The 230,686-nt window shown below is 55.7% G+C and carries 203 protein-coding genes, 3 rRNA genes, 1 other RNA gene and 1 riboswitch (1 of these 208 cut by a window edge); of the genes, 79 read left to right on the top strand and 128 right to left on the bottom strand.

The genetic code is table 11. The annotated features are described in order from the left end of the window. Positions 1 to 1,058 carry the 5' portion of a purine-cytosine permease family protein gene (locus tag ACU6TU_RS01035; RefSeq protein WP_447142758.1) on the bottom strand. The gene continues 253 nt to the left of window position 1, outside the view, so only the first 1,058 of its 1,311 coding nucleotides appear in the window; the start codon lies at positions 1,056 to 1,058; its stop codon lies beyond the left edge, outside the window. A gap of 284 nt (positions 1,059 to 1,342) precedes the next feature. Further along, positions 1,343 to 2,293 (bottom strand): agmatinase, encoded by a 951-nt coding sequence (gene speB, locus ACU6TU_RS01030; RefSeq protein ID WP_447142757.1) that lies wholly within the window; start codon positions 2,291 to 2,293, stop codon positions 1,343 to 1,345. A gap of 201 nt (positions 2,294 to 2,494) precedes the next feature. Here speB and ACU6TU_RS01025 point away from each other — a divergent pair, with 201 nt between their 5' ends. Further along, the gene (locus ACU6TU_RS01025; protein ID WP_447142756.1) at positions 2,495 to 3,913 is read left to right on the top strand and encodes a sigma-54 interaction domain-containing protein; all 1,419 of its coding nucleotides are present in this window, start codon (positions 2,495 to 2,497) and stop codon (positions 3,911 to 3,913) included. Positions 3,914 to 4,047: 134 nt separating this feature from the next. On the opposite strand, the gene ACU6TU_RS01020 is transcribed toward ACU6TU_RS01025, so the two are convergent. From ACU6TU_RS01020 to ACU6TU_RS00975, 10 genes are all read right to left on the bottom strand, one after another. Further along, on the bottom strand, positions 4,048 to 6,732 hold the full coding sequence (locus ACU6TU_RS01020) for a bifunctional diguanylate cyclase/phosphodiesterase (RefSeq protein WP_447142755.1): 2,685 nt from the start codon (positions 6,730 to 6,732) through the stop codon (positions 4,048 to 4,050). Positions 6,733 to 6,885: 153 nt separating this feature from the next. Further along, entirely contained in the window at positions 6,886 to 8,199 is a 1,314-nt protein-coding gene (gene glyA / locus ACU6TU_RS01015; RefSeq protein WP_447142754.1) for a serine hydroxymethyltransferase, read from the bottom strand. Between the two features lie 178 nt (positions 8,200 to 8,377). Continuing rightward, the gene (locus ACU6TU_RS01010) at positions 8,378 to 10,420 is read right to left on the bottom strand and encodes a hydantoinase/oxoprolinase N-terminal domain-containing protein (protein ID WP_447142753.1); all 2,043 of its coding nucleotides are present in this window, start codon (positions 10,418 to 10,420) and stop codon (positions 8,378 to 8,380) included. A gap of 1 nt (position 10,421) precedes the next feature. Next, the gene (locus tag ACU6TU_RS01005; RefSeq protein ID WP_447142752.1) at positions 10,422 to 12,482 is read right to left on the bottom strand and encodes an ASKHA domain-containing protein; all 2,061 of its coding nucleotides are present in this window, start codon (positions 12,480 to 12,482) and stop codon (positions 10,422 to 10,424) included. Between the two features lie 99 nt (positions 12,483 to 12,581). Then, positions 12,582 to 13,496: a dihydropteroate synthase gene (locus ACU6TU_RS01000; protein WP_447142751.1), complete on the bottom strand. Its 915-nt coding sequence runs from the start codon at positions 13,494 to 13,496 to the stop codon at positions 12,582 to 12,584. A gap of 77 nt (positions 13,497 to 13,573) precedes the next feature. After that, positions 13,574 to 14,632 (bottom strand): methylenetetrahydrofolate reductase, encoded by a 1,059-nt coding sequence (locus ACU6TU_RS00995; RefSeq protein ID WP_447142750.1) that lies wholly within the window; start codon positions 14,630 to 14,632, stop codon positions 13,574 to 13,576. Continuing rightward, a complete protein-coding gene (locus tag ACU6TU_RS00990) occupies positions 14,629 to 15,132 on the bottom strand; it encodes a methylenetetrahydrofolate reductase C-terminal domain-containing protein (RefSeq protein ID WP_447142749.1) in 504 nt (167 codons plus the stop codon). Before ACU6TU_RS00990 ends, ACU6TU_RS00995 begins: the two co-directional genes overlap by 4 nt. A 70-nt stretch (positions 15,133 to 15,202) precedes the next feature. Then, entirely contained in the window at positions 15,203 to 15,517 is a 315-nt protein-coding gene (locus tag ACU6TU_RS00985) for a virulence factor (RefSeq protein ID WP_447142748.1), read from the bottom strand. Beyond that, on the bottom strand, positions 15,518 to 16,135 hold the full coding sequence (locus ACU6TU_RS00980) for a DUF1638 domain-containing protein (RefSeq protein ID WP_447142747.1): 618 nt from the start codon (positions 16,133 to 16,135) through the stop codon (positions 15,518 to 15,520). It lies immediately after the preceding gene. A gap of 13 nt (positions 16,136 to 16,148) precedes the next feature. After that, positions 16,149 to 16,847 (bottom strand): corrinoid protein, encoded by a 699-nt coding sequence (locus ACU6TU_RS00975; protein ID WP_447142746.1) that lies wholly within the window; start codon positions 16,845 to 16,847, stop codon positions 16,149 to 16,151. Between the two features lie 328 nt (positions 16,848 to 17,175). Here ACU6TU_RS00975 and purU point away from each other — a divergent pair, with 328 nt between their 5' ends. Both purU and ACU6TU_RS00965 read left to right on the top strand, forming a co-directional pair. Beyond that, positions 17,176 to 18,063: a formyltetrahydrofolate deformylase gene (gene purU, locus ACU6TU_RS00970; protein ID WP_447142745.1), complete on the top strand. Its 888-nt coding sequence runs from the start codon at positions 17,176 to 17,178 to the stop codon at positions 18,061 to 18,063. Positions 18,064 to 18,226: 163 nt separating this feature from the next. Continuing rightward, a complete protein-coding gene (locus ACU6TU_RS00965) occupies positions 18,227 to 19,780 on the top strand; it encodes a trimethylamine methyltransferase family protein (RefSeq protein ID WP_447142744.1) in 1,554 nt (517 codons plus the stop codon). A gap of 76 nt (positions 19,781 to 19,856) precedes the next feature. On the opposite strand, the gene ACU6TU_RS00960 is transcribed toward ACU6TU_RS00965, so the two are convergent. The 12 genes from ACU6TU_RS00960 to ACU6TU_RS00905 form a co-directional block, all read right to left on the bottom strand. Next, complete coding sequence (locus ACU6TU_RS00960) at positions 19,857 to 23,021, bottom strand: DUF3427 domain-containing protein (RefSeq protein ID WP_447142743.1); 3,165 nt, start codon at positions 23,019 to 23,021, stop codon at positions 19,857 to 19,859. Between the two features lie 125 nt (positions 23,022 to 23,146). Further along, complete coding sequence (locus ACU6TU_RS00955; protein ID WP_447142742.1) at positions 23,147 to 23,407, bottom strand: hypothetical protein; 261 nt, start codon at positions 23,405 to 23,407, stop codon at positions 23,147 to 23,149. Continuing rightward, positions 23,407 to 26,253, bottom strand: a complete 2,847-nt coding sequence (gene fdhF / locus ACU6TU_RS00950; RefSeq protein WP_447142741.1) for a formate dehydrogenase subunit alpha — start codon at positions 26,251 to 26,253, stop codon at positions 23,407 to 23,409. Before fdhF ends, ACU6TU_RS00955 begins: the two co-directional genes overlap by 1 nt. Positions 26,254 to 26,263: 10 nt before the next feature. Then, a complete protein-coding gene (locus ACU6TU_RS00945) occupies positions 26,264 to 27,979 on the bottom strand; it encodes an NADH-ubiquinone oxidoreductase-F iron-sulfur binding region domain-containing protein (RefSeq protein WP_447142740.1) in 1,716 nt (571 codons plus the stop codon). A 163-nt stretch (positions 27,980 to 28,142) separates the two neighbouring features. Further along, a complete protein-coding gene (gene etfB / locus ACU6TU_RS00940) occupies positions 28,143 to 28,949 on the bottom strand; it encodes an electron transfer flavoprotein subunit beta (RefSeq protein ID WP_447142739.1) in 807 nt (268 codons plus the stop codon). Next, positions 28,939 to 30,204 carry an electron transfer flavoprotein subunit alpha gene (gene etfA / locus ACU6TU_RS00935; RefSeq protein ID WP_447142738.1) on the bottom strand — a complete coding sequence of 422 codons (1,266 nt, stop codon included), beginning with the start codon at positions 30,202 to 30,204 and terminating at the stop codon, positions 28,939 to 28,941. The genes etfB and etfA overlap by 11 nt, the downstream gene beginning before the upstream one ends. Beyond that, on the bottom strand, positions 30,201 to 32,168 hold the full coding sequence (locus ACU6TU_RS00930) for a (Fe-S)-binding protein (protein ID WP_447142737.1): 1,968 nt from the start codon (positions 32,166 to 32,168) through the stop codon (positions 30,201 to 30,203). Before ACU6TU_RS00930 ends, etfA begins: the two co-directional genes overlap by 4 nt. Before the next feature lie 79 nt (positions 32,169 to 32,247). Continuing rightward, the gene (gene dgcA / locus ACU6TU_RS00925) at positions 32,248 to 34,320 is read right to left on the bottom strand and encodes a dimethylglycine demethylation protein DgcA (RefSeq protein ID WP_447142736.1); all 2,073 of its coding nucleotides are present in this window, start codon (positions 34,318 to 34,320) and stop codon (positions 32,248 to 32,250) included. Positions 34,321 to 34,347: 27 nt separating this feature from the next. Continuing rightward, entirely contained in the window at positions 34,348 to 34,893 is a 546-nt protein-coding gene (locus ACU6TU_RS00920) for a DUF5943 domain-containing protein (RefSeq protein WP_447142735.1), read from the bottom strand. Positions 34,894 to 34,943: 50 nt separating this feature from the next. Then, positions 34,944 to 35,921, bottom strand: coding sequence for a dipeptidase (locus tag ACU6TU_RS00915; RefSeq protein ID WP_447142734.1), 978 nt, complete (start codon positions 35,919 to 35,921; stop codon positions 34,944 to 34,946). Between the two features lie 221 nt (positions 35,922 to 36,142). Then, a complete protein-coding gene (gbdR, locus tag ACU6TU_RS00910; RefSeq protein ID WP_447142733.1) occupies positions 36,143 to 37,264 on the bottom strand; it encodes a choline metabolism transcriptional regulator GbdR in 1,122 nt (373 codons plus the stop codon). Positions 37,265 to 37,524: 260 nt separating this feature from the next. Continuing rightward, positions 37,525 to 38,952, bottom strand: a complete 1,428-nt coding sequence (locus tag ACU6TU_RS00905; protein ID WP_447142732.1) for an L-serine ammonia-lyase — start codon at positions 38,950 to 38,952, stop codon at positions 37,525 to 37,527. Positions 38,953 to 39,131: 179 nt separating this feature from the next. On the opposite strand from ACU6TU_RS00905, the gene ACU6TU_RS00900 reads away from it, so the two are divergent. Next, positions 39,132 to 40,061, top strand: coding sequence for a LysR substrate-binding domain-containing protein (locus tag ACU6TU_RS00900; protein ID WP_447142731.1), 930 nt, complete (start codon positions 39,132 to 39,134; stop codon positions 40,059 to 40,061). Here ACU6TU_RS00900 and ACU6TU_RS00895 read toward each other — a convergent pair. Next, positions 40,043 to 40,345, bottom strand: coding sequence for an antibiotic biosynthesis monooxygenase family protein (locus tag ACU6TU_RS00895; protein WP_447142730.1), 303 nt, complete (start codon positions 40,343 to 40,345; stop codon positions 40,043 to 40,045). The two genes, ACU6TU_RS00900 and ACU6TU_RS00895, sit on opposite strands and share 19 nt — an antisense overlap. 220 nt (positions 40,346 to 40,565) lie before the next feature. Here ACU6TU_RS00895 and ACU6TU_RS00890 point away from each other — a divergent pair, with 220 nt between their 5' ends. The 4 genes from ACU6TU_RS00890 (at position 40,566) to ACU6TU_RS00875 (ending at position 43,871) form a co-directional block, all read left to right on the top strand. Beyond that, positions 40,566 to 41,024, top strand: coding sequence for a copper chaperone PCu(A)C (locus ACU6TU_RS00890; protein ID WP_447142729.1), 459 nt, complete (start codon positions 40,566 to 40,568; stop codon positions 41,022 to 41,024). Positions 41,025 to 41,049: 25 nt separating this feature from the next. After that, on the top strand, positions 41,050 to 42,618 hold the full coding sequence (locus ACU6TU_RS00885; RefSeq protein WP_447142728.1) for an FAD-binding domain-containing protein: 1,569 nt from the start codon (positions 41,050 to 41,052) through the stop codon (positions 42,616 to 42,618). A 123-nt stretch (positions 42,619 to 42,741) separates the two neighbouring features. Continuing rightward, on the top strand, positions 42,742 to 43,377 hold the full coding sequence (locus tag ACU6TU_RS00880) for a transglycosylase SLT domain-containing protein (protein ID WP_447144158.1): 636 nt from the start codon (positions 42,742 to 42,744) through the stop codon (positions 43,375 to 43,377). 125 nt (positions 43,378 to 43,502) lie between these two features. Continuing rightward, a complete protein-coding gene (locus ACU6TU_RS00875; protein ID WP_447142727.1) occupies positions 43,503 to 43,871 on the top strand; it encodes a hypothetical protein in 369 nt (122 codons plus the stop codon). A gap of 29 nt (positions 43,872 to 43,900) precedes the next feature. Here ACU6TU_RS00875 and ACU6TU_RS00870 read toward each other — a convergent pair whose 3' ends face one another. After that, the gene (locus ACU6TU_RS00870; RefSeq protein ID WP_447142726.1) at positions 43,901 to 45,637 is read right to left on the bottom strand and encodes a methyl-accepting chemotaxis protein; all 1,737 of its coding nucleotides are present in this window, start codon (positions 45,635 to 45,637) and stop codon (positions 43,901 to 43,903) included. A gap of 331 nt (positions 45,638 to 45,968) precedes the next feature. Here ACU6TU_RS00870 and ACU6TU_RS00865 point away from each other — a divergent pair, with 331 nt between their 5' ends. Further along, positions 45,969 to 46,562, top strand: a complete 594-nt coding sequence (locus ACU6TU_RS00865) for a cell division protein ZipA C-terminal FtsZ-binding domain-containing protein (protein WP_447142725.1) — start codon at positions 45,969 to 45,971, stop codon at positions 46,560 to 46,562. 120 nt (positions 46,563 to 46,682) lie between these two features. Here ACU6TU_RS00865 and ACU6TU_RS00860 read toward each other — a convergent pair whose 3' ends face one another. Then, positions 46,683 to 47,522, bottom strand: coding sequence for a sirohydrochlorin chelatase (locus ACU6TU_RS00860; RefSeq protein ID WP_447142724.1), 840 nt, complete (start codon positions 47,520 to 47,522; stop codon positions 46,683 to 46,685). Between the two features lie 71 nt (positions 47,523 to 47,593). Next, positions 47,594 to 48,505 carry a histone deacetylase family protein gene (locus ACU6TU_RS00855; protein ID WP_447142723.1) on the bottom strand — a complete coding sequence of 304 codons (912 nt, stop codon included), beginning with the start codon at positions 48,503 to 48,505 and terminating at the stop codon, positions 47,594 to 47,596. A gap of 60 nt (positions 48,506 to 48,565) precedes the next feature. Here ACU6TU_RS00855 and ACU6TU_RS00850 point away from each other — a divergent pair, with 60 nt between their 5' ends. Continuing rightward, a complete protein-coding gene (locus ACU6TU_RS00850; protein ID WP_447142722.1) occupies positions 48,566 to 49,135 on the top strand; it encodes a gamma-glutamylcyclotransferase in 570 nt (189 codons plus the stop codon). Between the two features lie 100 nt (positions 49,136 to 49,235). Here ACU6TU_RS00850 and ACU6TU_RS00845 read toward each other — a convergent pair whose 3' ends face one another. Together ACU6TU_RS00845 and ACU6TU_RS00840 are read right to left on the bottom strand one after the other, a co-directional pair. Next, positions 49,236 to 49,529 carry a hypothetical protein gene (locus ACU6TU_RS00845; protein WP_447142721.1) on the bottom strand — a complete coding sequence of 98 codons (294 nt, stop codon included), beginning with the start codon at positions 49,527 to 49,529 and terminating at the stop codon, positions 49,236 to 49,238. 94 nt (positions 49,530 to 49,623) lie between these two features. Beyond that, positions 49,624 to 50,187, bottom strand: coding sequence for a YgjV family protein (locus ACU6TU_RS00840; protein ID WP_447142720.1), 564 nt, complete (start codon positions 50,185 to 50,187; stop codon positions 49,624 to 49,626). 251 nt (positions 50,188 to 50,438) lie between these two features. Between ACU6TU_RS00840 and ACU6TU_RS00835 the strand changes: the two genes are divergently transcribed. From ACU6TU_RS00835 to ACU6TU_RS00785, 11 genes are all read left to right on the top strand, one after another. After that, on the top strand, positions 50,439 to 51,767 hold the full coding sequence (locus ACU6TU_RS00835) for a sensor domain-containing diguanylate cyclase (protein ID WP_447142719.1): 1,329 nt from the start codon (positions 50,439 to 50,441) through the stop codon (positions 51,765 to 51,767). Positions 51,768 to 51,892: 125 nt separating this feature from the next. Beyond that, the gene (gene cydD, locus ACU6TU_RS00830) at positions 51,893 to 53,584 is read left to right on the top strand and encodes a thiol reductant ABC exporter subunit CydD (protein ID WP_447142718.1); all 1,692 of its coding nucleotides are present in this window, start codon (positions 51,893 to 51,895) and stop codon (positions 53,582 to 53,584) included. Beyond that, entirely contained in the window at positions 53,571 to 55,280 is a 1,710-nt protein-coding gene (gene cydC, locus ACU6TU_RS00825; protein ID WP_447142717.1) for a thiol reductant ABC exporter subunit CydC, read from the top strand. Before cydD ends, cydC begins: the two co-directional genes overlap by 14 nt. A 156-nt stretch (positions 55,281 to 55,436) precedes the next feature. Further along, positions 55,437 to 56,858 (top strand): cytochrome ubiquinol oxidase subunit I, encoded by a 1,422-nt coding sequence (locus tag ACU6TU_RS00820; RefSeq protein WP_447142716.1) that lies wholly within the window; start codon positions 55,437 to 55,439, stop codon positions 56,856 to 56,858. Further along, positions 56,855 to 57,856, top strand: a complete 1,002-nt coding sequence (locus tag ACU6TU_RS00815) for a cytochrome d ubiquinol oxidase subunit II (protein WP_447142715.1) — start codon at positions 56,855 to 56,857, stop codon at positions 57,854 to 57,856. Before ACU6TU_RS00820 ends, ACU6TU_RS00815 begins: the two co-directional genes overlap by 4 nt. A 246-nt stretch (positions 57,857 to 58,102) precedes the next feature. Continuing rightward, a complete protein-coding gene (locus ACU6TU_RS00810) occupies positions 58,103 to 59,011 on the top strand; it encodes an MBL fold metallo-hydrolase (RefSeq protein WP_447142714.1) in 909 nt (302 codons plus the stop codon). A gap of 81 nt (positions 59,012 to 59,092) precedes the next feature. Beyond that, entirely contained in the window at positions 59,093 to 59,530 is a 438-nt protein-coding gene (locus tag ACU6TU_RS00805; protein WP_447142713.1) for a TIGR01244 family sulfur transferase, read from the top strand. Between the two features lie 66 nt (positions 59,531 to 59,596). Next, positions 59,597 to 60,340: a ZIP family metal transporter gene (locus ACU6TU_RS00800; RefSeq protein WP_447142712.1), complete on the top strand. Its 744-nt coding sequence runs from the start codon at positions 59,597 to 59,599 to the stop codon at positions 60,338 to 60,340. 311 nt (positions 60,341 to 60,651) lie between these two features. Continuing rightward, positions 60,652 to 61,125, top strand: a complete 474-nt coding sequence (locus ACU6TU_RS00795) for a hypothetical protein (RefSeq protein ID WP_447142711.1) — start codon at positions 60,652 to 60,654, stop codon at positions 61,123 to 61,125. Positions 61,126 to 61,302: 177 nt separating this feature from the next. Further along, a complete protein-coding gene (locus ACU6TU_RS00790; protein WP_447142710.1) occupies positions 61,303 to 62,688 on the top strand; it encodes an NAD(P)/FAD-dependent oxidoreductase in 1,386 nt (461 codons plus the stop codon). A gap of 12 nt (positions 62,689 to 62,700) precedes the next feature. Beyond that, positions 62,701 to 63,042, top strand: coding sequence for a DUF5368 family protein (locus tag ACU6TU_RS00785; RefSeq protein WP_447142709.1), 342 nt, complete (start codon positions 62,701 to 62,703; stop codon positions 63,040 to 63,042). 130 nt (positions 63,043 to 63,172) lie between these two features. Here ACU6TU_RS00785 and ACU6TU_RS00780 read toward each other — a convergent pair whose 3' ends face one another. From ACU6TU_RS00780 to ACU6TU_RS00755, 6 genes are all read right to left on the bottom strand, one after another. Beyond that, positions 63,173 to 63,895, bottom strand: coding sequence for a DUF4197 domain-containing protein (locus tag ACU6TU_RS00780; protein WP_447142708.1), 723 nt, complete (start codon positions 63,893 to 63,895; stop codon positions 63,173 to 63,175). A 125-nt stretch (positions 63,896 to 64,020) separates the two neighbouring features. After that, a complete protein-coding gene (locus ACU6TU_RS00775; RefSeq protein WP_447142707.1) occupies positions 64,021 to 64,911 on the bottom strand; it encodes an alpha/beta hydrolase in 891 nt (296 codons plus the stop codon). Between the two features lie 206 nt (positions 64,912 to 65,117). Beyond that, positions 65,118 to 65,771: a peroxiredoxin gene (locus tag ACU6TU_RS00770; RefSeq protein ID WP_447142706.1), complete on the bottom strand. Its 654-nt coding sequence runs from the start codon at positions 65,769 to 65,771 to the stop codon at positions 65,118 to 65,120. Positions 65,772 to 65,914: 143 nt separating this feature from the next. Beyond that, positions 65,915 to 66,721, bottom strand: a complete 807-nt coding sequence (locus tag ACU6TU_RS00765) for a substrate-binding domain-containing protein (RefSeq protein ID WP_447142705.1) — start codon at positions 66,719 to 66,721, stop codon at positions 65,915 to 65,917. 83 nt (positions 66,722 to 66,804) lie between these two features. After that, positions 66,805 to 67,542 (bottom strand): ATP-binding cassette domain-containing protein, encoded by a 738-nt coding sequence (locus ACU6TU_RS00760; protein ID WP_447142704.1) that lies wholly within the window; start codon positions 67,540 to 67,542, stop codon positions 66,805 to 66,807. Then, a complete protein-coding gene (locus tag ACU6TU_RS00755) occupies positions 67,539 to 68,243 on the bottom strand; it encodes an ABC transporter permease (RefSeq protein ID WP_447142703.1) in 705 nt (234 codons plus the stop codon). The genes ACU6TU_RS00760 and ACU6TU_RS00755 overlap by 4 nt, the downstream gene beginning before the upstream one ends. 124 nt (positions 68,244 to 68,367) lie before the next feature. Here ACU6TU_RS00755 and ACU6TU_RS00750 point away from each other — a divergent pair, with 124 nt between their 5' ends. The 5 genes from ACU6TU_RS00750 to ACU6TU_RS00730 all read left to right on the top strand — a co-directional run bounded on the left by ACU6TU_RS00750 (position 68,368) and on the right by ACU6TU_RS00730 (position 72,483). Continuing rightward, positions 68,368 to 69,252, top strand: a complete 885-nt coding sequence (locus ACU6TU_RS00750) for a substrate-binding domain-containing protein (protein WP_447142702.1) — start codon at positions 68,368 to 68,370, stop codon at positions 69,250 to 69,252. Continuing rightward, a complete protein-coding gene (locus ACU6TU_RS00745; protein ID WP_447142701.1) occupies positions 69,245 to 70,150 on the top strand; it encodes an EamA family transporter in 906 nt (301 codons plus the stop codon). Before ACU6TU_RS00750 ends, ACU6TU_RS00745 begins: the two co-directional genes overlap by 8 nt. A 76-nt stretch (positions 70,151 to 70,226) precedes the next feature. Continuing rightward, on the top strand, positions 70,227 to 70,727 hold the full coding sequence (locus ACU6TU_RS00740; RefSeq protein ID WP_447142700.1) for a porin family protein: 501 nt from the start codon (positions 70,227 to 70,229) through the stop codon (positions 70,725 to 70,727). A 228-nt stretch (positions 70,728 to 70,955) separates the two neighbouring features. After that, on the top strand, positions 70,956 to 71,138 hold the full coding sequence (locus tag ACU6TU_RS00735) for a CsbD family protein (protein WP_447142699.1): 183 nt from the start codon (positions 70,956 to 70,958) through the stop codon (positions 71,136 to 71,138). Positions 71,139 to 71,403: 265 nt separating this feature from the next. Beyond that, complete coding sequence (locus ACU6TU_RS00730; protein WP_447142698.1) at positions 71,404 to 72,483, top strand: NAD(P)-dependent alcohol dehydrogenase; 1,080 nt, start codon at positions 71,404 to 71,406, stop codon at positions 72,481 to 72,483. Between the two features lie 59 nt (positions 72,484 to 72,542). Here ACU6TU_RS00730 and thiC read toward each other — a convergent pair whose 3' ends face one another. Both thiC and tenA read right to left on the bottom strand, forming a co-directional pair. Then, positions 72,543 to 74,444 (bottom strand): phosphomethylpyrimidine synthase ThiC, encoded by a 1,902-nt coding sequence (thiC, locus tag ACU6TU_RS00725; RefSeq protein WP_447142697.1) that lies wholly within the window; start codon positions 74,442 to 74,444, stop codon positions 72,543 to 72,545. Between the two features lie 81 nt (positions 74,445 to 74,525). Further along, complete coding sequence (tenA, locus tag ACU6TU_RS00720) at positions 74,526 to 75,194, bottom strand: thiaminase II (RefSeq protein WP_447142696.1); 669 nt, start codon at positions 75,192 to 75,194, stop codon at positions 74,526 to 74,528. A 78-nt stretch (positions 75,195 to 75,272) separates the two neighbouring features. Further along, positions 75,273 to 75,435: riboswitch (TPP riboswitch) on the bottom strand. Positions 75,436 to 75,910: 475 nt separating this feature from the next. Between tenA and ACU6TU_RS00715 the strand changes: the two genes are divergently transcribed. The 9 genes from ACU6TU_RS00715 to fabB all read left to right on the top strand — a co-directional run bounded on the left by ACU6TU_RS00715 (position 75,911) and on the right by fabB (position 86,688). Beyond that, on the top strand, positions 75,911 to 76,720 hold the full coding sequence (locus ACU6TU_RS00715; RefSeq protein ID WP_447142695.1) for a hypothetical protein: 810 nt from the start codon (positions 75,911 to 75,913) through the stop codon (positions 76,718 to 76,720). 163 nt (positions 76,721 to 76,883) lie between these two features. Next, the gene (locus ACU6TU_RS00710; protein ID WP_447142694.1) at positions 76,884 to 77,306 is read left to right on the top strand and encodes an MAPEG family protein; all 423 of its coding nucleotides are present in this window, start codon (positions 76,884 to 76,886) and stop codon (positions 77,304 to 77,306) included. A 233-nt stretch (positions 77,307 to 77,539) separates the two neighbouring features. Beyond that, entirely contained in the window at positions 77,540 to 77,671 is a 132-nt protein-coding gene (locus ACU6TU_RS00705; protein ID WP_447142693.1) for a hypothetical protein, read from the top strand. Between the two features lie 57 nt (positions 77,672 to 77,728). Then, positions 77,729 to 78,430, top strand: a complete 702-nt coding sequence (locus tag ACU6TU_RS00700; RefSeq protein ID WP_447142692.1) for a response regulator transcription factor — start codon at positions 77,729 to 77,731, stop codon at positions 78,428 to 78,430. 76 nt (positions 78,431 to 78,506) lie between these two features. After that, entirely contained in the window at positions 78,507 to 80,003 is a 1,497-nt protein-coding gene (locus tag ACU6TU_RS00695; RefSeq protein ID WP_447142691.1) for an ATP-binding protein, read from the top strand. Positions 80,004 to 80,086: 83 nt separating this feature from the next. After that, the gene (gene msrB, locus ACU6TU_RS00690) at positions 80,087 to 81,229 is read left to right on the top strand and encodes a peptide-methionine (R)-S-oxide reductase MsrB (RefSeq protein ID WP_447142690.1); all 1,143 of its coding nucleotides are present in this window, start codon (positions 80,087 to 80,089) and stop codon (positions 81,227 to 81,229) included. A gap of 272 nt (positions 81,230 to 81,501) precedes the next feature. Next, positions 81,502 to 84,567, top strand: a complete 3,066-nt coding sequence (locus ACU6TU_RS00685; protein WP_447142689.1) for an EAL domain-containing protein — start codon at positions 81,502 to 81,504, stop codon at positions 84,565 to 84,567. A 375-nt stretch (positions 84,568 to 84,942) separates the two neighbouring features. Beyond that, positions 84,943 to 85,458 carry a 3-hydroxyacyl-[acyl-carrier-protein] dehydratase FabA gene (gene fabA, locus ACU6TU_RS00680; RefSeq protein ID WP_447142688.1) on the top strand — a complete coding sequence of 172 codons (516 nt, stop codon included), beginning with the start codon at positions 84,943 to 84,945 and terminating at the stop codon, positions 85,456 to 85,458. 12 nt (positions 85,459 to 85,470) lie between these two features. Further along, positions 85,471 to 86,688, top strand: coding sequence for a beta-ketoacyl-ACP synthase I (gene fabB, locus ACU6TU_RS00675; protein WP_447142687.1), 1,218 nt, complete (start codon positions 85,471 to 85,473; stop codon positions 86,686 to 86,688). 150 nt (positions 86,689 to 86,838) lie between these two features. On the opposite strand, the gene ACU6TU_RS00670 is transcribed toward fabB, so the two are convergent. Together ACU6TU_RS00670 and ACU6TU_RS00665 are read right to left on the bottom strand one after the other, a co-directional pair. After that, positions 86,839 to 87,573, bottom strand: a complete 735-nt coding sequence (locus ACU6TU_RS00670) for a lysophospholipid acyltransferase family protein (RefSeq protein WP_447142686.1) — start codon at positions 87,571 to 87,573, stop codon at positions 86,839 to 86,841. After that, the gene (locus ACU6TU_RS00665; protein ID WP_447142685.1) at positions 87,570 to 88,460 is read right to left on the bottom strand and encodes a sugar nucleotide-binding protein; all 891 of its coding nucleotides are present in this window, start codon (positions 88,458 to 88,460) and stop codon (positions 87,570 to 87,572) included. Before ACU6TU_RS00665 ends, ACU6TU_RS00670 begins: the two co-directional genes overlap by 4 nt. Positions 88,461 to 88,763: 303 nt before the next feature. On the opposite strand from ACU6TU_RS00665, the gene ACU6TU_RS00660 reads away from it, so the two are divergent. The 3 genes from ACU6TU_RS00660 (at position 88,764) to ACU6TU_RS00650 (ending at position 90,669) form a co-directional block, all read left to right on the top strand. Next, complete coding sequence (locus ACU6TU_RS00660) at positions 88,764 to 89,135, top strand: DUF4168 domain-containing protein (protein WP_447142684.1); 372 nt, start codon at positions 88,764 to 88,766, stop codon at positions 89,133 to 89,135. 88 nt (positions 89,136 to 89,223) lie between these two features. Continuing rightward, a complete protein-coding gene (locus ACU6TU_RS00655; protein WP_447142683.1) occupies positions 89,224 to 89,424 on the top strand; it encodes a hypothetical protein in 201 nt (66 codons plus the stop codon). A gap of 426 nt (positions 89,425 to 89,850) precedes the next feature. Further along, entirely contained in the window at positions 89,851 to 90,669 is an 819-nt protein-coding gene (locus ACU6TU_RS00650) for a hypothetical protein (protein ID WP_447142682.1), read from the top strand. An 84-nt stretch (positions 90,670 to 90,753) separates the two neighbouring features. On the opposite strand, the gene ACU6TU_RS00645 is transcribed toward ACU6TU_RS00650, so the two are convergent. From ACU6TU_RS00645 to ACU6TU_RS00610, 8 genes are all read right to left on the bottom strand, one after another. Then, entirely contained in the window at positions 90,754 to 91,809 is a 1,056-nt protein-coding gene (locus ACU6TU_RS00645) for a YeiH family protein (RefSeq protein WP_447142681.1), read from the bottom strand. Positions 91,810 to 91,973: 164 nt separating this feature from the next. Further along, a complete protein-coding gene (locus ACU6TU_RS00640; RefSeq protein ID WP_447142680.1) occupies positions 91,974 to 92,960 on the bottom strand; it encodes an alcohol dehydrogenase catalytic domain-containing protein in 987 nt (328 codons plus the stop codon). 24 nt (positions 92,961 to 92,984) lie between these two features. After that, positions 92,985 to 93,746, bottom strand: a complete 762-nt coding sequence (locus ACU6TU_RS00635; RefSeq protein WP_447142679.1) for an SDR family NAD(P)-dependent oxidoreductase — start codon at positions 93,744 to 93,746, stop codon at positions 92,985 to 92,987. Position 93,747: 1 nt separating this feature from the next. After that, positions 93,748 to 95,061 carry a histidinol dehydrogenase gene (hisD, locus tag ACU6TU_RS00630; RefSeq protein ID WP_447142678.1) on the bottom strand — a complete coding sequence of 438 codons (1,314 nt, stop codon included), beginning with the start codon at positions 95,059 to 95,061 and terminating at the stop codon, positions 93,748 to 93,750. 188 nt (positions 95,062 to 95,249) lie between these two features. Continuing rightward, on the bottom strand, positions 95,250 to 96,557 hold the full coding sequence (locus ACU6TU_RS00625) for a TRAP transporter large permease (protein WP_447142677.1): 1,308 nt from the start codon (positions 96,555 to 96,557) through the stop codon (positions 95,250 to 95,252). An 11-nt stretch (positions 96,558 to 96,568) separates the two neighbouring features. Then, positions 96,569 to 97,132 (bottom strand): TRAP transporter small permease, encoded by a 564-nt coding sequence (locus ACU6TU_RS00620; protein ID WP_447142676.1) that lies wholly within the window; start codon positions 97,130 to 97,132, stop codon positions 96,569 to 96,571. After that, entirely contained in the window at positions 97,104 to 98,288 is a 1,185-nt protein-coding gene (locus ACU6TU_RS00615; protein ID WP_447142675.1) for a TRAP transporter substrate-binding protein, read from the bottom strand. The genes ACU6TU_RS00620 and ACU6TU_RS00615 overlap by 29 nt, the downstream gene beginning before the upstream one ends. Positions 98,289 to 98,365: 77 nt before the next feature. Further along, positions 98,366 to 98,593 carry a hypothetical protein gene (locus tag ACU6TU_RS00610; RefSeq protein WP_447142674.1) on the bottom strand — a complete coding sequence of 76 codons (228 nt, stop codon included), beginning with the start codon at positions 98,591 to 98,593 and terminating at the stop codon, positions 98,366 to 98,368. A 322-nt stretch (positions 98,594 to 98,915) separates the two neighbouring features. Between ACU6TU_RS00610 and ACU6TU_RS00605 the strand changes: the two genes are divergently transcribed. Beyond that, the gene (locus ACU6TU_RS00605; RefSeq protein WP_447142673.1) at positions 98,916 to 99,944 is read left to right on the top strand and encodes a LacI family DNA-binding transcriptional regulator; all 1,029 of its coding nucleotides are present in this window, start codon (positions 98,916 to 98,918) and stop codon (positions 99,942 to 99,944) included. A 3-nt stretch (positions 99,945 to 99,947) separates the two neighbouring features. Here ACU6TU_RS00605 and ACU6TU_RS00600 read toward each other — a convergent pair whose 3' ends face one another. The 7 genes from ACU6TU_RS00600 to ACU6TU_RS00570 all read right to left on the bottom strand — a co-directional run bounded on the left by ACU6TU_RS00600 (position 99,948) and on the right by ACU6TU_RS00570 (position 106,667). Continuing rightward, positions 99,948 to 100,952: an Ldh family oxidoreductase gene (locus ACU6TU_RS00600; RefSeq protein ID WP_447142672.1), complete on the bottom strand. Its 1,005-nt coding sequence runs from the start codon at positions 100,950 to 100,952 to the stop codon at positions 99,948 to 99,950. Beyond that, complete coding sequence (locus ACU6TU_RS00595) at positions 100,949 to 101,887, bottom strand: hydroxyacid dehydrogenase (protein WP_447142671.1); 939 nt, start codon at positions 101,885 to 101,887, stop codon at positions 100,949 to 100,951. The genes ACU6TU_RS00600 and ACU6TU_RS00595 overlap by 4 nt, the downstream gene beginning before the upstream one ends. Positions 101,888 to 102,045: 158 nt before the next feature. Next, a complete protein-coding gene (locus ACU6TU_RS00590; RefSeq protein WP_447142670.1) occupies positions 102,046 to 102,528 on the bottom strand; it encodes a tripartite tricarboxylate transporter TctB family protein in 483 nt (160 codons plus the stop codon). Further along, positions 102,525 to 104,057: a tripartite tricarboxylate transporter permease gene (locus ACU6TU_RS00585; RefSeq protein ID WP_447142669.1), complete on the bottom strand. Its 1,533-nt coding sequence runs from the start codon at positions 104,055 to 104,057 to the stop codon at positions 102,525 to 102,527. The genes ACU6TU_RS00590 and ACU6TU_RS00585 overlap by 4 nt, the downstream gene beginning before the upstream one ends. A gap of 22 nt (positions 104,058 to 104,079) precedes the next feature. Then, the gene (locus ACU6TU_RS00580) at positions 104,080 to 105,042 is read right to left on the bottom strand and encodes a tripartite tricarboxylate transporter substrate binding protein (RefSeq protein WP_447142668.1); all 963 of its coding nucleotides are present in this window, start codon (positions 105,040 to 105,042) and stop codon (positions 104,080 to 104,082) included. Between the two features lie 168 nt (positions 105,043 to 105,210). Then, positions 105,211 to 106,380, bottom strand: a complete 1,170-nt coding sequence (locus tag ACU6TU_RS00575) for a UxaA family hydrolase (RefSeq protein ID WP_447142667.1) — start codon at positions 106,378 to 106,380, stop codon at positions 105,211 to 105,213. A gap of 2 nt (positions 106,381 to 106,382) precedes the next feature. Beyond that, positions 106,383 to 106,667 (bottom strand): UxaA family hydrolase, encoded by a 285-nt coding sequence (locus ACU6TU_RS00570; RefSeq protein ID WP_447142666.1) that lies wholly within the window; start codon positions 106,665 to 106,667, stop codon positions 106,383 to 106,385. A 326-nt stretch (positions 106,668 to 106,993) separates the two neighbouring features. Between ACU6TU_RS00570 and ACU6TU_RS00565 the strand changes: the two genes are divergently transcribed. Next, positions 106,994 to 107,719: a GntR family transcriptional regulator gene (locus ACU6TU_RS00565; RefSeq protein ID WP_447142665.1), complete on the top strand. Its 726-nt coding sequence runs from the start codon at positions 106,994 to 106,996 to the stop codon at positions 107,717 to 107,719. 78 nt (positions 107,720 to 107,797) lie between these two features. Here the strand turns inward: ACU6TU_RS00565 and ACU6TU_RS00560 are convergent, their stop codons facing one another. Both ACU6TU_RS00560 and ACU6TU_RS00555 read right to left on the bottom strand, forming a co-directional pair. Continuing rightward, positions 107,798 to 108,100 carry a type II toxin-antitoxin system RelE/ParE family toxin gene (locus ACU6TU_RS00560; RefSeq protein ID WP_447142664.1) on the bottom strand — a complete coding sequence of 101 codons (303 nt, stop codon included), beginning with the start codon at positions 108,098 to 108,100 and terminating at the stop codon, positions 107,798 to 107,800. Further along, positions 108,088 to 108,345, bottom strand: coding sequence for a type II toxin-antitoxin system Phd/YefM family antitoxin (locus tag ACU6TU_RS00555; protein WP_447142663.1), 258 nt, complete (start codon positions 108,343 to 108,345; stop codon positions 108,088 to 108,090). Before ACU6TU_RS00555 ends, ACU6TU_RS00560 begins: the two co-directional genes overlap by 13 nt. 630 nt (positions 108,346 to 108,975) lie before the next feature. On the opposite strand from ACU6TU_RS00555, the gene ACU6TU_RS00550 reads away from it, so the two are divergent. Further along, positions 108,976 to 111,432 (top strand): hypothetical protein, encoded by a 2,457-nt coding sequence (locus tag ACU6TU_RS00550; protein ID WP_447142662.1) that lies wholly within the window; start codon positions 108,976 to 108,978, stop codon positions 111,430 to 111,432. A gap of 69 nt (positions 111,433 to 111,501) precedes the next feature. On the opposite strand, the gene ACU6TU_RS00545 is transcribed toward ACU6TU_RS00550, so the two are convergent. The 3 genes from ACU6TU_RS00545 to ACU6TU_RS00535 form a co-directional block, all read right to left on the bottom strand. Beyond that, entirely contained in the window at positions 111,502 to 111,696 is a 195-nt protein-coding gene (locus ACU6TU_RS00545) for a hypothetical protein (protein WP_447142661.1), read from the bottom strand. Positions 111,697 to 111,787: 91 nt separating this feature from the next. Next, entirely contained in the window at positions 111,788 to 112,411 is a 624-nt protein-coding gene (gene ssb / locus ACU6TU_RS00540; RefSeq protein ID WP_447142660.1) for a single-stranded DNA-binding protein, read from the bottom strand. Positions 112,412 to 112,468: 57 nt separating this feature from the next. Continuing rightward, positions 112,469 to 113,848: an MFS transporter gene (locus tag ACU6TU_RS00535; RefSeq protein WP_447142659.1), complete on the bottom strand. Its 1,380-nt coding sequence runs from the start codon at positions 113,846 to 113,848 to the stop codon at positions 112,469 to 112,471. A 225-nt stretch (positions 113,849 to 114,073) separates the two neighbouring features. Between ACU6TU_RS00535 and uvrA the strand changes: the two genes are divergently transcribed. Then, on the top strand, positions 114,074 to 116,923 hold the full coding sequence (gene uvrA, locus ACU6TU_RS00530; protein WP_447142658.1) for an excinuclease ABC subunit UvrA: 2,850 nt from the start codon (positions 114,074 to 114,076) through the stop codon (positions 116,921 to 116,923). Here the strand turns inward: uvrA and ACU6TU_RS00525 are convergent. Further along, positions 116,896 to 117,864 (bottom strand): LysR family transcriptional regulator, encoded by a 969-nt coding sequence (locus tag ACU6TU_RS00525; protein ID WP_447142657.1) that lies wholly within the window; start codon positions 117,862 to 117,864, stop codon positions 116,896 to 116,898. The two genes, uvrA and ACU6TU_RS00525, sit on opposite strands and share 28 nt — an antisense overlap. Positions 117,865 to 117,972: 108 nt before the next feature. On the opposite strand from ACU6TU_RS00525, the gene ggt reads away from it, so the two are divergent. From ggt to folE2, 3 genes are all read left to right on the top strand, one after another. After that, positions 117,973 to 119,712 carry a gamma-glutamyltransferase gene (gene ggt, locus ACU6TU_RS00520; RefSeq protein WP_447142656.1) on the top strand — a complete coding sequence of 580 codons (1,740 nt, stop codon included), beginning with the start codon at positions 117,973 to 117,975 and terminating at the stop codon, positions 119,710 to 119,712. A 226-nt stretch (positions 119,713 to 119,938) separates the two neighbouring features. Further along, positions 119,939 to 120,880 (top strand): sodium-dependent bicarbonate transport family permease, encoded by a 942-nt coding sequence (locus ACU6TU_RS00515; protein ID WP_447142655.1) that lies wholly within the window; start codon positions 119,939 to 119,941, stop codon positions 120,878 to 120,880. A gap of 211 nt (positions 120,881 to 121,091) precedes the next feature. Then, a complete protein-coding gene (gene folE2 / locus ACU6TU_RS00510; RefSeq protein ID WP_447142654.1) occupies positions 121,092 to 121,997 on the top strand; it encodes a GTP cyclohydrolase FolE2 in 906 nt (301 codons plus the stop codon). A 161-nt stretch (positions 121,998 to 122,158) separates the two neighbouring features. Here the strand turns inward: folE2 and ACU6TU_RS00505 are convergent, their stop codons facing one another. Next, a complete protein-coding gene (locus ACU6TU_RS00505) occupies positions 122,159 to 122,953 on the bottom strand; it encodes a ribonucleoside-diphosphate reductase (RefSeq protein WP_447142653.1) in 795 nt (264 codons plus the stop codon). Positions 122,954 to 123,031: 78 nt separating this feature from the next. Next, on the bottom strand, positions 123,032 to 125,143 hold the full coding sequence (locus tag ACU6TU_RS00500) for an adenosylcobalamin-dependent ribonucleoside-diphosphate reductase (protein ID WP_447142652.1): 2,112 nt from the start codon (positions 125,141 to 125,143) through the stop codon (positions 123,032 to 123,034). A 232-nt stretch (positions 125,144 to 125,375) separates the two neighbouring features. On the opposite strand from ACU6TU_RS00500, the gene ACU6TU_RS00495 reads away from it, so the two are divergent. Further along, positions 125,376 to 126,002, top strand: a complete 627-nt coding sequence (locus ACU6TU_RS00495; protein WP_447142651.1) for a hypothetical protein — start codon at positions 125,376 to 125,378, stop codon at positions 126,000 to 126,002. On the opposite strand, the gene ACU6TU_RS00490 is transcribed toward ACU6TU_RS00495, so the two are convergent. The 26 genes from ACU6TU_RS00490 to ACU6TU_RS00365 form a co-directional block, all read right to left on the bottom strand. Next, entirely contained in the window at positions 125,957 to 128,659 is a 2,703-nt protein-coding gene (locus ACU6TU_RS00490; protein ID WP_447142650.1) for an EAL domain-containing protein, read from the bottom strand. The genes ACU6TU_RS00495 and ACU6TU_RS00490 overlap by 46 nt on opposite strands. Further along, entirely contained in the window at positions 128,659 to 130,716 is a 2,058-nt protein-coding gene (locus tag ACU6TU_RS00485) for a diguanylate cyclase (protein WP_447142649.1), read from the bottom strand. The genes ACU6TU_RS00490 and ACU6TU_RS00485 overlap by 1 nt, the downstream gene beginning before the upstream one ends. 55 nt (positions 130,717 to 130,771) lie before the next feature. Continuing rightward, positions 130,772 to 131,440: an OmpA/MotB family protein gene (locus ACU6TU_RS00480; RefSeq protein ID WP_447142648.1), complete on the bottom strand. Its 669-nt coding sequence runs from the start codon at positions 131,438 to 131,440 to the stop codon at positions 130,772 to 130,774. Between the two features lie 5 nt (positions 131,441 to 131,445). Next, complete coding sequence (locus tag ACU6TU_RS00475) at positions 131,446 to 132,240, bottom strand: motility protein A (protein WP_447142647.1); 795 nt, start codon at positions 132,238 to 132,240, stop codon at positions 131,446 to 131,448. Between the two features lie 71 nt (positions 132,241 to 132,311). After that, positions 132,312 to 133,013 carry an RNA polymerase sigma factor FliA gene (locus ACU6TU_RS00470; protein WP_447142646.1) on the bottom strand — a complete coding sequence of 234 codons (702 nt, stop codon included), beginning with the start codon at positions 133,011 to 133,013 and terminating at the stop codon, positions 132,312 to 132,314. A gap of 26 nt (positions 133,014 to 133,039) precedes the next feature. Further along, the gene (locus tag ACU6TU_RS00465) at positions 133,040 to 133,456 is read right to left on the bottom strand and encodes a flagellar protein FlhE (protein WP_447142645.1); all 417 of its coding nucleotides are present in this window, start codon (positions 133,454 to 133,456) and stop codon (positions 133,040 to 133,042) included. A gap of 192 nt (positions 133,457 to 133,648) precedes the next feature. Then, complete coding sequence (locus ACU6TU_RS00460; RefSeq protein WP_447142644.1) at positions 133,649 to 134,377, bottom strand: hypothetical protein; 729 nt, start codon at positions 134,375 to 134,377, stop codon at positions 133,649 to 133,651. Continuing rightward, positions 134,374 to 136,689 carry a flagellar biosynthesis protein FlhF gene (gene flhF / locus ACU6TU_RS00455; RefSeq protein ID WP_447142643.1) on the bottom strand — a complete coding sequence of 772 codons (2,316 nt, stop codon included), beginning with the start codon at positions 136,687 to 136,689 and terminating at the stop codon, positions 134,374 to 134,376. Before flhF ends, ACU6TU_RS00460 begins: the two co-directional genes overlap by 4 nt. 94 nt (positions 136,690 to 136,783) lie before the next feature. Further along, positions 136,784 to 138,865, bottom strand: coding sequence for a flagellar biosynthesis protein FlhA (gene flhA / locus ACU6TU_RS00450; RefSeq protein WP_447142642.1), 2,082 nt, complete (start codon positions 138,863 to 138,865; stop codon positions 136,784 to 136,786). Beyond that, positions 138,862 to 140,022 (bottom strand): flagellar biosynthesis protein FlhB, encoded by a 1,161-nt coding sequence (gene flhB, locus ACU6TU_RS00445; RefSeq protein ID WP_447142641.1) that lies wholly within the window; start codon positions 140,020 to 140,022, stop codon positions 138,862 to 138,864. Before flhB ends, flhA begins: the two co-directional genes overlap by 4 nt. Before the next feature lie 120 nt (positions 140,023 to 140,142). Next, on the bottom strand, positions 140,143 to 140,838 hold the full coding sequence (gene cheZ / locus ACU6TU_RS00440) for a protein phosphatase CheZ (protein WP_447142640.1): 696 nt from the start codon (positions 140,836 to 140,838) through the stop codon (positions 140,143 to 140,145). An 86-nt stretch (positions 140,839 to 140,924) separates the two neighbouring features. Then, positions 140,925 to 141,314, bottom strand: coding sequence for a chemotaxis response regulator CheY (cheY, locus tag ACU6TU_RS00435; RefSeq protein WP_447142639.1), 390 nt, complete (start codon positions 141,312 to 141,314; stop codon positions 140,925 to 140,927). A 140-nt stretch (positions 141,315 to 141,454) separates the two neighbouring features. Further along, entirely contained in the window at positions 141,455 to 143,140 is a 1,686-nt protein-coding gene (locus ACU6TU_RS00430; RefSeq protein ID WP_447142638.1) for a methyl-accepting chemotaxis protein, read from the bottom strand. Between the two features lie 93 nt (positions 143,141 to 143,233). Next, positions 143,234 to 144,298: a protein-glutamate methylesterase/protein-glutamine glutaminase gene (locus tag ACU6TU_RS00425; RefSeq protein WP_447142637.1), complete on the bottom strand. Its 1,065-nt coding sequence runs from the start codon at positions 144,296 to 144,298 to the stop codon at positions 143,234 to 143,236. Between the two features lie 38 nt (positions 144,299 to 144,336). Next, positions 144,337 to 145,224 (bottom strand): CheR family methyltransferase, encoded by an 888-nt coding sequence (locus tag ACU6TU_RS00420; RefSeq protein ID WP_447142636.1) that lies wholly within the window; start codon positions 145,222 to 145,224, stop codon positions 144,337 to 144,339. Between the two features lie 49 nt (positions 145,225 to 145,273). After that, entirely contained in the window at positions 145,274 to 145,774 is a 501-nt protein-coding gene (gene cheW, locus ACU6TU_RS00415) for a chemotaxis protein CheW (protein ID WP_447142635.1), read from the bottom strand. Continuing rightward, the gene (cheA, locus tag ACU6TU_RS00410) at positions 145,771 to 147,906 is read right to left on the bottom strand and encodes a chemotaxis protein CheA (RefSeq protein ID WP_447142634.1); all 2,136 of its coding nucleotides are present in this window, start codon (positions 147,904 to 147,906) and stop codon (positions 145,771 to 145,773) included. The genes cheW and cheA overlap by 4 nt, the downstream gene beginning before the upstream one ends. 48 nt (positions 147,907 to 147,954) lie before the next feature. Next, entirely contained in the window at positions 147,955 to 148,893 is a 939-nt protein-coding gene (gene motB, locus ACU6TU_RS00405; RefSeq protein ID WP_447142633.1) for a flagellar motor protein MotB, read from the bottom strand. Further along, entirely contained in the window at positions 148,890 to 149,759 is an 870-nt protein-coding gene (gene motA / locus ACU6TU_RS00400) for a flagellar motor stator protein MotA (RefSeq protein WP_447142632.1), read from the bottom strand. Before motA ends, motB begins: the two co-directional genes overlap by 4 nt. 387 nt (positions 149,760 to 150,146) lie before the next feature. Further along, positions 150,147 to 150,677, bottom strand: a complete 531-nt coding sequence (gene flhC, locus ACU6TU_RS00395; protein WP_447142631.1) for a flagellar transcriptional regulator FlhC — start codon at positions 150,675 to 150,677, stop codon at positions 150,147 to 150,149. Between the two features lie 33 nt (positions 150,678 to 150,710). Then, the gene (flhD, locus tag ACU6TU_RS00390; protein ID WP_447142630.1) at positions 150,711 to 151,070 is read right to left on the bottom strand and encodes a flagellar transcriptional regulator FlhD; all 360 of its coding nucleotides are present in this window, start codon (positions 151,068 to 151,070) and stop codon (positions 150,711 to 150,713) included. A 179-nt stretch (positions 151,071 to 151,249) separates the two neighbouring features. Then, positions 151,250 to 151,552: an EscU/YscU/HrcU family type III secretion system export apparatus switch protein gene (locus ACU6TU_RS00385; protein ID WP_447142629.1), complete on the bottom strand. Its 303-nt coding sequence runs from the start codon at positions 151,550 to 151,552 to the stop codon at positions 151,250 to 151,252. Continuing rightward, the gene (gene fliK, locus ACU6TU_RS00380; RefSeq protein WP_447142628.1) at positions 151,536 to 152,840 is read right to left on the bottom strand and encodes a flagellar hook-length control protein FliK; all 1,305 of its coding nucleotides are present in this window, start codon (positions 152,838 to 152,840) and stop codon (positions 151,536 to 151,538) included. The genes ACU6TU_RS00385 and fliK overlap by 17 nt, the downstream gene beginning before the upstream one ends. Beyond that, positions 152,837 to 153,250: a flagellar protein FliT gene (locus ACU6TU_RS00375; protein WP_447142627.1), complete on the bottom strand. Its 414-nt coding sequence runs from the start codon at positions 153,248 to 153,250 to the stop codon at positions 152,837 to 152,839. The genes fliK and ACU6TU_RS00375 overlap by 4 nt, the downstream gene beginning before the upstream one ends. Positions 153,251 to 153,257: 7 nt before the next feature. Next, positions 153,258 to 153,653 carry a flagellar export chaperone FliS gene (gene fliS / locus ACU6TU_RS00370; RefSeq protein ID WP_447142626.1) on the bottom strand — a complete coding sequence of 132 codons (396 nt, stop codon included), beginning with the start codon at positions 153,651 to 153,653 and terminating at the stop codon, positions 153,258 to 153,260. Between the two features lie 182 nt (positions 153,654 to 153,835). Then, positions 153,836 to 155,530 (bottom strand): HD domain-containing phosphohydrolase, encoded by a 1,695-nt coding sequence (locus tag ACU6TU_RS00365; RefSeq protein WP_447142625.1) that lies wholly within the window; start codon positions 155,528 to 155,530, stop codon positions 153,836 to 153,838. A gap of 364 nt (positions 155,531 to 155,894) precedes the next feature. Between ACU6TU_RS00365 and ACU6TU_RS00360 the strand changes: the two genes are divergently transcribed. Further along, positions 155,895 to 156,293: a flagellar protein FlaG gene (locus ACU6TU_RS00360; protein WP_447142624.1), complete on the top strand. Its 399-nt coding sequence runs from the start codon at positions 155,895 to 155,897 to the stop codon at positions 156,291 to 156,293. 20 nt (positions 156,294 to 156,313) lie between these two features. On the opposite strand, the gene fliE is transcribed toward ACU6TU_RS00360, so the two are convergent. After that, the gene (fliE, locus tag ACU6TU_RS00355) at positions 156,314 to 156,643 is read right to left on the bottom strand and encodes a flagellar hook-basal body complex protein FliE (RefSeq protein ID WP_447142623.1); all 330 of its coding nucleotides are present in this window, start codon (positions 156,641 to 156,643) and stop codon (positions 156,314 to 156,316) included. Positions 156,644 to 156,899: 256 nt separating this feature from the next. On the opposite strand from fliE, the gene fliF reads away from it, so the two are divergent. The 13 genes from fliF to fliR all read left to right on the top strand — a co-directional run bounded on the left by fliF (position 156,900) and on the right by fliR (position 170,051). Then, entirely contained in the window at positions 156,900 to 158,660 is a 1,761-nt protein-coding gene (gene fliF / locus ACU6TU_RS00350) for a flagellar basal-body MS-ring/collar protein FliF (protein ID WP_447142622.1), read from the top strand. Then, positions 158,653 to 159,660: a flagellar motor switch protein FliG gene (gene fliG, locus ACU6TU_RS00345; protein ID WP_447142621.1), complete on the top strand. Its 1,008-nt coding sequence runs from the start codon at positions 158,653 to 158,655 to the stop codon at positions 159,658 to 159,660. Before fliF ends, fliG begins: the two co-directional genes overlap by 8 nt. After that, positions 159,653 to 160,462, top strand: a complete 810-nt coding sequence (gene fliH / locus ACU6TU_RS00340; protein ID WP_447142620.1) for a flagellar assembly protein FliH — start codon at positions 159,653 to 159,655, stop codon at positions 160,460 to 160,462. Before fliG ends, fliH begins: the two co-directional genes overlap by 8 nt. Further along, on the top strand, positions 160,459 to 161,871 hold the full coding sequence (gene fliI / locus ACU6TU_RS00335) for a flagellar protein export ATPase FliI (RefSeq protein ID WP_447142619.1): 1,413 nt from the start codon (positions 160,459 to 160,461) through the stop codon (positions 161,869 to 161,871). Before fliH ends, fliI begins: the two co-directional genes overlap by 4 nt. Further along, positions 161,868 to 162,332: a flagellar export protein FliJ gene (fliJ, locus tag ACU6TU_RS00330; RefSeq protein ID WP_447142618.1), complete on the top strand. Its 465-nt coding sequence runs from the start codon at positions 161,868 to 161,870 to the stop codon at positions 162,330 to 162,332. The genes fliI and fliJ overlap by 4 nt, the downstream gene beginning before the upstream one ends. Before the next feature lie 18 nt (positions 162,333 to 162,350). Further along, the gene (locus tag ACU6TU_RS00325; RefSeq protein ID WP_447142617.1) at positions 162,351 to 165,425 is read left to right on the top strand and encodes a flagellar hook-length control protein FliK; all 3,075 of its coding nucleotides are present in this window, start codon (positions 162,351 to 162,353) and stop codon (positions 165,423 to 165,425) included. 149 nt (positions 165,426 to 165,574) lie between these two features. After that, positions 165,575 to 166,051, top strand: a complete 477-nt coding sequence (fliL, locus tag ACU6TU_RS00320) for a flagellar basal body-associated protein FliL (RefSeq protein ID WP_447142616.1) — start codon at positions 165,575 to 165,577, stop codon at positions 166,049 to 166,051. Positions 166,052 to 166,072: 21 nt separating this feature from the next. Next, complete coding sequence (gene fliM / locus ACU6TU_RS00315; protein ID WP_447142615.1) at positions 166,073 to 167,128, top strand: flagellar motor switch protein FliM; 1,056 nt, start codon at positions 166,073 to 166,075, stop codon at positions 167,126 to 167,128. After that, positions 167,125 to 167,706, top strand: coding sequence for a flagellar motor switch protein FliN (fliN, locus tag ACU6TU_RS00310; protein WP_447142614.1), 582 nt, complete (start codon positions 167,125 to 167,127; stop codon positions 167,704 to 167,706). Before fliM ends, fliN begins: the two co-directional genes overlap by 4 nt. Next, positions 167,703 to 168,146 carry a flagellar biosynthetic protein FliO gene (gene fliO / locus ACU6TU_RS00305; protein ID WP_447142613.1) on the top strand — a complete coding sequence of 148 codons (444 nt, stop codon included), beginning with the start codon at positions 167,703 to 167,705 and terminating at the stop codon, positions 168,144 to 168,146. Before fliN ends, fliO begins: the two co-directional genes overlap by 4 nt. Positions 168,147 to 168,241: 95 nt before the next feature. After that, positions 168,242 to 168,955, top strand: coding sequence for a flagellar type III secretion system pore protein FliP (fliP, locus tag ACU6TU_RS00300; RefSeq protein WP_447144157.1), 714 nt, complete (start codon positions 168,242 to 168,244; stop codon positions 168,953 to 168,955). Positions 168,956 to 168,985: 30 nt separating this feature from the next. Next, positions 168,986 to 169,255: a flagellar biosynthesis protein FliQ gene (gene fliQ, locus ACU6TU_RS00295; RefSeq protein WP_447142612.1), complete on the top strand. Its 270-nt coding sequence runs from the start codon at positions 168,986 to 168,988 to the stop codon at positions 169,253 to 169,255. A gap of 4 nt (positions 169,256 to 169,259) precedes the next feature. Then, complete coding sequence (gene fliR, locus ACU6TU_RS00290; protein WP_447142611.1) at positions 169,260 to 170,051, top strand: flagellar biosynthetic protein FliR; 792 nt, start codon at positions 169,260 to 169,262, stop codon at positions 170,049 to 170,051. Between the two features lie 85 nt (positions 170,052 to 170,136). On the opposite strand, the gene ACU6TU_RS00285 is transcribed toward fliR, so the two are convergent. Beyond that, positions 170,137 to 170,949: a group II intron maturase-specific domain-containing protein gene (locus ACU6TU_RS00285; protein ID WP_447142610.1), complete on the bottom strand. Its 813-nt coding sequence runs from the start codon at positions 170,947 to 170,949 to the stop codon at positions 170,137 to 170,139. A gap of 208 nt (positions 170,950 to 171,157) precedes the next feature. Here ACU6TU_RS00285 and ACU6TU_RS00280 point away from each other — a divergent pair, with 208 nt between their 5' ends. Continuing rightward, a complete protein-coding gene (locus ACU6TU_RS00280; protein ID WP_447142609.1) occupies positions 171,158 to 171,397 on the top strand; it encodes a hypothetical protein in 240 nt (79 codons plus the stop codon). A 115-nt stretch (positions 171,398 to 171,512) separates the two neighbouring features. Here ACU6TU_RS00280 and ACU6TU_RS00275 read toward each other — a convergent pair whose 3' ends face one another. From ACU6TU_RS00275 to flgB, 16 genes are all read right to left on the bottom strand, one after another. Next, positions 171,513 to 171,647 carry a hypothetical protein gene (locus tag ACU6TU_RS00275; protein WP_447142608.1) on the bottom strand — a complete coding sequence of 45 codons (135 nt, stop codon included), beginning with the start codon at positions 171,645 to 171,647 and terminating at the stop codon, positions 171,513 to 171,515. Further along, complete coding sequence (locus ACU6TU_RS00270) at positions 171,644 to 172,165, bottom strand: hypothetical protein (RefSeq protein ID WP_447142607.1); 522 nt, start codon at positions 172,163 to 172,165, stop codon at positions 171,644 to 171,646. Before ACU6TU_RS00270 ends, ACU6TU_RS00275 begins: the two co-directional genes overlap by 4 nt. 363 nt (positions 172,166 to 172,528) lie before the next feature. Then, the gene (locus ACU6TU_RS00265) at positions 172,529 to 173,062 is read right to left on the bottom strand and encodes a hypothetical protein (RefSeq protein WP_447142606.1); all 534 of its coding nucleotides are present in this window, start codon (positions 173,060 to 173,062) and stop codon (positions 172,529 to 172,531) included. A gap of 494 nt (positions 173,063 to 173,556) precedes the next feature. Beyond that, complete coding sequence (locus ACU6TU_RS00260) at positions 173,557 to 173,913, bottom strand: hypothetical protein (protein ID WP_447142605.1); 357 nt, start codon at positions 173,911 to 173,913, stop codon at positions 173,557 to 173,559. Positions 173,914 to 173,921: 8 nt separating this feature from the next. Beyond that, entirely contained in the window at positions 173,922 to 174,386 is a 465-nt protein-coding gene (locus tag ACU6TU_RS00255; RefSeq protein WP_447142604.1) for a hypothetical protein, read from the bottom strand. A gap of 545 nt (positions 174,387 to 174,931) precedes the next feature. Next, positions 174,932 to 176,227 (bottom strand): flagellar hook-associated protein FlgL, encoded by a 1,296-nt coding sequence (gene flgL / locus ACU6TU_RS00250; RefSeq protein WP_447144156.1) that lies wholly within the window; start codon positions 176,225 to 176,227, stop codon positions 174,932 to 174,934. Between the two features lie 18 nt (positions 176,228 to 176,245). After that, entirely contained in the window at positions 176,246 to 177,895 is a 1,650-nt protein-coding gene (gene flgK, locus ACU6TU_RS00245) for a flagellar hook-associated protein FlgK (protein WP_447142603.1), read from the bottom strand. 90 nt (positions 177,896 to 177,985) lie between these two features. Next, entirely contained in the window at positions 177,986 to 179,020 is a 1,035-nt protein-coding gene (flgJ, locus tag ACU6TU_RS00240; RefSeq protein WP_447142602.1) for a flagellar assembly peptidoglycan hydrolase FlgJ, read from the bottom strand. Beyond that, positions 179,020 to 180,087 (bottom strand): flagellar basal body P-ring protein FlgI, encoded by a 1,068-nt coding sequence (locus tag ACU6TU_RS00235; protein ID WP_447144155.1) that lies wholly within the window; start codon positions 180,085 to 180,087, stop codon positions 179,020 to 179,022. Before ACU6TU_RS00235 ends, flgJ begins: the two co-directional genes overlap by 1 nt. 109 nt (positions 180,088 to 180,196) lie before the next feature. Next, a complete protein-coding gene (locus ACU6TU_RS00230; protein WP_447144154.1) occupies positions 180,197 to 180,829 on the bottom strand; it encodes a flagellar basal body L-ring protein FlgH in 633 nt (210 codons plus the stop codon). 81 nt (positions 180,830 to 180,910) lie between these two features. Further along, on the bottom strand, positions 180,911 to 181,693 hold the full coding sequence (gene flgG, locus ACU6TU_RS00225; protein ID WP_447142601.1) for a flagellar basal-body rod protein FlgG: 783 nt from the start codon (positions 181,691 to 181,693) through the stop codon (positions 180,911 to 180,913). A gap of 30 nt (positions 181,694 to 181,723) precedes the next feature. Next, positions 181,724 to 182,482 (bottom strand): flagellar basal body rod protein FlgF, encoded by a 759-nt coding sequence (locus ACU6TU_RS00220; protein ID WP_447142600.1) that lies wholly within the window; start codon positions 182,480 to 182,482, stop codon positions 181,724 to 181,726. A 59-nt stretch (positions 182,483 to 182,541) separates the two neighbouring features. Further along, positions 182,542 to 183,903: a flagellar hook protein FlgE gene (locus ACU6TU_RS00215; RefSeq protein ID WP_447142599.1), complete on the bottom strand. Its 1,362-nt coding sequence runs from the start codon at positions 183,901 to 183,903 to the stop codon at positions 182,542 to 182,544. An 85-nt stretch (positions 183,904 to 183,988) separates the two neighbouring features. After that, positions 183,989 to 184,687 carry a flagellar hook assembly protein FlgD gene (locus ACU6TU_RS00210; protein ID WP_447142598.1) on the bottom strand — a complete coding sequence of 233 codons (699 nt, stop codon included), beginning with the start codon at positions 184,685 to 184,687 and terminating at the stop codon, positions 183,989 to 183,991. Between the two features lie 3 nt (positions 184,688 to 184,690). Next, entirely contained in the window at positions 184,691 to 185,101 is a 411-nt protein-coding gene (gene flgC, locus ACU6TU_RS00205; RefSeq protein ID WP_447142597.1) for a flagellar basal body rod protein FlgC, read from the bottom strand. Positions 185,102 to 185,152: 51 nt separating this feature from the next. Next, positions 185,153 to 185,584, bottom strand: coding sequence for a flagellar basal body rod protein FlgB (gene flgB / locus ACU6TU_RS00200; protein WP_447142596.1), 432 nt, complete (start codon positions 185,582 to 185,584; stop codon positions 185,153 to 185,155). Between the two features lie 243 nt (positions 185,585 to 185,827). Between flgB and flgA the strand changes: the two genes are divergently transcribed. From flgA to ACU6TU_RS00180, 4 genes are all read left to right on the top strand, one after another. Then, entirely contained in the window at positions 185,828 to 186,487 is a 660-nt protein-coding gene (gene flgA, locus ACU6TU_RS00195; protein WP_447142595.1) for a flagellar basal body P-ring formation chaperone FlgA, read from the top strand. Positions 186,488 to 186,574: 87 nt separating this feature from the next. Further along, positions 186,575 to 186,832, top strand: coding sequence for a flagellar biosynthesis anti-sigma factor FlgM (flgM, locus tag ACU6TU_RS00190; protein WP_447142594.1), 258 nt, complete (start codon positions 186,575 to 186,577; stop codon positions 186,830 to 186,832). Between the two features lie 65 nt (positions 186,833 to 186,897). Next, a complete protein-coding gene (locus tag ACU6TU_RS00185; RefSeq protein WP_447142593.1) occupies positions 186,898 to 187,347 on the top strand; it encodes a flagella synthesis protein FlgN in 450 nt (149 codons plus the stop codon). 105 nt (positions 187,348 to 187,452) lie between these two features. Continuing rightward, the gene (locus ACU6TU_RS00180; RefSeq protein WP_447144153.1) at positions 187,453 to 188,193 is read left to right on the top strand and encodes an SDR family NAD(P)-dependent oxidoreductase; all 741 of its coding nucleotides are present in this window, start codon (positions 187,453 to 187,455) and stop codon (positions 188,191 to 188,193) included. Between the two features lie 227 nt (positions 188,194 to 188,420). Here the strand turns inward: ACU6TU_RS00180 and rrf are convergent. From rrf to ACU6TU_RS00165, 3 genes are all read right to left on the bottom strand, one after another. Further along, a 5S ribosomal RNA gene (rrf, locus tag ACU6TU_RS00175) occupies positions 188,421 to 188,536 on the bottom strand. A gap of 147 nt (positions 188,537 to 188,683) precedes the next feature. Further along, positions 188,684 to 191,574, bottom strand: a 23S ribosomal RNA gene (locus tag ACU6TU_RS00170). Between the two features lie 360 nt (positions 191,575 to 191,934). Next, a 16S ribosomal RNA gene (locus ACU6TU_RS00165) occupies positions 191,935 to 193,467 on the bottom strand. The 16S, 23S and 5S rRNA genes sit together here, the layout of an rRNA operon. Positions 193,468 to 194,062: 595 nt before the next feature. Between ACU6TU_RS00165 and ACU6TU_RS00160 the strand changes: the two genes are divergently transcribed. After that, a complete protein-coding gene (locus ACU6TU_RS00160) occupies positions 194,063 to 195,088 on the top strand; it encodes an aspartate carbamoyltransferase (protein ID WP_447142592.1) in 1,026 nt (341 codons plus the stop codon). Positions 195,089 to 195,111: 23 nt separating this feature from the next. Here the strand turns inward: ACU6TU_RS00160 and ruvX are convergent, their stop codons facing one another. The 7 genes from ruvX to ACU6TU_RS00125 all read right to left on the bottom strand — a co-directional run bounded on the left by ruvX (position 195,112) and on the right by ACU6TU_RS00125 (position 199,900). After that, positions 195,112 to 195,558 (bottom strand): Holliday junction resolvase RuvX, encoded by a 447-nt coding sequence (gene ruvX / locus ACU6TU_RS00155; protein WP_447142591.1) that lies wholly within the window; start codon positions 195,556 to 195,558, stop codon positions 195,112 to 195,114. Further along, positions 195,558 to 196,115: a YqgE/AlgH family protein gene (locus ACU6TU_RS00150; protein ID WP_447142590.1), complete on the bottom strand. Its 558-nt coding sequence runs from the start codon at positions 196,113 to 196,115 to the stop codon at positions 195,558 to 195,560. The genes ruvX and ACU6TU_RS00150 overlap by 1 nt, the downstream gene beginning before the upstream one ends. A gap of 43 nt (positions 196,116 to 196,158) precedes the next feature. Beyond that, the gene (gshB, locus tag ACU6TU_RS00145) at positions 196,159 to 197,124 is read right to left on the bottom strand and encodes a glutathione synthase (RefSeq protein WP_447142589.1); all 966 of its coding nucleotides are present in this window, start codon (positions 197,122 to 197,124) and stop codon (positions 196,159 to 196,161) included. Between the two features lie 111 nt (positions 197,125 to 197,235). Further along, positions 197,236 to 197,946, bottom strand: coding sequence for a CvfB family protein (locus ACU6TU_RS00140; RefSeq protein ID WP_447142588.1), 711 nt, complete (start codon positions 197,944 to 197,946; stop codon positions 197,236 to 197,238). Positions 197,947 to 198,046: 100 nt separating this feature from the next. Beyond that, entirely contained in the window at positions 198,047 to 198,802 is a 756-nt protein-coding gene (locus ACU6TU_RS00135; RefSeq protein WP_447142587.1) for a 16S rRNA (uracil(1498)-N(3))-methyltransferase, read from the bottom strand. A gap of 5 nt (positions 198,803 to 198,807) precedes the next feature. After that, the gene (gene secB, locus ACU6TU_RS00130; protein WP_447142586.1) at positions 198,808 to 199,308 is read right to left on the bottom strand and encodes a protein-export chaperone SecB; all 501 of its coding nucleotides are present in this window, start codon (positions 199,306 to 199,308) and stop codon (positions 198,808 to 198,810) included. A gap of 169 nt (positions 199,309 to 199,477) precedes the next feature. Then, positions 199,478 to 199,900, bottom strand: a complete 423-nt coding sequence (locus tag ACU6TU_RS00125) for a rhodanese-like domain-containing protein (protein ID WP_447142585.1) — start codon at positions 199,898 to 199,900, stop codon at positions 199,478 to 199,480. Between the two features lie 195 nt (positions 199,901 to 200,095). Between ACU6TU_RS00125 and gpmI the strand changes: the two genes are divergently transcribed. From gpmI to ACU6TU_RS00110, 3 genes are all read left to right on the top strand, one after another. Beyond that, positions 200,096 to 201,661, top strand: a complete 1,566-nt coding sequence (gpmI, locus tag ACU6TU_RS00120; RefSeq protein WP_447142584.1) for a 2,3-bisphosphoglycerate-independent phosphoglycerate mutase — start codon at positions 200,096 to 200,098, stop codon at positions 201,659 to 201,661. Positions 201,662 to 201,670: 9 nt separating this feature from the next. Further along, positions 201,671 to 202,825 (top strand): murein hydrolase activator EnvC family protein, encoded by a 1,155-nt coding sequence (locus ACU6TU_RS00115; RefSeq protein WP_447142583.1) that lies wholly within the window; start codon positions 201,671 to 201,673, stop codon positions 202,823 to 202,825. An 87-nt stretch (positions 202,826 to 202,912) separates the two neighbouring features. Then, on the top strand, positions 202,913 to 204,238 hold the full coding sequence (locus ACU6TU_RS00110; protein WP_447142582.1) for a S41 family peptidase: 1,326 nt from the start codon (positions 202,913 to 202,915) through the stop codon (positions 204,236 to 204,238). An 8-nt stretch (positions 204,239 to 204,246) separates the two neighbouring features. Here the strand turns inward: ACU6TU_RS00110 and ACU6TU_RS00105 are convergent, their stop codons facing one another. The 4 genes from ACU6TU_RS00105 to ACU6TU_RS00090 form a co-directional block, all read right to left on the bottom strand. Further along, positions 204,247 to 205,497 (bottom strand): UbiH/UbiF/VisC/COQ6 family ubiquinone biosynthesis hydroxylase, encoded by a 1,251-nt coding sequence (locus tag ACU6TU_RS00105; RefSeq protein WP_447142581.1) that lies wholly within the window; start codon positions 205,495 to 205,497, stop codon positions 204,247 to 204,249. Between the two features lie 16 nt (positions 205,498 to 205,513). Further along, positions 205,514 to 206,764, bottom strand: coding sequence for a 2-octaprenyl-6-methoxyphenyl hydroxylase (gene ubiH / locus ACU6TU_RS00100; RefSeq protein ID WP_447142580.1), 1,251 nt, complete (start codon positions 206,762 to 206,764; stop codon positions 205,514 to 205,516). Positions 206,765 to 206,884: 120 nt separating this feature from the next. Beyond that, on the bottom strand, positions 206,885 to 208,231 hold the full coding sequence (gene pepP / locus ACU6TU_RS00095) for a Xaa-Pro aminopeptidase (protein ID WP_447142579.1): 1,347 nt from the start codon (positions 208,229 to 208,231) through the stop codon (positions 206,885 to 206,887). Positions 208,232 to 208,326: 95 nt separating this feature from the next. After that, positions 208,327 to 208,905, bottom strand: coding sequence for a UPF0149 family protein (locus ACU6TU_RS00090; protein WP_447142578.1), 579 nt, complete (start codon positions 208,903 to 208,905; stop codon positions 208,327 to 208,329). Positions 208,906 to 209,116: 211 nt separating this feature from the next. Between ACU6TU_RS00090 and ACU6TU_RS00085 the strand changes: the two genes are divergently transcribed. The 3 genes from ACU6TU_RS00085 (at position 209,117) to ACU6TU_RS00075 (ending at position 210,398) form a co-directional block, all read left to right on the top strand. Beyond that, entirely contained in the window at positions 209,117 to 209,437 is a 321-nt protein-coding gene (locus tag ACU6TU_RS00085) for a cell division protein ZapA (RefSeq protein ID WP_447142577.1), read from the top strand. 87 nt (positions 209,438 to 209,524) lie between these two features. Continuing rightward, a non-coding RNA gene (gene ssrS / locus ACU6TU_RS00080) (6S RNA) lies at positions 209,525 to 209,707 on the top strand. Positions 209,708 to 209,765: 58 nt separating this feature from the next. Then, complete coding sequence (locus ACU6TU_RS00075; protein ID WP_447142576.1) at positions 209,766 to 210,398, top strand: 5-formyltetrahydrofolate cyclo-ligase; 633 nt, start codon at positions 209,766 to 209,768, stop codon at positions 210,396 to 210,398. 449 nt (positions 210,399 to 210,847) lie between these two features. Here ACU6TU_RS00075 and ilvA read toward each other — a convergent pair whose 3' ends face one another. Continuing rightward, complete coding sequence (ilvA, locus tag ACU6TU_RS00070) at positions 210,848 to 212,404, bottom strand: threonine ammonia-lyase, biosynthetic (RefSeq protein WP_447142575.1); 1,557 nt, start codon at positions 212,402 to 212,404, stop codon at positions 210,848 to 210,850. A gap of 239 nt (positions 212,405 to 212,643) precedes the next feature. On the opposite strand from ilvA, the gene rpiA reads away from it, so the two are divergent. Further along, positions 212,644 to 213,318: a ribose-5-phosphate isomerase RpiA gene (rpiA, locus tag ACU6TU_RS00065; protein WP_447142574.1), complete on the top strand. Its 675-nt coding sequence runs from the start codon at positions 212,644 to 212,646 to the stop codon at positions 213,316 to 213,318. Here the strand turns inward: rpiA and waaA are convergent. Beyond that, positions 213,315 to 214,604: a lipid IV(A) 3-deoxy-D-manno-octulosonic acid transferase gene (gene waaA / locus ACU6TU_RS00060; RefSeq protein ID WP_447142573.1), complete on the bottom strand. Its 1,290-nt coding sequence runs from the start codon at positions 214,602 to 214,604 to the stop codon at positions 213,315 to 213,317. The two genes, rpiA and waaA, sit on opposite strands and share 4 nt — an antisense overlap. Positions 214,605 to 214,931: 327 nt before the next feature. Between waaA and ACU6TU_RS00055 the strand changes: the two genes are divergently transcribed. From ACU6TU_RS00055 to ACU6TU_RS00040, 4 genes are all read left to right on the top strand, one after another. Next, positions 214,932 to 215,663, top strand: a complete 732-nt coding sequence (locus ACU6TU_RS00055) for a 3-deoxy-D-manno-octulosonic acid kinase (RefSeq protein WP_447142572.1) — start codon at positions 214,932 to 214,934, stop codon at positions 215,661 to 215,663. 89 nt (positions 215,664 to 215,752) lie between these two features. Then, a complete protein-coding gene (locus ACU6TU_RS00050) occupies positions 215,753 to 216,532 on the top strand; it encodes a glycosyltransferase family 25 protein (protein WP_447142571.1) in 780 nt (259 codons plus the stop codon). 245 nt (positions 216,533 to 216,777) lie between these two features. Continuing rightward, complete coding sequence (locus tag ACU6TU_RS00045) at positions 216,778 to 218,118, top strand: UDP-glucose dehydrogenase family protein (protein ID WP_447142570.1); 1,341 nt, start codon at positions 216,778 to 216,780, stop codon at positions 218,116 to 218,118. 47 nt (positions 218,119 to 218,165) lie between these two features. After that, on the top strand, positions 218,166 to 219,827 hold the full coding sequence (locus ACU6TU_RS00040; protein WP_447142569.1) for a sulfatase-like hydrolase/transferase: 1,662 nt from the start codon (positions 218,166 to 218,168) through the stop codon (positions 219,825 to 219,827). A gap of 4 nt (positions 219,828 to 219,831) precedes the next feature. Here the strand turns inward: ACU6TU_RS00040 and waaF are convergent, their stop codons facing one another. Further along, positions 219,832 to 220,857, bottom strand: coding sequence for a lipopolysaccharide heptosyltransferase II (gene waaF, locus ACU6TU_RS00035; protein WP_447142568.1), 1,026 nt, complete (start codon positions 220,855 to 220,857; stop codon positions 219,832 to 219,834). Positions 220,858 to 220,994: 137 nt separating this feature from the next. Between waaF and glyQ the strand changes: the two genes are divergently transcribed. Together glyQ and glyS are read left to right on the top strand one after the other, a co-directional pair. Continuing rightward, positions 220,995 to 221,954, top strand: coding sequence for a glycine--tRNA ligase subunit alpha (gene glyQ / locus ACU6TU_RS00030; RefSeq protein WP_447142567.1), 960 nt, complete (start codon positions 220,995 to 220,997; stop codon positions 221,952 to 221,954). Further along, positions 221,954 to 224,020, top strand: a complete 2,067-nt coding sequence (gene glyS / locus ACU6TU_RS00025; protein WP_447142566.1) for a glycine--tRNA ligase subunit beta — start codon at positions 221,954 to 221,956, stop codon at positions 224,018 to 224,020. The genes glyQ and glyS overlap by 1 nt, the downstream gene beginning before the upstream one ends. A gap of 312 nt (positions 224,021 to 224,332) precedes the next feature. Here the strand turns inward: glyS and gyrB are convergent, their stop codons facing one another. From gyrB to dnaA, 4 genes are all read right to left on the bottom strand, one after another. After that, positions 224,333 to 226,753 carry a DNA topoisomerase (ATP-hydrolyzing) subunit B gene (gene gyrB, locus ACU6TU_RS00020; RefSeq protein WP_447142565.1) on the bottom strand — a complete coding sequence of 807 codons (2,421 nt, stop codon included), beginning with the start codon at positions 226,751 to 226,753 and terminating at the stop codon, positions 224,333 to 224,335. An 89-nt stretch (positions 226,754 to 226,842) separates the two neighbouring features. Continuing rightward, positions 226,843 to 227,964 (bottom strand): DNA replication/repair protein RecF, encoded by a 1,122-nt coding sequence (gene recF / locus ACU6TU_RS00015; RefSeq protein ID WP_447142564.1) that lies wholly within the window; start codon positions 227,962 to 227,964, stop codon positions 226,843 to 226,845. A 125-nt stretch (positions 227,965 to 228,089) separates the two neighbouring features. Continuing rightward, positions 228,090 to 229,193 (bottom strand): DNA polymerase III subunit beta, encoded by a 1,104-nt coding sequence (dnaN, locus tag ACU6TU_RS00010; RefSeq protein ID WP_447142563.1) that lies wholly within the window; start codon positions 229,191 to 229,193, stop codon positions 228,090 to 228,092. 23 nt (positions 229,194 to 229,216) lie between these two features. Then, positions 229,217 to 230,686, bottom strand: a complete 1,470-nt coding sequence (gene dnaA, locus ACU6TU_RS00005; protein ID WP_447142562.1) for a chromosomal replication initiator protein DnaA — start codon at positions 230,684 to 230,686, stop codon at positions 229,217 to 229,219.

The raw sequence follows: 230,686 nt of genomic DNA, 5'->3' as shown, positions 1-230,686 counted from the left end.
GAAAAAGCCGGGATAAACACGCTGCCAATAATCAACAAAAAGGTTTGAAACTGGTCCAGAATACCGGGGATCAGCGCGCCCACTACTGACACTATGCCAATGATTAACGCAGGCTTCCAAAAAGGTACTTTAGGGCGCACGCTCATAAACGAAAGTGTTGCGCTATATACGCACATTACGTTAGTGGTCAGCACCGAAAAGAAAATAACCAAAGCGGCAGGTAGGCCAAACCCGAAATTACTGAGCAGCGCGGTAGGGTCATAGGTTTGCTCCATCCCAACCGTAATCGAGAGCGCTGACACCGTGGCCCCTAACCCCATAGCAATCAATGTCGCAGTGACGTAGCCGCCCCAGGTACCCACAACGGCAGCTTTTAGCGAGCGGCAATGACGATTGTAATCAGCCGCTAACGGAATCCAGGAAAAAGCGGTCGCAATAACAATGTCGAAAACCACGCCACCACCTAGCACCCCCTCGGGTTCCATCTGAGTAATGCTCGGTAAATCGTAATGACGATTCAGCGCAAATAGCACCACAGCCGACAGTCCCACCATCAGTACCGCTGCTATTTTCTCTACCTTTTCGATGCCTAAATGGCCACGTAGGGCAATAAGTACTACCAGCGCTTCGCATAGCACCGTAAACAGCGCCACATTGGAATAGCCAGTGAGACTTTCAACGGCGTAATCAAGACTCATACCCGCTAATAGTGCCTGGATCCAACTCCATGCAATTAGCGCCAGTAAATTAACCCAAGCAGGAAAATTAGCCCCTTTGCGGCCAAAAGTGCCCCTCGCCAGCACCATGGTTGTCATGCCGGTTTGCTGCCCCATTACGCCGATTAACACCAAGGGGATAATACCGATCGCTGAACCCAATAAAATCAGCAGTATGGCATGCTGAAAGGTGAGATCTGGCACCAAAAACATGCCAGTGAGAATGGTGGTCACTACCACATTGGCGCCAAGCCAAAGGGCAAACGTTCCAGGCAACCCCAGGCTGCGTTCAACATGCTCTGCGGAAAGCGAGTCCTGGCCAAAATTATCCTTAAGCGACATGACTCACCTCCATTGATAACAGCAAATTACGGGAAGGAATAAAGAAAAACAGTCCGCCAATGAATGAGGGAATCAAGAACTTCAGCAAATGCAGCCGATGGACCGGTGCCGACGGGTCAGCTTTATCCAACTTGACTTGGGAGTAAGACATTTCTTTCACCTATTGGAAGAGATTATTAGAGGTGGGCTGGTGGCGTCCGAGGGGAAGCAGTGCTTCCCCTTGGTTTTTTATATTTGCGCCTTGTTAAGTCGGCGCTTTGAAAAACAGACTCAGTCATCACTGATTAGCTGCGGCGTTTTACGCCTGGCAAAACACACAACATTTCGTACAGCAAAGTGGCACCGATCAGCGCCGTATTGCCGCTCGTGTCATAGGGGGGCGATACTTCTACCAAATCACCGCCGACAATCGTTAGCCCTGCCGCACCACGCACAATTTCCAATGCCTGTGACGACGTAAGCCCCCCCATCTCAACCGTGCCCGTACCGGGGGCAAGCGATGGATCCAAGGCGTCAATGTCAAAACTGATATAAACCGGGGTATCGCCCATCTGTTCGCGCACTTCTTCCATTAGGGGAGCAAGCGAGCGATACCAGCACTCCTCGGCGGGAACGACACGAAACCCTTGATCACGGCACCAGTCAAAATCCTCGGCGGCATAGCCGGTGCCACGAATACCGATCTGCACCACTTTGCCGTGGGCTAACAGGCCTTCTTCCTGGGCGCGGCGAAACGGCGTGCCATGGGCGATCGGCTCACCGAACATGTGATCGTTCACATCGGCGTGGGCATCAATATGGATCAAGCCAACGGGGCCATGTTTTTTCGCAATAGCACGCAGGACAGGAAGCGTTAGCGTGTGCTCTCCACCCAGTGTTAATGGCACACAGTCATGCGCCAGCACCTCATCATAAAAGGCGGTAATGATGTCGACGCTTTTAGGCAGGTGAAACGTATTGATCGGCACATCACCAATATCCGCGACTTGCAGGCTGTCAAAAGGCGCGGCACGGGTGGCCATGTTATAGGGGCGCAGCATGCGTGATTCATCACGGATCTGGCGGGGGCCAAGACGTGTACCAGGACGGTTAGACGTACCAATATCCATTGGAATACCGATAAAGGCAGCATCTAACCCTGCGGCGCTTTCCTGGGTAGGTAAACGCATCATGGTGGCTGGCCCACCAAAGCGCGGCATGCTATTTCCACCGAGCGGCTGGTTAAGTTCAGACATACAGTTCTCCTTGGAATTGTTAACGCTGTATTACGTACTGATGCTGAATACATTGCATAGAACGTGCCAAGTTCCTGAATGCCCGGAAGGTAGAGTTTTCAGTTATTAACAATTCAATAATGACTCAAAAATACGTATAATTAAGTCAAATATGCATTTTAATGCAAAAACAACTCAAAAATTATCCAAGGGACATTTGCCGTGAGTGAGATCGATCAGTGCGTGCTGAAGACCATTGTTGAAACCGCTAACGACCATTTTTTTATTGTCAGCGGTGAAGGCCAGGTACTTGATATTAGCCCCGGTGCTGAAGCTGTTTATGGCGCGCCTCGGGAAGAGCTGCTGGGCAGTAGCGTCTACCAGCTTCAGCAAGCAGGCATATTGAAGCCATCGATCACCCTGGAAGTGATGCGCACCCTGAAGCCTGCGCAACTCATGCAGATAACAGGCACCGGACGTCGTGTGATTGCCGAAGCTTACCCCGTCTTTGTTAATGGAAAACTGGAGCGTGTGATTAGCCGCTCCAGGGATTTAACCGATTTACAGTTTCTTCAGGACGAATATGCACTGCTCCAGAAGCGCTTTAGTGAGCACTTAAAGCGCAGCCAGGCAGCTCCCGATGCCGAGGAGCAAGCACTGGACGATGCGCTGGATGACCTGCAGGCGAGAAGCCACGTTATGCGTGAAATCGCCCTACTGCTCAAACGCGTCGCACCTTCGGACGCCAATATATTGATGTTAGGCGAGTCAGGCGTGGGGAAAACCGCGTTTGCCAAACAGCTTCACCGCTGGAGCCAGCGCCATAATCACCCCTTTATTGAGGTGAACTGTGCGGCTATCCCTGAAAATCTATTTGAGTCTGAGATGTTTGGTTATCAGCCAGGCGCATTCAGCGGCGCGGCTCGTCAAGGAAAAGCGGGGTTATTAGAGCAGGCAGAAGGCGGCACGCTGTTTCTTGATGAAATCGGCGAGCTCCCTCTTTTAATGCAAACGAAACTGCTAAAAGTCATTCAGGACGGTAGCCTTACTCGACTCGGCGATACTCGCCCCCGCAAAGTGGATTTTCGCTTGGTCGTCGCCACGAACCAGAATTTAGCGAAACAAGTAGAAGCGGGTTTATTTCGCCTGGATCTTTACTACCGCCTCAACGTCATACCCGTCACGCTTCCCCCGTTGCGCGACCGCCGGGAAGATATTCCCGATCTAGTGGAAGCCTGTTTGGCGCGCCTTAACCAACGCTATGGGCGGCAAAAAATCCTGGATAACCAGGTATGGTCAACGTTGATGGGCTGTGACTGGCCGGGCAACATTCGCGAGCTTGAAAACTGGCTGGAAAGAGCTTGGCTATCCAGCCCAACCGATCAAATCGAGACACCTGATACGCACCGCTATGCGGAGCAGCCTTCCACGAACGTAACGAACACCTCAGCGCCCTCCTCGACAACCGTCTTAGCGCCGGATGAATCCCTCAAGCATTACCTTGCAAGGCTAGAGCGCGAAGCACTGGATGAATTAAGCAAAACACTCCCCAGCACATATGCCATCGCCAAGCGGCTGGGTATCAGCCAATCCAGTGTCGTGCGCAGGCTGCAGCGTTATGGCATTAAAGTCATCAAATGAATTTTCCGCCTGGAGCGCGTCTCAGAATGCTGGGGCCGTCCAGCTGCAGTAAGTCCACTACGCTGCGCATGATTGGAAAGCCTGCCGACAAGCAGTCTCACGGCTACCTAAGCCACCTAGCCATGCCTGTGAGGCTAGATCAGCGCTTCGATCTCCGCCACGTCCATGGGTTGGCCAAACAGATACCCCTGGTACGCCAGGCAGCCATGTTCAGCCAGCCAACGCTGTTGCGCTTCGGTTTCCACGCCTTCGGCAATCACGCTAAGTTCCAGAGTTTTGGCCAGCGCAATGGTGCTTGCTACGATGGCGGCATTTGCCTCGCTACCCAGCACTTCGCGCACAAAGCTCTGATCAATCTTGAGCTGATCCAGCGGCAAATGCGCCAGATACGACAGTGATGAATAGCCGGTACCAAAATCGTCCAGCGAGAAGCGCACGCCCTGATTGCGCAAATAGGCCATTTTACGCTGCGCATCATCGCGTGAATCAAGGAACAGGGTCTCGGTCACTTCAAGCTTGAGCTTGTCGGCAGGTGCCCCCGTCCGGCGCAGAATCGACAGAACCTTGGGCACAAAGCTGTCTTCGCGGAATTGCACGGGGCTGATGTTAACCGCCATGTTCAGGTGGGCGGTTTCCGGCCGTTTCTGCCACTTAACCAACTGTTGGCAGGCCGTTTCCAGCACCCAGTTCCCCACCTCGTTGATCAAACGCGTGCTTTCCAGCAGAGGAATGAAATCCGCAGGCGAGATCGTACCCCGCAGGGGGTGGCGCCAGCGCAGCAATGCCTCAACGCCGATGAGCATGCCATGACGGTCCACCTGTGGCTGATACTCAAGTCTCCACTGATGATTGTCCAACGCCTGACGCAGATCGGTTTCCAGCCGTGCGCGGTTAATTAGCGCAGCCTGCATGGCTGGATCAAAGAAACTCAGCGTATCTCTACCGGCCTCCTTGGCCTGAAAAAGCGCCATATCCGCCTGCTGAAGATAGCCATCAACCCCATTCACGCTGCCATCAATCAGGGTAATGCCAATGCTGCCGGTGACCAGCACCGTTTCATTGTTCATCTCAATCGGACGACGAATAGCCGTCATCAGCTTATGGGCAATACTTTCCGACAGACGGACGGTCTGATCGATACTTTCTCCCAGATTCTCAATCAGTACGGCGAATTCATCACCGCCCAGACGAGCCAGCGTATCGGTATCACGTAACACCCCCGTCAGCTCGCGTGCCATTCTCTGGAGTAACCGATCACCGGCATAATGGCCCAAGGTGTCGTTCACCTGCTTGAAATTATCCAGGTCAATGAACAAAAGCGCGCCCTGCTTATTTTGACGCTCAATATCCTTGATCATTGTTTCCATGCGATCCAGAAACAGCCGCCGGTTGGCAAGCCCCGTTAACGGGTCATAGAAAGCCAACTGATGAATTTCCTGTTCCGCCGTCTTGCGTTCGCTGATGTCGCTGAGCGTGGCAACATAATGGGTCAAGTGATCTTCGTTATCCTTTACTGCACTGATCGTCAGCCACTCGGGGAACACCTGGCCGTTTTTTCGCCGGTTCCAGATTTCACCTTCCCAGCTACCCTTTTCGGCCACCCGCTGCCACAACGCCTTGTAAAAGGCCGCACTGTGGCGCCCTGAGCTAAGCATGCGCGGGTTTTCTCCCAGCACCTCGTCTTCGCGGTAACCGGTAATCTTTGTAAAGGTGTCGTTGACCTTGAGTATCCGTCCTAGTGCATCGGTAATCACCATCCCCAGATGGGACTGAAACGCGGTCGCCGCAATGCGCAGCTCCGCTTCATGCTCCTGCGCCTGGGCACGTGCCTCTTCACGTTCCTGAACCCGCTGTTGCAGCTGCTCAGATAATTGCAGGCGGTTAACGTAATGGCGCAGTATCCAGGCTCCCAGCAGCATAATCACACTGGCAATCAAACCGAGAATCCACAGTCTTTGCCACCAGCCAGCCAGCAGCTGCTGCGTGCTATCACCCACGACCACGCTAAACGGCAGGCCGTCCAGGCGTTTCATCCAGTAGAGGCGTTCTTCACCATCCACAGGCGAATTAATACGCATCGCTTGCTGGCGCGCGTCACCGGATAGAAAGCTTTCAACCTCGGCATTACTATTTACCAGCATGCCCAGTTCAAACAGCTCACTCGGCCGACGGGCGACCAAACGCCCTTCGCTATCCATGATCGCCATGCTTTCGCCTTTTCGCATGGTCAGCCGGTTAAGTGTGTCATCGAAGACAGCGGGCGATAGCTGCACAGCCACCACACCGTCGAACTGACCATTGGAGCGATGCAGTTTGAGAGAATGCATAATTCGGTAGTCTTGCCTGGAGGCTGACCAGAACAGTGGGCTGATATATTGCTCTGCCTCAGTTTCTTCAAGCTGTTGAAAAAACGGCAACTGATGCGCATCAAAACCACGCGCATGCATGCTGTGGGTGCTCGCGATAACACTGCCATGCCGATCCATCAGCGCAATATCGCTGATTAATGGCAGGCTTTCTCTGCGCGATGTCAGCACCGCTGCCAGCGTTTCCTGCTCCGTCATCTGCGACGCCAGGGGTGGCTGCCGCAGCTGAGCAACTCCCAGGAGCATATATTCACTGAGCACAAACGTCGTCTGAACCCATTCGGCAATCAGGTCCGCCCGCGTCGCATTGCGCTCATGGGCGACCCGCAGTTCCTGATGATACTGATCGATCAATAATCCTGCGAACACCATGACCATCACTAAAAGCGCCAGACAATACAAGGCAATAGCACGCCTTTGTGAACGGCGATTTTCGTTTGATAACTGACTCATTGGCATGTGGAAAGCATGCGGCATAGCGATGGGTACCTGCTGACAGTGTTCATACACGCCAAACTTACAGGACACCAGCGGCTATGCCTAGATAAGAAAACCGCCTCCATAGAAGACGGTTTACAAAGACTTATGAAAGGAAGGGACTCACGGCTATTCTGAGATGGCCACTTCAGGGGCTGGTGCCGCCACTGATGCCTTGCTGTACACCGGATGCCGCGAACAGATATCGGCTACCTTATCGCGAACAGCCACTTCTACTTCGGCGCTACCGTCTTCCTCAGGAATCGCATCCAGAATATCGCAGATCCAGCCAGCCAGATCGGCGCATTCAGTCGCATCAAAGCCACGGGTGGTCACCGCCGGTGTGCCAATGCGTAGCCCTGAGGTAACAAACGGGCTTTGCGGGTCATTCGGCACCGAGTTCTTGTTGACCGTGATATGTGCCCGCCCCAGAGCAGCATCGGCATCCTTGCCGGTAATTCCCTGGCGAATCAGTGACACCAGAAACAGGTGGTCATCGGTTCCTCCCGACACAACCTCATACCCACGTTCGACAAATACTTCCGCCATGGCTTGCGCGTTTTCAATTACCTGGCGCTGGTAGCGAACAAAGTCCTGGCTCATGGCTTCCCGGAAAGCCACGGCTTTAGCGGCAATCACATGCATCAGGGGGCCGCCCTGCTGCCCCGGAAACACGGCTCCGTTGAGCTTTTTGTAGAGTGCTTCATCGCCACAGGCCGAGAGAATCAGTCCACCTCGTGGGCCACGCAGTGTTTTATGGGTCGTCGACGTCACCACATGCGCATGGGGCAATGGGCTGGGGTAAAGTCCTGCGGCGACCAGGCCTGCCACATGGGCCATATCGACCAGCAACCAGGCCCCGACTTCATCGGCAATGTTGCGGAAACGCAGCCAGTCGATCACGCGGGAGTAAGCAGAGAATCCGGCAATGATCATCTTCGGCTTGTGCTCGCGGGCCAGTCGCTCCATCTCGGCGTAATCAAGCTCACCGCTTTGTGGGTCAAGCCCATACTGGATGGCGTTATAGTGCTTGCCAGAGAAATTCGGCGCGGCGCCATGGGTCAGGTGGCCCCCATGCGCCAGGCTCATGCCGAGTACCGTATCTCCCGGAGAGACCAGCGCCATGAACACGGCCGCATTGGCCTGAGCCCCTGAGTGTGGCTGGACGTTGGCATAATCTGCCCGGAACAGATCACAGGCACGCTTAATCGCTAGCGCCTCGACCTGGTCGACGTATTCGCAACCGCCGTAATAACGCTTGCCCGGATAGCCTTCCGCGTATTTATTAGTCAGCTGCGAGCCCTGTGCTTCCATCACTGCGCGGCTGGCGTAGTTTTCTGAGGCAATCAGTTCAATATGAACTTCCTGACGTTCAACTTCTTCTGCCATGGCCGCGGCCAGGGAGGCGTCGTAATCTGCCAGGCTTTGATTGGACAATGTCATTTCTATCCCCTTTGCGGATGGTCACTGGATCGGTTAATGACTAAATCAGTTAATGACTAGATCGGTTAATGACTAAATCGGTTAATGATCCGCGATGGTAGCGTTGCCATTGGCAGCTAAGATGCTTGGCCACGCCGCGCCTGGGTGCATTTACGACATGCCCTTTTGCCACCTGCACTTATGAGACTTGTAACACTTGTGAAAAACATGGCGACCCAATGCCGAGTGCAGTAATGCGTGCTTCAAAGAAAACACTGCCATCAATGTCATGATCCACACGGTTTTCGTTGATCTCGAATTTTACCGTCACCTGGCCAGCCCCCGCCTGGTAGGCCAACTGTTCAGCGCGCGCAGCGGCACTTGCGCGTGCCGCCGCGAAAGCCGCTTCTTCAGTGTCGTAATCCTTTGGCCCTTCGGGCAGAAAAACCCGAAAACAGCCGCGAAACGGTTGGACAACGGTGATATGTACACGCTGAACCACCTGCCCCAACACCGTACCAATCGCATTGGCCACTTCGCCATGAGAAGGCAGCACCACGTCCACGCCTAGCGCATCCCCCACGCTTGGGTAGTAACTGGCGGCCGGGCCGCCGACGGCCACCACCGCCGCCTGTGGTGAAAAGTTCAGCGCAAACACGGAACTCGGGGCGCGACTCTGTGCGTTACCCTGCAACATCAGGCCCGCCAACGACTGCGCCAGTCGTTCAGGGTCGCGGGTGCTATCCGCATCATGTAGCCCGGCTTCAATCAGCTTGGTAGCAATGGCTTTCACTACGCGCTGAAACACATCCCGGGCGGGGCCTTCGGCATCACCGTCAGCCCAGCGCCCCACACCATACTGGCGGCGCATTCGGCGCGCCCAGATGAGTGCTGCCAGGCGCGCCGCATCAACATCCCAGTGCTGCGAAAGCCCCAGCACATGGGCGGCATCCGTCGGTGTAAAACCACTGAAAATCACCAGCCCGCGACGTTCCAGGCTGGCCAGTGCGCGCGCCAGCCAGCGTTCATGTTCCACCGCCGTGAGCATTTCGATAGGGCCGCTTTCCAGACGATCCCAGGCCGCTTTTTCATTGCGGCCGAGCTGATCAAGCCGAGTGGCGTCTGCCTGCAGGCGCATTGCAAAACGCAGATGGCCGCTGGTCGGCAGGATATGTAGCTGGCGGCGCAAGGCATCCAGCAGAGGCGGGTGCTGGCTGACCAGCAGGCTTAACGGCACCACCCGACGCGGGCCAATGGCAACACCATGGGTGGTATCAAACGCCACTTCGCTATCGCCCCCAAGACCGATGGCATACAGCTTGATGGCTTCCACCATGGGTCGCCAGTCACCCACTCTGGCTCCATCATGAGAAAGCGTTGGCTGGCCATCGCGTACTACGGCAATGTCTGTTGTCGTTCCGCCCATGTCAGCCACAATCAGGTTACGCCGCCCGCTCAACAGCATGGCCCCATTCACGCTGGCGGCCGGGCCGGATAACACCGTGGTAATCGGTTGCAGAATGGCACTGTCAGCGGAAATCAGTGAGCCATCCCCCTTGACGATCATCAGCGGCGCTTTAATTGCATGCTGCTGCAAGAGGCCGCGAACCGCCTCAATCAGTTCCGCCACATAGGCAATCATGCGGGCATTCAGCGCGCAGGTCATCGCCCGGCGCGGTGCGCCCAGTGACGCCGCCAGTTCATGCCCACAGGTCACCGGCAGCGCCGTCATCTCGCGGACGATCTCGGCAACACGCAATTCATGAGCGGGGTTACGCACACTGAAGGTCGACGATACCGCAAACGCCGACACACGCCCCTGGCAGGCGGCAATGCTCTCGCGCAGCGCCGCTTCATCCAGCTCACAAAGTGGCTGTCCGTCGGCGTCGTGGCCGCCAGCAATGTTGGCGATATCACGCCCGCCAAGCAGCGAATGCAAACCCGTGGCGTGTGACTGACGTTCGTCATAGCCGATCAGTATCACGCCAATCGGCGCCCCTTTGCCTTCAACCGCCGCGTTGGTGGTCAAGGTTGAGGAAAGCGCCACCAGGCTGACATCATTCAGCAAAGCGGGCGGAAGCGCGTTTATGGCTTCAGCAATCCCCTGTTGCAGATTCAAGCGTGTTGTCAGCCGTTTGGCGGTCGCGACCACCTGATCAGCGCTATCCATGATCACGGCATCGGTGTAAGTGCCGCCGGTATCGATGCCCAGCCGATAGGTCGTTCCTGGTTCGTCTGGCATATCAGTGAACCTGCTGTTGGCGGCGACGGCGGCGATTACCACGCGATTCGCCACTGCCCTGGGCGTTTATCGGCGCCGGTAGCATGACGTGCTGACGTAACAGCGGGAAAGGGTCTGATTTGTGTGGCAGGGCCATGGCACCAATAAAATGTTCCTGAAAACGCGGTTCGGTGGCGGTTTCGATTTTTTCCACCCGACGCACCACTTCTTCAATTTCGCGCCGCGCCTTGCGGCTGAGAAGCGCAATCCGCGCGCCAGTACCTGCGGCGTTACCCGCAGACGTGACGTGTTCCAGTTCACAGTCGGGAATCAGCCCCAGCACCATGGCGTACTTGGCATCGATATGGGCGCCAAAGGCACCGCCGATACGAATCCGGTCAACGTGTTCAGTACCAAACTGTTCCATCAGCAGGCGAATACCGGCATAAAGGGCCGCCTTGGCCAGTTGAATGGCACGGATATCGGTCTGGGTAATGGTAATGGTGCGTTGGGCATCCTGGTGAAGGATGTAGCTGAAGGTTCGGCCATCTTCAATGATACGCTCGCTTTTGGCGGCAAGATCACCCTGGATCACGCCATCCTGATTGATGATGCCTGCCAGGAACATCTCCGCGACGACCTCAATGATGCCCGAGCCACAGATGCCCGTAACGCCGGAGGGGCCAGCCGCTTCTTCAAAGCCCGCTTCATGGGACCACACCTCGCAGCCAATAACGCTATAACGGGGTTCCAGTGTTAATGGGTCGATACGCACCCGTTCGATGGCTCCCGCTGCGGCACGCTGGCCACCGCTGATCTGGGCACCTTCGAACGCCGGGCCGGTCGGGCTGGAACAGGCCAGCAGACGATGACGATTGCCCAGCACGATTTCAGCGTTGGTACCCACATCCACCAGCAGCATCAGCTCTTCACCAAGATAAGGCGTTTCAGACAGAATCATGCCCGCCGTATCTGCGCCGACATGGCCCGCAATGCAGGGCAAACCGTAAACCCGCGCATTGGGGTGAATCACCAGGTCCATCTCGGTGGCCCACAGGCCGTTGATCGCTTCATCGGTTGCCAGTGCGAAAGGCGCCCCTCCCAGCTCGACCGGATTAATGCCGAACACCAGGCTCTGCATGATGGGGTTGCCGACAAAAGTCGCTTCCAGAATAGCATCGACCTTCACTCCAGCCTCTTCGGCCAGCTCCACGGTCAGCTCGTTGAGCGCCTCACGCACCGAGCGGGTCATCGCTTCATCCCCGCCGGGATGCATCATGATGTAGGAAACCCGACTCATCAGGTCTTCACCAAAGCGGATTTGCGGATTCATCCGCCCGGCGGAAGCCACGACTTCGCCGGTCTGTAAGTTGCACAGGTGGGCCGCAATCGTGGTCGACCCTACATCCACTGCCATGCCATAGATCTGCGACTGGAACCCCGGCCAGACGCCGATAATGCGCTGGTCATCATACACGGCCACCGTGACCTGCCACTTGCCCTGGCGTAGCGCTACCTGCAGCTGCTGAACCACTCGGATATCATTGTCCAGCTCGGTCAGGTTCCACTCATAGGCGAGCGCTTCCTTGAGACGACGCAGATCAGAGGCTGGCAGGTGCATGTCCGGTTCCTGCACGTCCACCACGTAAAGGCGCACGATCGGGTCCAGGGCAATATCAAGCACCTCAGCGCGTTTACGCACAATCTGACGATGCACCTGACTGGAAGACGGCACATCAATCAACGCATCCCCTAGCAGCTGGGTGGAGCAGCTCAGACGCCGACCTTCACGCAAGGCACCCCGGCGTTTTTCCCAGGCGATTTCCGTGTCGCTTCTGCCACTCAGGTGATCTGCGCGGGAGTCCACACCATGCTTGGTAAACTGGCCTTCGCACAAATCCACCTGACAGCGCCCACACAGCCCGCGGCCGCCACACACCGAGTCAATATCAACGCCCAGTGCGCGAGCCGCTTCCAGAACGGGCGTTCCGACCGGAAAGCGTCCGCGCCGTCCGGAAGGGGTAAACACCACCAGAGCATCGGCAGCCGCCTCTGTGGTAGCAGATTCTTTCGTAACCGACATGCCAGCCTCCATACGTCAGTAGACGTTGGCAAAAAAGAGCCTCAACAGAGGCTCTTGGGGGAATAACACAGTGTATGCGGGCGTTGCGTATCAGACCGCTCAGGTAACCGCGCGGCGGCGGCGCGTCTGACGACGGCCACGTCCTTCGCTACCGTCGGCATTGGCGGCAGGCGCTTCACGGAATTTCTGAATCCAGCGGCCGCAGTCCGGGTCATGGTTCATCATGACGTCAGCCCCCATGATGGAGGTCATGATTTCCTGATGCAGCGGGTTGGTAATCGCCGAGGTCATGCCCGAGGCAATCGCCATGCTCATGAATGCCGCATTGATGCCGTTGCGGTTGGGCAGGCCAAAGCTGACATTCGAGGCACCGCAGGTGGTATTCACCTTGAGTTCTTTCTGCAGCCGATGACACAGGGCAAACACCTGGCGGCCGGAGCTACCGACGGCACCAATCGGCATGACCAGCGGGTCAACGACAACATCACAGGCCGGAATACCGTGGTCAGCAGCACGTTCAACAATCTTTTTGGCGATGCCAAAGCGCACGTCCGGGTCCTGGGAAATACCGGTTTCATCGTTGCTGATGGCGACCACGGCAGCGCCGTGCTTTTTCACCAGCGGCAGGACGGCTTCAAGACTTTCATCTTCGCCAGTCACCGAGTTAACCAGCGCCTTGCCTTTATAAACACTAAGCCCTGCTTCCAATGCCTTGATAATCGAGGAATCAATGCACAGCGGCACATCGGTAATTGACTGCACGAGTTCAATCGTCTGGGCCAGAATCGCCGGCTCATCTGCCAGCGGAATACCGGCGTTGACATCCAGCATGTGGGCGCCATTCGCCAGCTGGGCTTCAACATCCTGAACCACGCGGGAGAAATCGCCTGCGGCCATTTCAGCGGCCAGCTGTTTGCGGCCGGTAGGGTTGATTCGCTCGCCAATCACAACGAAGGGGCGTTCGAAGCCGATCACGACTTCCTTGCTGGCTGAGCTGATGACGGTGTCGGTCATGGGGGTTCCTCATTTATGCTTGTTAGTGTTGCTTCATGCAGTGATGCCGGAGGTTTGCTGGCATCTCACCGCCATCCTTAAACAGTTTCAGATGTGTTGCCGAGGGCATCCGGCGATTCCGGGTTCAGCTCAGCAGGGTTATCTCGACCGGGGTACCAGGGCACACGCCCTTCAAGTACGCCGGTTTTTTCAATAATTTCGGCCACCGCATGTTCCTGGCGGTAAGCCATGATGTGGGCACCGCTGACGCCGGGAATTTCACGAATTTCCTGCAGCAGATCCATGCACAGCTGCTTGCCTTCTTCCTTCTGGTTATCCGCCCCTTCCAGACGTTTGATAACCGAATCCGGAATGTGCACGCCAGGCACGTTGGTACGAATCCATTTAGCGCCACGCGCCGAGGCGAGCGGCCCAATCCCCGGTAGAATGAAGATTCGGTCAGGCCCTTCCAGCAGCCCAAGGTCATTAACCTTGGACATGTATTCGCGCAGCAAGGGCACATCAAAACAATACTGGGTCTGGATAAACTGGGCACCGGCGGCAGCTTTTTTGGCCGTACGATGCGGGCGCCAGTCACGCGGCGGCACAAAAGGATTCGCCGCGCCACCCAGAAACAACCGAGGCGGACTGGTTAACTTTCGCCCACTCTGAAAGCGGCTTTCATCGCGCATGGTGCGCGCCAGCTCCAATAGCGACATGGAGTCCAGATCAAACACCGGCTTGGCCTGGGGGTGATCACCCGCCTGCACACCATCGCCCGTCAGGCACAACAGGTTGCAAGCGCCCATGGCAGCAGCGCCCAGAATTTCCCCCTGAATGGCGATCCGGTTACGGTCGCGGCAGGAAATCTGCAGAATGGTGGAATAGCCCACCCGCGTCAGCAGCGAACACACGCCGACACTCGACATGTGGCAATTGGCACCTGAGCCGTCCGTGGCATTGATGGCATCGACATAGCCATCAAAAATCGCCGCGCGCTGCAACACTTCGGCAGGATCAGCGGAGTCAGGCGGGTCAATTTCACTGGTGACCGCAAATTTGCCCGCGCGTAACACGCGTTCAAAGCGGCCAGGTGAAGAGTGACCGGGAAGAATTGGCAGTGAGTATCCCGGAACGGGCTCATCTTCAAATTTCATTGGCTGCTTCCTTTATCCGCTGCACGATTCTCTGAAGCGCTAGCGGGATCATGAATTTCTACAGCCTGTCTGACTTCACGCAGCCAGGATGACGTGCCTTTTGTGCGGTAATCCACCGGCAGCTGAACGGCATGAATTTTGTCGCTTCCCTTCATCTGCTGGCTGCCTTCCCAGGCATCCACCCAGACACAGCGCATATCCGGTTCAACTTCACAGTTACCATTCGCCCGCACGCCGCCACAGGGGCCATTACGCAGATTCTTCGGGCAGTTCATCGGGCAAGACATGCCGGTTGATGACAACGCGCATTTACCGCACATCTGGCAATCAAACAGAAAGCCTTTGACGTTTTTTTCGACGAACCTGACCGGCGCCTCCACACGGCTATAACCAATGCGACTCCACACCGGGTGCAGCTTGATAATAAGAGGCTCGAAGGTACGATAAACCGCCTCAAAAAAACGGGAGTGGCGCACCACCCAGCGTCTTACCTTATACATGGCATTTCCCCTGACGGCGCCACCGTGAAACGACGCCCAAAACACGTAAATCATTTATCCTGACAGCATTTCACACAGCATCAGGGGTGTCAGCCAATCCTTTCTGGCGAATCAGCAGCTTCAGGTCTTCATCGCTATAGGCTGCTTCAATACGCTGCGCTTCTGCTTCAGCTTCTTCCTGCAGGTCATTACCACAGGGCGATGGCGGGCTACGCTTCCAGTCTTCCATGTAAGCATCGGAACCGCCTTTGCCAGCACGCATCGCTGAGCGGTCAATGGCATGTTGAAAACGTTCCGACAGCATGGCTTTCGCCGTCTTGCGGCCCTGTTTGACGATGACCTGGGCCGGAATATCCCGCCAACTGACGAGTATCATTGAGGCCATTCAACCTCCTCTGCTGCCGGATAAGGCAGCTACTGGGGATTCAACAAAACGCACCAGGTTGGTGTGCAAGCCGCCATAGCCGGTATGGCGACGCTCAAAGGCCAACCCCAGCCGCTGGGCGGCGCGCTCGGCGAGGCGCTGCAACTCCGGGTCCTCGCGCTGTGAAAGATACAGCACCCGCTGATACTGGCCGAAATATAGCTGGGCCAGTTCCGGGTGACGCTCGATACCTAACTCATGCAACACCAGGCGATCAAAATGCCGGGCCAGAAAATCGGTCAGGTAAAACGTGCCGGGGGCCTGCTCGGAAAGCTCGGCGATAACCGCCTCACCAGCAAAGACATCGTAGCAATGCGCGCCGGGCAGCCGCTGGGCGCCGAACTCTTCAAGCACCTGATCCAGCCGCCCACCGGTACCACAATCAGCGTAAGCCACAAACACCGGCTCGCCAGCATCAAACTGAAGCAGCTTTTCCCTGACCGCTTCGGGAATACGCTGCGGCTCATTGTGCAGGTGCGCTGGCAGACACTCCAGGCGAACACCCTGCCAGCCATTGGCAGCAATCAGAGCATTGATCTCACGGGCCAGTGCACCGCAGGCGAGGATGACCATCGACATTGTCGTCTGCGAATCAGGCAGCACGGCGACGGGCGATAAGATCCTTGGCCATATCCACCGCCACCCCCGCGTCACGGCAGTAAGCATCCGCACCAACGGCCTGGCCAAATTCTTCGTTCAGAGGCGCGCCGCCGACCATGACGATATAATCATCCCGCAGACCCTTCTCGACCATCGTATCGATAACCACCTTCATATAAGGCATGGTCGTGGTGAGCAGTGCCGACATACCCAGAATGTCCGGCTTATGCTCTTCCAGAGCAGCCAGATAGTCCTCTACCGGGATATTGATACCGATATCAATCACCTCGAAACCGGCACCTTCCATCATCATAGACACCAGATTCTTACCGATGTCATGAATATCCCCCTTAACCGTACCAATCACAATCTTGCCGACCGTTTCCGAGTCAGAGGCTGCCAATAGCGGCCGCAGAACTTCCATACCGCCTTTCATGGCATTGGCCGCCATTAACACTTCGGGTACGAAAAGGATGCCGTCGCGGAAATCCACGCCGACAATCGCCATTCCGCCTACCAGGGCTTCATCAAGAACCCGGCTGGCACTCCAGTCACGCGCCAGCAGAATCTCGGTGCCTTCGATCACTTCCTCTCGCAAACCGTTGTAAAGGTCGTCATGCATCTGCTCGACAAGCTCATCGTCTGGCAGCTCGTTGAGATCAAAATCTTCGTCGTCATATGTATCGGTCACGGTGCCTACCCCTTACGTTCATGGCCCTGCTGTTCAGCGCTACGAAGGCGATAGCAGGATTGCGCTTGCAGAGTAGGCCCAGCCCAGCGCTACCACTTCTGCTTGAACGACCTTTGGATGCCGAGAAGCGTCATCCAAAGAAAAAAACGACCTGCTGGCGTCTCATCTCCAACTTACTGATTTCTCAATTATTAAATTAATTTTTAAATTACCGCTGACAGTCGCTGGAAAGACGTTGAGCGTCGCCTGCGGGAATGCGCAACCGGGCAGGCAGAGTAGATTCAGCCCACTACAAACAACAACGCTACAACATAATAAGGAGCACGCCATGTCCGCTATGACCGCCATGACTCAGGGCAAAAATATCTATGTACTCAAGGCAAGCTGCCGTGGCGCGATTGGTACTGTTTCGCGTGTAAGCACCTTCCTTGCCCAGAACCACTGCTATATTTCCGAGCTGTCGCAATTTGATGAAAGCGATACGGGTAGCTTTTTTATGCGCTGCCTGTTTAACACGACGCCTGGCGTCACCCCTTCGCTGGAAGCATTGCGTGAGCAATTCGGCAATGGCGTAGCCAAGCGCGACCAGATGGAATGGGAGATTCACGACACCACAACGCCTCCCAAGGTGCTGATCATGGTCTCCAAGTTCGACCACTGCCTGGATGATCTGCTGTATCGCCAGCGCACGGGCGAAATCACTATGGAGATCCCGGCGATTGTCTCCAACCACCCCGATCTCAAACGCCTCGCCGAGTGGTACGACATACCTTTCTATCACCTGCCGGTAACACCCGAGACCAAAGAGGCTCAGGAACAGCGGTTACTGGAAATCATTGATGAAACGGGGGCGGAGCTCGTCGTGCTGGCGCGTTATATGCAGATTCTATCGCAGGAACTCTGTGAGCAGCTGTCCGGACGTGCCATCAATATTCACCACTCTTTCCTGCCGGGTTTCAAAGGGGCCAAGCCTTATCACCAGGCCTTTGATCGCGGAGTCAAACTGATTGGTGCCACCGCCCACTATGTAACGTCCGATCTGGACGAAGGCCCGATCATCGAGCAGGTCGTCGAACGCGTTGACCACACCTACAGCCCCGTTCAGCTTGCTGCTGTAGGGCGCGATGCCGAGAACATGGCACTTTCCCGTGCCATCCGCTTTCACCTGGAACATCGCGTATTCCCCAATGGCAGCAAGACCGTCATCTTTCGGTAAGCCGTCGTGAGAATAAACGTTGTCAAGAAACACCTTGATGGTCCTGGTAGCGCAACGGGCTTGCGCCTGTCACGCGCTACCAGACACCGCCATCATCTGAAAACGACACCAGCACTGATCCCTTCAACGCATCAGTGCTACTGAAAGAACACGGAGTTGACCCATGACCGCTACCACCTCTCGCCGCCGCTCTTCTCGCTCCAGCGCCTCTCGTCGCGGCACTCAGGCCGCTCAGCCCATTCAACCCTACATCACGCGTCAGATTCCTTATTTCGAGGTGTTGGGTGACGAAGGTTTGTCGGTCATCGAAAATAATGCCGAAATCATCCTTGAAGAGGTTGGCATCGATTTTCGCGACGATGAAGAAGCCCTGCAGATCTGGCGCGAAGCCGGTGCAGACGTTCAGGGCGAACGGGTACGCATCCCACGTGGCCTGTGCCGCAAGCTGATTCAGGAAAACGCGCCGAGCCAATTTACCCAGCATGCGCGCAACCCGGAACGCAACGTGGAAATTGGTGGCCCCAACACTGTCTTCGTGCCCGCCTACGGCAGCCCCTTTGTTTTTGATCTGGATAAAGGTCGCCGCTACGGAACGCTGGAAGACTTCCAGAACTTCATCAAGCTGGCCTATATGTCGCCGAGTATCCATCACTCCGGCGGCACCATCTGTGAACCCGTGGATCTGCCGGTCAACAAGCGTCACCTGGATATGATCTATAGCCACATGAAGCTTTCAGACAAGCCTTTCATGGGCTCCGTGACGCACCCTGACCGTGCCCAGGACACCGTGGAGATGGCTAAAATCCTGTTTGGTGAACGCTGGATCGACCCGGACACCGGCAAGCCGCGCACCTGCGTGGTCAGCCTGATCAACGCCAACTCGCCGATGACCTTCGACGACACCATGCTGGGCGCGGCCAAGGTATATGCGCGTGCCAATCAGGCCTGCATCATCACGCCCTTCATTCTGGCGGGTGCCATGTCGCCGGTCACCGTGGCCGGTACCGCCGCCCAGACGCTGGCCGAAGCCATGGCAGGCATGGCCTTTGTTCAGCTGGTCAGCCCCGGTGCGCCGGTCATCATGGGCAGCTTTGCCAGCTCCATGTCAATGCAGTCAGGCGCACCGACCTTCGGCACACCGGAACCGGCCCTGGTGCTTTACGTGATGGCCAACCTGGCTCGCCGCCTGGGCGTGCCCTTCCGCTCAGGTGGATCACTCACTGCCTCCAAACTACCGGATGCCCAGGCCGCCAGCGAAAGCGCCAACACCCTGCTGCCCACCACCCTGGCAGGCGTCAACTTTGCCCTGCACTCAGCCGGTTGGATGGAAGGCGGTCTAGCCATGGGATATGAAAAATTCGTCCTCGATGCCGACCAGACCGGCATGATGCACACCATGCTCAAAGGCGTCGATCTTTCCGAAAACGGCCAGGCAATGGACGCCATTCGTGAAGTTGGGCCGGGCAAGCACTTCCTTGGCTGCAACCACACCCAGAACAACTTCAAGACCGCGTTTTACCTGTCACCCATTACCGATAACAACAGCTTCGAACAGTGGGACCTGGACGGCCGCCTGGACATGGGCCAGCGCGCCAACGCCCGCTGGAAGAAACTGCTTGCCGAGTACCAGGCACCCGAGCTGGACCCGGCCACCGACGAAGCCCTGCAAGCCTACGTCGCCGAACGCAAAGCCGCCTTCCCGGATTCCAATATCTAAGCTGGCAACCAGAAACGACAAAACCGGCTCAAGTGGCCGGTTTTTTTGTAGGCAGCTAAGAGGCTTATTTAAATATTTACTGCCCGCGCAAGACACTAAAAGCTTCGTAAAGTCGTGGTGATAGAGGCTGTACCAACTGCCAGGTGATGCTCATGGGCTTTTCACCTCGATGACCGATGTAGGTCACCGGGCCGCAGGCTCTGAAGGCGTGAGCCTTGGTTTCCTGCACAAATAGCTGGAAGGTCCAAGGTTTTTCCGAGCCTTCGCCATGCTGGATATAACGCTGGCCAGCCGGTGTACTGGCGCTTGCCGAGTTCTGGCTCTGCCAATGAAAACGCTCCGCACTGATGGCGTAATCATCGTAAGCGACGCCTTCATGCCGTGCGGATGACTTATCAAGAGTGACAAACATCAGCTCGGTGCATTGATCATGCAACCTAACCACACCTTCACGTGAGCTCTTGCGCTTTTCTGACGTGTGATAACCCACTGCCGTTAATATCTCTCGCCGGCTGTAGCGGCTATGCAGTTTCAAGGGCGTATGCTCAAGCCCTTGCAACGGCGGATAATGTGTATGAGCACTTAGGTTCAGGCATTCCACTAGTTCTTTGAGTTCTTGGGCGGCTTCAGGCGCATCGGCCAAGCGTTGCAAGAAAGCTTCCACTGCACCCGTTTGATTGTCATGGCTATCGATTTGATAGGCCAGCATCTGGAGTCTCAGGCGCTCTCGTTCAGTGCTGATTTGATATTGAGCCGGGCTTTCTGCCACTCTTTCGAGCAGATTTAACTGCTCAACATCATCGATGTGCAGCAAACTGCTAAACCGCTGACTAAAATACGATGCCTCTTCAGCCACAGGGTTGGTAAACAGGCCTACTGCCTGCTTTAGGTTCACCCAACCACGATTATTCTTATTGCCAGACCCATAGATGTCGTCAAGTTCAAGCCGCTGATCATGAGTAAATCGAGCCAACGTGAGCGCATCACGGCCATGTAAAGCAACATAGCTGCGCAGTTCAGTTTTTAGCCGCCGCCAGTTCTGGTTAACCGCGTCTTGTAACTGCTTGAGAATTTGTTCACGGGCCTGCTTTTGCAGTTGAATGTGGCAACCGGACGGTAACTTGCCAAACCCTTTTTCTGCACCTTCGAGTATCTCTCGGCGAGATAGCCCCGTGATTGCTTGATACAAAGTATCAAACTGAAACCCTTTAGATTGACCGATAAAATCCAGAACAAGGCAGCTATCTTTATCTTCATGAAGACGCAAGCCACGACCTATCTGTTGCTGAAAAACAGTCGCACTTTGGGTGGGTCTAAGCAGTAAAAGCGTATCCACAAAGGGTAAATCAACTCCTTCGTTATACAGATCTACCGTCACAATCACGTTAATTTTCCGTGTTTCCAACCAGTATCGAGCATCCCGGCGTGTTTCCTGATCGGTTTCACCGGTTACCAACATGGCCTTGATACCTGCCTTGTTAAAATAGTCGGCCATGAAACGTGCGTGATTAACCGATACGCAAAAGGCAAGCGCCCGACAAGTACCGATATCATCGACCAGTTGATCCCAGTTGCTGACCACCGCTCTAGCACGTACATCATTGCCCGTTAACAGCTTATCCAGCTGCTGCTTTTCCAATGCCGGTTTTGACCACTCTATACCGCGGTAATCCTGCTCATCATCACAGGCGTAATACTCAAACGGAGCAAGCAGTTGCATATCCAGCGCATGCCATAAGCGCAGCTGTACGGCAGGCGTACCGTCCGGGCGATTATGAAAATGGCGCAAGATATCTTTGCCATCATGGCGTTCGGGCGTGGCTGTCAAGCCAAGCAGGATATGCGGCTGAATTGCCGACACAAAGCGCTCAAACTGGCTGGCCTCGATGTGATGACATTCATCTACGACCACGACGCGCCAATAGTCGTGTCCAAGGCGATTTAGCAATTCTTGGCTGTGTAGGCTTTGCACAGTGGCAAACAGATGCTCATAGTCACTGGCCTCGTGATGTCCCGAAAGTAATTCGCCAAAGTTCGGTGAGCGCAACACTTGCCGATAGGTGGCACGCGCCTGCTGAAGGATTTCAATGCGGTGCGCCACAAACAAAAGTCTGGGATGTCCTCCTTCCCGACGCGCGATAGCACGATAATCAAATGCCGCCATCACAGTTTTACCGGTGCCGGTAGCCGCCACCAATAGGTTGCGATGACGATGGTGTTCTCGCTCTATCGACAGCTGATCGAGAATATCTTCCTGGAACGCTTTAGGCTGCAGCTCAAAAAAAGTAGGGTTGGCAATGATATTGCCCTGCCCTGATTCGCGCTTGAGTGCCTGACGCAACACCGCCTGATGCTCACTGTTAGCGGGGTCGTAAGGCTGAAATTCATTATCTTCCCAGAGTGATTCAAAATGTGCCTTAGCACGGTTGAAGAGCTGACGCTGCCCCGTTTCCGTAAACTTGACTGTCCACTCCAGTCCGCCCATTAAAGCAGCCCCAGAGAGATTAGCGCTACCTACGTAAGCAGAACCAAAACCCGTGTCGCGGCTAAACAACCACGCTTTGGCATGCAAACGGGTTCGTCGGCCATCAAGTGACACCCTGACTTCACAATTTGGCAACTCCGCCAGTAAATTCAGCGCTTTCTGTTCGGTAGCACCGACATAGGTCGTCGTTAAAACACGCAGCTTGGCTTGGCTATTACCACGTGCATCCTGAGCCGTAATTCTGCGCAAAATATCGATGATCTTGCGAACACCAGACACAGTAATGAAACTAACTAATATATCGACTTGATTGCAGTTAGAAAGCTCAGCAGACAGCTCATGAAGTAGCGCCGGGGAGTCCTTTCCTGCGGTAAACAACCAAGGTTGGGAAAGACCAATACTGGGAAGCTCTGGCTGGCGATGATGCTCAGCAAGCGCAAGTAAACGGCTGGGGCGGTCCGGCAAAAAGTCTGTTTGTGAGTCTTGGGATGACTCTGACTGATGACGCCTGGCCGTGACCAATAATTCGTTAAATAACGCTACTTGGCGCTGTAGCTTACTACCATCGGCCTGCTGAGGCAGCTGGGAAAGAATTTGAGATAGCCTATCAGTGATTTCATCGGCAAGGCGCCAGTGGCTATTATCTGACTGTAGGAATTCGGTATGAGATTGAAGCTCAGAGCGCTCTAACTGATGTTTTATATCTTCAGTAATCAGCAGGTCATAAAGGCCTTTCGTCAATGAGGGGTCGGCCATAGGGAATCCATTCAATATCCGGGATGAGTCAGGACGCTACCAGGTCTTAGGCTGATACTCCATCACTCACCCGGATTTCTGCCTATTCAGATTAATTTGGCTTCGCGACCTCAGCTATTGCAGCGTTAGTCTTTGCCAGTTTTAGCGTCCTCCACCACCGGCAGCAGGTTTGTCTCAATGGCCTCAAGCACTTCTGGCAGCATGACACCCTTATAGCGCAAAAGGTCTGCGACGGCTTCCGGCAGCGCCGCCAGGCCGCCTGCCTTGTAGCGGCAGGCGGCCATTTCGGCAAGGTCGGCGGGGCTGGCATCCACCGGGGGCACCAGCCCAATGTCGACCAGACGCTGGCGAAAGTCCACTTCATCCACCAGGTCAGCGTACATCATCAGGAAATCTCCAATGCCTTGGCGGCTTCCAGACGGCAGGCGGCGTATTTGAACTCCGGGATCTTGCCATAAGGGTCCAGCGCCGGGTTGGTTAGCAGGTTGGCAGCGGCTTCGGCATAGGCGAACGGCACAAACACCATGCCGTCCGGCATGCCAGGGTCAACGCGGGCGGCCAGGGTGATGCTGCCCCGCCGGGTGGTAATCGTCAGGGCATCGCCCGGGGCGAGCCCTAACCGCTGCATCTCGCTGATTGAAAGGCTGGCCACGGCGCTGGGTTCCAGGTCATCCAGCACCTTGGCGCGGCGGGTCATCGAACCGGTGTGCCAGTGCTCCAGCTGGCGGCCGGTGGTCAGCACCGTGGGGTAGTCGTGATCCACCGGCTCATCCGGCGGGATGGGCCGCGTGGGGGCGAACTTCGCCTTGCCGCCCTCGCGGGGGAAGGCATCGCCAAACACTACATCCTGGCCGGGGGCGTCGTCGCTGGGGCACGGATAGGTGACGGATTGCTCGCTCTCCAGGCGTTCCCAGCTGATATGGTCCAGCGAGGCCATGCCCTGCTTCATTTCCGCAAACACTTCACTCGGGTGGGCGTAATTCCAGCCCAGGCCAAAGCGCTGGGCGAGCTGCTGAATGATCCACCAGTCGGCACGCGCCTGCCCCGGCAGGGGCAAGGCGGCACGCCCGAGCTGTACCTGACGGTTAGTGTTGGTCACGCTGCCGTCTTTTTCTGGCCAGGCGGACGCCGGCAGAATCACATCGGCATACTGGGCGGTTTCGGTGACGAACAGGTCCTGCACCACTAAATGCTCAAGCTTGGCCAGGGCGGCACGGGCATGGCTCAGGTCCGGGTCGGACATGGCGGGGTTTTCCCCCAGAATGTACATGCCGCGAATCTGGCCGTCGTGAATGGCTTCCATGATTTCGACCACGGTAAGCCCCGGCTGGGCGTCCAGCGGCGTATTCCAGAGTTCTTCAAAGGCCGAACGCAACTGGTCGTCGCCCACCGGCTGGTAGTCGGGCATTACCATCGGGATCATGCCCGCATCCGAGGCGCCCTGAACGTTGTTCTGGCCGCGCAGCGGGTGCAGGCCGGTGCCGGGGCGGCCGGTGTGGCCACAGGCCAGGGCCAGCGAGATCAGGCAGCGGGCGTTGTCGGTGCCGTGGGTGTGCTGGGAAATACCCATGCCCCAGAAGATCATGGCGCTGTCGGCATTGGCATACAGGCGTGCCACCTCACGGATCGTCTCGGCCTCTACACCGCACTGGGCGCTCATGGCTTCAGGGGTCATGTCGACCACATGGGCCTTGAGCGCGTCAAAGCCTTCGGTGTGCTCGGCAATGTAGCGCTCATCAAAGAGACCTTCGGTAACGATAACGTTGAGTAGCGCATTCAGCAGCGCCACATCCGCCCCGGGTGTAAAACGCACGCTGAGGTGGGCATAGGCATCCAGCGCCTGACCACGCGGGTCAAGGATAATAAATCTGGTGCCGCGTTTGGCGGCCTGTTTGAAGAAGGTCGCGGCGACCGGGTGATTCACCGCCGGGTTGCAGCCGGTCAGGATCACTACATCCGCATTGGCGGCCTGCATGAACGACGCCGTCACCGCGCCGGAGCCGAGGCATTCCATCAGCGCGGCGACTGAGCTTGCGTGACACAGACGGGTGCAGTGGTCGACGTTATTGGTGCCGAAACCGGTGCGCACCAGCTTCTGGAACAACCAGGCTTCTTCGTTGGAGCATTTGGCGCTGCCAAAGCCTGCCAGGGCACTCGGGCCATGCTGGGCTTTGAGTGTCATCAGGCCGTTGGCGGCCATGTCCAGCGCTTCGTCCCAACTGGCTTCGCGAAAGTGAGTCAGCGGCTCGGCGGGGTCAAAGGTCGGGTCGAGCCCTTTGGGCACGCCGTCCCGGCGAATCAGCGGCGTGGTCAGGCGTGACGGGTGGCTGGGGTAGTCAAAGCCGAAGCGCCCTTTCACACACAGCCGGTTGTGGTTGGACGGCCCGTTGCGGCCTTCCACGTAGACGATCTCGTCGTCTTTAAGGTGGTAGGTGAGCTGGCAGCCGACGCCGCAGTAGGGGCAGACGGAGTCCACCTGCCGGTCAGTCGCGGCGCTATCCCCCACGCCGTGTTCGTCGACCAGCGTTGAAGGCATCAAAGCGCCGGTGGGGCAGGCCTGAACGCATTCGCCGCAGGCCACACAGGTGCTGTCACCCATGGGGTCGTCAAAGTCGAAGACGATTTTCGAGGCGCTGCCACGATGGGCCAGGCCGATGACGTCATTGACCTGGACTTCGCGGCAGGCGCGCACGCACAGATTACATTCGATGCAGGCATCCAGGTTGACCGCCATGGCGGTGTGCGAGCGGTCCTGGACGATGGCGTTTTCACGCTCGGCGACATGATGCACCGTGGGCTGGGTTCGCTCGCCGCGCCTGGGTAGGCGCTCACTCACCGCACCCACATCGATAGCCAGCTGGTCGGCCATGGCCCAGAAGTGGCTGGAGGCATCCGGGCTCTGTTCGCGAGGCGGTTGGTCCACGGCGAGCATTTCCAGCACGCCCTCACGGGCCACCCGGGCACGCTCTGACGTCAGGCTATGGATCACCATGCCGGGTTTGGCTTCACGCAGGCAGCTGGCGGCTAGGGCGCGTTCGCCTTCTACCTCAACCATGCAGGCACGGCAGTTGCCATCAGCACGGTAGCCGTCAGCATCCTTGAAACACAGGTGTGGGATGGTCTCACCGGCGCGCTTGGCGACCTGCCACAACGACTCACCGGGGTAGGCGCTGACGTCGGTGCCATCCAGCGTCAGAGTGAAGGCATCCTGATTGACGATTGCTTGATTCATGTCTGGCTCCTCACCCTTTGATGATCACATTCTGTGCGGCCAGTTCGGCGCGGAAATCACGCAAAAGGCCAAGTACCGGATTGGGCGCGGCTTGCCCCAGCCCGCAGATGGACGCATCCATCATGACCTGTGACAGCCGCTCAAGGGTGGCCACCTCCCAGGCATCGCGCTCCAGCAGGGTCAGCATTTTTTCGGTGCCCACACGGCAGGGCGTACACTGCCCGCAGGATTCATCAGCGAAAAAGGCCATCAGGTTGGTCGCCACATCGCGCAGATTGTCCTGATCCGAGAGCACGACCACGGCGGCCGAGCCAATAAAACAGCCATGCGCATCCAGGGTATCGAAATCCAACGGAATATCAGCTTTGCTGGCGGGCAGAATGCCGCCTGAGGCGCCACCCGGTAAATAACCTGCCAGCTGATGGCCGTCCTGCATGCCACCGGCATATTCGTCAATCAGCTCGTTCAAGGTGATACCCGCCGGAGCCAGGTGCACGCCGGGGTTCTTCACGCGGCCTGAGACCGAAAAGCTGCGCAAACCGCTACGCCCGTTGCGGCCGTGCCCTGAAAACCAGTCAGCGCCCTGGGCATAAATGGCCGGAATCCAGTAGACGGTTTCGACGTTATTGACCAGGGTCGGGCGGTCAAACAAGCCGCGTTGCGCCACATAGGGCGGGCGATGGCGCGGTTTGCCGGGCTTGCCTTCCAGCGATTCAATCATCGCCGACTCTTCCCCGCAGATATAGGCACCGGCCCCACGGCGCAGGACGATATAGCCCAGCGCCACCAGCCCGGCGCTTTCCAGCTCAGCAATCGCCTGATGCAGCACCTGGTGAAGGCCCGGATATTCATCGCGCAGGTAGATATACAAGGCGTCGGCGTCCACCGCCCAGGCGCTGACCAAAGCGCCTTCCAGAAACTGATGGGGTGAGCGTTCCATGTAGTGGCGGTCCTTGAAGGTGCCCGGCTCGCCTTCATCGGCGTTGATGGCGCAGTAGCGCGGCCCGGCTTCCGCACGCACGAAAAACCACTTCTTGAACGTCGGGAAGCCCGCGCCACCCAGCCCGCGCAGGTTCGCACTTTGCAGCGTTTCCATCAGCGCCTCGACGCTGACTTCGCCCGCCCGGCACGCGCTGAGCAGCCCGTACCCGCCGGTTGAGCGGTAATCTTCCAGGCGCGGCCAGTTGATCGGTTCAGGATGGGTGTCATTCGCAGCAATCGCCGCCTGTACGCCCTCAACGCTGGCATGCCCCAGGTGGCGGTGCCCCACTTCCACGACCGGTGCGCTATCGCAACGACCCATGCAGGGGGCGCGCAGGACGCGTACGTCAGCGGGATCGGCGCCTGCCGCCAGTTCGCGCTGCAGGGCATCTGCGCCTGCCAGCTGGCAGGAAAGCGAATCACACACCCGCAGCGTCAGCGCGGGGGGCGGCGACTGATCGTCGTGGATGACATCAAAATGGGCATAGAAGGTGGCGGTTTCGTAAACTTCCGCCATCGGCAGGTTCATGTAAGCGGCCAGCGCCCGTAGGTGTGTCAGCGGCAGATGGCCGAGAGCATCCTGAATCACATGCAGATGCTCGATCAGCAGATCGCGCTGACGCCGCTGCGGCTGTTCGCGTTCATCGCCGAGTAGTTGACGCAGGGCATCCAGGGCGTCGGGGGCCAACGAGCGGCCACGTGTCTTACCACGGGCACGGCGGGGGGTTACGGTCTGAGTAGTCATTTTGCACTCATTGCTTTGCTTTTGATGACATGCTTTTGAAGACATGTTTTTAATAACAGGGTGTCATTCAGGTGCTCGGGCCACAATCGATTAACGCTTCTTGAGCGTAGCCTCAGCGCTGATGGTTCACAATGTCCTTGAATCCTGGAGGTCGGCCAGGCGCTTAACGCAGCACGCCCTCCTCGTTCAACAGTTTGAGAATTGCGTCAGCGCCCTGCTCGGCACTAACGCCTTCAAGTATCTGGCCACTGCCGCCTTCGGCCTTGGCGGCGGCCGCTTTGAAACGATCGCGGGCCGAGGCTGACTTGACGATTTTAAGCCGTTTGGGCCGTTTACGCGCGGGTGAAAGCGACCACTGCGTCAATTCCTCGTCCATATGGGAGGCAAACGTCAGTGATTCAAACCTGGCACGACGGGCAGGCCCGAAGGCACTCTGGCGCGGCGCAGGTGCGGCGCCATCCACGCTCATGATGGCAGGCAAACGCACTTGCAGGCGTTTACGCTGACCGCGTGGCAGCGCCTGCAGCACGGTCACTACGCCATTTTCAATGTGTTCGATTTCCGCCAGATTATTGATGATTGGCCAGCCCAACCGCTCGGCCAGGGCATAGGGTAATAATCCGGAGCCTTCGCCTCGCTCAGCGCGGCAGCCGGTCAACACCAGCTGCGGGCGCTGTTCAGTGAGATACTCGCAGAGCGCCGGTATCGCATCAGCCCCGTCTTCCTGCTCCAGCAACGTCATACAGGGCAGGCCAGCCATACCGGGATAGCTTCTCAGGGCAGCCTCGCTGTCTGGGTAACAGCTTCCGGCGTGAACCAGCTCCAGCCGGGTGTTGGCGTGCCGCGATTCAACCCCCAGCGCCAGCTCCACGCCACGGGCATCATGGTCGGCGCGACGTGGGCGTCCGGTGAGTGGATGACGCCCAAGGGAGACCAGCACAGCAACGTTGAGAAGTTGATCAGGCTGCATGGCGCTCTCCTTGCTGTTGCTGGATTCTGGCCACCAGGGCGGCGAGGATTTCCGTGCTGTCACCGATAACGGCCAGATCAGCCCGTTTGATCATGTCACAGCTGGCATCCATATTGATCGCGATGACTTTTTCACATGGCTGAATCCCCTGCAGATGCTGGATAGCCCCGGAAATACCCACGGCCACATAGACTCGCGCTGTGACCCAGGTACCACTTGCGCCCACCTGGCGATCTCGCGCCATATAGCCATCATCCACGGCCACCCGTGAAGCCCCTTCGGTGGCTCCCAGTACGTTGGCTGCCTGATGGAAGCCGTCCCAGTCCTTGACGCCGTTACCCGCCGAAAGAATGAACTCCGCTTCCGACAGCGCAATACTCGCCGGGTCAACGGCCACCTGGCCTTGATCATTGATGCGGGTGGTAAAGGCCGCCGGGGCACTTTCCAGCGCCACCGGCTGGGCCGCATGGCGGGTTGCGTCCACGGGTTCGGCGCATTCCGCCAATGCCAGCACAACGCGCGGCAGCGGACGCTGGATATCCAGGCTGTCGGCAGCCCCTCGCGCGGTACAGCGCCAACCTAGCGCAGCTGACTCATCGGCATCAATGCGCCAGACGCCGGTCGCGGGCCTTTCCTGCAGGCGCATGGCCAACCGACGGCCCAGGTCACCACCGCCCAGCGCGGAATCCGGCAACAGCCAGTGGCGAGGTTGAAGCTGATTTTCAATACTTTCCAGCGCCGTCAACCGGTTATCCGGTGCAAACTGGCCTGCGGCGTCTTCGGGCAGATGCATCACACGGTCAATGCCAGCCTCGCCTAACTGCGGCTCTTTATGCTCAGGCCCTATAACGGCCAGCACCGCGCCGCTAGCGTTATCCGCATCCGCCAACTGACGTGCCAGCCCAAGCAGGTCCTTGTCGTGGGCTGACAAACGCCCACCGCTCATGTCCGGCACCACTACTACGTAAAAAGCCGGATTCTCGATGCTAACGGTCTGGCGGGTATCACGTGCCGCTGCGGCCGTACCGGGGTCGCCAGCGGCGGCCTGTTGGGCACCGCTACGGTCGACTCGTTTGATGCCGTTAGGGCCAATAAAACCGACCACGTGAGGGTTTTTGCGAATCACGCCATTAGGGCCCTGCCATTCACTGGCCGCCCCTTGCCCCATAGCTGCCAACACGCTGGCATGCTCCGGGTGCAGGCGGTTACGGGCAATCCATTCGATTCTTGGGTTACGCCGTTTGATATCGCTCATGACATTACCTCCTCGGCCTTGACCTGCCTGGACACGGCAGGCGGTTCGACCAGCGCATTGGCCACCAGTTCGGCGATATCCCGTACCTCCGCCGTGGCATCTACCACGCCTTCCAGCATGGCGGTACACTGCGGGCACCCCACGGCAACCAGCTCAGCGCCGGTTTCGCCTACATCCTGCATGCGCATATCGGGAATCCGCTGCTTACCGGGAATGTCGGTAATCGGCGCCCCGCCACCGCCACCACAGCAGCGCGAACGGTAGCCGGAACGCTGCATTTCCTTGACCTCGATACCCATCGCTTTCAGCACATCCCTGGGCGCGTCGTATTCACCGTTATAGCGCCCCAGATAACAGGGGTCATGATAGGTAACGGCCCCGCCTTTCCATGCAGTAAAAGCCAGCCGCCCTTCGCGGTAAAGCTCGGCAATAAAGGTGGTGTGATGATTAACATGGTAATGGCCACCCAGCTCGCCATACTCGTTTTTCAGCACATGGAAGCTGTGCGGGTCGCAGGTGACGATTTTCACGAATTGGTACTGGTTGAGGGTCGCGATATTGCGTTTGGCCAGCGTCTGAAACGTCGCTTCATCCCCCAGACGGCGCGCCACATCTCCACTGTCGCGCTCTTCATTACCCAGCACGGCGAAGTCCACACCGGCCGCGCGCAGGACTTTGACGAAGGCCCGTAACGTACGCTGATTGCGCATATCGAAAACGCCATCGCCCAGCCACAGCAGTACATCTACCTGGCCCAGGTCGGCAATATTGGGCAAGTTCAGGTCCGCCGCCCAGTGCAGGCGCGATGCCGGGTCAAAGCCACCGGGGTTATCCGTGGCAATCAGGTTATCCAGCACTTCAGCGCCCTTGTTGGGCGTCTGGCCGCGCTCCAGGGTCAGGTGGCGGCGCATATCCACAATGGCGTCGACATGCTCGATCATCATCGGGCATTCTTCCACACAGGCGCGGCATGTCGTGCACGACCATAGCGTGTCAGCATCCAGCAGCGCCTTGCCTTCACGCGCCACGATGGGCCCGTGGGGGTCACCCTGATGTTCACCGACCGGTTTGTCCGGATAGGGGCTACCGGTGTAGGCCGCATCTGAGCCGCCCGCCATGCCGACGACCATGTCCTGAATGAGTTTCTTAGGATTGAGGGGCTGGCCCGCCGCAAACGCCGGGCAAACCGCTTCACAACGCCCGCATTGCACGCAGGCGTCAAACCCGAGCAGCTGGTTCCAGGTGAAATCTGTCGGCTTTTCAACCCCCAGCGGGGCGTCTTCATCGTTTAGGTTCAGCGCTTTCAGCCCGGTGGAACGACCACCGCCCGATGACGTGGAAAAACGTTCAGGGCGGCGATGAAAGGCCAGGTGCAGGGCACCGGCAAAGGCGTGTTTCATCGGCCCGCCCCAGGTCATGCCGAAAAACATTTCGCCCAGCCCCCAGGCCACCATCGCCAGCAGCACCAAAGCCGCCAGCCAGAACCCTAGCTCCGCCGGTGCTGGCACCAATCCCACCACTGGCAAGGTGACGAAAAAAACGCCCGCAGAAAACGCCATCAAACTTTTCGGCAGACGCATCCATGGGCCTTTGGAAAGACGGGCGGGCGGGTTGCGCCGACGTTTTGCCACCAACACACTGCCCGCAAACATGACCGCACTGGCGACCAGCAACAGCCAGCCCAGCACGCCCTGCGCCAGGCCCAGCCCATGCACCACCAGCGTCAGCAGTGCGGCAACGACAAAGCCCCCGGCCGTAGCAACGTGCGTGTGGGAGATATAACGGTCACGCTCGACGACGTGATGAAGATCCACCAGATAGCGGCGTGGCATCGCCAGCAATCCTTTCATCAGGCTGACCGGGGCGGCTCGCCCCTGTCGCCACAGGCCGATACGCCGCCAGGCGCCTACCAGGGCCAGCGCCAGCGCCGTAAAGATCAGAACAGGCAGGAGGTTTTCAAGCATGGCACTCACCTCGGTTGAGGAGCAACGCCGCAGAATGAGGCACCCGGTTCGCGCTGGGCATCATTCCCCGGCTGCAGAATCAAAAGTCTTTACAGATACGCAGCGCATCGTAAATGGCCGCATGGGTATTGCGTGGTGCGTTGCAGTCCCCTAACCGGAATAACAGAAAGCCCTCACCGTTCTCACTCAGGCTGGGCTGAGGGTCAGCGGCATACAGGGCTTCCAGATCTACCTGACCGTGGTTGCGCGATTGCTGTTTGAGTGCGTAGTAGAGCGCTTCATCCGGGCGAACGCCGTTCTCGACCACGACCTGATCGACCACGCGCTCTTCCTGCTGACCGGTGTACTCGTTTTCCAGCACGGCAACCAGTTGATCCCCTTCGCGGTACACCTTATGCAGCATCATGTCTGAGGTCATGATGACTTCTTTTTCATAGAGACTGCGGTAGTAAGTCGGGAAGGTCGTGCCCCCAACGGCAGCACCCGGCTTGATATCGTCGGTGACGATTTCCACCTTGGCGCCTTTGTCGGCCAAGTAATCTGCCGCCGAAACACCGGCAAACTCGCAGATGGTGTCGTAAAGCAGGACGTTGTTGCCGGGCGCCACGCTGCCGCTGAGAATGTCCCAGGAACTGACCACGAGACTTTCCTGCGGGTCGTCTGAATAGCCCCAGTCCGGGTATTGCTCAAGGAAGGGTTGACCACCGGTGGCGAGTACAACGATATCCGCCTGCATGGCGGTGAGTTCATCCGCGTCGGCGCGGGTGCCCAGGCGCACATCCACGCTCAGGCGCGCCAGCTCCAGCTGGTACCAGCGGGTAATACCGGCGATCTGGTCACGCTGCGGCGCTTGTGCGGCAATCGTGATCTGCCCGCCTAGTTGCTCGGCCGCTTCAAACAGCACGACATCGTGCCCGCGTTCAGCCGCCACGCGAGCCGCTTCCATTCCGCCGGGGCCACCGCCAACAACGACGACCTTGCGGACTGGCCCGTCGGACTTTTCGATAATATGCGGCAGGCCCATATATTCCCGAGATGTCGCCGCATTCTGGATACACAGGACATCAAGGCCCTGATACTGGCGGTCGATGCAGTAGTTAGCGCCCACACACTGCTTGATCTGGTCAATCTGGTTCATCTTGATCTTGGCAATCAGATGCGGGTCAGCAATATGAGCACGGGTCATGCCCACCAGGTCGACATAACCGCCCTCAAGAATGCGCTGGGCCTGGTTGGGGTCCTTGATGTTCTGGGCGTGAATCACCGGCACACTGACGATTTCCTTGATACCCGCCGCCAGATGCAGGAAAGGCTCCGGCGGGTAGGACATATTGGGAATCACGTTGGCCAGGGTGTTATGGGTATCACAGCCGGACCCTACCACGCCGAAGAAATCGACCTGACCGGTGGCATCGTAATAGGTGGCGATCTGCTTCATGTCGTCCTGGGTCAGACCGTCGGGATGGAACTCATCGCCGCAGATACGCATGCCTACCACGAAATCATCGCCCACTTCGGCACGCACGGCTTTCAGCACTTCCATGCCAAAGCGCATACGGTTTTCGAAGCTGCCACCCCATTGGTCAGTGCGTTTATTGACCCGTGGGCTCCAGAACTGGTCAATCAGATGCTGATGCACCGCAGACAGTTCAACACCATCAAGCCCGCCTTCTTTGGCGCGTCGGGCGGCCTGAGCAAAATCACCGATAATCCGCCAGATTTCTTCTTCTTCAATCGTCTTGCAGGTGGAGCGGTGAACCGGCTCGCGAATACCTGACGGCGATAACAGCGTCGGCCAGTCAAAACCGTCCCAGCGCGAACGACGCCCCATGTGGGTAATCTGGATCATGATCTTGCCGCCATGCTTATGGACAGCATCGGCAAGATTCTGAAAATGCGGAATAATCCGGTCCGTCGACAGGTTGACCGAACTCCACCAGCCCTGCGGGCTGTCAATCGAGACAACCGACGAACCACCGCAGATACACAAGCCGCAGCCACCTTTGGCCTTTTCCTCATAGTATCTGACGTAACGTTCAGTGGTCATGCCACCGTCAGTCGCGTGAACTTCCGCATGCGCCGTACTCACGACGCGATTACGGATGGTCAGCTTGCCGATATCGATCGGCTGAAAGATTGCGTCGAATGCCATTCTGATGTCTCTCTCTCAATGACTCTATCAGTTGCTCTGCGGTGCCTTCGGGGTGACATCAAAGTAGCCAACATCACAGCCTTCTTCGGCGGCGCTCTGCGTCTGCTCGGCAACGGTCCGCTGCGAGCTTCCGCTGGCCGCCAGAATCTGATCCATGGCACCGGCAAACCAGCCGGTAAACATGTACTCCACCTTGCGGCCGGTTTTGCCTAGCTGATAAACAAAGGCACTGTGCTCCAGGCGCACTCGGGCAGTGGCGGCATCCAGATCAATGGCTTCCGTGATGAACTTGCCCCAGCCGCGCTGGGAAAGACGCAGCATGTAGTGCTCAAACACATCAGCCCCTTCGAGGCCATGCAGTTCGGCTTCTTTTTCGCACCAGTGCCAGGCGCTCCTGTAACCGGCGTGGTAAAGAATTTCGGCATACTTTTCAGCACCCAGCGCCTCTTCCACGGCCATGTGGTTATTGATAAAAAAGTGGCGTGGCACATACAGCATCGGCAGGGCGTCGGTCGTCCAGACACCGGTTTCACTATCAACGTCAATGGGCAGTTCGGGCGCAGTCTTGGTCACGGTGGTGTTCCTTGTGGCGTTATTATTGGTTTGATAAAACGTCAGGTGGCTTACTCGCCCCATACATCCTTGAGGATACGCACCCAGTTATCGCCCATGATCTTGCGCACCTGTGACTCGCTGAAGCCGCGCTCAAGCAATGCTTCCGTCAGGTTCGGGAACTCACCGATTGTGCGAATCCCTTTGGGATTGATGATTTCACCGAAGCGGGTCAGACGGCGGGCATAGCCTTTGTCATGGGTCAGCCATTCAAAGAACGCCTGATCATGCCCCTGAGTGAAATCGGTGCCGATACCAATCGCATCTTCGCCCACGATATTCATCACGTATTCGATCGCTTCAACATAGTCTTCGACCGTGGCGTTAACGCCCGCCCGCAGGAAAGGCGTGAACATGGTGACACCGACAAAGCCGCCGTGGTCGGCGATAAATTTGAGTTCTTCATCGGATTTGTTGCGCGGATGTTCTTTGAGGCCGGATGGCAAGCAGTGGGAATAACACACCGGTTTTTTCGATTCGAGAATCACTTCCTGCGAGGTTTGGCTACCCACGTGGGAAAGGTCACACATCATGCCGACGCGATTCATTTCCGCCACAATTTCACGCCCGAAGCCAGACAGGCCACCATCGCGTTCGTAACAGCCGGTGCCCACCAGATTCTGGGTGTTGTAGCACATCTGTACGATGCCTACGCCCAGCTGCTTGAAGATATCGACATAGCCGATCTGATCTTCGAACGCGTGGGCATTCTGGAAGCCGAAGATAATCCCCGTCTTGCCTTCTTCCTTGGCACGCAGAATATCTGCCGTGGTGTGTACCGGGCGCACCAGGTCACTACACTCGTCCATCAGCTTTCGTGTACTGGCGATATTATCCACCGTGGCCTGAAAACCTTCCCACACGGATACCGTGCAGTTAGCTGCCGTCAGGCCACCACGGCGCATATCTTCCAACAGTTCACGGTTCCATTTGGCAATAATCAAACCGTCAATAATGATGCTGTCATCGTGTAATTCACGCGGGGTCATGGCTGTGCTCCGGCACGTCTAGCTATTTATGTGCACGTATTTATGTGTAAGTTTTACGTGTCGGCAGCATAGCGCCCCCTATTGGCATGGCGACGTTTGAAAACGACAGGTGGAATTCCAAAAGCGTCACAGGTGTCGCAATCACGATACGCCAGCCACATAAACCAACCGCGCCTCTTGGGCGCGGTTCATTCATTCGTAACTGTCACTGACGCAATGGGTTATAGCAACCTGACACTGGCGTAGGTTGGCTCTCCCCGCGCCTGTGCCAAGGCAAGCACGGCACTGGAAACCGGCGATGTGACGGCATCATTCTGGGCGGCATCGGCAAGCTGAGTGATTTCCAGCATGCCATCAAGTGGCGTTCGCGGTTGAATACCCAACCGCTCATCACGCGGCGGAATACCAAAAAACTCGCGGTAGCACTTGGAGAAATGCGGCGTTGAGACAAAACCACAGGCGGTCGCCACTTCGATAATCGGCATCGGCGTTTGTTTAAGCAGTTGGCGGGCACGGGTCAACCGCAACTTGAGGTAGTAACGGGAAGGAGAGCAATGCAGATATTTCTGGAACAGACGCTCCAGCTGACGGCGCGACACGCTGACATAATTGGCCAGTTCATCCAGACCGATCGGCTCTTCAAGGTTGGCTTCCATCAGGGCGACAATTTCCAGCAGCTTCGGCTGGGTAGTGCCCAATACATGCTTGAGCGGCACCCGCTGCAGGTCCTGCTCGCCACGCACCCGCTCACAGATAAACATCTCGGAAATGCCCGCCGACAGTTCACGGCCGTGATCGCGCCCAATCAGGTTAAGCATCATGTCCAGAGGAGCCGCCCCGCCTGAGGCCGTCGCGCGGTCGCGGTCGATAGTAAACAGCCGCGTGGAGAGCGCTACGCGTGGGAAGGCTTCCTGCATGGCCGCCAGGCATTCCCAGTGCGCACTGGTTTCATAACCATCCAGCAGACCGGCCTTGGCCAGCGCCCAGCTGCCGGTACAGACGGCCCCCAACCTTCGTGGCGAGCGGGCCTGGGACTGCAGCCAGGCAATATGCTCGCGTTTGACGCTGCGGCTTGGACCGACACCGCCACACACGATGATCATATCCAGCGCCAGCGGCGTCGACATACTGACATCAGGAACGGTCGTCAGGCCATCACTGGCACTGACGGCAGTGCCATCCAGGCTGATGGTGTACCAGCGATATAGCTCGCTCCCTGCCAGCTGATTCGCCATGCGCAGTGGTTCAATGGCAGACGCCAGCGAAATCAGGGTAAAGTTGTCGAGCAGTAAAAAGCCGATGGTTTGTGGCTGGCGCGCAGAGGCAGTCTGATTCGTCGTCATGGCCAAGTCTCCTTTCATCCTTGTGTCGCTCAGGCGACTTTTCGTTATTGTGGTAATGATTTTGCTACTAGCGACATCGGCAAGGGCGCTCAGGGTCGCTGACAGACAAGTATTCTCTAAAATGTAATACCTATGGCGTCTTGACGCATTTAGAATTTCCGCTATTTAAGTAACTAACTGTCACTTAACGACACCCGCGTCGTTTTCAGACATATATATGTCGTTATACGCACCAGCATGACGGTCAGAGAAACGCGCTATCAGCACTCGATGGTGTTAACGGCAAGCCCACCTTTGGACGTTTCCTTGTATTTATCCTGCATATCGCGGCCAGTGTCCCGCATGGTCCGAATCGCTTTATCCAGCGAGATGAAATGCTCACCATCGCCACGCAGCGCCATCTGTGCCGCATTGATAGCTTTGACAGAGGCAATCGCATTACGCTCGATACATGGCACCTGCACAAGACCGCCCACAGGGTCACAGGTCAGCCCGAGATTGTGCTCCAGGCCGATTTCAGCGGCATTCTCCACCTGACCCACCGAGCCTCCCATCACCTCGGCAAGCCCGGCCGCCGCCATCGCGCAGGCCGACCCCACTTCACCCTGACAGCCCACTTCCGCGCCGGAAATCGAGGCGTTTTTCTTACACAGAATCCCCACTGCGCCAGCCGCCAGCAGAAAATCCACGACGTTGCGCTCACAGGCGCCCGGCTGAAACTTCATATAATAATGCAGTACTGCGGGAATAATGCCTGCTGCCCCGTTAGTCGGTGCCGTCACCATCCGCCCGCCTGCCGCGTTTTCTTCGTTAACGGCCAGGGCAAACACATTCACCCAGTCCATCGCGGAAAACGTCGTACTAATCAGGCTGGGGTTCTCTTCAAAGACCTCCAGACGACGATGCAGCGAGGCAGCACGACGCTTCACCTTCAGACCGCCAGGCAGAATACTTTCACTACTCTGCAGCCCAGCCTCGACACAGGTCCGCATGGCCTGCCAGATTCGCCACAGGCCATCGCGTATGTCCTTCTCGCTGCGCCATGCCTTTTCGTTTTCCAGCATTAGCTCGCTGATGCTAAAGCCATGCTGCTGGCAAAGCCTCATCAGCTCGGCGGCGGAATTGAAATCATAAGGCAGCACTGTTGTGTCGCTGTCGAGCACGCCCTCCTGCGCCTGGGCTTCGTCGACCACGAAGCCACCGCCTACCGAGTAATAGGTATTGCGATACAGTTCCCCGTCGGCACCATGGGCGATCATACGCATGGCGTTGGGGTGATGTGGCAGACACTCGTCATAGAGCTGCATGTCACGCGCCCACTGAAACTCTACCGCCTGCTGGTTATCGAGCTGCAGGGTCTGGGTTTCCATCAGGGCGTCGATACGCGGATTGATCACTGCCGGGTCGATTTGATCCGGGCGCTCCCCCATCAGCCCCATAATCACCGCGCGATCCGTGCCATGCCCGATGCCGGTGGCAGAAAGCGAGCCATAAAGCTGCACTTCTATCCGCACTACCTGCGTCAGCAACTGTTCTTCTCGAAGCTGTTTTTCTGGAAACCGTTCTTCTCGAAACGGCTTTTCTCGAAGTTCTGCGAGAAAATCAAAAGCCGCGCGCATCGGCCCGACGGTGTGGGAACTTGACGGCCCTACCCCGATTTTAAACAGATCAAACACACTGATTGACATACCGCTTACCCCCGAACGACATCCATCATCGCCACAAAGACATCATGATGGCAATGCATTAACTTTACTAAAGCGTCTATTATTATTCCTGCCTTTATAGGCGGTAGTACTATTGTTATCGGGATTCAGAACGCGCGACAATCGATAATATCTCAGCCTCTCTTTAGTAATTCTAAACCATGAATCGACATCTTAATGCTCAGACCCATGCCTGGCTCAAGGTTTTCAGCGTCAGTGCCCGGCACCTTTCGTTCACCCGCGCTGCTGAAGAGCTACACGTCACCACAGGCGCCATCAGCCAACAGATCAAGCAGCTTGAAGCACGGCTAGGCTTTCGTTTATTCCGCCGCCTGACGCGACGCCTTGAGCTAACCGATGAAGGGCAACGCCTGGCAGCCGTCACGGAAGACGCCTATCAGGCGGTAGAGCAGGAAGTTCGGCGCCTGCGTTCAGGGGTGATGAGCGGCATTCTGCGGCTGCGCAGTGTGCCGTCATTTCTGAATAAATGGGTCATGCCGAGACTGCCTAAGCTGCAGGCGCGCTTTCCGGATATTGAATTGCAGATCATTGCCGAAGACAGCAATATCTCGCTGCGCGACGGTGATTTTGATCTTGCCATTGATCTTAACGACGGTTACTACCCAGGGTTCTGTATTACCCCTTTGATGGATGAGCTGATCTTTCCGGTCTGCGCACCAGCCCTTCTCACGGGGAAACCAGCGCTGATCCGTCCTGAAGACCTGACGCATTATCCGCTACTTCACGATGTGACCGCCTGGCGGGGAAGCCATGACTACGCTGAGTGGGAGCACTACCTGAAAGCGATTGCCGCACCGCATATCAACGTGCGTCGGGGGTACACCTTCAACCGCAACCAGCTGACCATGGAAGCCGCCATTGCAGGAATGGGCGTGGCGATTGCCCGCCGCACGCTGATCACCGATGAGCTGGAAAGCGGCTCACTGGTCACGCTGTTTGGCCAGCGTGTCGCCACGGGCAAACAGTACGGTATCGTTCATGCGCCGGGGGCGCTGGACGACCGCCGGGTAGCGGCCGTGCATGACTGGCTGGTTGAAGAAGCCCAGCGCGATCAGAGCACCACGTCATAACCTTCAAACTGCGGCGGGCCGAGGTAAATGCCTTCCGGCGACTTGGCATTGGCATGGGCCTTGCGGAAGGCGTCCGATTTCGTCCAGTCGCGAAACGCAGTTTCCGAGGTCCATTCGCTATGGGAAATAAACACCGTATGATCGTCGCGGGTTTCCCCCTGCAGCATATGAAACGACTTGAAGCCGGGCACGTCATCCAGATGGCTGTCGCGATTACGCCAGATGGCCAGAAAATCGGCTTCACGGCCGAGGGCAATACGAAAACGGTTCATGGCGATATACATATGGAAGCTCCTTGAAGGGCTCGTCAGATTTATAAAACGTTTTTAAGAAAGATTCTTATGAAACGCTTTACGCTACTCCCTTCCGACACACTTGAAAACCACCGGGAAGCACAAGACACATTGCCGCGGTATGAGACGAGGTGTCGCATAATGACGCCACCCGCTGGATAAGGTGTCTATAATAAAGTGTATTTTTCCACCACCTCGCCAAAGAGTTCTTATGCCGATGTTACGACTTGCCACACTCACCCTAAGCACATTCATTCTAAGCACGCTGCTTTTTGCCGTCAGTGCCAACGCTGACACCCTGAGCATTGACGACCCCTATGTGCGGGAGGTGCCGCCCGGCTCTCCCGCTACAGCAGCTTTTATGACCCTGCATAACAGCAGTGATACACCGGTTAGCCTGGTCGCGGCTGGGAACAGCATTACCGAACACACGGAAATGCATAACCATGTCGAGGCGGACGGCGTGATGCAGATGCGTCAAATCGAAACCATCGAGATACCGGCAGGCGGTGAGACAACGCTGGCACCCGGTGGCCTCCACCTGATGTTGATTGGCCTGGAAAGTCCGATCCGCAAAGGTGACAACGTATCGTTAAACCTGACGTTCGATAACGGTGAAACACTCGAATTTTCCGCTCCGGTTCGGCCAGTAATGCCGATGAAACACTAGCACCCTCTGCAATAAAAAGGCCTTTATGACGGGCGTTATTCAGGTTGTCTGGTTCAAACGTGACCTGCGTATTCATGACCACGCGCCGCTCCATCGCGCGGCGGCGGCAGGCCCGGTGCTGCCCGTATTTGCCATCGAGCCCGAGCAGTGGCAAACGCCGGACAGCGCCCTGCGCCACTGGCAGTTTACCGCTGATGGTCTTACGGATCTTGTTAGGGCATTGGCAGCCATAAAGCTCCCTCTGTGCTGCTGGCACGGCAGCATGATGCAGCTTCTCGAAGCCCTGAAAACCCGCTACCCGCATTTCGTGCTCCACTCGCATCAGGAAACCGGTAACGCCTGGAGTTATGCCCGTGATAACGCCGTTCTCGCCTGGTGCCGGGCCAATGGCGTTGACTGGCATCAAGCCCGCCAACAGGGTGTGGTGCGCGGGCTGGCTAAACGCCAGCAATGGGAGACTCAATGGGAACACCTGATGGCGGCACCCACGCTACCCGCCCCCACAAGTGCGCAAACCGCGCCCGATTGGGAAGCGTTTCACCAGGTTAACGTTGAATCCCTCACGTCCCTCACCCTGGGTATCGATCAGACGCCCTGCCCCCAGCGCCAGCCAGGCGGGCGCCAGGCAGGAAGGGAGGTCTGGCGCAGCTTTGTCCAGCAGCGTGGGCGCCGCTACCGCGGTTCACTTTCCAAGCCGCTTCTGGCCTGGGAGTTCGGTTCCCGCTTATCGCCGCATCTGGCCTGGGGCACATTGTCGCTGCGCGAAGTCGTCCAATCGCTGCGCCGCCAGCGCGAAAAATACCAGAACGACCCGCGCTGGTCGGCGTCTCTGCGCGCGTTTACCTCACGGCTTTACTGGCACTGCCATTTCATCCAGAAGCTGGAAAGCCAGCCCGATATGGAATATCGCACGCTGCACCCCGCTTTACGCGGTCTGCGCGAACGCGACCTGCAGCATCCGCGTCTGGTGGCCTGGCAACAAGGGCAAACCGGCGTACCCCTGGTGGATGCCTGTATGCGCAGCCTGATGGCGACCGGCTGGCTGAATTTTCGCATGCGCGCCATGCTGATTTCCTATGCGACTTTCGGGCTGGGCCTGCACTGGCGCGAACCGGCCCTTCATCTGGCGCGGCTGTTCACTGATTATGAGCCTGGCATTCACTTCCCTCAGGTACAGATGCAGTCCGGCGCCACCGGCACCAACGCCCTGCGCGTCTATAATCCGCTCAAACAGGCCGAGGATAACGACCCAACGGGCGATTTCGTGGCCCAATGGGTACCCGAACTCGCGGCATTGCCCTTGGAGTGGCGCAAAACACCGTGGACGCTGCCGACGTCGCTGCGCCAGCGCTTTGGCTTTCACCCCGGAAAAGACTACCCCTTCCCACACGATTTCGAACGCGAAGCTCGCCATTGGAAAACCTGCCTCTATCAACTCAGGCGCACCCCGCAGGCGCGTGAAGAAAGCCAGGCGCTACTTCAGAAACTGGCCAGCCAGCGGCGCCCCTCTCAGCGCAAGCCATCCGCCCGAAAAGCGGTCTCCGCCAACCAGCTCGGCCTTTTCGTTGACAGCAACCCCCAGGACGAGGATTAGAAAGCTGGGCAGGCATCACTTTCGGGTAGTAAGCTAAAAAACATGGAATGTATAGCCTGAGGAATAACGGCTTAAACAAGGAGCCCGACCATGGCAAAGTGTGCCAAACCCGCTCGCCGGAAAATGCCGTTTCTACTGATTAGCCTACTGAGCGTCATGGTACTGGTGGGCTGCGCTGCGCTGGCACCCAGCCCGCCGCAGGATCAGAGTAATATCTGTGAAATTTTCCGCGAACATCCCGATTGGTACGACTACGCGCGCGATTCCCAGGAAAAATGGGGCACACCGATTGCCACCCAGATGTCATTTATCCAGCAGGAATCTTCGTTTCGCAGCCATGTCCGGCCACCCCGCCAGGGTAAACGCTTCTTCATTTTTCCTGGCCCTCGGCCCTCGTCAGCGCTGGGCTATGCCCAGGCCCTCGACCCGGTATGGGGCGAATATCGTGACCAGGCAGGCAGCACTTTTGCCCGACGTACTCATATGAAGTACGCCACCGATTTCATTGGCTGGTACAACACCCGTACCCGCGCCCAGACCGGTATTTCCCTGAATAACCCGGAGCACCTGTACCTGGCCTACCATGAAGGCGCTGCCGGATATCGGCGTGGCAATCACCGCTCCAAACCTTTTGTTCTGCGAGCGGCACGTAATGTTGAACAGCGTGCCAACCGTTACAGCGCCCAGCTAGCCCGCTGCGAAAGTGAATTCCAGTGTGACCGTTTCTACCAGGTCTGGCCGTTCTGCCGGGCCGATTGAACACCAGGGCTGATGACGAATTGACAGCGACAAAACATCGCGCTAAATTAAAGCAAATGATAATCAATATTATTTAAGACCTTTTATTTTTGTTCGATAACCCGATCACGAAAAGGTTTAGCACGATGAACCCTGAAACGCGTCAACTACGTCAGACACTGGTGTTTATCCGCACCTCGTTTGAGGCCATTCAGCATTCCATGGCAGGACGTCTTGAAGACCCGCTGCCGTGCTGGTTAGACGCCAGCCTGCTTGCCCTGCTAAGCCGCGAGCTTAAGCGTTGCTATCAACAGGCTGCACTGAACGACCCCTTATTGGCCCAACAGCTTCTGGTTGCCTCGCAAGGCAGCGACCTGCTGCTGAAACAGTGCCCGGGGGTGCTTAGCAGCGCGGTTTGCTACCGTCAGCTCAGTGCCGTACTGGAGCCGCTGAATACGGCCATCCTGCAACTCAGCCAGCCCAAAAAACGCCGCTGGCCATGGCAGCGGCATTAATTTTTTATCGGTTTAGCCGTCCAGGAAAATCAGAACGTTTCCCAGTCGGCTTCCTCGTACTGCGGCTGCTTTGCAGCTGGCCTGCGTTGAGGAGATGGCGCGGCAGTGACTGGCCGACCCGTATTATGGCCCTGTAGAGCGGGGCGTTCCGCAGAACTGGCGGCAGGCGGTGTCATCAACGCCGAACGGGCATCGCCCTGGCGAATTTTGAAGAAAGCGACCGCATTCGCCAGGTCACGCGCCTGCTCTTCCATTGATGCCGACGCATTGGCTGTTTCTTCCACCAGGGCCGCATTCTGCTGGGTCACGTCATCCATCTGGTTGATGGCGGTACTCATCTGATCAATGGCTGAGGTCTGTTCGTCAGAGGCACGGCTAACTTCTTCCATCAGATCCGACACCTTGCCAATATTGGTGACGATCTGCTGCATCGAATCACCCACGGATTCCACCAGCGAGCTGCCCTGCTTGACCACGTCGTTATTTTCAACAATCAATGCCTGGATCTGCTTGGCAGCATCCGCTGAACGTTGTGCCAGGCTGCGCACTTCCTGAGCGACTACGGCAAACCCGCGCCCCTGCTCACCTGCCCGCGCTGCCTCGACTGAGGCGTTCAAGGCAAGAATATTGGTCTGGAAGGCAATGCCGTCAATCAGCGTCACAATCCCACTGATTTTTTCCGAGCTCTCGGTCAGCTCATGCATTTTGCCCACGGCTTCGGTGACCTTCTCACCACCATAGCTGGCAGAACGACTGGCGGTGTGGGCCAACTTGTTCGCTTCGCCGGTATGCTGAGTGTTGTTTTTAACCGTTGCTGCCACCTGTTCCATGCTGGCAGCGGTTTCCTGCAGGCTTGAAGCTTGCTGCTCAGTGCGCTGGGACAGGTCGATATTGCCGGTCGAAATCTGCGCAGAGGCCGTTGAAATGGCACCTGCCGACGACTGGATGTCACCAATCAGAGACTGCAGCTTGGTTTGCATATCATCCAGTTCCATCAGCATATCGCCAACTTCATCACGATTGGTAAAGTTGATGGTATGGGTCAGATCCCCTTCTGCCATGGTGTGGAAATGATGGCGCGCCATTGCCAGAGGCCGGGTAATGCGCTGAATCAGCAGCCAGCCCATCATGCCGCCAAGCAGTACAGCGATGATCAGCGCGCCAATCATCAGGTTGCGCATGAAATCTGCGCGCGCAAGCGCTGCCTCATACTGATCCTGAGCGGCCTGTTCTTCCAGCTCAATCATCTGCGTCAGTGTCGCACTCATGCGGCGATAGGCCGGTAACGCTTCAGTGAAGGCTTTTTCATCAGCCTGATCGAAGTTACCCATGCTGTACATCGGCATGACGGGCGCAACCGCTCCCAGCAGATCACGATAATTATCGTTGAACCGGTTAGCCAGCGCTTCAACCTCAGGCGGCAATGCGTGCAATTCGGTATTGGTCAGCTCGTGCCAGGTAGCATCAATTCTGGACAGGTTCTGGACGATATTGTCCATATGCATCTGCACTGGGTGGTCATGCATGGAGCTTACCGGTAGCACAGGATTATGCTGACCCGACAATGACAGCTCCATCACCATATCCTTGGCATACTCATTAAGTGCGGTAATCCGTTGCGTGTTGCGCAGGCTGTCCTGATAAAGGGTATCCACCGCCCGATTGGATGAGACCATTCCACTAAAACCCATGGCGCCAACCACCAGCATCAATACCAACATCACGCTGATCACGGTGATCAAGCGCGCCTTTATTGTAATGCGCATTCGTGCTCCTTCCGGAAGTCTCAGGGGGCCAGGCCAACAGGCCAACGAACCTGCTGACATAACAGGCTAGATTAGCGAGCAAGTATAGTTAACAATATTGCACATTTAAGCCTGAAAGCATCAGCGCACACATTGATGCATATCAAGGTGGTATGACTTTTCTCATCAATCAGCATTTTTTTAGCGAAAAGCGCATGCATTGCGGCATGGCGAGGCCGCGCTAAGGCGAAAAACCCTACTGCATTAGAGGCTTTTTTGACGCGCTGCCTGAAAGAGTCTGCTGGTAATCTGATGATTCACATGTAAGCGATTTGGCTTCAAGGAGACATGGATGGACAACTCGTTGGTCACCGTACTGGCTTTCAGCTCGTTTCTGCTCGGGTTGGTCGCCGTCGCGCTGCTCATCTATCTAGTGGCCCGCAGCCATGCCAGGAAGAAAGATAAAGGTAAGGAACAGGCGCCTTCATCAAAGCCTCCTGTTGATAATCATGCGCCAGCGCCAGAAACTCACGACGAGGCTAAAAAGCTGACCCCCAAGGTTAGCCAGCATTCACTGTTTGTTATTTTTTCCCAGCCAAGCGAAGCCACCGACCAGCGTCTGACTGAATGGCTAAATGATAAACAGGCGAGCTTCGACCCTATCAAGAAAGTGTTTCATATCGACGGCGTGCAGCCATCAAGTCCGATCACGATTGCCAATGCCTTCCCGCCGGGTGAGATGCCCGACCTGCTTCGCGGCGACGTCCATCAGCCGATTCGCGGTATCAGCCTGCTGGTTAAGCCACCGCTGCGTAAGCGCCGCAACCAGCAGATGATCGCTTATGTGGACATCGCCAAAGAAATCAACGCCCTGTTTGACGGCAATATGCTGGATGCAGACCGCGCACCCGCCTCCGAGGCGACCTATGAAAGAATTATTGGCTGATTCGTGAAGCCGTGAGTGGTTAAGCCGTGAATCGTGAGTGGTGAGTGGTGAGTGGTGAGTGGTGAGTTGTGAATTGTGAATTGTGAGTGGTAAGTCGTGAGTCGTGAGAGCAACAACGGCTCAGGATTGCAACAGAAGCCGTCCTGCCAGTGCCGCTTCAAGGCGTGACTGGAGAATCGCCACAATGCCGTCATGCTCACCCGCCAGGCGCGTTGAAACAACATTCATCGCTGGCCGCGCCTGTACGGCGGAGGCGCTAATCGTGGCAATATCACCGCCTTCTCCAGCATGGCGACCCGGCGACAGAAACAGCATGGCCAGCACCACGTCGCCCTCTGGTAGTGCGGGGTCAGCTAACAGCGTCTCCAGCAGTGGCTCGTTAAAACGGTAAGCCTCGCCTTCGCGCCGCTCCATGGACGCGGATGTGACGTAGCGCGCCTCGTCAGCCAGCAGCAGACTTAACTGCCCGGCCAAACGTTGGCGAACCGCCGTCACTTCAGGTATCGGGCTACCGTGATCGACCAACACCACGCCAGGCTTTTGATGCGCGGCAATGCGTTCACGCACGTTGTCTGCCAGCACCTCGGCCAGTCGCGTATCCACCTCACCCAGTTCATCCATTAACGGCATGGCGACCCGCACACCAAGCCCTGGAAACAGCGCCTGGGCAGCGGCCATCCGTTCAGGGAGATAATCCGTTAATGCCCGGCTAGGGCCGAAAAAAAACGGCACAATCACAATATCGCGTGCCCCGGCGGCAGCGGCTTTTTCCACGGCTGGGCCCAGCGTAACAGCCGGCTCACCGCCCAGCGCTTCAGCGGGCACCTTGTTTGAATGCAGCAACGACGCAGCCTGCACGTGTTGGCCAAAGCGCTGGCTGAGCAATGCCGCCACGCGGCGCAGATTCAGCGTTGCTTCAGGACGCAAGGAGCCATTATCGACCAGAAAAATTGCCTGCATAGTGATTCTCAATAGTGGGTCTGAATATAAATGGATCTGAATAACCGTAGTTTCACTGTTCAGGAAGGCTATCAGGTTATCGACAACACCTCAGCGGCGGCGCGATGCAGCTGCGCATGACGGGCGGCCAATGCACTGATGTCACGGTCATAACCACCACCGATAACAGCTGCCACGGGAATTCCCCGTTCGCGACAGGCCGCCAGGACATAATAATCGCGCTGATACAGGCCGGCATCACTCAAGGCCAGATAGCCCAGTCGGTCATCCCGATGAACGTCCACTCCAGCATCATAAAGCACCAGATCCGGCTGGTAAGCCGCCAGAAGCCCCGGCAAACGGGCGTCAAGCTCACTCAGATAGGCGCTGTCTTCCAGGCCGTTTTCCAGCGCCACATCCAGATCGCTGCGCGCTTTGCGAGCGGGAAAATTGCGCCCGGCGTGCATCGAAAAGGTGAACACGCCCGCTTCATGGGCAAATAGCCGTGCCGTTCCATCACCCTGATGCACGTCCAGATCAACTATCAGCACCCGCGTGGCCCAACCCTTGGCCAGGGCATGGGCCGCCGCCACCGCCAGATCATTGATCAGACAGTAACCGCTGGCCGCGTCGGCATGGGCATGGTGCGTGCCACCAGCTGAGTTACACGCCAATCCTGCCGCCAGCGCGGCTTCGACAGTCAACAAGGTGCCGCCGGTTTCCAGCCGGACGCGCTCCACCAGCGCCTCAGACCAGACGAAGCCACTACGCCGTTGAGCGGCATGCGCCAGCTGCCCGTTGACCAGCGCACTGATATAATCGTTATGATGCACCCGCCGTAAAGCCTGTAAACTGATCGGCTCCGGCTGTTGCCAGCTAACCGGCACCGCCAGCTCAGCGTTTCCCAGCTGTTCGCGAAGCACGCGAAACTTCATCATTGGGAACGGGTGGCTGGCAGGCAGCTCAATGGTATAGCCCGGGTGATGTACCACGGTTAACGGCATAAGTCAGATACCCGGTCTGAGAACGTCACAGGAGTTTGAAAACATAACAGGAGTGTCAGCATGCAGGATACCAGCGCGCTCAACCAGCAGCGCCACCAGATTGGCGATGAGGAATCCGTCTGGCTGTTTGGCTACGGCTCCTTGATATGGAAAGCGGACTTTCCTTACCTGGAGCGTCGCCGTGCCGCCATTAAGGGCTGGGAACGGCGCTTTTGGCAAGGCTCACACGATCATCGTGGCACACTAGAGTCACCCGGCCGAGTGGCCACCCTGATCGCGTCGCCCGATGCGCTCTGCCACGGCATGGCCTACCGGGTCAGCGGGGAAACCCTGAAACCGTTGGATATCCGCGAAAAAAACGGCTATCTGCGAGAAGAAATCACCCTGTATTTTACCAATGGAGAGCAGGCGTCTGGCCTGGTCTACCTGGCAACGGCGGAAAACCCTGCATTTTTGGGAGATACACCGCTGGATGCCATGGCAGCACAGATTGATCGTGCCCACGGCCCTAGCGGCCCTAACCGCGATTACCTGCTGAATCTGGCCCAGGCATTGCGTGAGATGGCCGTGGAAGATCCCCACATCATGGCGCTGGAGCAACGTTTACTGACCAATACGAGACAGAACTGAAAAACTGTTTTAAAAGAAAGGGCTGAAAATGGCCCGGCGGCTAACCGCTGGGCCATTATCCCCGAAACCATCCGCACATCCGCAAAGAAAGCCGTCGCCGCTACGTCAATAACCAGGAAAGAATCAGCAGCCCCAGCACAATCCGCACAACCGCCCCGAGTAGCGAACCCCTTAGCAGCGCACGAACACCACCCCAGAGAATCCACAACCCAATCACCAATATCAGAATGCTGAAAAACGATGGGCTGATACCCAACGAACCGGCCAGACCGTTGATAAAACCTTCGAACGCGCCAAGAGAGCCATCAGACAAAGACAGAAGCCCCGTCACCAGCGCTTGAATGACCTCACCGATGGTCTCACCGACCCCTTCGAAAAATCCATTTGTCTGCATGATTAAATCGCCTGCCTTCCCCGTCGCATAAGCGGTGAACTACATCACGGTCAGGCCCGGCCTGCAACGCTATCTGGCACCGGGCAGCCAATCTTTAATGGCGGTCGGTCGTCTCTTCCACGCTCGCATCGAAGAGTTCCGGGTATTTGCGCCGCACTCGCAGCATGCGCCAGATGGTAATCGCATTGGTCACCACCACCAGTCCTTCCGCCAGCGAGCCGCCAATGGAGCCAATGAGAAGGTTATTCAGCATCCACGCGGACGCCGCCAACCCAAGCCCTACTCGCATGGCAACGCCGCGTAACAGAAACATGCTCAACGACCCGAGCGTAGCGGCGATCAGCGGGAACACATCGACCCAATGCTGCCAGGTGAGTGCCGCCGCCAGAAAATTCGCCACCAGCACAGCGGCAAGCACTTTATGGCTGCCGACGAAGCGCCGCGCCAGGACGATACGGACAATCACCAACAGCGTCAGTACAGCCGCCGTCCAGCTGGCAAAAAATATGAACTGCAGAGCAAATGCCACATTGGCCGAGATCAACAGCATCATCAGGCGGTCATCCTGCTTGCTGGCAAAAGCCACCAGGCAGATGACTAGCGCTACCAGGCCAAAAAACTGCCCCGCCAACAGGCTAGGGGTTAAGGTTTCAAACATCAGACACACGCTTCCTTGGAATGGCCCCGTTCACATGCAGATAGAATTTAACAAATCAATAACAAACGACGACATAAACGGTTAGAGTAAACTATAATTGGCACAAAATCGTTCTGATCAAACCGGTATTGTCCAGGTTGCATCCAGCCAATGACTGATGATGCTCCCGATGTCCGTTATGTGCGGTTCGTTATGTATTGCTAGCTATGTATTGTTCGTTATGTGCTTGGACTCCTCGAAAGGGACACCTAATGGAGAATCAACACGACGCTGTCCATTGTCTTTCAGATAGCGCCCTACTTCATCGTTATCGTGCAGCTTTTCTGCAATCTCGTGAAGCTATTATATTTTTTAAGCATGGACGTATCGACGACTGCAATCCAGCCGCCTTTACGCTGTTCGCGATTCCCGCAGACAGCGACCCTACGGCACTTGATATTGCCCACCTATCACCCGCTACTCAGCCGGATGGTTCCTCCAGCCAGGAGCAGGGCAATGCGCTGATTGCGCAGACCCTGACCCATGGCCGGTGTTTCTTCGAATGGCGTCTGTGCGACCTGAACGGCCGTATTTTCAGCGCAGAAATCATGCTTTACCGACTGGATCTTCCTGAAGAAGGAACGCTGTTACAGGCGACCATCCGCGATATCAGCGAGCGGGAAGCACAGCAGAATGCTCTTCTTCAGCGCGAGCGGGATTTGCTGGAAGCACAGCGCATTGCACGGCTTGGTAACTGGGTTTCGGATTTTGTAACAGGAGAGATCCGCTGGTGTGAGCAGATCTATGAGATGTTTGGTCGGCGACAGGGTGAAACCATCACCCACGATCTGTTTATGCAAACGATCCACCCCGAGGACCGAGACAACGTTCAGGACGCGTTTCATATCGCGCTGAAAGGCGTACCTTACGACATCATGCACCGTATTATCCGACCGGACGGTAAAATACGTACCCTACATAAACGTGGCCTGGTCGAACTCAACGATGAAGGGCGCGCTCAGCGCATGATCGGCACCGTTCAAGACATTACCGAACAAAAGCAGCTGGAAGCTGAACTGGCGCGCAACGCCATCACTGATCACTTGACAGGTGCCTATAATCGCAAACGCTTCGATGAAGAGATTGAAAAAACGCTGGCACGTCGGCGCCGCAACGGCGTTGTCAGCGCACTGATCATGCTGGATATCGACCACTTTAAACCAATCAATGACACCTACGGTCACGATGTCGGCGATGACGTGCTGGTCACCCTCACACAGCTTATCCAAAGCAACCTGCGCGTTCCCGACCTGCTTGCCCGTTGGGGTGGCGAGGAGTTTGTGATCATTTTGCCTGACACTGACATGCTCGAAGCTCGCCATCTGGCGGAACGTCTGCGACGCATGATTGAAAGCTACCGTTTCGAAGTCATTGACCAGCTCACCGTCAGCCTTGGGGTCACCACACTTCAACCGACGGATGATTCAAGGAGTTGCCTGAAACGCCTGGATGATGCGCTTTATCAAGCCAAATTCTCAGGCCGCAATCAGGTAGTGGAAGCGCCACCATTCGTTAACCATGACAGGCTTGCCGATAGCTGAAACGGATTACCCTTCATTATCCTGAATAAACGAGTCGCTTTGCCGCACTCCCCTTGGTAAGCCTCCACTTTCGTCGTAACCTTTGAAACTAGTACACATCCTGTACATTCAACAAAGGAATGACTATGGCGGCGCATCGCGCACAGCAACTGCTCACCCAGCTGGCAGCCACCGAACGGCGGCGTCTGGCAGCTGCAGTTGCCTGTGGCACGCTAGCGGGCATGCTTACCTGGGGGCAGATGCTGCTGTTTGCCTGGCTGGTCAGCGCACTGGTGGTTGCCTCACGCCCATTGGAAAGCCTGACATCGCTCTTTGTGCTGTGGCTACTTATCCTGCCGCTACGCGGTTTATTGACCTATGCGCAGGAACGGTTAAGCCAGCAGGCATCGCTGGACATTCGCCAGCGGCTGCGCGCTGAGCTTTTATCCCATTTGGCTGCTTTAGGGCCCGTGCGCCTGGCCAGTTACCATTCGGCATCGCTGGCGTACCAGCTGGTTGAGCAGATTGAAGCACTGGACGGCTACTTTGCCCGCTTTCGCGTACAGATGTGGCTCGCCCTTCTGTTGCCACTGGGCATTCTGATGATCACCCTGAGCCTTGACTGGCTGGCCGCGCTTTTCCTGTTACTTTCCGCACCGTTAATTCCGCTGTTTATGGCGCTGGTCGGCATGGGGGCAGAGCGCCTTAACCGCGACCAGTTTGCTGCCGTTGCCCGCCTTTCCGGCCACTTTATTGATCGCGTACGCAGCCTGACCACGCTTCAGCTGTTTGGCCAGACCGCCAGTGCCCGTGAAAGTGTCCATCTGGCGTCTGAGGGTTATCGCGTACGCAGCATGCGCACGTTACGTCTGGCGTTTCTGTCATCGGCTCTGCTGGAATTTTTTGCCTCCGTGGCGATTGCCGTTATCGCGATCTACATTGGCTTTGGGCTTTTGGGCTATATTGACTACGGCCCGTCGGATCAGCTCACCCTGTTCAGTGGGCTCTTGATTCTGCTCCTGGCACCTGAGTTCTTTCAGCCACTGCGCAGCCTGGCGCAGCACTATCATGACCGCGCGGCGGCACTGGGTGCTGCGGATAGTCTGGTCAAAGTGCTGGATGAAGCACCGCCCGCCAATCGGCAAATGGCAGCAACACCACCAACGCCGCCACGTCATGCCTTGTTGAGCCTGGAAAACGCCAGCGTCAGCCACCCTGAACGTGGTGTCGTGCTCGGGCCGCTATCCCTCACACTGCAACACGGTGAAACCGTTGTACTGACCGGCCCGTCCGGCAGTGGCAAATCCACGTTACTGCAGCTGTTGGCCGGCTTTGTGGATGCCGGAGACGGCAAGCGATACACCTCCGACGACTTGCGCTTTGCCTGGATGGATCAGCGCCCGTTACTGATTCAGGGCACCCTGGCAGATAACCTGCGCCTCGCCGCGCCGCAGGCCAGCGATGATGCCCTGCGGGAAGCACTGGAAAAAGCCCACCTGAGTTCCCTGATCCGCCAGTTACCCCACGGCATCGAGACGCCCATCAGCGAACGTGGCGTGGGGCTTTCCGGCGGCCAGGCCCAGCGCCTGGCACTGGCACGTGTGTTTCTCTCTGCAGCGCCATTAGTGCTGCTGGATGAGCCTACGGCCAGCCTGGATGAAGCCACCGAAAAGGCGGTGATGAGCGCGCTGGAAACCCTGCATCAAGAGGGCCGCACCCTGGTGATTGCCACCCACCATCCAGCGCTGATGGCACTGGCTAGCCGTCACTGGCATATCGAGCAGGGCAAACTCAGCGAACGGGCAACCCCCACGGAGGCCAGCCATGACGCCAACTGAAGGGTTGATCACCACGCTACGCCCCTGGCTGAGTGCGCTATCCAGACGCCGGGCCAGATTATGGCTGGGCGCCCTGCTGATGCTGCTGACGCTGCTTTCTGCACTTGGTTTGCTGGCCGTTTCCGGTTGGTTTATTACCGCGACCGGCATTACTGGCTTATTGTTGGCGGCAGGCATCGCTGCCAGCCTGGATGTTTACGTCCCCGGCGGCGCCATTCGCTTTTTTGCCGTCAGCCGGACCGTTAGCCGCTATATCGAGCGCATCTATAATCACGACACCGTGCTGCGCCTGCTGGCCGACTTACGCTCTCAACTGTTTGGTGTGCTGTCTGAGCTGGACGGTCATAGCCTCGCAAAACGCCGCGCCAGTGACTGGCTTAACCGCCTGACGGCGGATATCGACACCCTCGATAGCCTCTATTTACGCCTGATGGCCCCGCCCTCCGTAGCACTGCTCGCGATTCTGCTGCTCAGTGGCGGGGTGGCGATTTTTGTACCACAGCCCGGGTTACTGCTCGGTGCTTTCCTTCTGCTTGGCTGGTTATGGCTGACACTCGGGCAGGCGCGACTCGGCATGAGAGCCAGTGAACGCCATGTGCATCAGCTGGAAGCACTGCGCAGCCGTACGATTGAGCATTTGCAGGGGCTTGCCGAACTGGAAGCCTACGACGGGCTGGCGGATCATCGTCACAAGCTAATTACGATTGAACAGCAGCTGCAGCGCGGCCAGCGCCAGTTGGGCCATTTTTCCGCCATGGGTAATGCCCTGCAGGCCTGGCTGGTCAGCGCGGCGACCCTGATGACGCTGTGGCTGACCGCGCTTGCCTGGCAATCAGGCAGCATCAGTGGTGCTGTCATGGTGATGTTACCCATGACGGTACTGGCCATGAATGAAGCACTTGGTGCACTGCCCGCCGCCTTTACCTGGTTGGGTGCCACCAAAGGCGCGGCTGCCCGGCTGAATCAACTGAATGCCCAGCGGGTGAGCTATCCGGCAACACCAAGGGTTCAGCCAAACCATGCCCGAACGCTGACGCTTGACGCGGTGAGTGTCTATTACCCCAACGCCCTGCTGCCAGCGCTAGATACCTTGTCATTGACACTCAGCCCCGGCGAACGCCTGGCTGTTGAGGGCACATCCGGCTCAGGCAAATCCACGCTGGCTGGTTTGATCAGCCGTCAACTGTCACCCAGCGAGGGCAGCATCACGCTAGGCGGCATCGACCTGGCCGCGTGGCCGGAAAGCGAACTGCGCCAACGGGTAGCGGTACTGACCCAGCATAGCGAACTGTTTGATAACAGCCTGGCCGCGAACCTGCGCATTGCCTGCCCCGAGGCAGATGACGACGCACTCTGGCAGGCACTGAAACACGTCGAGCTCGCCGACTGGGCTGACACGCTGCCCAATGGCCTGCGCACGCGTGTTGGTGAAGGGGGTCGTCAGCTGTCGGGTGGCCAGGCACGACGAGTGGCATTGGCACGGCTGTACCTGCGTGACCCCGACCTGGTCCTACTGGACGAGCCTTTTGCCGGTGTCGACGAGGCAACGGCAGCGCGGCTGTCACAGCAACTGGACACCTGGCTGGAACACCGCAGTGTTATCTATCTGGTACACACCAGTGTGAAACGTTCTGCATTGGGCGATAGCCCTTACTTACCACGCATTACCCGTCACCTGACGCTGGAGGCCAACTGAACTCACCATCGGCACTGCGACAATACGCCGTGCCAAAAACGCAGGTTAAACGCTGATAGGCGTCTTGGTTTACTTTAAAATATATTTAACGCAATAAACTTATTCCAAAAAGAAATAATTGCATCGGTTTTCCCTAGAAAACAGCTGGAGGTCATCATGGACCTAGATCCGCTATTGTTATCCAGGCTGCAGTTTGCCTTTGTGGTTTCTTTTCATGCCATTTTTCCGGTGTTTACCATCGGGCTGGCATCCTATATTGCCGTACTTCACGGCCTTTTCTACAAGACGGAAAATCCCGCCTGGGACCGGCTTGCACTGTTCTGGACCAAGGTGTTTGCGGTTGTCTTCGGCATGGGCGTGGTCTCAGGCATCGTGATGTCATTCCAGTTCGGGACCAACTGGAGCAACTTCTCGCTGGCGACCTCCAACTTCCTGGGGCCCGTGCTCAGCTACGAGGTCGTCACGGCGTTCTTCCTGGAAGCGGCCTTCCTCGGCGTGCTGCTGTTCGGGCGTCACAAGGTGCCTGAAGGCGTCCATCTGTTTGCCGCTATCATGGTAGCGGTGGGCACGTTCATTTCTTCGTTCTGGATTTTGTCTGCCAACAGCTGGATGCATACACCAGCCGGGTTCGAGCTGATTGATGGGCGTTTCCATATCGTTTCCTGGATGGAAGCCATCTTTAACCCGTCGTTCTGGTACCGCTTTACCCATATGGCAATGGCCTCCTTCCTGACCGGTGGTTTCGTGGTGGCAGGCGTCAGCGCCTGGTTCCTGCTCCGCAAGCGCGACGTGGAAGCCAACAAGAAAGCGTTGTCCATGTGCCTGTGGCTACTGCTGTTGCTGGCACCTGCCCAGGCGGTTGTCGGCGATTTCCACGGCCTTAATACCCTGGAACACCAGCCAACCAAGGTCGCTGCCATGGAAGGGAACTGGGAAACCGGCACCAATGTGCCACTACTGCTGTTTGCCATCCCTGACAAGGACAGCCAGAGCAACCTGTTTGAAATTGGCATTCCTAATATGGCCAGCATCGTGCTGACCCACAGTGCCGACGGTGAAGTCCCTGGTATCAGTGCCGTCCCGGTAGAGGAACAGCCACCGGTGGCTATCGTCTTCTGGGCGTTTCGTACCATGGTTGCCCTGGGCTTTCTGATGATAGGTGTGGCGCTCGCCGGGCTCTTCCTGCGCCGCCGTGGCCGGGTGTTCGAAAGTCCGCTCTACCATAAAGTACTGGTCGGCATGATTGCCTCGCCTTTCATTGCGGTACTTGCTGGCTGGATCGTGACGGAAGCCGGCCGGGCACCCTGGTTAGTCTACGGTGTGATGACTCACGCCGAAGGGCTGACACCGTCTCTGACCGGTGGTATGGCGCTGTTTACGCTGATCGGCTATGTCGCGGTATATAGCGTGGTCTTTATGGTCGGGATCTATTATCTGACCCGTGTCGTACGCCAGGGCATGCTGGAAAAACCGGCAGAAGTCAGCGGCGAAGTCGAACGTCCGAAGCGCCCGTTCTCCGCCGCCCATACGCCGTTCGATGACGATATGGACAACGCCACTGAAGGAGCAAACGCATGATTAACCTTGATTTAGCCCTTATCTGGGCAGGTATCATCGGTTTTGGTGTCATCATGTACGTCATTATGGATGGCTTCGACCTGGGCTTGGGGATTCTCTACCCCTTCGCCCCGGACGAAGAATCCCGCGATGTCATGATGAATTCCGTGGCACCCGTCTGGGACGGCAACGAAACCTGGCTGGTATTGGGGGGTGCCGGGCTGCTCGGCGCTTTCCCGCTGGTCTATTCTGTTTTTCTTCCCGCGCTGTACATCGGGGTCTTTCTGATGCTGGCAGGGCTGATTTTTCGCGGCATCTCGTTCGAGTTCCGCTTCAAATCATCCAAGAATCGCCACTGGTGGAACCGCGCATTCTGCTGGGGGTCTGCGGTTGCTACCTTCGCACAGGGTGCCGTGGTGGGCGCTTATATTCAGGGCTTTGCTGTTGAAGACTTTGTTTATGTCGGCGGTGCCCTGGACTGGTTGACACCCTTTACCGTCCTGACCGGACTCGGCCTGATGGCCGGATATGCACTGTTGGGCGCTACCTGGCTGATTCTCAAATCTGAAGGGCACGTCCAGCAGTGGGCCTACCGCATTACACCAACGCTATTGTTTGCCGTGCTGGTTGTCTTCGGCATCGTCAGCCTGTGGACACCGCTGGTCAGCCTTGAAGTGCGTGAACGCTGGCTCAGCCAGCTCCATTTGATCTGGATCTTCCCGATTCTGGCATTGGTGTGTTCGGCCGTGCTGTATCGCGCCGTCAAGCGCCAGAAAGAGGGGCTGCCATTTGTGATGGCGCTGGGGCTGTTCATCTTCACGTATCTGGGTCTGATTGCCAGCAAGTGGCCGGTGATTGTGCCGCCCAACTACACCATCTGGGATGCGTCGTCCGCGCCTGAATCGCAGCTGTTTCTGCTGATTGGCATGCTGTTCGTCATTCCCATCGTGCTGGCTTATACCGCCTGGTCCTACTGGGTATTCCGCGGCAAGGTCAAAGTGGGTGAAGGCTACCATTGATCTGCCGTTGTTAATTCTCCTATCTGGCGGAAACGTCAGTTTTGGGCGCCCTCGTGGCGCCCTTTTTTGGCTCCGCCCCCACCAAAAACCCCGCTTATAACCTGACACTATCCACTCGATAAACTTGCAGCGCTTGTTTATATAATAAAAAGAGCTAAGATTATAATATAAATAAAGATTAGCCATTTCCTTGAGAGCGGCCCAGCCGCCCTCGCGGTTTCACCGCAAATGCTTCAGGAGGCCGACATGCAAAGGTTTTCTCTCTCTCGCAGTCATGACACTAACACCCCTGACGTCGCTGGCTTTTTCGAGCCGCGTACGTTTAGCGTGCAATACATTGTCAGTGACCCTGCCACGCATAAGTGCGCTATCATCGACCCTGTGCTTGATTACGATGAGAAATCTGGCGCAACCGCGACGCATCATGCCGATGAGCTACTTACTTATGTCGCAGAGCAGGGGCTTGAGGTGGAATGGATTCTCGACACTCACCCCCACGCCGATCATTTTTCTGCTGCCCACTATCTGAAAGAAAAAACCGGTGCGCCGACGGCGATTGGCAATTGCGTCAAGGAAGTGCAGGCGCTATGGAAAGACATCTATCACTGGCCCGATTTCCCTGCCGATGGACGTCAGTGGGACCGCCTGTTCAGTGAAGGGGATACCTTCAAGGTGGGCAACATTGATGCGCAGGTGATGTTCTCACCCGGCCATACATTAGCCTCAATCACCTACGTTATCGGCGATGCGGCGTTTATTCATGACACGATTTTCCAGCCGGATTTCGGTACCGCCCGTGCGGATTTCCCCGGTGGCAGCGCCAAATCGTTATGGGATTCCATTCAGGCAATTCTCACACTGCCGGACGATACCCGCCTGTTCACGGGCCATGATTACATGCCGGATGGCCGTGAGCCGCAGTGGGAAAGCACGGTGAAAGAGCAGAAAAGCGTCAACCCACACCTGGCTGGCGTCAGTGAAGGGCGTTTCATTGAACTGCGCAATCAGCGCGACAGTGAACTGCCCATGCCCAAGCTGATTCTGCATGCCTTACAGGTCAATACCTGTGGTGGACGCCTGCCGGAACCGGAGGCCAATGGTAAGCGCTATCTGAAAATTCCCCTGGATGCACTGGAAGGAGCCGCCTGGGAGTAACCACCCAAGGCACCATGGCAATGGGTTATATTGAATGTCACCACGACATCCTGTCGCGGTGACTGATAATAAGGAGATCCCTTGAATATTCACGAACTCGAACCGGGCTTTGCCATCAGTGAAGCCATTACCCCGAATGACCTTGAAGACGTCGCCAGGCGTGGCTTTAAGTCCGTGATCTGTAATCGCCGCCCCGGCGAAGCTGACGATCACCCAGACGATGCCACTTTAAGCGCTAAAGCCAGGGCGTTAGGTATCGAATGGCGCTGCATTCCCGTCACACCGGGTGAATACAGCGAGGCTGATATCGCCGCCTTTGGCAATGCACTGGATAACCTGCCGACGCCCATTCTGGCCTTCTGCCGCAGCGGCAAACGCGCGATTCACCTGTGGGCACATGCCAAAAGCCAATCGCCCAGCTGCGATATCCCCAGCTTGCTGGCGGCGGCGCGTCAGGCAGGGCATGATCTTGAAGACCGCCGTGCCCTTCTCGAACAAACAGCGGCGAAGCAACGCTGAGTCAATCTGCTCGGTGCTGCTCTGGCCAGCTTCGTCAGCGCATTTTGAGTGCGCCCAGGAGACTTCATGCCGGTCGATATCTCGCTTTGGTTCGTGTTCTTCGCCGCGATGATAACGGCGCTGGCGACCGGGCTGGGGGCACTACCCTTTCTGTTCGTGAAATCTTTCAGTGCCCGATGGCTTAGCCTTTTCAACGCGTTAGCTGCAGGTTTAATGTTAGCTGCCAGCCATAGCCTGGTCAGCGAGGGAAGCCGCGACGCCCCTTGGCTGACGTTGGCAGGTATGGCAATAGGTCTGGCTCTGGTTATTATTTCAGACTGGAGCATCCAACGCCGAGGCGCCCCTGATGTCAGCGAACTCCACGGAGCCAATGCACGCAAAGCCCTGTTAATTCTTGGCATTATGACCATTCACTCCTTTGCTGAAGGAGTGGGCGTGGGCGTTTCTTACGGTGGTGGCGAGTCCCTTGGGGTATTTATCAGTGCTGCAATTGCCGTGCATAACATTCCCGAAGGCTTAGCCATCAGCCTGATATTGATTCCACGCGGCATGTCTGTCCTAAAGGCTGGCAGCTGGAGCATTTTCACCAGTTTGCCGCAACCATTGATGGCCGTTCCCGCCTTCCTGTTTGTCACCTGGTTTACGCCTTTCCTTCCCATCGGCCTGGGCATTGCCGCCAGTGCCATGATGTGGATGGTGTTCTCTGAAATTCTTCCAGATGCACTGGAAAATGCCTCCCCCAGCTCAGTGGCAACCACCGTCGTGCTGGCATTTTTCGCCATGTATGCCTTCCAGCACGCCATCCACTAAGCCAGCGTCTTCCTGCCAAGCGTCTGCCCAAGACGTTTGTCCATGCGACAAAACGCCATCTTTTTTTTACCCCATACTGGTCTATTTTAAATATGACATAGTTATTTATTTATTCTTTTATTGAATAAAAAATACCTGAGTCAAAGAAACCTCGCCTGTTACGTAGTGCCTTGCCGCTCACATTATTCAGGGCTCCCCTGGAGCGACTCGGTCGACCCGGATGTTGCCTGGCATGCAGACAAATAAGCCAGACCTGACGAGTTCCATCCCTTTTTGTTTCACCTGATTTTTATTTGCTGACTGGAGAAATTATGCGCCTTACATTGATTGCAACTGCCACACTGGCGGCAACCGCCGCTTTGTCAACTTACGCTATCGCCGATAATCATGGTGATCACGCTGAGACCACAGATCAGGCACTGATGATTATCACCAGTGATGCTATTGAAACGCAGAGCATGGCCCTGATTCTGGGAAATGCCATGCGCCAGCAAGGCACCGACCTGCATATTCTGCTCTGTGATGCCGCAGGCGACCTTGCCGTTGAAGGGTATGCCAGCGACGCGCCGATTAACACACCGCCCGGCAACCCCATGGAAAAACTAGCTCCGGAAGGCCTGTTGAAAATGATGATGGGTGAAGATGTTTCAGTTGATGTGTGCGCCATCTACCTGCCCAACACCGATTATGCAGAAGATGACCTGCTTGAAGGTGTTGGTGTTGCTGCACCAGGCCCAATGGCAGAGATGATGCGCGATCCGTCGATTCCCGTTTTCTCTTTCTGAACGACCTTCAACTCGGTCATTGCTCCTATCTTGCCCGGCCTGAATGCCGGGCAATTCCTGTGCTTCTCACCTTATTTTATTACGACTAAATACGACTAACACGACGGCAGACTTGAGCTATTATTAATTATAACAATATATCCATATGTTATTTAAAAACCCGTTTTGGAGTCCGCCATGAAAAAATCCTCTATGACACTCAGCCGCCGTCAACTGCTTAAGGCAGGCGCAGGTTTAAGTGCCAGTGGTCTACTCTATACCAGCGCACTGCATGCCAATACCATCGATACGCAAGCAAGAATCGTGGTGATAGGTGGCGGGGCTTCAGGCATGGCCATGGCCAATCGCCTCGCCACCAAGCTGCGCGGCGGCAGCATTACCCTGATTGAACCGCGCGACACGCATCACTATCAGCCTGGCTGGACACTCGTTGCCTCCGGCGTATGGAACCCAGAAAAAACCATGCGCCCCAATGCGGACTTCGTACCTCAAGGCATTCACTGGATACGCCAGTATGCCGCTGGTATTGATGCCGAGAATCGCCGCGTTGATCTCGCCAATGGTGAAAGCCTCGAATACGACTACCTGGTGGTTGCTACGGGCCTGCAGCTTAATTATGACCTGATTGACGGCATGTCAGCCGACCTGGTGGGTCAACACGGTATCGGTAGCGTTTATGCCAGTATTGAAGGCGCAAGCCGTACTCGCCAGGCCATCAAGGGCTGGATTGACAGCGGTGAAGGTAAGGGCATCTTTACCGCGGCCCCAACGCCGGTAAAATGCGCCGGTGCCCCCTTGAAGATGACGTTTACCACGCTGTCTCATCTGGAAAACAGTGGCCACCGAGAAGCCTTTGATGTGGATTATATATCCCCCGGTGCCGGGCTCTTTTCACAACCCTGGGTTGATCAGTTCGTTAAGCAGCGTTTTGATGAGCAAGGTGTTAACCGCCGCCACCACTATCGCCTATCTGCCATCGACGCTCAGGCCAAACAGGCAGAATTCACCTTTGTTGGGCCAGACAGCGAGTTCACCTCACACCACGAACTGCGCGAGGCCGAGTACCAGCGCGACGGTCTGCCAACGGTCATTGCCGACTATGACTTTATCCACGTCGTGCCGCCAATGAGCGCCCCGGATTTTATCAAGCAAAGTGACCTGGTTGCCAAAGAAGGCCCTTTCAGAGGCGAATGGCTGGATGTGGATATCCACACCCTGCAGCACAATCGCTACCCGGAAGTGTTTGGCATTGGTGATGTGATTGGCGCCCCGATCAATAAAACAGCCGCCAGTGTTAAAGCTCAGGCGCCTGTTGTGGAAGCCAACCTGTTAGCGGCCATTCAGGGTAAGCCTTTGAATGCTCGCCATAATGGCTATACCTCCTGCCCGATGATTACCGGTATCGGCAAAGCCATGCTGGTTGAGTTTGGCTACGAGGATGAGTTTGCCTTTATGCCTTCCTTCCCGTTCATCGACCCCAAGGACGAATCCTGGGCCGTCTGGGTAATGAAAGACTACATGCTGCAACCCGCTTACTACGCCGTGCTTGAAGGCCAGGCATAACAGGAGGTCGTCATGACAATCACCAGTATTCTTACCGTTTTGATGTATGCCCTGGCGCCTTTCGTCTGGCTGATCGTTGCCGGTATTGTGGTTCTTGTGGTGCTGCATTTACTCGCCTATATGCGCGGCTATCAGATCACAGAGTACCGTTGTATGCTGGCCACTATCGTAGCTGTATTGATTGGTCTTTCGGCTGTGTTCTGGGTGCCTTGGCTAACCCATTCGCAATTTGCCTATATCACCACCGTTTTTGACTGGATTGCCGTCGTTGGTAGTGTTATTGGTGCCTTTGTGGTGGCGTTCCTGTTACTCCACCCGTTGAGCTACCTGGTAAGAGACCGGTTAGCCGAGTGATGTGTTGTGTGTTGATATGACCGAACAGCAGAGAAAATCCTGTCGGCAATAACAGCACTGTTCAAGCGATTTCTATACTCAGCCGCACAGCATCAACCCTGAGGGTTGGTGCTGTGCCTGGCACAGCTGTCTACTGGGTGCCGGTTGAGTTGATCAGCTTGAATGCCTGGCCGATCAGAGCACTGCCCTGGCCAGCCGGGTCCTGGCGAATCAGGCGTTCCTGGTTGCCGATTTCTGCAAACAGTGAATCCATGCTGTTATTGATCACGTAGCTTTCCAGGTCCAGGTCGGGCCCATTGCCAATCGGTAGCTGCTCATATATCGCCAACATGGACTGGTATTGATCGTAAAATCCGGTCTGCTGCAGATTGCTTTGCACAATCGGCGAGAAACGCTCACGCAATGTTGCTTCAGTACTGGTACGAAAATACTGGGTCGCAGCAGTATCGCCACCGCGAAGGATGCCCATGGCGTCATCCACGCTCATTTCCTGCACTGCGGTTTTGAAGACTGGCGCCGCTTCCGCAACAGCCTGCTCGGCTCCGCGGTTCATGGCATTCTGCACCGGGTCGACATACTGCCCCATGCCGAATTGACGCAGCGTGTCGGCAATCTGTTGGCCTGCACCGGGCAGGGGCATATTAAAGGCACCTTGAGTGGAAAGACTCTCGGTCGCCCGATCCGTACTTAATGCCAACGCCTGCTTGATACCACTGGCCAGGCGGGATGAATCCTGTGCCCCAGAAGCCCCGGCAATTTGCGTACCGGCATTCAGTAATGGCCCCATCGCGTCCATATTCTGGCAACCGCTGGTTATCACCATAACGCCGGCTAACGCTAACCATTTCTTCATTCTGCTCTCCCTGTCTTTAATAACTGTCTTTATCAACTGTTGTCATTAGCATCACCGTTACCATGGTACGGCATTGTCTTTTGTCTTGTTCAAGGCAATCGTAAACGTTTCTGAAGACGTTTCTATTAAGCACAACGTTCGGTGACTGGTTCCCCAACGGCAGCGTTGAGAAACGCCATCAACTCATCACCGTGACGCGCCAGGCTGTCGGTTAGGTCATGCCCACCCGGCACCACGCGCAACACAGCGTTAGCGCCGCCCTTCTCTGCGAGGTGCTGAGCATCACTCAGCGGAATAACCTCATCGTCTTCGCCGTGTACCAGCAATACCGGGCAGCGGATCAACGGCAAGGTTGTCAGCGGCGCAATATCATCAAAACGGTGGCCGATGACGTTTTCCACATAGCGGATCACGTACCAGCCAAGAGGGAAAAACGGCAGGCCTTTGGCAGCCAGCCAGCGGCGCATCATGCCATCCGGATGAGCAAAGCTGCTCAGGCTGACCACGGCAACAATATCGTCTCGCCGTGAAGCACTCAGTAAGGTCGCGGCGGCACCCACCGAGTGGCCAATCAAGGCGGTCGGCAACGGTGCCTGATGGCGCTTCAGCCAATGCAGTGCCGCCTCAATGTCTTCAGCAAAGCGCGGCATGGAAGAAAATGTATCGCTGTCGCTGTTACCGTGGTTGCGTACATCAATCAGCAAGACGCTCCATCCTGCTGCCATCAGCAAAGGGGCCAGGGGCAGCAAGGTTGCCCGGTTAGCACCCCAGCCGTGGGTGATCACAACTTGCCCCCGTGGCGTCTTTACCGGCAGCCACCAGGCTTCCAGCATGCGCTTACCCTGGGTCGTAAAATGAACGGTTTCTCCTTCCAGCCCAAACGCTGACAACACATCACCCACCGCTTCACGGGGTGCCGCCAGTTCACGGTGCAGACGACGATGAAAACGCCGCTGGAGTGCCACGCCCAACGCCAGGACGGCGGCCAGAAGCCCTGCCCCATATAATCCAATCACCACTTCCCTCCCCCTCCTTGCCAGGCGCGTTAACGCTGCAGCGCATTACTCAAGCATCGATGATGAGCCCAGTATTGATGATGAAACCAAGTATTAATGATGAACCCAAGCATGCATATAAAACAGACCTCCCTACACAAGCAAACCACCCTGACGGGGCGGCCGTCAGGGTGGTTTATTTTTGCTGCGGGTCTAATCGTGACGAATTACTGGGGCAGCTTGGTTTTGCGCAGGTAAGGGAAGATGGTTTCATATTCACCAAACTTCGCTTTGGCATCGTCTTCTGAAACGCTCGGCGGAATAATGACGTCCTGACCAAGGGTCCAGTCTGCCGGGGTGGCAACGCCATGCTTGGCAGTGGTCTGCAGCGCATCCAGCGCGCGCAGTATTTCCGCAAAGTTGCGGCCCACTGTCATCGGATAGGTCATCGACAATTTGAGCTGTTTATCCGGGCCGATGATAAACACCGAACGTACGGTGGCACTGTCAGCCGGTGTGCGGCCATCCGGCAGGTAAGCTTCGGCTGGCAGCATATCGAACAGTTTAGAGATCTTCAGCTCTTCATCGGCGATGATCGGGAAATGCACATCATTGCTGCAGTAGGACTGAATGTCGTTGATCCAGCCTTTGTGCTCTTCCACGCCGTCTACCGATACGCCAATCACCTTGGTGCCACGCTTTTTCCACTCGGCATCCAGTGTCGCGACCGCACCAAATTCAGTGGTGCAGACCGGCGTGAAGTCTTTGGGGTGAGAAAACAGAATGGTCCAGCTATCACCGATCCAGTCGTGAAAGCGGATCGGGCCCTGGCTGGTATTGGCTTCAAAATCCGGAACCACTTCATTAATACGCAGTGACATCGTTAGCTCCTTATGCAGCGATAAAGGATGTGCCGATAACGCCTGCGGCTATCGCAGCAGCAGGCGTTATCGTTTAGGTCGTAGGCTTATACCATGGGTTCACCTTAACCATATTACAACCTCAGCACACCCTTGATGCGACATTATTGCGCATTGAGGAAAAAGAGCTGCTGCCCCTCCACTTCAAAGGCACCAATCGCCTGCTGGCCTTCTTCCGATAGCAACCAGCGATGCCATTGCTCAGCCAGATCATGCTTCAGGTGCGGGTGACGTTCTTGTGATAGCAACAGACTGCCGTATTGGTTGAACAGTACATCATCCCCTTCAAACAGTAGCGCCAGGTTCTGAGGGTTTTCAAACGCGACCCAGGTGGCACGGTCTGCCATCACATAGGCATCCATGGCAGTGGCAGTATTAAGCGTTGGGCCCATACCGCTACCCAGTTCGCGGTACCATTTACCTTGCGGTGCCACGCCAGCACTTTCCCATAGCCGTTGCTCAGCGCGGTGGGTGCCACTGTCATCCCCACGCGACGTAAAAGGTGCCTGTGCCTCGGCAATAAGCCTAAACGCCTCTGCTACGTTGTCGGCATCGGCAATGCCTGCCGGGTCATCAGAAGGGCCAATCACCACAAAATCGTTGTACATGACATCGGCACGCTCACTGGCGTAGCCGTCTGCCAAAAACTGCGCTTCACCGGCCGTATCGTGAACCAGCAGGCTATCGGCGTCGCCCCGCCGTGCGATCTCGAACGCCTGCCCGGTACCCACGGCGACCACGCGTACCTTAATAGCCGTTGCGTCTTCAAATATCGGCACAATGGCACCAAACAGGCCGGAGTTTTCGGTGGACGTTGTCGATGCCAGGGTAATGAAATCGTCTGCGTAAGACTGAGAGACCGAGATACCGCTGATCACGGTGGCGAGGGCAAGGGTTAACGTGGTTTTCATTGAACGTCTCCGTGTTTGAAACTCAGGATGTTTTCAATCTCAGGCGCATTTAATCGGCGGGTCATCAAGCTCATTCGACAAGTTCATTCAACAAGTTCACCGCACAGATAAGCCTGCGCGCTGGGCGAAACCGGCTGATGAAAAAATTGACGGGCTGGCGTGTGTTCACGAACCTGTCCACCCGCCATGAACAGCACATCCCCGGCCAACCGCCTGGCCTGATGAATATCGTGGGTGGTCATCACAATCCGCGTTCCCTGATGGTGAAACGCCATAATGGCAGCCTCCACCGCCTTTATGGCAGCAGGGTCCAGGGCTGAGGTCGGCTCATCAAGAAACAGTACCTGGGGGGCCAACACCCAGGCACGCGCCAGCGCCAGACGCTGTTGTTCGCCCCCGGACAGCACTCTGGCCGGTGTTTTGGCCACGCGGCTCAAGCCAAACCGCTCCAGCGCGGCTTCCGCGAGTGGCCGACGCTGGGGGCGCGGTGTCTTGTTAACGGCCAGGGCATGGATCAGATTGGCAATCGCGGAACGACGCAGCATCACCGGCTGCTGAAACACCATGGCCTGACGTGGCCGCTGAGAGGGCCAGCGGATGCTACCTTGCGTCGGTGCCAGCAGCCCATGCGCGAGGCGTAGCAGCAGACTTTTACCCGCGCCGTTAGGGCCCATCACCATCGTGGGCCCGCTCCCTTCAAGTGCAAAGGAGCACGGCCCCAGCAAGCATTTGCCTTGATGATGGAAAGTCACCCGCTCAAACGCCAGGGCGGTACCGGCACCTGCCGTGGTGTGCGGCTCCAGCGGCTGCAGGATCGTCATCCCATGCGTCTCCTCGCCAGCTCACCCATCACATAGGCGGCGGCATTGATCAACATGACCAGCGTTAACAGCACAATGCCCAGGCCCAGTGCCAGCGGCAGGTTGCCTTTACTGGTTTCCAGGACAATGGATGTGGTCATCACTCGGGTAACACCATCAATGTTGCCACCCACCATCATTACCGCACCGACTTCAGCACTGGCGCGGCCAAAACCGGCCAGCAGGACCGTCAGCAGCGCAAAGCGGGCATCCCATAGCAGGGTCGGCATCATCCGCAGTCGCGACATCCCCAGCGAAATAAACTGCTCCTGATACTCGCCCAGAAGCTCCTCAACTTTCTGACGCGATAGCGCTGCAAGAATAGGCAGCACCAGTACTACCTGGGCAATCACCATGGCGCCAGGCGTGAAAAGAAGCCCAAGTTCGCCCAGAGGCCCCGCGCGGGAAAGCAGTAAATAAACGCTCAACCCGGCGACCACCGGCGGCAGCCCCATCAAGGCATTCAGTACGACCACCAACACCCCACGCCCAGGAAAGCGCCACAATGCTACCGCCGCTCCCAGCGGAAAACCCATCACCGCTGCAATGCACACAGCCAGCAATGAAACCTGCAGCGAAAGCAGCACAATACCAACCAGGGCATCATCCAGATTGATCAGCAGGGACAGGGCAATATTGAACGCATGTGTTTCTGCAGCCATCGTGTTCTCCGTTTATAAACTGCATCGTGTTCTTTATATTGCCAATTTTCACCTAGCAGTGAAATTCATGCAGCTTTATGCTTTATTAAGCATCTTTCGCCCCTTATTTTCTGCGAGCATCTGGATGTCACTGCCTGCTTACCTGACGACTGCCGAAGTTGCCGCTTACTTACGTCTGAAAGAGCGTAAGATCTACGATCTGGTCAGTCAGGGGGTCATCCCCTGCGTCAAGGTCACTGGCAAACTGCTGTTTCCGCGACAACGCATCGACTTATGGTTGATGAATCATCTGGAGGGTGACCACGCCAGCCATACCCCGGTGCCGCTGGTGGTGGCGGGCAGCCAGGACCCCTTGCTGGAATGGGCGATCAAGGAAAGCGGTGCCGATCTGGCACTGTTATGCCAGGGCAGCGGCGACGGCGTGCAGCGTTTGCTGCGTGGGCAGGCCATGCTGGCGGGAATGCATCTGTGGCACCCCCATAGCCAAGGCTATAATGACCCGGCGGAACTGGGCATGGGTGGCGTGCGCGATCTTGTCATGATCCGCTGGGCCAAGCGCTGGCAAGGGCTACTGCTGGCAGCGGACAATCCCAGACAGATCCAACGCTTTGAAGATATCACCCAGCCACAGGTACGTGTTGCCCGGCGTCAGCCTGATGCCGGCGCCAGCCATCTGCTACACAGCCTGATTCAGCGCCACGGAATTGATGAGAAACGTATTAATTGGGTAGCCAACCCAGCGCTAAGCGAGGATGATCTGGCCTTGATGATCCAACAAGGCGATGCCGATACCGGGCTGGGTATCGAAGCCGCCGCCCGGCGCCAGGGCCTGCGCTTTATTGCCCTGCATGAAGAATGTTTTGACCTCGCCATGCACCGCCGCCATTACTTTGAACCACCCGTGCAGAAGTTACTGGCGTTTGCGCAAAGCGAGCGCTTTATCCAGCGCGCCAAAGCATTGGGCGGCTACACTATCAGTGAACTGGGACAGGTGGTCTACAATGCTTGAGCGACTCCCCCGTCACGTTGCCGTTTTATTATTGCTGACGATGGCCACCCTGTTTGCGGCCAATCATGTGGCAGCGCGCCTGGCATTTGATAACGGCACCGGCTTGCTGCTCGCCGTGTTGATGCGCTCCGGCGTTGCCTGTCTGATTCTGCTGACGCTGGTCATCACCCAGAAAAAGCGCCTGTGGCTGCCGCCGGGCACCTGGCCATGGCAGCTCGCGGCCGGGCTGTTGATCGCCATTCAAAGCGTCAGTATTTATTCTGCGGTAGCACGTTTACCGGTGGTGATTGCACTACTGCTGATCAATACCTTTCCCATCCAGTTAGCACTATTAAGCTGGGCGCTGGGCGGCTCGCGGCCTTCGCTACGTAGCTGCCTGATGATGGGCGTTATTTTAATCGGGATATTAGTGGTGCTTGATATTCCGAGCTGGATAGCCAACGCCCATACAATGGGGACGGAGTGGCTGGCGGGTATTGGCTTTGGGTTAAGTGCGGCCTTTGCGTTGTCTTGCGCACTCTGGATAACCGAACACCGCCTGGCGAGCGTTGGCAGCACCTTACGCAGCTTACTGACCATGCAAACCGTCTTTGTTGCCATCATCGTGGCGGGGTTACTGGGCGCGCTGCCGGGTGGCATGAGCTTACCGGAAACCGGCACCGGCTGGACAGGGCTCACCCTGCTGGCTGTGTTATACGGCAGTGCCTTTTCCCTTCTGTTTATTTTTGTGCCGCGCCTGGATATGGCAAGAAACGCCCCCGTCATGAATTTTGAACCGGTCGCCGCTTTATTGTTGGGTTATCTCGTTCTGGGTCAGACAATCAGCACTAGCCAGTTGATGGGCGGCGCGCTGGTGGTCAGCGGCATCATCGCACTGAGTCTGTCAAAAGGACGATAGTATTTGCGTTCGCCTTAAGTATTAGCCACAATTACTCAACGTAAGAAAACACTGTTTCTTAACTGAGGTTCAAACTATGAAGATGACCGTATTATCACTCACCACGGCCGCACTCCTCGTTGGTGCGGGTGCTTTCGCGGCATCGGCTCAAGCGCAACAGTCTCCACAAACTTATGTGGGCGGTGATGCCATGTTCTGGAGCCTTAACCCTGATCGCGGGTCCTCGCGAGACAGCGTTGGCCTGCGTCTGCGCGGCGGTGCACAGTTCAACGATTTTTTCGCGCTTGAAGGGCATTTAGGTACCGGCGGTTCTGATGGTGGCGCCGAGCTAGACCACGTAGCAGGTGCCTATGCAAAAGGTATCATACCCATGGCACCTGACGTTCGCTTGTACGGCCTGGCAGGTTTCACCGAAGTGGATATCAATAGCGACCGTGAAACCGGCTTCTCCTACGGTGCAGGCGCAGAAATGGATCTTTCCCCGAATATCTCTGTCGGTGCTGATTACATGCGCTACCTGGATAAAACCGCCTACGATTTCGGTGCCGCAAGCGTTGGCATGAAATACCGTTTTTAATATCGTCAATTAATACAGGTCAGTACGGTAAATAAGCGTACGAGAAGCCCCTATCACGAGCGTTACGTGGTAGGGGTTTTTTGTGTGTCATCAATAGCGGCATTTTCCGACAAAGTATTTGCGGTAACTTTTCTAACACAGGCTACGCTATGAAAGGAGTCGCTATTCGAAGTCAGTATTCACTTAGTGAGCGACATCATTCCCACTAGCGGATTAGAGGCTTTCGTCATGACAAGTGGCAAAAAAGATAAAGTGAAAGGAACCGCCAATAAAGCAGCAGGTAAGGCGAAAGAAGCGGCAGGCAAGGTAACTGGAAGCACAAAAACCGAAGCCAAAGGCAAAGCCCAGCAGGTAAAGGGTGAGCTGGAAAAAGGCAAAGGTGAGGTCAAGAAGAAAGCCAAGAAGAAGTAATCTTTAACGCGATTCCTATTCTGACAACCGGTTATAACAACCGACTCTAACAACCGGGGCCACGGCTCCGGTTTTTTTTTGCGTAAAGCAACGGGTGCCATGTTATTTCTTGGTCTGCACAAACCGAGTCTGTAAAAAATCAGTCTGTACAAAACCAGCCTGCACAAATCAGTCTGTACAAAAGATGACGTAGCTCAATATGACTGGCGGCCTGCTATTGCTTAATGATCATGTGTCATGACTCCCCTCACTGAGGAAGTATCCCATGCCTACCATGATGAAAGCCGCTATTTTTGTTGAGCCTGGTCGTATTGAAATTGACGACAAGCCCATTCCCGAAATCGGTCCCAACGATGCGCTGATGCGCGTGACGACCACCACCATCTGTGGCACCGACATTCATATTCTCAAGGGTGAATACCCTGTTGAGCGAGGCTTAACCATCGGCCATGAGCCGGTGGGTGTGATTGAAAAGCTGGGCGCCAACGTAAAAGGTTACCAAGAAGGCCAGCGAGTCATCGCCGGCGCCATCTGCCCGAGCTTCACCTCTTACGCCTGCCAGGATGACTGCTGTTCGCAGGATGGCGGCCACCACAGCCATGGGTACAAACCAATGGGAGGCTGGCGCTTTGGCAACACCATCGACGGCGCCCAGGCCGAGTACCTCCTGGTGCCTGATGCCCAGGCGAATCTCTCCCCCGTCCCCGACGGCCTGACTGACGAACAGGTGCTGATGTGCCCTGACATCATGTCGACCGGTTTTGCCGGTGCCGAGTCAGCGGGCATCAAGATAGGTGACACGGTAGTGGTGTTTGCTCAGGGGCCAATTGGGTTGTGCGCCACGGCGGGAGCACGGCTGCGCGGAGCGGGAATGATCATTGCTGTCGACGGCGTGGATGAGCGTTTAGCGATGGCCAGGAAAATGGGCGCTGACGTGACGTTGGATTTTCGCAAGGTCGATGTCGTCGAAGAAATTCTTAAGCTCACGGGTGGGCGCGGTGTGGACGCCGCGATTGAAGCACTCGGCCTGCAGCAAACCTTTGAATCGGCGTTGCGGGTGTTAAAGCCCGGCGGCACGCTATCTAGCCTTGGCGTTTACTCCGAAGACCTGACAATACCGCTGGGTGCTTTCTGCGCGGGCCTGGGTGACCACAAGATCATTACGTCACTTTGTCCTGGCGGCAAAGAGCGCATGCGCAGGTTGATGAGCATTATTGCCTCAGGGCGACTGGATCTTGGCCCCATGGTGACCCACCGCTACGCCCTGGAAAACATCGTTGATGCATACGATCTGTTTTCCCATCAGCGCGACGGCGTGTTGAAAGTGGCCCTTGAGGTTTCATAGTGTTCCTTTAACACTCAAGGGCCACGTCAATCAGCGAGGCTGTTCAGCGAGGTGCTACGTTACACCTCCTGATACAGCTCGCTGCCTTTCCGGCGGAACTTCTCCGCCTGCTCCTGCATACCGCGCTTGACAGCTTCGGCGTCGCTTTCAGAGGCATTTTCCGGCGTGCGATCCCGATAGGTATCGCGCACTTCCTGACTGATCTTCATTGAGCAGAATTTCGGCCCGCACATGGAACAGAAGTGCGCTACCTTGGCGGAATCCTTGGGCAGGGTTTCGTCGTGGTATTCGCGGGCGGTATCCGGGTCCAGCCCCAGGTTGAACTGGTCTTCCCAACGGAATTCAAAGCGTGCCTTGGAAAGCGCGTTATCGCGACGCTGTGCGGCCGGATGCCCCTTGGCCAGGTCCGCGGCGTGGGCGGCAATCTTGTAGGTGATGATGCCGGTTTTCACGTCATCTTTATTTGGCAGGCCCAAGTGCTCTTTCGGCGTGACATAGCAGAGCATCGCACAGCCAAACCAGCCGATCATCGCCGCGCCAATACCTGAGGTAATATGGTCGTAACCAGGGGCGATATCGGTGGTGAGCGGGCCCAGGGTATAGAAAGGCGCCTCGTGACACGCTTCGAGCTGCTTATCCATGTTCTCCTTGATCAGGTGCATGGGCACATGGCCGGGGCCTTCAATCATCACCTGCACATCGTGCTTCCAGGCAATCTTCGTCAGCTCGCCCAGCGTCTCAAGCTCAGCGAACTGTGCTTCGTCATTGGCATCGGCCACTGAGCCGGGGCGCAGGCCATCGCCGAGAGAAAACGCCACGTCGTACTGCTTGCAGATCTCGCAGATTTCTTCGAAGTGGGTATACAGGAAGCTTTCCTGGTGATGGTACAGACACCACTTGGCCATGATGGAGCCGCCACGGCTGACAATGCCGGTCACGCGGTTGGCCGTCAGTGGCACATAGCGCAGCAGCACGCCTGCGTGAATGGTGAAGTAATCGACACCCTGCTCAGCCTGCTCGATCAAGGTATCGCGGAAAATCTCCCAGGTTAGATTTTCAGCAACGCCGTTGACCTTTTCCAGCGCCTGATAGATCGGCACGGTGCCGATGGGCACCGGCGAGTTGCGGATGATCCACTCACGGGTCTCGTGGATATTCTGGCCCGTGGAAAGGTCCATGATGGTGTCCGATCCCCAGCGGATCCCCCAGGTCATTTTGTCGACCTCTTCTTCAATCGACGAGGTGACCGCTGAGTTACCCAGGTTGCCGTTAATCTTCACCAGGAAATTACGGCCAATAATCATCGGCTCGGATTCAGGGTGATTGATATTATTAGGAATAATCGCTCGCCCACGGGCCACTTCGTCGCGCACAAATTCCGGCGTGATTTCTTCCGGCAGGCTGGCACCAAAGTTCTGGCCAGCATGCTGATGGCCCAGAATGCGCTCGACTTCGGCGGTGCCTAACGTCTGGCGACGCTGGTTCTCGCGGATGGCAATAAACTCCATTTCCGGCGTGATAATGCCCTGGCGCGCATAGTGCAGCTGGGTGACGTTCTTGCCCGCTTTTGCCCGGCGTGGGGTGCGGGTTAAATCAAAGCGCAGCTGGGCAAGCGTTGGGTCGTTAGCGCGACGATTGCCGTACTCACTGGTTGGGCCATCTAGGAACTCGGTATCGTCACGCTCTTCAATCCAGGTACGGCGCAGCGCGGGTAAGCCCTGGCGTAAATCGTTGCTGGCCGCGGGGTCGGTGTAAGGGCCAGAGGTGTCATACACCAGCAGCGGCGGGTTCTCTTCATCGATGCTGCTGGTTTTGGTAGGCGACAGGGTGATTTCCCGAAACGGCACGCGGATATCCGGCCGTGAGCCCTCGACATACACTTTGCGCGAGGCGGGCAGCGGCGCAATGGCAGCGGCATCGACCTGGGCGGTTTCTGCTAGAAAGTGGCTAGTTTTACTCATGATGATTTCCTTGGGTTTATTGTTTGCTTGTTGTTATGAAACGGTTGTTATAAGGCGATTGAACGGATGGATTGGCCGGTGTCAGTGAGCAAGATCCAACCCCATCTGCCAGAAATCGATTTCCAGGCGGGTGGCATCGCCAAATATCCTGCTCAGTTCGGCAAAACGGGCGGGGGTCACCTCGGCAAGGCGAGCGTTGAGCCATTCCAGTTCCGCCTGCATGGCGGCCTGAAACTCCTCGCTTTCGTACATGGCGATCCAGGCGTCAAAGGGATTTTTCGCGCCGCGTAGGGTGAACGGCTGAGCGTTCAGCCAGTTGGCAATTTCGCCGTAACCCACCAGGCAAGGGGCCAGCGCCACGTGCAAATCCAGCAGGTCGCCACGGTTGCCGGTATCCAGCACATAGCGGGTGTAGGCAAGCGTTGCTCGCGCTTCCGGCAGCTGGGCCAACTCATCTTCTGAAATGCCCCACTCCTGGCAGAACCCCACGTGCAGGCCCAGCTCCACATCCACGATGGCTTTTAAACCCTCATGGGCCTGGCGCAGGTCAGCAAGGGTCGGGCTTTTATAGGCGGCCAAGGCGTAAGCACGGGCGAAGTGAATCAGAAACAGATAATCCTGTTTCAGATAGTGGCGAAACGAGGGTTCGGGTAGCGCGGCGGTGCCCAGCTGGCGGACAAAATCGTGCTCAATATAGGCACGCCAGTCGTCATGGCAGGCGTTGGTAAGGTCGGTAAAGCAGTAGCCCATGATGCCTCCGGTGGTAATGATCCGGAAGGCGGGCGATTGAGATCGAGGGAATGGCACGGAAGGTGGCGTGAAGCTGAGCCGAGGCCATCGCTTGATCCCTACGCCGGTACCCGAGCTGCCCTCTTCATGAGGAGCCGCCCATTAGCCGGATCAGGTTCAGCGGGACCAGCGCTTTGGCAGCATCTAAGTGATACGCCCTGCGCCATCTCAGCCGGATTCACCGGCACCCCGTCAAGCAGTTAATGCAAGCAGTCTAGGAGGCAGAGGCAGGAGATGCAAGGGGATCCGACAGCTAAGTTCGGCGCAAACATTAAATGGGCATAAAGAAAATTTTGCCGTTCAGCGCAACAGCGATTGGTATGCATGAAAGTGTGATGCGGCATTCGTGTATCGGCAGCATAAGCGCCCCGTTGCTCTATTTGAGTGTCGGCAATGCGCGTTTTTCCTTATCCCTGGCATGGGTGAGTGCTTAATTTGACGGGTGTTTTTTACAAACCCAAGAAGTGGCAATGAGTTGATAAGGCTAACTGTATGTTTATGTGCTATTTTGATAATGGCTTAAAAAAAATAAATCTCATGCATGCTTTTTTGGCAAACTTTAGAACGAAAATTAATAAATCTTTATTATCGATTTTTTATCAGTTTTTGGCAGAATTAAGTTTTCTAGAAAAACGCGCATGCGCAATAATAAACGGTTATACGCCCGAGGAGCGTTAATGAACGGAGTCTGCGCTTTATGTAATCGGTCAATGAAGCTGAAAGATAGTCACTTCATGCCTAAGGCAATTTATCGAACTATTAAAAAAGGTTTTCCAGGGCAAGGGGAAGATATTATTTGGATCTCTGGCTTTGATAAGTCAGCAGCGTATACCGATAAACAAGCCAAAAAACATCTGCTTTGCGAAAATTGTGAGTTGAAGTTCTCCAAAAATGGAGAGGATATAGTACTACCACTGATGGCTCGCCCAAACGGTTTCAAGCTAGCTACGAAAATAAGGAAGTATAAGGCACTGACTAGCGTACAGGATGAAGTTTGGTATTTTCCACCTAATGGAGAGTTAGCCTTTGGATTCATGTATTTTGCCGTCAGTATTGCTTGGAGGATGTCGGCAACAGACTGGGGGTCATGCGGATTACCCGACACAGAAAACTCAATTCGCAAGGAAAAAATGTATGCTTTTTCGAAATTTCTTATGGGAGATTCAGCTTTACCAGAAAACACTTACCTGGCCGTATATGTTGAGAATCAAGTAGTTGACACACCATCAATGAGCTTTCCTACAGTCAAAAATCATGATGGCTATCAACATATAGTATTTAGTATACCTGGGATAAAATTCAGCATTGTCGCTGGCAGCAATCTAGGCTCTGGGGTAGTAAAGACATTTTCTCACAGTTCAACAAGGGTTTACTTTGTCAGTCGTAGCTTGAAATCGCACCCTGATTATCATTTCATGGTTAACTTCCTAAAGCATGAATCAAAAGCAAAAGGGCGCCTACTTAGGGAGCGCTCCCAAAACGTATAACAAGTTGCAACAACAACGGCATTCGTTGTCACCAATTTTATTCAAAATTGCCACCAGCCGTGTCGCTGGAGTACAAAGCGTTCGCCCTCCCCAGCCTCAATCCGCGCTACACTTGGTTTTTCGACGCCCGTCGCTGATTGCGGGGGCAGAGTAAGGAGACGCCATGGATAACGCAGTGTATTGGTACGCCATCGTTGTCGTGCTGCTTTTTTTTAAGATGTTCGCTACATCGGCTTATCAGGGGTTTCATCGCATCGGCAAGATGACCTTCAAGACCCCTGAAGACGCCGCCCTGGTGGGCCGTGAGCCTGCTAAAGAAGAATTGCCACAGGTACAGAGAGCGGCCCGCGTCTGGTTAAATGATCTTGAAAATATTCCCATCTTTCTGGCGCTTGGGGTGGCCTATGTCTGGGTGGGTGCCTCGCCTGGGGCGGCGCCCTGGCTTTTCCTCACGTTTACCGGCGCTCGATACATGCACACGTTATGTTATCTGGCAGGGCTTCAGCCGTGGCGGACGGCGGCGTTTATCATCGGTGTGGCATGTATGTGGTTGATGAGCCTGTTGATTCTAGTAGCCCTTTTTTAGAGGCTTTTCTACTATCTTGCCAATTTAGCAAAAACGCTTTCCTCTGCCCGTCGTTACATCACTCTTGGTATCCCAGCTGACGTTTCACCCGTTCAAGCCGCCGTGACAGAAACGTGAGATTTGCGCGATAGATTTGTGATTGTCTCGTGATGCGTCTGTGATGATGCCGTCTCAGAATGATATTTGAGCCTGCCATAAGCGTTGACAGGCACTTTATCTTCAGGAGAACAACAATGAACAAATCCATAAATGCAGCGAGTCTGGCCATCATGTTAGTCATGGCAATGGGGGCCGGTGTGGCCCATGCTGACGAGATGACGTCATCCGACGAGAGCATGATGCACGACGACACGATGGATCAATAACCGGGTCCATCGCAGCGTCGTCGCTGCCGGACCTGACAACTTGAGAGCCCGGAGCTGATGACACGACATGTATTGATCATTGAGGATAACCCAGGCATTGGCCAGCTGGTGCGCATGCACGTGGAAGACTTGGGCATGCAGGCGACGCTCAAGGACCGAGGCGATACCGGTCTGGCCCGCTTTCAGGAGGGCGGTATCGACCTGGTGGTTCTGGATTTGATGCTGCCGGGCCTGGACGGCCTGGCTATTTGTCGTGAGATTCGCAGCGGTAGCGACTATGTGCCGGTGATGATGCTGACGGCCAAAGGAACCGAGCTTGACCGGGTACTCGGCTTGGAGATGGGAGCAGATGACTATCTCACCAAACCCTTCAGCGCTGCCGAATTAGGGGCGCGCATCAAGGCACTGTTCCGCCGGATTGATGCCATGGCGGCCAAACCGGAGCAGGCGCCCCTTCCCAAAGAAATTCAGTTTGAAGATCTGCGCATTGACCCAGCCAGGCGGAAGGTACAGGTTCATGGTCATGAGGTGGAGCTGACCGCCCGTGAATTTGATCTGTTGTGGCACTTTGCCAGCCATCCTGGCCGCGTTTTCAGCCGTACCCAATTGCTGGATACCGTGTGGGGCTATAATCATGAAGGGTATGAGCATACCGTTAACACGCACATTAACCGTTTGCGCAACAAGATTGAGCAAACCCCCGCCTCCCCCGTTTTTATCCAGACCGTTTGGGGGGTGGGTTATCGGTTTATGAGCTGAGCTATTTATCAGCGGAGCTATTTATAAGCGAACCTATTATAAGCCAACCTATTTATACTGACTTATGGTGAGAACCTTGCCAAAAACACTCTATACCCGACTGGCGCTGGGACTTTTCCTGCTGCTGGTCGCTGTCGGCATTCTCTATGCCTTTGTCAGTATCTATACACTGAAGCAATACAACGCCTCGTTAAATCAGGAACTGAACCGTGATCTGGCCAGGCATCTGGTGGCCGATCGCAATCTGGTTGACGAGGGGCGCCTTGATCAACAGGCGCTCGGCGAGCTATTCGCGCTTTACATGACCATCAATCCCAGCATTGAGATCTACCTGCTCGACCAGAAAGGCACCATCATGGCCTACTCTGCGGACCCGGCCAAGATCAAGCGCAATCAGGTGTCACTGGCGCCCATCCACACATTGCTGGCGGATATGAACGAGTACCCGGTTCTTGGGGATGACCCTCGCAGTCACGACCGTCAGAAGGTATTTTCAGTGACGCCAGTCCCCTCGGCTGACAACCCGGAAGGCTATCTCTACGTGGTACTGCGGGGCGAGGAATATGACCTCGCGGAAACCATGGCCCGCAGCGGCCATTTCATCAAGATGAGCCTTTGGGCGATCGCGATTAGCCTGGCAGTGGGCATGCTCGCAGGGCTGGCGGTTTTCCATCGGCTGACACGGCGTCTGACCCAGCTGACACAGCAGGTGGAGGCCTTCGAAAGCAATGGCATGACCCAGGCTCCCTCCCCTTCACTGCGCCGAAAACCGCCTTCAAAAGGCGATGAAATTGATTATCTGGCCGAACGGTTTGACCAGATGGCACAGCGGATTGCCACCCAGATCGAACAATTGCAGGACAAGGATGCCCAGCGTCGACGCCTGATTGCCCAGGTTTCCCATGATCTGAGAACACCGTTGGCCTCCATGCAGGGGTATATCGAGGCGTTGCGCATGAAGCGCGAAAGCCTTAGCGCGACCGAGCAGGATGCGTTTCTCGATATTGCCTTGCAGGAGGGCCACCGCCTGGGCCGCCTGGTAAACGAACTGTTTGAACTGGCCGCCCTGGAAGCGCGTGAAAGCGTCCCACGTGTCGAACCTTGCATGTTGGCGGAGCTGGTTCACGACATTGCTCAGAAACATGCTCCGGCAGCCGCCAGCAAACAGGTAACGCTGAACGTTGATGGTGGTAACGCGCCCAACCCCATGGCGGTTGCTGATCTTGCCATGACTGAGCGTGTGCTGGATAACCTGATCGGTAACGCCATCGCCTACAGCCCGGCAAACGGCCAGGTCGACCTGGAGATTACCGGTAATGATACATCACTCAAGGTGTGTGTCTGCGATGCAGGGCCGGGAATTCCGGAACCGGACCTGGCGCATGTTTTCGAGCCTTTCTACCAGGGGTCGCACACCCTGGTTCAGGGCCAGACATCTGGCCATATCGGGCTGGGGCTGGCTATCGCGAAGCGCATGATGACGCTGCAGCAAGGGTCTATTCAGGTCGCCAACCGCACGCCCCACGGAGCCGTGTTCACCATTTGCCTACCCGCTCACACATCTGCGTTATAAATTTGTGATGTCTGGCGGATATCTCTGTGATTTTATCCTTATAGAGTGAATCCTGAGACACAAATTATCAGGAGATAAGGCTTATGAAACGCATCTTCGCTTATGGTTCGCTGCTACTCATGGCAAGCACACTGGCGGTTGTGAAAGTCAACGCGACCGACGCTATGAACACTGATTCCGCTTACGCGCCCGACAACCCCGACCTGGCAGTCGCTACGTTTGCCGGAGGCTGTTTCTGGTGCGTGGAAGAAGGCTTCGAAAAGATTCCCGGCGTGGTGGAAGCTGTCTCAGGCTACAGCGGCGGCGATGAACCCAACCCCAATTACCAGCAGGTATCTTCCGGGAATACCAGCCATACAGAAGCGGTTCAGGTTTACTATGACCCGCAGGAGATCACTTACGAAGGGCTACTGGCGGGGTTCTGGCGGTTTATGGACCCCACCGATGTTGATGGTCAGTTTGTTGACCGCGGGCAGCAGTATCGCCCCGCCATCTTTTATCACAACGGCGAACAGCAACGCCTGGCCGAAACCTCTCGGCAGGCGCTCATGGAATCCGGTCGCTACGAGGAACCGGTCGTCATTGAGATTCAACCGTTCGATGTCTTTTACGACGCTGAGGATTACCATCAGGACTACTACAAGAAAAACCCGGTCCGTTATAAATTCTACACCTTCAACTCTGGCCGTTATCAGTTTATCGACCGGGTATGGGGCGACGAGCAGACGATCGATTTCAGCCAGTTCAAGCCAGACAACAGCAGCGTGGATGAGAACACCAGTGCTGATCAGGCATTTGTCCCGCCAAGCGATGCCGAATTGCGTGAAAAACTGACAGAACAGCAGTATAACGTCACTCAGGAAGACGGAACGGAGCCGGCTTTCGATAACGCCTACTGGGATAATAAAGCGCCAGGATTGTATGTGGATGTGGTATCCGGCGAGCCACTTTTCTCGTCTCGCGACCAATACAAATCCGGCACCGGCTGGCCCAGCTTTACACGCCCCATTGACCAGGGCGTCGTGACAGAACACGATGACCGTTCCTGGTTCATCGTCAGAACCGAAATTCGCAGCAGTATCGCCGACTCCCACCTTGGCCATGTGTTTGATGACGGCCCGGCACCGACAGGCCTGCGTTACTGCATGAACTCGGCCGCCATGCGGTTCATCCCGCTGGAACAGATGGAAGCCGAAGGCTACGGCCAGTATATCGAGCAGATTTAATAACCCAGGGTAATAGCCCCAGAAACAACACAGTGGAACACCCCGCATCGGGTGTTCCATTTTTTTATTTAAATCAACGGGTCTGAATACGTCCAACCATTAGCGCTAAGCTTTATCACATACTTGCGTTAACGCAAGCGTGAAAAAATTAACTTAACCCCTAGACGCCTGAGGAAAGTTACGCGAGGCTACTAATTGTAAAATTATAATTCCTGACGATCTTTCGTCAGATCACTGACGGCTCATCAATACCCATAAAAGGAGCGCCGCAAGTGCCAGGATGCTGGGGCTGTACAACGACATTCGTTCTTGAACATTGGCCCATCGGCCGTGTTGGGGCCATGTTGGGTCGGCTGTGTGTCGCTTTATTAGTGCTTGCTTCTTCCACGCATTCCACGCAGGCCAGCGCGCAAAGCATTTCGTTAAACGAGGCTGAAGAGGCTTATCTGGCAGAAAACGAACCCATTGTTTTTGTCAGCCAGAGCAATTATCCGCCCTTTGAATTTTCCGATGCCAATGGCGAAAGCAACGGCATGATGATTGAGCTTGCCCGCTGGATCGCCGCTGAGGCAGGATTCCAGGCACATTTCACCCATACCGATTTTAGTTCTGCGCAATCACGCCTTCAGTCCGGCCAAGCCGATATACTCACCAGCTTTTTCTATAGTGCTGACAGGGATGAAACCTTTGATTTCACCCAGACAGTATTTGACGTGCCAGCCGCAATGTTTGTGCCTATTGACCGCCCCGATATTACCCGGCTTGAGGATCTCGAGGGTTTGCGTGTTGCTACCCAGCTTGGTGATTACGCGGAAGACTATTTAGCCAGGGCAGGTATCGATGTCACCCTTGTTTCTACTATCAATTTCGCAGATGCCATTCTTGCCGTCCTGGGTGGTGAAGCCGATGCCATGATTGGCGATGAACAGATTGTGATGTTTCATCTCTATCGCTCAGGCTTGAATGTGGAAATGAAACGGGTTGGCGAACCGCTTTATACCGGCCTTAACGCAATGGCAGTAAAAGAAGATAATCACCTTCTAAACAGCATACTGGATAAAGGCATTACTCAAGCGCGCCAACATGGCACGCTGGATAACATCCAGGAAAAGTGGATGGGCAAGATGCTTCCATCGGCCAGTATTCAATGGCGAAACTACTGGCCACACGCCTTGGTTGTGGTGGTGATCAGCTTATGGATAGTGGCCTGGAATATGCGTCTTCGTCAGGTGGTCAGGCGTAAAACCCGTGAGTTACAGCACAACCAGAACCGCTTGACGGAAATCCTCAATGTCACTGGCACCGCCACCTGGGAGCTGGATGTCGTAACGGGAAAACTGCACGTCAATAATTGTTGGGCCACCATGTTGGGCTATGCCCCCGAGCAGTTCACCTCCAACAGCCTGCCGCAATGGAAGCAATGGGTGCATCCCGACGACCTTGCCAGCGTTAATCAGGCCATTGATGACCACCTTCGTGCCAGACGTGCTTACTATTCCTGCGAGTTTCGCCTGCGGCACCGCGACGGTCATTGGCTATGGGTGCTTGACCGTGGACAGGTCACTCGCCGCGACGCCAGCGGTAAGGCATTAACGGCATCTGGCACACGTATTGATATCAGCGCTGAAAAACATGCGGAGACCAATTTACGTCTGGCCGCCAGCGTATTTCATCATGCCCATGACGCCATCATGCTAACCGATGATCAGGGCGTCACACTGGAAGTTAACGCAGCGTTCACGCGGATTACCGGCTACCCAGCGGATGAAGTCCTCAATCAGCGTGCCCCACTGCTGAAACACCGGTTCGGTACACATAGTGATGACCACATACTTGCAATGGCCTCTGACGACGTCTGGCAGGGCGAAGTGTGGGAAACACGCAAAAATGGCGAGCGCTATCTCATTCAGTTAACCCTCTCACGGGTTAAGGATGAAGCGACCCGCACCGCCCACTATGTCATCGTTTTTACCGATATTTCACGCCAGAAAGACTACGAAACGCGCTTGCAGCACCTGGCCTATTTTGATCAATTAACCAACCTTCCCAACCGTGAAAGCTTTACCCAACACCTTACCCGGACCATGCGGGAAGCACGCGAGAACCATTGCCGACTGGTGCTGGCTTACCTGGATCTTGATGGCTTTAAATACATTAATGATCGCTATGACCACGCCTTTGGTGATCGCGTGTTGAAAGTGGTCGCCAAACGCTTGAGCAGCACCTTGCAGCATGACGATATTGTCGCCCGTCTGGGGGGCGACGAGTTCATTATGGTCTTCCCTCACCAGCAATGTGATCAGGAAATGAAGCGCGTGATTCAACGTCTGATCCAGCGCGTTAACCAACCGATTCGCTTTACCGGTTACGAGATTCAGGTGTCGGCAAGTGTTGGAGTAGCCGCGTACGATGGTAGTGAGGATATTGAACCGGACCAGTTCATCCGCCAGGCCGACCACGCCATGTATCAGGCCAAGCAGTTAGGCAAGAACCGTTACCATATGTTTGATCTGGCCCACGAACGCGCAGTGCGTGGGCATCATCAAAGTATTGCGCGTATCCAGAAGGCGCTTGTCGACGATGAGTTTGTGCTTTTCTATCAGCCGAAAATTAATATGCGAAATGGCGACGTGATTGGCGTTGAAGCGCTGATACGTTGGCAGCATCCTGAGCAAGGCTTGCTATCGCCTGACAGATTCCTGCCCGTGATACAGCAGCATCCATTTGCCATTACACTGGGAGAATGGGTCATACGCACCGCCCTGACGCAGTGCAGCACCTGGAAGCAACTCGGCGTTAACTTGCCAATCAGCGTCAACGTCGATGGCATTCATCTGCAGGCCCCGAATTTTACTGACTGGCTGCGTCATGCGCTTGACACCTTTCCCGATATTGTCCCGGGTGATCTGGAAATTGAGGCGCTGGAAAGCAGTGCGCTGGATGATATCCAGCGGGTGGCAACCATTATGCGTGACTGCCAGACGTTTGGTGTTCAATTTGCGCTGGACGATTTTGGTACCGGTTACTCCACCCTCGCCTATCTGCGTTACCTGCCAGCAAGCATCCTGAAAATCGATAGAAGCTTTGTATACAACATGCTTGATAACGAAGAAGACCTGGTAATGCTCAAGGGCGTTCTCAGCCTGGCAGACGCCTTTCAGCGCCGCGTGATTGCCGAAGGTGTGGAAACCTACGCCCATGCTCATGCATTGCTGGCTCTGGGCTGTGACTATGGTCAGGGATATGCGTTCGCCCGGCCGATGCCAGCCGACAAGCTGGTTGAATGGAAAGAACATTTCACACTGACAGATGGCACGCCTCCTCAACACTCGCCATAAGTGATACTTGTCATGAACGAGGCCCGCCATAAAAACGCCGGGATCACGGCAAGGGCGGACGCTGCTTTGTAAACCATCATGACACCACTGAGGGTTTGATGAGCGATACTCGCTTCCTGGGCGCTGATCGGGCATCATTCACGCAGTGGCTATCTATTTGCATCTTACGGCCTGAAAGTGTCACGCTGCGGGTAAGTTAGCGGTGTTGTCTGCCAGCAGATAACATCGGATATGACGCAACCGTACAGGCACTACGTGCATTCGAAAGCGTCGGGAAGTAGACTAGTCATGGCCTTGCGGCCTGTGCATCGGCACTCCGCTTCGGCTTGGGTGCCGCGCGCGGCCAACAATAATCTCGATATTCGGAACGTTTCAGTGACCAAGCAACACTCTTTTGATCGCGAAGAACTGCTGGCCTGCTCACGCGGTGAGTTATTTGGCCCCGGCAATGCACAGCTGCCCGCTCCCAACATGCTGATGCTGGACCGCATTACCAGCATCACCGAAGACGGCGGTGAAAGTAACAAAGGCGAGCTGATTGCTGAGCTGGACATTACACCAGACCTGTGGTTTTTTGATTGCCACTTTCCCGGTGATCCGGTAATGCCTGGCTGCCTGGGTCTGGATGCCATGTGGCAGCTGGTCGGCTTCTATCTGGGTTGGCTCGGTCACCCAGGCCGCGGGCGAGCGCTTGGTTGTGGTGACGTGAAGTTTACCGGCCAGATTCTGCCCGATGCCAAAAAAGTCACCTACAGTATTAACATTAAGCGCATTATTACTCGCCGCTTGATTCTGGGAATGGCCGACGGCACCGTAACAGTCGACGGGCGCGAGATTTACCAGGCGAACGACTTGCGCGTTGGCCTATTCACCTCCACTGCGAACTTTTAACAGGAGGCTTCCATGCGACGAGTGGTAGTCACCGGCCTGGGCATCGTGTCTTGTCTCGGCAATGATCAGCAACAGGTCCTGGATGCGCTCAAAAATGGGCGCAGTGGCATTCGCTTCAAAGAAGAGTATGCCGAACGCGGTCTTCGTAGCCATGTAGCTGGCAGCGTCGATATTGATCTTAACGCTTTGATTGATCGCAAACTGCTGCGCTTTATGGGAGACGCGGCCGCTTATGCCTACATTTCCATGGCACAGGCGATCGAAGATGCAGGCCTTTCTCCGGAGCAGGTTTCCAGCGAACGGACAGGCTTGATTGCCGGTTCCGGGGGCGCATCCAGTGCCAATCAGGTAGAAGCCGCTGATGTGCTGCGTGAGAAAGGCCTGCGTCGTGTTGGCCCCTATCGCGTCACGCGCACCATGGGCAGCACGGTTTCTGCGTGCCTGGCCACACCGTTCAAGATCAAGGGTGTGAATTATTCCATCTCATCCGCCTGCGCCACCTCTGCACACTGTATTGGTAGCGCCATGGAACAGATACAGATGGGCAAACAGGATGTTGTCTTCGCCGGTGGCGGTGAAGAAGAACACTGGACGCTTTCCTGCCTGTTCGATGCCATGGGTGCCATCTCGACGAACTATAACGATGCGCCGGAAAAGGCATCGCGCCCTTATGATCAGGCGCGCGATGGTTTCGTGATTGCAGGCGGCGGCGGCATGCTGGTACTTGAAGAGCTTGAACATGCCAAGGCGCGCGGTGCCAAAATCTACGCAGAGCTGGTCGGCTATGGGGCCACCTCGGATGGCTATGACATGGTCGCGCCTTCCGGTGAAGGGGCTGTTCGCTGCATGCAGCAGGCAATGGCCACGGTGAATGGTGATATCGACTACATCAACACCCACGGTACTTCGACGCCGGTGGGCGATGTGGCCGAACTGCAAGCCGTTCGCGCCCTGTTTGGCGATACCACGCCTGCCATGAGTTCCACAAAATCACTCACCGGCCATTCGCTGGGTGCCACGGGCGTGCAGGAAGCGATCTACTCGCTGTTGATGATGGAACATAACTTCGTGACGGCCTCAGCCAATATCGATTCACTGGATGAGCAGGCAGACGGCTTTGACATCGTCACCGAGCGTCGCGATGGCGTAACGCTTGAGCGCGTGCTGTCCAACAGCTTCGGGTTCGGTGGCACCAATGCCTGTCTGGTGTTCCAACGTTACGCCAGCTAATGCGGTGTAACCCGCTGAAGCAGCGTTGCGAAAGCTGATACGCAGCCAAACAAAACGGCGCCATCCTTTGAGGATTGGCGCCGTTTTTTATGCCTGAAGCACTATGTCTGAAGTACTATATCTGAAGTACTATATCTGAAGTACTTCGCCCTAGGGCGTTAAGGGTCGCGGCACATCCGAGATTTCCTGCAGCTGTGCTTCAATCCATGTTTCCACTTCGACGTTCACTTCATCAGACGTCTTTCCTTCCGTCGCAATCGGTGCCCCAATGCGCACACGCAAGACCCCCGGGCGCTTGACCCAATGTCGACCTGGCCAGCGCTCACCGGCATTATGGGCAACCGGCAATACCGGCACGCCCGCACGGCAGGCAATCACACTGCCACTTTTGTTATAGCGTGTACGCACGCCTGGTTCCACTCGGGTTCCTTCTGGAAAGATCAACACCGATAACCCGCTTTTCAGACGCACCACGCCCTGCGTCAACACCTGCTTCATGGCGCGCGCCGGTCGAGAACGGTCGAGAGCAATCGGGTCAAGCAACTTTAATGACCAGCCAAAGACCGGAAGCCTTAATAACTCCTGCTTCAACACCGTACATACCGGCGGTTTCATCACCTGCAGAAACACCGTTTCCCACTCACACTGATGATTGGCCTGAATCACGCAGGGCCCTTCCGGCAGGTTGTCACGCCCTTCAATCTCGTAACGCACTCCGCAGGCCAGACGAAACCACACCATCAGAAAGTGGTTGTACAGGTTGAGCAGGCGATACCGTCCTGATAACGGCAAAAAGGGGGCGATGGGTAAGCAGCAAGCCCCTATCAACAACATGGCGCCAAAGTACCCGATATAAAAAATCACACTGCGCAGCGCATTCATCAAACGGCGCCCTCCGTCTCATTCGTTGCGCCGTCATCTCGCGTCAGGCACCAGGCATCCAACATGCGTCCGACCTCAAGCCGCCAGGGTTTCTGATGAACGCCAAAGGTTTCCAGTACACGACGACAGTTCAGCACCCGGCGCAACTTGGCATCGTGGTGATGCTTCAATGCCTGCACGTCACCCAGCATGACCGTCTCGCCACGCCCTTCCAGATGCGTTGCCAGCTGGGTACGCACCATCGATGTAAAGGTAAAAGCACTGACCGGCTCTGTGCCCGCCAGGTGATAAGCACCCCAGGCGTTTACGCCACAGCGCAGTTGCTGCAGCATCCCCACCAGCGCCAGCGCCACGGCATCGGCACTGGTGGGGCAGAAAACAACATCCTCGGCGGCGCTAACGCTATCTCCCAGCACCAGCGTATCGATAATCTCATTTAACCAGGCGTGACTACCCTCCAGCGCAAACAGTGGCCCCAGGCGCACGATCAGATGGCGTGAATATTCGGCGCGAATACGGTCACCGGTTCTGACCAGACGACGCAGACTTTCATCCCGTGGTGCTGGTACGACGTGCTCATCGATCGGCACGTCGAAACCATCTTCATATAACTGGTCAGAGACACACCACACCAGCGTCGTCTGCTGTGTCTTGCAAGCCTCAAGGCAAGCATCAACCGCATCGGCATGTGCCATCACCTCGGCAGGTACCATTCTTAATGGGTGTGCGAGAGGCGGCACGATTACCGCATCCGGCGCAATATCCGCCAAGCGTTCAGCGCTCAGCGTCATTCCTGCTTCAATCACCAGTTCGGTATCCGAGCGGCGGCCAGCCTCGCGCGCCAACGCCAGGCTCATACAGTGTCCCGCATCCAGAATCAGCAGCTTCACGAAAGCCTCTCCCCTTGGGCGTATTCACGCCACGATATTCAATCTCGTTTTAGGCCGACCATTCTAAACGTTAACAAGCGAATCGGCACATGCTTACCGCTGACCATGCATCAGAAAACTTTACCACCCAGTCCTCGACCCTATGCCTTGCGCCTAACGTTGAATACAGCTTGCCATTCAAAGGAGCGTGCACCCGCTCAAAATTAACATTAAATAACATTCTTTATTGAACCCAGGTTACACACATCCGTCATAGGGAGGCGTAAATTGAAATGAACCTTAAATACCAAAATGGTGATATCCATGAAATTTAAAACATCTATCTTAGCCGCTGCTTTGTTGAGCCTGGGCCTTATGGCGAATGCCAACATCCATGCTCAGGAGAACACAGCAACGCAAACTGCTCCGGCCGCAGCAGATTTTTCCGAGCAGCAACTAGAGCAGTTCGTCAATGCATCAGAAGAAATCGCAACGCTCTCTCAGGAATACACCCAACAGTTGCAGTCTGCTGAGGGCGAATCTGCACAGCAAGAGATTCAGCAAGAAGCCAACGAAAAAATGATCGAGACTGTCGAAGACAGCGGTCTGGAAGTTGACACATTTAACGCCATTGGTCAGGCAGTTCAGTCAAACCCTGAGCTGATGCAACGCGTGCAGGAAATGGCTGACTCCTAAGTCACTTTTAGCCAATCACCACAAAGTGGTGCAGCATGCACCACTTTTTTCAATATCAGGGCTCGTCGACTTGAAAGGAAAGCGAATCATGGTTGCGAAAAAGGCATTAAAAACACTTGGCATGACGGCCATGGGCTTGATATTTAGTCAATTGAGTTTTGCCGACATGCATACATCCGCAGAAGAAACATTTTCTGCCAGTGAGTTTAATGTGGAAGAACCGTCCAGTACCACTAATGGTCAGTTCAAACAATCAGATGACTATTCCAATGAAATAGGTTTTACCTAAGACATGGACGCAACCACCGGGGAAAATCCGCATTTCAACATCGATAGCTCAAATTCTACAGGTGATCTTACAGCCAGTGAACAAGACAACTGGAAAAGGTTCGATGGACAGGAGGCATCTTCTGATTGGTAGTCGTTTTAACTAACTATTTGTAAACTCCTTGAAATAAATGCTTGGTAGATCTTACTCCTAAGCTTGGCCAAAAGATCTTTCAAACGGTTAACCCTTACCAACCAGGTAAGGGTTTTTTATTGCCTATGCCCCATATATCTGAAGCGAGCAGTCTGGCTAGGAAAATGATACGCTTGATTTTATTAATCCTAGGCCCGTTAACGTTTCATCCCGAACCACGTTGCTGCGCCATAAGGATCTCTGATGGGGCAGTTAGGAAATCTACAGCCCCTAACGCCCTGAAAAGGATTTTTCATGCGCCAACCACCTACTCTGTACTGGGTCATCGGGAACTCCACCGACGCAGGCAAGACCGCTATCTCCAGCGCACTGGTGCGCTATCTCGCCAAGCGTGAAGCGGTGGCGGGCTTCAAGCCATATGGCGGCATCAAGCTTCTGGATTCCTATGATTTTCTGCTCTCTGCACCGGGCGGCGATGAACAAGTGCTGTTTGGCAAGGATGCCGTGGTATTGAGCGAAGCCTCTAACATGACCACCACTGCGGACCTGGAGCTGGTGGCGCCTTCCTATCGTATTTCCTACCCGCATCGCGGTAACACACTGCTGATGCGCAAAGGCACACGGGCACTCGGCAACCGTGTCTTTTATAGCTGCATGCAGGATGCGAGGATTCTACAGCGGCGTGATATTCAAGCGGCGCTGCAGCGCTTGAATTTTCCCATGGCGCAGGCCACCGCTTTACCCCACCGCTATACGCCGGAACATCTTGATGCCATGGATAAACACGTTATTCAGGCTTCTTATCAGCAATTATGCGAGCGGGGTGCGGCGTCGATTGTGTGCGAAGGCTCGGGCTGTTTACTGCCGGTATGGAGCGATACGGTACGTTGCCATCATTTGATTCTGATCGGCCAGGGTAAGCTGCATGTCTGCCGCAACCTCAATGTTAACGTCAGCGGCTCGAACAGCATGGATTCGGTTCCCAGTGTCAGCCGCATGATCAACTACCTACAGAAACGGCCAGACGCGATCCAGACAGTCGACCATATCGTCTGCGGACCGGAAGACCGCCAGTCGACCTATGACGCCCTGTTCAAGCAGCTAGGATTTTAGAAAATACGCAAAAAAACGGCGAGTGGCTTATTTCGCCAACTCGCCTTACATAACCAGACGTCTGTTCATGCCGACCTGGACGCGTTAGATGCCCAGTCCGCCAAACACGACAACACCCAGTACAATGGCCAACAGCAACAGCGTTTCCAGAACCATTAATATCACCGGCTTCCATCCCACGACGGCAAGTTTCTGAAAAGAGGTTTTGATGCCCAGGGCTGCAATAGCCGTAACCAGACACCAGCGGGACAATGTCGACATCCCATCATTCACCACCTCAGGGATCAATCCCAGGCTGTTAATCACCACCAGCACCACAAAGCCCACCAGAAACCCCGGTAGCATAGGCACCTTGCTCGCGCCGCTCTCTTCCTTGCGTGACGCCCGGAAAAGCCACATGAACACCATGACGACAGGCACCAGCATGGCAACCCGGACCAGCTTGACCAACGTTGAGGTGTCTCCCGTTTCTTCCGAGATCATGTAACCCGCCCCCACCACTTGAGCAACGTCGTGGATAGTACCGCCCAGAAAGATCCCTGCCTGAGTATTGGTGAGCATCAGAACACCCGCAATCAAAGGGTAGATCACCATGGCCGCCGTTGAGAGCGTGGTCACCCCGACCACCGTCAGAATGGTGTTGCGCTCGCTGTTTTCATGACGTGGCATCGCCGCCGACAACGCTAACGCTGCAGAGGCACCACAGATGGCAACAGCGCCACCCGTCAGCAAGCCAAGATCACGCTGTAAACCTAGCATTCTGGCCAGCACCGCCCCTGACAGGATAACGATGGCCACTGACCCTATCACGGTGAGCACAGGCCCGATGCCTAGCTCACCGACCTGATCAAACGTCATCCGCGCCCCCAGCAGAGCCACACCAAGACGCAACACCGTACGAGCCGCAAATTCAATGCCCTTTTGGCACAGTCCTTCATCGCTCAGAAAGTGTAGTGACATACCAAACAACAGGGCGTAAAGAAGCGTCGGCCCCCCGTAATGGTCAGCAATGAACGTGGTTGCCAGTGCAATGGTGAAGCACACCAGCAGACCACGCCCAATATCGCGAGAATCAAGGACTCGACGTATAAGCCGAGACAACCTGCTATCCCCGGAAGTCGTAAATATCGATGGCTTCATGTGCCAGCTCCTAATCCTTTCATGCCAGAGGCATGTGGCTAATGCGAGGTTGGTTCTCAACCTGAATCATACAGTGCTACATCAGCCAGTTATTATGTAGCCTAGAGCCCTGCGTACGCCAGCGGCACCGTTCCCATCCGTACTTTCTCATATCGTCGGAAGCGTTAAGGTGTCAGGATTATTTTCGCCGCAGGCGTACGACCGGCAACAAGATCAGCAAAAGCCGCAGCGCCCTGTTCAAGCTGGCGGACTTCGACCCATGAAAGCGGGCCAAGTGCCTGTGAATCCAGCAGGTCGACGGTGGCGCGCAGGTCGGCGGAGGTATAAGTATAGGCTCCCAGGAAGGCGACTTCCTTGAGCGTGATGGATCGGGTATCCAGTCCCCCCTCATTGTCCTGCAACCCTAGGTGCATAATGGCCCCGCCCGGCCGTATGAAACGTACTGCCATATCTCGGGTAATCCCTGAACCGACACAATCAAAAACGGCTTCAAAGCTATCCGTCTGCGGTGTTTGTTCACGCGGATCAAACGTGCTTAGCCCGGCTGCTTCCGCCGTGCTGCGCCGCAACGGGTTGGTTTCGGCAAGCTGCAGATGACGGACCCCTTTATGGCGCAGGATCAACCCCGTTAATAAACCAATGGCACCCGCACCAATTACCAGAACCCGCGCTTCGGAAAGCGGCCTTGAAAGATAGTTTGCCAGACGGTTTACACCATGCAGGGCAGTGGCAGCCGGCTCTGTCAATGCTGCCGCTTCTGCAGACAGTGAGTCTGGTAGTTCAATCAGGCAATGGTTTGGAATCGTCAGCGTTTCAGCAAAACTTCCAGGGCGGGTCATGCCAATCATGGTGCGATTGGCACAAAGGTTCTGACGCCCGGAAATACAGTACTCACAGTGCCCACATACGATGAGCGGATTCATGGTCACTCTTTTGCCGGCCAAAGGGCCTTCCAGCACCTCTCCAGCGGCTTCATGCCCGAGAATCATTGGTGGTTGACGACGGGCATCATGGCCATGAAAGGCATGCAGGTCGGAACCGCAAATCCCCGTCGCCAGAATGCGCACCCGGGACTCGCCTTCGGCTAACGGCAATTCCTCGGTCTCGCGCATTTCTACCTGTTCCGGGCCAACATAATAAAGCGCTTGCATAGTGCAACTCCTTACAGAATCACGTTATTTTGCGGTAAATCCGCCGTCAACGTAGAGTGTCTGCCCCGTGATATAGCCTGATGCCGGGGACGCCAGAAACACCGCTGGACCAGCGATATCAGCCATGCTGCCATTGCGGCCAATGGCCGTTCGCTCCGCCAGGTTTCCGGCTGCCGCCGAATCATTAAACAGTGGTGCCGTAAGCTCCGTGGGGAAAAATCCCGGCGCGATGGCATTGGCATTAATGCCATACTGCGACCACGCCTCGGCCATGGCCCGCGTCAGTTGAACAATGCCGCCCTTACCCGCCCCATAAGGCGCACTGTTGGGGAAGGCCCGCTGCGATTGCAGCGAGGCCAAATTGATGATCCGCCCATAGCCCTTTTCACGCATCCCCGGCGCCAGCGCACGAGATAAAAAGAAAGGCGTACCCAGATGCAGCTGCAGCGTCAGTTGCCAGGAAGCCAGGTCAACCTCGTCAATGGGCTGACGTAGATTGACGCCTGCCGCATTGACCAGAATCGTAACGGTTCCGAAGGGTTCAGCAGCACGCTTGGCAATATCATCCAGCGCTTCCGGCGCGGCAAGGTCAGCCACAAGGGCGGCCGCCTGGCCACCCTGTGCTTCAATCGTCGCGACACTCTCTTCCAGCGCCTCGCGCCTTCGAGCGGCAACCACCACCTTGGCGCCTGATGCCGCCAGTGCCTCGGCCATGGCGCGCCCCAGACCGCTGCTTCCGCCGGTTACCAGTGCCACCTGGCCATCGAGACTGAAGTCCGCTTGCATCTCAGACCTCCTCATTGATCACCAGATCAAAGGTCTCGTCCGGGTAGTACTTGGCCAGACGAACATCACCGGTGCGCGCATGTCCTTCCATGCCTTCGCAGCGAGATAGCCGCGCCGTAGCCGCAGCGACACTGCGCGTTGCTTCACGACTCTGACGCTGATAGCTCACAATCTTGAGGAATTTCTGCGCTGACAGGCCGCCGGTATAACGGGCAGCGCCCTTGGTTGGCAGGATATGGTTGGTGCCTGAACACTTGTCACCAAAGGCAACGGTGGTTTCTTCACCCACAAACAGTGAACCGTAACTGTTCAGTCGCTCTACCCACCAATCAAGGTCTTCCACCTGGAGCTCCAGGTGCTCGGAGGCGTAGCGATCACTGACTTCCACAATTTCCTCACGGGTATCACAGAGGATGATCTCGCCATAATCACGCCAAGCCACCTCAGCGGCATTACGCTGGGTTTCAGGTAGCGATTCGATCAGGCCGGGCATACGCTCTGTTACCGCATCGGCTAGATCCTTGGACATTGTGAATAACCAGACCGGGGTATCCGGTCCATGTTCAGCCTGACCAACAAGATCAGCAGCGACGATATCCGGGTCAGCAGTGTGATCCGCGATGATGCCGATTTCAGTCGGACCGGCAAACATATCAATACCGCAGCGGCCGAACAGCTGGCGCTTGGCCTCGGCGACGAAGCGATTACCCGGGCCAACAAGAATATCGGCCGGCTTGCCGGTGAAAAGGCCGAAAGCCATGGAAGCAATACCTTGCACGCCACCCATCTGTAGGATGGTATCCGCCCCGGCCAGGTCCATGGCATAAAGAATGGCTGGGTGAATCCCCTGCTCATCACGCGGCACTGAACACGCCACCACATTTTTGACACCGGCAACTTTCGCCGTTGCCACGCTCATGATGGCTGACGCAATGTGCGCATAACGACCACCCGGTACGTAACAGCCAGCCGTTTCCATCGGGATCAGCTTCTGGCCAGCAAAAAGTCCCGGCGACAGCTCGGTCTCAAACTCCTGAATGCTGTCACGCTGAGCCACAGCAAAGCGGCTGACGCGCTCGTAAGCAAACTGAATGTCTTTTTTAAGTTGCTCGGGTACTTTCGCTTTCGCCGCCTCAATTTGTTCTCGGCCTACCACAACATCCCCTTGCCAACCATCAAGGCTCAGACAATATTCTTTTGCCTTACTTTCTCCTTCCGCTTCAATTTCGGCCAGCATTCTGGACACGACTTCCTGTGTCTGGTCATGCCCGGTTGATGCGTTTTTATCGGCTTTTTTATAGTAAGTAATCGCCATTTCTACATTCCTCTGTTTTGTTTTACTGACGTTTTTTTGTTGACGTTTCAGTCCCAGTGCACAAGAAGTTCGAGACATCCATGGGCACATCAGGCATTACCCCTACAAAATGTAAGCGCTTACATTTTTTTATCGCCACCAATCTGTAGGTATGTTGCAAATCAATTCATCCCGGTATGGTTATGCTCTTACTGCCACCAGAGCGACAGCCAAGGCACAAACGCGACCAGTAAAGCCACCGACAGCATGGCGAGTACAAAGGGGATGGCATAGCGTGCGATAGCGAGCACGGAGCAGCGTGTCAACCCGGCAACCACGAAGAGATTCAGCCCTAATGGCGGGGTTATGAACCCGAGTCCCAGTGTCGTCACCATCAGGATGGCAAAATGGAACTGGTCCATGCCGACCATCTGTGCCAGTGGCAGTAAAAGCGGTGCCAGAATCACGATATTAGGCGTCGCCTCCATCACACAGCCTGCCAGAACCAGAACACCGATCATCAACAAAATAATCACTACCGGAGAGTCGGTAAAACCGGTGATACTGCCGACCATGGTCTGCGGAATAGACAGGCTGGCAAGCATCTGAGCCAATGGATGCGCAATCGCAATAATCGGCACAATCACCCCACACACGCGTGCCGATGATTCCAGCATTCGGGGAATATCACTCAACCTGAGGGTGCCTTGCTGAAAACCCACCAGCACAACAACGATGACGGCGATCGACGCTGCCTCTGTCGGTGTAAAGATACCCGAATAAATCCCACCCAGAATCACGACAGGGACAGACAGTGCCCATTTCGCATCCCATACAGCGTGTAGCCAGTTTTGAAACGAGAAACGCTCGTGCCCCTTTTCAAAGCCGTACATCCGGTTCAACACCACATTGGTTATCATGATCGCCAGCATCACCAGAATGCCGGGGATAATAGCGGCCAGAAATAACGTGGAAACCGGCATGCCCAACACGAGTCCCAGGACAATATAGGCAATCGAAGGCGGTATCAGAATCCCGGTACAGGCGCCCGCTGCGACCAGCGCACAGGCGGCGGGAAGCGGATACCCTCTTTCCACCAGCCGTGGGATGGTCATGCGTCCAACGGCAGCAGCACCTGCCGCATCAGAGCCGGAGATACAGGCAAAGAAGCCACAGCCCAGCGTCGTAGAACTCCCCATGCCGCTTCGAAACCCACCCACCGTGGCCTGTGCCAGGTTAAGCAATTTCTCCGATAGGCCTGAGCGCACCAGCGCATCGCCGGTCAGGATAAACAGCGGAACGGCAATCAGGGCAAACGCATTGATGCCTTGAAACAACGACGCCCCGAACACCGATAAGGGCAATGCTTCGGTGAAGGTCATCGCCAACAGCGTACCTAGCCCAATGGAGACCCAGATCGGCACACCTAATGCAATCATGGTGACCAGTACCAGAATGGGGAGAAAAAAGCTCCACCCCAAATCTGCCGCGGCGGGTTGATATGTCATAAATTCCATAGCGATTTACCTCAGTCAAACAGCTTCTGACCATCAAACACGGGTTCACCACGCTTCATACGGCGAACATCTGCCAGCATTGACTGCACCACTCGCAATACCACAAGGGCAAAGCCAAGGGGCACGGCCGCCAGGAAAAAGGCCTGTGATACACGCAAACCGGGAGTAATCGACCCAAAGTTCAGCGAGGTGACAATTGGGGCAATCGATAGCCAAAGAGCCCATACCGCCAGCACCAGAGTGGCAATATCCGCCAGCCACCAACCGAGGCGCTTCATTTTCGGGCCACCCAGATTCACCAGCACATCGATACGGATATGCGCCCGATCTCTGACCGCTGCCGCTGCCGCCAGCCATGCCAGGTAGATAAACGCGTAGCGGGCAACCTCCTCGCCCCAGGGCGAGGAGTAGTTAATGACAAAGCGACGAAACACTTCGATGGCAATAGTCAGAATGATCAAGGCGTAGAAAGTCAGCAGTAGCCAACGCTCAGCCTTGCGATCAATACTGTCACAGCGCAGTCGGAACGCCCGCCACTTCGACACCTTAGCTGTTGCTGTCGACGAAGTAGCCATTGTTTTCCTCCGTTGCCGCGAGTAATTGCTCGAAGACATCCATAGACCCGGCCAGCTCCAGCTTGGTCTCGTCCCAATCCGCCAGCTGATGACCACAGCGATCACGCCACTGTCCAATTTCATCGTCTGTCGGGTTATAAACTTCGACGCCTGCCTGACGCATCTGGTTATAAGCATAGGCCCGCGCGGCAGGCACCTTGGCCAGGTTCTCCCGGAACGTTGTGGCAGACGCCTGCATCACACCTTCCTGAATCGGAGCAGGCAGCGAATCAAACCATTCCTTATTGCAGGTATATACCTGGGCATCCGCGACGGATCGAATGGTGGAAATGCTATTCAGCACGTCGGTGAAACCAAACACCAGCAAGGCCTGAACACTGGGATCAAGCGCATCGGCAACGCCTTGTTGCATGGCAGAAGATGTTTCCCCCCACGCAACCGGCGTTGGGTTAGCGCCCAGCAAGCGATACACTTTTTGCAGGATCTGTGAGCCCGGAACCCGGAACTTGATGCCCTGGATGTCTTCCGGCGTTTTGACGGGACCATCAAGCAACCCCTTACGAACCGCCACTGTACGTGGATCAATACAGATATAGGAAAGCACCTTGAAACCGCGCTCCTCAATCTTGTTGTGAACCACATTTTCCCAGGTCTGTGAGGTCACCAGGTTGATAAGATTCTGATTATTGCCACACCAGTAAGGAATGTTGATCAGATCCACTTCCGGTGCAAAGGCCGCCAGGTTCGCCATGGAATGCTGCGCAATCGCGATAGACCCGCCTTGCACTTTGCTGATCAGCGTGTCGCCAACACCCAGCTCACCGGCAGGCGCCAGCCTGACGTAGATTCGACCACCCGTGAAATTCTGCAGGTTCTCTTTGTAGTTCAGCTGCATGATGGGATAAGCCCGCGTTGCGCCTACCCGATACCCGGTTGCCAGAACGATGGTCATTTCGGCAGCCGCCTGAAGTTCGCTCTCCTCCTGTGCGGTTTGCGCCATGGCCTGCTCTGAAAACAGAGTTCCGCCAACAGCGCCAATCACGGCAGCGCTAAAGCCATAGCGGCCCGCGTTAAGCATGAATTGACGACGCTCTGGCAGACTAGGCTCACCAGCGACACCGGACTTGAAGAGTTCAAAACGGTTTAACAGAGACATCAGCGTGCTCCTTGTAGTTGTTATCAATCGTTGTTATCAGCGTTGTTACAAACGTTGTTGTCAGGCCTCGATAGACCTCATGCAGTATCGGAGTTGCGGGATTCAAGTTTCAGACAGGCCGAAATAAAAATCCCTGTAGTCGCCAGCAGAAACAAAGCTTCCTGAGCGGCGGAAAGATTTAACGTCCCCGGACTGAAGCGTTGAAGCAAAACATTGAGGAAAAAAACCACAAAAAGGCCGAAGGCTATCCACATGAGAGCCCCAATCCCTTTGTGACTCGAAGGTTGATGAGATGAATCCGACATAGGGTCACTCCTCTAACATTATTCTTGTAATTATCTTTGTCTGTCTGTGTTTACGTGCTGTGTTTACGTACTGCGCTTACGCACTTCACTTACGTACTTCTTTTACGTACTTTGTTTACGTGCCTTGTTTACGTAACGTACTTAGCCTTGGCAGCGGCCCATTCAATGTTGTATATAGAAGTAGGCTTGAATGTAAGCGCTTACAAAGCTGTGTATTCAAACTAGACTCATATAGATGAATTGTCCAGAAAAACTTTCCTTTGCCATGCACATGTCGATGTGCCAAGGGGTTCATCCTGTAAAGAATAGGGAAAAAGCTTTTATGAACAAAGGACTACAACACGCTCTACTGGCCGATGTTGCCATGGAAGCTGGCGTTTCAACCGCGTCTGTCTCAAGAGTTCTCAACCGGGCACCGCATGTCAGCAGCCAGTTGCGTGTTCGTGTAGAAGCTGCCGTAGACAAACTTGGCTATGTGCCACATGGCTCTGCACGGGCCCTTGCCTCGCGGCGTATCGGTGCCATTGGGGCGCTGGTCCCTACGTTGGACAATTCTATTTTCAGTACAGGTATCAACCGCCTGGAACAGCGTCTTAAACATCACGATTACCGTTTGCTGATTGCCACCTACCGCTATGATCTTGATGATGAACTCGAAGCGTTACACACGCTGATACAACAAGGGGTTGATGGTCTGGTGCTGATCGGCCATGACCATCGACCCAGTGCACTGACAACGCTAAAGCGCCGCCGGCTGCCTTTTTTAACCTGCTGGCACAGCATTGATGATCCCAACTGGCCATCCATTGGCTTTGATAATACGGCACCTGCCCAGACACTGGCCGAACATCTGCTATCGCTTGGGCATCGTCGACTCGCCGTGGTCGGCGCACCGGTAGAAGGCAATGACCGCGCCCGCTCCCGCCTGAAGGGTTTTCTCCAGGCAGCCGAGCAGGCCGGATGTGCCATACCGCCGGAACGTGTCGTCACTGTCGCTTACGGCATTGCTGAAGGGTTTCAGGCGTTTGAAACACTGATGCGCCTTGAAACACCTCCCACCGCCATACTTTGCGGTAACGACACCCTGGCGTTCGGTGTCATGCTGGCGGCCCAGCGAGCTGGCGTTCGCATACCTGATGACCTTTCGGTCACGGGCTTCGATGACCTTCCCCAAGCCCGCTTCATGACACCAGCTCTCACTACCGTGGCGGTTCCTGCCGCTGATATCGGGTATCAAGTCGCCGATGCATTAGTGGCCCGCATCGCGGGCGAAACACCCCCACACCGGCAGTTACTCGACGCTCCCCTGGTCATCCGGGAATCGACTGGCCCATTAAACCCAACGGCTTGAACGTCAGCTCGCGGCTGCATGGCTCTCAAGCGCGGCGACAAGAGAGGTCGATAATGTGACCTGGCCATCGCCCTCACGGCGCAGTTGAAAGCGACGCTCACCCGGTATGCGAACGTCAGGCTGTTCCAACATGGCCGCAAACAGACTTTCCGCATGCTCAACAAAGCCCGAGGAAAACCGCTGCGGATCAATCAGCAGAATCAGTTGCGCAATACCGGGAGGTTTGCCCTCTGCATCAAAAAAGGAACTGGCCTGAAACCCGAAATTGCTACCGCTCAGTCCTGCTGTCAATAGCTCAACCATCAGCGCTAACGCGGCCCCTTTAGCATCACCGGCGGGCACCATACTGCCTGCCAGCGCGTCATCCGGGTCCGTGGTGGCCTGCCCCTCTATATCCAGTGCCCAGCCTTCCGGGATCGGCTTACCTTGCAGCTTCGCCATCATCACCTTGCCACGCGCCACTTTGGACAGCGACAGATCAATCAGCAGCGGGTCGTCTTCGCGACGTGGGCAAGCAAAAGCAATCGGGTTGGTGCCAAACAGCGGGCGCTTTCCGCCCCAGGGGGCCATGGCAGACGGAGCGTTACTGAACGCCAGCGCCAGATAGCCCTGCCGGGCGGCCGCTTCCACCGAGGCACCGGCCACCCCAAAATGGTGAGAATGTGCGATCGACACCGCCGCCATTCCCAGTTGCGCGGCGCATTGATAGCCCGCTTTCAGCCCCTGCTCTACGGCGGGAAAGGCTAGGCCATAGGCGGCATCAACGCGCACCACGGCGCCTTGTGTCTCCACCCGAGGGACGGCTGAGGCATCTACCTTGCCACTGGCTGCCTGGTCCAGATAGAAAGGCAACCGTGACAAACCGTGTGACGGTAAACCATCATGTTCTGCGGCCAGCAAGGCCTCGACGGTCGCTGCGGCCTCGTTCTCACTAAAGCCACGCCCCCGCATGGCGGCCATGGCCAGCTCACGCACGTCGGCGACGCTTAATTTGACGTTGTCAGTCATGCGCTTACCCCCGCTTGTGCCAGCACATCACGCACATTATCGGCGGTCATCTGACTGATACGGGCATTGGATTCTTCGGTAACACCGGCGATATGGGGCGTCAGAATCAGGTTGGGCACACCGTCAAGGGCTGAACCACCTGGCAAGGGCTCCTGTTCAAAGACATCCAGCAGGGCAGCGGCCAGCCGACCTTCGCGCAACGCCGCAGCCAAGGCCACTTCATCCACGATACCGCCGCGTGCGGCATTAATCAGAACGGCGCCGGGCTTCATGCGATTCAAGGCGGCATCGTCAATCAAGTGACGCGTCTCATCCGTAAATGGCACATGCAAACTGACGGAATCTGCGACTGCCAGCAGGCTATCGAGGCTCTCATGACGTTCAACCCCCGCCCATTCCGGCGCATCCGCCGCCAGATGAGGATCAAACGCCACCACTTTCATGTCCAGAGCAAGTGCTCGTCGCGCCGTCTCACGCGCAATGGCACCAAAACCGACCAGGCCCAGTGTTGAGCCACTGGCTTCGCGTCCAATCAACGCCTGACGGGGCCATTCACCTGCCAGCATTGACGGGCTGGAGAAATAGGCATTGCGGCGCAACATCAAGATGCCAGTCAGTACGTACTCGGCAACCGAACTGCCATTTCCGCCATGCGCCGGTTTCACGGCCACCCCATGGGCGTCACAGGCCTTGAGGTCGATATTATCGAGGCCCACGCCCAGGCGTCCTACCGCCTTCAAGCGAGGAGCCGCCGCCAATAACTCGGCATCAACCTGGGTGCGATTGCGCACGATAATGGCGTCAGCGTCAGCGACGGCGGCAAGCAGGGACGAGCGGTTATCAACCAGGGTGATGTCGAAAATGACGTCAAACTGCGTTTGAAGATTCTCGACAGCGGCTTCGTCCATGAACTCAGAAATCACGATTTTGGTCATGAGTACTCCTTTGTTAATACTGGAACAGTTTTATTACTGGGACAGTTGTTATTGATGGAACAGTTGTTATTGATGGAACAGTTATTATTAACGTGACAGCTGTTATTGCCGGGGCAGCCCCGGCAATCAGGGTTGTATGTCTCTGTGCAACAAAACGGCTACATCCACCACCGCCCCAGCGGCAACGGCACATTAAGCAGCAAGGCAAAGAGACCGTAGAAAAAGGCGACCATCACGGCTCCGGTCACCAGATGTCCGATTAAACGTCGCGCTGGCCAGGATCGGTACTGAGCCACTACCATCAAGCAGGCAAAACTTGCCAGTCCTGTCAGCAGAAACCCCACCCATGGCATCAATAGCGCCCAGACGGTCATCACGACCACCAGCAGTATCCGCCTGGGCGTGGAACCCTTGTCACGCTCCGTATTGCTTAACACCCCGCGCACCACCAGCTGGCCAAGCCGCAGTAACCCCGCGACAATCACCACGATAGCGATGGTGGCGGGAAAGATAGCGCCAAGCTGGCTCATATCCTGGCTGTGCCATAGGCAGACAGCGCCGATACCGATGAACAGCAGCGGCATCAGGAACTCTGAACGTGCCGAGCACGACGCCTGGAGCCTGGGAAGCGTTTTGCTCATGATGAAGTCTCCTGATGGGAATCATCCGCACCTTTCTTATGGCGCCTCTGGGCTCGACGCGCTTTGATCACCGGGTAGAAAACACTGAGGATCGATAAGGCGATGATCGTCAGCGAAATCGGCCCACCAAAGAACATCGTTGCGTAGGAGCCGCTTGCACGCCCCATCAGGAAGCCCTGCACGAACCCCTGTTCGGCAATAGGCCCCAGAATCAGGCCCAGCACGATCGGCGAGGGTTTGAACCCGTAGCGATTGAGGAACCAGCCCACCACACCCAGGGTCAGCATGATGATGACATCACTCACGCTATTGCGAATGGCATAGGTCCCAATCACCGTCATAAAGGCGATGGTAGGTACCAGTAACGCTTTGGGAATGGTGATAATGAACTTGAAGGCATAGCGGCCGATCAGTAACCCCAGCGGCAACAGCAGGCAGGTAGCGATAAACAGCCCGCCGACAAAGGTGTAGGTGATACTCGCATTGGTGGTGAACAGCTCCGGTCCGGTACGAAACCCTTGCACCAACAGCGCCCCGAGGATGACAGCATCCGGCGGCGTACCAGGAATCCCCAATACCAGGGTGGGAATGAAGCCACCGCCTACCGTCGCGTTATTAGCGGCTTCGGTGGCCAGCACGCCCTGAGGATTTCCTTTACCGAAGGAACTCGAGTCTTTAGCGGTGCGCCGGGCTTCCGAGTACGACACCAGACTGGCAATCGACCCACCAGCCCCCGGCAAAATCGCCACCCCGGTGCCAATGGTCGCCGAACGCAATAGATTCAGCTTGCCTACCCAGGCATGCTTCAGGGCTTCGCGTAAACGGATCCCGCGTGGTTCTTCACTAACTTTAAGATGGGATTCAGGGGTAGCGACAAGATCAATCAGCACCGGGATACAGTACAGCCCGATTAGCGCCGATACTGTCTCGATGCCGCCCAGCAACACCTGAGAACCAAAGGTATAGCGAATATCGCCCCCCACCACGGCCACGCCGACAGTAGAGAGCAATAACCCAAACCCAGCGCCCATGAAACCTTTCAACGTCGACCCCTCGGACAACGCTGAGATCAGCGTCAACCCGAAAATGGCCAGCCAGAAATATTCCACAGGACCAAAGCTCAGCGCCACCTGTGCAAGCAAAGGTGCCAGGGTCAGCAAGGCCAGTACGCCGACCAGCCCACCCACCACCGAAGCTAATGTCGAGAGGGTGACCGCCAGGTCACCATCTCCACGCTTGGCCATCGGGAAGCCATCGAACGTTGTCGCTATTGCCGACGGCGTTCCCGGCGTATTGACCAGGATGGCCGAATACGACCCGCCATAAATGGCACCGGTATAAATCGCACCCAGCATGATCAACGCTGACTCCGGCGTCATACCGAAGGTCACCGGCACCAACACGGCAACTGCCATAGTGGCTGAAAGCCCTGGCAGCGCCCCGATGATGATTCCCGCCGCAACCCCCAGCAGCGCCAACCCCAGATTCATCGGCGACAAAGCGCCTAATGCATGACTGAGAATATCCATACGACTCCTTACCGGGGTCAGATCAGTCGATCAGGCCGAGTTCACGCGCGGTAGCTTCGTAAACATCCATACGCTCCGCCATGAAGGCGTCCATTTCATCTACCGGGATATCCATCAGTACAAAGCCTAGATCCTGCATTTCCTGCTGGAACTGAGGATTCTGGTTAATCTGCTGGAAAATATCAGAAAGCTTCTGCTGAATGTCGTCAGGCGTTCCCTCAGGTACCGCCATACCACGATAGGCACCCCCTATCATGTCATAGCCAAGTTCCTGGAAGGTCGGCACATCAGGGAACATCGGGTGACGCTCCTCAGAAGCCACTGCCAGCATGCGGACTTTGTCCTGATGATTGGCGGCGACCGTCGTGTAGCCCCACTCTGCCTGCACCTGACCACCGAGTAGCGCCGTTACCGCTGCACCGGTTCCCTTGAAGGGAATATAGGTCGTGGTGACATCCGCTAACTGCTGGAAGCGCGTATTCGCCACATCGTTGGCACTGTAAGTACCGCTACCAGAGAGAGTTACCGCTCCCGGCGCTGCCTTGGCGGCTTCAATCAAGTCATCAAGGGTTTCATAAGGACTATCATTGCGCACCAGAATGGCATCCGGCGAATAATGGAAATAGTGGAAATTACTGAGGTCTTCCAGCTGGAAACCGACATCTTTCCCCATCGGCTTGAGGATGATATGCGGCAGGTTGGACCCCATGATCGTGTAGCCATCCGCCGACATATCCGAGAGCTGAGACCAACCCACAGCACCACCGCCGCCCGGCATATACTGGACGATCAGCTGTTCACCGGTGATTTCCTCGAAATATTTCTGCTGCAGACGGGCGCTGATATCAGACTCACCGCCTGGGCCAAAGGGAATCACGTACTGAATGTTTTTGGATGGGAAGTCGTCAGTCTGAGCCATGGTCAAAGCGCTGACGAGGGATAGTCCCAGACCGGCTGCCAGGCCGATGGATAGAGAGATTCGCATGATTTATTCTCCAAGTATTGTCGTTGTCATTGTCGTTTTTAACTTGCGAGCAAACAGTACCGACGCTTGCGATAGTCTACGGTACTGGGTGAGAGGCGCTATCGGTTAAACATTCCTCCTAAAACAAAGCGACGCCCAGCCACATAGAGCAAGGGCGTCAAAAGATGATCAGGCACTTTCGTAAAGGCGTGTCATAACGAACTCACGATGCCCAAGCGCTTCAGCGGCAGTGTGACGGCCATTGGCAGTACGCATCATCATTTCCAGTAATGCATCACCAGCCTCGTCCATATCCATCTCGCGTCTGACAAGAGGCGTGACATCAACGTCAATATGCTCGCTCATGGTCCGCAGGGTACGCGGGTTAGCACACAGCTTGATCACCGGCAGAATCGGGTTACCGATAACGTTACCCTGGCCCGTCGGGAAAAAATGCACGACATAGCCCGCCGCTGCGCACAGTGTCACCATCTCAGCCGCTGCCGAAGAAGAATCCATGAACCATAACCCTGACCCGGTCGGCGCTTCGGCTTTATCGAGCACACCATCGACCATGCAGCGCTTACCGATTTTCTGGATATTACCCAGCGCCTTCTCTTCGATAGTCGTCAGACCACCTTCAATGTTGCCCTTGGTCGGCTGGGATTCCGATAGATCGCTGGTTTTGTAGCGGTCAATCATGTTGCTGTAACCGTCAAACATCGCCTGGAACTGCTTACGTACTTCAGGCGTCGCGCAACGCTCAGCAACCAGATGCTCGCCACCCGTCAACTCGGATGTTTCACCGAATACCAGCGTACAGCCTGCATCATAGAGCTTATCGAACGCGTTACCTGTCGTCGGGCAGGAAGCCAGACCTGAGGTAGTGTCGGACTCACCGCACTTGGTAGAGACCCACAGCTCATTGATATCGCACTCTTCGCGCTGCAATTCACTGGCGTGCTGCACGAACTCACGGGCTGTCTTGGACGCCGCGCAAATCGTGTTGTGGTCACCGTTCTGCTCGATCCAGAAGCCTTCAACGGGCTTGCCGGTAGCCTTGATGCCATCCACAACTTTGTTCGTCCAGCCCGGCTCAATACCAATCACGATGACCGCAGCAACGTTCGGGTTGCAACCAATACCGATCAGCGTACGGAAGTGCAGATCGAGATCAGGACCAAACTGCAAACGGCCATAAGCATGCGGCAGTGCCAGCGTTCCCTTGATGTTATTGGCGACGGCCTCGGCGGCAGCGTTGGAAATGTCGTCGACCGGCATAACGATAACGTGATTACGGACACCAACGCGCCCATTCTCGCGACGATAGCCTTGAAACTTGCGACCTGTAATTTCCATTTTTACCACCTCTTGGTTTTAACATTGTGGACGTGCAGGTGTTCACCCTTGTTGATCGGCTTGATGGCGCGACCAATATCGACGCTGTACTTCATGACAGCATCATTTTCTGCCAGATCACGAACCGCCAGTTTATGACCGATCGGAATGGCATCATGAACGGTGCAAGTCATCGTCTCGTTACCTTCCATGATCCAGCCTGTTACCTCTTGGCCAGCCTGAATCCCCTCGACCACAATGACCCCGACGCTATCGTCGGCATCATGCACTATAAAGTCGATGCTCATAATATCTCCTCTCAACCTGTGAGGTTATTGACGTTATCCCGGTGTCGAATGACAAAGCATCCAATGACGGAAACCGCTTACAAAACCTGTCTAAAACCCGTCTGAAAAAACGGCCTACACAAAGCGGCTCAAAATATTCAAAAACGTATTTAAAAACCAATATTCAAAAGCCGTGACGCGCTACATCCGCTGAAACCACTACTCATATATATGACATATGATAAAGGATAGCAAGTTCACAGCATATTTTTTTGATATTATTAGGGCCAGCGAAAATAAATTGACGGACATCAATGCCGTGTTAGCAGCACTTCAAGGAACCGAACATGAACGCCGAGCCAACCCCCAGTTACCGCCCGCTCTACCAACAGATCAAGGAAGCTCTGCTTTCACGCATCGTGTCAGGCATTTGGCCACCGGGCACGTTCATTCCCAGTGAGTCCGCCCTGTCACAGGAATACGGCGTCAGCGTGGGAACCTTACGCAAGGCAGTCGATGCACTCGCCAACGAGAATGTCGTGATTCGTCATCAAGGCAAAGGCACTGTCGTGGCAACACATGACAGTGATCGGTCGCTCTTCCAGTTTTTTCATTTTGCACGTCACGATGGCACCCGTTCGCTGCCGATTTCTCGTGTACTGAAGCGGGAACGCCGACCCGCCACGAAGGAAGAAGCGCAGGCGTTGGACATAGAGGAAAACGCGGTGGTCGTGCATATCCAGCGGATCAGGGTGCTGGATGATATTCCCTCTTTGCTGGAAGACCTGGTCGTTGATGCGGAAAGGTTTCCGGCCCTGGAAAGCGAGCCACAAACGCTGCCCAACACGCTTTACCAGCTTTATCAGCAGAAATTCAGCCAAAGCGTGGCAAAGGCAGAGGAACGCCTGGTTGCCGTGGCGGCAGGCCCCAAGGAACAGAAACATCTCGGGGTCGATATCGGCTCACCGCTACTGGAAGTCCACCGGGTTGCCCGAGGCCTTCAAGGCGAAGCCCTTGAATACCGTGTCTCACGCTGCGAAACCCAACAGCACTGCTACTGGAACGAGCTCTAACGAAAGCGCCCATGCAAATCAGCTAGCCCTCTGACCAATCGACGGGGGTTGAGAAATTCGGCTGATTCGCGTTCTTGGTTAACTGCCTTCAAGCATGTAAGCGCGAAGCTGCCGCTCGTCTCGCATAACGTACAGGATAAGAACACGGCGCCTATCATTACGATAAAAAATGCGGCACGGTGGCACCACTACCTCCCGATAGACGGAATTGGGTAACTCAGGAGGAACCCGCCCGGATTGCGGAAAATCTTCCAAGCGGCCGATGTTATTGAAAACCTCTTCCACCAAGCGGCTGGCCGCATCAGGATTATCCAGCGCAATGTACTCTGCGATAGCGTCTAATTCCTGCAGAGCTGGCTCTGTCCAGGTTACTTCAGCCATTTATTCATTTTTTCCCTGGCCTCACGTTGGCTGTACGTTCTCCCTTCCAGCACAGCACGCTCTCCCCTTGAGAGCCCTTCAAGCAGTTCAAGCCTGCGCTGCATGAACTCATAATCCTGAACATCAACAAGGTATGCGGAAGGCTGACCGTGCTCCGTGATCAGAATCGGCTCTTTTGTAAGATGCAAGTCCGCCAAAATTTTCGTGGCTTGGCGTTTAAGGTTTGTCACAAGCTCAACTTTCATGGGTTTTACCCTGAATCCAACACAAAGTATCACTATAGTATCACTTTCCAGGCGAGGCAAAAGGACGCCTGGTTGCCCGAAGCCTTCAAGGCGAAGCCATTGAATACTGAATCTCGCGCTGCCAAGCCCACCAGCACTGCTGCTGAAACGAGCTCTAACGAAAAAATTAGCAAACCCCCTTAGCCACCGATGGGGGTTGAGCAGTTCGGCTTATTAGTTTTATTGGAACAGCGTGCGATTATGTGAGTAGCGAAAGGACAGGCATTGAACAGGATCGTATATTTAGGAAATTCTGATTAAGAACACTGCTTAATACGCGTAGTTTTATAAGCCTCGGAATGACTTACAAATCATGTAGGCAATCGCTTACATACAGGCCAGTTTAATCTCTGCTTATAATATATAATTATTTTTTATATTTTATTAATTATTATCGGCGATGATGCCATAGATGGGCTGACTCACACCTGAAATTGCATATGCACTAACCATTTCATATCAGCGTCAGAAACATTAGATCCTGCTGCATAAAAATAATTACCGTGGATCATTTTTATGCTGCAAAGCACTGATTTAATGCAATATTAATCACCATCTTTTCCAGTCTTGTGCCATGAACAAGACAGAATTATGAAAAATATAAATCTATTACATACATCCTTCAGCAGTGGTTCAATTATTATGGGCATCAATACTGACAATCGTAGTCAAAATAATACACAACTCACCTCAGCGGAACTCAATAGTTCAAACAGCATTGTGTTTGAAGAAATCACAGCAGGTACCGAAACGTCTATCACTGAGGAGGCATCTGAACAGACGCTTCAGGAATCGGCAGATTTCAATAACGATGGTGTCATTGACGTAGACGACCTGCTGGCATTCCGCGAAATATTCGGTGCTAACGATATTTCTGAGGGCAGCACAGAAGATGATGCCGACTTTGATGGCAACGGTACGGTTGACGTCGATGACCTACTGATGTTCAGAGATCTCTTCGGTCAGACTGTGGATACGCCTGAAACAGAACCCGAGACACCTGAGCTGTTAGATGATCATGGTGATACTATTGGCAGCGCTACGGCCATTGAATTAGGTACTTCAATGGAAGGCACTATCGAAATTGTTTCCGACAGGGATTTCTTTGCAGTAGACCTGGAAGAAGGTCAGCGTTACCTGTTCCAGATGACACCAGAAGACGTAGAGACAGCTAGCCTCGACCTGTATAGCCCAAGTGGTTCCTTCCTTGAATATGATTCTGACCGAGACTTGGCACAATTCAGCTATATCGCCGAAAGCAGTGGTACTTATTATCTAGAGGCTGCTGACTTGGGTGACGATGGTACCGGAAGCTACTCAATCATGGTGGATACGGTAACGCTGGATGATGATCATGGCGATACCATTGCCAATGCTACGGCCATTGAAGTAGGTACTTCACTGGAAGGCACTATCGAAATTGTTTCCGACAGGGATTTCTTCGCGGTAGACCTGGAAGAAGGTCAGCGTTACCTGTTCCAGATGACACCAGAAGATGTAGAGACAGCTAGCCTCGACCTGTATAGCCCAAGTGGTTCCTTCCTTGAATATGATTCTGACCGAGATTTGGCACAATTCAGCTATATCGCCGAAAGCAGTGGTACTTATTATCTGGAGGCTGCTGACTTGGGTGACGATGGTACTGGAAGCTACTCAATCATGGTGGATACGGTAACGCTGGATGATGATCATGGCGATACCATTGCCAGTGCTACGGCCATTGAGGTAGGTACTTCACTGGAAGGCACTATCGAAATTGTTTCTGACAGGGATTTCTTCGCGGTAGACCTGGAAGAAGGTCAGCGTTACCTGTTCCAGATGACACCAGAAGATGTAGAGACAGCTAGCCTCGACCTGTATAGCCCAAGTGGTTCCTTCCTTGAATATGATTCTGACCGAGATTTGGCACAATTCAGCTATATCGCTGAAAGCAGTGGTACTTATTATCTGGAGGCTGCTGACTTGGGTGACGATGGTACCGGAAGCTACTCAATCATGGTGGATACGGTAACGCTGGATGATGATCATGGCGATACCATCGCCAGTGCTACGGCCATTGAAGTAGGTACTTCACTGGAAGGCACTATCGAAATTGTTTCTGACAGGGATTTCTTCGCGGTAGACCTGGAAGAAGGTCAGCGTTACCTGTTCCAGATGACACCAGAAGATGTAGAGACAGCTAGCCTCGACCTGTATAGCCCAAGTGGTTCCTTCCTTGAATATGATTCTGACCGAGATTTGGCACAATTCAGCTATATCGCTGAAAGCAGTGGTACTTATTATCTGGAGGCTGCTGACTTGGGTGACGATGGTACCGGAAGCTACTCAATCATGGTGGATACGGTAACGCTGGATGATGATCATGGCGATACCATCGCCAGTGCTACGGCCATTGAAGTAGGTACTTCACTGGAAGGCACTATCGAAATTGTTTCTGACAGGGATTTCTTCGCGGTAGACCTGGAAGAAGGTCAGCGTTACCTGTTCCAGATGACACCAGAAGATGTAGAGACAGCTAGCCTCGACCTGTATAGCCCAAGTGGTTCCTTCCTTGAATATGATTCTGACCGAGATTTGGCACAATTCAGCTATATCGCTGAAAGCAGTGGTACTTATTATCTGGAGGCTGCTGACTTGGGTGACGATGGTACCGGAAGCTACTCAATCATGGTGGATACAGTAACGCTGGATGATGATCATGGCGATACCATCGCCAGTGCTACGGCCATTGAAGTAGGTACTTCACTGGAAGGCACTATCGAAATTGTTTCTGACAGGGATTTCTTCGCGGTAGACCTGGAAGAAGGTCAGCGTTACCTGTTCCAGATGACACCAGAAGATGTAGAGACAGCTAGCCTCGACCTGTATAGCCCAAGTGGTTCCTTCCTTGAATATGATTCTGACCGAGATTTGGCACAATTCAGCTATATCGCTGAAAGCAGTGGTACCTATTATCTGGAAGCTGCTGACCTGGGTGACGATGGTACGGGGAGTTACACTGTTTCAGTCAGCGGAGTTACAGCAGGTGATGATGGATTAATTGCTTAAACTAGGCATAGGAGCCGGAACGCCTGTTGACCCAGCCACCCACTTTAGCTTGACGGTTTCTGCGCACCATCAATGTAAATCTTTGTCCTGAAGAAGGTGTTCATCTGCTGGGGATTCTGGTGCATCGTCACCGACCAAAACAGGTTTGCCATCCTGCCAAAGCACAGCATACTGCCCAAGGCGTCGTTTACGTTCTAACGTCTCGGCAACGGCGGTACGCAGGCTATCCAGCATCTGCTGAGTGTCCGGTTTCAATTGATTCATGACTGCGCCTCCTTGATCAGCACTTTTAAACCCAAAAGCCCCAAAAATGGGGCTTTTGACGTTTCATCACGGCAATTTGATTTTGTCGCGGTTAAAACGGAATTTCGTCATCAAAATCATCAAAGCTGCCGGGGTCGGGGGCGCCGAACTGGTTGTTTTGCTGATGATTCTGTTGGCCGCCCTGTTGCGGTGGCTGGGGGGCGGGCTGCTGTTGTGGCGCGCCGCCTTGCTGGGGTGGGCGCTGTGGCTGCTGCGGGGGCGGGCTATTGCCCTGGAACTGATTGTTACCCTGGAACTGGTTATTGCCCTGCGGTGGGTAGCCGCCACCCTGCTGGGGCTGGTTACCTTGGTAGGCACCGCCGCCCTGGGAATCGCCGCCGCGCGAGTCCAGCATCTGCATGTCGTTGGCGACAATTTCCGTGCTGTACTTGTCCTGACCGTTCTGGTCCTGCCATTTGCGCGTTTGCAGACGCCCTTCAATATAGACCTTGGAGCCTTTTTTCAGGTACTGCTGGGCAATTTCTGCGGTTTTGTTGAACAGCACAATGCGGTGCCATTCGGTGCGTTCCTGACGCTGGCCGGTCTGCTTGTCCATCCAGGTATCGCTGGTGGCCAGGTTGAGGTTGGCCACCGCTGTGCCGGAGGGAGTAAAACGTACTTCCGGGTCCTGACCGAGGTTGCCGATCAGGATGACTTTATTGATTCCGCGCGCCATAAGAGATGCTCCTTGATACCATTCATAATAATGTGTGGGCCGCTTGCTGTGCCGCTTTTATTGCCGTGGTGGTGACAGAAGCCGCGTGAGTGCGTCCTGATCCAGCTGCTGGCGATTGACCTTAAGGTAAACCAGGCGCTCTTCCGGCACTACCATCACATCTTCCACACCGGCCACGTCTGCCAGGCGTTCCATCAGAGTGTCGATTGCATCGCCGTGAGTCTCGCCCAGCGCCACGACTTCGCTGGAATGCGGCGGCGGCGCAGGCATGGACCACATTGCCACCCACCATAACAGTGCCAGTGCGGCGCTACCGAAAAATACCGCATTCAGCCCCCAGTGATGTGCCAGCCACCCGCCTAAGGTGCCGCCCAGAAAAGCGCCCAGAAACTGCCCTGTTGAGTACACTCCCATGGCCGTGCCTTTGGCACCCGCTGGCGCCAGTTTACTGAGCATGGAAGGCAAGGTAGCTTCAAGCAAGTTAAACCCGGTAAAAAACACCAGTAGCCAGACAAACAGCCCCTTGCCTTCGGCAATCGGTAAACCCAGCGCGGCCAGACTAAGGGCGATCGCCCCGACGGCCAGCAGGCAGATGAGCTTCATGCGCTGATATTTCTCGGCAATGATCACCAGTGGCACCATCAGCACAAAGGCTGCCCCCATGATCGCCAGATACGCCATGCCGTGGCGCTCTACCGCAATGCCGGCGTCGAGTAGACGAAAGGGCACCGCCACGAAAATCGCCATCAATACCAGATGCAGGGCAAAAATCGAGACATCCAGGCGCCATAGATCAGGCCGGGTGATGACATGGCGAAGTTGACGCCGGTCCATCCCTACATCGCGGTGCTTTAGCCGTCGCGGAGCAGTAGGCACCCAGCCCCATAGCACCAGCAGGCCAACCAGCGTCAGAAGGGCTGTGAACCAGAAAATACTGCCCAGGCCAGCCCGCGCGGCCAGCCAGGGGCCAAGCACCATCGCCAATGCAAACGAGAGACCGATGGATAAGCCGATGGTGGCCATGGCCGTGGTGCGCATCTGTTCGCGGGTCTGGTCCGCCAGAAGCGCCATAATAACCGCTGCCACCGCCCCGCTTCCCTGCAATGCCCGACCAGCAATGATGCCGCTGATCGAATCCGCCGTTGCCGCGACCATACTGCCAAGCCCGAACAGTATCAGGCCAATGGCAATCATGCGTTTGCGGCCGAACCGGTCTGACAGCCAACCAAACGGAATCTGCAGGCAGGCCTGTGTCAGCCCGTAAATGCCCAGGGCGACCCCGATCAGCAGAGGCGTGGCCCCGGCCAGTTCATCGGCGTATAGCGCCAGCACGGGCAATACCATGAAAAGCCCCAGCATACGCGATGCATATAGCCCGGCCAGGCCGCTGATCGCGCGGCGCTCAGACGCCAGCAAAAGTGCGAAAACGTGTCGCATAAGGTCCTTTGTTGACAGGGCCTGCTGTGGTCAGCGGCCCTGATTAATCGTCTTATCCAAAAAAGCAGCAGCGACAATGCGCAAGATAGCCCGCTATTCTAACCCGTTGCGGGCGGCGTTGGCATTATCCGTAGCACGATGACGGAATTTGTCTGCGCCTCCTTTTTGCTCAACAAGGTATAAGAAACGTATAATTCTCCTTTTGCCGCGCGCTACGAGGTGTTGATGGACAGCATTCTGGTCAGGGGTGCCCGCACCCACAACCTCAAAGAGATCGATGTTGAGCTTCCCCGCAATAAGCTGATCGTGATTACCGGGCTTTCCGGCTCCGGTAAGTCATCGCTGGCGTTTGATACCCTGTATGCCGAAGGTCAGCGGCGTTACGTGGAGTCATTGTCGACTTACGCCCGGCAGTTTCTGTCGATGATGGAGAAACCCGATGTGGATCACATTGAAGGGTTATCACCGGCGATTTCCATCGAGCAGAAGTCTACGTCCCATAATCCGCGTTCTACCGTGGGGACGATTACCGAAATCTACGATTACCTGCGCCTGCTGTTTGCCCGCGCCGGTACACCGCGCTGCCCGGAGCACGGCGAGGACCTGGAAGCGCAGACCATCTCGCAGATGGTCGATCAGGTCATGAACCTGGCCGAAGGCACCAAGCTTATGCTGCTGGCCCCGGTGGTGAAAGGGCGTAAGGGCGAGCACCTTCAGCTACTCGCCGAGCTACGCGCCCAGGGCTTTGTGCGCGTTCTGATTGATGGTCAGGTGCTGGAGCTTGATGATATTGCGCCGCTGGACAAGCGCAAGAAGCATGATATCAGCGTTGTGGTTGACCGTTTCAAGGTGCGCGACGATATCGCCCAGCGCCTGGCGGAGTCATTCGAAACCGCGCTCAACCTGGCCGACGGCACGGCCATGATTCATTTTATGGACGGTGACCACGACGATCTGGCCTTTTCCGCGCGCTTTGCCTGCCCGGTGTGCGGCTACTCGCTGGCTGAGCTGGAACCGCGAATGTTCTCGTTCAACAACCCGGCGGGCGCCTGCCCTACCTGTGATGGCCTGGGTGTGCAGCAGTATTTCGACCCCGAGAAGCTGATCAGCCACCCGGAGCTTTCGCTGGCGGAAGGCGTGATCAAAGGCTGGGATCGGCGCAGCGTGTACTACTTCAGCCAATTGCAGGCGCTGGCCAAACACTACCATTTTGAGCTGGAAACTCCCTGGCAGGAGCTGGCCCGCCACGAGCAGGAACTCATCCTCAACGGTAGCGGCAATGAGCCGGTGCCGTTCAGCTACGTCAGCGACCGAGGCCGCAAGGTCACCCGCGAACATCCGTTTGAAGGGGTGCTGCCCAACCTGCAGCGCCGCTACCGCGAAACCGAATCCAACATGGTCCGCGACGATCTGGTGAAATACATTGCCGTACAACCCTGTGCGACCTGTAACGGCTCGCGGCTGCGCAAGGAATCCCGCCATGTGTTCGTCGATGACCATACCATCGCGGATATCGTGCACTTTCCGATTGGCGATGCCTGGCGTTATTTTGCCGAGCTGGCCCTGCCCGGTCGCAAGGGCGAGATTGCCGATAAAATCGTCAGCGAGATTCATGCCCGGCTGGAATTTCTGGTTAACGTGGGGCTGGATTATCTCAACCTGGAGCGCAGCGCCGACACCCTTTCCGGCGGCGAAGCCCAGCGTATCCGCCTGGCCAGCCAGATCGGCGCGGGTCTGGTCGGGGTCATGTATATTCTCGATGAGCCATCCATCGGGCTTCACCAGCGCGACAATGACCGCCTGCTGAAAACCCTGGAGCGCCTGCGTGATCTGGGTAACACCGTGATTGTGGTGGAGCACGACGAAGAAGCCATTCGCGCCGCCGACCATGTGCTGGATATCGGCCCCGGCGCGGGCGTGCATGGCGGGCAGATTGTCGCCCAGGGCACGCCGCAGGATGTGATGGACAACCCGGACTCACTCACCGGCCAGTACCTTTGCGGCAGCCGTGAAATTGCCGTGCCGCCCTACCGGATTCCCGGCAACCCGGAAAAGCAGCTGGTATTAAGTGGCGCCACGGGCAACAACCTTCAGGATGTCACCCTGAATCTGCCGCTGGGCTGTTTCGTGTGCATCACCGGCGTTTCCGGCTCCGGCAAATCGACGCTGATCAACGGCACCCTGATGCCGATTGCGGCCCGCGAACTCAACCGTGCCACCACGCTGAAAGCGGCGCCGTACCGCAAGATCGACGGGCTCGACCAGCTCGATAAAGTCATTGATATCGACCAGAGTCCGATCGGCCGCACACCGCGCTCCAATCCGGCCACTTATACCGGCATTTTCACGCCCATCCGTGAGCTGTTTGCCGGCACTCAGGAAGCCCGCTCGCGGGGCTACAAGCCAGGGCGTTTTTCGTTCAACGTCAAGGGCGGGCGCTGCGAGGCGTGTCAGGGCGAAGGCATGATCAAGGTCGAAATGCACTTCCTGCCGGATATCTACGTGCCTTGCGATGTGTGCAAGGGCAAGCGCTACAACCGCGAAACTCTGGATATTCATTACAAGGGCAAAACCATCCATCAGGTGCTGGAAATGACCGTCGAGGACGCGCTGGAATTCTTCAGCCCGGTGCCTGCCATCGCCCGACGCCTGCAGACCCTGCTGGATGTGGGGCTTTCCTACATTCGCCTGGGACAGAGCGCCACCACCCTGTCCGGCGGCGAAGCCCAGCGGGTCAAGCTGGCCCGCGAGCTGGCCAAGCGCGATACCGGCAAGACGCTGTATATCCTCGATGAGCCCACTACGGGGCTACATTTCGAGGATATCCGCCAGCTGCTGACCGTGCTGCACCGCCTGCGCGATCACGGCAACAGCATTGTGGTCATCGAGCATAATCTGGATGTGATCAAGACGGCTGACTGGGTGATTGACCTTGGCCCGGAAGGCGGTTCTGGCGGCGGTAAAATCATCGCCGAAGGCACGCCTGAGCAGGTGGCCAGGATGGAAGTGTCCCACACGGGCCGCTTTCTGGCCCCGCTGCTGGCCTCTCAGCCACGCAAGGGGAAGGTCGGATAGGCCGCCAGTAACCCGTCCAGCTCGTTACATACGAAACGCGGCTCGATCCATTGGTCGAGATGATCGTGAACGTAATGCAGAAAGCGCTGTGCCGATTGCGGCAGGCGCTGGTCATTACGCACGATAAACTGCCAATGGCTCTCGATGGGCAGGCCCGGCACCGGTAAAACGGCCAGTTCCGGGTGCTCTCTGGGCAGAACATGTTCTGACAGCACGGCAATGCCCATGTTAGCCGCAACGCCGACGCGAATGGCCTCATTACTGGCCATCTGCAGCGTCTTGCGCATACTCACGCCCTGTTCCTGTAGCCAGCTATCGAGCAGCATCCGCGTGGCCGAACCGGGCTCCCTCAACAGTAAGCGCTCACTCAGCAACTGCTCCATGGTGATGGCTGAATGCTGTGCAAGCGGGTGGTCTGCTGCCGCAATCGCCACCAGGGGGTTGCGCATGAAGCGCCCCGCCACCGCATGGGCCAGCGCCGGTGGATGACTGAACACGTACAGGTCGTCTTCCTGGCGGTCAAAGCGTGCCAGCACCTGGCGGCGGTTGCCGATATGCACCGTCACATCAACTTCGGGGAACGCCTGACTGAAAGGCCCCAGCAGGCGCGGCAATACATACTGAGCGGTATTCACCAGGGCAATGCTGAAACGCCCTTTGCTGCCCTGCTGGAGGTCACTGAGCTGGTCGGAAAAATCCTCAAAACGCCCGAGTACATCGCGGCTGGCCTGATAAAGCGCCTGCCCGGTGGCGGTCATCGTCACGCGCTGGGCGTGCTGTTCCAGCAAGGGGCTACCCACCGCTTCCCTGAGCCGTTTCAACTGCTGTGATACCGTCGGTTGGGTAAGATGAAGCTGGCGGGCGGCTTCGCTGATGGAGCCACTGCGCACCACGGTCACATAAACCTGTAGCAACCGAAAAGTCAGGTGACGAATATTCATGGCAGTCGGGTCCCAGGAGAGATAAGCGGCATACGTGTGTCGATGCACTGACAAACGACTATACTCATGATGCACTTTGCCATGTCATAACAACAAGGAATACTGCCCATGATTGCCCGTTTCATACCCTCGTATCCACTCAAGGCACTCACCGCCAGTGTGTTTATCAGCGGCCTGCTGATTTCCCCCCAGGCATTTACCCAGGAGGCGATTCTGGAAGGTGAACGTTTTCACCCTCAGGAAAGCCAGCACGGCATGGTCGCCACCAGCCATTTTCTTGCCTCTGAGGTGGCCCGCGACGTACTCGCCCAGGGCGGCAACGCCGTGGATGCTGCTGTCGTGGCGGGGTTTGCCCTGGCCGTTACCCAGCCGCGCTCCGGCAATATTGGCGGTGGTGGTTTCATGCTGGTCTCGGATGAAAACAGCGGCAAGGTGATCGCCATCGACTATCGCGAGATGGCACCGGCGGCAGCCTTTGAAACCATGTTCCAGGATGAAAACGGCGATGCGGTCACCGAGCGCTCACGTTTCACCCATCTGGCAGCAGGCGTACCCGGCACCGTGGCGGGTCTGGCCATGGCACTCGAAGAGTACGGCACCATGAGCCTTGCTGACGCGCTGGCCCCTGCCATTCGTCTGGCAGAAGATGGCTTTGCCGTTCCGCTGCGCTTTGTTCAGGGGCTGCAGGATAGCAGAGAACGTTTCGAGCCCTGGGAAGCGAGCATGGCCAAGTTCTTCAAGGAAGACGGCAGTGCCTACGCCGTTGGCGATATTTTCAAGCAACCGGATCTGGCCGCCACCCTCAAGCGTATTGCCGAACAGGGCGCCAGGGAATTCTATGAAGGCGAAACGGCAGAGCTGATTGTGGCTGAGATGGAGAATCACGACGGCTTGATCACCCTGGAAGATATGGCCAACTACATGCCTGTCATCCGTGAACCCAGCCACGGCACGTATCGCGGTTATGATATTTATGCCATGAGCCCACCGTCCTCCGGCGGGGCGCATATCGTGCAGATGCTTAATATTCTGGAAGAGTATCCTATCGGTGAGATGGGCTTCGGCTCTGCAGAAAGCATGCACCTGATGGCTGAGGCCATGAAGCGCGCCTATGCGGATCGCTCGGAGTTCCTCGGCGATACTGACTTTGTGGACGTGCCATTAAGCGGCATCACCTCGAAAGAATACGCGGCTGAACTGCGCAGCCAGATTGGCGACCAGGCCACACCCAGCGCTGACATTGCACCGGGTAATCCAACCGATTACGAGTCCAACGAAACCACCCACTTCTCCATCGTCGATGGCAATGGCCTGGCGGTGTCAAACACTTACACCATTAACTTCAGCTATGGGTCTGGCATTGTGGTCGATGGCGCAGGCTTCCTGCTCAACAATGAAATGGACGATTTCTCTGCCAAGCCTGGGGTTCCTAACGCCTATGGCTTGATTGGCGGTGAAGCCAATAAAGTAGAGCCTGGCAAACGTATGCTCTCATCAATGACGCCGACAATCGTCAAACACAATGGCGAAAACTTCCTGATCACCGGAAGCCCAGGGGGCTCACGCATCATTACCACCACGCTGCAGGTGTTAATGAACGTGATTGACCACGATATGAACATTCAGTCCGCCGTTAGCGCGCCGCGCATGCACCATCAATGGCTGCCCGATGAAATTCGCGTTGAAGCCGGCTTCAGCCCGGACACCCTCAGCCTGCTTGAGCAACGCGGCCACACCATCAGCCAGCAGCCCGCCATGGGGGCCGCGCAATCCATCATGATTCGGGATGGCATCTTCTATGGAGGCGCCGACCCACGTCGCTCCACCTCGTCGGCAATTGGTCTTTAGGGTCTAACCTGACCACGCTTTTTTCCTTTCCCTTCACGACTCCGCCCTGGCTTGCCGGGGCGGAATGCGTTTTGCACACCATCGCCAAGATCATATATATAGATAATATTCTATGGCTATCTTGCAATATATGATTAGTTATCTTGCGTCGCTGCTCGCAGAATGCAGGCTCTTTTTTTGGCCATATGCATAAGACTTATGGCGGAATAACCAAGGAGCTGCGGCAATGCCGGATATTGTGGTGATGTTTTTCCTGTTGGGGCTGGTGGCGGGTGCCGTAAAATCCGACCTTGAAGTCCCCAAGGCCACGTACGATACGTTAAGCCTGTTGTTGATGCTGACCATTGGCTTAAAGGGTGGCATGGCATTGTATGGCAATATCCACTGGGGCCTGGTACCCGAACTGGCCGGGGTGGCCTTGTTATCGGCCTTGATACCACTGATGCTGATGCCGGTGTTGCGCCGCTGGGTTCGCCTGTCGCCGGCGGATAGCGCCAGTATTGCCGCTCACTACGGCTCGGTCAGTGCCGGTACCTTTGCCGTCGCGCTGGCCTATGTCGAAGCGCGCCAGCTTCCCGTGGGTAGCGAGGTGACGCTTTACCTGGTGGCTATGGAGCTGCCTGCCATCATGATTGCGATTGCCCTGTTCCGGCGTCATCAGGGGGCCGCCGTTAAGGAAAGCGCCAGCAAACTCTGGCATGAGACCCTGACCAACCGTGGCGTGATTCTGCTGACCGGCGGTGTGATCATCGGCGCAATGTATGGGCCGCTTCAAGGGGAAGAGGTGACTGCGCTATTTACCGGTGCCTTTAAAGGCGTGCTGGCGCTGTTCCTGCTGGAAATGGGCTTGACCGCCGCACAGACGCTGCGCCCGATGCCCTGGCACCACTGGCGTCTGGTTACCTTTGCCCTCGTTACTCCGCTATTGCTGTCACTGCTGGGCATTCTGGTCGGGGCACTGGTGGGGTTGCCGATCGGTTCGGTTGTGATTCTGGCGGCGCTCGCTGCCAGTGCGTCCTATATTGCGGCACCAGCGGCCATGCGAGCGGCGATTCCTCAAGCCAATATTGGCCTCGCCATGCTTGCTTCACTGGGCATCACCTTCCCGCTCAACGTGATGCTGGGCATCCCGCTTTATCACCAGCTGATCAAGCACCTGCTTGGCTGAGACGTCTTGCAAATGCCACCTACTGCTGTGTCAGCCAATATAACCGCCGGGGTTCTGTTGGCTGATACGCTGTTGACTGATACACAGCGCGTTTCAACATAACGTATTAAACCGTTAGCGCCAGCACGAGAAACAGGGCTGCGTTTTGGCAAGTCAGGGTGTTATAACCCGCTTATAATTGTTATGTTATAACGTATTTAACGAGGTGGATATGAACATAGCCCTGAATGATATTGCAGCAACACAGGCCGTGCACAATGGCCAACTACACTGGGTCGGTATGGAAGGGATCGCCCTGCCTCTCAAAGTGGCTAATCAGGTCATCGCTGGCAGTGCCTCAGCCGGTGTCAGCCTGGATGACCCCGATGCACGCGGCATCCATATGTCGCGGCTTTATCTCGCCCTGGCCGAGCTGGAAAATCAGGAACTCTCGCTGAGTTTGATCAAAAGCGTTTTGGAGACGTTTCTATCAAGTCATCAATTACTGTCGAACAATGCCTATCTCGACCTAGATGGCCGCGCTCTGCTTCGCCGCCCTGCGCTTATCAGCCCATTGTCAGGTTGGAAAGACTACCCTTTCGTCCTGCGCTGTCATCTTGATGAACAGGGATTAAGCGTAACGCTCAACGTAACGATCGGATATTCATCGACATGCCCATGTTCAGCCGCGCTGTCACGTCAGCTGATTCAACAGGCGTTCGAAGAAGACTTCACCGAAATGCCGGTGACCCGCGAAGCGGTTAGCGCATGGCTGGGGAGTGATCAGGGTATTCTGGCAACTCCGCACAGTCAGCGCAGTCAGGCGCATATCTCGGTGCGGCTTAACCCTGACAACGCCGAAATCCCCCTGCTCTCACTTGTCGATAGCGTAGAACGTACGCTCGGAACCGCCTTACAGACAGCGGTAAAGCGGGTTGACGAGCAAGCCTTTGCCCTGGCCAACGGCCAGAATCTGATGTTTTGTGAAGATGCCGCTCGACGCCTGCATCACATGCTGCGCTCTCAGACCGATTTTACCGGCTTTGCGTTGCGGGTGGTGCACGCAGAAAGCCTGCATGCCCATGATGCCGTGGCACAGTCAGCGTGGAACTGGCAGGAAGAAAAGGCGACGCCGTAAAACGGATACGACGTCTGTTAAGCGCTTGAAAAATGGGCACTTGAAAAATAGGCACTTTAAAGAAACTTACCCCTTGGCAAGCCAAGGGGTGGAGAGACACGTGAAAACGTCGCGGGGTCACACGGTCACTGACTTACTCGCACGTACTTACTCACACTGACTTACCCACACTTGGACCAGCCACAACCGGCGTAACAGGTGGGGCAGCCGTCCATCATGATGAGTTCGCCACGGCATTCCGGGCAGTGGCCGACGGTCGCGGGGCCACTGCTTTCAGGCTTTTTTGCACTTTTCTCCGGCTCGGCAGCACCGCCAATCGGCTCAACGGCGCCTGTTTCTACGCTGCTTTCCGGCTCATCTACCGGCGGCTGCCAGGCATGGCCGTGCTGCATACGGTGCTGGTAACGCGCTACCAGATTTTCCACCGCGACCTGGTTACCGTCCTGGTCGAGGAAGCCACGACGGTAGAGGATCTGCTGGATCGACCAGGCAATCGCCGACACTTCAGAATCGTGGAACATCGGCTTGCCCCAACGGTTCCAGCCGCAGCGCACCAGCCCTTTATCCCAGGCCACCTTGCGCAGATCAGCCACCGCCTGGGTCACGTAACCGCCGCGTGCCGCCAATGACAGGCTACGCATGGTCGCGGTGATCCACTGGTGCTCGCTGGAGAGCTGCCCGGAAGGGAAGAAAAATTCCACCGGGCGTTCAATCACCACGCGCTTGCCGCCGACCACGCCTTCTACCGGCATGAAAGAGACCAGCAGGTAGACTTTCTTGCGACCTTCAGCGCCTACGTAAGAGATCTTTTCGGACACAGCTTCCAGGGTGCCTTCCGGGCGCGATGGAATACGCACCGTCAGCGGATCTTCTTCCTGCAGGGTCGGCGCCTGCGGGGCAGGCTCGTTCTGCTTGATGCGATAACCGACTATCTTCGAGGTAATTTCAACCGCCATTATATTCTCCACTAAGCCAAGAGTGTGATGATGCGTTGCAATGGACAAACACCGCGACCTTGGCCGCGGCTTTCATCATCACCATTTGCCGTAAGTGCCCTCTTTCAACCCATCAAACAGGTTGGCTGCGTTGTGCTCTTCGCCATCGTAAACGACTTTTTCATCACCGGTCAGCTCAACCGTTTCTCCGTTTTCCAGCTCGAACACATAGGTGGTGCTTTTCAGGTCATCTTCACGCACCAGTACGCCCTGGAACGCTTCCGGGTTAAAGCGGAAGGTGGTGCAGCCTTTCAGGCGGCTTTCATAAGCCTGCAGGTAGAGATCCTGAAACTGCTCAAACGGAAAGTCAGTGGGCACATTGACGGTTTTTGAAATGGCGGAATCGACCCACTGCTGGGCAGCGGCCTGCACGGCAACGTGCTGCTCCGGCGAAACCGCATCAGCGGTAATAAAATAATCCGGCAGATCGCTGTCGACCGCATCGGCAGCGATAAAGTGACGGTAGGCGGCCAGTTCAAAGGAGACCACTTCCACCTGTTCCTTGGTTTTTTTGCCGGACTGGATAATGTTGCGGAAATAGCGGTGCGAAAACGACGGCTCAATCCCGTTGGAGGCATTATTGCCCATTGACAGCGAAATGGTGCCGGTGGGCGCAATCGAGCTGTGGTGGGTAAAGCGTGCGCCATGCTCCGCCAGGGCAGTGACCAGCTCCGGCTCCAACTCGGCAACCTTGGCCATGTACTGGCTGTAGCGGGCATGCAGAATGCGACCCGGCACCTTGTCACCGATTTCATAGCCGTCTTTTTTCAGCTGCGGGCGCTCACGCATCATTTTCGCGGTGATGGTGTGCTCTTCTTCCAGTACCGGTGCCATGCCTTTTTCTTTTGACAGTTCCAGCGCCTGCTTCCAGCCTTCCAGCGCCAGATGACGGCTGACTTCTTCAGTAAAGACCAGGGATTCACGCGAACCGTAAGGCACCTTGAGCATGGTCAGGGTAGACCCCAGCCCCAAAAAGCCCATGCCGTGGCGACGCTTTTTCTCGATTTCACGCTGCTGCTGGGGTAACGGCAGGCCCGCGATTTCTACCACGTTATCCAGCATCCGGGTGAAGATCGCTACCACCTTGCGATAACGCTCCCAGTCAAAGCGCGGCTTTTTGCCGAAGGGGTCGATGACGAACCGGGTCAGGTTGACCGAGCCCAGCAGGCAGGCACCTTCCGGCGGCAGCGGCTGTTCACCACAGGGGTTGGTCGCGCGGATATCTTCACAGAACCAGTTATTGTTCATGCGATTGACCTGGTCAATCAGGATGAAGCCTGGCTCGGCGTAATCGTAAGTGGAAGACATGATGGTGTCCCACAGTTCGCGGGCCTTGATCACTTCGACGATCCGGCAAGCCACACGGCCTTCATTATCAACCGTATAGCCGTCTTCGACGACCGGCCAGTCACGGTAGATCAGGTCTTCCGGCTTGACGTCGTCTTTCTCACCCGGATGCAGCGGGAAGGCGAGCGGCCAGTCAGTGTCGTTTTTGACCGCTTCCATGAACTCGTCGGTAATCAGCAGGCTGAGGTTGAACTGGCGCAGCCGACCGGCTTCACGCTTGGCCTGAATGAATTCGCGAACGTCCGGGTGACCGACATCAAAGGTGCCCATCTGGGCGCCGCGACGGCCGCCCGCCGAGGCCACGGTGAAGCACATCTTGTCGTAGATATCCATAAACGCCAGCGGGCCGTTGGTGCCCGCACCCGCGCCGAAGACAAAGGCCCCTTTATGGCGCAGCGTCGAGAAGTCGTAGCCAATACCCGCGCCGGATTTCAGGGTCATGCCGGCATCCACCACGGAGTCGAGAATATCGCGCATGGAGTCACGGATCGTGCGGGATACCGTGCAGTTGATCAGGCTGACCGCTGGCTTGTATTCCTCGGCACCGGCGTTGGAAAGAATCCGCCCTGCCGGAATGGCACCGTTTTCCAGGGCCCACTGAAAGCGCGGCAACCACTCGTTTGCCTTCTCGCCTTCCACTGCCGCCAGCGCGCGCGCAACACGTTCGTAAGTGGCGCTGACATCCTGATCGACAGGATTAGAATGACGATCCTTTAGCCGATATTTGGCGTCCCAGATTTCCTGCGAGGGTTCCTGCAGCGGGACATCATTGGATGTTTTTACGGCGTTGGCAGCAGTACTCATGTGGCAAAACTCCTTCTCGACGGGGATAGTCACGACCCAAAACGAAGGGCATTATACGACGTGAAAGAATGAAGTATAGTCTTGACAGACACCATATAGGCCAACTTTTTTGTTAAAAAATACTAGATATAGAAAAATCAGCACCTTACCCTTTTTCCCGGTGGTATGCCGTTGTAGGCTTGCGTTTTGCTTTTATTTTGCTTTCGTTTTTTATATTGGGGAAAACCATGCCATGGGTGTCAGCACGCTTTACACAGGGTTACGTCTTGCCGTCTTCAGTCTCGCCGGGCTGCCCGCACTGGCACTCGCGACGCCTTATAACGTGAGCGATGCCCGCCAGCATCAGCATTGGCAGTCGATGACCCTGTCACTTGGGGAGGAGCGCCATTTTCGCGCCGTGGAAACCCATAGCTATTCCGATGCAACGTTCAGCGTCAATGCCACGCACGATGTGTGTGATCTTCCCTGGCTGGAGATGCGCGTGACACTCGACACGCTTCAGGGTAACGATGCCACGCTGAATATGGTGCCCACCCTGGTACGCGTCGATGAACGCCCGATTCATCAGGGCGTCGCGGAATTTATCACCCAGCGCGGCGATGATGGCTTTTATGCCCATTTCTATCTCAATGCGCTGGATACCCTGCTCAAGGAGATGGGCAGCGGGGAGCAGTTGTTTGTTGCCTTTGAGCAGGGGGAACGTGAGCCCTGGCACATGACCTTCAGTCTGCAGGGTGCCGCTACTGCCCTCGCCCACCTAAAGGCAAGCTGTGCCGGCGACACGCTACCATCGCCGCCGGTGACACCTTCCCTTTACAACGAGATTGCATTAATCGGCGCCGGGCGAGAGAACCAGTAGCCCTGATACGCCAGGCACCCTTCAGAAAACAGCCAGTCGCGATGCGCCTGGGTTTCTACGCCTTCGGCGATCACGTCCAGTTCCAGGCTATGGGCCAGCGCAATGACAGTGCGCACAATCGCTGCATCCGCAGGGTCGTCCAGGACATCGCGCACAAATGACTGATCAATTTTGAGCTGATCCAGCGGCAGGCGTTTCAGATAGGCTAACGATGAATAGCCGGTACCAAAGTCATCCAGTGAAAAGCGTACCCCCATCTCACGCAGCTTTTCCATGCGGGCGCTGATAGCGCCCAGGTCTTCCATCAGCAGGCTTTCGGTCACTTCCAGTTTGAGTTGCTGGGGATTGGCACCGGTTCGCGCCAGTACCTCTTCCACCTGTGCCACAAAGTACGGTTGACGGAATTGGTTGGGGCTGACGTTGACGGCAATGATCAACCCCTTGGTCGCTTCACCACCGGCCCATTCAGCCAGCTGCTGGCAGGCCGTTTCCAACACCCACCCACCAATGGAGCCAATCAAATGGTTTTCTTCCGCCAGGGGAATGAAAACACCCGGCGACACCACACCGCGCATGGGGTGATGCCAGCGAACAAGGGCTTCCACACCCACCACGCTTCCTTCGGCATTCACCTGTGTCTGGTAGAAAAGTGCCAGTTCCTGGCGCTCAATGGCGTAACGTAAATCTCCCTCCAGCTGAGCACGGTCTACCACCGCTGCCTGCATCGACGGGTCGAAGAAGCGCAGCGCGTTGCGCCCTGCCGCCTTTGCCTGATACATGGCAAGGTCCGCTTGCTGAAGGATGGCACTGACACCAACACCATCACCTTGAAAGAGCGTAATGCCAATACTGCCGCTGATCTGTAGGGTATGTCCTTCTACGTCTATAGGCTCCAGCAGGGAACTAAGCAACTTCGAGGCAATAGCCTCCGCGCCGTCGATGGCAGCCGCTTCGCTATCACCCAGATTATGCAGCATGATCACGAACTCGTCGCCCCCCAGGCGCGCCACGGTATCGTTATCACGGACCACCGCGACCAGCCGGTCAGCAACACCACGTAACAGGCTGTCGCCCAGGTAATGCCCCAGGCTATCGTTGATCGTCTTGAAGTTGTCCAGATCAATAAACATCAAGGCGCTGTAAAGACCATCCCGCCGGGTATTCTTGAGCGCTGCTTCCAGACGGTCAATCAGCAGGCGACGGTTTGGCAGTAATGTCAGCGAGTCATAAAAGGCCAGCTGATGAATTTCCTGCTCAGCCGCTTTGCGCTGGGTAATATCACTTAGCGTGGCCACATAGTGAGTGACTTCCTGTTGATCGTTATGCACCACGCTAATGGTCAGCCACTGTGGGTAAATCTCGCCATTTTTGCGGCGATTCCACACTTCGCCCTGCCAGCGGCCATGTTCGTTCAGGTCATGCCACATGGCGCGATAAAAGGCGCCATCATGACGCCCGGAACTGAGCAGTGCCGGCGTTTTGCCGATGACATCTTCTTCACGATAGCCAGTAATATCGGTAAAGGTGCGATTAACCTGCACAATGCGATTATTCGCATCGGCAATAAACATCCCCAGGTGGGTTTCAAAGGCCATCGCCGCAATCTTGAGCTGCGCGGCTTCAAGCTCGGTGGCCTGCTGCGCTTTTGCACGCGCCGCCACTTCAATGGCCAGCTGGTTGCGGTGTTCACGTAGCGCCTGCTCGGCCACGTAGAGCTGCCGGTAATGGCGCAGGGCCAACGCCCCCAACCCCACCAGTAACAGGCTACCCACCAGTATCCCCCAAAAACGCCGCCACCAGTCATGCAGGTAAACCGTGACATCTTCCCCGGCAATAACAACCCAGGGCGCAATACTCAGCTTATAGGCGGTAAACAGGCGTTTTTCATCGTCCAGCGGTGATGTATTCAACCAGGTGTCGCGTTGCATCCGGGCATTCAGAAACGCATTGAGTTGCGGTGTATTAACCTTTTCATCAATCAGTGAAGACGCTTTACGCTGTTGATCACTGCGCTGCACCATGACGCGTGAGGTAGTATCCAGTAGCGCAATACTATCGCCATGGCGCAGTGGTAATTGATTGATCAGATTAACGAGATAGCGGGGTGCCAGCCAGGCTACACTCACCGCCTGTAACTGCCCTCGGCTATTTTCAATCCGCTGGGCGTGCAAAAGGTAAGGCTTACGGCTGGCATCCTTGGCATGAAAAACAGCCGAAACCGCACTGGATTGACCGTTATCAGCGGTCAACTCCACTAGCAGCGTCCAGTCTTCTGCCGACAGGGTCGGCGTATGAGACCCAGCGATGGTGCTACCGTTGGGTGCCAGCACGGCGACTTCGTCCCAGACGGGAAGGCTGTTGCGACGACGCTCCAGCAAATCAACAAGGTCCAGCTGCGATAGCTGCCCCATCAATGTCAGTTGATACAGTTCGCTGACGCCACGCAGCGAATGTAGTGAGGTTTCCAGCGCACTTTCCAGCCAGTGAGCGACCATTTCAGCACTGGATTCCGTGCGCGCCTGCGCCAGCTGTTGCTGGTTCAGGTAGTAATGGCGCATCTCCCAGGCCAACAGCGCCATCAGACCAAGCATCAAGGCACCCGCGCCCCAGGTGGCACGGCGCGGCGACATCCAGCGCCCAAGCAGTCTGCGCAGCATTACGTCCTCTCTCCTGGTGCCATTTCAACGCGGTTTCGACCCGCATGTTTGGCGCGGTACATCGCCTGGTCTGCACGGGCAATCAGGGTTTTGCAGCTATCCTCCGGCTGCCAGACAGCCACGCCAACGCTGACCGTCAGCGGGCTATCCAGGCCGCTTACATTCAGGCTGGCCACCAGCGTTCGCAAACGCTCGGCAAGCCCCATCAGGGAACTCAGTTCGGCGTGCCTCGCCAGCACAATAAATTCTTCACCCCCCCAGCGCCCCAGATGATCACAGCCGCGCAGTGAATCTTCCACCTGCTTTGCCAGCGCCACCAGCACCTCGTCGCCCAAGCCATGGCCGTAGGTGTCGTTAATTGCCTTGAAATGATCAACATCAAACAGCAGCACACCAAACTGTGCGCCATAACGCTGAGCCGCCACCAGTTCGGCTTCAATGGCTTGCTCAATACGGTAACGGTTCCAGACCTGAGTCAACGGATCAAAATGCGCCAGCTGTTCAAGGCGTTGATTAGCACTGGCCAGAGCTCGGCGTTCGTGTTCGAGATGCACATTGAGCTGGCTGATTTCATAGGCGGCAATGGCCAGGGTAATATCTTCTCCCAGGTCTGCAATGGCCAGGCGTTCAACCCGCTGCCAGGCTTCACTACGACCCATCACCTCTTCCTTCCAGGCTGGGGTGGGCAACGGTTTGATCAACGATAGGGGGGAAGAGCCGGTCAATTGCATGGCCCAGTAGCGGGTTTCCACCTGCTCTGGACGAAACAGCAGTAACCAACCACGCTGTTGCGGGCTGAATGGCAGCGGCATGGCCAGGGCACCACAGCAATCTTTCATCGCCAGGGAACGGGTCAGGGGATTTTTTGACACCTGCCGGGTACACCAGGGGCCGGTGTGTTGGTGGGTCTGGTTCAACAGTGCTACCCATTGGTTAACCGCAGCGGCATCCGGCGTGTTGCCTGCCCGATAGAGCTTGCCATTCACCCACAGGGCAACGCCATCGGCGCGGAAAAGTTCCATCCAGGTGGTAGCGTGCGCATCGAATATCTGCTTCGCGCTGCGCGGCTCCTTGCGTGCAAGGTTGGCCAGCATCAGGCCATCCTGAACGCGCTGAAGATACTGCGCTTCCTGGCGCGCACGCAACAGCAGCAGGCGCTGGGTAGCCATCTGCACCAGCGCCCGAACCGCATCGCGAACCGAAGGCGGCGTTGGATGGGCGGTCGCGGAATGACAGATCACCATGCCCCACAGACTCATATCGCCGAGCATGGAAAGAGTAAGAGCCCCCCGCACCCCCATACACTGTAAGTAACGCGTCCGGGAAGCACTGGGGGCACGCACCAGGCTGGTATCCAGCGAGCAGGGTTGTGTTGTATTGCTTGTCAGCGCGTCAAGGGGCGCCAAAAAGGTCATGTCGACGGCGGGCGTTTGCACGTCGTGTATATAACGAACCGGATTACGTTCATAAGCCCGCCGCAAGGTGACCGGGAAATCACTGGCCGGAAAGCGCCGACCCAGCAAGGGAGGCAATGCACCCCCATCGGCTTCCGCCAGGATAAACCCGTGCCAATCACTATCGAAGTGACAGACCACCACCCGGTCGTATCCCGTCAGCTGCTGTATTGCCGATACCAGATAATCGAGTAATGCCTGCTGATGGGTCGTCTCCGCAAGATGCATCAACCATTCGTTCACAGCCCCCAGTAAGCGCTGTTTGCCGGATGGATTCAGCGGCTCTATTTCAATCAGCACACCGTTGGCGCTGCGTGTCGCATGAAGCTGATAACGCACCTGTCGCCCCTCGACATAACGGACAAACGTCAGTGGGGCAGGTAGGCGTTGACTGTCTTGCAAGGTACGGCGCACGCGCTGACTGAGCCGCTCGCCGAGTAAAAAAGCCAGCGAAGGCGTGGTCGGGGTAAACGGCGACAGGCCAAACAGGCTGGCCAGATTATCGCTAACGGCATATACCTGACGGCATTCGCTATCCACCACCAACAGGGCACCGAATGACTGTATCTGCCATGACGGTTTAGCGGCGTGAGTATTGTTCATAGCATAGGGTTCATGGCGTATTTTTCACGGACGTTACCTTGATAAGGGATGCCCCTTAAAGTAATTGGCGCAGGATCAACTCTACTCGTCGGTTAGCCGCTCGTCCCTGCGGCGTTGCATTATTTTTCATCGGCTGAGTATCCGCGTAACCGACGGCGCGCATACGGTCAATCGCCAGCCCTTCGCTCTCCAGGTGGCGCACCACAGCAATCGCTCGGGCCGCTGACAGCTCCCAGTTAGACGGAAAGCGTGGCGTGGCAATCGGGAGATTATCCGTATGCCCTTCCACTGACACCTGGCCATCAAAGGATTCCAACACCTCCACCAGACTTTCAATCACCCCACGACCCTGGGTGGTCAGATCCGCCTCACCGCTGGAAAACAGCAGACTGTCATCAATACGCAGGGTCACCCCTTCGCGCCCTTGTTCCACATTAACGCCAGGAATGCTCAAACCAGAAAACCGTGGCTGTAACCCGTCATGGCGGGGCTGAATCCCCGTTGCCAGGCTGGCCAGCGGATGCGCCAGCACCGCGCTGGGCGACTGCATGAACGCACTTTCACTGGCTTGCCCGCTTCCCGGTGGCGTCAATGCCAGAAGCAGGACAAACAGGGTGATCAGCAGCGTTAACACGTCGAGATAGCTGGTCAACCAGCCTTCATCATCACCGCCACCCTCAAACACCGTAGGTTCCAGTGTGCGCCGGGTATCATGATCCAGCATGCCCACTACTCCTTACGTAATTTGACGTTAGAGTCGCGGATTTCATCGTGATAATTGGCAACAAAGGAATTCAACGTTTCCTCAATAAAGGACGGCAGACGACGCTTGGTAATCAGCGAAATCCCTTCCAGCACCATGTTCATGGTAATCAAACGCTCTTCCGTGCGGCGTTCCAACTTGACCGCAATCGGTTTGAAGATCAGATTGGCCAGCAAAATGCCGTAAAAGGTCGTCAACAGTGCCACGGCCATACGCGGGCCGATCACTTCCAGATCACCGGCGTCCATCACTTCCAGCATATTCACCAGCCCCACCAGAGTACCGATCATACCAAAGGCGGGCGCATAGGTTGCCATGGTGCGAAAGATCTGGGCTTCGGCATGCTCACGGGCCTTCAGGCGCGCAATACGCCAGCGCAGCATATCGAAAATTTCATCCTGCTTGGTGTTGGCAATCACTAATTGAATGCCCGAACGCAGAAACGGATTACGGGTGTACTTCAATGCCTCCTCAACCGCGCGCACATCACCTTTGAACCATAGCCGCGACATATCCACCAGTTCCTTGATGTCGTCGCGCACATAGGTATTTTCGCGCCGGAACACGACACCCACCAGGCGCACCACACGCAGGACTTCGCGTAGCGGATAACTGATAAAGGTCGCAGCCAGGGTACCGGTGACGACAATGGCCAGCCCCGGCAGATTCAGAAAGCTTTGCGGCGATTCCGCCGTGAAGAACAGAACACTGACCAGCAGTGCGATGCTGGCGAACATACCGATTAGCGTTGAGGGGTTCATCAACGACTCCTTGCCGGTCTTATGGGTCTAAAAATACGCGCCGAATGCGCCCGAAGTGATCAGACGCTTAGTCAGGCCGAATCATGGAGTTTTGCTCTCAGGCGGCTGACGGCCTGGCTGTGAAGCTGGGAAACACGCGACTCTGTCACGCCGAGCACAGCACCGATTTCCTTGAGGTTGAGCTCTTCCTGGTAGTAAAGCGCCATCAGCAGTTTTTCACGCTCCGGTAAGCCGCTGATGCCCGCCACCAGCCGTTCACGCTGCTGGCTATCCAGCAACTGCTCGAATGGACGACTCTGGTGGCTTGGGCCTTCCGGCTCGCCGTTTTCTTCCACCAGAGATTCATACGGCAGCAGCTGGCCGCTGTTGGTATCCTGCAACACCTGTTGATATTCACTGAGCGACATATCCAGCTCGCTGGCAATCTCACCCTCATCCGGTGCCCGGCCGAGTTGCTGCTCCAACCGCCTTACCACTTCATCAATCGCGCGAGCAGAGCGCCGCACGCTGCGCGGTAACCAGTCACGGGTGCGCAACTCATCCATCATCGCGCCACGAATACGCTGGCTGGCGAAGGTGGCAAAAGTCGCCCCCTGACTGGCATCAAAACGGCTAAGCGCTTCCAGAAGGCCAACGGTTCCGGCCTGAATCAAATCATCCAGCTCAATACTTGCCGGCAAGCGCACCTGTAGCGAGAGCGCCTGACGCCGCACCAGTGGCATGTACTGCGTTAACTGGTCCTGCTGTTCAAACCTGCCCTGTGCTGTGTACATCTTTTCGCCTCGCGGCTGGACGTGTGTCACTGATAATTAACGATGACCTGCATACCTTGTACGCGCACTGGCCGCTGCCCGTGTGACAGCGTAAAACGAAAGTGCACCGGCGCTGACGCGCTGAGGCCTTCAAATGCCTCGGTGCTGCCCCGCTGCGTTGGCACGGCAAGGCAGCCTGCCGAGTGGCAAAGCCAGGCACTGACCGGCTGACCAGGCGGATGCTCCCAGCGCCACTGCACGCGGCTTATTGTGCGCCCTTGCACGGGCGCACCCGGTGGCGGCGTCACGCGCTGCGTCTCGCTGTAACGCTCACTCATCGCCACCAGCATGCCCGGCACATTGGCTACCCAACTGCCAGTGGCAGCCATGACACTGGCGGGGAGCCATAACAGAACCAGCAGGCAGATAATCCGCTGTGGTTTCATCAAGTGACGCGACAACATAGCGCCGCGTCGTTTCGTATCTGATACAAAAGCCTCTCCCGTTTACCCCCCCCTTCCAGAAGGGCATCTGTGTTTCTGAAGTGGATCACTCAAATTTGTTACAAACTATTTAATAATCAGCTTAATGCAAACCGACAGCAAAGGCATCTAGTGTCTATTGACGTTTCATCACGAATGAAGCGTCAGGAGACCCTAGTGCGCCAGAATCAATAGTTCAATGTCCAGATACGTACGCGCCGCTGCCTGAAGGTTGTTCAATAAACCTGCGCGTGGAAGGTGCGGTTCATGGAATGCCAGCAGCCGCTTTGGGCCGCCCGCCTCCTGCAGTTGGTGCAGGGTACGAAACGTGCTCGCAAAGCTATCTGCGTGACTGTTGATCCATAGCGCCCAGCGGGAATGTTCCCGCGCATACTTGTGAAGGCCCGGGTCGTCGGGCATCACAACATGGATATCCCAGTCTTCCGGCTTACCGGCCCACTGCCGACCCAGCGCCGACCACTGCTCAAGACGTTCACGCACGCGATGCGCCTGGGCACTGCCAGTACCCGGCAACCCCACCACCATCAATACTTTTTTTGGTACTGGCTCTGGCTCTGGCTCTGGCTCTGGCTCTGGCTCTGGCTCTGGCTCTGGCTCTGGCTCTGGCTCTGGCTCTGGCTCTGGCTCTGGCTCTGGCTCTGGCTCTGGCTCTGGCTCTGGCTCTGGCTCTGGCTCTGGCTCTGGCTCTGGCTCTGGCTCTGGCTCTGGCTCTGGCTCTGGCTCTGGCAAATCAGTATCAGCGGACGCTGGCGATGACGACAGCGCCTGTGCTGATTCAGGTGGTGAGTCGGCCTCGCTGTCGTCGTCTGCCTGAGACTGCTGCTGACGCTGTAAATTGGCCCATTTACGTAATCCCGCTGCCTGATCCTGCCCGCTGCTCACACGACACCCTCCCGATTCACCGTGCCCAGTTGGCGAATGGCATCACGTGCCATAAGGGCATATAACAAGGCATCCAATAACGCCGTATCGCGCCGCCGACGACGGCCACCCAAGAGCCCCAGCAGATCACTGCGCAGCGCGGTGGCGGCGTCATCATCGGCACATTCCAGGTGACCGGCAACGGCTGCGCAGCCGCTGGCCATCAGCAGGCGAACTTCAGCGCTCACCTCACCGCCATCATCCTGTTTGAGCTGCTGCCAGGCACGCCGGGTTAATCCGGGCAACCCCTCGCCCTGTAACTGCATCACCAGCAATGACAACACCTCAGCGCCCAGATGACGCGGCGTCAGCCAGTAGCGACGCACCACCACCCGTGAACTTTCCGGGTCACGCACTTCGCCGTACCAGGCAAGCAGTTCATCACCCGGATGACTGGCATCCATCGTTTCCACTTCTGCGTAGACGTTCCATAACTGCATCGGCTGACCACGAAATCGTACCTCGACGCTATGGGTTAGCGTGCTTTGAGTGAAGAGCTGTTTCAGCGAGACCCGCTCGCCCTGTGCCATTACCCGCTGAACAGCGCGCCCCTGGCTGACCCAGGTAAGCTGCTGAGCATGCAGCCAGGCACGCACCGGCGTTTCCGGCAGCTGTGGCAATAGATGCACCGCCACGCCACTGGTGGCAGTCACGGCATCAAGGCGCGGCTGCCAACCGGCAGGATGACGGTGCTGCAGCCAGGGCAGCGCCAGCCAGGCACCGTCCGGGTCGAGCCCGGTATCCGGCATTGCCCAGTCACATCCTCGCTCATTGCGACGCGGTGCCCAGTTCATTCCCAGGGTGGCGCCCGCTGGCGGATAACTGTCCAGCACCTGGCCAAGGCGCTGATTCTGCACCTGGGCAGGCAAAGCGGCTAAATCCCAACAGGCTTCCAGGTGGGCAAAACCACCCACCCGTTCACGCAGACGACTTAACAGCGAGGAAAGCCGACGCCCCTGCCCCAGCACGTCCCGCGACCAGCGTGGCAGGCTGAGTGCAGGCGACGTGTCAGCCTCTTCCTGAGCCGAGCGTGGTGTGCGGGTTTTCAGTGCCTGTTCGATCAGTGGTTCCGCAGCCGCCAGGCTCATGTCTTCGGGCACCTGCTGGCCGTGAGAGCCAAACAGAACGCGCAGGCCATGGCGCATGACAATATCCAGCACGGGTGCCAGCCGTCCGGCTTCGTCCTGCTTGGTGATGATGCAGTCATCCAGTTCGGCACCGGCCGCCCGCGCTGCCTGGCGGTAACGTAATACGACTTCTTCGAGGGTTTCCGGCTGACTGGCGGCATTGAGCAGCAAGACCAGGCGCACCCTCGATTGGCCGCCCTGTAATTGGGCAATCTGCTCGATGACCCGCTGGTCGCGCTGGCTCATGCCGACCGTATCAATAATCACCCATTGCTTGCCCTTCAGACGCCCCAGCAGTGAGTCAATCGGCTGCTCGGAATCCAGCGCATACATGGGAATATCCAGCAAACGGGCATAGATACGCAGCTGTTCATGGGCGCCGATACGGAAGCTGTCAGTGGTGACCAGCGCCACGGGGCGCGTGCCGTGACGCATCACAAAACGCGCCGCCAGTTTGGCGGTGGTAGTGGTTTTTCCCACGCCGGTAGGGCCGACCAGAGCCACAATGCCGGACTGATCAAAAAACCGGTTTTCTTCCTTGAGCACCGTTAACCGGCTGACCAGCTGGTCACGTAGCCAGGCCAGTGGCTGTTGACTGCTATCGGCCAGCTGATTGAAGGCCTCAGGCATTGTGGCCAGCAGTTCATTGGCAATCTCGACGCTGAAACCGACTTCAAAGAGTAATTGATGCAGCCGGTGTGCCCAGCCCTTCGGCGGCGTAACTTCCGGCGTTTGCCCGGCGTTTGCCAGCAGGGCGCGCATATCCTGCATTTCTTTAAGCAAGCGGTCGCTCATTGCCTGAAGCGGGTCTGGCTCGGTCAGCCCAGCACTGGCAGGCTCGGCGGCGGGACGCGAAGACGCCGCAGCCAACGCCGTTTCAAACGTCGGTTGTGGTGCCGATTGTGGTGCCGATTGTGGTGCCGATTGTGGCGCCGGTTTTTGTGACCCTTCAGGCGCAGGTGGCGGGTTGACAGAGTCCTGCGGCGCGGTTTCAAAGTGGCCCACGGCGGCATCTGCCATGGCCAGAATCTCCACGCCACCCTCGGTGCGACGATTGGCGACAATCAGTGCATCATCTCCCAGCGCTTCCCGCACCTGGCGCATGACATCGCGACTGTTGGCACCCACGAAACGTCTTACGCTCATGTTTCACCCTCTGCCTGTCGGTTCAAACGTGAAGCAACTCCCATGCATCTATCGCTGGCTGTCGGCATGGCTGTCGGCATGGCTGTCGGCATGACTATCGCCCTCCTACCAGGGTGACAACACGCAAGGTACGATCGTCAGGAATTTCCGCCTGTGACATCACCGCCATATGACGCACCCGGCGACGTAAAAAGCGGGCAAGCACGGCGCGTAGCGTATGCTGCACCACCAGTACCGGAGGTTCACCGGCCCCTTCGTGGCGTGCCAAGGCCTCTTCTGCCTGAGTCATCAGGGTATCGGCAAGGCCAGGTTCCAGCGCACCGTTACCGTTCATTGCCTGCATCAGCACCTGCTCAAGCTGGGCGTCCAACCCCATGACGTTAAGCACCTCCTGACCAGCAAACCACTGCTGGGTAATCGCCCGCCCCAACGCGACCCGCACCAGCGCCGACAGTTCATTGGCGTCCTGTTGTTGCGTGGCATATTCCGCCAGCGCATCTAGAATGGTGCGAAGGTCACGAATCGAGACGTCTTCATCCAGCAGGTTCTGCAGAATACGCTGCAGCACCGTCAGCGAAATCGCCTTGGGCACCACTTCTTCAACCAGCGATTTCTGGTCGCCACTGAGCTTGTCGAGCAACTTCTGGACCTCGGCACGGCCAAGCATTTCCGGCGAATGCCGATGCAACAGGTGGTTGAGGTGTGTGGCGATCACGGTGCTGGCATCGACGACCGTATAGCCGTACACCTGGGCATGCTCACGCTGGTTGCTTTCAATCCATACAGCGGGCAAACCAAAGGCCGGGTCTTTGGTCGGCGCGCCTTGCAGCTCACCCGAGACCTGCCCTGGGTCAATGGCCAGCCATTTACCGGGGTGAGCTTCAGCCCGGCCGATTTCCGCCCCTTTCATGGTCAGCACATAGCTGTTGGGCGAGAGTTCAAGATTGTCGCGGATATGCACCACCGGCGGCAGAAACCCGACTTCCTGGGCAAACTTCTTGCGTACACTTTTGATCCGCCCTAAAAGCTCGCCTTTCTGGCGGGCATCCACCAGCGGAATCAGCCGATGGCCGACCTCAAGCCCCAAGGTATCCACCAGCTGGACATCTTCCCAGCTGGCTTCCGGGGTTTCCTGAATCGGTGCGGGCGTATCAGCAATGTCCTGCTTTACCAGCTGTTGGTTCTTCTGACGAATCAGGTACCAGGCGAGTCCGCCCAGCAGAGCCGTAAAAATCAGGAATACCAGGTTAGGCATGCCCGGCACCATGCCTAAAAGCCCCATGACCGCTGCGGCCAGAATCAGCACCTGGGGGTTCACGAACAGCTGGCTGATCATCTGCTGACCAACGTCCTGATCGGTATTCACCCGGGAGACAGTGACACCGGCCGCCGTGGAAATCACCAGCGCCGGAATCTGGGCAACCAGACCATCACCGATGGTCAGCAAGGTGTAAGTTTCGCCAGCGTCGGCAAAGCTCATGCCGTGCTGCATCATGCCGATCATCAGGCCGCCAATAATATTGACCACCATGATGACCAGCCCCGCCATGGCATCGCCACGCACGAATTTACTGGCACCGTCCATGGAACCATAGAAGTCGGCTTCCTGTGCCACCTCAGAGCGCCGTTGCTTGGCATCTTCTTCGCCGATCAGCCCGGCGTTGAGATCAGCATCAATCGCCATCTGTTTACCCGGCATGGCATCCAGCATAAAGCGGGCACCCACTTCGGCAATACGCCCGGCACCTTTGGTGATAACCATAAAGTTGATAACCACCAGAATCAGAAAGACCACCAGGCCAACGGCAAAGTTACCGCCCACCAGGAAGGTACCAAACGCCTCGATCACTTTACCCGCCGCGTCGCCGCCTTCGTGGCCATTCATCAGCACCACCCGGGTGGAAGCCACGTTCAAGGAAAGGCGCAACAAGGTGGTAAACAGCAGCACCGCCGGAAATGCCGCAAAATCCAGCGGTTTCTGGGTGAACATGCTAACCAGCAATACCATGATCGCCAGAGCAATGTTGAACGTGAACAGCAGGTCCAGCGCGAAGGGCGGCAACGGCAGAATCATCATGCCCAGAATCATGATGATCAGTATCGGTCCGGCGAGGAGCTTCATGCGCACATCGCCCATCCAGTCACGCTGATTAAATATTTGGCCTAACCCTTTCATGTCGGTGTCTCGTTACCGCGCGAATCGCGGCTATCCATGTCCGGTGGCACCGGCAGGTTATCTGGCGTGGGGGGCACGTCGCCTCCTTGATCGGCAATGTTTTTCAGGCGATACGCCCAGGCCATGACTTCGGCCACGGCGGTGTATAGTTGGGCAGGCACTTCGGCATCCAGGTCAACGTGATGATAAAGAGCCCGCGCCAATGGCGCGGCTTCCAGGCGCGGGATGCCTGCCTCGTCGGCAATCTCACGAATCCTTGCAGCCACGGCATCGGCCCCTTTGGCCACCACCCGCGGCGCTCCCATGCTGCCTTCCTGATATTCCAAAGCGATTGCATAGTGGGTCGGGTTGGTGATGATCACATCGGCATCCGGCACCTTGCTCATCATTCGACCTCGTGCCATCGACTGCTGTTGCTGGCGAATCCGCGCCTTGACCTGAGGATCGCCTTCGGATTCTTTATGCTCGCGTTTGACTTCTTCTTTGCTCATGCGCAGCTTTTTCGCATGGCTGTAAAGCTGAAACGGCACATCAATCAGGATGACCACAATCAGGGTCAGCACCATCAGCCCGGCCGCCTGTGCCGCCATGGTCAGCATATTGGCCAACGCCTGCTGAATCGACTGGTCCATCAGCGCCAGGAACTTGCCGATATTGAGGTACAGAAAGGCAGCACTCACGCCGCCGATCAGTACCGATTTCGCCAGCGCCTTGAACAACTCAATCAAGGCCTGGCTGGAAAACATGCGCTTCAAGCCTTTAAACGGATTCAGCTTGGAGAGCTTGGGCTGCATGGATTTGGCGGATATCAACCAGCCACCCAACAGGGCGGGCGCCACCATGGCAACAATTGTCAGCAGCAAAAACAGCGGCAAAATGGCATATAACGTGCGCTCACCGATATCCAGCGTGTTGACCAGCATGGGCATCGTTTCCATGGCTTCACGACGCTCAAAACCAAAGGCCTGCTCCATGACAAGTCCAAGCTGGTCATAGAGCATCTTGCCCATGCTCCATAAACCAATGACGCCGCCCAGCAGCATCAGAAAAGTGGTCAGCTCCCGCGATCGCGGTACCTGGCCTTCTTCTCGGGCTTTTTCCTCTCGTCGGGGCGTGGCCTCTTCGGTCTTTTCATCGTCGCTATCGCTTTCTGCCATAAAGTCTCTGCAATAAACGCGTTCCAATGAGGTGACAACGGCCGCTCAATAAGCACTCAACCGCCCTGCTGGGCGGTTGAAACCGGGTAACCATGAAAACCAACAACATAACTCGGACTATCAGAAACCCAGTTCATCCAGCAGGTCATCCACCTGATCCTGTCCGGACACCACATCGGGTTCATCCTGCTTGACCTGCGGGCCATTCAGTAACTCTTCGTTGCGCCGCGCGTTTTCATGCTTCCACTGGTCTTCTGCTTTGCGCTGCATCGACCTGCGCGCCTGCGCTTCGGGCACGTTATCAATCAGCACCTGCACCAGCTGATGTTCGATCTCACGGATCACATCCATCATTTTCTTGATCACCTGGCCGGTCAGATCCTGAAAATCCTGGGCCATCATGATTTCAAGCAGTTCTTTGCTGGTAGCGGAGGTCATATCCGGCACATCGCCCAGATACTGGCGCGTGTCCTTGACCAGCGCCTTGGCGTCATCCAGTTCCTGTGGTGCTTCAAACCACTCAGACCAGCGTTTGTCGAGCGCTTCGGCCCGTTCAGTCAACTGATCCTGCATGGGCTGGGCACGATCAATCGCGTTGAGCGCACGTTCAGCGGCCTGCTCGGTCATCGCGGCAACATAGTGCAAACGGTCACGCGCATCGGGGATCGCTTCTGCGGCTTTTTCAATCTCTTTGTCGAGACCCAGCTCCCGCATATTTTCGCGCAGCATGCGTGTCAGCTTGCCAACACGGTTAATCAGATCCTCGGCGGCCTCTTCGGACAGCTGGGCAGAATCATTCTGCTCATTCTGACGCATTATGTTGTCTCCTTGTTATTCAGGCGCCTTAGGGCCTGTTGACGGTTGGTCGCGGTTCGCGAAACAGGCCCTAACCACATACCGCCTTATTTGCCCATCTTGTCGAAGATTTTGTTGAGCTTCTCTTCGAGTGTCGCTGCCGTGAACGGCTTGACGACATATCCATTAGCACCTGCCTGGGCGGCGGCGATAATATTCTCTTTCTTGGCTTCAGCGGTCACCATCAGCACCGGCAATTCCTTGAGCGCATCGTCCTGACGGATTTCCTTGAGCATTTCCAGGCCGTCAAGGTTCGGCATGTTCCAGTCCGACACAATAAATTCGAACTTGCCCGCGCGCAGTTTGTTCAGCGCATCCTGGCCGTCTTCTGCTTCTTCTACATTGGTAAATCCCAGCTCTTTCAGTAGGCTGCGGACAATCCGACGCATCGTCGGAAAGTCGTCCACCACCAGAAAGCTCATGTTCTTATCCGCCATGGGTATCCTCACTCAGTGTTAACGCTACTTTTAATGGTTGGTCTTCAGACGACAATCAGGGGGCGAGTATATCGCCACCGCCTAAATTTAAAACAATGTGAAACGGTAGATTACCCACGCTTTTCAAAAGACACAGGCCATCAGAACGCTTCCCAGTCATCATGACTTGACGGCGCCGTTTGTGGGCGGCTGACATCCCTTGGCGCCGAGGCTTTTTGCACGGGCGCAGGAATTTTGGGTGGTGTCAGCGCCGCCTGGGAGGGCTGACTACCCAGCAGCTGGAAGACAGCAACCGCCTGTTCAAGACGGTTAGCCTGTTCTTCCAGCGAAGCGGCAGCGGCCGATGCCTGCTGCACCAGAGCAGCATTCTGCTGGGTGACCTGATCCATCTGTCCAATCGCCTGGCTGACCTGCTCGATGCCATCGCTCTGCTCTTGGGAAGCAGCGGAAATTTCATCCATGATGTCGGTGACGCGCCGTACCGAGTTCACCACATCTGTCATGGTGGCTCCGGCCTGCTCGACCAGTGTCGAGCCTGCATTGATCTGCGATACCGAGCTTTCAATCAGGGCTTTGATTTCCTTGGCAGCATCAGCACTGCGGCTGGCAAGGTTACGTACCTCACCCGCGACCACGGCAAAGCCGCGCCCTTGCTCACCGGCGCGCGCCGCCTCGACAGAGGCATTCAACGCGAGAATATTGGTCTGGAAGGCAATCGAGTCGATCACCCCGGTGATATCGGCGACCTTTTGTGAACTGGAGGAAATGCCATGCATGGTCTTCACGACCTGCTCAACCACATCGCCCCCACGTTCTGCCGTGGAGGAGGCATCCGCGGCCAGCGTGCTGGCCTGACGGGCATTGTCGGCATTCTGTTTTACCGTGGCCGTCATCTCTTCCATGCTGGCGGCGGTTTCTTCAATGGACGCCGCCTGCTGCTCGGTACGCGATGACAGATCCGCGTTGCCGCTGGCGATCTCACGGGTGCCATGATAGATCTCCTGGCTGCCTTCACGCACATTCGAAACCATATCGTTCAGGCTTATCTGCATTCGCCCCATGGACGTCAGCAAACGGCCAATTTCATTGCGTCCACCTTCCGGTAGCGTCTGTGTCAGGTTGGCATCGGCAATACCGTCCAGCGCCTGAGCTGCCTGGTTTAAAGGACGCAAAACGATGGCCCGCAGGCCAAAGTAGATCAGCACCACCAGCACGACGGAGAGCGCCAGAATGATCCACTGAAGCAGGGTATAAAAGCGCTTGATATCTTCCAGTTCCTGCTGCAGCTCATCGCCGCGTATCGTGGCGTATTCCACAAATTTATCCAACGCCTCTTCCTGGGCCTGGCCAGCTGTAGCAAGCTCGTTGCGCAGCTCATTAAACCGTGTCGTGCGCATGTCATTCAGCGCTTCAAGCTGCTGGCGAGAGATCTCGAGGGTACGCATGAAAGTGGCTTCGATCTGCGCACCAAGTGCCTCCCCTCTATCTGTGCGTGGTACCGAGGCGAAGCTGTTGAAACGCTCTTCTGCTCGATCCAGCAAATCTGCTGCCATCACTAAACGCTCATCGGCCTGCTGGCGGCGCCCCAACATGAAATCATTGGAGGCAGCTTCCAGCTCAATCATCGCACCACTCCACAACGCATCGGCGCGGTTGATTTCATTGAGCTGCTCGACATTGATGGCCTGCAGAGTCTGTAACGTTTTTTGCGTGGCCCGATCCGATAACATGAAAATCACGACATTCGAAGCAATCGCCAGCATCAGTAACGCCAACACAGTAATAATGGTGGCTTTCAGCGATGCATTGCGCAGTAAACGGCTCATGACAGTATCCCTTGTTAATAAAATGATTCATGAAACATGCCTATTGGCTGCCCCGTTCGTTATTGTTTTGATCGTTAATTGTTTTAATCGTTATCAGACGCGCTGAGCGCGGCCAGACGCGGCCACCAGCGACATCATTCTTCCGGGGATATCATCCAGAGCGGCGACTTCCAGCGCCCCGCCCATGGCAATCGCTTCACGCGGCATACCAAATACCACACAGGTTTCTTCGTTCTGGGCAATGGTGGCAGCACCTGCCTCGCGCATCTCTAAAAGCCCCTTGGCACCGTCTTTTCCCATCCCGGTGAGAATTACGCCAACGGCATTTTTACCCGCATGCTGAGCTGCCGAATGAAAGAGCACATCCACCGATGGGCGGTGGCGGTTAACCGGTGGACCGCTGTTCAGCCTGGCCACATAGTTGGCACCACTGCGCGCCAGCTCCAGATGCTGATCGCCGGGGGCGATATAGGCATGCCCTGGCAAGACACGCTCACCATCCGTGGCTTCTTTCACCGAGATACGGCATAAACGGTCAAGGCGTTCAGCAAAGGAACGGGTAAATCCACCAGGCATATGCTGAGTGATCAGAATGGCCGGCGCGTTGGCGGGCAACGGCTCTAGCACCGAACGAATCGCCTCTGTACCACCGGTAGACGCGCCGATAATGATCAGTTTTTCGCTGGAGGTCAGCGGTGCCGTCAGTTCCTTGCGTGCAGGCGCATTTTTCTTTTGCAGCCCCTGACGGGGGCGCGAACGCGCCGCCACACGCAGCTTTTCGGCGATCTCGTTGGCGTATTCCATCATGCCGTTGCGAATGCCAAGGCTCGGTTTGGCGACAAAATCCAGCGCCCCCAGCTCCAGCGCCCGCAGGGTGATTTCAGAGCCGGACTGCGTCAGTGAAGACACCATTAATACTGGCATCGGACGCAGGCGCATCAAACGTTCGAGAAAATCGAGACCATCCATACGCGGCATTTCGACATCCAGCGTCAACACATCGGGGTTGTGCTGCTTGATCAAATCTCGCGCGGCAATCGGGTCTGGCGCAACAGCCACCACTTCCATATCCGGCTGGGAATTGATGATCTCGGTGAGTAGATCACGAATGAGCGCCGAGTCGTCGACGCATAACACTCTGATTTTAGATGCGCTCAATGCACGCCTCCTGTCTGATGTTAGCCAAGTTCTGCTGACTAGCTGCCGGATGAACGATGCTGGGGGGCCAGGGTGTAGACCGTCTGACCTCGCAGTTTGAATTCGCTGCTGATATACGAGAAGTTTTCCGAATGCCCGGCAAATAGCAGCCCATCGGGTTTTAACAGCGGGGCAAAGCGCTTGAGAATTTTTGCCTGCGTTTCTTTATCGAAATAAATCATGATATTGCGGCAAAAGATGGCATCGAAGGGCCCTTGAACCGGCCACTGCGGTGCCAGCAGATTAAGCCCTGAAAATTCCACCAGACTCGACACTTCCGGGCGAACTCTGGCAAACCCCATGCGCTTGCCGGTCCCTTTCTGGAAAAAACGCTTGATACGCACTTCGTCGAGTTTGCTCACCTGCTCAAGGGGGTAAACGCCAGCGCGCGCTTTCGCCAACGCCTCCGTATCGATATCAGTCGCTACCACACGGGACTGGCTAGCCTTGGGGCCGAGGGTTTCCAGTAGCGTCATGCCCAGCGAATAAGGCTCTTCCCCGGTAGAAGCCGCCGCGCACCAGATGGAGACAGGACCCGTTTTATGTTTGATGTGTTCGGCGAGCAGAGGAAAGTGGTGAGACTCCCGGAAAAAAGCCGTCAGGTTGGTGGTCAGGGCGTTGGTAAAGGCTTCCCATTCACGCGCATCAGGCTTTCTCTCAAGACGTGAAAGATAATCACTGAACCGTGTCAGACCATGATGACGCAGACGCTTGGCAAGACGGCTATAGACCATCTCACGCTTATGTTCAGCCAGCACGATGCCCGCACGCTGATAGATCAGCTCGCGAATACGTTTGAAATCCGCATCTGTCAGCACCAGATCGCGTTCAATCTGGCTACCGGAAGACCACTGGCTGGCCTCGGCTACCTCACGTTGCTCGGTCAAGAACACGTCTCCATTATCGTGGCGGGTCGTATCAGGACTGTTGGGTCGTTCAGGACTGTTGTGTCGTATCCACCAGCGCCATTTCTTCACTGGTCAACAGCTTGTCGATATCCACCAACACCAGCATGCGATCTTCGAGACTGCCCAGGCCGCTAAGGAAATCCGACGATAACGTCACGCCGAATTCCGGGGCCGGCTTGATCTGATCCGGCGTGAGCGTCATCACATCCGAGACACCATCCACCACAATGCCGACAACGCGATCGGCAACGTTGACGACGATAACAACGGTCTGTCCGCCATACTCGACGCTTTGCAGATGAAATTTGATACGCAGGTCGACAATCGGCACGATCACGCCGCGCAGATTGGTCACCCCTTTGATGAAATCCGGTGCGTTGGCAATCCGCGTGACATTTTCATAACCGCGGATTTCCTGCACTTTGAGAATATCGATGGCATATTCTTCTTCGCCCAGCGAGAAGACCAGAAATTCACGGTTATCCGCTTCTGCGGCAGAGAGCACAGCATCATTGTTGGCCTGACTCATGACGGCTCAGCCTCCTTTTTAGATTTAACAGACGGGTTCGATGAAAAGTGCGGGGATTGGGTTACCTTCCCGGCTTCTTTTTTGTTGCGGCCCAAACGATGCAAGCCAGTAATATCGAGGATAAGCGCCACACTGCCGTCACCGAGAATCGTCGCGGCTGACACGCCTGGCACCTTGCGATAGTTGTCTTCGAGGTTCTTCACCACGACCTGTTGCTGGCCGATCAATTCATCCACCAGCATGGCGTAACGGCGCCCTTCCCCTTGTACGATCACGGCAATGCTTTTCGTCGGGTCGGTAATGGCATTTTCGACATCAAGCACCTCGTGAATGGCAATCACAGGCAGGTACTCGTCGCGCACTTTCAGCACCACATCATCACCGGCCATGGCGTACATATCTTCTTTGGCAGGCTGTAACGATTCGAGCACCGCCGAAAGCGGCAGAATGAAGGTTTCACGCCCCACCTTGATCGACATGCCATCCAGAATGGCCAGAGTCAGCGGCAGTACAATGCGAGTGTTGGTGCCCTCGCCTTTTTTCGACTGGATTTCGACCCGGCCGCCCATGGCCTGAATGTTGCGCTTGACCACGTCCATGCCCACACCGCGGCCGGACACATCAGTGACTTCCTTGGCGGTTGAAAAGCCAGGCGCGAAAATCAGCTGCCAGACATCTTCATCGGACATAGTGTCGGACACATTAAGGCCGTTTTCACGGGCTTTTCTGAGCAACACCTCGCGATCCATACCAGCGCCGTCGTCTTTGACTTCAATCAGGATATTGCCGCCCTGGTGACGTGCGGCCAGCGTTAGCTTGCCAGTACGCGGCTTGCCCTTGGCTTCCCGTTCGTCTGGCATTTCAATACCGTGGTCCAGGCTGTTACGCACCAGGTGAGTCAAGGGATCGGTAATCCGCTCAACCAGACTTTTATCAAGCTCGGTGGATTTGCCCTCAGTGATCAGCTCAATGTCTTTTTTCAGCTTACCGGCTGTGTCCCGCACCACGCGTGGGAAGCGGCTGAACACGAACTCCATGGGAATCATGCGGATCGACATCACGGATTCCTGCAGATCCCGCGCGTTACGTTGCAAAAGGCTCATGCCGTTCTGCAGCGAACTGTTCTGCTCTTCAAGGTCACTGACGGTCTGGTCGAGCATTGACTGGGTGATGATCAACTCGCCCACCAGGTTAATGATCTGATCCACCTTATCGACCGACACGCGGATGGAAGAAGATTCCTGGGCGGTTTTTTTGGGCTTGGCGGCAGCAGGCTGGGCAGCCTTGGTATCGGAAGCTGCCGGTTTGCTGGGCGGTTCAGGGCTGGCGACTGGCGTTTTGGCTGGCTCTGCAGGGACAGGCTCAGGAGCGCTTTCGGGCACGGAAGGCGGCTCTGCCTTCTCGGTTGGTGCGGGGGCATCCAGTACCTTGACGTCAATCTGCTCCGGCTCAATGATAAAGCACATGACGGCTTCAATATCATCCGGGCTCGTGTTGCCCATGAGAATCACTTCGTAACGCGTTTCATCGCCAGACTGTGAGTGAATTTCCCCTAGCTGCTCAAGCTCTTCTGCCAGCAGAATGCGATCTTTTTCACTCACGTTTAACAGCACGACCTGCAGCAGATCACCGCTATCAGAGGCGGTAGCGTCCTGCGTCTGCTCAGCGCCGGAGGTTGATGGCTCAGGCGTTGGCGTCGTGGTATTGGCTATCGGTGCGCTGTCGGCAGCCTCTAAGCCTTTGCCGATTTCTTCAAGGGCAATCTGTTGTAACGTCTGGCAGATACGTTCGTACGTCTCCTGGTCCGGCTCCTCCTCACTGCGGTAGGCATTCAGTTGGTCGTGCATGATGTCTTTTGCCTCCAGGAAGGTATCAACGAGGTCGGCGCGCAGTAACAGCTCGCCTTTGCGTGCATGGTCCAACAGGTTTTCAAAAATATGCGTGGTTTTCTGCAGTACCGTAAAACCAAAGGTCCCCGCACCGCCCTTGATGGAGTGAGCAGCACGAAAAATGGCATTAAGCTGTTCGCTGTCCGGATCTTCGACATCCAGCTCCAGCAGGTGCTGCTCCATATCTGCCAGCAGCTCTTCGGCCTCTTCAAAAAAGGTGTCAAAAAAATCCGTGATATCCATGCACGCTCCCCCACTTATGCGTCGTTGTTATGTCAGCGACGACGGGTATTAGCCATCGTCGGACGGTTGCGTACCACCTTCCTGCTCAGCGCTACCCTCGGCAGCACTTTCATTCGCCGGGCGTGACACCATTGCGGGCATTTCCGAGGTCACACGGGGGTTGCGAATCGACTCCGCCACTTCCGGTAACAGCACGACCAGCTCAATACGTCGGTTAATCGGGTCCAGCGCTTCGGTCTCCGGTAACGTGACGCGATCCGCATATCCGGCAACCCGCAACAGCTGGCCAGGGTCCAGACCACCAGCCACCAGCTCGCGCCGGGAGGCATTGGCACGTTCACTGGATAACTCCCAGTTACTGTAGCCACGATAATTTCCCCCATAGGGAATACTGTCGGTATGCCCGCCAATACTCAGATCATTGGGTAACTCATTCAGCAGCGGAGCGATGGTGCGCAGTAGATCGCGCATATACGGGGCAACCTGATCACTGCCCAACTCAAACATCGGCCGCTGTTCGGTATCCAGTAACTGGATACGTAACCCTTCCCGGGTCAGATCAAAACGCATCTGCTCACGCATCTGGCGAAGGTTGGGGTCCAGCGCAATGGCGCGCTCGATCCGCTCCTGAACATCGCGAAAAAAGCGCCGTTCCTGTTCGCTGGGGCGAGTGTGCTGACGAATATCAATGCGGGAGCGCTCGCCATCGCTATGCATCGGGTCTGGACCGCCGCCGGGAATCGGACTGGTGCTCCCGGAACGATCTCCCCTGTTGATGGCGGCGGTCAGTGGCATGCTGAAATAATCCGCAACCCCTTCGCGCTGCTCTTCACTGGCGGTGCTAAGAATCCACATCACCAGAAACAGCGCCATCAATGCGGTCATGAAATCAGCCAGGGCAATTTTCCATGACCCACCATGATGGGCATGTACGACTTTTTTGCGCCGGATGATAATCGGGCGCCGTTCCCCTGCCCCCTGACTCATGCACCGCCTGCCTTTTTCGCATCACGTACGTAGTCTTCCAGCTCATTGAAACTGGGGCGCTCTGCGGTGTGCAGTGCTTTGCGTCCAAATTCAACGGCAATCTGAGGGGCATAGCCATGCAGACTTGCCAGCAGTGTCACGCGTATGCACTGCAACATTTTTTCGGCTTCTTTGGCCTGACGCTCCAGAGAACTGGCCAAGGGGTTGATAAAGCCATAGCCCAGCAGGATTCCCAGAAAAGTGCCGACCAGCGCATGGGCAATCATTTCGCCCATTTCATCCGGACTGGCATTGGCATAGGTCAACGCTTTAACGACCCCCATCACCGCCGCCACGATGCCAAAAGCCGGCATCGCATCACCGACTTTGGCAATCGCATCAATGGGAATGTGGGCTTCCTGCTCGAATCCTTCTATTTCATGCAGCATTAATTCATCAATTTCCATCGGCTCCATACCACCGCTGACCATCAAGCGCAGATAGTCAGTCAGGAAATTCATGATATGCGGGTCCGCCAGCACTATCGGATGCTCCTGAAATAACGGGCTTTCCTGCGGGTTATCAATATCCCGCTCAATGCCCAGCATTCCTTCACGACGCACCTTGGAGAGCAGCTTGTACTGCAGTGCCATCAGCTCCATATACATGGCTTTATTGTATTTTTTGGTGCGCCGCAGACGCGGAAATATCTTGAAGGTTGCCCGCAATGCCTTGCCGTTATTAGCGGCCAGAAACGCCCCGACCCCAGCGCCACCAATAATCAGTAGCTCCAGTGGTTGGTAAAGCGGTCCCAGGCTGCCTCCGGCAAGCACGTAGCCCCCGAACACCGAAAACAAGACCACCAAATAGCCAAGCGCAATTAACACAAGCAGTATCCTTGTCGGTTTTGTGTATCAATAACGTTCGTCAGCCTTCGCGCCAACGCTTTCTACACAGAAACGCCTCACCGACGATTACCGGGGGCGGCACTCCTGATGTGGAGTGAGTACGCGTCTTCAAGACGGTTTTCAACCCGACTTAATCCGACACACTATTTCCAAAATACCAAGTCCAAAATGCTAGTTCTAAAACGCTAGACCTAGCACTTTATAGTTAATACTATTTAACAGAAAATAAACCTACCCGTCGACCTGGGGAGCGCTCTGTCGCGTTGAAAACACACAATAGTCAACATAACCGTGATGGTTATCAGGATATTGCTCATCGGCTTGCTGCCCCGTGAGGCGTTTAAACCGGCATGATTCGAGCCAGTTTCAGTTAATATTGGCTGCTTTTCGGGTTTTTCCTGCACGGGAAGGTGGCTGACAGATGCCACAGACATAATCATGTGAGGGGCTATGGGCGTGCGCAACGAAGTGCCCGCCACAGCGAATGCAGCGACTAAGCTGGAGTAAATCGCTTTCGAAAAAGCGGATCAGCGTCCAGGCGCGCGTCAGCCCTAATACAGGCTCCATCTCTTCTAGCTCAATCTGTTCATCATATAAACGATAGGCTTTGACAAAGGCGTCAATACGCTCGCAACTGCCTTCTTCAAGCAAACTGCGGTAAGTGTTGTAAAACAAAGACGAATGAATATTGGGCAACCAGGTAATAAACCAGTCAGCTGAAAATGGCAGCATGCCCTTGGGTGGCGACATGCCACGCACTTCTTTATAGAGCTTTATCAGTCGCGTACGACTCAGCTCTGTCTCTGTTTCCAACACCTGCAGGCGTGCCCCAAGCTCAATTAATTCAATGGCAAGCTGCACTTGGTGCATTTCATCAACCAGGCTTTTTTGGCTCAATCCGACCTCTCATCAGAATGTTTGACGGGTAAGCTACTCATTGCTTTTGTCATCTTTTGTACGCGATACAGGCCGGTCGGGAAGACGTTCCAGGGGCTCTCCGGCCAACAGCAGGGACGTATGCAAACCGGATAATCCCTGGTCACGTGGATTGTGGGTGACCTGACGAAGTTGCTCGGCATTTTCTGGTGTGAAACGACACAGTAACTGGTTGGTTCTGGCCAGCTTGGTCAGCTGGCGGGCATTAAGTGACAGCAGTAAATCAGCCAGCTCACCATCGACCTTCAGACGAAACATGCCAGTCTCACGGTCTTCCGCCAGCAAGCGTTGGGCCAGCAGCAAATAGGCCAGATTGATTTCCTGAACTTCGTCGAAAAAGCTGGTATGACTCATGCTAATTTGTTTAACCCATACGGCAGTGTTATCGCTTTATTATAACAACATAATTTACATTTTACGTTTGTTTACTGTTCCGCATCGTTACATATATTGCATGCATTCGCTAGGCTGAATCTAAACGGTTTAGCTTCACAACTCGGCCAGCAAACACAGCGAGGCTGGCAACCGCATTGTTATCCTTCATTTACGTCCGGCCCGCGGGGCTGAACGCTGTCATCTGAAAGCTCAAACACCCAGACCAGGATTTCAGCTACGACTTGATAAAGGCTGCCCGGAATTTCTTCATCGAGATTGAGCTGCATCAGCAAGGCAACAAGCTCAGGGGCGTCATGCACGTAAATCCCCTGGCGCTGAGCCTCCGCCATGATGCGCTCAGCCAGCTCGCCATAGCCTTTGGCGACGACTCGCGGCGCCTCATCATCGCCTTGATAGGCCAGCGCCACTGCCTGACGACGCCGTTCATGAGGAGGTTTCATAAGACGCCCCCCTATCGATATCGCGCACTTTTAGCTGCACCTTACGCAGATCCAGTGCCGATAAGCGTTGCTCCAGTACAGCCAAGCCTTCATTCAGCTGCTGCTGGACGTCGTCACTGTCTGTCGTGAAGTCGACACTCAAGGTGCCGCGATATAGCCATAACGCCACATTGAATTCCCCCAGATTGGGGACATCAAGGCGCATTTCCGAGCGCCAGCCGTCTTCGGGCTCTCCCTGCTCGTTACCTTCATCGCTACCGCCCTCACGTGAGGGCAAGTTGACTACCAGCGCCATGAAAATGCCAGCCCAGACATCCCCCTCCCAACGCAGCGTTGGCGTGACCAGCATTTCCAGCTGCTGACGAACCAGACTCTGCAGACTTTCATGTACCACCTCACGCTGGCGGGCCGAACTCAACTCAAGCAGCTCTCGCCCTGCGGCCAGTTCGCTGCGCAATGCATCGGCCGCTTGAGTGGGCGGCTGGGCCAGCGGAGCATTGGCAGGCGGTTGACTGGCCGGTGAACCACCAGAGGGCAAGGCAGATGAATTCGCCGATAGCGCACTACTGTTCACGGGCAGCAGTAAGCTGCCAGACTGAATAAACGCGCCATTCGCACTTGAACCCTGTGCCTGCAATGCCAACCCCAAGGGTGAGTTGGGTGATAGCATAAAAGGTAGCGCGGTCGGCAACAGCAGCGGCGGACCATTAGGCAACACCGGATTGTTGATGCCTGGTAGCGGCTGCCCTGCGAATGTCGCCATCGGCAGAGGGCGAACACCGGGCTGCATTTGCGGCTCACGGAGCAACTGCTGGCGAGGCGTATCACCTTGAAACCAGCGCTTCAGGTGCGCTTCATAAAACAGGCCGCTATCACGAACACTGCCTTCAAGGCGCGCCGCCAGCGTCGGCGCCGACGCGCTTTCCGTGGACTGCATCAAAGGTGCCTGTGTACGCAACGTAGAAAGCGGCGCTGGGAATCGCATCAAGACATCGGCAATACTGCGAGCGGCAGGGCTGAAGTGAGTCTGGGTAGAGCCCTGCTGCCCCGCTGGAAGTTCACTGCGCCCCCCCTGGCGAGGCAGATCAAGCGAAGGCGGTAAGCGGTCAAGTGCCGATAATCGAGGGTCTGAGCGGGCATCCAGACGTGAATCGCTGTGCAATGCTTTTGGGCCAGCGCCCGGATCAACCGGACGCACAGGCTCATTAAGCACTCGCGGGGCTGGATCACCACGCTTGCCCAGCACCTGGTGCATGAGCGTATCAATCAGCAGATTGATGCCGCTCACGTCGGCCTCTTCGTCGGCGCCTCACCCAGTGAGTAAAACGCGTCGGACTCCCCTTGCTGCGGAGCATAGGCACGGTGCAGGCGACGTTGCTGCTGGGTGAGGCCGATCAGCTTGCCTAGCTCATCACGCCGGGCAACCAGTTGGCGGCGAATCTCCACATCATGCTCAAGGATAGCTTCAAGAAGCTCTGCCTTGCGCTGCTGCCCCTTGGCATCCAAGGTGACTTCGACATCGAGTTCACGCAGCTTTTCAACCAGCATCACATAGTGGGTACGCTGATCAATCAACGCCGCCCAGTCTTCCTTGTTTGCAAGCTCATGCATCTTTGCGGCGCTATCAAGCAGTGCCGCATAAGCGCCCAGCAACGCTTGCTGGGTCTGATGCTGCTGAGCCATCCGGGATGCTGACATTCAGACCTCATGCGCTTCGCTGTTGACCAATTTCACGCCATGCTGAGGCGACATCTTCCAGCAGCCTTTCGGCCTGGTTGAGGCTTTCTTCGTCGTTGCGCAAGTTAGCGATCAGCAACAGGCGAGCAATGTAGTCGTAAAGTGACCCCAGGCGCTCGGCAATTTCACCGCCTTTTTCCTGGTCGAGCGCTGCTGACAGGCCATTGTTGATAATATCCAGCGCCTTGGAAATCGACTTGCCCTTCTCGGCGATGTTGCCATCCTGCATATAAATGCGAGCCGCCCGGATGGATGCCTGAGCTCCATCGAAAAGCATCACAATCAGCTTGTGTGGGTCTGCCGCCATCACACCACTTTCTACGCCCACCCGTGCATAGGCACTGGCGCCATGTGTGTAAGTCATCAATACAACTCCTGTTATCTGAATCACTGCCCGACAGGCGACCTCGCCATGTCGGCTTAACGCTGACGGGCAGCGTTGTGCCTCAGTAGATTTTATATCGGCAGGCGTTGCGATGACTTTAACAATGGCGCGCTTTTTTACGGCTTAATCTTGGCATTGATTATCCGCTGGACAAGCGTTCCTCAGGTTGAAACGGCCACTTCACTCACCGGTCGCCCAAGACGCTCGATAACATTCCCCCGGATCAGGGTGCCAAGATTATCGCTGGTAGGAGGCTCGGGATGCTCAGTGACCTGCACTTCTGTGGGGTTACCCCTGGCATCCAGACGCAGCACCCAGGCCAGCTGATCGCTGGAAAAGCGCACCAGCGAACCAATCGGCAGCGCTTTGAAATGCTCGATATAACGCTTCATCCAGCGCGGGTCGAACTGGTGGGGGTGACGCAGCAGATGGCGATAGATCTGCTGGGCCGTGCGTGCCGGACGATCCGCACGGTCACGATGCATCGCCTCAACCACGTCTACAATAGCGCTCGCCTTGGCCAGTTCGTGCAGCTGCTCTCCGTTCACGCCTTTCGGGTAGCCGCTGCCATCCATCCGCTCATTGATCCCACCAATCACGGCGTGAGCAATACTTGCTGAAAGCCAATGGCAGCTCTTTATCCGCAACAGAAGCAGTTCAACATGTTCACTCATTGTGTCGCGGTGTGATGCATCGAACTTTTTGGCCTGAAACAACACCTGTGGCACCAGCGCCTTGCCCAGATCATGCACCATCGCGCTGGCAGCAATAGCCTTGCGGACATCCTGGGGGATGTTATCGCCAACCAGATCCAGCAGATGGATGGCGACGGAAAGCCCATGACGGACCAGCAGTGGCTCGCGCGCCATGCAACGGGTGGCAAACAGCAAAGCTTCACGGTCTTCTTCATGCAGCGCCAGCAAGCGGTCGGCATAGCGCGATAGCTGCCGGGCATCAATATCACTACCGTTTTGCAACAGCAGCATCTGGGAGTCCAGGTAACCCGACACTTTGGCCAGACGACGCGCCATTGGGGTGGCGTAGTGACGCAACTCACGCCGACCAACATGATCATCAGCGGCATAGCGCTTCTTGGGCACTTCAAACAACGGGGACGGCTGCCGGTTTCCCTGGTTTTCTCTTTCATAGCGTGCCGCTTCACGCTCGATTTCACATACGAAGTACCAGACCTGGCGCTCCTGCTCACTGCTACAGCGAGAAAAGCGGAAACCTGCGCGTAACAGCTGCTGGTCGGGCTCGGTTTTCTGATAGCGTGCTTCGCCATAAACCTCAAAATACGTGCCATCAGGAAACTTAAGCGCCATTTTCACCGGTGAACGATCCGCCGCAGCGAGAATACCACTGGCCGACATCGGCAGCTCTACCTGGCATCCCTCCTGGCTCAGGTCGCGCAGCTCGCCATTGACGACCTGATTGTCAGCCCCCAATAAGGTGACCTGCACCTGCATCCCCATACGCAGCTCAGCGCGGAAAGCGTCTCGGCGTTGCAGAACATCCAGGTAACTCGGGTAATGACTACAGCACAGATATCGACCACCAGAGCGACGGACCTCGGTAAGTTCGAGCGAGGGTGTACGCACTAACTTGCCCTGGGACTGCCCATGCAGCGAAAATGACACGCCATCCTGCAGCTGTGGCAACAGATAATCGACCGACGAAAGGTCCATCACCAACGTTTTATCAGCGTGCTGTTCCATCAATATAATGGGGTCCTGACGTGCGCCGGGCACATCCAGGCAAAGCGAAACACCTCCGTTTTCGATCAAACCATTCAGCAACAATTCGATCATCACGGGCCCGGTGACGCGCTCGTAGTCATTCTGATGCGCTTCCATCAACGCCTCTCTTCCCTATTCCTAACGAAATAATGTGTGGCGCAGGCCAGCGCGTTCACCACGGGACGCCAACGGCATGCGCTAATGCGACGCAAAAGCATACCAGAAGCGCTACAAGCCCCGCACATCATTAAGTTTACTTTTTTTAACTTTTTATCACCCGCTCAATCCTTCCGTCAGAAAAGATAAAAACACCTAAAGTTTTTATATGAACTGCCGATCAAGTAAGCATCTCTTTAAAAAACAACGCGGCGACGGCTTTCATTCTGATGTGCGACAGGAATGCTGACGAGCCATGACATGACAGACGTAGTGCATGCTCAGCACGCCTGTCAGCTCAGACAAAAAGAAGGGGGAGAAACCGATGAATTCACCACTCAATGATGCGCTTGCCTCGGTGCAATTTTCAGTACTATCGACACGACCATCGACTCAACAAACCGCTGCGCTGTCTCGCACCTCGGACGCCCGCTTGCAGGCGTCAGCCAATCCTGCGGCATCGATGCAGTCGACTCGGGAAGCTGAGGATAAAAATGGCATCAGCACTGCCGATCTGGCGGAGCCGATTGAGCGCATCAATACGGTCATGAGCCAGCGTGGCCTGGAGTTTGAGATCCGTCAGGAAAGTGAGCGTGTAGTAACGCGGGTTATTGACCGGGAGTCTGGTGACGTTATCCGGCAGATTCCTGCCGAGGAAGTACTCCGCCTCGCTGAGCGTCTTGATGAACTTCAGCAAGGTGGGCTGATCAGCCTAAAAGTCTGAAAGACCGTTCTGAAACGGCGCTATACCTGCATATTCATCACGTCTTTATACGCCGTTACCAAGCGGTTTCTTACCTGCGTGCCCATCTGAAAGGCAACGCTGGATTTTTGCATATCAGCCATGACCTGATTGAGCGACAGATCAGAATCACCTTCCTGAAATGCCATTGCCTGACTGTTCGCACTTTTCTGCAGCTGATTAATCCGCTGAATGGAAGCCTGAAGTTCGCTGCCAAAACTTCCCCGCCCCACATTGGCCGCCATCTGGGTGTCGTTAATGGGAGATTGGCTTGCCTGACTGGCCAAGCTTTGCATTTGCTGTAGCGCAGATTGAATTGCCGGTGAACTCATACGCATGCCTTCAGCGTTAAAAAATGAAATAATGTAAGATACACTAACATCAGGACAACTTACCTCATACGAACAAATACGTATAAAAAGCCAACCTTTTCGTTCCTTTAGGGGTGACAAGCCACCGGATAATGGCGCTCATCATAATTCCGCTCACATTGAAGGCGGATCATCGCGATCGACGGACTTAGCCTATGTTTTTTTTGGTGGTGCGCCCTGGCCGTCATCAGTTTTGCCTATGCTCTCGGAGGAGTAAATGAGCGAGACTGATTCTACGGCAGGCCGTCAGAACAGCACGACACGAACTTCTCAACCTGGCGACACGGAAGCACAAAATGCTTCCGAGTCTGTTTTTGGCCGTGTGAAACAACAGTTCCGTGGCAACCCGCTGGTGGTACTGCTGATTGCAGGTGCTGCCAGTATTGCCATCATTGCTGCGTTGCTGATGTGGGCCAGCAGCCCTGAATACCGGGTGCTTTATAACAACCTGAGTGAAGCTGACGGCGGTCGGATCATTAGCGAACTCGACACGCGTGGCGTGCCTTATCGTTTCAGCAATAACGGGCAAGCGCTTATGGTGCCCAGCGAAAACGTCTATACATTGCGTCTGCAACTGGCAGAGCAAGGGCTTCCACGTGGCGGTGATGTCGGTCTTGAATTGATGCAGAACCAGGCATTCGGGGTCAGCCAGTTTACCGAACAGGTCAACTACCAGCGTGGCCTGGAGGGTGAGCTTGCCCGCTCCATTCGCTCTCTGGGGCCGGTCGAGGATGTTCGTGTTCATCTCTCCATGGCCAAACCCTCCGTGTTTATTCGCGACCAGGAACCCGCCAAGGCCTCCATCGTACTCACACTGCTACCTGGCCGAGTTCTGGGCGAAGGTCAGGTCAGCGCGATTGTGCATATGGTGTCCAGTAGCGTGCCACAGCTGGCAGCAGAGGATGTGTCGGTAGTTAACCAGGACGGTCGGTTACTGTCGGCAGATACTGGCAGCAGCAATGATCTCGATGGCTCTCAGCTTGAATATATTGCTGAAGTGGAACGCTCCTACCAACGGCGCATTGAAAATATTCTGACGCCGATTCTGGGGGACAATAACATCCGCGCCCAGGTGGCAGCGCAGATAGACTTCTCACGTCGTGAAGAAACCACTGAAACCTACGGCCCCAACCAGGCGCCCAACGAAGCCGCCATTCGCAGCCGTCAGGCAAGCTTATCTTTTGATGGCGAAAATCCGCTGGCCACCGGGATTCCCGGCGCGCTCACCAATACCCCACCGGGCGTCGCGCCCTCGCCGATCAATGCGCCGGATGAAGACGCCGACGACGCTGACAATGCCGAAAACGACCCTGATGCTTTGCGCCGTCTGAATCAGGATGACGTGGTTAACTACGAAGTGGATCGCAACGTTTCACACGTTCAGTATCGCCGCGGTGAGATCGAGCGTTTAACCGCTGCCGTCGTCGTCAACTATCGTGAAGAGATGAACGATGAAGGCGAGTGGGTACCTGTCGCTCTCAGCGACGAAGAAGTCGAACAGATTGAGCGTCTGGTACGCCAGGCAATGGGCTTCTCGGTGGCTCGTGGTGATGAGATTGACGTGGTCAACACGCCGTTTGCCCGCACCGATGAAGAAGCCGACGCGCTGGAATGGTGGCAGCGTCCTGAAATCCTGTCCATGGCCGCCAATGCAGGGCGCTACCTGCTGGTTGCCCTTGCCGCCCTGCTGCTTTATCTCTTGATCCTGCGGCCGCTGATCAAGCGCTACACCCAAAGCCCGGTGATGGCAACCGCCATGCCAGGTGGCACGCTGAATACCAGCGTAGGGGATGATGAAAACGAGAGTGAAGAAGACACGACCGAGGGTGAAGACGCCGATAACACCTATCACCGGCCCAAGCGCAAACGTAAAACGTCACTGTACGAACACAACCTTCAGGACCTGCGCGAAATGGCTCAGGAAGACCCCCGCATGGTCGCCATGATTATTCGCGGTTGGATGAACTCACATGAATAGTCCCGTTGTTGAAATGAGTGGCGCACGCAAAAGCGCCATCCTGCTGCTTGCCCTTGATGAAGATAGTGCAGCGGAAGTCTTCCGGTACCTGAATGCCACCGAGGTACAGGAAATCAGTGTGGAAATGACCAAACTGCACCAGATCTCCCATGACGACATGAGAGCCGTACTGGAAGCGTTCCATCAGGAAACCGAGGAGTTTGTGGCGCTGAACCTCAATTCCAGTGAGCATATCCGTTCCGTACTGACCAAAGCGCTGGGTAGTGACCGGGCGACCAGCCTGATTGAGGACATTCTGGAAACCACCGGAGAAAATTCCGGTATCGATGCCCTCAACCTGATGGAAGCGTCCATGGTGTCTGAGCTGATTCGCGACGAGCACCCGCAGATCATCGCCACGATTCTGGTTCATCTGGAGCGCCATCAGGCTGCCGACATTCTTGAGCTGTTTGATGAGAAGCTGCGTAACGACGTGATTCTGCGCGTGGCAACGTTCAGCGGCGTGCAGCCTGCGGCCCTGCAGGAACTCACCGAGGTGCTGACCAGCATGCTCGATGGCCAGAACCTCAAACGCAGCAAGATGGGCGGCGTAAGAACAGCAGCCGAGATCCTCAACCTGATGAACTCGTCTCAGGAAGAAACCGCCATCGAAACCGTGCGCTCGCACAACGAAGACCTGGCGCAGAAAATCATCGACGAGATGTTCCTGTTCGAAAATCTGCTGGACCTCGACAACCGCGCCATCCAGATGGTGCTGCAGGAGGTCGAGAACAACTCCCTGGTGGTGGCACTCAAGGGTGCCGAGGACGTGCTGGTCGACAAATTCCTGCGCAACATGTCCCAGCGGGCTGCCGACCTGGTTCGCGAGGACATGGAAGCCCGTGGCCCCATCCGGGTCTCTCAGGTAGAAGCCGAACAAAAAGCCATTCTGCAGATTGTCCGTCGTCTGGCGGATGCCGGCGAGATAGTACTGGCAGGAGGGGACGACGCTTATGTCTGATTTTCAGGCCTCGGAATTCGATCGCCACCAGAGCTGGCGACGCTGGCAGATGGATGAACTGGCCAAGCCAGCGCATTCGCCTGGCGACGAGCCTGAATCCCCTGCCACGCAGCACCAGCGGCGTGTCGCAGCCGCCCAGAAAGCCGCTGAAGAAGCCCGTCAGCGTGAAGCCAGAGAACGCCAGGCGGCGTTTGAAAAAATTCGTCATCAGGCCCAGCAGGAAGGTTATCAGGAAGGCTTCCAACGCGGTCAGCAGGAAGGTCACGCCCAGGGCCTGGAAGAAGGCAAGCAGGAGGCCAGACAGGCATTTGAAGAGCAGGTTGGCAACACCCTCACGCCGCTTGCTCACCTGGCGCAGCAGTTTGACGACGCACTGGCCCGGCTGGATGACAGCATGGCAGATGACCTGGTGGAGCTGGCGATGTTAACGGGCCGGCAGCTGGCGGGTGACGCCCTGGAAGCTCGCCCGGAAGAAATTTTGCGCCTGGTGCGCCAGTTGCTGCATACCGAACCACCGCTGGTAGGCCAGCAGCGCCTGTGGCTAAACCCGGAAGATCACAGCCTGGTTCAACAGCATCTGGGCGATGAGCTTGATGCCGCGAATTGGACACTGCAGCCCGATGACCAGTTAGCTCGCGGCGGCTGCCGTGTGACCAGTGCCCAGGGCGAGCTCGACGCCACCTTTGAAAGCCGTTGGAAGTCCATCAAGGCGCAGGTTCGCCAGCGCCATCATAAAGTTTCTTCTCACGATGACGACAGCCCGCCTGTGGCGTCATCGGGCAAACCGGCAGAATATCCATGAGTGCGACCACCGCATCACTTCATCAACAACGCTGGCAGAAAGCCCTGCAGCGCACCCAGGCACGGGTGGGGCAACTGCCGCTCTATCGTGCCAGTGGGCGGGTGATTCGCGCCACCGGCATGGTGATTGAAGTGATCGGTTTGAAGGTAGCGGTGGGCAGTGCCTGCCTGATTGAGCTGCCCGGCCGTGACGGGCGGTTAGGCACCAGCGCTCAACACGCAGAAGCCGAAGTGGTGGGCTTTTCCGGCGATAAGCTTTACTTGATGCCGCTGGAGGAAATTTCCGGCCTGATGCCCGGCGCACGTGTTTCCCCCCTCGGCGACAGCGGCGGCCAAAGTGCGCGACGCTTCCCCATGGGAGAGCGCCTTCTCGGACGTGTACTGGATGGCAATGGCAACCCGCTGGATGACCGCGAGAACATTGACGACCTCCCCCGTGCCACATTGAGTTCGGCGCCGCTCAACCCGCTATCGCGCGCTCCCATTGATGAACAGGTTGACGTGGGCATTCGCGCCATCAATGCGCTGTTGAGCGTTGGCCGCGGTCAGCGCATGGGGCTGTTTGCAGGCTCGGGGGTGGGTAAATCGGTATTGCTGGGCATGATGGCTCGCTACACCAGGGCGGATGTCATCGTTGTTGGCCTGATTGGCGAACGTGGCCGCGAGGTGCAGGATTTTATCGACAACATCCTCGGCCCCGAAGGGCGCAAACGCTCGGTCGTGGTCGCCGCACCCGCCGATACCTCTCCGCTACAGCGTCTGCAAGGGGCGGCGTACGCCACGCGTCTGGCAGAAGGCTTTCGTGATGAAGGCCGCAACGTGCTGCTGATCATGGATTCACTTACCCGCTTTGCCATGGCCCAGCGTGAAATCGCGCTGGCCATCGGCGAGCCGCCAGCCACCAAAGGGTACCCGCCTTCCGTATTTGCCAAACTGCCCGGATTGGTCGAACGTGCCGGTAATGCCGAGCGTGGCGGGGGCTCCATTACGGCCTTCTATACGGTACTCACCGAAGGTGATGACCAGCAGGACCCGATTGCCGATGCTGCCCGTGCGATACTTGACGGACACATTGTGTTATCGCGTACCCTGGCAGAATCCGGCCATTACCCTGCGATCGACATTGAGGCCTCCATCAGCCGCGCGATGACAGCCATTACGGATACGCAGCAGCAGCAGCGGGCGCGTAATTTCAAACGTCTTTTCTCACGCTATCAGCGTAATCGCGACCTGATCAGTGTCGGGGCGTATTCCCCCGGCCACGATCCGCAGCTTGATGAAGCCGTCAAACGCTTTCCAGAGCTTGAGCATTTTCTGCAACAAAGTATGAATGAAAAAGCCACCATCAGCGCCTCACGCCAGGCGCTTGACGCGGTTGCCGGATCATCCAGGATGGGAGGACAAGCATGACGTCAAAAAGCACCACATCCCAATTGGATATGTTGGCGCGCCTGGCCAAGGATGCCCGCGACCAGGTGGGGCAGTTACTGGCCAAGGAGCGTCAGACCGAACAGCAGACCCAGGCGCAGCTGCAAGCGCTACACCGTTATCGCAGCGAATACAGCGAGCGTCTCCAGGTCGCCATGCGTAAAGGCATTGATCCGGCCAGCATGTACAACTATCAACAGTTTCTCGCTTCGCTGGATGATGCCCTGGCGCGTGCCAGACAGGCGCTGGCGGAACAGGAACAGCGGGTCAACAAAACTCAGGAGCAGTGGCGACAGGAGCAGCGCAAACTCTCGTCATACGATACGCTGGCATCACGTCGGCAATTAGAAGCGCAGCGGCAAGAGAATCGTCAAGAGCAGAAGACCAACGATGACCTGGTCACCAGCCGCTTGGCCAACCGTCAATCTGACAAGACCCCTTAACGGGTCCGGGAACGTATTATGAACCTTCACGCTATGCTGGCTTTGCAACAAGGTAACGCTGAGCGCGTTCAGCAAGACAATAGCTCACGTCCCCGTCAGAACGGCTTTATGCAGGCGTTTGCCCAGGCGTCTGGCAAATCATCGGTGGGTCTGCCGATGTCAGCCAGCCCGTCACCACAGGCATCCCGGGCACTTCCTCCCGAAAGCGTTGAGCGCCACCTTCAGGAGTTGGGCGTTAGTAAAGCGCAGCTGCAACACGCTGATATGCAGGCGTTGGTCGCCGATATCGTTGAACAGCCAGCCCTCCAGGAGGCGCTCGAAACGCTGACGACCTCGCTAGCCACGCAAGCGGAAAGCGGTCTCGCTAATGCAGATAGCGACAGGCGCTTGAACGAAATCAATGCCAGCGTGCAAGCATTCGCCAACGCCTCTTCTGTAGATGGTGAGCCGAACGCCTTGCAGGACATTGCACAGCGTTTAGCATTAATGGCGATGTTTAGCGAGACCACGACCGCCGCAAGCCAACCCAATGCGCCAGTGGCGCCGCCGCAACCTGACATTGCCACCCCGGTGGCAAGCCCTGGCTGGTCACGGGAGCTTGGCCAGCAGTTAGCGCAACTGGTTCAGGCGGCAGAATCCACCCAGACATCCCCACGGCCTCAGGGTGAGAGCCAGCCAGCCGTTCAGGCTCAGCTGCAGCTTAATCCTGCCGAGCGCGGCCCGCTGACGGTTTCCCTGGTCACGGGTGAGCAGGGCCTGCAGGCGAATTTCGTCTCTGCCGACCCGCAGGTGCGCCAGGCAATTGAGCAGGCTGCGCCTCAGCTGCGTGAGGCCTTGGCCGCTCAGCCCTTGCAAACCCAGCCCCTGACGACACAACCTTCAACGCTTACCAGCATCAAGGTTGAGGCACCGCCCCAGCCAGTAGACGCCAACATCAGCGCGCCGCTGGCAAGCCCTGGCTGGTCACGGGAGCTTGGCCAGCAGCTAGCGCAGCTGGTTCAGGCGGCAGAATCCGCCCAGAGATCTCCACAACCTCAGGGTGAGAGCCAGCCAGCGGTTCAGGCTAAGCTGCAGCTTACCCCTGCCGAGCGCGGCCCGCTGACGGTTTCCCTGGTCACGGGTGAGCAGGGCCTGCAGGCGAATTTCGTCTCTGCCGACCCGCAGGTGCGCCAGGCAATCGAGCAGGCCGCGCCTCAGCTGCAAGAAGCTCTGGCCGCTCAGCCCTTGCAAACACAGTCTACGCCACTGGCTAGCATCAACATTGCGCCTCCGCCCCAGCCAATAGACGCCAGCATCAGCTCGCCGCTGGCAAGCCCTGGCTGGTCACGGGAGCTGGGGCAGCAGCTAGCACAGCTGGTTCAGGCAGCAGGCACGGGCCAAGCATCTCAGGCTCAACAGCCAGCTCAAGTGACAGCTGAGCTGCAGCTTAACCCTGCCGAGCGTGGCCCGCTGACGGTTTCCCTGGTCACGGGTGAGCAGGGCCTGCAGGCGAATTTCGTTTCTGCCGACCCGCAGGTGCGTCAGGCAATCGAGCAGGCCGCGCCTCAGCTGCGAGAAGCTCTGACGACAAAGCCTTCAACGCTTGCCAGCATCAAGGTTGAGGCACCAACCCAGCCAGTAGACGCCAGCATCAGCGCGCCGCTGGCAAGTCCTGGCTGGTCACGGGAGCTGGGGCAACAGCTAGCGCAGCTGGTTCAGGCGGCAGAATCCTCCCCACGGCCTCAGAGTGAGAGCCAGCCAGCGGTTCAGGCTCAGCTGCAGTTAAACCCTACCGAGCGCGGCCCGTTGACGGTTTCCCTGGTCACGGGTGAGCAAGGTCTGCAGGCGAATTTCGTCTCTGCCGACCCGCAGGTGCGCCAGGCAATCGAGCAGGCCGCGCCTCAGCTGCGAGAAGCTCTGACGGCACAGCCTTCAACGCTTGCCAGCATCAAGGTTGAGGCACCGCCCCAGCCAGTAGACGCCAGCATCAGCGCGCCGCTGGCAAGCCCTGGCTGGTCACGGGAACTGAGCCAGCAGCTAGCGCAGCTGGCTCAGGGGGCAGAATCCGCCCAGAGATCTCCACAACCTCAGGGTGAGAGCCAGCCAGCGGTTCAGGCTCAGCTGCAGCTTACCCCTGCCGAGCGCGGCCCGCTGACGGTTTCCCTGACGACGGGTGAGAAAGGCCTGCAGGCGAATTTCGTCTCTGCCGACCCGCAGGTGCGCCAGGCAATCGAACAGGCCGCGCCTCAGCTGCGTGAGGCCTTGGCCGCTCAGCCCACACCGGCCACCATCAAGGTCTCAGCGCCTTCTCAGCCGACAATGGCCAATGACAGCATGCCGCAACGCGCTGAACAGATCATGGCGATGCTTCAGAGCGTCGCCAACGCCCGTCAGGCTCAGCCGTCAGCCTCGGAAAACCGTAACCTGTCATCGGGAGCTTTTACCTGGGACTCGCAAACGCTGATGAATTCAACTCAGCCAACTGTCACACTTGACAGCAGCATGCCGCCCACTCAGGGCAGTCGTGACCTGCTGCTTGCGGCTCTCAATGCACCCAGCGTTGGCGACCGCTCGCGCCAGAATGGCTTTGAATTCTCCTCCGCGCTTACCCAGGGTGTGAATGCTCAGGGATTACCGACTTCCTCCGGCCAGTCTAACAGCGCTATCACTCAGGGCAGTATTCAGGCCCCATTAACAAGCGCTGCCTGGCCGCGTGAGCTGGGTCAGCAGTTAATACCCTTGACGCAGCGCGGCGGCGAGCAGCAGGTCAAACTGAACATTCATCCGGCTGAGCTTGGCCCGCTTTCGGTATCAATCAAAATGGGCGAACAGGGCGCGCAGGCGCATTTTCTGTCCGCCCATGCCCAGGTAAGACAAGTGCTTGAAATGGCCATTCCACAGCTGCGCGAAGCGCTGGCAGAGCAAGGGATTAACCTGGCGGATACCTCCGTTGGCGAACAGCGCCAGCAGGAGGGTGGCGATGCCGCGCTGGCCGGTGGTGGTGGCAATCAAAATGGTGATGATGCGGCGTCAGGTGACAGCGAAGCCCTGACGGATGCCAGTTCACCGCGTCAGACATTAACCCTCGATGGGCGTGTCGATCTTTATGCCTGACGTCATTGTGACGCGGCGGCAACACACTCTCGAACGAACCAGCATTATTAAGCGGAAAGATAAGCTCGCCCTGCGAGCTTGTTCGTTTCATCACAGTTAAGCGTAATCGGCATAATGGTGCCCTGCGCTCGGAGATCACAGGAAAACTAATGGCAGAATCAAGCGGTGGGTCGAAAAAACTGCTCTGGGTAATGATCATGCTGGTACTGCTGTCATCAGGTGGTGCGGCAGCGGCGATTTATATGGTGATGAACCCGTCAGGTAACGGCAATGGTGAAGCAGCCCAACAGGTGGTTGCTCCGCAACGCGAATCACCCATTTTTGTTGAGATTGAACCTTTTACCGTCAATCTTGCTGACGACCGCTCCTCTCGCCTGCTCTATACCGGGATTACCCTGCGTGTTGGCAACGAAGAAAGCAAAGTCATTCTGGAAGAGCATATGCCTCAGGTGCGCAGCCGTCTGATTATGGTGTTATCGGCCATGCAGGCGAACGAACTGACCTCCCCGGAAGGTAAACAGCAGCTCTCCGAACAGATTATCAACCGGTTGAATATGCCGCTGGCCGAGAACCAACCACCGTTGGATCTGCGTGAAGTGCTGTTCACTGAATTCATTGTGCAATAACCTCGGGAACCCGGAGCCGTCATGTCGCAGGACGATCTACTGTCCCAGGAAGAAATCGATGCCCTGTTGAAGGGCGTCAGCGGTGATGATGAGCCATCCGCTTCATCCTCATCGCAAAATGATGAATCGCGTATTCGTCCGTATGATCCATCGACACAGCATCGCGTCATTCGCGAGCGCCTGCATGCGCTGGATTTTATCAACGAACGCTTTGCACGCTATTTCCGCACGGGGCTTTTCAACCTGATCCGGCGCAGCGCCGATATCACCGTGGAGTCAGTGCGCTATCAAAGCTTCAGCGACTTTTCACGCAATGTGCCAGTGCCGACCAACCTGAACATTGTGGCCATGAACCCCTTGCGCGGTTCAGCGCTGGTGGTATTTCCGCCGAATCTGGTGTTCATGGTCGTGGATAACCTGTTTGGCGGTGACGGTCGGTTCGTGACCAAGTCGGATGGGCGGGAGTTCACCAATACCGAGCAGCGCATTATCCAGCGCCTGCTGAATCTGGCGCTGGATGCTTACCAGGAAGCCTGGAAAGTGGTCTATCCACTGGAACTGAGCTTTCTGCGTTCCGAGGTGCAGTCAAAGTTTGCCAACATTACCAATTCGCCCAACGAGATTGTGGTCAATACCAAATTCAATCTCGAAGTAGGCAACCTGAGCAGCCATTTCCAGGTCTGCCTGCCCTACGCCATGATTGAGCCGCTGCGCGACCTGCTGGCGAACCCGATCAACGATAGTAATCACGGTCAGGATGGCACCTGGAACAAGCGCATGGCCAGCGAAATTCAGCACTCAGAAGTTGAGCTGGTAGCAGAGTTTGCCCGGATTCCCAGCCGTATCGGCCAGGTAATGGGGTTGAAAAAGGGCGATGTACTGCCTGTCGACATCCCCAATACCGTCAGTGCCCACGTGGATGGTGTACCGGTGATGGAGTGTCATTTCGGCAGCCAGAACCAGCAGCGCGCGCTGCGCGTTTTGCGCATGATCGACCATGCCGCCATGAATAACGTATCGTCCCACGACTTTTTAACCAAGTCCGCGCGACAGAAAGCCAAGGAACCCAAAGCATGACTGATCCCAACAAGCCTGATGATCAGAACGTCTCTGACGATGATTGGGCGGCCGCCATGTCTGAACAGGAAACAAACGACGACACTGCAGACACAGATGACGCATTCGACCAGCACGCGCCGTCAGACACGGATAGCCAGAATGCATCAGGTATGGACGAAGAAGAAGACCCCTGGGCCGCCGCGATGGCTGAACAGCAGTCTGCAGAAGAAAATGCGCCGGCTGCCGAAGACCCTGCGCCGGAACCTCCCAAGGCAAGGGAAGCCAGCGGTGATGTCTTTCCTCCGCTGAGTCAGTCAACCAGTCATGGCAGTGCACGTGATCTTGAAATGATCATGGATATCCCGGTGAAACTTACCGTCGAGCTGGGGCGCACCAAGCTGACCATCAAACAGCTGCTGGAACTGGCTCAGGGGTCGGTCATTGAGCTGGAAGGTCTGGCAGGTGAGCCAATGGACATTCTGATCAATGGCTACCTGATTGCTCAGGGTGAAGTCGTGGTGATTGAGGATAAGTACGGCATTCGTATTACCGAAATCATCACGCCGTCCGAGCGTATCCACAAACTCAACCGATGAACGACGACGCAGGCGCGGTTTCCGGTTCCGTCGCAGTGGAAAGCGCAGGCAGCAGCGACGCCCTGTTGGGAATGGCCACTCTGGGCAAAACCGCCGCTGCCCTGGCGTTGGTCATCGCGCTGATCCTGGTATGTGCGGCATTGCTCCGGCGTTGGGGAAACCGTCATTCTCGACAGGGTGTTCGCCTGCAAGTGGTGGGCAGTACCGCCGTCGGTAACCGTGAACGGGTGGTGATTGTCGACGTCGAAGGCACCTGGTTGGTGCTTGGCGTTGGCAGTGGTCAGATCAGCAAACTGCATGAGCTGCCAGCGCCACTTGAGCCTGAAGTCGGCTCCGGCACTGCGGCGGAGCCCTTTGCTCAACGCTTTGCACATGCCCTCAAGCGCCAGCACTCTCCTTCAGCGCCCTCTTCTTCTACTAAACCCGACTCCTCATCATGAGCCAACGGATATTGCCCAGCTTTCAGGTACGCCAACAGTTACCTCACGTCACCCCTGCGACACGTCCGTTAGGGATATTTTTGTGCCTGGCGGTGATGTTACTGTGTCTGCCGGATATCAGCGTCGCACAACAGCTACCCGGCATTATCAGCGAGCCGATGGAAGACGGCGGCCAGCAGTGGTCGGTATCTCTCCAGACATTGCTATTCCTCAGCTCGTTGGCATTTCTGCCTGCCATGCTACTGATGATGACCAGCTTTACGCGCATCATTATCGTGCTGAGCTTGCTGCGTACCGCCATGGGGACCCAGGCGACGCCACCCAATCAGGTTCTGCTGGGCATTGCGCTGTTTCTGACTTTTTTCATCATGTCGCCCGTGCTGGATCAGGTCTACCAGACGGCCTGGGTGCCACTTTCAGAAGAGACGATCAACTTTGAAGAGTTCCTGGTGATCGCTCAGCAGCCGTTTCGTGAGTTTATGCTGGCGCAAACCCGCGAGCCGGATGTGGCGCTCTTTGCACGGCTGGCTGACGTTGGACCAATGGAAGGTCCGGAAGATCTGCCCATGCGCGTATTGCTGCCGTCCTTTGTGACCAGCGAACTGAAAACCGCGTTTCAGATCGGCTTTACGATTTTTATTCCGTTTCTGATTATCGACCTTGTCGTTGCCAGTACGCTGATGGCCCTGGGGATGATGATGGTTCCGCCCATCACCATTTCATTGCCCTTCAAACTGATGCTGTTCGTATTGGTGGACGGCTGGCAGTTGATTATTGGCTCACTGGCCGAAAGCTTCTATATGCTTTAGTGCGCCGCTTGCCGGTGCTGGAGTTTTATCATGACACCTGAAATGGTAATGAGCATTGCCTATCAAGGTATGCGGGTAACCCTGCTATTGGGCGGCCCGATACTTCTGGTGGCATTGTTAACGGGTTTGATCATCAGTCTCTTTCAGGCAGCCACTCAGGTGAATGAAATGACCCTGACATTCATCCCCAAGATTCTGGCAGTGTTTACTACCCTGGTTCTGGCAGGCCCGTGGCTTTTACAGGTGATTACCGACTTTACCCGGCGGCTGTTCACTGAAATTCCCAGCATGGTGATGTAATCCCATGGTTGAGGTCACCTTCACCCAGCTGCAGGCCTGGCTTGTGGCTTTTTTCTGGCCATTTGTGCGCATTACCGCGTTTATGGCCGCTTCCCCTATCTGGGGGCACTCAAGTATTCCCAATCAGGCCAAGGTGGGGTTGGCAGCCGTCGTCGCCATAGTGATCGCCCCTTTGCTGCCTGCCATGCCTGATGCGCCGCTGATGTCCTGGGTGAGCGTCGGTATCATTACCGAACAGCTGGTTATTGGTGTCGCGATCGGCATGGTCATGCGCATTATGTTCGCCGTGGTGCAGGCCGCGGGTGATTTTATCGGCCTCAAAATGGGGCTGGCTTTCGCGAGTTTTTTCGATACGGCCAGCGGTACCAACATCATGGTGCTGTCACGCATCCTGTATATGGTCACCTTGCTGATGTTTCTGGCCTTAAACGGCCACCTGATGGTGCTTGAAACCTTGGTCATGAGCTTTCAGACCCTGCCCATTGGCATGAACACACTCAACGCCAGTGCCTTTGAGATGCTGGCCCGTTACGGCGGCACCATCTTTGCCTCGGGTTTATTAATGGCGCTGCCCATTATTGCCCCGCTGCTGGTTATCAGCCTTGGGTTGGGCATTCTCAACCGTTCGGCTCCCCAGCTCACCGTGTTCAATATCGGTTTTCCCACCTCGCTTATCGTCGGCATTATCCTGCTGATGGTCGTCATGACAGACCTGAAACAGTTCTTGGAGCGCCTGTTCAGCGACGCCTTGATGTTCCTCCAGGAACTGATTGAGCTGATGGCACAGGCCAGCTAAGTCATTTTTAAAAATCGAGTAGGAAGGGGAGTTGCCTCCCCTGTCCTCTCACACCACCGGGCATACGGTTCCGTACCACGGCGGTTCATGAAGAACGGTTAAGCCATCTTACCGTATCGAGTACCGAGATCAGCCCTTGATTGTGGAACCACTTTCTCGGCAGGGCCTGATTCATATGCGAGGCACCGGCGTTCCACCACGGACCTCGTCCGTTGCCCGCCGATTTCCAAGCACGGTACGCATCCAGTCCTAGCCCTCGGAGTTTCCGCCGTCGGGTCGTCAGGCGCTTCCATTGCCGCCAGATCAGACCGCGTAAGCGGCGGCGTATCCATTGATCCAGCGCTTCCAAGGGGCGTTTCACATCAACAAGGCTGAAGTAGTTGGCCCATCCTCGTAGGACTGGCCCCAACCCTTCGATTACCCGTTGGATGTGACGCCCCCTCCCACACTTCAGGATCTCGCGGACACGCTGCATTAGGCGCTGCAAGCTGGCTTTGACCAGCGTCAGCTTCGGCCGCTTGTGCCGGGTTAGCGTGTAGCCCAGATAGCCGCGTTTCCATGGTCGATCCACCGTACTTTTCGTGCAATTGACCGTCAGCCGAAGTGAGCTCTCGAGATACTCACTCAAGCTTTCCATGACACGCTCGCCTGCCCGTCGACTTTTGACGTACACCTGGACGTCATCAGCGTAGCGGCAGAAGCGATGGCCGCGGCGTTCCAGCTCCTTGTCCATGTCGTCCAGCAGGATGTTCGCCATGAGTGGGCTGAGTGGCCCACCTTGGGGCGTCCCCAGCCGTCGTGGCATGGGCAAGCCGTCCTGGAGCATGCCCGCTTCCAGATAGCGACGAATCAGGCGCAGAGCGCGTTTGTCGTCCACGCGCCGCGCGACTCGTGCCATCGACACCCGGTGCGCCTTTGTTAGCCACCACCCTACGGTAAGCTCGTTGCATGTTGTCCGGGTCAACGACCCGTTCCATGAGCGAGGCTGACTCCGCTTTCGTCCACGATAGCGACGCCGGGCTCGTCTTGACGCTCACCGGCTGGGACTCGGGGTACTCCCCTGCCCCTCTGGGTGAGTGACGGTATTAGCGTCGGTTTCTGTCTTCATGATCGATCCTCGAGACGTTATCGCCTACTCGCGGTTCTTCATGTTCGGCCCTTGGTGCCGCGGTGAACCGGCACTTACTATGGCCTCTGCTGACATCTGGTGGCCCATCCCGTCGCCTCTCGGCGCCGGTAGCACCGTGGCAGACCACCAGACCTCCCAGGGTAAGACGCGCGACCTTCCCGCTTATGCCTGTCGGATATACGTCATGGCGTTCCGTGCAAGTACTGGGCTTTGGTGATTCGTGCCACCTCACCCCGCCATGCCGCCTCGTATCCGCTTCCTGTTCGTCAGGCCAGCGTTTTGCCTCGGGCTGCCTTCAGATTCCCCCTCGCGAAGGACACCCTTGCCGTCGGCTAGCACTTCCCCTTGCCTGGCGTGCAGGGGACTTTCACCCCCACACCACCCTCAGGAATAGCGCCAGTCAAGGCGCTGCGCGCCATGCCTGGCGCACCATAAAAAACACCGCGGTGGCGGTTTTTTGAGCTCATTTGAAGGGCTCGGGATCCATAACGCGCAGAAGAATTTCACTGATGTCTTCGTAAAGCTCTTTATAGTCAGCGTCATTGAGTACGCGCCCTTCAATTCCAGGCTTATCCGGCGAGTGCGGAGCGGTGAGCAGGTAGTGGTATTCACCCTGGTCTTTCCAAATACGTAACTCTACTACTACTCGGGCCTTCCTAGTTGATCGCTCAGACTCTTCCACGACCACTCCAATATGGGTAGCCATCTCTTTTCCGAACATGGTGCGAGCTTGGAAGGAATTGTCTTCCTCAAAGCTTAGCCCTGACAACCTGCCTTGAGTCACATAGGGTGTCATCGAGCCGTTCATGGGAGCCATTTTACCCCGAACGCCCAGGTGCTCCGCATAGTCCTTGATAATGCGCTGAACCACTTCTTCCAACTGAATGTAATAAGCGTTTTGCGCCTCTCGATGCTGCTTATAGACAGCCTGCAAATCGGCGTATGTAGTCATGCGACCCTCATTGATTTTTAGGAACGCATTCATACTAGCCTCCGTCGAAGTAAATTTATATATAGCGAACCAGCAGCCGCCCACAAAAAACCCCGCGGTGGCGGGGTTACGGTGTTTTATCTATTCGCTTATGGGTATCTATTCGCCTCATCACTGCGCATGCACCTTCTAGCTCAAAGCTAATCTTGTGTGAATGGTTGCTTGTAGCATGGATGGTGTAAATATCAGGGCGCCTGTAGCCTGAGAGCTTTTCCAGTCGAATCGACTTAGGCTGTGGGTCATGCAGTAGCTTTTTCAATGCCGCTTTCGCTTGCTCCCTCACTTCGATGGGCAGCTTCCCCAGCGCTTTGAGAAAAGAGGGGTAGCGTTCAAAGTCGATGGAGGTTATTAGCCTATTCACAAGCTGGCAAATACAGCATCAATCCCGTTTTCAGTGCTTACCGGAACGCTGCCACGGTTCACTGGCCCAACATCCACGTTGTACTCCTCCATGTACCACCGTAAAGACTCTAGCTCTCCATACACGATCTGCAATTCAAGCATTAGAATTTCGTGAGCAATAGCCACCCGGCGATCATTCATAAGTGCTTTAAGTGGTGGCTTTTCAGCGCTCGCTACATGCTGCTCATAAATAGCCTTAAAGTCATCTTGCATGGTAGCAATGGCTTCAAGGGCCTTGTCTGTAAAGGGCTGATCGCTTTTCAGAGTGCGCATCTGCACTCTCATAGAAGTCACTTGGGCTCTAACTTTCCGCACTCGCTCGGCGGAGGCATCTAGCCGACGCTGCTCTGAACGGGAAAATCCCGAGTCTGGGCGCTTTCCAGTGGTCATGAAACGAGCAGATTGAACGACGCCAGTTCGGTGTTTGGTCACAAACCGACTAGCCTCCTTCTCCAGCTTCTTCTCTTCTCTTTCAAGCTCTTCAATCATGATCACTGCGCCCCCTGATTAGCTGCAAAATGCGCGGCTAATGTTTGTATCTTACCATAATCGACCATTTTCACTCAGGCAAGTTCTGCTAATTCGCCAACAGTCACGCTAAATCCATGCAAACTGTTGTTATGAACAGCGTGGATAAATGTAAGTATTGAAGAGACATGTTCGGGCTTACAGAAATGCATGAGCCAACGCAGCCCCTGCCGGAATCACCGCTGCCACACCTACCAGAAGCCCACCCACTGCTAATAACATTCCTGCTCGATCTGCACCTTTCTCAGACATGCAAACTCCCAGGCGTAGCAGCCTGCTTAAATTACAGGGGTTGTAGGCCTTTGCGCTTTGCAGTCAGTCGTGCCTTGCTCTGGTCGTAATCCTCACCGGTTTCGCAAGAGGCCATGAATACTTCCAGCATTGAGTGGCCGTGCTCCTCTTCGTAGGATTTGGGGCCCGCTAATAACACTTCTATACCAATAGCGCTGAGCGCCTTAATCACTCTTCCTGTATTCCGGTGATACGCCGTCCAGTCTGGCTGTATGTCTACACACGGAACTCCCATTAGCTTGGTGATAGCTGATTCCCCAATCGGCGTAGTACAGGTAAACCATCGTGGGGAGAATACGCTGGTTTCGGGGGTCGCCTGCGCTATTCCCTGTTGCTTGCTCGTAATCGTTGATGGGGTCAATAAAGATGGCGGACAGCGTGTCTTGATCTACGCTGTGGCCATCCTGCTCCAATGCCTGGCTGACGAGCGCCAGCAGCTTACCCTTATTGACCATGCTCTGCATGACCGGCTGGCCGTCCGTGAGCCATGCCACCACGCTTTCTTTATTTCTTAGATCCATATGCGCCATTACTCCAAAGAAAGAGGCAGTTGAACACGCTCGCGCCAATAAGCTCGCTCCGATATGAGCACCTGGGACAGCGCTTGCTGGATTAGGCGGTCGGTCACCGTGGGAATACCGAGCTGTCGCGTCCCACCTTTCGGTTTGGGAATCTCGACGGCTCGGATCGGGCTAGGGTGGTACTCTCCAGCCAACAGCTGCTCGCGCAGCGTTGGCCAGTACTGCTTTAGGTGGCCCGCTAACTGATGCACCGTCATGCCGTCGACACCCGGCGCGCCTTTGTTAGCCACCACTTTACGGTAAGCTCGTTGCATGTTGTCCGGGTCAACGACCCGTTCCATGAGCGAGGCTGACTCCGCTTTCGTCCACGATAGCGACGCCGGGCTCGTCTCGACGCTCACCGGCTGTGACTCGGGGTACTGCCCCTGCCCCTCTGGGTGAGTGACGGTATTAGCGTCGGTTTCTGTCTTCATGATCGATCCTCGAGACGTTATCGCCTACTCGCGGTTCTTCATGTTCGGCCCTTGGTGCCGCGGTGAACCGGCACTTACTATGGCCTCTGCTGACATCTAGTGGCCCATCCCGTCGCCTCTCGGCGCCGGTAGCTCCGTGGCAGACCACCAGACCTCCCAGGGTAAGACGCGCGACCTTCCCGCTTATGCCTGTCGGATATACGTCATGGCGTTCCGTGCAAGTACTGGGCTTTGGTGATTCGTGCCACCTCACCCCGCCATGCCGCCTCGTATCCGCTTCCTGTTCGTCAGGCCAGCGTTTTGCCTCGGGCTGCCTTCAGATTCCCCCTCGCGAGAGACACCCTTGCCGTCGGCTAGCACTTCCCCTTGCCGGGCGTGCAGGGGACTTTCACCCCCAAGTCATCCCGAGGCACCACCCTCGGGAACAGCGCCAGTCAAGGCGCTGCACGCCATGCCTGGCGCACACGCAAAAACCCCAGGTCATCGAACTGGGGTTTTTAGTGAGCCACTGCAGCAGAGAGCCGTTGGCGTACGGTCGTGACCGGTTAACGCAGATAATCAAACAGCGTTGAGCCCTTGATATCAACAAACGCCTGCTGAGAGGCCTGCAGGCCAACCTGGCGCAGGCTGTACTCTGAAATGGCCTCAACATAGTTCAGGTCCACAAGGTCAGAGAGCGTCTGTTCGTAATTAAGCATGCGGTTGCTGCCCACCGAATCGACCACATCCAGTTCGTTCAGACGCGCGCCTGCCGAGGCACGTACGGTCAGTACATTATCCAGGCCGTTATCCAGGTCCCGCATGGAGGTGTTCAGGGTGTTACGCAAATCGGCCTTTTGGGCATCGGTTTCCGCTGGCGTTTCGAGTACGCGAATGGCCTCTTCCATGGTGCGGAACAGATTCGGTTCACGCTGTTCACTTCCGGCCTGCGCCACCAGAATCTGGTCGCCTGCTTCGGGCTCACCGCTTAATGTCAGCTCTACGCCCCCAAACGACAGGCTGGCCCCATCGCTATAGGGCGCGTCCGTCAAAGCGCCGTCGCCTTCCGGGTCGTACGCTGTCCAGCTCCCGCCATCAAAACGCTGCACGCTGACCGTTGATTCACCTGCACCATCTTCACCGAAGACTAGCCGGAAGTTATCGCCATAGTCCGCATTGTTGACGTCGGTAACCTGCGGGCCACTGAAGATCACACTGCCATCATTACGAGCAGACGCATTCTGCAGTGGGTTGCCATTGGCATCGGTCTTGATGGCTTCCGCCACATAACCCGCCCCACTGGGTACCGAATTAAAGATCGATTCGCCGTTTTCCGTCACCGGCATCAGGCGTGATGAATCAATCCGCTGCTCACGGATATTGCTATCACCGCGATACTCGATGCTGTCGTCGGCATTTTTGACAAACGGGGGCGCGCCGTCTTCATAACCACCGAACAGATAGCGACCATTGCCGTCAGTGGCGTTGGCCTGGCCAATCATGGTTTCGTAAACACCACGCAGTTCGCTGGCCACTGACTGGCGGTCAGCGTCACTCAAAGTATCACTGGAGGCTTGTACCAACAGCGTCTTGGCGCTGGTAACCGCGTCACTCACGCTATTAAGGATACTTTCTGTCTGAGATAGCGAATTACGCACGCTCACCCGGGCATCTTCGAATTGCTGGGTAACCGCTTTGGATTGATCGACTCGCACCGCGCGAGCGGCGTCCTGAGGATCATCCGAGGGATTGACCACACGACGGCCACTGGCAATCTGCTGACTGACCTTGAGAAAGTCGCTCTGCTGTCGATTAATCGACGCAGAACTCTGCTCAAACATGGTGACGGAACTGATACGCATCATGGCTTAGCTCCTGGGTTAATTGCGAAGGCCGAGAATCGTGTCCATGATCGTCGTTGCCGAATCAATCACTCGCGCATTGGCCTGATAATACTGCTGGTAGCGAATCAGGTTGGCGGCTTCTTCGTCGAGATTCACCCCGGACTCGGACTGCTGTACAGCGCGTAGCTGATCGGTCAGCCCTTGACGGGCATCAAGATTAACCTGGGTAATGTTGGTGCGATTCCCCACATCACTGACAATGCCGCCATAGGCGCTACTGACGGTCGCAATCCCCCCCACAATCGGCTCACTCTGCAGGTCCTGAAGCGCCAACGCATTACGATTATCGCCAGGGCCTGTTGCAATCCAGCTGGCTCTCGGGTCTTCAGGGTTGATCGGCTGACCTGCCGCCAGTTTATCGACATCCTCAATAGCGACATTCATGCCCGCACCACCACGACGCACTGGCTGCGCTTCAAATTTGTCTCCCGCTGCCAGGGTGCCATTGAATTCCATGCTCACGCCGCCAAAGGATAACGTAGTGCCGTTCCAGTTGACGTTTTCTGCTGCTTGACCATTGTCATTGCGCACGACGGTAAAATCCGTGCCGTCATACGTGGCGGTGTAATCCGCAGCACGCAGATCATCCAGATTTTCAGGCTCAAGCTGGATGTTCGCTACTGTGGCGGCGTTATCCTGATAGCTGTAGGCCTGAGGCTGACGAAGGGTGAAAAAGTCTTCGCCCGGGTTGCCGTTCAGGTCCATGCCGTTACGATGCTGCTCGTTGAACGCCGTCGACAGAGAGATGGCCAGCTGTCCGATCTGATTCTGAGTCTTGTCCAGACTTTCCTCACGGAACGTCATCAGCCCACCCAGCTTTCCTCCCTCAATCAGGCCTTCATTAAGCCGGGTTACCTTGCCGCTGCTGTCCTGGTAACCCACGACGGTGCGTTGGGGATCAAGTTCAGAAGGAACTGGCTCAAGCTTCATTGACTGGGTATCGGTCACCAACGGCTGCCCGTTCGGCAAGCTGATGCCGTAGGACTTTCCATCCTGGATATTCAGGCGTATATCCAGAGATTCATTCAGTTCAGACACCAGTTGGTCACGCTGATTGAGCATGCCATTAGGGGCTTCCCCCGTGCGGGCACGCGCCAGGGTGATTTCACGGTTGAGCCCGGCAATCTGCTCAGTGGTGTTATTGATCTTGATGATTTCATCCTTGATCTCGCTATTGACGTTGCTTTGCATGTCCTGCAAGTAACCATCGAACGAACGGAACTGCGCCGTCATCGTCTGGGCAGCACCAATCACCGACTGCCGGGAAGCCGGGTCGGAGGGAGCGCTGGCCAAATCTTCCATCGACGCAAAGAAGTTCTGCATCAAAGGCGCCAGACCCGCATCGCGGTCTGCCAGCAGGTTATCAATCTGACTGATCTGGCCTTCGTAGGCGGCCAACGCACTGGACTGGGTTTTGGCATCATTGAGCTGATCGGCCACAAATCGATTGAACTGGCGCTCAATATTATTGACCTGTACACCACCAGACCCCGCGGGCCCCTCGCCCAGCTGGGCAATTTCGCGGTTATAACCGGGCGTGTAAACATTGCTGATGTTGTTACTGGTCGTATTCAGGGCATTTTGTGCCGCATTCAGGCCACTTAACCCGATCGAAAACATGCTCATGGTCATTTTTCCTTAAGCCGATGGGTAAGTTATCGGCCTGCTTGCCAAATACTTGAGGGTTGGTCGCCGCTAATTCCTACTGTCAGGAAATCAGCGCGACTGCGCCAGGAAGTTGGCGGTATCCAGTTGGCCAATCGTCTGCATGACGGCCACCAACTTATCGGCATAGCGCGGGTCAGTGGCATAACCGCCAGCCTGGAGCGCTTGTGCGGCCTGCTGAGGGCTGCCCGCGTTCACGACGGCGGCATAGCGTGGGTTATCGCCGATCAACGAAGCGTAATCCGTAAAGGCCTGAGCATAGGAGTCATAAACACGGAACGTATCGACCATCTGGGTACGCCGACCCTCAATATATTCGTGAGTCACAATATCCGTGGTTTTGCCTTCCCAGCGACTCCCGGCCTTGATGCCAAACAGATTATGGCTGTTCTGGCCGTCTTGCGTCGCGATGGCATGGCGTCCCCAACCTGTCTCCAGCGCGGCCTGTGCCAGAATCAGCTCAGCGGGGACACCGGTTGCCTGGCTGGCTTGCTGAGCAGGCTCAGCCAATGCCGCCTTAAACTGCTGAACATGGTCAGCCTGACGAGCAGGCGCCTCAGCAAGCGGTGCTTCAGGCGCAGGCGCTGGAGCAGGTGGCGTTTCACGCCCGGTTTCAATTTGATTGATAAAGTCCAGCGGCTTGGCATCTGTCGCATCAGCGGGCGGTGGTACAGGCAGGGAATCCATGCCGCGTAACGGCTGTGGTGTGCCACGTGGAATACCGGCAATCAGCGACTGGGTGTCGCGGTCAGCACCTGCCACCGACTCACTGCGCTGAAACGCCCCCTGGCGCTCCAGCTGGTCAACCAGCGCATCCGCAAGCCCGATGCCGCGTGAGGCAATGACTTGCGACCACTGCTGATCCAGCATCGACTGGTAAAAGTCGGTTGTCTGGCTATTCATCAACCCAGAAGCAGGAATGGTGTCACGCATGCTTTTCACCATCATCTGCACAAAGATGGCCTCAAACTGCTGGGCAGCACTTTCCACGCCCTTTTCCGGGTCCATTCGCGCCGTGTGCTGCAAGCGCTGGAAGCCCTGCATATCCAGCGCAAACTGGGCCGTCATGTCCTGGTTGATGCTCACTAGATCACCTCCAGTTCAGCGCGCAGCGCACCCGCGACTCTTAGCGCTTCCAGAATCGACATCATATCCTGCGGCGTGGCGCCCAGGGCATTCAGGGCGTTGACCACTTCGCTCAGGTCAGCCCCTTCAACAATCTGCAAGAAAGCTTCCTGCTGTTCAATATCCACATCAGCATCCGGCACAACGACGGTCTGGCCGCCACCCAAGGGGTTAGGCTGGCTAACGCCAAAACGGGCATCGATCATGATTGACAGGCTGCCGTGAGCCACCGCCGCCTGCTGCAAGGTAACCGACTGGTTCATGACCACCGAGCCGGTGCGAGAATTAACCACGACCTTGGCGCGAGCACGGTTGGGTATCATGTTGATATTCTCCACCCGGGCCATGAAGTTGACGCGCGAGTTATCATCCACTGGGCCGTCCAGGGCAATCACGCCGCCATTACGGGCATAAGCCACTGAGCGACCAAATTCATTATTGATGGCGGTGACCATGCGCTGCGCGGTACCAAAATCCGCTTCGTTAAGTTGCAGTTCCAGCGTGCCGCCGTTGGCTCCCAGATTGAGGGGAACTTCGCGCTCGACCATCGCTCCATTAGGAATCCGCCCGGAAGCCTGCTGATTGATCTGCACACTGCTACCGCCGGCTTCTGCCCCGGCACCGCCGACCAGCATATTGCCTTGTGCAATGGCGTAGGTATCACCATCGGCACCCTTCAACGGGGTCATCAACAGCGTACCGCCGCGCAGACTGCGCGCATTGGCAATCGAGGAAACCACAATATCCAGATCCTGCCCTGGGCGGGCGAACGGTGGTAAGTCTGCCGTCACCATGACGGCTGCCACATTACGCAGCTGCAGGTTGGTGCCGGCAGGTACCGTCACACCAAGCTGAGAGAGCATGTTGGTCAGGCTTTGGCTGGTGAACGGTGCCTGTGTCGTCTGGTCACCGGTGCCGTCCAGCCCTACGACCAGGCCATAACCCACCAGTTGGTTGGCACGCACACCAGCAAAGGTGGACAGTTCCCGTATCTGTTCCGCCTGAACGGGCAATGCCATCAGGCACATCAGGGCAAAGGTGCCCAGCAGGTGCCATAGCCGCCACTTATTCACTACTGGCTTGATTCCATCGAATTGCTGACTGTCCATCCGGGTGCCTGCTTGCCGTTCAGTTGATCTAGAAAGGCGATACATTCAGGAAGAAACGCTGCAACCAGCCCATGGTCTGGGCTTCATTGATATAGCCATCGCCAACGTATTCAATCCGCGCATCGGCCACTTGGGTCGAGGGCACCGTGTTCTGGGCCGTAATCGTGCGCGGATTCACCACGCCTGCAAAGCGGATAAATTCCGTGCCCTGATTGATCGCAATCTGTTTTTCACCACGCACCCTGAGGTTGCCGTTATTCATAACTTCCAGCACGGACACCGTAATCGTGCCGGTAAACGAGTTGGATGCCTGAGAGCCGCCGCTACCGGCGAAATCACTGTTACCGGAAACGTTAAAACCATATTCTGCCAGGGCATCCAACATATCCGGCAGCTGCTCCAGTTCCAGCCCGGCGCTGCCTTCACGGTTGGCATTGGATTGCGAGTTCTTGCTGGCGCTAACGTCTTCATCCAGCACGATGGTCAGAATGTCACCAATCGAACGCGGGCGACGATCTTCAAACAGTGGCTGGTAGCCTCGGCGCACCTGGTAGATAGAACCGTTGGCCACGGGTGGCGGCCGGTCCACAATCGATATCTGCTCCTGCTCGCCTACGACCGACGCGCGGGGCACTTGTGCGCACCCCACCACGGTCATCATCAACAGCACGACTCCACACAACGCTAGGCACTTACCGTAGCGGGCTAACCACTGGCTCATCATGATGCTTTCACTCCGCCGTCACAGCTGGCTCAAACGTGCCAGCATTTCATCACTGGTGGAGATCGACTTACTGTTGATTTCGTAGGCGCGCTGGGTCTGGATCATGGTGACCATTTCTTCCACCACACTGACGTTGGACGTTTCTACAAAGCCCTGGAACAGACTGCCAATGCCATTCTGGCCTGGAATATTCTGGTTCGGCGCGCCGGAAGAGCCGGTTTCGCGATACAGATTGCCACCGATGCTTTCCAACCCGGTCGGGTTAATAAACGATGCCAGATTGACTTGCCCAACCTCGTTACCCAAGGCGTTACCGGGTTCAGTCACGCTGACCGTGCCATCTTCGCCAATGGTCACTGTCAGTGCATTGGGGGGAATGAAAATAGCCGGTTCGAGCGGGTAACCATTGGCGCTAACCATCTGACCATTTTCATTTAGCTGGAAACTGCCATCCCGCGTATAGGCAGTGGAGCCATCCGGCATCAGCACCTGGAAGAAGCCTTTACCGTTAATCGCCATATCCCGCGAGTTTTCAGTCTGCTCCAACCCGCCCTGGGTGTGCAGACGTTCCGTGGCCACTGAACGCACCCCGGTACCTACCTGCATGCCGGATGGCAAACGGTCCTGGATATTATTCTGTGCACCCGGTTGGCGCATATTCTGGTAAAGCAGGTCCTCAAAGACTGGCCGCGAGCGTTTGAAACCGTTGGTGCTCACGTTCGCCAGGTTATTGGAGATCACGTCCAGCTTGGTCTGCTGGGCTTCCAGACCGGTCTTGCCTGTCCAGAGGGATGAAATCATAATGTTATTTCCTTTGGCTGCTTGGCTTTATCAGCCTTGTATCGAGAGGATGCCGTTAGCGCGCTGAGCATTTTCATCGGCGGTGCTGATCATCTTCATCTGCAGGTCATAGCGGCGCGCCACGTCAATCATCGACACCATGGCGCCGACGGCACTGACGTTACTGCCTTCCAGTGCACCACTGACCAGACGGGCGTTGTCGTCTGCCGCCAACACGCCCGGCAAACCTTCTTCGTTAAGCGGTGCCCGGAACAGGCCATCTTCGCCGCGGGTGAGTTCACCTTCTTCCAGCGTAACCAGCTTGAGGCGACCCACATCCACCAGCGCTTCTGGCCCTTCGCCTTCAGGAATGGCACTTAACGTGCCATCGGCCCCGACGAAAATCTCAGCCCCCTGAGGGACATTGATGGGCCCACCGTCGCCTATCACCGGGCGCCCGACATTCAGCACAATGCCGTCAGCATCAATTTGCAGGTCACCACGGCGAGTGTAGGTTTCGCTGCCATCTTCGGCCTGTACCGCCAGCCAGGCGTCACCCTGCATGGCCACATCCAGGGCACGGCCCGTCTGTTCCAGCTGGCCTTGAGAAAAGTTAGTGCCCGGTGTGGTGGTCACCGCGTGAGTGCGTGTTTCCAGCCGTGCTTCACCCTGAACCGGCACTGAGCGCACAGCATCCAACTGGGCACGAAAACCTGTCGTCGTTACATTCGCCAGGTTATTACTCACCACGGATTGCTGATCCATGCTGTGTTTGGCACCGCTCATGGCGGTATAAAGCATTCGATCCACAATAGACCCCTCACCTTGCTAGGCTAACAACGCCTCGGGCTAACAGCATCAGCCACGCGTTACAGATTGATAATGGTCTGCAGCAGCTCATCCTGAGTGCTGATGGTGTTGGAGTTGGCCTGGTAAGCCCGCTGGGACACTATGGTATCGACCAGTTCAGCCGCCAGGTCCACGTTGGAGGCTTCAACCGCCTCAGCCTGAATCTGGCCAAAGCTACCGGCACCTGGCGCGCCAAGGTTTTCAACGCCTGAGGCGTTGGTGGCTGCCCACAGGTTATTACCGATCGGGTTCAGGCCTTCTTCATTACGGAAACTGGCCAGAGAGATCTGCCCGGCCGCGCGGGTTTCACCGTTAGTGAAATTACGCAGAATCTGGCCGTCTTCTGTCACGTTAATGCCTGCCAGGGCACCCGAGGTAAAGCCATCCTGGTTCAGCTCTTTCTGCAGGGAATCCGCGGCGTACTGGGTGGTGCCGTTGAACAGAAACTCGATATCAAGCGGCACTGCTACATCCCCCCCAGGGATACCGGCGATGTTTACGCTTTGACCATTTGCAGCTGCCGGGTCTATAGATGGGGTTAATGCTACCGTTGTATCAACGCCGTTAACAGGATCAGAAAATGCATCAATAAACCCATCTGGGGTGGTAACTAATCCGCCATTTTCATTAAAATTAGCATTAAAACTGCCTCTAAAAGTACCATCTGTGACTACATTAACCTGCCACTCATTACTGCTAACGTTATCAGGATCAGCGCTAGGAAGACGCTCAAAGTACGTTGCTACATTGACGGTGTTACCTAAAGAATCATAGGCAGTAAAGTTGTTGGAAAAATGGTAGTTAACTGCTAATGGATTCGCTCCTCCATTATCGACTTCTATAGTACTTCCTGGCCCAGCAACTGTTCCTGCATCCAGGTTCAGCAAGGCATTCACTTCTGTCGTCGCCTTGGCGGGAATATCATTAGCGGGAACATTCAGCGCCTGCGGCGCACCGCCCACTACCACGTTGGAAAACGGAAAGGCCTGCTCGTCATCGGTATCTTCGGTCACGCCTGCATCCATGCCGTAGCCCATCAGCTTATCGCCCTGAGCATTAACGATATCGCCGCTGGCGGTGACGCTGAACTCGCCGTTACGTGAATAGCCAATTTCCCCCGTGGAACGCTCCAGGCGGTAAAAACCTTCACCAGCAATCGCCAGGTCCAGATTACGACCGGTATTTTCGATGCTGCCCTGATTGAAGTTCTGGCGTACATCAGACACCTGCACACCGATACCACGAGAAGCCGCAAACACATCGGCAAACAGCACGTCAGAGCTTTTATAGCCGACGGTTTGCGAGTTAGCGATGTTGTTGCCTGCCGAGTTCAGCTTTTCTGACTGAGCATTCAGGCCCGCGAGTGCCGTTGTAAATGACATAATATTTCCTCACCGAAGCGTGTTTTGCATGAAAGCGTTGTATTTTGGAACGCTTATCTGTTTATGACTGATTTGCCAAACGTAGTTAAAGAATCTGTTTAACCTGATCCAGCGCTACCTGACCGTATATCGCACCCAGATCAAGCCGCACATCGCCATTATTACCATTGGCGGTGGCCACCCCTTGTACCAGCGCATAGTTGAGTGGCTGGGCGTTCATTTCCTCGCCTTCGCCATCAAACGCGTTCAGGCTGACACGATAATCACCCGGTGGTAACGCTTCGCCGTTGCTGTTCAATCCATCCCAGCTGAAGGACTGCACACCGGCGTCAACATTTTCGACCTGTTCGGTATACACCACTTCGCCGCCTTGACTGCGAACCGTGATTTCAACACGTTGAGCAGGTTGGCCAAGTTCCACACCAAAGGGTGTCGCATTGGCAGAGCCGTCTTCATTGTTGCTGACCTTGACGCTGTTACCCGGCACCAGTACGGCATTGCCGATCAGGCCAGAGGCCTGGAGCATCTTGCCAGCGTCCATCTGCTGAGTAATGCCTTGCAGGGTCTTGTTCAGCTCCTCAATGCCACTGACGGTATTGATCTGGGCCAGCTGTGAGGTCATTTCGGCGTTTTCCAGCGGATTCAGGGGGTCCTGGTTTTCCAGCTGGGTAATCAACAGGGTCAAAAAGCTCTGGCGTAGCTCGTCAGATTCGCTTTGGCTTAATTTCGCGCCACCACCACCGTTGATATTGCTCAGTGTGGCTGGGTTAATACCGTCTACCATGGTTTACCCCTCACCCAAGGTCAGTGTTTGCATCAGTAACTGCTTGCTGGTGTTGAACACCTCAACGTTAGCCTGGTAGGAGCGCGATGCTGAGATCATATTGACCATCTCATGAGCAGGCTCGACGTTGGGCTTGGAAACATAACCTTCTTCGTCAGCAGCCGGATGATTGGGCAAGTATTCACGCCGCAGCGGTGAATCATCTTCCACGACCTCCGTTACCCGCACCCCACCAACGCCGTAACGGGTATTGTGTGCCTGGGTTTCAAACATCACCTGCTTGGCGCGGTAGGTCTCCCCGTCCGGACCAGCAATACTGTCAGCATTGGCAAGGTTGCTGGCGGTCACGTTCAAGCGCTGGGATTGCGCCTGCATGGCCGAGCCTGAAATATCAAAAGCGGAAAACATGGGCATGGTTCCTTGTTGTTCTTGCGCTATAACGTATCCGTGGTGCTAATCGGGGCATTACTCAGGCTGCATGGCACTCTTTAACCCCTGAATGCGGCTATTCAACATGGAAAGCGCAGCCCGATAACGCACGGCGTTATCCGCAAACTGGGCCCGCTCTGCATCCATATCCACTGTGTTGCCATCAAGGCTTGCCTGGTCTGACACGCGATAAAGCAGATCAAGATTGCCCGCGCCATTGACGGCAGGCCCTTGGCCGGGAAGATGGCGCTGGGATGTAAGCGATAACGACAGCCCATCGCGCCCTGACGGTGACGATGCAGCGCCTTCGACAGCACGCTTGAGCTCACTGCCAAAATCGATATCCCGCGCCTTATAATTAGGCGTATCAGCATTGGCAATATTGGCCGCCAGTACTTCATGGCGAGCGTGACGCAACCCTAGCGCCTGCTGATGAAAATTAAAGGCAGATTCAAGTTGATCAAGCATGCTGACCCTCGCGTTGCGAGCAATGTTAAATAAAGAAAATTAGCTATGATGGAGAATACTCGGAGTACCGTCAGCCTAAAGCAGAGAACAGCCGTTTTTTCGGGCTGTATTTCTGCTGATGCAGGTGTCTCCATTGCGTAAACTTTACGATCCTTGACAGCTTCATCGACGATGTAGGCCTTTATGCTCCATGTTTTGTTTTATGCGCGTCTTTCTATACGGTGGTGTGTCGGTATATTGCTAATGAGCGGTCTGCTTGCGTTATTAGCCCCAATGGCCGCTCACGCCGATAATCAGGCCCTGATTCAGAAGGTTCAGCAGTTTTTGTATGAGCAAACCCAGGCCTTGGGCGAAGACGTCATGATTGAATTACGCCCCCCTTCACCACATTTGCCCGCCTGCATCGACCCCGAACCCTTTCTGCCCAATGCCGACCAGTCGCCATTGGGGCGCGTGAATGTTGGGGTACGCTGCGGAGAAGCCCAGCGCCAGGTCCGCTACCTGCAGGCCCAGGTCGATGTCATTGGTGGATATCCCGTCGCGACCCAGGATATTCCCCGTGGAGCCGCCATCACCGCCGCCATGATTGGCTTGCAACAAGGCAACTTGAGCGATCTTTCGGCTCGAGCAATCACCGATCCTCAAGCGATTATTGGCAAGGTGGCGCGTCGCCCCATTCGCAGCGGCAGCACCCTGCAACCTCACGATATTCAGGCACCCTTACTGGTTGAACGTGGGCAACGGGTTAGCGTCATAGCACAAGGGGATGCGTTTCGCGTTTCACGCGAGGGCGAAGCCATGGATAATGGTGCGGAAGGTGAGCGTGTACGTGTACGTTTTGGCAGCCGGGATATTCTTGAGGCCCGCGTGGTCGCTGACGGTCAGCTAATGATTGATTTCTGACATTGGCACTAAAGTTTGCTGGAGGCTAGCCGATAACATCATCATTGGCGCATCATCGCCTACCCGTTTCAGATGGAGGCTTACACCGTGAAAATTGATACTTTGAATTCGCTGCTGAGACCTAACCAGGCTCAGCAGCGAGATGACGCACAGCGTGCGCAGATGCAGAAAACGGGTAATGCCGGTAATGCGTCTACCGCGGCGACTCAGTTAAGCCAGCAGAGTACGGATACATCGCAGGATATCGACCGCGCCAAAGTGGATGAAATTCGCACAGCGATCCGTGAAGGCCGTATGGAGATCAATCCGGAACGCATTGCGGATGGCCTGCTTTCCAAACTTTAATGCCCGAGTCAACGCGCTCCGGGTAATTAGCCATTTGTCACAGGCAGACTCTGCCAGGAGCTCCCATGAGCCTTTCACGCCTACTCAGTGAACAACAAGCGCGTATGGATCAGTTGATTCATCTGATGGAGCAGGAGCAAAAGCAACTGACCCAGGGCGATATTGACGGCAACGCCCTGGCAGCCCTTGCAGAAGAGAAGCAAGAACTGCTTGCGGCGCTGGATAACAAAGAATCCCTGCGGCGCAATATTCAGCAACGCCTGGGATATCCTGCGGGACATGAGGGTGCCAAGCAGGCAGCACTTGATGCCAACTGCCCAGATGACTGGCAAAGCCTGGTGATCAAAGGCGAGCGGGTAGCGCGCATGAACGAATTAACCGGACAGATGTTGGCTTTACGCATGAAACACAACCAACAGATGCTTGATTATATTCGCCAGATCGCTGAAAAAACGCTGTATAAACCAGACGGCCGCAATAGCGCTCAGCCCGGACGTATCAACGCGTCAGCCTGACACCTCGCTATTATGTTAGTGAACCTTTCCTTGTATTAAAAATAGACAAATATTGTACAAAAAGCTTCAATGGGAAGATCTCTTTCTAATCTGGAGCCTATTATGTTGCTGCCTCATCTTCCGGATGGTTTTACTGCCGTGGTCACTGGCGCCAGTGGCGGTATCGGCCAGGCAATGGTCAAGACGTTGTCTGCCTCGCAACGCCCTTCACGTATTATTGCCGTCAGTCGCTCTCCCCAGGATTTTCCTGACCCGCGTATCGAAACACTTACCGCCGATATCAGCCAGGAAGCTGGGCGTATGCGTTTACAACAACACCTGAATGCTCAACCGGTCCATCTGTTTTTTAATGCGGTGGGTATGCTTCATGATGCGTCGCAAGACATTTCGCCTGAAAAACGCATGGAAGACATTGATGCTGCGCATTTCGCGCAGGTCATGCACATTAATGCGGCAACGCCTGTCCTGTTGCTGGCGTCTATCAAGCGCTCTCTGCAGGGCAAACATCCGGTGGTCATTGGCAGTCTATCAGCGCGTGTCGGCTCCATTAATGATAATGGCTTTGGCGGCTGGTACAGCTACCGTGCCAGTAAAGCCGCGCATAACATGCTGATGAAAACCTTTGCTATCGAACTTAAACGGTTTAACAAACAGGCTATTGTGCTTTGCCTTCATCCCGGTACAACCGATACCCCTTTATCCCAGCCTTTCCAGAGCCGCGTTCCCGAGCATAAGCTTTTCACCCCCGAGTTTGTCGCGGACAGCCTGCTGGATGTCATGTCTCAGCGTACTCCCGAGGAGACAGGCAGCTTCTGGGACTGGGCGGGAGAGGCGATTGAGTGGTAAATAACACCCCCAAAACAAAAAACCCAGCCACATCGTCATTCCCGCATGCCCTTAGCGGGAATCCAGATTGACCCTGGTTTTTCGGGCTTCAGCAGGAAAGGTCAAGGTGGATTCCCGATAAACCCACTCGGGAATGACAGCCCTGCAACACGCGCAAGAAGAATACTTTATTCCACGCACAGCAAAACGCCCCGAACACAAAGTGCTCGGGGCGTTTCTCAATAAGTGCCTGACGATGACCTACTCTCGCATGGGGAGACCCCACACTACCATCGGCGCTAAGCGGTTTCACTGCTGAGTTCGGCAAGGGATCAGGTGGTTCCCGCTCGCTATGGTCGTCAGGCGTAACTGGTTATATCAAGCTGATTTTCACGCGTTATCGCGAAGTACGTATTTTACATTGTTCGTGCTGATGCACTGTGATCGTCTCTTGCGTATCCGGTGCGCTTTCGCGCTCGTTGTCACTGCGACCAGACCCCTTGGGTGTTATAGGGTCAAGCCTCACGGGCCATTAGTACACGTTAGCTCAACGCCTTGCAGCGCTTCCACACCGTGCCTATCAACCAGCTGGTCTCGCTGGGCCCTTCAGGAGGCTCTAGGCCTCAGGGATGTCTCATCTTGAAGGGGGCTTCCCGCTTAGATGCTTTCAGCGGTTATCCCGTCCGCACTTAGCTACCCGGCAATGCCACTGGCGTGACAACCGGAACACCAGAGGTGCGTCCACTCCGGTCCTCTCGTACTAGGAGCAGCCCTTCTCAAACATCCAACGCCCACGGCAGATAGGGACCGAACTGTCTCACGACGTTCTAAACCCAGCTCGCGTACCACTTTAAATGGCGAACAGCCATACCCTTGGGACCGACTTCAGCCCCAGGATGTGATGAGCCGACATCGAGGTGCCAAACACCGCCGTCGATGTGAACTCTTGGGCGGTATCAGCCTGTTATCCCCGGAGTACCTTTTATCCGTTGAGCGATGGCCCTTCCATACAGAACCACCGGATCACTAGAACCTGCTTTCGCACCTGCTCGACGTGTCTGTCTCGCAGTCAAGCACCCTTATGCTCTTGCACTCATTGCACGATGTCCGACCGTGCTGAGGGTACCTTCGTGCTCCTCCGTTACTCTTTGGGAGGAGACCGCCCCAGTCAAACTACCCACCACACACTGTCCTCGATCCGGATAACGGACCTGAGTGAGAACGCCAATGATGCCAGGCTGGTATTTCAAGGTTGGCTCCGCCCGAACTGGCGTCCGGGTTTCCAAGCCTCCCAGCTATCCTACACAGGCAACATCAGCGTCCAGTGTGAAGCTATAGTAAAGGTTCACGGGGTCTTTCCGTCTAGCCGCGGGTACACCGCATCTTCACGGCGATTTCAATTTCACTGAGTCTCGGGTGGAGACAGCGTGGCCATCATTACGCCATTCGTGCAGGTCGGAACTTACCCGACAAGGAATTTCGCTACCTTAGGACCGTTATAGTTACGGCCGCCGTTTACCGGGGCTTCGATCAAGAGCTTCTCCGAAGATAACACCATCACTTAACCTTCCGGCACCGGGCAGGCGTCACACCCTATACGTCCGCTTGCGCGTTAGCAGAGTGCTGTGTTTTTACTAAACAGTTGCAGCCACCTGGTATCTTCGACCGGTTCGGGCTAGGAGAGCAAGTCTCTTCACCCTACGCCGGCGTGCCTTCTCCCGAAGTTACGGCACCATTTTGCCTAGTTCCTTCACCCGAGTTCTCTCAAGCGCCTTGGGATTCTCTCCCTGACCACCTGTGTCGGTTTGGGGTACGGTCGCACATGATCTGAAGCTTAGAGGCTTTTCCTGGAAGCGTGGCATCAATGACTTCCTGACCGTGGTCAGTTCGTTTCGTGTCTCGGCCTTGAAGTCTCCCGGATTTACCTGGGACACAAGCCTACTCACTTTCACCAGGACAACCAACGCCTGGCTCACCTAGCCTTCTCCGTCCCCCCATCGCAATCATGTCCGGTACGGGAATATTGACCCGTTTCCCATCGACTACGCCTTTCGGCCTCGCCTTAGGGGCCGACTCACTCTGCTCCGATTAGCGTCGAACAGAAACCCTTGGTCTTCCGGCGAGGGCGTTTTTCACGCCCTTTATCGTTACTCATGTCAGCATTCGCACTCGTGATACCTCCAGCAGACTTCTCAATCCACCTTCATTGGCTTACACGACGCTCCTCTACCGCTCATCCAGAGGATGAACCCGTAGCTTCGGTACCTGATTTAGCCCCGTTACATCTTCCGCGCAGGCCGACTCGACTAGTGAGCTATTACGCTTTCTTTAAAGGATGGCTGCTTCTAAGCCAACCTCCTAGCTGTCTGAGCCTTCCCACATCGTTTCCCACTTAATCAGGATTTCGGGACCTTAGCTGACGGTCTGGGTTGTTTCCCTTTTCACAACGGACGTTAGCACCCGCTGTGTGTCTCCCACGCGTCACTCACCGGTATTCGGAGTTTGCCTCGGGTTGGTAAGTCGGGATGACCCCCTAGCCGAAACAGTGCTCTACCCCCGGTGGTGCTACATGAGGCGCTACCTAAATAGCTTTCGAGGAGAACCAGCTATCTCCGAGCTTGATTAGCCTTTCACTCCGATCCACAAGTCATCCAAATCTTTTTCAACAGATCCTGGTTCGGGCCTCCAATTGATGTTACTCAATCTTCACCCTGCTCATGGATAGATCGCTCGGTTTCGGGTCTATACCCTGCGACTGGTGCGCCCAGTTAAGACTCGCTTTCGCTACGGCTCCCCTATACGGTTAACCTCGCCACAGAATATAAGTCGCTGACCCATTATACAAAAGGTACGCCGTCACGGAACAAGTCCGCTCCGACTGCTTGTACGCACACGGTTTCAGGGTCTATTTCACTCCCCTCTCCGGGGTTCTTTTCGCCTTTCCCTCACGGTACTGGTTCACTATCGGTCAGCCAGGAGTATTTAGCCTTGGAGGATGGTCCCCCCGTCTTCAGTCAAGGTTTCTCGTGCCCCGACCTACTCGATTTCACATGATCAGATTTTCGACTACGGGGCTATCACCCGCTATGGCCGCGCTTCCCAGCGCATTCGCCTAATCAGTCACATGCTTAAGGGCTGGTCCCCGTTCGCTCGCCGCTACTAGGGGAATCTCGGTTGATTTCTTTTCCTCAGGGTACTTAGATGTTTCAGTTCCCCTGGTTCGCCTCCTGTCACCTATGGATTCAGTGCAGGATACTCATCTTGTGATGAGTGGGTTTCCCCATTCAGAAATGCCCGGGTCACAGGTTGTTTGCCACCTCGCCGAGCCTTATCGCAGGCTTCCACGTCTTTCATCGCCTCTGGCTGCCTAGGCATCCACCGTGTGCGCTTCATTGCTTGACCCTATAACCCGAAGGAGTCTGGGGTTCGCAATGACAACGATTGCCGGATACGCTTGAGACGTATCACATAACAATTTATTACGTACATGGTTCTTTCACGTTCGTGATCCACAACAGCGTCATAAAGACGGTGATGGATCGCGTTCTTAAAAGAACCTTATCAGCTTGATATATTGTTAAAGAGCGACTGCCATAAGCAGTGATAAACGAATGCTTTTTCACGTTAAAAAGAAAAAGAAAAGTCTTTAAAAAAGGTCTTTTCTCTTTTTTCAATATGAAGAAATCGCTTATCACTGCGTATCAACAGCTATCTGATCAGGTAATTCATTGTGAGCGCTTACCGCGAGGATAATGCATCGTTTAAGGAGGTGATCCAGCCGCAGGTTCCCCTACGGCTACCTTGTTACGACTTCACCCCAGTCATGAACCACACCGTGGTGATCGCCCTCTTGCGTTAGGCTAACCACTTCTGGTGCAGTCCACTCCCATGGTGTGACGGGCGGTGTGTACAAGGCCCGGGAACGTATTCACCGTGACATTCTGATTCACGATTACTAGCGATTCCGACTTCACGGAGTCGAGTTGCAGACTCCGATCCGGACTGAGACCGGCTTTAAGGGATTCGCTCACTCTCGCGAGTTGGCAACCCTTTGTACCGGCCATTGTAGCACGTGTGTAGCCCTACTCGTAAGGGCCATGATGACTTGACGTCGTCCCCACCTTCCTCCGGTTTGTCACCGGCAGTCTCCTTAGAGTTCCCACCTTTACGTGCTGGCAAATAAGGACAAGGGTTGCGCTCGTTACGGGACTTAACCCAACATTTCACAACACGAGCTGACGACAGCCATGCAGCACCTGTCTTACAGTTCCCGAAGGCACACCAGAATCTCTTCCGGCTTCTGTAGATGTCAAGAGTAGGTAAGGTTCTTCGCGTTGCATCGAATTAAACCACATGCTCCACCGCTTGTGCGGGCCCCCGTCAATTCATTTGAGTTTTAACCTTGCGGCCGTACTCCCCAGGCGGTCGACTTATCGCGTTAACTTCGCCACAAAGTGCGCTAGGCACCCAACGGCTGGTCGACATCGTTTACGGCGTGGACTACCAGGGTATCTAATCCTGTTTGCTACCCACGCTTTCGCACCTCAGTGTCAGTGTCAGTCCAGAAGGCCGCCTTCGCCACTGGTATTCCTCCCGATCTCTACGCATTTCACCGCTACACCGGGAATTCTACCTTCCTCTCCTGCACTCTAGCTTGACAGTTCCGGATGCCGTTCCCAGGTTGAGCCCGGGGCTTTCACAACCGGCTTATCAAGCCACCTACGCGCGCTTTACGCCCAGTAATTCCGATTAACGCTTGCACCCTCCGTATTACCGCGGCTGCTGGCACGGAGTTAGCCGGTGCTTCTTCTGCGAGTGATGTCTTTCCTGCCGGGTATTAACCGACAGGCGTTCTTCCTCGCTGAAAGTGCTTTACAACCCGAGGGCCTTCTTCACACACGCGGCATGGCTGGATCAGGGTTGCCCCCATTGTCCAATATTCCCCACTGCTGCCTCCCGTAGGAGTTCGGGCCGTGTCTCAGTCCCGATGTGGCTGATCATCCTCTCAGACCAGCTACGGATCGTCGCCTTGGTGAGCCATTACCTCACCAACCAGCTAATCCGGCATAGGCTCATCCGATAGCGGGAGCCAAAGCCCCCTTTCTCCCGTAGGACGTATGCGGTATTAGCCTGAGTTTCCCCAGGTTATCCCCCACTACCGGGTAGATTCCTATGCATTACTCACCCGTCCGCCGCTCGTCAGCATCTAGCAAGCTAGATCTGTTACCGCTCGACTTGCATGTGTTAGGCCTGCCGCCAGCGTTCAATCTGAGCCATGATCAAACTCTTCAGTTTAAAATCATTGTGATTCTTACTTGTCACTCTAAAGCAACAAAAGCGAATCAAACTTGGCTCAAGGTTCAAACGAATTCATTTCAATTTACATTGTCATGACCGCTTGCCTTGATATTTGGTGATTTATCACCCTCATCGGCAAGCGCCCACATGAATTACCTGATCAAATTTTTAAAGAGCATTCGCGAGGTGGTGGTTAAACCGCGTCATTCGATGACCTGAATGACTTGCCTCAGCGAGGAAGGCATATTCTACGCATTCCTGTGTGTTTGTCAATGACTGATTTCGATGTTGATTCCGATTTCAGCGGGAGAAGAAAACGCAATGACTATTCGCTAACTTCTTGACAAACCGAAGGTTTTTACCTTCAACTTTCTTTTTAACACCGCGGACAACGCTGTGCGTCCCCTGCAGCGGATGCGTACTTTACGGTTTCGCCGCAGAGGATGCAAGGGGTTTTGTAAAAAGTTAAATCCCCTGGCTTGTCGGGGTTAAAGCGCACCTGATGAAAAGCGCTTCGGCGATAACGTGGTTGGCAGTTACACTAGGCTGTTAATGTATCTGTTTACTCGCCCCAACCAGCCTGAGGTCCGTGATGAGCCAGCACCTGTTAAGCGTCGACTCTTTAAGCCGTGAAAGCGTTGATCATCTATTGCGTGTAGCAGCGCGTATGGAGCCGATTGCGAATCGCCGTCAGGTGACACGGGTATTGGAAGGCGCAGTACTCGGCAATTTATTCTTTGAAGCCAGTACCCGCACACGGGTGAGCTTTAATGCGGCCTTCTGCCGACTGGGCGGCAGCGTCTGTGATACCACAGGCTTTACGTTTTCTTCCATGGCCAAAGGCGAGTCGCTTTATGACACCAGCCGGGTAATGAGTGGTTACTGCGATGCCATTGTCATGCGCCACCCGGATCAAGGGTCTGTAGCGGAATTTGCTGCCGCGACCAACGTGCCGGTCATTAATGGCGGAGATGGCCCGGGCGAACACCCCAGTCAGGCGCTTTTGGACCTTTACACCATTGATAAGGAGTTCCAGCGCCTGGGTAAATCCCTCAAGGGGGCACATATTCTGCTTACCGGGGATTTGAAGTACGGCCGAACGGTACATTCACTCATCAAGCTGCTGTCTCTTTATGACCCTCTGCGCTTTACGCTGGTATCTCCCCCGGGCCTTGAAATGCCAACCGCCTTGATTGATCTGGTGACCTCTCGTGGGCATCGGGTTGAACAGCGCGAGTCGCTGGCCAACAACTTTGCGGACCTGGACGTGGTGTACACCACAAGAATTCAAAAGGAGCGATTTACCGACGAGATGAATGAAAGCTTTCAGGGGCTTTCCCAAGACTTTATGGTCAATCGTGAGTTTCTTGATCAGCGCTGTAGCCAAAGCACGATCGTCATGCACCCGCTACCGCGCGACAGCCGCCCGGGGGCAAACGATCTGAATGTGAATCTTAACGGTGACCCGCGTCTGGCGATTTTCCGTCAGACGGATAACGGCATCCCGATGCGCATGTCAATTTTTGCCACGCTATTACAGGTCGATGAGCTGGTAGAGAAAGAAATGCGCCCCGTACGCTGGTTTGTGCCACCTCAGGTAGGCACCCTTGACCGCTAACGTTTCATCGTGAACTGTGCTGGCTAAAACGCGGCCCGCCCATCTGGAAGCCCTTCCAGATGGGCAAACCAGCCTTCCAGAATAAGCACGGCGGCAATGCCATCCACACTCTCTTCGCGATAATTGCCGCGATGCCCGGCAGCATGTGCAATCTGTTTGGCTTCCCGCGTGGTTCCGCGTTCATCAATCATTTCGCAGGGTTTGCCATAGCGGCCATGCAGTCGATTACCAAACTTGCGCGCTCGCGTACTCATGGCAGATTCCGACCCATCCATATTAAGCGGTAAGCCAACCACAAACACATCAGGCTGCCACTCTTTTACTAGCCGTGTTACCTGGTTCCAGTCGGGAATACCATCACGAGCGGGTAACGGGGTAAGTTCTCTGGCGCTTTTCAGCAGTTCATTACCGACGGCGATACCAATACGCCGTGTACCAAAATCAAAAGCAAGCACCAAACGCTGACCCATCAGGCGTGCCCCGCATCCCGTGTCATCAGATTGAGGTCAACACCCAGAATACCCGCAGCAGCAGACAGCCGTTCGGCAGGCGGCGTTTCAAACAGCACGCTCGGAGCTGCATCAACCGTTAACCAAGTATTTTCTTTAAGCTCGTTTTCCAGCTGCCCAACATCCCAGCCAGCGCAGCCCAGGCAAATAAGAAAGTGCTCTGGCCCGGTGTTATTGGCCAATGCCTGAAGGATATCCATGGAGGTGGTCAAGGCAATATCATCATTGACCTGAATACTGGAATCCCACGCCTGACTATTACCGCGATGCAGGATAAAACCGCGGTCTTTATGCATCGGGCCACCATAATAAACCGGCGCATTACGGTGCAGACTACGCTCACCCCCTAGGGAAAGCTGATCAAACAGCGCGTCCAGGGTAATTTCAAGAGTTCTGTTAACAATGACACCCATGCAGCCATTGTCATCGTGGTCGCATAAATAAACCAGACTACTGGCGAAATGGGTATCTTCCATATGCGGCATGGCCAACAGGAAATGATGTTTCAAACTTTGCATGCGGCTCCTAACGTTTGCCGATACGGCGGCAAACTTTTCAGTCTCAAACTGACGGTATAATACGGCGCTCAATCGCGTCCAGCAGCAAACCGGCGATATGGGTACCGCGCTGGTCGTCGATTTCACGCACACACGTGGGGCTGGTGACGTTAATCTCGGTAATATAATCACCAATGACATCCAGGCCGACAAACAGCAAACCTTTTTCGCGAATCATCGGCTGCACCTGCTGGATCAACCAATGGTCACGTTCGGTTAGCTCACGGCTAACACCGCGCCCTCCCGCCGCCAGGTTGCCACGCGTTTCACCCGCGGAAGGAATTCGCGCCAGCCCGAAAGGAACCGGTTCGCCATCCACTAGCAGAATACGCGTATCCCCATCCTTAATCTCCGGCAGATAACGCTGCGCCATGATCTGACGCTGGCCACGCAAAGTCAGCTGCTCAATTACCGCGCCGATATTGCGGCCATCCGGGCCAATATGAAAGATGCCGCTACCGCCCATACCATCCAGCGGTTTAAAAATCACGTCGCCGTGCTCGGCCTGGAAGGCGCGCAGCACATCATCACGGCTAGCAACAATCGTGGGCGCACAGCACTGGGGGAACTGCTGGGCAAACAGCTTTTCATTGCACTGTAACAACGCGGCCGTCGGGTTAACCACCAGCACCCCTTCACGCTCGGCAAACCCTAGCAGATGCACCGCATTGACGAAGTCTGCGTCTACCGGCGGGTCCTTGCGCATCAGGATAGTATCAAGTTCCTTCAGCGGACGCGCCTCTGCCTCACCCAGATCAAACCAATGTTCCGCGTTGCGATGGACGGTCAGTGGGCGCATCAGGGCAAAGGCTTCACCGGCCTTCAGGAATATGTCCTGCTGTTCCATGTAATAAAGCTGGTAGCCACGATCCTGTGCTGCCCAGAGCAAGGCCAGGGTAGTATCTTTCTTGTAGGCAATGTCCGCGATCGGGTCCATCACCACGCCCAGACGAAGATTCGATTGACTCATTGATCAGCGCTTCCGGAAATAAGTAGAGTATTCGTCGCAACCTCAAGAAGGCGCGACTCTCAGCAGTATGCCGCATGGCTTGGCTGGCACCAAATCCAGGGTTAGCAACGGTTAAGTGTCGTTACCATCCAGTTCACTGGCCACACCAGGATGCAGACGAATCGCCAACGGCTCGATGCTGATCAGCTCACGCTTGTATAAGCGCCCGATGGCCTGTTTGTAAGCACTTTTACTGACCCCCAGACGGGCTTTGATTTCCTGCGAACTGCTCTTGTCGCCCAGCGGCAGATAACCGCCACTTTCACGCAGCGCCTGAAGGATTTTGTCACCGACTACGTCCAGCCTCGCCTGACCCGGCGGCAATAACGAAATATCCAGCCGACCATCATCGCGGCGTCTTTTTACAAAGCCTGATAACGTCTGGCCGCGGCGCAGCGGTTGAGTGAGGTCATCCTGGTAAATCAACCCCCAGTAAGCATGATTGACCACAACTTTCATACCCAGGTCCGTTCGCTCGGCTACCACCAGTGTCACGGCATCTCCCTGGGTCAGTTCCCAGGCTTCATCGCTCAAAAACCGCTCAAGACGCATCGATGCCACCGGACGCTGCTGGTCGTCTTCGTAGAGTTTGACCAGCACACGCTTTCCCACATCCGGCCGGAAGGGCTGCTCGCTGTAAGGTAGCAGCACATCCTTTGGCGGCCCCCAGCGCAGAAACGCCCCTACGTGGGTGACGGCGGTCACGGTCAGATAAGCAACATCGCCCATTGACGCGCTAACGGCAGTGGCGGGAGGAGGCGAAGAACGTGGATCACGAGCCATAGCGGAAATGCCTTGAAAAAATGAGAGTCAGTAAGAGAGTCGAAAAGACAGCCAAAAAGAGATGCCCCATTCACCTGTTCGCGTCAGGCAAATGTAAGCCCTACAGATCACCAAAGTGATGCTGCAGCAATGACAGGGCCACAACCGGTGCGGTTTCTGTACGTAGAACACGCGGACCCAGTGTCAGGGGGGCGAAATGGGCACTTTCGGCCGCATGAATATCGTCTGGTGTTAACCCGCCTTCCGGGCCAATCAGGAGTGCCACCGTGGTGGGTTTTTGAGCCTGCTGAAAAGGGTTGTCTGTTGCCAGATGCAGCATCAGGCGCAAGTCCTCATCGCGCTGCTCAAGCCAGGCGTCTAGCGGTTGCGGAGGATAGACCGTGGGCACAACAGCACGCCCGCACTGCTCGCTGGCACTGGCAGCAACAGCCTGCCAGTGAGCATGTTTGCGGTTTTCCCGCTCGCTTTTCAGACGCACCTCGGTACGCGCTGTATAGAGAGGCGTGATCGCGGTCACGCCTAACTCTACCGCTTTCTGAATCGCATAATCCATGCGATCCCCTTTGGAGACCGCCTGGCCAAGATGAATCATCAACGGCGACTCACCCTGGCCCGGCCACAGCGCTTCCACTGTCACCGTCACCTGCTTGCGCGACACCTCAGCAAGGCGCACACCGGCTTCATGTCCAGCACCATCAAAAAGCACCAGCGGCGCTCCCGGCTGCATACGCAGAACCCGGGTAAGGTGGCGTGCCGGCCCCTCCGGTAAGATGAGGGTTTCACCATCCACCAGAGATGCCGGCACGTAAATTCGCGGCATTTTGCCATGCTCAGCAGACCACTGCGCTGCGTTCATGCTGATCAGGCTTGCTCGCCCTGCGCCTGCTGCGCTTCACGCTGTTTGCGCTGGGCATACATGGCTTCGAAGTTGACCGGCGCCAGCATCAGCGGCGGGAAACCACCGCGGTTAACCAGGCTATCCACGCACTCACGAGCATACGGGAACAGCAGGTTCGGGCAGAAGGCGCCCAATGTCTGGTCAAGCTGTGCGCCTTCAATTCCGGAGATGCGGAACAGGCCGGCCTGCTCAACTTCCACCAGGAAGGACGTTGTGCCGCTTTCGTTGTCATTGACCTGAGCGGTGACTTTAACGACAACTTCGTACTGGTCGTCAGACACCTTGTTACTTGTGGTATTCAGGTCAAGATTGACTTTCGGCTTAAACGGCTGCTTGAACACCTCAGGTGAGTTGGGGGCTTCAAACGAAATATCTTTAACGTAAATACGCTGCAGCGAGAATTGAAGCTGCGGCTTATCTGCCGCCTGAGCGCCAGCTGCCTGATTCGTGTTGTCTTCCGCCATGGGAAACTCCTTATCATTTAAGTTGGGTCGATAACTGATCACATGTCACAGCTATATGTCACGGGCTATATCTAAAAGACTAAATCTCACAGACTACATGTCACAGAACGTTATCACTATCATCGATCAGTGCATGCGTCACGTTACCAACGGGAGGGTTGATAACCGGTTACTTTCTGACCATTGGCAAGCCATCTGACTGCCACTGCGTCATGCCACCTTTAAGCTTCACTGCGTGCTCAAATCCGGCTTTTGCCAACTTCGCCTGAACAGCGCCTGAACTCTGGCCGTGCTTGCACACAACGATGACCGGCTTGCTCTTGTGCTTTTCCAGTTCGTTCATGCGACTGTCGAGGTTGCTTTGCGGAATATTGAGTGCACCCGCAATATGGCCGGTTTTATAGTCCTTGCTCTCGCGCAGGTCCAGTACGACCGCATCTTTACGGTTGATAAGCTGCGTAGCCTCGGTAGACGTTACGCCATTATTGGAAGCGTTACGCATCTCGTAAACAAGCCAGGCAACTAACACGAGTAAAAACGCTCCCACCAACAATGGGTGGTTTGTTACGAATTCGAACAGCTGATCGATCATCGCGTTCACAATCTCTTGGTCAATGCAGAAATAAAGCGGCACTGCCGCCGTTTAAACGCCACAGTATACACGCCACATACACTTGCGCGCAGGTCGATATCATGACGGACCCGCACTGCCTGCGCTATGATGCCCGAAGAGTGAGTGAGTCGCGACCCCGAACGGGTTACTGCATTCGGCAATCAAGAGGTTTTCATGAACACGTCTAGTACCCCGCGCCCTGTTGCGCTGATCATTCTGGATGGCTACGGCCACAATCCCGATAGCCAGCATAATGCGGTCGCCGCCGCCAACACGCCCGTCATGGACGCGCTCTGGTCAAAACACCCCCATGCCTTTGTGCACACCGATGGCCGCCATGTTGGCTTACCCGACGGACAAATGGGTAATTCAGAAGTGGGTCACATGAATATTGGCGCAGGTCGCATCGTGTATCAGGATTTCACCCGTATCACCAAAGCCATTGAAGACGGCGACCTGGATACCAATCCGGCACTGACCCAGCCGATCGACGACGCCGTGGCCAATCAACGTCCTGTGCACCTGATTGGACTGTTATCTCCCGGCGGTGTCCACAGCCATGAAAACCACTTTCTGGCGCTCGCCGAACTTGCCGCACGACGTGGTGCCAAAAACATTTATATTCATGCTTTTCTGGATGGTCGCGACATGCCACCGGAAAGTGCGTTGCCGTCCATCGAACTTGCCAATGCCCGGCTAGCGGAACTGGTTGGCCCCGATAACGGCTTTGTTGCCTCGGTTATCGGACGCTTTTACGCCATGGACCGCGACAACCGCTGGGAGCGGGTAAGCCAGGCTTACGAATTACTGACAGAGGGCCGCGCTGATTTCACTGCCGTGAATGCAGAAGACGCTCTGCGCGATGCTTATGCACGTGGCGAAACCGACGAGTTTGTTTCAGCCACCAGTGTTCGCATCAGCGATCAGCCGGTCACCATTAGCGACGGGGATGCGGCTATTTTTGCCAACTTCCGTGCCGATCGCGCTCGCGAGCTGACGCGCGCTTTCGCCGAGCCTGATTTTGCCGGTTTTGAGCGCCGCGCCTGCCCGAAACTGGCGGGCGACGGAATGGTCATGATGACCCGCTACGCGGCTGACATTCCAGCTCCCACCGCGTTTCCACCGTCGGATCTCAACGATACATTAGGCGAAGTGGTTGCCAAGCGCGGGCTTAAACAGCTACGTATCGCCGAAACGGAAAAATACCCTCACGTCACTTTCTTCTTTTCCGGTGGCCGTGAAGACGAGTTCGACGGTGAAACACGCATATTGCTGCCTTCCCCGCAGGATGTACGTACCTACGATGAAAAACCGGAGATGAGCGCCCGGGAAATTACAGATAAGCTGGTCGAGGCCATCGACGACGGCCACTTTGACCTGATCATCTGCAACTACGCCAATGGTGACATGGTGGGCCATACAGGAGATTTCTCGGCCGCCGTTAAAGCCATCGAAACCGTGGATGAATGTGTCGGCCGCGTCGTGGATGCCATGGAACGAGCCAATGGCGCCTGCCTGATCACTGCCGACCATGGCAACGCCGAACAGATGGTTCACCCGGAAACCGGTGCGCCGCAGACGGCGCATACCACTTTTGTGGTGCCGCTCATTTACGTTGGCAAACGCACGGGAAAACTGAGCGATGGACGGCTCTGCGACCTCGCCCCGACTTTACTTACGCTGATGGATCAGCCTGCACCCGACGCCATGACGGGAACGCCGCTGATCTCGCTGGACTGAGAGATCGCCATGAGGGGTTTTATTGCACCTGGTTTTATTGTACTTGGCTTTGCATTCTGCATCGGGCTGGCCATGCCAGCCCTGGGGCAGGAAGAAAGCGAATCCGGCGCTCGACGACTACTGGAAAGCATTGGCCAGAAGATTGAAGCCGTTGCCAAACGCTTGACCGCTACCGGTTCCGAGCGCGAACAGGTCGCTCGCGAACTACAGGCGATCGAAACCGAGCTGGCAGAGACCCATCAACGGCTGGATGCGCTCAACGGTGAGAAAAGCGACCTTGATGAACAGGCGGGTCAACTGCGCCAGCAACGCGAACAGCTGCAGGAAGAACGTCGCCTTCAATCGGCTGCGCTTAGTGAGCAGCTCGTCGCCCTTCACCGGCTTGGGCCGACGCTCCAGGTCAAATTATTGCTTAATCAGGAAGACCCCGCCCAGCTTGACCGGATGCAGGCCTACCTGAACCGCCTGGGGCAAGCGCGCAGGCAACGTATTGCGGCGATTGCTGAACTTGATAGCGCACTTGCCAGTACCGCCACCGAGTTACAAACCCACCAGACACGCCTGGATACTCTGGCGGATGAGCTGGAAGAACAGCGTGAACAGCTTGCCAAGCGTACGTCTCAACGCCAGGATCTGGTGGCTGAACTGGATGCACGCCACCAGACAGAAGAAGAACGTCTGGCGGCGCTTGAAGCTGAGCGCGAAGAAGCCCGCCGCACATTGCAGCGCATTCGTGAGGAAATGGTGCGTCTTTCCAAGCCGTCACCGAGTACCCATTTCCGCCAGACCCAGGGGGAGCTACCCTGGCCGGTACAAGGCAATCTGCAGCAAGGCTTCCACCAGGACCGAGGCGTTCACCGCGAAGGTATCATGATTCAGGCAAATGCAGGCGCGCCAGTAACTGCCGTTCACCAGGGCCGCGTGGTGTTCTCGGACTGGATGCGCGGTTTCGGCAACCTGCTGATTATTGACCATGGTGACCATATCATGACGCTTTATGCGCATCTGCAGCGCTTCAGTGTCACCACCGGCCAGGCGGTTCAGCGAGGTGATGAAATAGGTCGCGTGGGTAACAGTGGCGGGCAGTCTCAGGCAGGGCTTTATTTCGAAGTTCGTCAACGCGGCGAACCCACCAACCCTGAACAATGGATTGCGCGACGCTGACGGGATAAGCCTGTTAATGTATTGTCATATTCGCCGTGCTCAACATTCATCCGGCAGCGTAACTGCCCATCGCTTTGCGGAGTCATCATGACGCTATCAGTAAAGGTGGTAACGGCCCCCGTCAAGCGGGTACTGGCTGTGCTTATTCCCGTTGCGCTGCTGGCCGCTCCGGCAATATCGCTGGCACAGAGCCCGCAACTTGCCAATGGTAATAATGAATTCAGTAGCGGTAGCTTTGATGACCTCCCTCTTGAAGAAATTCAGACATTCGCCGAAGTCTTCGAACGCATCAAGCTTGCCTACGTGGATGAAGTGGATGACCGTACCCTGTTACGCAACGCCATGCGCGGCATGCTCAGCGAGCTGGACCCTCACTCGGCCTATCTCGATGAAGAAGAGTTCGCCAGCCTGAGAGAATCAACACAGGGCGAGTTTGGTGGCATCGGGATTGAAGTCGGCATGGATAATGGCCAGTTGACCATTATCACGCCGATTGATGACACGCCCGCCTCACGCGCGGGGCTGATGTCACGGGATGTACTGATCAGCATTAATGGCACTCCCACCGAGAACATGTCGCTGCAGGAAGCCGTCAATCTGATGCGTGGCGAGCCAGACACCGAGTTAACTCTTGGCATACTCCGCGCAGGCGAAGACACGCCGAGAGATATCACACTGACCCGTGAAATCATTCGCAACGAGAGCGTGAAACATGAGCTCCTCGAGCCGGGTTACGGCTATTTACGCATCAGCCAGTTCCAGTCACGCACGGCGCAACAGGCCCGCCAGGCACTTCAGCAGATGGCTCGTGAGGAATCACTGGAAGGCTTGGTGCTTGATTTACGCAACAACCCTGGCGGCATTCTGCAAAGTGCGGTGGATATTGCCGACCTGTTCCTGGACGACGGTCTGGTGGTGTATACGGAAGGACGTTTGGCCAACACCCAGATGTCATTCTCGGCGTCTTCCGCGACACCCGCAGCGGATGTCCCGTTAGTAGTCCTGATCAACAGCGGCAGCGCCTCGGCAGCTGAAATTGTCGCGGGTGCCATTCAGGATCAGCGGCGCGGCGTAATTATGGGTACTGATAGCTTCGGCAAAGGCTCCGTGCAGCAGATCATGCCGCTGGGTAATGGCGAAGGGCTGAAACTGACCACGGCGCTTTATTACACGCCCAATGGGCGTTCCATTCAGGCCCAGGGTATCAGCCCGGACGTGGAAGTGGTGCGCGGTCGCCTGGAAGTTGCTGAAAGCCGCCGCCAGGTGCGAGAGGCTGACCTTGAAGGCCACCTTCGCTCACAGAATGAAGTCCGTGAAAGGCAGGAGGCCTCCCAACGCTTGCTCGATGATTACCAGCTAAGCGAAGCGCTGAACTTACTGAAGGCCTTGAACGTGGTTGATCGCCGCCGTTAGTGGCGGCATTAACGGCAGCTGGCTGGCAGGCGACCTCGTTCGCCTGTCGCCTGGCGCATCATGATACGTTTTAATGGCAACACATGATTCATATGGCTCATGCCCATATTACGTGCCAGCACCAGCGCTGGATGCTGAGCATTAAAGAGCGTCTTAAAGCCTTTCATTAGCGCCAACATAGCAGTGTTATCGGTGCGGCGACGACGCTCATAGCGGCGCAGAATGCGCTCATCGCCCCAGGGGGCACCCCGCTGCCAGGCAGCCACTACTTCTTCCGCCAATACCGCTGCATCCATCAGCCCAAGGTTCACGCCCTGGCCTGCCAGTGGATGAATGCTGTGTGCCGCATCGCCCACCAGGGCAAAGTTCGGCAACACATAATGACTCGCATGACGCTGGACCAGTGGAAAACTGTAAGCGTTATCCAGCACTTCCACACGCCCCAGACGCTGCTCGAAGGCTTCTTCCAGCGCCTGCCCCAGCGCCTCGGCGGTTAATGCGCAAAGTTCGCTTGCCTTTTCTGGCGGCACTGACCAGACAATCGAGCAGTAATGATCGTCATCCCCTACCGTTAATGGCAAAAATGCCAAGGGCTGCCCTTCAACAAACACCTGCCTTGCCGTATTGCCGTGAGGTTTTTCACAACGCACCGTGGTGACGACAGCGCTATGCCCCATATCATCTTCGTGGATATCGATTTCCGCCATCTCCCGCAGCGTTGAACGCGCGCCATCAGCAGCCACGACCAGTGGCGCCTGTAGCTGTCGGCCATCGCTTAGCACCAGATAGCGCTGGGAGGCTGTCGTCTGCAATGCCTCAACCTTCACCCCGTCAAAGCGAGTCATGCCAGGCTGATGTTCCAGCTGTTGATTGAGTGCGGCCAGCGTTACATCGTTTTCGACGATATGCCCCAGCACCGCCACTCCCGCCTGGTCTGCCGAAAAGCGGATATCCCCGCTGCCTTCACTGTCCCACACGTGCATGGCCGAATAAGGCGTCACACGCCCCAGCTGCATGGCAGGCCAGGCCTGCAAGTGAGTCAGAAGACGCTGTGATACCGGCGTTAGCGCGCTGACACGCGGCGCAGGCTCTAAACGGTCATTACGCTCAACGGACATTAACGGTTTGGCCTTGGCTTCTACCAGGGCTACCTGCATGCCCGCATTCGCCAGCAACGCACTCAAGCTCGCGCCCACCATGCCACCGCCCACCACCACGACATCAAAGACCGCAACCTGTTTATTTCGTGTCTCTATCATCGGTTCAACCTCCCGGTCAGCGTTCGATACCCATGGCACGGCGAGCCAAGCTGCGGCGCAGCGGCCCCACCAGATTCAACCCTATCAGACCCGCAGCACGCGCATGCCCTAACAACGGCCAATCCAATCCAAACAGCCTGACCAATCCATCGCTGAAACGAATGACATTGGCACGGTCGCGAGCGCGCCGATGCTCGAAGGCTTCCAACGTTTTCATTGCACCAAGAACGTCACCCGGCTCCCGGTGAACATCATCGCCAGTGCGGTTCTCCTCCAATGCTTTCGCCAGTGAGTCGACCAGATCCATCACGCCACGCAATGCCAGATTAAACCCCTGACCCGCAACGGGGTGCAGAGCGTGCGCGGCATTGCCCAATACCACAAGGCCAGGGCGAATAGGCTCCTCGGCGGTGGTCAGCGACAATGGATACGCATGGCGACGGCCGACTCGGGTAAATCGCCCGGCGCGGTCACCAAACGCCGTTTGCAGTTGGGCGAGAAAGTCACTGTCCGAAAGTGCCATACGCGCCTGTTCATCGCCGCTTGGGTGGGTCCATACCAACTCCATGGCATTGCCGGGTAATGGCAATAACGCGATGGGGCCTTGTGAGGTAAAGCGCTCATAGGCAATGCCTTGATGCGGCTGACTCACCCCTACATGGGTGATCAATGCGGTCTGTTGATAGGAAACGCTAGCGCTGGGTATTCCCAGTTGCTCTTTGAGCCCGGAGCGCCCTCCATCGGCAAGCACAGTGAGCCCGGCGACCAGCTCACTGCCATCTGAAAGCGTCAGATGATGTCCTGTAGAGACTGGCGTCAGCTGCTCAACACGCGCAGGGCAATGCCACTCAAGTGGCAACCCACTCAATTGATGATGCAGCACCCGCCCCATCCAGGCGTTCGGGATGACATGCCCCAGGGCTTCGACCCCTAAATCAGATGCCTTCAGACGTGTTGCACCTAACCGACCCCGTTCACTGATATGGATGCGCCGGATGGGTGAGGCCTCCTGCTGCATGGCTTCCCATACGCCCAGACGTCGAAAGCGCTGAGCCGAGCCTTCGGCAATCGCGCTGGCGCGGGCATCGAAACTGAGCTGCCAGACAGGCGGCTCAGCAGCATCTGGCAGAGCGGTCGCTTCAATGACGGCCACCCGTAATCCATGTTGCTTAATGAGTGGTGCCAGGGCGCAGCCAAGACTGGCACCCACCAACCCTCCACCCACTATCACGATATCGTGCGTGACCGCGTGTTCCGGCGTCGCCATCGTCACATCCTCTTGCCATTAATCATTGATCAAAAGCCGATATAATAAAATAGTCTTTTAAATCATTAATTTAATTCGTAATGTAATTTACATAATAAAAATTATAGAAATAATATCTGGTTATTTTTTAGCCATTAATGCCTCAATATCTGCTATCTCTTTGGGCACATCCGCCGTCAATACCTCATGACCTTGTGACGTCACTACAACATCGTCTTCAATACGAATCCCTATACCGCGATAACAGTCAGGAATATCTTCGTCGTCAGGAAGGTAGAGACCTGGCTCAATGGTAACCACCATACCGGGCTGCAATGGGCGGGGTGTTTCGGGATCAAGGCGGTACGTCCCCACGTCATGAACATCCAGGCCAAGCCAATGGGAAGTGGAGTGCAGATAAAAGCGGCGATAGCTTTCCTCTTCAATGCACGTATCAAGGTCACCGTCCAGCAGGCCCAGTGAAAGCAGGCCTTGAGTGAGGTCTCTTACCACCCCCTGATGGATCGCGTTCAGTGTTACCCCGGGGCAGACAGCCGCCACTGCCTTTTTCTGGGCTTCCAGGACAATGCGGTAAAGCGCTCGTTGCGGCTCGGTGAAGACACCGGAGACAGGAAAGGTGCGGGTAATATCCCCCGCGTAGAGGCCGTATTCTGCCCCTGCATCAATCAGCACAAGATCCCCCGCCTTGAGCGGCGACGCATTTTCAATGTAGTGCAGAACACAGGCGTTTGCACCGCCCCCCACAATGGAGCTGTAAGCGGGGCCGCTTCCTCCCTGCCAGACAAATTCATGCTCCAGGGCCGCCTGCAGCTGGTACTCAAAGAGCCCCGGCGAGGCTGTCTGCATCGCACGGCAGTGCGCGCGAGCTGAAATGACGGCAGCATGACGCAGCAAGGTAATTTCTTCTGTGCTTTTGATCAGCCGCATTTCATGAATCAGCGGGCTGATATCCAGCCAGCCACGCAGCGGTGCGTGGCCTCGACGCTGGGCCCCTAGTGCCTGCTGGTAAGCATCTTCTGCGAGGGATTGAGCCTCAGGGTTCGAAAGCGGCAGATAAAGCACTTCTCGGCCGCTAAGCAAGGCGCTTATCTGCTCCTCACGCGCGGCGTTTTCAAACGCCTGATCTACCCCGTGTTCACGCATCACGCCTTCGGCACCCAGACGGCGCCCCGTCCAGGCCTCCATCGTCGGATCACGATCCTGACAGAAGATAATACTCTGGCCATCCTGCTCGCCATCGCCGGGAAACAGCAACAGCAATGCATCAGGCTCGACCATTCCGGTGAGATAGTAAAAATCGCTGTCCTGACGAAAAGGGTATTCACTATCACGGGAACGGGTCACCAGGGAAGCACCCGGCAGAATCACAGCCGCATCGGCGGGAAGCCGTTGCATGAGCCGTGCGCGGCGTGCGTGATAAACCTCAGGGGCGATTGGCGAGGGTGGCGAGATCAGTTCGGGCAGCATGCTATCTCCAGTAACCTTATGAAAAAACGGGCGAATCAACCGTTTTATGAATCAACCGAGCAAAGCGTTCGAGGGTGTTGAGAATCACCGCCCGTTTAATGCGCCGGCGCGTCTGCCTGCTCAACCTGTGGCTGGCCAGGGTGCTGCTCGGTGTACAACAGCATCGCGGCCATGCGTACATGCTCGGTCAAGGCAAAAAGGTCATTCTCATTTTCCGGGCTATCCTCAATATCCGCTTCGATCTGTGCAATCGCGGGCATGTCGTCAAGTGCATCGCGCAATGCCTGTGACCAGCGCTTGCGAAGCGTGTCATCGACCACGTCATCAATCACTTCGTTGAACCCTTGCACCCATTCCTTTAGCCCTTGAGCCTGCTCCGCCAGAGAAAACAGCTCATCCGGCAGTAACGGCGCATAGTTAAGATCGCTGGCGCTCAAGGCCTCCAGTGTTTGCTTGCGCCAGCCCAGCAGGCGTTCGCCGCTTTCCTGGTCGCGCGGCTGATCGACCCCAAGGCTCAGGCAGACTTCTTCCAGCCATGCCGACGCGGGAATATCTTTCAGTGCCAGCAGAGCGCATAGTCGGCCATCCAGAAACGCGGGCGACTGCATACTGCTGTGGAGTAGAAAAACATCGGCGATATCAGAAAATTCGTGGCGTTCATCAATCAGGGACATAACATCATCCATTGTGCATTTGCGTGTAAAAAACGGAAAAAAACGGGAAGCAGGCGCTTCAGAACAGAGCCACAGGAAAATTGACGACAAGCGTTACCCTTCGTGTCGATTGACCCTGCAACGGTGGCTCCTTATAGTTGAGTCTGTATGCATGTTTCCATGCAGTGATATTAACGCATCGGGCCCACGCAGGCCCGCGCCGGAGCTTTCAATGAGTGACGCCAAGCGTCCCACCACGGATATCACCCTGCTAGGGCGACACTACACCATTGCCTGTGACACGGGCGAAGAGAAAAAGCTCGAACGCGTCGCGCGCTATCTGGATCGCGCCATGCAGGGCATTCATTCCCAAAGCAGCGTGCTGGGCACTGAACGCGTTGCCATTATGGCGGCGCTCAATATTACCAATGAGCTATTGGAGACGCAGGATGCGCAACGTCGCTACGAGGCGGATCTCACGCGCCTGGACGAGAGGCTGGAAGCCGCATTGAAAAACACCCGTGACGCCGCTGACAGGTCGAACGAATCATAGCCTGACCAGAACCGTATTATTGAATAAACGTTTCGTAAATTGCATATCGAATCTTTGGTATCTGGATAGGCTCTGTTAGGATAGTGATGTTTCCTGGGGTGTTAGCCAGTCGTTTACGTCCCTTGAGCCTATGCGCAATACCTAGGGGGCCAAATGCTAGCCAGTCCTGTGTGCATGTCCGCGTGACGGAAAGCCTGATGGCCTGGCTGCGGCCACCCACCTGAACCTTTGGGTTCAGGGCCAGAACGACAGCGGCACTCTGGGGAACCTGATAATGATGCATGACCTGACGCTTACCCCGCCAATTTCTGCCCAAACGCGGTCGGATGTGTCAACGACACCTAATGACAAGCCTTTCCTGAGACGCGAATTAAAACGCCGTCGGCGCGCACTTTCTGCGCACGCTCAACGCCTGGCAGCGAAACAGCTCTGCCGTCAGCTCAAGCAGCTTCCTGACATTCGGCGAGCCCGTCGTATCAGCCTGTATTTACCTCTCAATGGTGAAATAGATCCCACCCCTTTACTGTCCTGGCTGCACAAGCGTAACGTCAACGTCTACCTGCCGGTTCTGCGGCCTTTCACAGAAAATTCGCTCTGGTTTGTCATTTACCGAACCGACACCCCCATGGTGAAGAACCGCTATCGGATATGGGAACCTAGCGCGCGCTTCAGTGCCAAAAAATGTCATCGCCTGCCACCCTGGGCACTGGATACCATGATCGTGCCTCTGGTGGGTTTTGACGCTCAGGCAAACCGGATGGGGATGGGCGGTGGTTTTTATGATCGCACGCTGGCATTTGTTCGTCATCGTCGACCTGCCCCGCGCCTGATCGGTGTAGCTCACGCCTGTCAGGAAGTGGACGCACTGCCGGTTGAACCCTGGGATATTCCGTTAAGCGCTATCGTCACGGACCAGAACGTGATTCGACCTCGCGCTCATACAAATAACCGCATCGGCTAGTCGCACGACGCGGTTATTTTGGCTCAAAAAGAAGCGATCTCTTCAAGAAGGTTCTGTGGACAATCCGGCCGATTAGCTGCCCGATAACGCCTGTGCGTACCCGGTGACCAATACCCCCAGTACAAAGATCACAAATAATGCCATGATCATATCCGGCTTTTTACGACGCATGTTGTCCTTCTCCAAGAAATACTACAGTGGTCAAAATCAATGCTGAAACGTTTTTTGTTGGCAATTAGTCCGCTATGAGACGGCTTTGCACAACGAATCGTTCAATAAATTATTTAATACATAAATCTTGGGTGGACTATAGGGCCAATAGGCACCTTCAAGCAATGGGTAAAGGCAACATAACGCTGCCTTTAATGCCAAATTAAAATTAGCAAGCGCATCGCGCTATACTTGAGACGCAAAGTAAGTAAACACTTACTTTATGGCAGGCTCAGTTATTACGCCATAAACAGGCGATAGGCCGGGTTATCACTCTCTTTCCAGTAGCGATAACCGATGGCATCAAGATGTTTTTCAACGTCTTTACGGTCCCCGTTTGGCACCTGCATACCCACCAGAACGCGTCCATATGCCGCACCGTGATTACGGTAATGAAACAGCGAAATATTCCAATCATGGGGCAGTTTGGTCAGAAAGTTCATTAGTGCGCCTGGCCGCTCGGGAAATTCAAAACGGTAAAGCTCTTCCTCGAAATGCTCAATCGGGCGCCCACCCGCCAAGTGTCGCGTGTGCAACTTGGCCAGCTCATTTTCGGTCAGATCTTCGACCTGATAACCCGCCTCTTCGAGCTTTTCGATCACTGCCTTACGGTCTTCACCCCCCGGCTTAACCTGCACGCCAACAAAGATATGTGCTTCACTGGCACTCGAATAGCGATAGCCAAACTCCGTTACCATGCGCTTGCCAAGGGCTCGGCAGAATTTCTTGAAACTGCCAGGCTGCTCGTCGATAGTGACGGCCAAAATGGCTTCGCGCTGCTCGCCAAGCGTGGCACGTTCAGCAATATGCTGAAGGCGGTCGAAATTGATGTTGGCCCCGCAGTTGATGCACATCAGGGTCTGGCCTTCCACCCCTGTCTGCTGAACATATTTTTTCAGCCCTGCCAAAGACAGCGCGCCGGAGGTCTCTGGAACAGCACGGGTATCTTCAAAAATATCCTTGACGGCTGCGCACATTTCGTCGGCATTGACGGTGATGACATCATCTACCAGCCCCTGGATGATACTGAAGGGCACTTCACCAATCTGGCCAACCGCAACCCCTTCCGCAAACACACCGACCTGGTCAAGTACCACGCGTTCACCGGCATCCATGGCAGCTTTAAGGCAAGCGCTGTCTTCAGACTCCACACCTATTACCTTGATTTCCGGACGCAGGTATTTGACATAGGCCAACACGCCGGCAAGCAACCCACCGCCGCCCACCGCCACAAAAATGGTGTCGATGGGCTCAGCGTACTGACGAAGCATTTCCACCGCGATAGTGCCCTGGCCGGCAATCACATCGATATCATCAAACGGCGGAATATAGGTATAGCCGTGTTCGGCAATCAGCGTCTGGGCATGTTCGGCGGCGGCGGCAAAGGCATCACCTTTCAGCACCACTTTGGCTCCCCAGCCGCGTACGGCCTGCACCTTGATCTCAGGGGTAATGCGCGGCATTACAATGATGGCTTTAACGCCCATCTGTTTAGCCGCCATGGCCAGCCCTTGAGCATGATTGCCTGCTGACGCCGCAATCACGCCTTTGGCCTTTTGCTCATCCGTTAGCTGGGTCATCTTGTTATAAGCGCCACGAATTTTGAAGGAATGGACCGGCTGCAGGTCTTCCCGTTTAATCAAAATGGTATTGTTGAAGCGGCGTGACAGAAGAGGCGCGGGGGAAATCGGCGTTTCACGCGCGGCACCATAAACGCGGGCGTTAAGGATCTTTTTCACGGTAGCTTCTAGCATGCGGGTATCTCGTTGGCGGCTTTGACGGCAGGGTTTGAACAAAGCCTCTATTGGTAGCAGATTGTGACCAGCGCCGTCTAGAGGCTTTCGACGTTTCGTTGCCGTGCTTACCCGACATCAATAACCCCACCGACATCGGCAGATGCATGTTATCCCGCTATACTGTCGGCATTCACAAATCCGCATCAATCATAATCTAACTATTGTTAACTGTTTTTCTAACCAACGGTTCTCAATCATCCATTCTCAACCCTTTATTCTCACTTCATAAAAGGCACACCATGACGCAGGATGAACTCAAGGCCGCAGTCGCAGACGCCGCTATCAAAGAGATCGAACCGTGGCTTGAAAAGGACACCGTGCTGGGGATTGGCACAGGCTCCACGGCCAATTTGTTTATTGACCGACTGGGCAGGCTTGGCGATCGTTTTCAAGGTGCTGTCGCCAGCTCGGATGCCAGTGCCAGTCGTCTGAAAGCGCAGGGCATTGATGTTCTGGAGCTTAACTCAGTTGGCACACTTCCTTTTTATATAGACGGTGCAGACGAAGTAAATGCTCACTTACATATGATCAAAGGGGGTGGCGCCGCTTTAACCCGGGAAAAAATCGTGGCCGCCTGCGCCCAGCGCTTTATCTGTATTGCGGATGGGTCAAAATACGTGGCGCGACTCGGGGAATTCCCCTTGCCCATCGAAGTCATTCCGATGGCTCGCTCCTACGTGGCCCGCGAGCTCGTCAAACTCGGTGCTGAGCCGGTGTATCGCGAAGGCGTCGTCACGGATAACGGCAATCAGATTCTTGACTGCTACGGGTTCATGATTGATGACCCTGTAGCCATGGAAGCGCGCTTGAACAGCATTGTTGGCGTTGTCACAAATGGCCTGTTTGCCGCACGCGGAGCCGATATTCTCCTACTAGGCAAAGAAGACGGCGTCGAACGCACCGCACTGCGTTAATTCGACACGGGCAGCAGTCGGGCAAGCCCTGCCAGCGTTCGCGCCAGCGCCCCTCGCTGCTGAGCAACCACTTGCTGCCCTTTTTTGCCCTTGCGTGCCGTTTCCTCAGGTGCATCGAATGCGGCGATCAGGGCCTTTGCCAATGCCTTAGCGTCCGCTACGCATTCAAGCGCGCCAGCCGCCTGCAAGGGCCTGGCAACATCTTCAAAGTTCTCCATTGAAGTGCCGCACAGGGTAAAACAGCCCAGACTTGCCGGTTCCACCACATTATGTCCGCCTAACGGCACCAGACTGCCACCGACAAACGCCACATCACCTACCGTATAAAGCGTTTCAAGTTCACCTAGCGTATCGGCCAGGTAAACCTGCGTCTGCGCCGTGACAGGCTCTTGCTGGCTTCTGCGTGACGTCTCCCACTGGGTCTGATCACATAGCTGTGCCACATCATCAAAGCGCTGGGGGTGACGTGGCGCAAGTATCAACAATGCCTTCGGGTAGCGGCGACATAACTCGCGATGTGCGTCCAGAATCAATGCCTCCTCGCCTTCCCGTGTAGAGCCAGCCACCCAGACAGGCCGTTTGTACATATCTAAACCCAGCGTTTGAAGTAAGCGCTTACTATCATTAAAAACATTTTCAGGAGCTACTATCTCAAACTTAAGCGACCCGACAACCTGGATGTTTTCTACTTTCATGCCCAACGCTTGAAAGCGCTCCGCGTCACCTTCGGATTTCGCCGCCAGCCAGCTAACACAGCCCAGAGTATTCGCCATCAAGGGACGAATGCGTTGGTAACCGCTAAAAGCCCGCGACGATAGGCGGCCGTTGACCACTGCGATAGGCGTTTGCTGACGGTGACTGGCAGCCATCAGGTTGGGCCATAGTTCGGTTTCAAACAGAATGGTGAGCACAGGCTGCCAGTGGCGAACAAAACGCCTGGCGCTACCCGGAAAGTCCAGGGGGATAAAACGGTGTATCAACTGAGGGGAAAGGTTAGTAAGTGCTTGCACCTGCTGTGCACCACTTGCTGTCATGGTAGTGATAAGTAAACAATACTCGGGATAACGAGCCAGAAGCGCCCTGATCAGCGGCTGCGCAGCCCGCACTTCCCCCACCGAGGCGCAGTGTAACCAGATAACCGGGCATTCTGGGCGCGGCGATGAGTCAAAACCGAGCCGTTGCCTACGGGGGTAAGTAAGTAATTGCTCACGCCACACCCGCTGCCATACAAGGGGTGATAACGCATAAAGCGCCGCCGAATACGCCAGGCGAGGCCAGTCAGCCATCAGCTTTCATAACCCCGGATGGCGGCATTGCCAATTCCCGCTATCTCCATTCCCGCTACGCGGGCTTGTTTCAAAGTGATTACACCAGCTGTCATCAGGCACCTCTCGTTGATCCGGCACGCCCATCATGAGCGCTTTAACAACAGACTCGACCCCAGAGAGCCCAGTCAGTAAGATGAATTCCCCTTTACTGATCATCCTCGTAATCCGCACTTGGGGCCACTGCTGCCGTAAAGCCCGCACGGTGGGGAAAAAGTTGCAGACGTCGCCTAATGCCGACCAACGCAAAATGGCCATATCGTTAGATTTAGCAGGCAGAGAGGCTTCATGCGCTTAGCGACACTCCAGCAAAGAAAAAGCCATATTTTATACGATGCTGACAGCTTATGTGACACGCCAGAATCACACCAAATTCTGCCCGCCATTTTTACCCCTGAGTACTGGCGGGAACGAGCCCTGGTGACCGGAGAAGCTCCAGGCCGCGGCAGCAGTCTCTTTCTTCAACCAACGCCGGGGGCAAGCACGCAATGGGTATTACGCATCTATCACCGCGGCGGTCTCATCTCCAGGCTAAGCAAGTCTCGCTACATATGGACAGGCTGCGAGCGTACCCGCTCTTTTCGCGAAATCCGCTTGACGGCTGCGCTTTTTGCTAACGGTTTACCTGTCCCCCGCCCCATCGCCGCATGCGTCATCCGCCATGGGTTCACCTACGAGGCCGCCCTTATTACACAGCGCATACCCGGCGCCCGCACTTTGGCGGATTGTTTAAACGATACGCAAATACCAACAGACGTCTTAAGCACCATGCTCACAAACGTCGGGCGCATGATCCGCCGCTTTCACGATCATGGTTTAGACCATGTGGACCTCAATGCCCGCAATATTTTGATTGATCCACAGAGCAGCCCCTGGCTAATTGATTTAGATCGCTGCCGGTTACGCTCACCTGGGGCGTGGCAAAACGCAAATTTGAAAAGACTAGAAAGCTCTGCACAAAAGTTTAATCCAGGCATATCGACCACTCAGATTCTTCAAGGGTATCGCGCAACGTATTAGGGTCAGTCTTGTTCTGAGCACAAGGCCTGGAGGCCACCTCTTTCGGGCAACAATGCGTGACATACTTTATTAAGTGGATATGTAAAAACATGGAATCACCAGAAATTATCGTCATTAGCCTGGAACGAGCGACCGAAAGACGACAGTCAATTGAGAAGCAGTTTAGTGAATTGAAGCTGGCTTTCCGCTTTTTTGATGCGATCGATGGCAAGCCGGGGCACGAACTCTTTACCCATTATGACGCTGATAAAGCGAGGCGAATCGGCGAGATTCCTCTGACGCCAGGTCATCTTGGCTGCTATGCCAGTCATTTTATTGTCTGGCAGCATTGCGTCGATCTCGGGAAACCCATCATTGTTCTGGAAGATGACGCCATGATCTTTCCGGAGCCATTTTTGAATTTTGTGCAGCAGGCTTCCAGCCTCCCCCAGGAAATTGAATGCGTCAGACTGTTCAAGAATAAATCCCGAAATAAGCAAAGCTGGCAGGTTTTCGAGCAAAGCGGCCTGTCTATCGCAAAGTTTCTGCGAGGCCATAAGAGTGCGACGGGTTATTACCTCACTCCGTCTGCTGCGAAAAAATTTCTGAAATACGGGGAACGTTGGGCGGAACCTGTTGATATAGAGATGGACCAGTTCTGGGCAAATGGCGTGGAATGTTACGGCGTGCTTGATCCCTGTCTTACTCATAACCCTGAATTTGAGTCCGCCATAGATCTTGGTGTTGATACCTCTCAGGCGAGGCGTGGATTAGTACGTCTGCGCTGGCGTTGGTATCTTTTGAAAGGCAAGGTGACTCGAGAACTTCATAACCTCATGTTCAAAGCCAGAATGCAAACGTCTTCCAGGCCCAGCAAGACAAACCGATAGCTTTTTAAAGCTCTTTTTTAAATCTCTTTTTAAGCTCTTATAGGCGACTTGATTATCTGCAATCCGACGCTTTTGCGTTGAAAACCATGCTCCATTCAGATAGGTGGCTGCGCCATTAGCGCACAAAGCATGCTTCAACATTCGCTGATGTAACGCAGTGCTCGCGGGTGCCTTGTCGCCCACGGTTTGCAGCGCATGGTAAGCTTTCTTCCTTATCAACGACATTGCAGCAAAACGGAACCAGCATGAATATAAGCGTTTTTGGTACGGGATATGTCGGGCTTGTGGCGGGCGCTTGCCTGGCCGACGTTGGGCATCAGGTAATCTGCATGGATATCAACGCCGAGCGCATTGCCCGTTTGCAGGCCGGTGAAATCCCTATTTATGAACCGGGCCTGACCGCGCTGGTGACGCACAATGCCGATTCAGGCCGCCTGCGCTTTACGACCGATACCGCCACCGCCGTTAAAGAAAGTGAGCTGTTGTTTATTGCCGTGGGTACGCCACCGGATGAAGATGGCAGCGCAGATTTGCGTCACGTTCTGGCGGTTGCCCGAAGCATCGGCGAGCAAATGGATAACTACAAGCTGATCGTCGATAAATCAACCGTCCCGGTTGGTACCGCTGAAAAAGTCCAGGCGGCCATTGCCAATGCATTAAACGAGCGCGGTGTTACACTCGATTTTGATGTCTGCTCCAACCCTGAGTTCATGAAGGAAGGAGCGGCGATTGAAGATTTCACTCGCGGGGCACGTATTATCGTGGGCACCGACAGCCCCCACGTTGAAGCGCGCATGCGTGCCTGCTATGCCCCGTATAACCGTAACCACGACAAGCTGATGTTCATGAGCGTACGGGCAGCAGAAATGACCAAGTACGCCGCCAACGCCATGCTGGCTACCAAAATCAGCTTCATGAACGAAATCGCCAACCTAGCAGAACGCCTTAACGTCGATGTTGAAGAGGTTCGCCGGGGCATTGGCAGTGACCCACGTATCGGTTACCACTTTATTTACCCAGGGTGCGGTTATGGTGGGTCGTGTTTCCCCAAGGATGTGCAGGCACTCGAACGCACCGCCCGTGAGCACGGCTATCAGCCAGCTCTGCTAAATGCCGTCGAGCAGGTCAATTACCAGCAGAAGCGCACCCTGTTTGCCAAACTGCGCCACGTGCTCGGCGACCTGAACGGTAAAACCATCGCCCTATGGGGGCTGGCGTTTAAACCCAATACGGATGATATGCGCGAAGCGCCTAGCCGAGAGCTGATGGAAGCCCTTTGGGAATCAGGTGCCAAAGTGCAGGCGTTCGACCCGGAGGCCATGGCCGAATGCCGTCGTCTCTACGGTGATCGTGATGACCTGACACTCACGTTTGATCGAATCCAGGCCGTGAAAGGCGCCGATGCTTTGGTGATATGCACGGAGTGGAAAGAATTCCGTAGTGTCGACTTTACCTGGCTGGCGAATGAGCTGAGAGAAAAACTGGTGGTTGATGGTCGCAACCTTTACGACCTGGAAAGCGCGACGGCCGCCGACTTGCATTATGTGGGCGTGGGACGCAGCAATAGCGCCCTGCATGGTGGTTAATCACCCTTCAATACGCGGTTTTACCGCATTGCCATAAAAGGACCTCCATGCCACGTTTCAAGCTGCCCGCACTAGCCACCTGGATGCCGTTAGCCGTTCTCGGCCTGGGGCTGGGTTACGCTATCTCCGTTTTGACGCGACTGCCCTGGTGGTCGCTTCTGCCCTGTGCGGTGGTTTTCGTCTGGCTGGGACGGCGGATTGGCACGGGACAGGTTCCCTACCAGCGCTACCGTAAGGTCAGGCCATGGTCATTGCTGCCATTATGTCTTTGGGGAGTGTATGTCTATCTGGCCGCCAGTTTTGGTGATGTAGACATGGGTGCCGTATTTTTCCACCTTCAGGCGGGTATGGAAGATCATGGCGGATCAGGCCGTTTGATTGCTGCCGGGCTTTACACGTCATTCATGCTGGCGATGTTGATTTCGTTCACCTGGCTGGTACGCAATGACTGGCGTTGGCGACGCTCAGAACCCCTTATCGCCATCATATTACTGGTCAGCAACCCACTCCTCTATAGCATAGGACAACGCAGCGCCGTGGTCACCGCGGATGATCCCGGCTGGCTGGATCGGCGCTACGTAGCTCCTGATATCACGCCGCAGTCATCACCTCCCAATCTGTTGATCATATATCTCGAAAGCATCGAACGCACTTACAGCGACCCGCGCTTTGGTGATGCCTATGCCGACCTTACCCACCTTGGCAGACAAGGATTGGTCTTTGAAGGTATCGAGCAGATTGATAACACCGGTTGGACAATGGCAGGCATGATTGCCAGTCAATGTGGCAGCCCACTGATGCCCGCAGGCCTGTTGCATGATCGTCAGTTTGATCCCCTATCAACGGTGGTGCCGGGCGTCGATTGTCTGGGAGATCTTCTCCGCGAGCAGGGTTATCAATTAAGTTTTCTGGGCGGTGCCAGCACCGAATTTGCGGGTAAGGGGCTTTTCTATGAAGGGCATGGGTTTGAACATGTCAACGGCTTTCAAGCGCTCCAGTCACACCTGGAAGATCCTGAATATACCAATGACTGGGGGCTTTACGACGACACTCTGTATGATCTGACCATTGAAGAAATCGAGCGCCTGGATCGCGAAGCCGATGGTCCCTGGGGTGTCGTCAATCTGAGTATTACCGGGCATGCTCCCAACGGCTATCCGGCAAAGCGGTGCATTGACCGGCAAGGTGAATGGGACGGTGTTGATATTCTCTATTCAGTGGAATGTTCGGCCTGGCTGACGCGGGACATGATTGAGCGCCTGGAAGAGCGCGGCCTACTTGAAAATACCGTGGTGGCGATTCTCAGTGACCACCTCACCATGCGCGTCTCCGCGTGGGATGAACTGACGACCATGGAACGGGATAATACCTTTATCCTGCTGGGCAGTGACCATCCACCACAGCATATCAAGCGCAAGGCCTCGGCCATGGATATTTTCCCTACCCTGCTGGACGCCATGGGTTATACCCCACGGAATGCACGCGCCGGTTTGGGTGTTTCCCTGCTAAGCAATACGGAAACACTGCTTGAACGCTACAGCGCCGAGGAGATCAACGACCGCCTGCATGCCGAAAGCTTACTCCAGCAGCGACTATGGGAAGGGCTAGCACCGCCACAGCCGGTAACACCTGAAAACCTCCCGGTTAACGACTCACAAATCCTTGAAACGCCCAAAGACCTGCCAGACGAACTACCGATTACTCACTAAGTTTTCATGAATTCGACGACGCATCTTTCAGTGCGCGATACACCGTATTGACCTCCAGCGCGTTGAGGCAGTTAGTATGACTCAATGGGCATTGACGCTTGAAGCACGGCGAGCACTCCAGACCAAGATAATGAATGCGAGCGTTGACCGTTAGTGGCGGCGTACAAGCCGGTGATGAAGAGCCATAGATAGCATGTATCCGTGCCCCGACAGCAGCGGCAACATGCATCAATCCCGAATCATTGGTGACCACCTGATTGCAATCTGCCAACAGGTCAACGGCATCAGCCAAACTGGTTTTTCCACACAGGTTGTGCGTGTTTGGCAACCCTTGGGCGATCTCATCACCTGCATACTGATCCTTCGTATCACCGAAAATACGTACTTCGTAACCGTCATTCACCAGACATTCAGCAAGCTGATGAAAATACGCCAGCGGCCATTGTTTGGCGGGGCCGTATTCAGCGCCCGGCATAAAGCCAATGGCAGGCCGGGAAGAAAGCGCATGTGTAATACGCAAATTAACCAGGTTATCGCGGTCAATCATCAAGCGTGGGCGTGGAATGGCGAATTGCCCTGTGCTGGCCTCTTCTTCCGGTAGGCCCAGAGAGACAAAGCGTTTTACTGTCTGATTCAGCGCCTGTTTATCCAGCCTGCGACGCTCCTTCAGCAAGCCATAGCGCTGCTCACCCAGAAACCCGACACGCTCAGGAATACCTGCCAGAAACGGTACCAAGGCCGCTTTCCATGAAGGTGGTAATACTATGGCACGGTCGTAGCGCCCTTTCAGCTTTCGGGCAAGTTCCCGGCGTGTTTTTATGCCGAAGTTACGATCTTCCACACCCAGTGGTAGCACTTCATCGACTTCCGCCATGCGTGCCAGAATCGGCGATGACCAGGCCGGTGCTATCACCCCAAGCACCGCCTCCGGATAACGCTGCTTCAGAGTAATAAAAAGACTCTGTGCCATGACCATATCCCCCAACCGGGAGGGACCAATCACCAGCAAACGTTTAGCCGATTCGTTCATTCAGTCGCTCCATAACCCGTCTCATATTGCGCATATTGTTGCTTGATAGCCACTAGGTAGCTTTGCGCCTATAACCTGCCTGCTTGTGATTGTATACTTGACGCTCTGTGAATTCATGGCCAATGGTGCTTTTCCCGATGAGTGATTCAACCCCGAGTACGACACCCGATGTGTCGACCTTTCAAGGACTAATCCTTGCGCTGCAGCAATACTGGGCAGAGCAAGGTTGCGTTGTACTTCAGCCACTGGATATGGAAGTTGGCGCCGGGACGTTTCATCCGGCCACTTTCCTGCGCTCCATTGGTCCTGAAACCTGGAATGCGGCCTATGTTCAGCCGTCGCGTCGCCCAACAGATGGCCGTTACGGAGAGAACCCTAACCGCCTGCAGCATTACTACCAGTTTCAGGTGGTAATGAAGCCGTCACCCGCCAACTTTCAGGAGCTTTATCTAGGCTCATTGAAGCGCCTCGGGCTTGACCCACTGGTACACGATATCCGCTTTGTTGAAGACAACTGGGAATCCCCTACCCTGGGTGCCTGGGGGCTGGGCTGGGAAATCTGGTTGAATGGCATGGAAGTTACCCAGTTCACCTACTTTCAGCAGGCAGGTGGTATCGAGTGTTATCCGGTGACCGGCGAGCTTACCTACGGTATTGAGCGGATCGCCATGTACCTGCAGGACGTTGATAGTGTCTATGATCTGGTATGGACCATTGCGCCCGATGGCAGCAAGGTGACCTACGGCGATGTTTACCTACAGAATGAGCGTGAGCAATCGACCTACAATTTCGAACACGCCGATGTCGAACAACTTTTCAAAGCGTTTGATCACCAGGAAAAAGAGTGCACCAAACTGCTGGATGCAAAGTTACCCCTGCCCGCTTACGAGCAGGTACTGAAGGCGTCTCATACCTTCAACCTGCTGGATGCCCGCCACGCTATCTCGGTCACCGAACGTCAACGCTTTATTCTGCGGGTACGTACCATGGCCCGCGATGTTGCCCACTCTTATTACGACTCCCGTAAAGCCGAAGGTTTCCCCATGGCACCCGAGGCTTTACGGCGTGAACTCTTGGCCGATCAGGGAGACGCATAATGGCTGTTAATACGCTTCTATTGGAACTCGGCGCAGAAGAGCTTCCCCCCGCGGCCCTCGATGCCCTGTCTGATGCCTTTGCCAATGGTATTCAGCAGGGGTTGCAGGAAGCTGATGTAGCCTTCAAGGCTGTGCGTGCTTTTGCAACACCTCGGCGGCTCGCCGTACAGGTTATCGAACTGGCTGACAAACAGCCTGATCGCAACGTAGAACGGCGTGGCCCTGCCCTGGCTGCCGCCTTCAAGGATGGTCAGCCCACCAAGGCAGCAGAAGGCTTCGCACGCTCTTGCGGCGTTAGCGTAGATCAACTGATTCATCTGGAAACTGACAAAGGCACCTGGCTGGGCTACCACGAGCAACAGACGGGTGAGTCCATTCAAACGCTATTGCCAGGCATTTTGCGCAAAGCCATTGCCAGCCTGCCAGTGCCAAAAAACATGCGCTGGGGCGCTTCGCGCATTGAGTTTTCACGCCCGGTTCACTGGCTGGTGGCGCTATATGGCAACGATGTTATTGCTTCTGAAGTGCTTGGCCTGGAGGCCAGCCGCACCACCTTTGGCCATCGTTTTCATGCACCGGATGCCATTCAGCTCACCCATGCCGACGATTACCTGGAAGCGCTGGAGAATGCCTATGTTCTTGCCGACCGTGAGCGTCGTCGTGAACGTATTCGTGAGCAGGTATTGGCTGAGGCGGAAGTTCAGGACGCTACGGCCGTGATTGATGAGTCACTGCTGGCTGAAGTCAGTGGCCTGGTGGAGTGGCCTGTTGCCTTAACGGGTAGCTTTGATGAGCGTTTTCTGGAAGTTCCGGCGGAGTGCCTGATTTCTTCCATGAAAGCCAACCAGAAATATTTTCACCTGGTGGATGAAAATGGCCAGCTCAAACCGCTTTTCATTACGGTTTCCAATATCGAAAGCCAAGACCCTGATCAGGTAATTCAAGGCAACGAGAAAGTCATTCGCCCGCGCCTGGCAGATGCAGCCTTCTTCTATGAGACAGACCGCAAACGCACTCTGGCCAGCCGCATTCCCATGCTGGAAAGCGTGGTTTTCCAGCAGAAGCTTGGCACCCTGGCAGACAAAGCACGCCGCACCACCGCCATTGGCACGCTGATTGCCAATCAGATCGGGGGTAATCCGGAATTTGCCCAGCGTGCCGCGCAGCTGGCCAAGTGCGATCTGGTAACGGAAATGGTGCTCGAATTTCCCGAGCTTCAGGGCATCATGGGCCGCTACTATGCTGAACAGGATGGCGAACCCGATGACGTCGCCACAGCGCTGGAAGAACAGTACCTGCCTCGCTTCGCGGCCGATGACATTCCGCATACCTCAACAGGTAAGGCGCTGGCACTTGCTGACCGCCTTGACACCCTGGTAGGGATTTTTGGTATTGGCCAACGCCCAACCGGTGCAAAAGACCCCTTTGCACTGCGTCGCGCCTCCATTGGCATACTCAACATCCTGATCAAGGGTGAGCTGAACCTGGATCTACGTGAGCTATTGGCATATGCCGTAGACCAGCACAGTGGCCTCCCCCAGACAGAGGGGCTAGTAGACGACGTCCTGACCTATATACTGGATCGTTTCCGCGCCTGGGGGCAGGAAGAAGGCATCAGCGCTGAAATGTATCTGGCGGTACGTTCTCGCCCTGTTACCAAGCCACTGGACTTTGCTCGTCGTCTACGTGCCGTTAAAGCTTTTGCCCAACGTGAAGAAGCAACCGCACTGGCGTCAGCCAATAAGCGTGTTTCCAACATATTAAGCAAACAGGCGCATGATGGCAGCACCCAGGTAGATGCCAGCCTGCTGAGTGAAGACGCTGAAAAAACGCTCTTTAGCGGCATTTCCAACTGTCGTGAAAGTGTCACGCCATTTTTTGCAGACGGCCACTACATGGAAGCTCTGGACACGCTGGCAACCTTGCGTCAGCCTGTTGATGACTTCTTTGATCAGGTCATGGTTATGGCTGACGACAAGGCTATTCGCCATAACCGTCTGGCGTTGCTGGCCAGCCTACAAGCGCTGTTCCTTGAGGTAGCTGACATTTCCGAACTTCCTCAGTGATATTTATTTCGTAACAGCAGGCTTGCTGTAGAACCAAGCAATCTTAAAACCCGGCACCGCCGGGTTTTTTTAGTATTTCGCTCACAGATGTTTCACGTGAAACACCAGGGCCTGTTGATGTTCTATACATGATCGAGCTTAAACGTCAGCTCAGCATCCATTGTGTGACATGATTGATATATTGATTAAAAAGCCCCGCTGGGCCAATGGCTCAGCGGGGCTTTTAAGGTCTAGCGAATAACGTTACTTATCTAGAGACAACAAGATGTTTCACGTGAAACATTAGGTCTCCGATGGCTCCAATGCCCTGAGTTATATATCAAGATTCGCCACCAGCGCATTGGTTTCGATGAAGTCACGACGCGGTTCAACGTCATCACCCATCAAGGTGTTGAACATCATATCAGCAGCAACCGCATCTTCGATGGTCACGCGCAGCATGCGGCGGCTATCGGGGTCCATAGTGGTTTCCCACAGCTGGTCAGGGTTCATTTCACCCAGCCCTTTGTAACGCTGCACAGAAAGCCCTCTCTGCCCTTCCTGCATCAACCAGGCCAACACATCAGCAAACTGTTTAACCGGTCTCTGGCGTTCTCCACGGGCGATATAAGCACCCTCTTCCAAAAGACCATTGAGTGTATCACCCAATGCGGTAATGGCGCGGTAATCAGCACTCTCGAAAAAGTCGAGCCCCCAGGTATAATCGGTGGTGACACCATGAGCCAACAGCGACACAGTCGGTAGATATAAACCACGCTCAGTATCTTCCTGAAGATGGAAATGATAGCGAGGGCCACCTTCATAAGCCACCTGATCATCCATGGCTTTCTGCAACTCAGCAATCCAGTTCTGCATGGTCACATTATCTTTCAGGCTTTCCTCACCAAGCAGCGCCGAGGCATGAACAATCTGCTTGAGCACTTCAATTGGATAAACCCGTGAAAGACGGTCAATACGCTTCATTACCCCACGGTACTGCGTCACCAGCGCCTCGAGCTGAGAGCCGGAAATACCAGGCGCATCGGCATTTACATAAAGACGCGCTCCATCCAGCGCCGTGGTCGTCAGATAATCTACCATGGCCTGTTCGTCTTTCAGGTAGAGCTCCTGCTTACCGCGTTTGATTTTATAAAGCGGGGGCTGAGCGATAAACACATGGCCACGCTCGATCAGTTCTGGCATTTGACGGAAGAAAAACGTCAGAAGTAACGTACGGATGTGCGAGCCATCTACATCCGCATCCGTCATAATGATGATGGAGTGATAGCGAAGCTTATCAGGATTGAATTCTTCACGACCGATACCGCAACCCAGCGCCGTAATCAGCGTACCGACTTCAGCAGATGAAAGCATCTTATCAAAGCGGGCTTTTTCGACGTTGAGGATTTTACCTTTCAGCGGCAGTATCGCCTGAGTACGACGATCACGCCCCTGCTTAGCACTTCCCCCGGCTGAGTCACCCTCCACCAGATAAAGCTCCGAAAAGCTGGGATCCTTTTCCTGGCAGTCAGCCAGCTTACCCGGCAGGCCCGCAATATCCAGCGCCCCTTTCCGTCGCGTCATATCACGTGCTTTGCGTGCGGCTTCACGTGCCCGCGCAGCGTCCAGCATCTTGTTGACGATCGACTTGGCTTCGTTGGGCTTTTCAATCAGATATTCCGAAAACAGGCGGCCCATTTCCTGCTCTACAGCAGTTTTCACTTCGCTGGAAACCAGCTTTTCCTTGGTTTGCGATGAGAACTTGGGATCAGGCACTTTAACGGAAATAATCGCCGTCAGCCCTTCCCTGGCATCATCGCCAGACGTATTAACCTTGGATTTCTTCAGCAACCCTTCCGCTTCAATATAATGATTCAATGTCCGTGTGAGGGCTGCACGGAAACCTGCCAGGTGCGTCCCACCGTCACGCTGCGGAATGTTATTGGTATAGCAGAAGATATTTTCCGTAAACGTGTCGCTCCACTGCATCGCCACTTCCACTTCAACGCCATCTTCCCGCACGGCATTGAAATGAAAAACAGGGTTCATCACAGTTTTTTTGCTATTCAGGTGATCGACAAAGGCCTTAAGACCACCTTCATAGTGGAAGAGCTCTTCCTTACCACTGCGCTCATCCATCAGGCGAATGGCAACACCTGAATTCAAAAAGGACAATTCACGCAGTCGTTTGGCAAGAATATCGTAGTGAAATTCAATGTTCGCAAAGGTTTCTGTCGAGGGCTGAAAATGTACCTTGGTACCACTTTTCTCGGTTTTACCCACAACAGAAAGCGGTGCCTGAGGAACACCGTGCTGATAAATCTGTTCAAAGACCTCGCCCTGACGCCAGATTGTCAAGCGCAGCTCTGATGATAATGCATTTACTACAGACACACCGACACCGTGCAAACCGCCGGACACCTTGTAGGAATTATCATCAAACTTACCACCGGCGTGAAGTACCGTCATGATAACTTCGGCTGCCGAAACGCCTTCTTCTTCATGAAGCTCTGTCGGCACGCCACGACCATTATCGCTGACGCTAACAGATTCATCCGGATGGATGATAACGCGAATTTCGCTACAATGGCCCGCTAACGCTTCGTCAATGGAGTTATCCACCAACTCGAACACCATATGATGTAGCCCCGTGCCATCATCTGTGTCGCCTATATACATCCCTGGACGCTTGCGAACTGCATCCAGCCCCTTGAGCACTTTGATACTTGATGAATCGTAAGCCTGCTCGCTCATTGACCACTCCATCGTGAAGTCTGTCGTGTCCGTATCGCCTACCCGCCCGGTACCGATTCATGCTTAATATTGCACTACACTTGCAAAGCTCACTGCTCAGTTAGATTTAACTGGCTCAGTGGTTGCTTTCCCCCATCCTGTTCAATATGTTTCACGTGAAACATCTTTACTTCAGTACCGGAAAGCCATCGACTCTGTAAGGCGGTTGGTTCGACGCTCGTTATAAATGTTTGACACTGCATGGTTTCGAGAAGATCACAAAACCGCTGCCGATGTTGCTCATCAAGCTCAGCGGGCAAGTCATCAATCAGATACACACAATGCCTATTAACCGTACTTTCCAGAAATCGGCCCTGCGCTAACTTGAGCGCACTCACCACCAATTTCTGCTGACCTCTGGAAAGCACCTCAACAGCTGGTTGCTTATTGACTTTAATTCTCAGATCGGCACGTTGCGGACCTTGTTGGGTAAACCCCATTTGTTCGTCAGTTGAACGATTGCCCATCAATACTTCAGAGAGTGAACGATTTTTATCCCAGCCGCGAGCATAGTGAAGCGTCAATCCTTGCAGGGGTAAAAGCGAGGCAAGCGTATCTTCAAACACTGGCAAAAACTCGCTAAACCACTCTCGGCGCTGCTGATCAATACTTTCACCACTGGCGGCTAACTCCTGCTCCCAGACATCAATCTCAGCTGCCGTTATTCTACCACGCCTAAGGAGGGCATTCCGATGTTTCAGCGCGCGCCGTGCTCGCTTCCAAACACTGAAAAACTCATGTTTCACGTGAAACACTCCCCAATCCAGAAACTCTCTTCGACCTGAAGGTGAGCCTTCCAATAGACGGAATGCATCCGGGTTAATCAGTTGTAACGGCATTAATTCGGCAAGTTCAACCAGTCGAACCTGTTTATGACCTTTAACACGCAGCTCAAGCTCACGCTGATCCCGCAAACGGCGAACCCCCAGCGTCGTAGCAGATTCATCCGCCAATCTGGCAAAAAGCGTCATTTCAGCAACGCCATGCTGAATCGCATTTTTCAGTTGACGAGTACGAAAAGAACGGCCCAGGCCAAGGATATGAATTCCTTCAAGAATACTGGTTTTACCGCTGCCGTTAGCACCACTGATGATATTGATTCGGCTGGAGGGAGAAACGCTAATAGGCTTCAGGTTACGTATCCCATGGAAGTTGAGCTGCTGAATGCTCATTGGACACCTGTTCCCATCAACGTTTTGTTGGCAGGTATAAATACGCAGGCGGCAGCCGCTAAGTAAAAACGGCGCCGCCTAATTAAAATTAACCAAGACAACATTAAATCAATCACGCCGAGCCGTTACAGGCGCATCGGCATAACAACGTAGAGGGCGTCACCACCACCAGGCTCTTCCATCAAGGCACTGCTGTTGGAATCGGCAAGCGTCATCTGCATACGGTCTTCGTCAAGCACGGATAATACATCCACGAGATACCCGACGTTAAAGCCAATTTCCATCGCTGCGCCATTATACTCGACAGCGATATTTTCCTCGGCTTCTTCCTGCTCAGGGTTGTTCGCCATCACTTTCAGATTACCGGGCTCTAAATAAAGTCTGACACCACGGTACTTTTCATTTGAGAGAATAGCAGTGCGTGACAGCATCTGACGCAGGTCGGCGCGCTCAGCTATTAGTACCTTATCACCGTTACGTGGCACGACTCTTTCATAGTCGGGGAACTTGCCGTCGATCAGTTTGGAAGTGAAGGTGAAGTCACCGGTGTGTGCACGCACATGGGTCGACCCCAGCGTCAAACTAACCGGCTCGTCGCTATCGTCCAGCAACCGCGAAAGCTCCAGAATACCCTTGCGCGGCACAATCAGCTTTTGCGACTGCTCAACCACCACTTCAACGGGCCGGGAGCACATGGCCAGACGGTGTCCATCGGTCGCAACCGCACGCAGCAGGTTAGTCTGAATTTCCAGCAAGAGGCCATTCAGGTAATAGCGGACGTCCTGTTGAGCCATGGCAAAGGCCGTTGATTCTATCAGGTGTTTCAGCGTGCCGCGTGGAACACTGAACTCCTGACTGCTATCAGCTTCTTCAATATTAGGAAACTCGGCAGCAGGAAGTGTAGAAAGTGTAAAGCGTGAACGACCACTACGTAATACCGCACGGCCTTCCTCTACCGCTAGCTGGATCTCTGACTGTTCCGGTAGCGATTTACAGATATCCATCAGTTTGCGAGCTGGAACCGTTGCAGAACCTTCCTGCTCAACTGCACTGGCTACCGTGCGCCCGATAAGCTCAACTTCAAGATCGGTCCCTGTCAGGGCCACCTGATCGCCTTCAATTTCAATCAGTACATTTGAAAGTACCGGTAATGTTTGCCGACGCTCAACCACACCGGCAACCAATGTCAGCGGACGCAGCAACGCCTCTCGGGAAATGGAAAATTTCATCAACGCTCCAGATTAGTCGGTGGTTAGCTGGTCAACAGACGCAACAAGTTTTTATAGTCCTCACGGATATCCGCGTTCTCTTCCTGCAGGGTTTTCACCTTGCGACAGGCGTGTAGCACCGTGGTGTGGTCACGCCCTCCAAATGCATCACCAATTTCAGGCAAGCTGTGGTTGGTCAGCTCTTTGGCGAGGGCCATCGCTACCTGACGCGGCCTCGCGACAGAGCGCGAGCGTCTTTTGGACAACAAATCGGCCACTTTAATTTTGTAATATTCTGCCACTGTCCGCTGGATATTATCCACACCCACCTGCTTGTCCTGCAGCGCGAGCAGATCCTTCAGAGATTCGCGAATAAAGTCCTGGGTGATGGGCTTGCCCATGAAGTGGGAGTCGGCGATCACTTTTTTCAGTGCGCCTTCGAGTTCGCGCACATTCGAGCGGATTTTCTGGGCAATAAAGAACGCAGCGTCATGGGGCAAATCGACTTTCGACTGATCGGCCTTTTTCATCAGAATAGCCACACGGGTCTCCAGTTCAGGCGGCTCGATGGCAACCGTAAGACCCCAGCCGAAACGCGACTTGAGACGCTCTTCTACACCGCTGATTTCTTTCGGGTAGCGATCAGAGGTGAGAATCATCTGCTGGCCGCCTTCCAGCAAGGCGTTGAAAGTATGGAAAAACTCTTCCTGAGAGCGCTCCTTGCCGGCAAAGAACTGAATATCATCAATCAGTAGGGCATCAACACTGCGATAGAAACGCTTGAAATCATTGATCGCATTCAGCTGAAGGGCTTTTACCATGTCGGCCACAAAACGTTCCGAATGTAGGTAAACGACCCGCGCATTCTCTCGCCGCTCGGCCAGTGCATTGCCTACCGCATGCATCAGGTGGGTTTTACCCAAACCTACGCCACCGTAAAGAAACAGTGGGTTATACGCGCCGCCCGGGTTTTCTGAGACCTGCCGGGAAGCCGCTCGCGCCAATTGGTTAGATTTACCTTCCACAAAGGTTTCAAAGGTGAAATTCGGGTTAAGGCCGCTATTATGTTTCAAGCTACCTTCGACCTGCACCTGGCGCTCGCCCGGCCGCTTGGCGGCAGACTCCTCACGCAGCTGATCAATTTCACGCTCGTCATTCATATGGCTACGCCGTGACGGCGTACTGACAGCAGGCGATGACGGTCTGGCAGGTGAAGCAGAAACAGGTGTCCCCAGCTCCCGCGTTTGCGGCGCAGCCGAAGCCACTCGGCGACTGCCAACGGTCAGGCTTACCTTAGGTGGTTTTGCAGGCGCCAGTTCTCTCACCAATTCGCTGATTCGTTTGGCATATTTGTCATTTACCCAATCACGCACAAAACGGTTAGGCGCCAGAAGACACAGCTCATTGGACTCGCCTTCTTCAGCCTGAAGTGGGCGTATCCAAGTATTGAACTGCTGCGAATTCAGCTCGTCCTGCAAATAATCGAGACATTGCTGCCAAAGCGCGAGAGACAC

The sequence above is a fragment of the Halomonas sp. LS-001 genome (assembly GCF_052983955.1).
Note: the sequence above shows the minus strand (reverse complement) of the source record. Positions and strands in the feature narration are given on the sequence as shown.

Excerpts from the sequence above, each read along its gene's own strand:
- speB (WP_447142757.1), bottom strand. The coding sequence starts at position 2,293 with ATGTCTGAACTTAACCAGCCGCTCGGTGGAAATAGCATGCCGCGCTTT.
- ACU6TU_RS01020 (WP_447142755.1), bottom strand. The coding sequence starts at position 6,732 with ATGAGTCAGTTATCAAACGAAAATCGCCGTTCACAAAGGCGTGCTATT.
- glyA (WP_447142754.1), bottom strand. The coding sequence starts at position 8,199 with ATGACATTGTCCAATCAAAGCCTGGCAGATTACGACGCCTCCCTGGCC.
- ACU6TU_RS01010 (WP_447142753.1), bottom strand. The coding sequence starts at position 10,420 with ATGCCAGACGAACCAGGAACGACCTATCGGCTGGGCATCGATACCGGC.
- ACU6TU_RS01005 (WP_447142752.1), bottom strand. The coding sequence starts at position 12,482 with ATGTCGGTTACGAAAGAATCTGCTACCACAGAGGCGGCTGCCGATGCT.
- ACU6TU_RS01000 (WP_447142751.1), bottom strand. The coding sequence starts at position 13,496 with ATGACCGACACCGTCATCAGCTCAGCCAGCAAGGAAGTCGTGATCGGC.
- ACU6TU_RS00995 (WP_447142750.1), bottom strand. The coding sequence starts at position 14,632 with ATGAAATTTGAAGATGAGCCCGTTCCGGGATACTCACTGCCAATTCTT.
- ACU6TU_RS00990 (WP_447142749.1), bottom strand. The coding sequence starts at position 15,132 with ATGTATAAGGTAAGACGCTGGGTGGTGCGCCACTCCCGTTTTTTTGAG.
- ACU6TU_RS00985 (WP_447142748.1), bottom strand. The coding sequence starts at position 15,517 with ATGGCCTCAATGATACTCGTCAGTTGGCGGGATATTCCGGCCCAGGTC.
- ACU6TU_RS00980 (WP_447142747.1), bottom strand. The coding sequence starts at position 16,135 with ATGTCGATGGTCATCCTCGCCTGCGGTGCACTGGCCCGTGAGATCAAT.
- purU (WP_447142745.1), top strand. The coding sequence starts at position 17,176 with ATGTCCGCTATGACCGCCATGACTCAGGGCAAAAATATCTATGTACTC.
- ACU6TU_RS00965 (WP_447142744.1), top strand. The coding sequence starts at position 18,227 with ATGACCGCTACCACCTCTCGCCGCCGCTCTTCTCGCTCCAGCGCCTCT.
- ACU6TU_RS00960 (WP_447142743.1), bottom strand. The coding sequence starts at position 23,021 with ATGGCCGACCCCTCATTGACGAAAGGCCTTTATGACCTGCTGATTACT.
- ACU6TU_RS00955 (WP_447142742.1), bottom strand. The coding sequence starts at position 23,407 with ATGATGTACGCTGACCTGGTGGATGAAGTGGACTTTCGCCAGCGTCTG.
- fdhF (WP_447142741.1), bottom strand. The coding sequence starts at position 26,253 with ATGAATCAAGCAATCGTCAATCAGGATGCCTTCACTCTGACGCTGGAT.
- ACU6TU_RS00945 (WP_447142740.1), bottom strand. The coding sequence starts at position 27,979 with ATGACTACTCAGACCGTAACCCCCCGCCGTGCCCGTGGTAAGACACGT.
- etfB (WP_447142739.1), bottom strand. The coding sequence starts at position 28,949 with ATGCAGCCTGATCAACTTCTCAACGTTGCTGTGCTGGTCTCCCTTGGG.
- etfA (WP_447142738.1), bottom strand. The coding sequence starts at position 30,204 with ATGAGCGATATCAAACGGCGTAACCCAAGAATCGAATGGATTGCCCGT.
- ACU6TU_RS00930 (WP_447142737.1), bottom strand. The coding sequence starts at position 32,168 with ATGCTTGAAAACCTCCTGCCTGTTCTGATCTTTACGGCGCTGGCGCTG.
- dgcA (WP_447142736.1), bottom strand. The coding sequence starts at position 34,320 with ATGGCATTCGACGCAATCTTTCAGCCGATCGATATCGGCAAGCTGACC.
- ACU6TU_RS00915 (WP_447142734.1), bottom strand. The coding sequence starts at position 35,921 with ATGACCCCGCGTGAATTACACGATGACAGCATCATTATTGACGGTTTG.
- gbdR (WP_447142733.1), bottom strand. The coding sequence starts at position 37,264 with ATGACGACGAATCAGACTGCCTCTGCGCGCCAGCCACAAACCATCGGC.
- ACU6TU_RS00905 (WP_447142732.1), bottom strand. The coding sequence starts at position 38,952 with ATGTCAATCAGTGTGTTTGATCTGTTTAAAATCGGGGTAGGGCCGTCA.
- ACU6TU_RS00900 (WP_447142731.1), top strand. The coding sequence starts at position 39,132 with ATGAATCGACATCTTAATGCTCAGACCCATGCCTGGCTCAAGGTTTTC.
- ACU6TU_RS00895 (WP_447142730.1), bottom strand. The coding sequence starts at position 40,345 with ATGTATATCGCCATGAACCGTTTTCGTATTGCCCTCGGCCGTGAAGCC.
- ACU6TU_RS00890 (WP_447142729.1), top strand. The coding sequence starts at position 40,566 with ATGCCGATGTTACGACTTGCCACACTCACCCTAAGCACATTCATTCTA.
- ACU6TU_RS00885 (WP_447142728.1), top strand. The coding sequence starts at position 41,050 with ATGACGGGCGTTATTCAGGTTGTCTGGTTCAAACGTGACCTGCGTATT.
- ACU6TU_RS00880 (WP_447144158.1), top strand. The coding sequence starts at position 42,742 with ATGCCGTTTCTACTGATTAGCCTACTGAGCGTCATGGTACTGGTGGGC.
- ACU6TU_RS00875 (WP_447142727.1), top strand. The coding sequence starts at position 43,503 with ATGAACCCTGAAACGCGTCAACTACGTCAGACACTGGTGTTTATCCGC.
- ACU6TU_RS00870 (WP_447142726.1), bottom strand. The coding sequence starts at position 45,637 with ATGCGCATTACAATAAAGGCGCGCTTGATCACCGTGATCAGCGTGATG.
- ACU6TU_RS00865 (WP_447142725.1), top strand. The coding sequence starts at position 45,969 with ATGGACAACTCGTTGGTCACCGTACTGGCTTTCAGCTCGTTTCTGCTC.
- ACU6TU_RS00860 (WP_447142724.1), bottom strand. The coding sequence starts at position 47,522 with ATGCAGGCAATTTTTCTGGTCGATAATGGCTCCTTGCGTCCTGAAGCA.
- ACU6TU_RS00855 (WP_447142723.1), bottom strand. The coding sequence starts at position 48,505 with ATGCCGTTAACCGTGGTACATCACCCGGGCTATACCATTGAGCTGCCT.
- ACU6TU_RS00850 (WP_447142722.1), top strand. The coding sequence starts at position 48,566 with ATGCAGGATACCAGCGCGCTCAACCAGCAGCGCCACCAGATTGGCGAT.
- ACU6TU_RS00845 (WP_447142721.1), bottom strand. The coding sequence starts at position 49,529 with ATGCAGACAAATGGATTTTTCGAAGGGGTCGGTGAGACCATCGGTGAG.
- ACU6TU_RS00840 (WP_447142720.1), bottom strand. The coding sequence starts at position 50,187 with ATGTTTGAAACCTTAACCCCTAGCCTGTTGGCGGGGCAGTTTTTTGGC.
- ACU6TU_RS00835 (WP_447142719.1), top strand. The coding sequence starts at position 50,439 with ATGGAGAATCAACACGACGCTGTCCATTGTCTTTCAGATAGCGCCCTA.
- cydD (WP_447142718.1), top strand. The coding sequence starts at position 51,893 with ATGGCGGCGCATCGCGCACAGCAACTGCTCACCCAGCTGGCAGCCACC.
- cydC (WP_447142717.1), top strand. The coding sequence starts at position 53,571 with ATGACGCCAACTGAAGGGTTGATCACCACGCTACGCCCCTGGCTGAGT.
- ACU6TU_RS00820 (WP_447142716.1), top strand. The coding sequence starts at position 55,437 with ATGGACCTAGATCCGCTATTGTTATCCAGGCTGCAGTTTGCCTTTGTG.
- ACU6TU_RS00815 (WP_447142715.1), top strand. The coding sequence starts at position 56,855 with ATGATTAACCTTGATTTAGCCCTTATCTGGGCAGGTATCATCGGTTTT.
- ACU6TU_RS00810 (WP_447142714.1), top strand. The coding sequence starts at position 58,103 with ATGCAAAGGTTTTCTCTCTCTCGCAGTCATGACACTAACACCCCTGAC.
- ACU6TU_RS00800 (WP_447142712.1), top strand. The coding sequence starts at position 59,597 with ATGCCGGTCGATATCTCGCTTTGGTTCGTGTTCTTCGCCGCGATGATA.
- ACU6TU_RS00795 (WP_447142711.1), top strand. The coding sequence starts at position 60,652 with ATGCGCCTTACATTGATTGCAACTGCCACACTGGCGGCAACCGCCGCT.
- ACU6TU_RS00790 (WP_447142710.1), top strand. The coding sequence starts at position 61,303 with ATGAAAAAATCCTCTATGACACTCAGCCGCCGTCAACTGCTTAAGGCA.
- ACU6TU_RS00785 (WP_447142709.1), top strand. The coding sequence starts at position 62,701 with ATGACAATCACCAGTATTCTTACCGTTTTGATGTATGCCCTGGCGCCT.
- ACU6TU_RS00780 (WP_447142708.1), bottom strand. The coding sequence starts at position 63,895 with ATGAAGAAATGGTTAGCGTTAGCCGGCGTTATGGTGATAACCAGCGGT.
- ACU6TU_RS00770 (WP_447142706.1), bottom strand. The coding sequence starts at position 65,771 with ATGTCACTGCGTATTAATGAAGTGGTTCCGGATTTTGAAGCCAATACC.
- ACU6TU_RS00765 (WP_447142705.1), bottom strand. The coding sequence starts at position 66,721 with ATGAAAACCACGTTAACCCTTGCCCTCGCCACCGTGATCAGCGGTATC.
- ACU6TU_RS00760 (WP_447142704.1), bottom strand. The coding sequence starts at position 67,542 with ATGACGATCCTGCAGCCGCTGGAGCCGCACACCACGGCAGGTGCCGGT.
- ACU6TU_RS00755 (WP_447142703.1), bottom strand. The coding sequence starts at position 68,243 with ATGGCTGCAGAAACACATGCGTTCAATATTGCCCTGTCCCTGCTGATC.
- ACU6TU_RS00750 (WP_447142702.1), top strand. The coding sequence starts at position 68,368 with ATGTCACTGCCTGCTTACCTGACGACTGCCGAAGTTGCCGCTTACTTA.
- ACU6TU_RS00745 (WP_447142701.1), top strand. The coding sequence starts at position 69,245 with ATGCTTGAGCGACTCCCCCGTCACGTTGCCGTTTTATTATTGCTGACG.
- ACU6TU_RS00740 (WP_447142700.1), top strand. The coding sequence starts at position 70,227 with ATGAAGATGACCGTATTATCACTCACCACGGCCGCACTCCTCGTTGGT.
- ACU6TU_RS00735 (WP_447142699.1), top strand. The coding sequence starts at position 70,956 with ATGACAAGTGGCAAAAAAGATAAAGTGAAAGGAACCGCCAATAAAGCA.
- ACU6TU_RS00730 (WP_447142698.1), top strand. The coding sequence starts at position 71,404 with ATGCCTACCATGATGAAAGCCGCTATTTTTGTTGAGCCTGGTCGTATT.
- thiC (WP_447142697.1), bottom strand. The coding sequence starts at position 74,444 with ATGAGTAAAACTAGCCACTTTCTAGCAGAAACCGCCCAGGTCGATGCC.
- tenA (WP_447142696.1), bottom strand. The coding sequence starts at position 75,194 with ATGGGCTACTGCTTTACCGACCTTACCAACGCCTGCCATGACGACTGG.
- ACU6TU_RS00715 (WP_447142695.1), top strand. The coding sequence starts at position 75,911 with ATGAACGGAGTCTGCGCTTTATGTAATCGGTCAATGAAGCTGAAAGAT.
- ACU6TU_RS00710 (WP_447142694.1), top strand. The coding sequence starts at position 76,884 with ATGGATAACGCAGTGTATTGGTACGCCATCGTTGTCGTGCTGCTTTTT.
- ACU6TU_RS00705 (WP_447142693.1), top strand. The coding sequence starts at position 77,540 with ATGAACAAATCCATAAATGCAGCGAGTCTGGCCATCATGTTAGTCATG.
- ACU6TU_RS00700 (WP_447142692.1), top strand. The coding sequence starts at position 77,729 with ATGACACGACATGTATTGATCATTGAGGATAACCCAGGCATTGGCCAG.
- msrB (WP_447142690.1), top strand. The coding sequence starts at position 80,087 with ATGAAACGCATCTTCGCTTATGGTTCGCTGCTACTCATGGCAAGCACA.
- fabB (WP_447142687.1), top strand. The coding sequence starts at position 85,471 with ATGCGACGAGTGGTAGTCACCGGCCTGGGCATCGTGTCTTGTCTCGGC.
- ACU6TU_RS00660 (WP_447142684.1), top strand. The coding sequence starts at position 88,764 with ATGAAATTTAAAACATCTATCTTAGCCGCTGCTTTGTTGAGCCTGGGC.
- ACU6TU_RS00655 (WP_447142683.1), top strand. The coding sequence starts at position 89,224 with ATGGTTGCGAAAAAGGCATTAAAAACACTTGGCATGACGGCCATGGGC.
- ACU6TU_RS00650 (WP_447142682.1), top strand. The coding sequence starts at position 89,851 with ATGCGCCAACCACCTACTCTGTACTGGGTCATCGGGAACTCCACCGAC.
- ACU6TU_RS00645 (WP_447142681.1), bottom strand. The coding sequence starts at position 91,809 with ATGAAGCCATCGATATTTACGACTTCCGGGGATAGCAGGTTGTCTCGG.
- ACU6TU_RS00640 (WP_447142680.1), bottom strand. The coding sequence starts at position 92,960 with ATGCAAGCGCTTTATTATGTTGGCCCGGAACAGGTAGAAATGCGCGAG.
- ACU6TU_RS00635 (WP_447142679.1), bottom strand. The coding sequence starts at position 93,746 with ATGCAAGCGGACTTCAGTCTCGATGGCCAGGTGGCACTGGTAACCGGC.
- hisD (WP_447142678.1), bottom strand. The coding sequence starts at position 95,061 with ATGGCGATTACTTACTATAAAAAAGCCGATAAAAACGCATCAACCGGG.
- ACU6TU_RS00625 (WP_447142677.1), bottom strand. The coding sequence starts at position 96,557 with ATGGAATTTATGACATATCAACCCGCCGCGGCAGATTTGGGGTGGAGC.
- ACU6TU_RS00620 (WP_447142676.1), bottom strand. The coding sequence starts at position 97,132 with ATGGCTACTTCGTCGACAGCAACAGCTAAGGTGTCGAAGTGGCGGGCG.
- ACU6TU_RS00615 (WP_447142675.1), bottom strand. The coding sequence starts at position 98,288 with ATGTCTCTGTTAAACCGTTTTGAACTCTTCAAGTCCGGTGTCGCTGGT.
- ACU6TU_RS00610 (WP_447142674.1), bottom strand. The coding sequence starts at position 98,593 with ATGTCGGATTCATCTCATCAACCTTCGAGTCACAAAGGGATTGGGGCT.
- ACU6TU_RS00605 (WP_447142673.1), top strand. The coding sequence starts at position 98,916 with ATGAACAAAGGACTACAACACGCTCTACTGGCCGATGTTGCCATGGAA.
- ACU6TU_RS00600 (WP_447142672.1), bottom strand. The coding sequence starts at position 100,952 with ATGACTGACAACGTCAAATTAAGCGTCGCCGACGTGCGTGAGCTGGCC.
- ACU6TU_RS00595 (WP_447142671.1), bottom strand. The coding sequence starts at position 101,887 with ATGACCAAAATCGTGATTTCTGAGTTCATGGACGAAGCCGCTGTCGAG.
- ACU6TU_RS00590 (WP_447142670.1), bottom strand. The coding sequence starts at position 102,528 with ATGAGCAAAACGCTTCCCAGGCTCCAGGCGTCGTGCTCGGCACGTTCA.
- ACU6TU_RS00585 (WP_447142669.1), bottom strand. The coding sequence starts at position 104,057 with ATGGATATTCTCAGTCATGCATTAGGCGCTTTGTCGCCGATGAATCTG.
- ACU6TU_RS00580 (WP_447142668.1), bottom strand. The coding sequence starts at position 105,042 with ATGCGAATCTCTCTATCCATCGGCCTGGCAGCCGGTCTGGGACTATCC.
- ACU6TU_RS00575 (WP_447142667.1), bottom strand. The coding sequence starts at position 106,380 with ATGGAAATTACAGGTCGCAAGTTTCAAGGCTATCGTCGCGAGAATGGG.
- ACU6TU_RS00570 (WP_447142666.1), bottom strand. The coding sequence starts at position 106,667 with ATGAGCATCGACTTTATAGTGCATGATGCCGACGATAGCGTCGGGGTC.
- ACU6TU_RS00565 (WP_447142665.1), top strand. The coding sequence starts at position 106,994 with ATGAACGCCGAGCCAACCCCCAGTTACCGCCCGCTCTACCAACAGATC.
- ACU6TU_RS00560 (WP_447142664.1), bottom strand. The coding sequence starts at position 108,100 with ATGGCTGAAGTAACCTGGACAGAGCCAGCTCTGCAGGAATTAGACGCT.
- ACU6TU_RS00555 (WP_447142663.1), bottom strand. The coding sequence starts at position 108,345 with ATGAAAGTTGAGCTTGTGACAAACCTTAAACGCCAAGCCACGAAAATT.
- ACU6TU_RS00550 (WP_447142662.1), top strand. The coding sequence starts at position 108,976 with ATGAAAAATATAAATCTATTACATACATCCTTCAGCAGTGGTTCAATT.
- ACU6TU_RS00545 (WP_447142661.1), bottom strand. The coding sequence starts at position 111,696 with ATGAATCAATTGAAACCGGACACTCAGCAGATGCTGGATAGCCTGCGT.
- ssb (WP_447142660.1), bottom strand. The coding sequence starts at position 112,411 with ATGGCGCGCGGAATCAATAAAGTCATCCTGATCGGCAACCTCGGTCAG.
- ACU6TU_RS00535 (WP_447142659.1), bottom strand. The coding sequence starts at position 113,848 with ATGCGACACGTTTTCGCACTTTTGCTGGCGTCTGAGCGCCGCGCGATC.
- uvrA (WP_447142658.1), top strand. The coding sequence starts at position 114,074 with ATGGACAGCATTCTGGTCAGGGGTGCCCGCACCCACAACCTCAAAGAG.
- ACU6TU_RS00525 (WP_447142657.1), bottom strand. The coding sequence starts at position 117,864 with ATGAATATTCGTCACCTGACTTTTCGGTTGCTACAGGTTTATGTGACC.
- ggt (WP_447142656.1), top strand. The coding sequence starts at position 117,973 with ATGATTGCCCGTTTCATACCCTCGTATCCACTCAAGGCACTCACCGCC.
- ACU6TU_RS00515 (WP_447142655.1), top strand. The coding sequence starts at position 119,939 with ATGCCGGATATTGTGGTGATGTTTTTCCTGTTGGGGCTGGTGGCGGGT.
- folE2 (WP_447142654.1), top strand. The coding sequence starts at position 121,092 with ATGAACATAGCCCTGAATGATATTGCAGCAACACAGGCCGTGCACAAT.
- ACU6TU_RS00505 (WP_447142653.1), bottom strand. The coding sequence starts at position 122,953 with ATGGCGGTTGAAATTACCTCGAAGATAGTCGGTTATCGCATCAAGCAG.
- ACU6TU_RS00500 (WP_447142652.1), bottom strand. The coding sequence starts at position 125,143 with ATGAGTACTGCTGCCAACGCCGTAAAAACATCCAATGATGTCCCGCTG.
- ACU6TU_RS00495 (WP_447142651.1), top strand. The coding sequence starts at position 125,376 with ATGGGTGTCAGCACGCTTTACACAGGGTTACGTCTTGCCGTCTTCAGT.
- ACU6TU_RS00490 (WP_447142650.1), bottom strand. The coding sequence starts at position 128,659 with ATGCTGCGCAGACTGCTTGGGCGCTGGATGTCGCCGCGCCGTGCCACC.
- ACU6TU_RS00485 (WP_447142649.1), bottom strand. The coding sequence starts at position 130,716 with ATGAACAATACTCACGCCGCTAAACCGTCATGGCAGATACAGTCATTC.
- ACU6TU_RS00480 (WP_447142648.1), bottom strand. The coding sequence starts at position 131,440 with ATGCTGGATCATGATACCCGGCGCACACTGGAACCTACGGTGTTTGAG.
- ACU6TU_RS00475 (WP_447142647.1), bottom strand. The coding sequence starts at position 132,240 with ATGAACCCCTCAACGCTAATCGGTATGTTCGCCAGCATCGCACTGCTG.
- ACU6TU_RS00470 (WP_447142646.1), bottom strand. The coding sequence starts at position 133,013 with ATGTACACAGCACAGGGCAGGTTTGAACAGCAGGACCAGTTAACGCAG.
- ACU6TU_RS00465 (WP_447142645.1), bottom strand. The coding sequence starts at position 133,456 with ATGTTGTCGCGTCACTTGATGAAACCACAGCGGATTATCTGCCTGCTG.
- flhF (WP_447142643.1), bottom strand. The coding sequence starts at position 136,689 with ATGAGCGTAAGACGTTTCGTGGGTGCCAACAGTCGCGATGTCATGCGC.
- flhA (WP_447142642.1), bottom strand. The coding sequence starts at position 138,865 with ATGAAAGGGTTAGGCCAAATATTTAATCAGCGTGACTGGATGGGCGAT.
- flhB (WP_447142641.1), bottom strand. The coding sequence starts at position 140,022 with ATGGCAGAAAGCGATAGCGACGATGAAAAGACCGAAGAGGCCACGCCC.
- cheZ (WP_447142640.1), bottom strand. The coding sequence starts at position 140,838 with ATGCGTCAGAATGAGCAGAATGATTCTGCCCAGCTGTCCGAAGAGGCC.
- cheY (WP_447142639.1), bottom strand. The coding sequence starts at position 141,314 with ATGGCGGATAAGAACATGAGCTTTCTGGTGGTGGACGACTTTCCGACG.
- ACU6TU_RS00430 (WP_447142638.1), bottom strand. The coding sequence starts at position 143,140 with ATGAGCCGTTTACTGCGCAATGCATCGCTGAAAGCCACCATTATTACT.
- cheW (WP_447142635.1), bottom strand. The coding sequence starts at position 145,774 with ATGAGTCAGGCCAACAATGATGCTGTGCTCTCTGCCGCAGAAGCGGAT.
- cheA (WP_447142634.1), bottom strand. The coding sequence starts at position 147,906 with ATGGATATCACGGATTTTTTTGACACCTTTTTTGAAGAGGCCGAAGAG.
- motB (WP_447142633.1), bottom strand. The coding sequence starts at position 148,893 with ATGAGTCAGGGGGCAGGGGAACGGCGCCCGATTATCATCCGGCGCAAA.
- flhD (WP_447142630.1), bottom strand. The coding sequence starts at position 151,070 with ATGAGTCATACCAGCTTTTTCGACGAAGTTCAGGAAATCAATCTGGCC.
- ACU6TU_RS00385 (WP_447142629.1), bottom strand. The coding sequence starts at position 151,552 with ATGAAACCTCCTCATGAACGGCGTCGTCAGGCAGTGGCGCTGGCCTAT.
- ACU6TU_RS00375 (WP_447142627.1), bottom strand. The coding sequence starts at position 153,250 with ATGTCAGCATCCCGGATGGCTCAGCAGCATCAGACCCAGCAAGCGTTG.
- fliS (WP_447142626.1), bottom strand. The coding sequence starts at position 153,653 with ATGACTTACACACATGGCGCCAGTGCCTATGCACGGGTGGGCGTAGAA.
- ACU6TU_RS00365 (WP_447142625.1), bottom strand. The coding sequence starts at position 155,530 with ATGGAAGCGCATCAGAATGACTACGAGCGCGTCACCGGGCCCGTGATG.
- ACU6TU_RS00360 (WP_447142624.1), top strand. The coding sequence starts at position 155,895 with ATGAATTCACCACTCAATGATGCGCTTGCCTCGGTGCAATTTTCAGTA.
- fliE (WP_447142623.1), bottom strand. The coding sequence starts at position 156,643 with ATGAGTTCACCGGCAATTCAATCTGCGCTACAGCAAATGCAAAGCTTG.
- fliF (WP_447142622.1), top strand. The coding sequence starts at position 156,900 with ATGAGCGAGACTGATTCTACGGCAGGCCGTCAGAACAGCACGACACGA.
- fliG (WP_447142621.1), top strand. The coding sequence starts at position 158,653 with ATGAATAGTCCCGTTGTTGAAATGAGTGGCGCACGCAAAAGCGCCATC.
- fliH (WP_447142620.1), top strand. The coding sequence starts at position 159,653 with ATGTCTGATTTTCAGGCCTCGGAATTCGATCGCCACCAGAGCTGGCGA.
- fliI (WP_447142619.1), top strand. The coding sequence starts at position 160,459 with ATGAGTGCGACCACCGCATCACTTCATCAACAACGCTGGCAGAAAGCC.
- fliJ (WP_447142618.1), top strand. The coding sequence starts at position 161,868 with ATGACGTCAAAAAGCACCACATCCCAATTGGATATGTTGGCGCGCCTG.
- ACU6TU_RS00325 (WP_447142617.1), top strand. The coding sequence starts at position 162,351 with ATGAACCTTCACGCTATGCTGGCTTTGCAACAAGGTAACGCTGAGCGC.
- fliL (WP_447142616.1), top strand. The coding sequence starts at position 165,575 with ATGGCAGAATCAAGCGGTGGGTCGAAAAAACTGCTCTGGGTAATGATC.
- fliM (WP_447142615.1), top strand. The coding sequence starts at position 166,073 with ATGTCGCAGGACGATCTACTGTCCCAGGAAGAAATCGATGCCCTGTTG.
- fliN (WP_447142614.1), top strand. The coding sequence starts at position 167,125 with ATGACTGATCCCAACAAGCCTGATGATCAGAACGTCTCTGACGATGAT.
- fliO (WP_447142613.1), top strand. The coding sequence starts at position 167,703 with ATGAACGACGACGCAGGCGCGGTTTCCGGTTCCGTCGCAGTGGAAAGC.
- fliP (WP_447144157.1), top strand. The coding sequence starts at position 168,242 with ATGTTACTGTGTCTGCCGGATATCAGCGTCGCACAACAGCTACCCGGC.
- fliQ (WP_447142612.1), top strand. The coding sequence starts at position 168,986 with ATGACACCTGAAATGGTAATGAGCATTGCCTATCAAGGTATGCGGGTA.
- fliR (WP_447142611.1), top strand. The coding sequence starts at position 169,260 with ATGGTTGAGGTCACCTTCACCCAGCTGCAGGCCTGGCTTGTGGCTTTT.
- ACU6TU_RS00285 (WP_447142610.1), bottom strand. The coding sequence starts at position 170,949 with ATGGCACGAGTCGCGCGGCGCGTGGACGACAAACGCGCTCTGCGCCTG.
- ACU6TU_RS00280 (WP_447142609.1), top strand. The coding sequence starts at position 171,158 with ATGATCGATCCTCGAGACGTTATCGCCTACTCGCGGTTCTTCATGTTC.
- ACU6TU_RS00275 (WP_447142608.1), bottom strand. The coding sequence starts at position 171,647 with ATGAGCTCAAAAAACCGCCACCGCGGTGTTTTTTATGGTGCGCCAGGC.
- ACU6TU_RS00270 (WP_447142607.1), bottom strand. The coding sequence starts at position 172,165 with ATGAATGCGTTCCTAAAAATCAATGAGGGTCGCATGACTACATACGCC.
- ACU6TU_RS00265 (WP_447142606.1), bottom strand. The coding sequence starts at position 173,062 with ATGATTGAAGAGCTTGAAAGAGAAGAGAAGAAGCTGGAGAAGGAGGCT.
- ACU6TU_RS00260 (WP_447142605.1), bottom strand. The coding sequence starts at position 173,913 with ATGGATCTAAGAAATAAAGAAAGCGTGGTGGCATGGCTCACGGACGGC.
- ACU6TU_RS00255 (WP_447142604.1), bottom strand. The coding sequence starts at position 174,386 with ATGAAGACAGAAACCGACGCTAATACCGTCACTCACCCAGAGGGGCAG.
- flgL (WP_447144156.1), bottom strand. The coding sequence starts at position 176,227 with ATGCGTATCAGTTCCGTCACCATGTTTGAGCAGAGTTCTGCGTCGATT.
- flgK (WP_447142603.1), bottom strand. The coding sequence starts at position 177,895 with ATGAGCATGTTTTCGATCGGGTTAAGTGGCCTGAATGCGGCACAAAAT.
- ACU6TU_RS00235 (WP_447144155.1), bottom strand. The coding sequence starts at position 180,087 with ATGTGCCTGATGGCATTGCCCGTTCAGGCGGAACAGATACGGGAACTG.
- ACU6TU_RS00230 (WP_447144154.1), bottom strand. The coding sequence starts at position 180,829 with ATGATGACCGTGGTGGGGTGCGCACAAGTGCCCCGCGCGTCGGTCGTA.
- flgG (WP_447142601.1), bottom strand. The coding sequence starts at position 181,693 with ATGATTTCATCCCTCTGGACAGGCAAGACCGGTCTGGAAGCCCAGCAG.
- ACU6TU_RS00215 (WP_447142599.1), bottom strand. The coding sequence starts at position 183,903 with ATGTCATTTACAACGGCACTCGCGGGCCTGAATGCTCAGTCAGAAAAG.
- ACU6TU_RS00210 (WP_447142598.1), bottom strand. The coding sequence starts at position 184,687 with ATGGTAGACGGTATTAACCCAGCCACACTGAGCAATATCAACGGTGGT.
- flgC (WP_447142597.1), bottom strand. The coding sequence starts at position 185,101 with ATGCCCATGTTTTCCGCTTTTGATATTTCAGGCTCGGCCATGCAGGCG.
- flgB (WP_447142596.1), bottom strand. The coding sequence starts at position 185,584 with ATGCTTGATCAACTTGAATCTGCCTTTAATTTTCATCAGCAGGCGCTA.
- flgA (WP_447142595.1), top strand. The coding sequence starts at position 185,828 with ATGAGCGGTCTGCTTGCGTTATTAGCCCCAATGGCCGCTCACGCCGAT.
- ACU6TU_RS00185 (WP_447142593.1), top strand. The coding sequence starts at position 186,898 with ATGAGCCTTTCACGCCTACTCAGTGAACAACAAGCGCGTATGGATCAG.
- ACU6TU_RS00160 (WP_447142592.1), top strand. The coding sequence starts at position 194,063 with ATGAGCCAGCACCTGTTAAGCGTCGACTCTTTAAGCCGTGAAAGCGTT.
- ruvX (WP_447142591.1), bottom strand. The coding sequence starts at position 195,558 with ATGGGTCAGCGTTTGGTGCTTGCTTTTGATTTTGGTACACGGCGTATT.
- ACU6TU_RS00150 (WP_447142590.1), bottom strand. The coding sequence starts at position 196,115 with ATGCAAAGTTTGAAACATCATTTCCTGTTGGCCATGCCGCATATGGAA.
- gshB (WP_447142589.1), bottom strand. The coding sequence starts at position 197,124 with ATGAGTCAATCGAATCTTCGTCTGGGCGTGGTGATGGACCCGATCGCG.
- ACU6TU_RS00140 (WP_447142588.1), bottom strand. The coding sequence starts at position 197,946 with ATGGCTCGTGATCCACGTTCTTCGCCTCCTCCCGCCACTGCCGTTAGC.
- ACU6TU_RS00135 (WP_447142587.1), bottom strand. The coding sequence starts at position 198,802 with ATGAACGCAGCGCAGTGGTCTGCTGAGCATGGCAAAATGCCGCGAATT.
- secB (WP_447142586.1), bottom strand. The coding sequence starts at position 199,308 with ATGGCGGAAGACAACACGAATCAGGCAGCTGGCGCTCAGGCGGCAGAT.
- ACU6TU_RS00125 (WP_447142585.1), bottom strand. The coding sequence starts at position 199,900 with ATGATCGATCAGCTGTTCGAATTCGTAACAAACCACCCATTGTTGGTG.
- gpmI (WP_447142584.1), top strand. The coding sequence starts at position 200,096 with ATGAACACGTCTAGTACCCCGCGCCCTGTTGCGCTGATCATTCTGGAT.
- ACU6TU_RS00115 (WP_447142583.1), top strand. The coding sequence starts at position 201,671 with ATGAGGGGTTTTATTGCACCTGGTTTTATTGTACTTGGCTTTGCATTC.
- ACU6TU_RS00110 (WP_447142582.1), top strand. The coding sequence starts at position 202,913 with ATGACGCTATCAGTAAAGGTGGTAACGGCCCCCGTCAAGCGGGTACTG.
- ACU6TU_RS00105 (WP_447142581.1), bottom strand. The coding sequence starts at position 205,497 with ATGATAGAGACACGAAATAAACAGGTTGCGGTCTTTGATGTCGTGGTG.
- ubiH (WP_447142580.1), bottom strand. The coding sequence starts at position 206,764 with ATGGCGACGCCGGAACACGCGGTCACGCACGATATCGTGATAGTGGGT.
- pepP (WP_447142579.1), bottom strand. The coding sequence starts at position 208,231 with ATGCTGCCCGAACTGATCTCGCCACCCTCGCCAATCGCCCCTGAGGTT.
- ACU6TU_RS00090 (WP_447142578.1), bottom strand. The coding sequence starts at position 208,905 with ATGTCCCTGATTGATGAACGCCACGAATTTTCTGATATCGCCGATGTT.
- ACU6TU_RS00085 (WP_447142577.1), top strand. The coding sequence starts at position 209,117 with ATGAGTGACGCCAAGCGTCCCACCACGGATATCACCCTGCTAGGGCGA.
- rpiA (WP_447142574.1), top strand. The coding sequence starts at position 212,644 with ATGACGCAGGATGAACTCAAGGCCGCAGTCGCAGACGCCGCTATCAAA.
- waaA (WP_447142573.1), bottom strand. The coding sequence starts at position 214,604 with ATGGCTGACTGGCCTCGCCTGGCGTATTCGGCGGCGCTTTATGCGTTA.
- ACU6TU_RS00055 (WP_447142572.1), top strand. The coding sequence starts at position 214,932 with ATGCGCTTAGCGACACTCCAGCAAAGAAAAAGCCATATTTTATACGAT.
- ACU6TU_RS00050 (WP_447142571.1), top strand. The coding sequence starts at position 215,753 with ATGGAATCACCAGAAATTATCGTCATTAGCCTGGAACGAGCGACCGAA.
- ACU6TU_RS00045 (WP_447142570.1), top strand. The coding sequence starts at position 216,778 with ATGAATATAAGCGTTTTTGGTACGGGATATGTCGGGCTTGTGGCGGGC.
- ACU6TU_RS00040 (WP_447142569.1), top strand. The coding sequence starts at position 218,166 with ATGCCACGTTTCAAGCTGCCCGCACTAGCCACCTGGATGCCGTTAGCC.
- waaF (WP_447142568.1), bottom strand. The coding sequence starts at position 220,857 with ATGAACGAATCGGCTAAACGTTTGCTGGTGATTGGTCCCTCCCGGTTG.
- glyQ (WP_447142567.1), top strand. The coding sequence starts at position 220,995 with ATGAGTGATTCAACCCCGAGTACGACACCCGATGTGTCGACCTTTCAA.
- glyS (WP_447142566.1), top strand. The coding sequence starts at position 221,954 with ATGGCTGTTAATACGCTTCTATTGGAACTCGGCGCAGAAGAGCTTCCC.
- gyrB (WP_447142565.1), bottom strand. The coding sequence starts at position 226,753 with ATGAGCGAGCAGGCTTACGATTCATCAAGTATCAAAGTGCTCAAGGGG.
- recF (WP_447142564.1), bottom strand. The coding sequence starts at position 227,964 with ATGAGCATTCAGCAGCTCAACTTCCATGGGATACGTAACCTGAAGCCT.
- dnaN (WP_447142563.1), bottom strand. The coding sequence starts at position 229,193 with ATGAAATTTTCCATTTCCCGAGAGGCGTTGCTGCGTCCGCTGACATTG.